Source organism: Rhodococcus pseudokoreensis (assembly GCF_017068395.1).
Lineage (GTDB): Bacteria > Actinomycetota > Actinomycetes > Mycobacteriales > Mycobacteriaceae > Rhodococcus_F > Rhodococcus_F pseudokoreensis.
In genome coordinates this window covers 1,027,268-1,257,953 of the sequence record NZ_CP070619.1, presented here as the reverse complement: position 1 = coordinate 1,257,953, position 230,686 = coordinate 1,027,268, and the positions used below count along the sequence as shown (strand labels likewise).

Sequence of the window (230,686 nt, the reverse complement as noted above, 5' to 3'; positions counted from 1 at the left end):
CGCCCGCTGCGGCCCGCTCAACGGGACCCGTGTGAGGAACAGTCGGCGGTGGTCCTTGATGACCAGGTCGCCGCGCTGCGCGATCCCGTCCGGGGAGATCTTCGTCTGAATCTCGGTGACGTAGGCGTCGATCGTGCTCCAGTGCATCGCGTACGCGATGGAGACGCGGTGGTGGCCGTCGCTGACGAAGTGCATCGACCCGATCCGGTACACCTGGATCGGTGGCACCGACTCGCCCCGGCGCTGCGCGGCCGCCAGCCGCTGCCAGCGCTCCCGCACCCGGGTGGACGTGGGCCGGAAGAACCGGTCGAAGTCGCGCGTGCGGTCGACGCTGCCGACAATGGAGTTGACGGGGATCACCTGCAGTCCGAGCGACCGTTCCCCGACCCGGCCGACGGCTGCGACCACCTCGTCGAACGGCAGGATCTCGTTGACGTCGTCCGGTTCGCGGCGCAGCCAGTTGACCAGGCGTGACAATTCGGCGCGACGACGCTGGCGGGTGAAGTCGTTCTCCGCGTCGGCGGCGGGGAATCCCGTGTCACGTGCCATGCCGGCGCCTGACGATGCTCGGTTCGGCGCCCGGCGACAAGTCCATCAGGGTGAATCCCACCGTGTTGATGACGGTCGTCGCGCCGAGCGTGCGGTCCTCGGCCGCCCGGCCGTACGGGTGCACGTGCCCGTGGATCATGACGCGGGCCTGCAGCCTGCCCGCCAGGTTCTCGAAGCATTCGAACCCCCGGTGCGGCGGATCCTCCTGGTCGCCGACTCCCCGCGGCGGGCTGTGCGTGAGCAGCACGTCGACGCCGGACACCCCGGAGCGGCGCGCGTGCCACGCGCTGGTCATCGCCAGGTTGCGCGCCCGCCGCCGCTGCTGCCGCTCCGTCCACTGATTGGGGCCGTCGTTGTAGCGGATGGATCCGCCGAGTCCTGCGATGCGCAGGCCCGCGATCCGCACGATCCGGCCGTCCGCATTGACCGCGCCGCACGGTCCCGGCCACGCCGAGGGCAGTCCCGCCCGCATCCACCCGACGCGTCCCGCGGAATAGCCGGACAGGTCGGCGTCGTGGTTGCCCGGCACGAAGACGCACGGCGCGTCGAGGGCGTCGATCAGGTATTCCAGATAGTCGAATGGGAGGTCGCCCGCACCGAGGATCAGGTCGACGTCCATGGCGCGCACCTGCGAACTCCACAGCGACTCGATCGTCTCGTCGGACACTGCGAGTACCGAGACCATGCTCCGACGCTACCGGCTCGCGAGGCCGGAGGCCGGGTGAGCGGGTTCGGTGGTTTGATGACGGGGTGACTGACAGCGTTGTGGCCTCCGTTCGCGCGCACCTGCTGGGGCAGATCGGGGGACCGGAGCCGACTGCGGCATCGGTGACGTTCCTGGGCGTCGAGCCGCTGGACGTGCTGCGATTCGACCCGGACGACGAGGATCTGGTCCGCTACGTGACCCTGGGATGCTCCCGGCACCCGATGAGCGACCCCGGCGAACTGGTGGCCGACGCCCTCCGCGGCCCCCGCGCCGAACTGATCCTCACCCTGCGCGGCGGCGCCGGGGTGGCGTCGGGAGTCGCGCGCACCCTGGCGGTGCTGGCGGCGGCGCCGTCGGTGGAAGGTGTCGTCCTCGTGGAGGACGCGCTGCTCGACCTGGGGGAGCCGCTGTGGAAGGACGCACCGTTCACCGCCGTGCTGCTCGGTGAGTCGACGATCCCCGACCTCCCGCTGCCCGAACCCGCGGAGGCCGTGCGGTTCCTCGCGGCCGTGCCGCTCACCGGCACCGAGGCGGCGTGGGTCCGGTTGCGCGGCGCCGGCGCCCTGCGTGAGGCGTGGGCGGAGGCGGGCATCGACGTCCGCGATCCGCTCCGCGGCGCCGCGTCGCTCTAGAGCCAGTTGTTCCGGCGGAACGTGACGAACAGGCCCACCGCCACCGACGCGATCACGAACACCACGCCGTGATAGCCGTACTGCCAGTGGAGTTCGGGCATGTTGTCGAAGTTCATGCCGTAGATGCCCGCGATCATCGTCGGCACAGCCGCGATGGCCACCCACGCCGAGATCTTGCGCATGTCGGTGTTCTGCTGCACGGCGACCTTCGCGAGCGCGGCATCGACGAGTGAGCTGAGCACCTCGTCGTATTCGGCGATCCGCTCGGCGACGGTGGTGTGGTGGTCGAGGACGTCGCGGAAGTAGCGGCGGATCTCCTTCGGCACCGGATTGCCCGGTGACCGCGTCAGCCGGAGCAACGGGTTGGACAGCGGGTTCACCGACTTGCGGAGTTCGACGATCTCCCGCTTGAGCAGGTAGATGTGTTCGACCGCGACGGTGCTGCGCGGACTGAACACCGCCTCTTCCATGCTGTCGACGTCCTCCTCGATGGCCTGGGTGACCTCGAGGTACGTGTCCACCACGTGGTCCGCGACCGCGTGCAGCACCGCGTACGGGCCGAGGGCGAGCCGCTCCCGGTTCGCCTCCAGCGCGTGCCGGACGTTCGACAGCGGGGAATGGTCACCGTGCCGCACGGTGATGACGAAGTTCACGCCCACGAAGACCATGATCTCGCCGGTCTCGACGATCTCGCTGGCAGTGGCCACCGACTCGTGCGGCACATAGTTGACCGTCCGCAGCACCAGGAACAGCACGTCGTCGTAGCGCTCGAGCTTCGGCCGCTGGTGGGCGTGGACGGCGTCCTCGACCATCAGTTCGTGCAGCCCGAACGTCTCGGCCACGCTCTCCATCTGCCCCTCGTCGGGGGCGAGCAGCCCGACCCACACGAACCCCTGACCCTGCTTGCGGACCTCGGCCATCGCCGCCTGGTGCGTGTACTTGCCGGGGAGCCTCGTGCCGTCGACGTACACCCCGCAGTCCACGATGGCCCGCGCGGTCGGGATGCGGATCCGGGAACCCGGGTCCTTGTCGCCGTTGCGCTGATCCTTGTCGCTGCCGCGCCGGGGGAGCGAGGGCACAGACGGCACGGGGCCCTCCTTCACCGTCGAGTCGGAAACGCTGCCGGTGAATCGTACGTCAGCACCGGGTTCGGGCCGGGCGGCGTCGCACGACACGCCAGGCTTCCGGGCCGCACGCTCGGACCCGGTGCGGCGACACCTGACAGACTGGTCTGGTGCTCATCGATCTCCACACCCATTCGACGGCCTCCGACGGAACCGACAGCCCGGCGGACCTGGTGCGCGCCGCGGGCGCGGCGGAACTCGACATCGTGGCGATCACCGATCACGACACGACCGCGGGGTGGGCCGAAGCGGTCGCGGCGCTGCCTCCGGGGCTCGCCCTGGTGCGGGGCATGGAGATGTCCTGCGAGGGTCGGGGCGAGGACGGACGCCCGGTCGCGGTGCACCTTCTCGCCTACCTGTTCGATCCCGCTCACGCGGCGTTCGCACGGGAACGGGAACGCTTGCGGAACGAGCGCATCGTCCGGATCCGCGCGATGGCCGAGTTGATGATGGAGGACGGCCTCCCCATCGACGCCGACGAGGTGCTCGCGGAAGCGGGACCGGCGGCCGGGCGCCCGCACCTGGCGAGGGCCCTCATGCGCGCAGGCGTGGTCGGCAGCATCGGTGAAGCGTTCGTGGACCTGCTGGCCCCGCGCGGCCGGTACTTCGTCGACAAATCGGACACTCCGCTCGACGAGGCCGTGCAACTGGTGGCGGAGGCCGGGGGAGTGAGCGTCCTCGCCCACGGCCGGGCCCGCACGAGGGGGCGGCTGCTGTCGCTCGATCACGTTCGCGACCTGGCGGGAGCCGGTCTCCACGGGCTCGAGGTTCATCACCCCGATCACTCGCCGGAAGATTCGCGGGTGCTGCAGGCCCTCGCCGACGAGCTCGGTCTGGTCGTCACCGGCTCCTCCGACTACCACGGAACGAACAAGGCCATCCGGCTCGGCGAGTTCACGACGGACGCCGACGAGTTCGACACCCTCGTGTCGAAAGCATCAGGGGTGCAGGTGGTCTCGGCATGAACACGCACGAGTCCGAGCGGTATGACCCGTACGGTCCCGCCGTCCCGAGGACGGTGGCGGCCACCGAACCACGGCGCAGTCCGCTCCCGGTCCGCGCGCTGCGCGCCTTCAGCGGGGCCGTCGCCGCCGGCGTGGTGATCCTCTGTCTCGTCGTGATCGGCTCCGCCTACGTCGGCGGCGGCCGGGGCTTCCCCGGGCCCGGGGCGATCTCGATCACCGCGCACGTGGTCGCGTCCGTGGTCGTGATCGTGGCGCAGCGAATTGCGGACCGCCGCGACGGACTCGCCGCCGTGGTCGCGTCCGTGGCCGTCCTCGCGGCGGCGGCGCTTCTGCTGGCCACCCAGTGGTGGGGATGAGCGACGCTCGGGCCGATACGTGGAACCGGCTCTCACAGTGACCCGCCGGTAACTTGTTCTCACAGGTAGAGGCCCGAAAACGTGAGACATCTGACTGTCGTGGCAATTTGATTGTGCATCGATATTCGTGCCAGACTTAGCACCACTCCGACGTCGGCGCCACCGCCCTTCGGCGGGGGTTTTATGGCAGCGTTGCCAGGGGCTCACCCGCCCAGTGCCATGACGCTTCGGACGTTCTGCGGCCATCGTGATCGCGCACCCCGGAAGCTTCACCCCAGTTGTCGTTCGTGGAGTAACTGTGAGGATCAGCGCCGATCCCTACGGTTACTTCTCAGTAACCCGGCCCCGAGTGAGCCTGGACTTATCAGGAGTGTCATCGTGTCCATCGTGTCCGAACCCACCACACCGCAGAAGGTCGAACTGACCGACGAGGAGATCTTCGCCGGCCACATCGGGGGAAAGCTCTCGGTAGAGACCACCGCTCCCCTCGATTCGCAGCGCGCCCTGTCCATCGCTTACACGCCCGGTGTCGCGCAGGTCTCCCGCGCCATCGCGGCCGACGAGACCCTCGCCGACCGCTACACCTGGACCAACCGCCTCGTGGTCGTCGTCTCCGACGGCTCCGCGGTGCTCGGCCTCGGTGACATCGGCCCCCGCGCCTCCCTCCCCGTGATGGAAGGCAAGTCGGCCCTGTTCAAGAACTTCGCCGGGTTGAACTCGATCCCGCTGGTCCTCGACACCAAGGACCCCGACGAGATCGTCGAAACCCTGATCCGGCTGCGCCCGAGCTTCGGCGCCGTCAACCTCGAAGACATCTCCGCACCCCGCTGCTTCGAGATCGAAAAGCGCGTCATCGAGGCCCTCGACTGCCCGGTCATGCACGACGACCAGCACGGCACCGCCATCGTCGTCCTCGCCGCCCTCAAGGGTGCGGTCAAGGTCCAGGACCGCGACCTCCACGACCTGCGGGTCGTCATCTCCGGTGCCGGCGCCGCCGGTGTCGCCTGCGCGAACATCCTGCTCGCCGCCGGTATCGCGGACGTAACGGTGCTGGACTCGAAGGGCATCGTCTCGGCCGACCGCACCGACCTCAACGAGATCAAGGTCGACCTGGCCGCGCGCACCAACCCGGCCGGTCGCCGCGGCGGTGTCGTCGAAGCACTCAACGGTGCAGATGTGTTCCTCGGCGTGTCCGCGGGCACCGTCCCGGAGGAGCTCATCGCGACCATGGCGGAGAACTCCATCGTGTTCGCACTGTCGAACCCGGACCCGGAGATCCACCCCGACGTCGCCCGCAAGCACGCGGCGATCGTCGCGACGGGGCGCTCGGACTTCCCGAACCAGATCAACAATGTGCTCGCCTTCCCCGGTGTGTTCAAGGGTGCGCTCGACGCCGGCGCCCGCCGCATCACCGAAGGCATGAAACTTGCCGCCGCCGAGGCAATCCTCTCGGTCGTCGGTGACGAGCTGGCTGTAGACAAGATCGTTCCCAGCCCGCTCGATCCTCGCGTCGCCCCCGCTGTCGCGGAGGCAGTCGCCGCCGCTGCTCGCGCAGAAGGCGTCACCGACTAGCGAGAATCCGTCGAACACCCCGATCCGGAACCCGCACCCACGGTTCCGGTGTCGGGGTGTTCGCCGTTGTGGGAGAACTCTTTACGACGCGCGCTCCACGATCTGCCCGGCGCTCGGGTTCCGCCGCAGGCGGCCGGTTCCCGGAACGGACGCCCACACCGCCAGCGCGAGCAAACCGTCCACGACGAGAGCCAGAATCGTCACCAGCAGGGCGCCGACGAGCACCCGGTCGTATTGACGCAGGGCCAGTCCGTCGAAGATGTACCGGCCCAGGCCACCGAGGTTGACGTACGCGGCCACCGTTGCGGTCGCGATGATCTGCAGCGTGGCGTTGCGCAGCCCGCCGAGCATGAGCGGCAGCGCATTCGGGGCCTCGACCCGCGTGAGGACCTGCCATTCGGTCATCCCCATCGCGCGGGCGGCGTCCACCACCGTCCGGTCGACGTTCGCGACACCCGCATACGTGCCCGCGAGGACCGGCGGGATCCCGAGGATCACCAGGGCCAGTATCGGCGGGATCAGACCCAGCCCGAGCAGGAGAACCAGGAACGTCAGCAGGCCCAGCGTCGGCAGCGACCGCAGCGCGTTGACGAGACCGACCACGACCACGTCACCCTTGCGCAGATGCCCGATGATCAGACCGATCGGCACCGCCACCACCGCGGACAGTGCGACCGCCAGAAAGCTGTACCAGAGGTGTTCGAGGATGCGGGTGCCGATTCCGGTGCTGCCCGACCAGTTGGCCGGGTCGACGATGTACTCCCAGGCGCCGCCGAAGATGTTCACGAAGCCTCCTCCGGCGCCGGGGCCGTCGATTGTCCCGCGACCAGCGGTGCGCGCCGCACCTTCTGCTGCCGGGTCCACGGTGTCAGTGCCCGGCCGACGAGGAACAGCAGCAGGTCGAACGCGAGGGCCAGCACGACGATCGAGATGATCCCCGCCAGGATCTGGTCGGGATAGTCCCGCTGGTAGCCCTGCGTGAACAGGGTGCCGAGGCCGCCGATCCCGATCAGCGAACCCACCGACACCAGCGAGATGTTGGTCACCGCCACCACCCGGACGTTCGCGATGAGAACGGGCAGTGCGAGCGGCAATTCGACCGTCAGCGCCCGGCGGAGGCGGGTGAAACCCATCGCGGTGGCGGAGTCGACGACGTCTGCGGGAACGGAGTCGAGCGCCTCCGGCACGGCGCGGATGAGCAGTGCGGTGGAGTAGATCGTCAGCGCGATCACCACATTGAGCGGGTCCAGGATCTGCAGTCCGAAGACGGAGGGGATCGTCACGAACAGCGCCAGCGACGGGATCGTGAACGCGATGCCCGCCACGATCAGCGTGATCTTCCGCAGCCACGAAGCACCCCGGATCGCCGTCCCCACCGGAACCGCGATGAGCAGCCCGATCAGCAGCGGAACCAGCGCGAGATACAGATGGGTCTTCGTCAGGTCGACGACGACCGAGAAGTTGTCGATGAGCCAGCGCATGCGATCACGGCCCGTCCGGGGTCGCCTGCTGGGCAGTGAAGTAGTGCTCACCCCGTGCGCGGTCCTCCGCCGCCCGTTGCTCGGCAAGCTTCGCGATCACCTCGGAGCCGAGGATGCCGCCCGACACCGCGCCGTCCGCGTCGACGGCCACCCCGATGCCCGATGGCGAGGAGATCGCCGCGTCCAGTGCCTGCCGCAGATCGGCGCCGGGAGTGAAGAGCGATCCGCCCGCCGCAGTGCATTCGGAGAGGGGCCGGCCGGCCCGCGCGCCCTCGACGCCGGTGACGTCGATCCACCCCCGCGGCACGCCCGCCTCGGTGACGACGAGGACCCATTCACCCTGTTCGAGCCGCAGCCCGGGCAATTCGTTCTCGGTCGCCGTCCGCAGGGTGTGCAGCGGAACCTGATCCGCCGTCCGGAACGACAGCCCGCGGTACCCGCGGTCGCGACCCACGAATGAGGCGACGAAATCGGTGGCCGGTGCGGACAGCACCGTGTCGGGTGCGTCGTACTGCTGCAACCGGCCGCCCGGCCCGAAGACCGCCACCCGGTCACCGAGTTTGACGGCCTCGTCGATGTCGTGGGTGACGAACACGATCGTCTTGCGCATTTCCGCCTGCAGTCGCTGCATCTCGGCCTGCAGATCTTCGCGGACAACGGGATCGACGGCGCTGAACGGTTCGTCCATCAGCAGGATCGGCGGATCGGCGGCCAGCGCCCGGGCGACCCCGACGCGTTGTTGCTGGCCGCCGGAGAGCTGACCGGGATAGCGGGACGCCAGCGCCGGGTCGAGTCCGACGCGTTCGAGAACCGCCAGCGCGGCCTTGCGGGCGTTGCGCCTCGAGTCGCCGCGCAGCACCGGGACGGTCGCGACGTTGTCGACCACCGTGCGGTGCGGCAACAGTCCCGCGCTCTGGATGACGTACCCGATGCCGAGGCGAAGCTTCACCGCGTCGGTCCGGGCTATGTCGCGGCCGTCGACGGTGATGGTGCCCGCGGTCGGGGTGATCATCCGGTTGATCATCCGCATCGACGTGGTCTTGCCGCAGCCGGACGGCCCCACGAAGACCGTGAACGATTCGGCCTCGATCTGCAGGTCGAGGCCGTCCACCGCCGTCGTGCCGTCCGGGTACTGCTTGGTGACTCCCGAGAACGTGATCACGGCAGGCTCCTCACGAGACCGGCTTGTCGAGCCCCTGGTCCGTCACCCACTGCTTCGCGGCCGCCGCCGGCTCGGTCTTCGCATCACCCGAGACGGAATTGTTGAGCGCGACAAGCTCTTCGGTGGTCAGCTTCGCGGACAGCGCGTCGAGGGCGCGGGTCAGCTTGTCGGAGGACTTGGTGGTGCGCAACACCGGGACGACGTTCTGGGCCGCGAAGTTGTTCAGCGGGTCCGCGAGCACCACGAAACCGTTCTGTGCGATCGCCGGGGACGTGGTGAAGATGTCGGCGGCCGTGATCTGTCCCGACGCGAGAGCGTCCACCGTGGCCGGACCGCCGCCGTCGGCGATCGGCACGAAGTTGTCGGGCGTGATGTCGAGGCCGTACTTGGCCTTCAGGCCGGGCAGGCCACCGGGACGTTCCTGGAATTCGGCCGGTGCGCCGAACTTCACCTCGTTCGAGTGCGCCGCCAGATCCGCGATGGAGGCGAGGTTCCAGCGCTCCGCCGTCTCCTTCGTGACGACGACGGCGTCCTTGTCCTCCGCGGGGGCCGGGGTGGTGATCGTCAGTTCCGAGCCCAGCGCGGCGGGCAGCGCCGCATCGACGTCGGCTGCGCTGGTGGCGGTGGCATCAGGGTCGAGATACTGCAGGAGGTTGCCCGTGTAATCGGGGATGACGTCGATCGACCCGTCCTTCAGCGCGGGAATGTAGGCCTCGCGAGAGCCGATGTTGAACTTCGTCGTCACGTCGAACCCGTTGGCGCGGAGCACCTCGGTGTAGATGTTCGCGACCGTCTCCGATTCGGGGAAGTTCGCCGATCCCACGATGATCGCGTTCGGGTCGTCGCCGGAGCCCTCGCCGCCGCCGGACAGGGGGTCGGATCCGCCGCCACCACACGCCGCGAGTGACACAACGGCGACCGTCGCGAGAGCGATACTGCCCACGGAGCGGCGGGTGAAGCCCGACAGAATTCGTGAGGTGCGCATGAGCGTCCTTCCCGTTGTCACCGGCGCCGGACCTGCCGACCGAAAGCCGGTGGACGCGTGTCCGCGCCATCGGTTGGCCAGTGTAACGATAGGGGCGGACAGAGCACGGTTTTCGGCCGGCTCGAGGTAAACGAAAGGCGCGACGTGGCACACACACGCACAGACCAATCGGCCCGCCGCAGGCACCGCCCGGCGGCGTGGTCCCGCGCACTGACCGCCGCGTCCGCGCTGCTTCTCGTCGCGGGGCTGGCGTCGGGATGCGCTCGTGGCGACAGAACCCTCGACGGTGCCGCAGGGCAGGGGCCGGGCGAGATCGTGGTGGGTGCGGGCGACGGTGCGGAGAGCCGCATCCTCGCCGAAATCTATGCGGGTGCCCTGCGTTCGACGGGCGTGCCGGTCACCACCGACGGCGGCCTCGGTGACCGGACCGCCTATCTCGGGCAACTCGATGCCGGCAGCGTCACGCTGGTGCCGGAGTTCACGGGCCGGTTGCTGCGCTATTACGACCCCGGCTCGACGGAAACCGAGCAGGACGATGTGTTCGAGGCGTTGAGCAAGGCTCTGCCACAGGGGCTTTCGATCTCCGACTTCGCCGCCGCCGAGGACAGGTCGGCGCTGGCGGTGACTCCGCAGGCATCCGAACAGCTCGGTCTCACCACCCTCGACGACCTTGTTCCCGCGTGCGGAACGAGCGCGGCCGTCCTCGCCCCGGCCTTCGAGGCCGGCGCTCTCGCCGGCCTCACCGGGTGCGCGTTCGCGCAGACGCGGAGGGTGGCCGACGACGCCGCCGCGGTCGGTGAACTCGCCGTCCCGCCGCCGGCGGGCGGAACGGTGGTGGCCGGGGTGACCACGGCGTCGCCCGACGTCGCGGACGCGGATCTGGTTCTGCTGTCGGACGACGAACACGTGTTCACCGCGCAGAACGTGGTGCCGCTGTTCCGGATCGGGACTCTGAGCGAAGCCCAGCTGAAGGCGTTGAACGTGGTGGCGGGTGAACTGACGACCGCGGACCTGGCCGACATGATCGGCCAGGTCCGCGGCGGCGCCGATTCAGCCGACGTGGGGCGGGTGTGGCTGGACGCTCATCTGTGAACCCAGGAACGCCCCGAGTTCCGCGACCGCGTCCGCGGCCTCGCGGACCAGGGACGCCTGTAGATGGGCGACGTGCCACAGCCGGGCGTACTCGGTGAGAGTGACGTCCACGTTCGACTCGTTCAGCTTGTCGACGAACTCCATGATCTGCGGGTAGAGCACCTCGTCCACCCCGACGTGGATCAACGTCGGCGGCAGTCCCGCCAGATTTCCCTGCAACGGTGCGTAACCCGGATCCCGCGCGTCGCCGTTGCCCAGGTACTTCTCGGCGGCGTCGAACGACCACGCCGTGTTGACGACGAGATCCCGGTCCCGGGACGTGTCGCGCCTGCCGGGATCGACCCACGGGGAGATCAGCGCCAATGCCGCAGGGGTCACGCCGTGCCGGTCGATCAGGCGGCGTGCAGCGGCGACGGTCAGGCCACCGCCCGCCGAATCGCCTGCGACGGCGAGTTGTTCTGTCTCGTAACCATGTTCGGTGTTCAGCTCCATGTACGCGGCGACCGCGTCCTCGAGCCCCGCCGGGAACGGATGTTCCGGAGCCAGCCGGTAGTCGAGGGTATACACGACGCTGCCCGATTCCCGGGCGATGTGAGCGGCCAGCGATCGGTGGGTGGCGAGCGAACCGATCGTGTACGCACCGCCGTGCAGGTAGAGGACGGCGGCCCGGCGTTCGGTGGCCCCCACCGTGATCCGCTCCGCGCGCCGCCCGGCCAGAACGGTCGGGCGCACGACCGCACCGGCGGGCACCTGCTGCAACGGAGCGCCCACGTCGAGAAGGGTCCGCTGCACCGAGTACGGAAGCCGCGCGTTGAGGCTGAGGCGGTAGAACGGCCGGAGGGCCGTCGCGACGACCGGCAGCGGGAGGTGGAAACTCATCGGTACCTCAGTTCGACTTGGGGAGGACGCGTCCGGCGACGAAGGCGACCACCCGCTGGTAGCTCGGCCCGACGAGCCGCACCCAGGCGTCGAGGAACTTGGCGTCGGCGCCGATCAGCACGCGCGCCTTCCCCTTGCGGACGCCGGTCAGGATGGTCTCGGCCGCCGCCTCCGGGGTGGTGCGTGCCAGCTTCTGGTCGAAGAACTTCGCGAACGTGTCGAGGTCCTCGCCCGGTCCCGCGGTGGCGTTGCGGGCGATGGCCGTCTTGATGCCGCCGGGATGCACGCACGTCACCTTCACGGGGTGCTTGGCGATCAGCATCTCCTGGCGCAGCGACTCGGTGAAACCGCGCACCGCGAACTTCGCCGAGTTGTACGCGCTCTGGCCGGGCATGGACAGCAGGCCGAACAGGCTCGAGACGTTCACGACGTGGCCGTCGCCCGACGCGATGAGATGCGGCAGGAACGCCTTGGTGCCGTTGACGACTCCCCAGAAGTCCACGTCCATGATCTTCTCGATGTCCTTGAACTCGGACTTCTCGAACTCACCGTGGTAGGCGATGCCGGCGTTGTTGTACACCTGGTTGATCTTGCCGAAGTGGGCCCGCACCTCGTCGGCGTACGCGAGCACCGCCTCGCGCTGGGTGACGTCCAGGTGATCGGACTTGACCTCGGCGCCCAGCGCCTCCGCCTGGCGTGCGGTCTCGGCGAGTCCGACGGTGTCCATGTCCGAGATCGCCAGCCGGGCACCGCGGCGCGCCAGATCGAGGGCGAGCGCCCTGCCGATGCCGGAGCCGGCTCCGGTGATCACGACTACCTTGCCTGCGAACTCGCTCACTGTGCTGTCACCTTGTCGTCGTCGAGGTCGATCTGCGCCGGGATGGCGGCGGATCCGGGGGTCTTGCCGTTCACGTGTACGGGCGCAGGCAGATCGGCGGTGGCCACGCTGTCGTACGCGGTGAGGTCGAAGCGCCTGGTCTCGTTCCGGAACTGGAACGTGAAGCCCGGCCACAGGGTGGTGTTGTTGCCGTGCTTGTCGAGGTACCAGCTCGCGCACCCGCCGTTGTTCCAGACGCTGTGCGACAGCTTCTCCTGGAGGTCGGCGTTGTACCGGTCCTGGGCGTCCTGACGGACCTCGATCTTGCCGATCCCGTACTTGTCGATCGTCTGCAGCGCGTCGACGAGGTAGTTGAGCTGCGACTCGATCATGAAGACCATCGAGGTGTGGCCCAGACCCGTGTTCGGGCCGACCAGGAAGAACATGTTGGGGAAGTTCGCGATGGCGGCGCCCTTGTAGCCCTGCTGTCCGCCCTCGTCGAAGACCGCGGCGAGCGAGCGGCCGTCCTTGCCGAAGATGCCCTCGAACGTGGGGGAGTCGGTGACGTGGAAACCGGTGGCGACGACGATGGCGTCGACCTCGCGGACGGTGCCGTCCTTCGAGACCACCGAGTTGGCCGTGACCTCGGCGATGCCGTCGGTCACCAGGTCGACGTTGTCCTGCGCGAGGGTGGGGTAGTAGTTGTTCGAGATGAGCATGCGCTTGCAGCCGATCTGGAAGTTCGGCGTCACCTTCTTGCGCAGATCCTTGTCCTTGATCTGACGGCGCAGGTGGCGCTCGGCCGCGAACTGCAGCGGCTTCATGAAGACGGGGGCCTTCGCGAGTCCGACGACCTGGCTCTCACGCATCCAGTAGATGCCGGTGCGGCACAGCTTCTGGAAACCGGGCAGGTATTTGAACGCGGTGTGCTCGAGCGTCGTGTACTCGCGGTCCGCCCGGGGCAGGATCCACGGCGCCGTGCGCTGGTACACGTCGAGGTGCGACACCTTCTTGCCGATGGCGGGCACGATCTGGATGGCCGAGGCGCCGGTGCCGATGACGGCGACGCGCTTACCGGTCAGGTCGGCGTCGTGGTTCCAGCGGGCGGAGTGGAAGATCTCGCCCTCGAAGCCTTCGATGCCCTTGATGTCGGGGAGCGACGGCTCGCACAGTGCGCCGACCGCGGAGACGACCACCCTCGCGACGAAATTCCCCTTGGTGGTGCTGACCTCCCAGCGGGTGGTCGACTCGTTCCAATGGGCGGACCGCACGTCACAGCCGAAGAGGTGCTTGTCGCGCACCTTGTACTTGTCCGCCACCGACTGGATGTACTTCTGGATCTCGGGCTGCGTCGAGAACGACCGGGTCCACTCCGGGTTCAGCGCGAACGAGTAGGAGTACAGGTGCGAGGGCACGTCGCACGCCGCACCGGGGTAGGTGTTGTCCCGCCAGGTACCACCGACCTCGTTGCCGCGTTCGAGGACGAGGAAGTCGGTCTTGCCTGCCTGGGTCAGCTTGATCGCCGCGCCGAGGCCGGCGAACCCGCTGCCGATGATCAGTGTGTCGACGTGGCGGACACCTGCGGTGGGGGCGTAAGTATCTGTGACGGGGAGACTCATGTAAGAAACCATAGGGCGCTATTGAGGGGTAGTCAATAGCCTATTGACCTTCATTCAGTAGTCTTGTCTCATGGACGTTGTGAAGCGGACCCGTCTCAGCCCCGAACAACGGCGCGCGCAACTGATCGACCTCGGCGCGAAGATGCTGGCGCAGCGCCCGCTCGAGCAGATCTCCGTCGAGGACATCGCAGATCAGGCCGGTGTCTCCCGCGGCCTGCTGTTCCACTACTTCGCGTCGAAGCACGACTTCCATCTCGAGATCGTCCGGCACACCAGCAGCGAGATGCTCGCCCGCACCGCCCCCGACCCGTACGTCGAGGAAGCACGCGATCCGATGCAGATCCTGCGTTCGGTGCTCGCGTCGTACGTCGACTACGTCACCGAGAACCGGGGCACATACGTCTCGCTCCTGCGGGGAACGGCGAGCGGGGACCCGGACATGCGGGCCGTCTTCGAGCAGACCCGCGCCGTGATGTCCGAACGGACCCTCGAACAACTGCCCGCGATCGGCATCGAGCCCACCCGCGCGGTCGACCTCGCCGTCCGGGGCTGGATCGCCTACGTCGAGGAAGTCACGATCACCTGGCTGCGCGACCCGCACCTGACCCGCGACGAACTGATCGAACTCAACGTCCAGGCCCTGCCCGCGCTGGCCATCGCCGCCGCACCCGAAATCGCCGCCGCACTCGTGTCGGCCACCACGACCTGACACCGTCAATACCCCGACGCCGAAGCGCACGCACTCCTTCTCGGTAGCCGCCCCCGTTTTCGGGCGCGAAAAGTCGAGCGTGTGCAGAGAAGGGGTGCGTCTGTCCGTGTAGTGGGCGGGACCGGGCTACGGGTCCAGATACCACAAAGCCGGGCCGAATCCACTCCGCGGAGTGAACTCGACCCGGCTCGATGGCAGATCAGTCAATCAGCTCTTCAGCCGAAGGCTTCAGCCGTTGCACGCTCTTCAGCCGAAGGCTTCATCGATGATCTCTTGCTGTTCCACAGCGTGCACCTTGCTCGAACCCGAGGACGGTGCCGACATCGAACGACGCGAGATGCGCTTGATTCCGGACAGCTTGTCGGGCAGCAACTCGGGCAGAGCGAGACCGAAGAACGGCCATGCACCCTGGTTCGCCGGCTCCTCCTGAACCCACCGGAACTCGGTGGCGTTCGGGTAGCGGTCCAGCGTCTCGCGGAGACGACGGCTCGGAACCGGGTACAGCTGCTCGATGCGGACGATCGCGATGTCCTCGCGGTTGTCCTTCTGCTTCTTCGCCAGGAGCTCCCAGTACAGCTTGCCGCTGACGAGGAGGACACGGCGAACCTTGTCGCGTTCGGCGTCGCCCGTCTCGTACGTCGGCTCCTCGAACACCGAGCGGAACTTGCCGGTGGTGAAGTCCTCGACGTCGGAGACCGCGGCCTTGTTGCGCAGCATCGACTTCGGTGTGAAGACGACCAGCGGGCGGCGGATTCCGTCGAGCGAGTGACGACGCAGCAGGTGGAAGTAGCTGGCCGGGGTGGACGGCACGGCCACGGTCATCGAACCCTCGGCGCACAACTGCAGGAAGCGCTCGATACGACCGGACGTGTGGTCGGGACCCTGACCCTCGTGGCCGTGCGGCAGCAGCAGCACGACGTCGGACAGCTGGCCCCACTTGGCCTCACCGGACGAGATGAACTCGTCGATGATCGACTGCGCACCGTTGACGAAGTCACCGAACTGCGCCTCCCACAGCACGAGCGCGTCCGGGTTGCCCACGGAGTAGCCGTACTCGAAGCCGACGGCGGCGAACTCGCTGAGCGCGGAGTCGTAGACCAGGAACTTGCCGGGGTTCTCGCTACCGAGGTTCTGCAGCGGGATGTACTCGGAGCCCGTCTTGCGGTCGATGAGGACCGAGTGACGCTGCGTGAACGTGCCGCGCTTCGAGTCCTGGCCGGACAGGCGAACCATCTTGCCCTGGTCGACCAGCGAACCGAACGCGAGCAGCTCGGCGAAGGCCCAGTCGATCTTGCCCTCGCGGGACATCTCGCGGCGCTTGTCGATGACCGGCTTGACGCGCGGGTGCACGGTGAAGCCCTCGGGAACGTTGACGAACGCGTCGCCGATCCGCTCGAGCACCGACTCGTCGACCGACGTCTTCAGCTTCGTGGGCAGCACCTGGTCGAGCTCGACCGACTCACTGGGCTCCGGCGTGTACTTCTCGAGTTCGCGAACCTCGTTGAACACCCGCTCCAGCTGGCCCTGGTAGTCGCGCAGGGCGTCTTCGGCTTCCTTCAGCGAGATGTCGCCGCGGCCGATCAGGGATTCGGTGTAGCTCTTGCGCACGCTGCGCTTGGTGTCGATCACGTCGTACATCGCCGGCTGCGTCATCGACGGGTCGTCGCCCTCGTTGTGACCGCGACGGCGGTAGCAGATCATGTCGATGACGACGTCCTTCTGGAACTTCTCCCGGAAGTCGACAGCGAGCTGGGCGACCCAGACACAGGCCTCGGGGTCGTCGCCGTTCACGTGGAAGATCGGCGCGCCGATCATCTTCGCGACGTCGGTGCAGTACTCCGACGAACGGGAGTGCTCCGGGGCGGTGGTGAAACCGACCTGGTTGTTGACCACGATGTGCACGGTGCCGCCGGTGCGGTATCCGCGCAGCAGCGCCAGGTTCAACGTCTCGGCCACGACACCCTGACCGGCGAACGCGGCGTCGCCGTGCAGCATCAGCGGCAGGACGGTGAAGCCGTCCTCACCCTTGTCGAGGATGTCCTGCTTCGCGCGGACCAGGCCCTCGAGGACCGGGTCGACAGCCTCGAGGTGCGACGGGTTGGCCGTCAGCGACACGGTGATGTCGTTGTCGCCGAACATCTGGATGTACGTGCCCTCGGCGCCGAGGTGGTACTTCACGTCGCCGGAGCCGTGAGCGGCCGCCGGGTTCATGTTGCCCTCGAACTCCGTGAAGATCTTCGAGTACGGCTTGCCGACGATGTTCGCGAGAACGTTGAGGCGACCGCGGTGCGGCATGCCGATGACGACCTCGTCGAGCTGGTGCTCGGCGGCCTGGTCGATGACGGCGTCCATCATCGGGATGACGGACTCGGCGCCCTCGAGCGAGAAGCGCTTCTGGCCGACGTACTTGGTCTGCAGGAACGTCTCGAACGCCTCGGCGGCGTTGAGCTTGCTCAGGATGTACTTCTGCTGAGCGACCGTGGGCTTGACGTGGTGCGCCTCGACCCGGTCCTGCAGCCACTGCTGCTGCTCCGGCTCCAGGATGTGCGTGTACTCGACACCGACGTGGCGGCAGTACGCGTCGCGCAGCACGCTGAGCACGTCGCGCAGCTTCATCTTCTCCTGGGCGTGGAATCCGCCGACCTTGAACTCGCGGTCGAGGTCCCACAGCGTCAGGTCGTGCGTCGTGACGTCCAGGTCGGGGTGGCTCTTGAACTTGTCCTTGACGAACTGCAACGGGTCCGTGTCGGCCATCAGGTGGCCGCGGTTGCGGTACGCCGCGATCAGTTCGAGGACGCGGGTGTTCTTGTCGACCGCGCCTTCGGAGACGTCCTGGCGCCAGCGGACCGGCTCGTACGGAATGTGCAGCGAGTGGAAGATCTCGTCGTAGAACTCGTCGCTGATCAGCAGCTTGTGGATGGTCCGAAGGAAGTCGCCGGACTCCGCGCCCTGGATGATGCGGTGGTCGTACGTCGAGGTCAGCGTCATGAGCTTGCCGACGCCCATCTCGGCGATCTTCTCGTCGCTCGAACCCTGGAACTCCGCCGGGTACTCCATGGCGCCGGCACCGATGATGGCGCCCTGGCCGTTCATCAGGCGCGGCACGGAGTGCACGGTGCCGATGCCGCCGGGGTTGGTGAGCGAGATCGTGACACCCGAGAAGTCCTCGGCGGTGAGCTTGCCGTCACGCGCGCGCCGGACGATGTCCTCGTAGGCGCTGTAGAACTGCGTGAAGTTGTGGGTGTCGGTGTTCTTGATCGCGGCGACGACGAGGGATCGGTTGCCGTCCTTGCCCGGCAGGTCGATGGCCAGGCCGAGGTTGGTGTGTGCGGGGGTGACCGCGTTGGGCTTGCCGTCGATCTCGGCGAAGTGCCGGTTCATGTTCGGGAACGCCTTGACCGCCTGCACGATCGCGTAACCCAGCAGGTGCGTGAACGAGATCTTGCCGCCGCGGGTACGGGCGAGGTGGTTGTTGATGACGATCCGGTTGTCGAACATCAGCTTCGCAGGGATGGCGCGAACACTGGTGGCGGTCGGAATGGCCAGCGAGGCCGACATGTTCTTCGCGACGGCAGCAGCTGCGCCGCGGAGAACCTTCGACTCGTCGGCGGCAGGCGCGGGGGCAGACGCCTTCGCGTCCTTCGCCGGGGCGTCCTTTGCGGGTGCGGCCTTCTTGGGGGCCTCGGTCTTCGGGGCGGCAGCCTTCGGAGCTGCACCGTTGGGTGCAGTCTTGGCTGCGGCACCGTTGGCCGGCTTGGTCTGAGGCTGGGGTGCGGTCGCGGACTCGGAAACAGGGGGAGTCGAAGCCTTGGCGGAGGGAGCGGCAGCAGGTGCGGCGGTGGTGGTGCCGTTCGTGCCGTGTCCGTTGGCTGCGCCTGCCTTGGCGGCGGCTGCGTCGGGAGAATAATCCGTCAGGAATTCGTGCCAACTCGCGTCCACGGACGACGGATCGTCCTGGAAGCGCTGGTACATTTCGTCAACCAGCCACTGGTTCTGTCCGAACTGGGATGTAGAGCTGCTGCTCACGGCAGGTGTTCGCCTCGTTTCTATTTCGGTACCCGATCAGAGCGCCTATATACATGAGACTAGCCCTCGCGTGTGACGTGTAGATCGCCAGGCCTGCACGTGTGAGCTGTCTCACGGCCAACCGATGGGGTCACCATCGATGACGGTTCTCGCCCCGCGATTATTCCCCGCCCCGGTCTCCGCCGCATCCCACAGTCCCGAATAGTGGCCACCGGCATAGCGGAGGGTGGCGTGCGATCCCGTCTCCACCACCCGCCCCTTGTCGATGACGAGGATCACATCTGCGCGGGCCGCGGTGGCAAGCCGGTGGGCCACCACCACCGACGTGCGGGTGCGTGTCACACGGCTGCTCGCCTCGAGAACTACCTGCTCGGTGGCCGGATCGAGCGTCGCGGTCGCTTCGTCGAGCAGCAGCAGATCGGGGTCGACCAGCTCGGCCCGGGCGAGCGCGATCAGCTGGCGCTGGCCCGCCGACAGGCCCTGCCCGCGCTCGCCGATGGGGTGATGCATCCCACCCCGCAGTTCGGCGATCGTGCCCAGTGCTCCGACCGCGCGGGCCGCGTCCTCGATCTCCGCGCGGCTCGCATCCGGGCGGCCGTACGCGATGTTGGTGGCGACGGTCCCGGTGAACAGGTGGGCTTCCTGGGGGACGACGCCGAGCCGTCCGCGGTACTCGCCGAGTGGGTACCGGCGGAGGTCCACATCGTCGACGAGCACCGCCCCCGACGTCGGGTCGTAGAAGCGGGCGAGCAGTTTCACGATGGTCGACTTGCCCGCACCGGTCCGGCCGACGAGAGCGACGGTGGTGCCTGCCGGGATGTGCAGGTCGATGTCGGTGAGGGCGTCGCTGTCCGCGCCCTGATAGCGGAACCCGACGTCACGCAGGCACAGCTCTCCGCGCAGATGACCGTCGATCGGCTGGAGATCGTCACGCGAGGTCGCGCGCTCGATGGAACTGGGTGTGCGGAGCAGGTCCCCGATCCGGAGCAGGCCCACACTGGCCTGCTGATACCCGTCGAACACCTGCGACAGCTGCTGGATGGGCCCGAACAGCAGCCCGAGGTACAGCACGAAGGCGACGAGCGTCCCGGTGGTCGTGTCGCCGCCCGCGACCTGGTGTGCACCGACGAACACCACGGCGGCCAGGGCGAGGTCCGAGAGGAACGCGATGAACGGGAAGTACAGCGAGATCGCCCGCTGAGACCGCATCCGGCTGCGCCGGTAGCTGTCGGCCCGCTCCGCGAACCGGCGGGCGGCGAACTCTTCGCGGCGGTAGGCCTGGGCGGCGCGGAGCCCGGCGACGTTCTCTTGGAAGTCGGCGTTGACGAGGGAGATCCGCTCCCGCGAGACCGTGTACGCCACCGAGGAGATCCGGCGGAAGATCAGCGTCGCGACGAGGAGCGGCGGGATGACGGCGAGCGCCACCAGGGCGAGCGTGACGTTGGTGACGGCGAGGGCGACGGAGATGCCGAGGACGGTCAGCACGCTCACCACGGCGGTGGACAACCCGGTCTGGATGAACGAGGACAACGCATCGACGTCGGTGGTCATCCGCGTCATGATGCGGCCGGACAGTTCGCGCTCGTAGTAGTCGAGCCCGAGCCGCTGCAGGTGGGCGTAGCTGCGCACCCGCAACCCGAACAGCACCCGTTCGCCCGCTCGCGCGGTGAGCACCGTCATCAGGGCGACGACGAGCCAGCCGGCGACGACGAGGGCGACACCCACCCCCGCGGCGGTCCAGAGCGTCGCGGCGTCCTGCGGGACGACACCGTGGTCGATCGCGAACCGGACGATGGACGGGAACGCGATCCCCGCCAGCGCGTCGAGCGCGAGGCAGACGACGACGGCCACGAGGAGACCGCGGACGGGCCGCAGGATCCGCGACAGCCGGAAGTCGGGTTCGGGGAGCCGCAGGTTCCGGGTCTCGATGCCCGGGCTCTCGACGGCCGGCGGCAGCGCATTGACGGCGTCCCGGAGTTCCGGGGTTGCGGCCACGCTGCCCAGCGCTCCCGCCATCGGTCCGCCGCCTGCCCGGCCGCCGGGTCCCGCGCCGGGGGCCGGGGTGCGGCCGGACGAGGCGGTGGCGACGGGTCCGTCCCATTCCTCGGCGTCCTCGGGCCACAACTCGGACTCGGACGGGATGCGCCGATACGGCATCGGGTCGCTCGGTGCGGGGACGCTGACGTCGATGGGGCCCGCGCTGTCGGGGGAGGTGAACAGCGCGCGGAACAGCGGACACCGTTCGTCGAGTTCGGAGACGGTGCCGGAATCGACGATCCGTCCGCCGTCGAGGACGGCGACGCGGTCCGCGAGCGACAGCGTCGAGCGGCGATGCGCCAGTATCAGCGCGGTCCGGCCGCGGTTGGCCCGCAGTGCCTCGAAGATCGACGCCTCGGTGGTGGCGTCGACGGCGGACGTGGCGTCGTCGAGGATCAGCACTCGCGGGTCGGTGAGGAGTGCGCGTGCCAGCGCGATCCGCTGTCGCTGTCCGCCCGACAGCGTGAGACCGCGTTCGCCGACCACGGTGTCGTAGCCCTCCGGCAACGCGGAGACGAACTCGTCGGCGGCGGCCATGGCGGCGGCGGCGCGGATCTCCTCGGCGCTGGCGTCCGGCCTGCCGAGTGCGATGTTGGCCGCGATGGTGTCGGAGAAGAGGAACGGTTCGTCGAACACGAGGCCGACCGCTTCACGCAACTGCTCGGCGCTCAGGGTGGACACGTCGAACGATTCGCCGCCGGACGTGAGGGACACCGAACCCGACGACGGCGCATAGAAGCGGGGGAGCAGCAGCGACAGCGCGGTCTTACCGGAGCCGGCCATGCCGACCACCGCGACCGTCTCGCCGGGTGCGATCCGCAGGTCGAGTCCGCGGTGGACGTGGCGCTCCGATTCGAACCCGAACGTCACCGAGCGCAGATCCACACCGAGCGGTCCGCCGGGCAGCGCGGTGGGGTGCGATGGGTCCGCGACCTCCGGTTCGGTGTCGATCACCTCGTACACGCGCTCGACGGCGGCCCTGGACAGCTGGGCCATGATCACCACCGACGACAGGGTGCGGGTGACGCCGGTCATCGTCGCGACGTACGTCGCGAAGGCGAGGAACGTGCCGATCGTGATGGTCCCGTGCAGGGCGAGGTAGCCGCCGATCGCGATGACGCCGACGAGGCCGAGTTGGGGCAGTGCCGCCATGGTCGGGGCGAAGCGCGCGTTGATCCGGGCGGCGCGCAGGCGTTCGGAGTACAGCGCCCGGCTGTGGTCCTCGAGTTGGTCGACGGCCCGGCGTTCCTGGCCGAAGCCCTTCACCACGCGGACACCGGTGACGGTCTCCTCGACGTGCTGCGCGAGGTCGGCCGCCCGCTGCTGCGCGGACCAGGTGGCGGCGAACAGCTTCGGCCGCATCGTGTAGACGACGAGGCAGACCGCGGGAACAATCACCAGCGCGACGACGGTCAGCAGCGGCGACAGCCACGCCATGATCGCGAGGGCGAGGACGAACTGGAGCAGCGCGCCCGCCGACAGCGGGACCATCGCGAGCAGTCCCTGCACCAACTGGAGGTCGGTGATGGACCGGGACACCACCTGGCCGGTGCGGATCTGATCCTGCCCCCGCCCGTCGAGCCGTTGCAGCGCGCCCAGCAGGCCCAGCCGCAGGTCGTGCTGGACGTCCAGGGACAACTTGCCCGCGAGCATCCGGCGGCCGAACTGGCAGCCGAACCGCACGCACGCGAGCAGTGCGATGAGCAGCGCCGCGGTGCCGATCACCTCGGTGGCGCGACCCGAGCCGGCGGCGTCGACCGCGTACTTGGTGAGGAGGGGGAACGAGATGTCGATGCCGGCGGCGATCACCGTCACGGTCAGCGCGCCGAGCGCGACGCGGCGGTGTGCCCAGCACTCACCGCTCAGCCGTCGAATCCAGCCCGGCCGTGTCTGATCCCGCTCCAGCGTCTGTTCTCGTTCGATCACCGAACCGGACGCACTCTCACTTACCACTGGGTCCACGTTAGCGCCGGGCACCGACAGGGCCGGTATCGGCGCGGCGTCAGGTGATGTCGCGCTGCCGGGTGAGCGCCCAGCCGCCCGCGACGACGACCGCGGTCCACACGAGCAGGGCGAGGGGCGCGGTAGGCCAGAGCGTCAGCCAGTCGATCTCGTTGCCTGCGGCCGCGTTGGCGACCGTCCCGAGCGTGGCGGACACGGGGAGGATGCTGCCGACGGAGCCGATGCCGATTCCGCTGAGGATCGAGCGGAGGATCATCTCGCCGAGGGTGTACCAGACGACGAGGGCGATGCAGCTTCCGACGGACGAGCCCGTCAGCATCGACACGCCGCCGCCGATGAGCGCCCACAGCGTCGCGCAGATCAGGGCGGCGCCGAGCATGGCGAACAGCGATCCGCGCAGTTCGAACGTGTCACCGCCGAACGTCAGCAGCAGGGCGACGCTGACCACCTCCACCACGAGGCAGTAGAAGAAGCCGAACGCCGCGGTGACGGCGAGCTTGGCACCGATCACCCCGTCCCGGCCGCGGGCGGTGAGGAACGTGGTGGTGAGCGTCTTGTACCGGAATTCCGTACCCACGTTGACCGCCCCGAAGAGCGCGGCGAACAGGACGACGAGGGCGACGGCGACGGCCAGCCCGAACAGGGTGGCGGCGAGGTTGGCCTCGTTCGGATCGGCCTCGAACGCGTCGGTGAACGCGCGCATCACCGGAAGCGTGATCGCGCTCGAGAACATCCCGACGATCAGCGGTGCCAGACCCAGCATCCACCAGAAACGCAGTGTGGTGACCTTGCGGAATTCCGCGGTGAGCAGCGTTGTCATCGCGGACCTCCGGACATCGGACCCTGCTGGGGGTGTGCGGGTGGTGGGCCGTAGCCCGGTTGCGAGGCATATCCCGGTTGCGGGGCGTAGCCGGGCGGCGGACCGTAGCCGGGTTGCGGGGCATATCCCGGTTGCGGGGCGTAGCCGGGCGGTGCGTACCCGGGCTGGGGAGCGTACGTCGGCGGCGGGCCGTACCCCGAGGGCGCGGCGGGGCTCGCCCCGGCCACGTACTGGCCGGCGGTCATCGACAGGAAGAGCTGCTCGAGGTCGATGTGATCGCCGACGGCCCCGAAGATCGTCACCCCGGCTCCCGCGGCGACGGACTCGACGAGTTCGAGGGACGCACCGACGACGGCGAGGCGCCCGTCGGCCAGCGAGCGGGCGTCGACGATGCCCTTCGCGGCCAGTGCGGTCGCCAGCGCGGCCGGGCTCGACGACGCGATCAGCAGCCGGCTCTGCTGCGACTTGCGCAACTCCTCCATGCGTCCCTGATAGACGAGGGAGCCGCGGCTGACGATCACCAGATTGTCGACGGTCTGCTCCACCTCGCGGAGGATGTGGCTCGAGATCAGCACGGTGCGACCGGATGCGGCGAAGCCCTTCAGGAACTCGCGCAGCCAGGCGATGCCCTCGGGGTCGAGTCCGTTGGCGGGTTCGTCGAGGATCAGGATCCGCGGATCACCGAGCAGCGCCGTCGCCAGCGACAGCCGCTGGCGCATGCCGAGGGAGAAACCCCCGGCCTTGCGCCCCGCGACGTCTTCGAGTCCGACGAGTGCGAGCACCTGGCGTGCGCGGGCGTCAGGGACGCGGATCGCGGACGCGTACACCTTCAGGTGGTCGAGTGCGGTCCGGTTGGGGTGCAGGCTCTGCGAGTCGAGGACGGCGCCGACCGTGCGCGCGGGGTCGACGAGCGATCGGATCGGGACCCCGGCGACCGTGGAGGTGCCGGACGTCGGCTTCACGAGACCGAGGATCATCCGCAGTGTCGTGGTCTTGCCCGAGCCGTTGGGCCCGAGGAATCCGGTGATCGATCCCTGCGGCACGGTGAAGGAGAGGTCCGTGACCGCGTCGACGTTCTTGAAGCGCTTCGACAGCCCCCGCACCTCGATGGGCGCCGCGAAACTTCCCGGGATTGCTGTGGTCAACCCGTCCTCCCCTGCCACAATCGAATGGAACTGTTTCGACCCTACTGGGCTGCCGTGCCGAGATTCACCAACTGACGTACAGGCGTCGCGACGGCGCTTGCTGAAACCAATCGATTGGGGACGCACATGAGCAAGCACCATCATCATCACCATCGCGACGTCATTTCTCCCGCGTACACCGGGCGCCTGTCGATCGACCCGTTTCCGGCGTTGCGGTTGCCGGACGACGAGACCGATCCCGAGGCCACGTACCGGTTCATCCACGACGAGTTGATGCTCGACGGCAGTTCCCGGTTGAACCTGGCCACGTTCGTCACCACGTGGATGGATCCCGAGGCCGACAAGTTGATGGCCGAGACGTTCGACAAGAACATGATCGACAAGGACGAGTACCCCGCGACGGCGGCGATCGAGTCCCGTTGCGTGTCGATGGTGGCCGATCTGTTCCATGCCCCCGACCTGTCGACCACCGACCCGGCCAGCGCCACCGGCGTCTCGACGATCGGTTCCAGTGAGGCGGTGATGCTCGGTGGTCTCGCGCTCAAGTGGCGGTGGCGGGCGAAGCAGGAGGCGGCCGGGAAGGACACGGCCCGGCCGAATCTGGTGCTCGGCAGCAACGTCCAGGTGGTGTGGGAGAAGTTCTGCCGGTACTTCGACGTCGAGCCCAAGTACCTGCCGATGGAGAAGGGCCGTTACGTCATCACGCCGGAGCAGGTGCGGGACGCGGTCGACGAGAACACCATCGGTGCGATCGTGATCGTGGGCACCACCTATACCGGGGAACTCGAGCCGGTGGCCGAGATCGCGGCAGCTCTCGACGCGCTCGCCGCGTCCGGCGGCCCGGACGTCCCGATCCACGTGGACGCGGCGAGCGGTGGCTTCGTCGTCCCCTTCCTGCAACCGGAGTTGTTGTGGGACTTCCGGGTTCCGCGCGTCGCGTCGATCAATGTGAGTGGTCACAAGTACGGGTTGACGTATCCGGGGATCGGGTTCGTGGTGTGGCGTGAGCGTGAGTACCTGCCCGAGGGGCTGGTGTTCCGGGTCAACTACCTGGGCGGCGACATGCCGACGTTCACCCTCAACTTCTCGCGGCCCGGCAATCAGGTGGTGGGCCAGTACTACAACTTCCTGCGGCTCGGCCGGGCCGGCTACCGGTCGATCATGGAGACGCTGCGCGACACCGCGGTCCGCGTCGGCAAACGCATCGCGGAGCTCGAATACTTCAGCCTGATCACGGATGGGACCGACATCCCGGTGCTGGCGTTCGAGTTGGTCGGCGATCCCGGGTTCACGGTCTTCGACGTGTCACACGAGATGCGGGCGCGGGGGTGGCAGGTCCCCGCGTACACGATGCCCGCCGACGCGGAGGACGTGGCGGTTCTGCGCATCGTCGTGCGCGAGGGCTTCAGCGCCGACTTGGGGACGCTCGTCGCCGAGGCGATCGAGGAAGTGTGCGCCGAACTCGCCGAGAAGGGCGGCGGGCATTCGACGGAACAGCACTTCGCCCACTAGGTCACGCTTCGATCGCGCGGAGTTCGTCCGGCCAGCGGGCCGGGGCGGGACCGAATGCCTCCCGCGAGTTCTTGACGACGCCCTTGCCGATGGCCCGGTTGCCGGCGCCGCCGATGGCGGCGCCGATGCCGGCGGGCACCAGTTTGCCGAGGATCAGCGCGCTGCGGCGGGCGGCGTACTTGGTGATGAACTTGCGCACCAGGGTGCTGTTCATGCCCTTCATCGTGGGTCCGGGGATGCGGCTGGTGATGGCGGTTGCCCAGTTCTTCGCCGTCACGCCCGTCGCCTTCTGGACGATTTCCATGCCCGATTCGCCGAGGGCCACCGAGAGGACCAGTGCGCGCCGCTGCTGGTGGTCGGCGGCGGAGATGCCGTGCACCGACGCGACGGCGAGCGTGAGCAGCGCCGCCGCTTCCAGGAAGAATGCCGATTCGGCGCCGACGGCCGCGATGGACGCGACGGTGCCGACGCCGGGAATGGCGGCGGTGGCGCCGACCGCGCTGCCGCTGCCCGTCACGGCGAGCAGGAACATCTTCTCCATGCGTTCGACGATCTGCGCGGGCGACTCACCGGGGTGCGAGCGCCGGACCCATTCGACGTACTTGGCCACCGCGGGCGCCTGGAGTCGGCTTCCGTTGTCGAGGACCGAGACCAGTACCTTCTCCACCGGTCCACCATTGCCAGCCATCGGGGCTCCCGTCTCGCCTAGTGCTTCGAGTGTGCTGGCACCGACTGTAGGTGAGCGAACACCGTGGCCGGTGTCGGCACCGTTGCCTAGGCTGGTGTCGTGAGCGTCGCCGACAGCGATACCGCGGTGTCGTCCGGGGCCTTCCGGCGCCCGGCGGCGTCGTTGCGTGCGCTGGTCTCGGGGTACGACGGCTACCGGCTGGCCGGGTTCGAGCCCGGCATCCACCTCGGTCTGCCCTCGCCCTGCCTGACGGTGATCGTGACGATCGACGAGCCCCTCGACATCGCCACCCAGGCAGCTCCCGGCCAGGCGCCCGGCCGGTACGACACTCTGGCCAGCGGCATCGCGACGGCACCGGTGACGATCCGGCACGACGGCAACCAGCACGGCGTCCAGCTGGCCCTCAGCCCGCTCGGCGCCCGGGCGCTGCTGGGGGTGCCCACCGCCGCCCTGGGCGCGTGGGTCGTCGGCCTCGAGGACCTGCTCGGTCCCGATGCGGGGGAGTTGACGGAACGGCTGTCCCTCGAACCCGGCTGGGACGGGCGGTTCGCGATCCTCGACGAGATCCTCACGCGCCGCGCCCAGCCGGCGGAGATCGACCCGCATCTCACCCGCGCCTGGCGCCTGCTCGTCGCCGGCGGCGGCGTCCGGGTCGCCGACGTCGCGCACGAGGTCGGCTGGAGCAGAAGGCATCTGGTGAACAGGTTCGTCGCGGAGTACGGCGTGACGCCCAAGGACGTGGTGCGGTTGTCCCGCTTCGATCGTTCGCACCGGATGCTCAAGGGCGCCGCCGGGGCGACCCTCGCCGACGTGTCCGCGGTGTGCGGGTACTACGACCAGGCCCACATGGCGCGGGACTGGCGCGACCTCGCGGGAGTCCCGCCGTCGCGGTGGCGGGAGATCGACCCCTTCTCATTCGTCCAAGACCCCGACCCCGACGACGGAGCACGGTGATCTCATGACTACTTCGACGCAAACCACCTGTGTGTGGCCCACGCTCGTCTACCGCGACGCGCGGGCCGCGATCCGTTTCCTCGTCGAGGCCTTCGGGTTCGACGAGAAGGCGGTGTACGGCGAGGGGGACCGGGTCGATCACGCCGAACTCGGCTGGCCGAAGGGCGGCGGCATCATGCTCGGCTCACCCCGCGAGGACTCGGTCATCAGCGACCTGCCGCCGGGGACGGGTTCGGTGTACCTCGTCGTCGACGACCCCGACGCACTCCATGAGCGCGCCGTGGCCGCCGGTGCCACGATCGTAGCCGGGCTGAAGGACGAGGACTACGGCTCGCGCGGATTCACCTGCCGCGACCCGGAGGGCGTGTTCTGGAGTTTCGGCACCTACGCCGGCGCCTAGAACCGCCCGATCACGCGCCGTGCCCGGCCGGGACCTCCTCGCCGGGCCTCGGCGGAGGCGGCGGCGTGCCGTCCCCGAACGGCCTGCCGCCCAGCCCTTCACGGCCGTGCGGCGTGAGCCAGCCGGACAGGTCGGGGCCCTTCGGCACGATCTGCGTGGGATTGATGTCGGTGTGCACGATGTAGTAGTGCTGCTTGATCTGAGTGAAGTCGATGGTGTCGCCGAACCCCGGCGTCTGGAAGAGGTCGCGCGCGTAGCTCCACAGGACGGGCATCTCGTCGAGTTTGTTCCGGTTGCACTTGAAGTGGCCGTGATAGACGGCGTCGAACCGTGCCAGGGTGGTGAACAGCCGCACGTCGGCCTCGGTAATGGTGTCCCCGACGAGGTATCGGCGGTCGGTCAGCCGCTCCTCGAGCCAGTCGAGACGGGCGAACAGACGGTCGTAGGCGGACTCGTACGCCTCCTGGGACCCGGCGAAACCGCACCGGTACACACCGTTGTTCACGTCGCGGAACACGAGATCGGCCACCTCGTCGATCTCGTCGCGCAGCGGTTCGGGATAGAGGTCGGGCGCGCCGTCGCGGTGGTACCGCGTCCATTCCGACGACAGGTCCAGGGTGATCCGGGGGTAGTCGTTGGTGACCACCTGCCCGGTGGGGACGTCGACGATCGCAGGCACGGTGATGCCCCGCGAGTAGTCGGGGAAGCGCGCGAAATACGCGTCCTGCAGGCGCGGGATCTTCAGCACCGGGTCGAGCCCGCGCGGGTCGAGATCGAAGGTCCAGCTGCGCTTGTCGTGGGTGGGACCGCACAGCCCCATCGACAACACGTCCTCGAGCCCGAGCAGTCGCCGGACGATGATCGCGCGGTTGGCCCACGGGCAGGCGCGGGCGGCCACCAGACGATAGCGGCCGGGTTCGACGGGATAGCCGTCGCGGCCGTCGGCCGTGATGCGGGTGGGGATGTAGTGGGTGTCGCGTGTGAACTCGGCGCCGGATTCGACGTAGGCGCCTTCCGTGCTCTGCGGTTCTGCCGTTCGGTCTGTCATGGTCGACTCGTTCCCCGTCTTTCGCTGTCGTCTCAGAGCGTACGTCGCGAGATCGTGACCTCGGCGTACGTTCCCAGTTCCCGGTACCCGGCGCGGGCGGCGAGCGCGCGCGAGGCCGGATTGTCGCGCGGCGAACGGCATTGGGCGATCAGGCCGGCGTCTAGTGCGTCGTCGGTGGCGATCCCGGCGACCGTCGCGCCCAGTCCCCGGCGCCGGAACTCCGGTGCCGTGAGCACCCCGACGTCGGCGAGGAATCCCTGGAACTCGGTGTAACCGGCGCACCCGACCGGTTGCTGCGCGTCGTCGAGAATCGTGAACCACTGTTCGCGCTCTGCCACCCGGGCCTCGGCGACGTCGTCCGGGGGACAGGCCGCCTCGACCTGCCGGACGTGGTCGCGTTCGTGCGAGACGAGGGGTGGCGGTCCGGTGACCGGATCCTGGTAGTCGGTGCCGTACGCGAGCACCACCGGGCCGGCGCACCGTCCGGACCGGTCCTGAGTGAGGGCGAGCAGCGTCGCGGATTCGGTCAGTTCCTCCGCGGTGTGCCCGTCGGCGCGTTCGATCGCCCATCGCGGGCCGACGAGCGCGGACGTCCCGCCGAGGCGCAGGAACCGGATCGTGTCGGTGTCGTCGTCCACCCGGACGGTGCGGTCGTCGGCGTCCGGGCGGGTGGCCAGGGCGTCGTCGGGCAATCCCAGTTCGCGTGACCAGGCGAGTCGAATGATGTCGAGGTGATGGGAGTCCACGAGGCCCACGGTAGCCGCTTGTTCTCGCCAACCCCGGGCGGTATATTCCACGTGGAGTATTCGACTTGGAATAGTGGAAAGGTGGTGACCGTGGCACTCACGCCGCTCGGCGTCACCATCCTCGGCCTGCTGTGTGAGCGCACGATGCACCCGTACGAGATGTACCAACTCGCCGCCGCCCGCCGTGGACGCGTGGTGAAGATCCGGCCGGGGTCGCTGTACCACACCGTGAGCAGGCTCGAAAGTGAAGGACTGGTGCGCACCACCGGCACCGACCGGGCCGGAAACCGGCCCGAACGCACCATGTACGAGGTCACCGACGCGGGCCGGGAAGCTCTCGTCCACCGGGTGAGCGACATGCTCGCCACCCCCGTGCCCGAGTACCCGCAGTTCCCGCTCGCACTGGCCGAGGCGCACAACGTCGACGCACCCACGGTGGTGGAACTGCTCCGGGAACGGCTCGATCACCTCACCCGCGAGATCGGCGAACTCGACACCGCCGGCGCGCTCGCCTGCTCCACCGAGATCCCCAGGATCTTCCTCCTCGGCAACGAATACCTCGTCACCGTCGCCCGCGCGGAGCACGAATGGCTCAGCGCCCTGGTGGCCGACATCGACTCCGGCGCCCTGCCGTGGCTCTCGCCGGAACTCGTCGAACGACTGACACACTCACGCCGGATCCCGTCCGGTTCAGCAAAGGATTGATGATGGACACCGAGCGCACCGCACCACCCGAGCACCGAAATCCCTGGCCCGCGTTGTGGGCCCTCGTCATCGGCTTCTTCATGATCCTCGTCGACAGCACCATCGTGGCGGTGGCCAACCCGGCGATCATGAACGACCTGCACACCGACATCAACAAGGTCGTCTGGGTCACCAGCGCCTACCTGCTCGCGTACGCGGTGCCGCTGCTGGTCACCGGCCGCCTCGGTGATCGCTTCGGCCCCAAGAACATCTACCTGATCGGGCTCGTCCTGTTCACCGGGGCGTCGCTGTGGTGCGGACTGTCCGGCACCATCACCATGCTCATCGTCGCGCGCGTGTTCCAGGGGCTCGGCGCCGCACTGATGACGCCGCAGACGATGGCCGTCATCACCCGGACGTTCCCGCCGGACCGCCGCGGCGCCGCGATGGGTCTGTGGGGCGCCGTCGCGGGTGTCGCCACCCTGGTGGGACCACTCGCCGGCGGTGTGCTCGTCGACAACCTCGGCTGGGAGTGGATCTTCATCGTCAACGTCCCCGTCGGCGTGATTGCGTTCGTGCTCGCCTGGCGGCTCGTCCCCGCGCTGGAGACCCACTCGCACAAGTTCGACATCCCCGGGGTCGTGCTCAGCGCGCTCGGCATGTTCTTCCTCGTGTTCGGAATCCAGGAGGGCAGTTCCTACGACTGGTCGGCGACGGTGCTCGCGTCGATCGCCGCCGGCCTCGTCCTGCTGGGCGTCTTCGTCTGGTACCAGTCCTGGAACAAGAACGAGCCGCTGCTGCCGCTGGGCCTGTTCACGGACCGCAATTTCTCGCTCGCCAACGTGGCGATCACGTCGATGGGATTCGCGATCACCGCGATGGTCCTGCCGCTGATGTTCTACACGCAAGCGGTGCGGGGGCTGTCGCCCACCCGGTCGGCTCTGCTGCTCGTGCCCATGGCCGTCCTGACCGGCGTGTTCGCCCCGTTCATCGGCAAACTCGTCGACCGCACCCACCCGCGGTACATCGCGGGCACCGGGTTCCTGCTGTTCTCGATCGCGCTCGGCTGGCTGTCCATGGTGATGTCGCCCGACGTGGCGATCTGGGAACTGCTGCTGCCGATCGGGCTGATCGGTCTCGCCAACGCGTGCATCTGGTCGCCGCTCGCGGCCACCGCCACCCACAACCTGCCGCCCCATCAGGCGGGCGCCGGGGCAGGCGTCTACAACACGACCCGTCAGGTCGGCGCCGTCCTCGGCAGCGCCGCGATCGGTGCGCTCATCACGGCCCGCCTGTCCGCGCAGGGGCTGAACGCCGACAGTCAGGAGGCAGGCGTCGGCGAGATGCCCGAGTTCGTGAAGGAACCGTTCGCCACGGCGATGTCGCAGTCGATCTGGCTGCCCGCCGCGATCCTGCTGATCGGTTTCGTCGCCTCCGTCTGCTTCGCGCGACCGTCGCGCGAGAAGCCCGGGGTCAGTGCGGACGACGCAACCAGTCGGGAAACATCACTGCGGGGTTGAGGTAGTCGTCGGGGTCGAACGCCCGCTTGATCGTCCACATCGCGGCGATGTCCGCGCGGCTGAGCGCGAGGTCCAGATAGTTGCGTTTGTGGGCGCCGACGCCGTGTTCGGAGGCGATGTTGCCGCCGTGGTCGCGGATCAGTTCCGTCACCGCCCGGTACAGCACGGACTCGTCGGGGCAGCGCAGCACGTTGAGGTGGACGTTGCCGTCGGCGACGTGCCCGAACAGTATCGGGACCGCGTCGGGCGCCCGGCTCGCCACCAGTGCGACGGCGTCGGCGACGAACGCGGCGAGCGCGTCCAGCGGGAGGGCGGCGTCGAATTTCAGCGGTGGGCCGAACAGTCCGACCACGTCCGCGAACGCGTCGCGCGCCGCCCACACCCGGGCGCGGCCCGCGGGATCGATCCCGACGGCGGGTTCGTCGTCGGGATCGCACCGCTCCAGCGCGTCGGCGAGTACGCCGGTGAGGTCGCGGTGGCCGGCCAGTTCCACCAGGAGATACCACGGCAGTCCCGTGGGAACCGCGAAACCCAGCCGCGACGAGGCCAAGTCGAGCCCGCGGCCGTCGAGCATCTCCACGGCGTCGACGCCCTCGAGCCGCCGGACGACGTGCGCCGCGTCGATCAGCCCGGACAGGTGCGCGAACCCGGCGAGGGCGGTCACACGGAACTGCGGCACCGGGTGAAGCGTCAGATCGACGGCCGTGACCACGCCGAGCGTGCCCTCGCTGCCCACCCACAGCGCGGGCAGGTCGTATCCGCAGTTCTCGGCGCCCACCCGCATGCTGCGCCGCACGATCGCCCCGTCGGGGAGCACCACTTCCAGGCCCAGCACCTGCGCGGACATGTGCCCGTACCGCACGGTGTGCAGCCCACCGGCGTTGGTCGACACCATGCCGCCGATCGTCGCGGAATCGCGGGACGCGAGGTCGATGCCGAACAGCAGTCCGGCGTCGGATGCGGCGCGGCGCACCGCGGCGAGGGTGACCCCGGCGCCGACGGTGACGCGCAGATTCTCGCGGTCGACGGCGCCGGCCGCGGTCAGCCGTTCCGTCGACAGCAGCACGTCGTCGTGCTCGGGAACCGTGCCCGCCTCGAGTCCGGTGCGGCCACCCTGCACCGTGACCTTCACCCCGGCGCCGCGGCAGATGCCCAGCACGGCCGAGACTTCCGCGGCGTCCGCGGGCCGGACCAGTGCGCTCGCCCGCCCGCGGTAGCGCCCCGTGTGGTCGGTCGCGCGGGCGGCGAGCACATCCGCGTCCACGGTCACGAACCGTTCCCCGACGACCTCGGCCAGCGCCGCACGCAGCGAGTCCACACCCCGATCGTAGGCGGAACCCGTGTGGCAGTCTGGCCGCATGACTGAGCCTGCCGCCGCGCATCCCACCCGACTCGAGCGTGTCCGCACCGACGCCGGCGCCGAGATCGCGATCCTGACGTTCGCCCACGGCCCACTGAACCTCTTCGATCAGGCGATGTTCGACGCCGTGCAGGCCGACGTCGCGGCGCTCGCCGAGGATCCGCCGCGGGCGGTGCTGCTGCGCGCCGAGGGCAAGGTGGTGTCGGCGGGGGTGGACGTCCATCTGTTCGACGGGCTCACCGCGGAGCAGGGCGCGGATCTGTGGCAGGAGTTGTTCGCCGAGATCTGCCATCCGCTGGAGGCGCTGCCGTGCCCCGTCGTGTACGCGGCGCACGGACTCACGTTGACCGCCGCCTTCGAGATCGCACTCGCCTGCGACATCATCCTCGCCGCGCGGAAGGCGAAGTTCGGACTGGTCGAGACGGTCGTGGGGCTGACCCCGTCGATGGGCGGTCCGCAGCGGCTGGCCGAGCGGGCGGGATCCGGCCGCGCCCGGGAACTGGTGATGACCGGCGATCTGTTCGACGCCGCGACGCTGCACGCCTGGGGTGTGGTCAACGCCGTCCACGAGGACGTCGACACCGAGGCCCGCGCGCTCACCGCACGCCTGGCGGACGGGCCGACGCGCGCACACGACGCCACGAAGCAGATCATCTCCGCGTGGCGGTCGGGTGGCGTCGCGCACGCCGACTCGATCACGCCCGACGTGTCGGGCGCGCTGTTCGAGACCGAGGACCTCCGGGGTGCGGTCCGCAGCTTCCTCGACGTGGGACCGGGCAAGGCGACGTACCGCGGGCGGTAGGCGTCGGCGATCCGCTCCCCGCTACTGTGACGGGCGTCATATAGTCGTGGCAAACGTCCCGGTCGCGCAGCAGTGTCGTCAGCGGAGGTGCAGATGTCGTCGTCCCTCGTCGAGTACCCGAGTAGTGGTCCGTTCTTCCACGACGATCGTGTGGTCCGCGGTCGTGACGGACTGCTCCGGTACGGCGGCCTCAACCCGTCGCTCACCGAACTGCTCGACATCTCCGTGCACCGCTACGCGGGCCGGATCGCCGTCGAGGAGGACGGCGGCCGGTCGCTCACGTTCTCGCAACTGTGGACGTCCGCGGCCCGGGTGGCGGGCGGGCTGAAGTCGAAGGGCGTCGAGATCGGCGACCGTGTCGCGGTCCGGCAGCCAGTGGGCGTCCGCTGGGTGGAGGCGTTCCTCGGGGTGCTGCTCGCCGGTGGCGTGCCGGTCGGGGTGAGCCCGGCGCTCGACGACGCGCGGACCGGTCAGGTGCTCGCCGACAGCCAGTCGGTGCTGACCCTCGACGGCGAACTGCCGGAAGGCATCTCGTTCATCGACGACGGCGCCAGCCCGGACGAGCTGGTGCTGCTGTCGTACACGCCGGGCCCGTCGGAGTCCCCGAAAGGTGTGGAGCTGAGCAACGAGAACGTCCTCTCGACCATCGAATCCGTGCTCCACGCGCGCGGGTTCAGCTCCGAGGGACTGCGGAATCTCCTCGTCGAACCCGAACTGCACACCGTCGGATCGCTCGTCGAACTGCTCTCGACGCTGGTGGTGGGCGGAACGGTCCTGCTGACGGGGAGCACCGACGCGGCGTCGTGGCGCGGCACCGGAGCCGACGTGCTCACCGCGGCCCCCGCCGTTCTCCTGCGCGCCGTGGAGAGTTCGCGGGTGACGAGTTTCGGCCGGCGCGCAGTGCGCTGGATCGACTACAGCGGCTCGGGTCTGTCCCTCGACCAGTCGCAACTCCTCCGGCAAACGTTCCCCGAGGCCCGGCACTTCCTCGGGTGGGGCATGACCGAGACGTGCGGTGCCGGGCTGGCGTTGCCCGACGAGTGCGCTCTGACACACGCCGGCAGTGTCGGTGTCGCGTTCGGCGGCATGGAGGTGGCGCTCCTCGGGCCCGACGCAGGCCGCGGTGTCGGCGAATTGCTCTGTCGCGGTCCGGGAGTCAGTCGCGGCTACTGGAACCGGCCCGAGGTCACCGCGAAGACGTTCACCGGTGGCTGGTTTCACACCGGCGACACCGCGAATATCGACGGCGACGGGTTCGTCCGTATCGTCGACCGCGACACCGCTGCCTAGGTGGTGCGAAAGGCAGGTATCCACCCGTGAGCTCTCCCGTCGCCGAGCTGCACATGCACATCGAGGGTTCCCTCGAACCCGAGCTGATCTTCGCGCTGGCCGAACGGAACTCCGTGCAGCTGCCGTACGCGGACCTCGACGATCTCCGCTCTCGGTACCAGTTCACCGATCTGCAGTCGTTCCTCGACCTGTACTTCGCCAACATGCAGGTGCTGCGCACGGCCCAGGACTTCGCGGACCTCACCCGCGCCTACTTCGCGCGGGCGTCCGCGGGCGGCGTCGCGCACGTGGAGTTCTTCTTCAACCCGCAGGCCCACGTCAATCGTGGTGTCCCGCTGCACGACGTGCTCGACGGGATCATGGACGCGGTGAGCACCAGCGAGCGGGAGTTCGGCCTCAGCAGTGCCGCCATCGCCGCGATCCTCCGCGACCGTCCCGTGCACGAGGCGGAGGAAGTGTTCTCCGAGATCATCCGGTTGCAGACGCCGATCGTCGGGCTCGGACTGGACTCCGCCGAGGTGGGAAACCCGCCGTCGCTGTTCGAGGACGTGTTCGCCCGCGCCCGGTCGGAAGGGCTGCACGTGGTCGCGCACGCGGGCGAAGAGGGACCGCCGGAGTACATCTGGCAGGCACTCGATCTCCTCGGCGCCGAGCGCATCGACCACGGGGTGCGAGCGCTCGAGGACCCGGCGCTCGTGGCGCGCCTGGTGGACGAGGAAGTGCCGCTGACCGTGTGCCCGCTGTCGAACGTGCGGCTGTGCGTCGTCGACTCGCTGTCCGAGCACCCACTGCGGACCATGCTCGAGGCCGGTCTGCTCGTCACCGTCAATTCCGACGACCCCGCCTACTTCGGCGGATACGTCGACGACAACTTCGCGCAACTGCGGGACCAGCTCGGCCTCACCGACGCCGAGCGGGACACTCTGGCCCGCAACTCGATCAAGGCGTCGTTCGCGAGCGACGCACGCAAGGCGCAACTGCTCCGCGGCTGATCACCCCGGTCGTCAGTCCGTCAGCCCCGTGTCGCCGAGACTCGCGACGACGGCCAGCACGTCGCGGTCGCGGCCGTACGGCCCGACCAGGCACAGGCCCACGGGAACCCCGTCGTCGGTGCGCAACGGCACGGTCGCGTTGGGCAGCCCCGAGATGCTCGCGAGGCACGTGAGCATCCCGGTGGCGCGCATCGTGTTCCGGAACGGTCCGCCGCTGGGGTCGCCCGTCCGCTCGGGGGCGACGGACGACGTCGCGGGCAGCAGGAGCAGGCGGTCACCCACATATGCGGTGATCGTCTGCGACGCCTCGGCGAGCATGGTCAGTTTCCGCCCGTACGTCGTCTCCCAGATGCGGCTGGCGTCGGCGAAATTGCGGCCGGGTTCGTCGCCGAGCGACGACATCGCCTGGCTCACCCACTCGCCGTGCAGCCGCCACGCCTCGTAGCCCTGCACGTCGACGACGGCGTCGTACCAGTCGGGCAGCCGGCCGATGTCCGTGTCGGTCCACGTCAGCCGCGGAAGGGAACTCTTCTCCCATTCGGTGAGGGCGCGCCGCACCGCGCCGAGCGCCCCGGCCTCGGCGACGGCGTTGATGCCGTCCGAGGTGAGGGCGCCGCGGAACGGGGTCTCCGCGGTGAGGGGGAGCAGGGCACCGGACACCGCGACGAGCGTGTCGACGTCACTGCACACCCACGCCGGGGTGTCGAACGTGGGGGACAGCGGGAACAGTCCGTCGGTGGAGACGGCGCCCCGGGACGGCGCGAAGCCGTACAGGCCCTGATACGACGCCGGGATGCGGACGGAACCGGTGGTGTCGACGCCCAGCCCGATGTCGGCGGCGCCCTGCGCGACCGCACTCGCGGCGCCGGACGTCGCACCGCCGGGCAGGCAGTCCTCGGCGCGGGGGTTGGGCGGCGTCCCGAACTGCTGGTTGACGCCGGAATGTCCGTAACCGAGGTCGTCGGTCTGCGCCAGGCCGACGACGCGGGCGCCCTGCCCGAGCAGGCGCGCCACCACCGCAGCGGTACCGGTTTCGGCGGGCGCCTCGGCGAGTCTTCGCCCGCTGCCCGCGCCGATCTGCTGTCCCGCAACGGCATACAGGTCGGTCACGGCCAGTCGCATGCCGGCGAGGGGACCGTCGCCGGTCGGCGCGACCAGCGGATCGCCCTGCACACGCCATGTCGCCTTGTCGACGGGTGCGAACTCGGACACCGCTCCGCCACTGGGGACGGACAGGCCGTCGGGCAGCGGCGGAACCTCCGGATCGTGCAGGCGTTCCCCGCACGCACCGAGCATCGCGGCACCGAACACCGCCGCCCCGGAGGCACCCGCGACGCGAAGGAAGTTGCGACGGTCGAAAGATCGACTGGGGGCCACCTGTCCCACGTTAGCGACCGAGGACCGTCCGGAGGTACGCGTTGCCGAACATTCGCTCGGGATCGTACTTGTCGCGCACGGCGAGGAACTCGTCGAAGTTCGGGTACGCAGGCCGCAGGTCCTCGGCGGTGCGGCCGTGCATCTTGCCCCAGTGCGGCCGCCCGTCCACCTCCCGGGCGATAGCCTCGACGGCGGCGAAATACGGTTCGTGATTGCGGCGGTGATACTGGTGCACCGCGATGTACGCCGTGTCCCGCCCGTTCGCCGTCGACAGCCACACGTCGTCGCCCGCGGCGAAGCGGACCTCCACGGGGAACGCGACCGTGAAATCGGACTTCTCCACCCACGAGTCGATCGCCGCGAGAGTGTCGGGAAGTGCCTCCGTGGGTACCGCGTACTCCATCTCGCGGAACTTGACCCGGCGCTCCGATGCGAAGACTCGGTAGCTGCGGTCCGTGAACTCGCGCGCGCTCAGCATGCGGGACGAGATCCGGTTGATCTTCGGGATCGTCGACGGCGCAAGGCCCGCCACCCTGTTGATGCCCTCGAACAGGATGTTGGAGAGCAGTTCGTCGTCGAGGTACGCGCGGACCGGGTGGAGGGGCGACGTCGGGGTGTCGCCGGGCAACCGGGTGTTGCGCTTCGTCAGGACGCGGCGGGTGTGCGGGAACCAGTAGAACTCGAAGTGGTCGACCGTGGCGCGGTCGTGGTCGAGACGGTCGAGGGTGGCATCGAGCGACTCCGGCTTCTCGACGGCGTGCATCACGTAGTTCGGTACGCACTGGATGGTGACCTTCGAGATGATGCCAACCGCGCCGAGGCCCAGGCGTGCCGCCTCGAACAGTCCGGGGTTCTCGGTGGGGGAGCAGTCGGCCACCGAGCCGTCCGCCAGCACCACCTGCAGGGCGCGGACCTGGGTGGCAAGACCTCCGAAACGCGCTCCGGTGCCGTGTGTTCCGGTGGACAGCGCACCCGCCACGGACTGCACGTCGATGTCGCCCAGGTTGATCATGGCCAGGCCGCGGTGCCAGAGTTGCTCGCTCAGATCACGTAGCCGCGTGCCGGCGAGGACGGTGACGAGGGCGCCCGCCGGTTCGTCGAGGGTGACGGATTCGATGCCGGTGAGGGCGTCGAGGCTGACGAGGATCCCGTCGGTGACGGCGACCCCGGTGAAGGAGTGGCCCGACCCCACGGCCTTGACCCGCTGTCCCTGCCGCGCGGCACCGACGACGAGCGCGCAGAGGTCCTCCACCGAGCGTGGGGTCGCGTAGCGCAGCGGGTTCGCCGTCTCGGTGCCCGCCCAGTTGCGCCATGTGTCCTGTGCCATTCGCCCATCATGAACCTGGACGCTCGTCCAGGCAAATGCCGGGTTGGTCGGGCGTCCGTGTTGGTCGCGGGGGAGGCTCTCTCAGGTTCTACGATCAGAGGATGCTGAACAGGCTTCCTGCGGACGAACGTCGTGCCCAACTCGTCGAGTCGGCGCTGGCCATCGCGGAGCAGCGCGGCGTCGCGTCGGTCACGGTGCGCGCCGTGGCGGAGGAGGCGGGTGTCTCGCTCGGTGTGGTGCACTACTGCTTCGAGAGCAAGGAGGAACTCCTCGCCGCGATGGGCGAGAGCCTGGTTCTGCAGCTCAGCGCATCGATGCGGCTGGCGTTCGGTCAGGTGCGGCACGCGCCGGACCTGCGCGGGATCGACGGTCTGCGCGAACTGCTCCACATCGGGATCAGCGGGATGTGGCCGATCATCGAGGCCACCCCCGACCGCCAGTTGCTCACGTACGAGATCACCGCGCAGGCGTTACGGCACCGGGCGTCCGGGAGCGAGCGCGCAGGCGACATCGCCGGTCAGCAGTACCGGACGATGGACGAGGAGGCGATCGAGTTCCTCGCCGAGTGCGCCCGGATCGCCGGCGTCGGCTGGGGAACTCCGGTCGAGGCGATCGCGCGGTTCGGGCTGGCCATGCTGGACGGGCTCGTGCTGCGGTGGCTCGTCGACCGGGACAGCGAGGCGATGATCGCGGCGCTGGACGAGATGGTGCAGGTGATCACGGCGAAGGCGGTCGAGCAGGCCTGATCGGACCCGATCGATCTGGACAATCGTCCAACTCGATGGTTGACTGGCGTCGCAGATCGCTGCACAACGATTGGACGAACTGTGACGCCCACGCTCGACCGTCTCATCGCCTCGACCACCGAGATCGACCCGCCGCTGGCCGCGCTCGACCTGCCCACGCTGCGCGCCAACGCCGCCGACCTGGTCCGGCGCGCCGGCGGCACCCCGGTCCGGGTCGCCAGCAAATCCGTCCGCTGCCGTGCGGTACTCCAGGTCGCGCTCGGTGAGAATCTCACCGCGGCCGGTGGCTTCCGCGGGATCATGGCGTACTCCCTCCGCGAGGCGATCTGGCTCGCCCGGCACGGCGCGCAGGACATCCTCATGGGCTACCCGACCGCCGACCGCGGGGCCCTCGCTGAACTGGCGGCCGAACCCGAACTGCTGAACCGGATCACGCTGATGGTCGACAGCGACGACCACCTCGACTTCGTGTCCGCCGCCGCCGGCACGACGTCCCTCCGGGCCCGGTTGTGCATCGACGTGGACGCGTCGCTGCGGCTCGGGCCCGTCCACATCGGGGTCCGCCGCTCCCCGCTCCGCGAACCGTCCGCCGTCGCCGCGTTCGCGAAACGTGCCGCCGCGCGGGGGTTCGCCGTCGTCGGAGTCATGTTCTACGAGGCGCAGATCGCGGGACTGCCCGACTCCAGTCCGCCGATCGGCTGGATGAAGCGGGCGTCCGCCAAGGAACTCGCGACCCGTCGTGGCGCGGTGGTGAATGCTGTGCAGTCGGAGGTCGGGGCGCTCGAGATCGTCAACAGCGGCGGCACCGGCTCGCTCGAGGTGAGCTCCGCCGACCCGGTCGTGACGGAGGTGACGGCCGGGTCCGGCCTGTACGTGCCCACACTCTTCGACCGGTACCGCTCGTTCCGCCCGCACCCGTCGCTGTACTTCGCCCTCTCGACGGTCCGGCGGCCGGCACCCGGAATCGCGACGCTGTTCGGCGGCGGCTACATCGCCTCCGGACCCGCCGGGCGCAGCCGCATGCCCGCACCGATGTGGCCGACGGGCCTGAAGCTACTGCGCAACGAGGGCGCAGGCGAGGTGCAGACCCCCGTGACCGGAAGGGCGGCAGCCGATCTCGGCATCGGCGACCGCGTGTGGTTCCGGCACGCGAAGGCCGGCGAACTGTGCGAGCGGTTCACCGAGGTGCACCTCGTCGAGTCGGACGGATCCCGCACCGCAGTGCCCACCTACCGCGGCGAAGGTCAGTGCTTCGGCTGACCGGTGAGCCGCATGAAGGCGCCCAGTTCCGTGAGTCCTTCCGGGGTGCTCGGCATGTACTGGGTCAGCGATTCCGACCGGACGATGATCGCCGCCCACTTGCCGCGGGAGACCGCCACGTTCATCCGGTTCCGTGACAGCAGGAACGACATACCGCGCGGCACGTCCTCGATCGCGGACGCGGTCATCGATACGATGGCGACGGCGGCCTCCCGCCCCTGGAACTTGTCGACCGTGCCCACCTCGACCTTGCCGAGGCCGACGGCGGCCAGATCGCGTTCGATCAACCCGACCTGCGCGTTGTACGGCGCCACCACCAGGATGTCGGACTCGTCGAGTGGGCGGGTGCCCTCGAATTCGCTGGGGTCGGTCCAGCCGGATCCGAGCAGCTTCGTGATCCGGTTGACCACTTCCCGCGATTCCTCGGGGGATTGGGTGGCATTGCCCTGGTGGTCGACGAAGACGGTGTGCACCCCGGGGGCCATGCCGTCGAGCCGCCGTGCGGCGCTGGCGGATTCCTGCGAACGCAGTTTGCCGTCGTACGACAGCGTCGAGACGGGAGCACACAGCTGGGGGTGCATCCGCCACGTGCGTTCGAGGAAGTAGCCCCGGCTCGCGGGCAACGCCCCGTGCCCCTCGGCGAGCCACCCGAGAGCCGACGCGTCCACCGGTTCCGGATGGGTACCCTGGCTGACCTGCGGGAGCTGCTGGGGATCGCCGAGCAGCAGGAGATTGCGGGCCGCACCGCCCACCGCGATCGTGTTGGCGAGAGCGAACTGCCCGGCCTCGTCGATGACCAGCAGGTCGAGGCTGCCGGGCGGAACGCGGTCGGTGTTGGCGAAGTCCCAGGCGGTCCCGCCGATCACGCAGCCCGTATCCTCCGCCTGGTCGATGAAGCCGGGGTAGTCGTTGGAACTGATGTCGGTCCACGTCGCGGCGCGATGCCGCCCGTCCTTCTTCGCGACGAGTTCGGCGGGGAGCCCGGCCTTCACGACGCCGCCGAGCATGTTCTCGATCACCGAATGCGACTGCGCGACCACGCCGATCCGCCAGTGGTGCTGTTCGACGAGTGTCTTGATCACCCGGGCCCCGGTGTACGTCTTGCCGGTGCCGGGCGGACCCTGCACCGCGACGTACGAGTCCTCGAGATCGAGCAGGGCCGCGGTGATCGCGCCCGCGTAGTCCGTGCCGTCGACGGGCGGAAGCGGATTCCCGCTCCGGGTGCGCGGATCGGACCGCCGCAGGATGTCCACGGACGCGCACAGCGGAAGCTCCGGCAGCGGTGAGCACATGCCGTCCGCGGCCACCGCGATCGCCGATTCGATGCGGTCGGTCGTGATCGGTGGCCCGGGGGTGATCGCCGTCGGAAGTTGCCCGTACTCCTCGCCGTTCAGGAGTTCTTCGACGATCACCACGTCGCGGCGGCGGCCGTCCTTCCCGACCTCGAGCACGTTGACGGTGCACGTTCCCCGCTGCTGCGGGTTGTCGCCGGCGACCGCCTCCGGCGCGGGAACGTCGTACAGCGCGTACATCGTGGTCTTGGGCCCCACCGTGCTCCCGGTCCCGAACCGGCCGGTGAGTTCGAGACGCCGGCGCAGCTTGCGCTGCCGGGGACTGCTCTTGTGCCAGCTCTCCTCGACGACCGCGGACGACACCACCAGCACGTCCCGGATGTCCGACAGTTCGTCGTGCGGCACGACCAGCCGATCGAAGTGAGCCCACCAGAACGGTTTCCGCTCGCGCCGGTGATAGCCGACCGCCGCCGCCATGAGTGCGGCGGCCTGCTGGTCGTGTTCCCGGTGCTCGCTCGGTCCGTGCCCGGCGAACTCGCGCAACGCCGCCTCCGCGGGCGTGCAGTCCTCGGTCACCGGGGTGGGCCCGTCGCCCGGCGGCCGGAGGGCCACGTCGTGCGTCCGCGCCTGCCCGATCAGCCAGTCGCGCAGCCGCAACGTGGAATCGCAGTCGTACTCGTTGTAGTCGGCGATGCCCTGCAGCAGCGCGCGGGCCTCCTCGTCGCGGCCGTTGTCGCGGTGATCGCAGTAGTCGGCGTACGCGACCACCGACGCGGCGGCGTTGGTGACGTCGCCGTCGCGCGGCTGCTCCGGCATGTACAGCGGTTCGAGTTTCTTGATGCTGTAGGACCGTTCACCGATCCGCAGGCAGCCGCGCACCACCGGGTACAGGTCGACGAGGACGTTGTCGCGCAGCAGGGTGTCGACGGTTTCCTCGCCGACGCCGTGCCGCCCCGCCAGCCGCAGCAGCGCCGACTTCTCGTACGCGGCGTAGTGGTAGATGTGCATGTTCGGGTACTGCTGACGTCGCGCCGTCACGTAGTCGAGGAAATCGACGAGCGCGTGCCGCTCCTCCACGCGGTCGTGTGCCCAGAACGGCCGGAACACGGCGGCGTCGGCGGGACCCTCGACCACGCCGAAGAGGTATTCGAGACCCCAGTCGGTGGAACCGTTCTCGGCCCACAGCGGGTCACCCTCGAAGTCGAAGAAGATGTCGCCGTCGTCCGGTTCCGGCAGCCCGCCCAGGGCCTGCGGGGCGTACAGCTGGAACTCGGGGGTGCCCGAGGACTCCTGCCGCAACTGCAGAGCGGCCTGCGCACGCAGCGATTCGAGGGTGCGCTCGGGCAGCCCCTCGACACTGCCGGCATGCGCGGCGAGGGCGTCGAGCGTGCCGATCCCGGCCGCGATCAGCCGGCTCCGCTGCGTCGAGCGCATTCCGGCGACCAGCAGCAGGTCGCGGTGCTGCTCGACCTCCGGGGTGCACGTGTCGCAGCGGCCGCACGCCGTGTACCGGGGGTCGCCCCACTCCGCGACCGACTTCTCGTCGCGGTGCTCGTCGAGGATCCGTTCGAGCGAGGCGCGTCGGGCGGAGTACACCGGGACGATGTCGCCGAGCGGGTGCGCCGAGTCGCTGTCGTCGCCGAGCAGCAGGTGGACGTCGGGAGACGTGGGAATTCCGTTGCCGGCGAGCGCTTCCGCGTAGGCGGCGAGCTGGAGGAGAGCCGACACCTTCGCGTGCCGGGACAGCTTGGTGTCGTAGACGGCGTACGTGTCGCCGTCGCGGACGAGGAAGTCGCAGAAGCCCAGGAAGCGGCCGTCGAAGAACGTGCCCTGGTACACGACGTCGGCGCCGCCGCGGATCGCCTCCACGGTGGCCAGGTTCGCGTCGAACAGACCCACGGTGGTGTACTCGGGCCGGTCCATCGTGACCACCCCGTCGCCGAACTCGCCGCGGAACTGCTCGAGCCGGCGATGCTCGTGCGCGTCGCCCAGGCTCGACGTCCGTCGCAGCATCGGATCGTCGTCGACGGATGTGGCGGCGGCGCCGCCGCCGAGCCCGAGCGTGGCATCCAACCGGCGCAGCAACGCGAACTCGCAGGTGGCGGCCGCGGAGAGGTCGCTGGCGCTGTAGACGATGGTGTCGTCGAGGAGGAACACAGCTACGTCCCCAGTTCTGCCGGTGAGTTCACCCGGCCGATTGTGCCATCGGGGGGCGACACGTCCAGAATGGCAGCCATGCCCTTCTTCGACGGCCACTCCGGACGAGTCCACTACCGGCACTGGAGCGCGGTGGGAGGACCCGCCGTCCAGCTGGTGTTTCTGCACGGGATGGGGCAGCACACGGGGCATTACCACCGGTTCGCGCGCGGGCTGACGCCGGCGGGAATCGGGGTGTGGGGAATCGACCAGGCGGGTCACGGCCTGTCCGAGGGTGACCATCCGGGGTCCGTCGCAGAACTGGCGGAGGACGCCGCGCTCCTCACCCGCCTCGCGGAGCAGCACGCACCGGACGTCCCGCGCGTGCTGATGGGGCATTCCCTCGGGGCTGCCGTCTCGATGGAACTCCTCATGCGCGGCGACTCCGGATTCCGGCGCGCGATTCTGTGCGGGACCCCGAAGACCGCCGCCGTGAAGCAGACGGCGGACGCGCTGGGTTCGCTGGAGATGCCGTTGCTCGCGGTCCACGGCGTGGACGACCGCATGGCACCGATCGATCCCGTCCGGGACTGGGCGGCGCGCATCGCGGGCCTCGAACTACGGGAGTTCGACGACGCCGGACACGACCTGCTGCACGAGAAGGTCCACGCCGCCGTCACGGCCGTGGTCCGCGATTTCGTGCTGGGCGCTGCGCGCCCGTGAGTGGTTGAGGAGTGCAGGGACTCCGTAGTCACTCACGGGCGGCGGAGCCGCTTACGCGTAGATGGCCTCGATGGCCGCGCCGTGCTCCTTGTGGATGACGTTGCGCTTGAGCTTCAGCGTGGGCGTGAGCTCACCGGTCTCCTGCGTGAAGTCGACCTCGAGGATGCGGTACTTCTTGATCCGCTCCGGGTTGGACACCTTCTTGTTGCCCTCGGCGACGGCCTCGTCGATCTCGGCGACCAGGTCGGGGTTCTTCACCAGTTCGGACACCGGGGTGTCGGCGGCCAGCCCGTGGCGTTCCTTCCAGCCGGGGAGGGTCTCGGAGTCGAGGGTGATGAGTGCGCCGATGAACGGCTTGCCGTCGCCGACCACGAGGCACTGGCTGATCAGCGGGTGCGCGCGGAGGGCGTCCTCGAGGACCGCGGGCGCGACGTTCTTGCCGCCCGCGGTGACGATGATTTCCTTCTTGCGGCCGGTGATCGAGATGTAGCCCTCTTCGTCGATCGAGCCGAGGTCGCCGGTGTGGAACCAGCCGTCCCGGATCGAATCCGCGGTGGCCTGATCGTTGTGCCAGTACCCGCCGAACACGACGGGACCCTTCAGCAGCAGTTCGCCGTCCTCGCCGATCTTCGCGGCGTGGCCGTCGATCGGCTTGCCGACGGTGCCGACCTTCTGCGCGCGGGTGGTGTTCACGGAGATGGCGGCGCTGGTCTCGGTGAGACCGTAGCCCTCGTACACCGGGACGCCGATGCCGCGGAAGAAGTGACCGAGGCGGGCGCCGAGCGCGGCGCCACCGGAGACGGCGCGGTCGCATTCGCCGCCGAGCGCGGTGCGCAGCTTCGAGTAGACGAGCTTGTCGAACAGGGCGTGCTTGAGTTTGAGGCCCAGCCCGGCGCCGCCGGTGTCCTGCGCCTCGCTGTACGCGATCGCCGTGGCGGACGCCTTCTCGAAGATGCTGCCCTTGCCGCCGTCGTACGCCTTCTGCTTGGCGGAGTTGTAGACCTTCTCGAACACGCGCGGCACCGACAGGATGAAGTGCGGCTTGAACGCGGCGAACTGGTCGAGCAGCGTGGTGAGGTCGGCGGTGTGCGCGACCGTGACCTTGGCGTCGAACGCCCCGAACGAGATGGCGCGGGCGAAGACGTGCGCGAGGGGCAGGAACATCAGGGTGCGCCTGCCCGCGTACATCGCGTCGCTGAGCGCCAACTTCACGGCGGCGGACTCCGCGTAGAAGTTGGAGTGCGTCAACTGCACGCCCTTGGGGCGGCCCGTGGTGCCCGACGTGTAGATGAGGGTTGCGGGGGACGACGCGCGCACCTGGTGGCGACGCTCGTGCAGCTGCTCGTCGGTGACGCTCTCGCCGCGCTTCGACAGTTCCTCGATCGCGCCCGCACCCTCGATCTGCAGGACCTCGCGCAGGTCCGGGGCGGCCTCGGTGACGACCTTCAGCGCGTCGGCCTGCTTCGCGTTCTCGACGACGAGCAGTGACGTGCCGGAGTCCTCGAGGATCCACTTGGCCTGATCTGGTGCGGACGTTTCGTAGATGGCGACGGTGCACCCGCCTGCCGTCCAGATTGCGTAGTCGATGACGACCCACTCGTACCGGGTGGCGGAGAGGATCGCGACGCGGTCACCGAGTTCGATGCCCGACGCGATGAGGCCCTTCGCGACGGCGGAGACCTGCTCCGCGAACTCGGCGGCGGTGACGTCTACCCAGCCACCGTTGCCCGGGCGCTTGAACGGAACGAACCTCGGGTCTTCCTCGGCATGACGGAAGACCGTGTCCGCCATGGAGGCGTCCTCCGGAATTGAGAACGACTGCGGTACCGAGAATTCACGCACTATGACCCCTCCACTGAAACGACATGACGGATGTGCATTCGATCACATTTGTCCTAGTTTCGCACCAGGGCTGATGTCCGTTATGTGTATTTCTGTTTTGACCAGCGGAGATTAGTGTAACTCGACGTAAACTGATAACTCAGGCGGCCTCTTCGAGACGGCGCGAGTTCGCGGACAGCCAGCGCCGGATCGCATAGTTCAACTGGTCGGGATCGACCCCGAGTTCCGTCGCGGTCGCCGCGAGAATCTCCTCGGCCAGGCCGTCGTCGGTGGCTTCCGAGATGCCGAGCGCGCCGCTGATGAAGACGTCCGCCACCCGATTCGGCCGCACGCCGGGGATGCCGGCGAGCATCAGGAAGTGCGCCCACGTGACGTCGCTGCTCTCCCCGCACACCTCGATCCACGCGTCGTGGATCTGCTCCAGGGCGGCTTCGTCCCTGGCGGCCTCGAGGAGGTCGTCGATGCTGTTGATGCGGAGCTGGTGTAGTCGCTCGGCCGCCAGCTGGATGTGACGCGCCTCGATCGGCACGCCGGTGGCGGTGTACCGCCGCTTGTACGAGCCGACCTTGCCCGCCCACTGGTCCGAGCTGCCCGCCTCCTCGAATGTGCGGAGGAGGTCGCGGGCGCCATCGGTGAGGGGCTGATCGGGGTGCGCCCGCCGATATGCCAGGTAGCGGTCGACGACGGCGACCTCGCTGTGCCCGGCACTCGACTGCACCGATTCGATGATGCAGAGCGCGAGGCTGTGCCGGTAGGCATCGGAGGTGACCCAGCCGGACGGGTCGCCCAATCGGTCGCGGCACGCGGTGACGACGGTTTCGACGGTATCGGCAGAGACGGTCACGAGATCCTCCAAAGGCAGTCTGTTCTGTGCTCTGTCCGGTGTATCGACAGGGCCTCCGGGAACGTTGCACTGGAGCTGAAGATTCCTCGAGAACGACCGTCAGCGGGGCGTCAGCAGGTCTGTGACCTCGCTGTCCGAGAGTTGATGAAAATCGGCGTACGCGTTGCCGACGCCGCCGAGATCGGCTGGGGTGTAGGGGCAGACCACCTCATCGGCGGTCACGCGCAGCCTGCCGACTGCCTCGGGCGCGGCCACCGGGACCGCGACGATCACCCGGGCCGCGCCCAGCTTCTTCACCGACTGGCAGGCCACCGCCGCGGTCGCGCCCGTGGCCATGCCGTCGTCGACGAGGACGGCGACGCGGCCCCTCAGCGACGCCCGCGGTTTGTTGCCACGCAGCACCCGTGCCCGCCGCTCGAGTTCGTGGCGCTCCTTCGCCTCCACCATGGCGAGCGAGACCTTGCTGACCCGGGCGATGCGGAGAACGTCGTCGTTGATCACCCGGGATTCGCCCTCGCCGATCGCGCCCATCGCGAGTTCCGGCTGCCACGGCACACCCAGTTTGCGGACGAGCACGACGTCGAGGGGTGCCGACAGGGCAGCTGCGATCTCGAATGCGACGGGGACGCCGCCGCGCGGCAGGCCGAGCACCACCAGGTCGGTTCCGCGCAGGTGGTCCAGCGCGGCGGCCAGTCGGCGACCGGCGTCGGCGCGACTGGTGTAGAACATCGAACGCTCCGTGATCGTGAAGAACGGTTCGTCTCCGACGCTACTCCCGATCGGGCCGCTCAGATCTCGCTGACGGTGAATCGGCGCAGGGCGAGGGCGGGGTTCTTCTCCCGCACCTCGGTGATCCGCTCCGCGTCGACCGTCGCGACCGCGGTGCCCACCCGCTCGCCGAGCGACACGAGCGTCACACCCATCGGGTCGACGATCATGCTGTTCCCGGCCCCGGTGCGCGCGCTCTGATCGGCGGCCGCCACGTACACGGTGTTCTCGATGGCGCGCGCCCGGATCAGGGTCGACCAGTGATCCTCCTTGAGCGGTCCGGGCACCCACTGCGCAGGCAGCAGCAGCACGTCGGCTCCCGCGTCGACGATCCGCCGGGTGACCTCGGGGAACCGGAGGTCGTAGCAGGTCTGCATGCCGAACGTGAGGCCGTCGACGGCGAAGGTCTCCGGGGCGCCGATCTCCCCGGCGCGGATGACGTCCGATTCCTTGTAGCCGAATGCGTCGTACAGGTGGAGTTTGCGGTACGTGGCGACGATGTCGCCGCCGGGTCCGAGCGCGACGAGGGTGTTGGAGATGCGATCGTCGCCGGGCAGCGACTCGTTGACGCCCGCAACCAGATGGACGTCGAGTTCCTTCGCGGTCGCGGCCAGTCCGCCGACGAACTCGCCGTCCAGGGCCTCGGCCGATTCGACGATCCGCTCGTCGGTTCGGGGCGCCGTGAACATCGCGTATTCCGGCGCCACCACCACCTTCGCGCCGCGGCCCGCGGCCTCGGCGGCGAGCGTGCGGACCGTGCGCAGGTTCTCCTGCTTGTCCTGACCGGGAGCGAACTGAATGACAGCGACATCGACCATGCCGTCCACGCTAGGCGACGACGCCGCGGCGGGTCTCTCCCGTCCCGGTCGCCGCGTATTTCCGCGGCGTGGCGTTGCAGTGTGGACTCGTGCACTAAACTGCTGGTCAATGAGTGATATCGAGCGTGACCCCGAACCCCCCACTTTTGCCGACCTCGACATCGACGATCGGGTCTTGAAGGCACTGTCCGATGTGGGCTACGAGTCGCCCTCGCCGATCCAGGCCGCCACCATTCCGCCGCTCCTTGCAGGCAACGACGTCGTCGGCCTCGCGCAGACCGGCACCGGCAAGACCGCTGCGTTCGCGGTACCGATCCTCTCGAAGATCGATCTGACGCAGAAGTCGCCGCAGGCGTTGGTCCTCGCGCCGACCCGCGAACTGGCCCTGCAGGTCGCGGAGGCGTTCGGCAAGTACTCCGCCCACATCCCGGGCCTGCACGTGCTGCCGATCTACGGCGGTCAGAGCTACGGCGTCCAGCTGTCGGGGCTGCGGCGCGGCGCGCACGTCGTCGTGGGCACGCCCGGCCGGGTGATCGACCACCTGGAGAAGGGCACCCTCGACCTGTCCAAGCTCTCCTACCTCGTCCTGGACGAGGCCGACGAGATGCTGAAGATGGGGTTCCAGGAGGATGTCGAGCGCATCCTCTCCGACACCCCCGAATACAAGCAGGTCGCGCTGTTCTCGGCCACCATGCCGGGCGCCATCCGCAAGATCTCGAAGCAGTACCTGCACGATCCGGTCGAGATCACGGTGAAGTCGAAGACGTCGACGGCATCCAACATCTCGCAGCGGTACGTCCAGGTGGCGCACCAGCGCAAACTCGACGCCCTCACACGTGTCCTCGAGGTCGAGGACTTCGAGGCCATGATCATCTTCGTGCGCACCAAGCAGGCCACCGAAGACCTCGCGGAACGGCTGCGCTCGCGCGGCTTCTCGGCTGCGGCCATCAACGGCGACATCGTGCAGGCCCAGCGTGAGCGGACCATCGGCCAGCTCAAGAGCGGTGCCCTCGACATCCTGGTGGCCACCGACGTGGCCGCGCGTGGCCTGGACGTCGAACGCATCTCCCACGTCGTCAACTACGACATCCCGCACGACACGGAGTCGTACGTCCACCGGATCGGCCGCACCGGTCGCGCCGGGCGCGCGGGCGAGGCGCTGCTGTTCGTGGCGCCGCGCGAACGGCACCTGCTCAAGGCCATCGAGAAGGCGACGCGTCAGCCGCTCGCCGAGATGCAGCTGCCCAGCGTCGACGACGTCAACGCGCAGCGGGTGTCCAAGTTCGGCGACTCGATCACCGAGAGCCTGACGTCCGACAACCTGGCGTTGTTCCGCAAGATGATCGAGGACTACGAGCAGGAGCACGACGTTCCGCTCGCCGACATCGCCGCCGCCCTCGCGGTGCAGTCGCGTGACGGGGAGGCGTTCCTCATGGCGCCCGAACCGCCGCCCGCGCCCCGCCGTGAACGTGAACCCCGTGAACCCCGCCCGCCGCGCCGTTTCGACGACGGCCCCCCGACCCGCTCGCGTGGGCCGGAAGGCCAGGAACTCGCGACGTACCGCATCGCGGTCGGCAAGCGGCACCGGGTGGTGCCGGGTGCGATCGTCGGTGCCATCGCGAACGAGGGCGGGCTGCGGCGCAGCGACTTCGGGCACATCAGCATCCGCCCGGACCACAGCCTGGTGGAATTGCCCGCCGACCTGTCCAGCGAAACCCTCGAGGCGCTGCGCCGTACCCGGATCTCCGGGGTGTTGATTCAGCTGCAGCCCGATTCGGGGCCGCCGTCGGGCCGTCCGGGCCGTGGGGGCCGCGACGACCGGGCCGGTGGAAAGTTCCAGCGCGACCGGGACAACAGGAAAAGGCCGCGCGAATAGCCCTCGCGCGGCCCTGACCGGGGTCTCGAGGCGGTTACGCCGGGGGAGCGGGAGCCGGGGCGGGCTGTGCCGCCTCGGCAGGCAGCGGGCCCTCCTCGGGAACGAAGAACGAACCGACGGTCGGTAGCACGTAGCACGTGGCGTTGGTGTAGCCGACGGTGCCGAAGATCGACGCCACGACGGTGCCCGCGCCCGTCGTCACGATCTTGTTCAGCGCGGGGTAGCCGCCTTCCGTGAGCCCGTCGAGGGGCAGGATTCCGCTGGCGCCGGTGCTGGTGTTGATCCACGCGACGTTCAGTCCCGACGACTTCACGACACCGGGGTAGGCGGAGAGCGCCTGGAAGCTGATCTCGTTCGCCTTCACGGCGGCGGTCGGCCCGGTGGTGCCCGACGCCAGCGTCAGCGTGACCGGTGCGACAGTGCCGCAGCCCACGGTCGGTGCGGTGTACAGGAACGGCGTGTACTCGCCCGCGACGTCACGCAGCACGGTCGACGTGGCCAGCGCCTCGACCGCGGCCTTCTCCTCGGGCCCCACGGCCTGGGTACGCAGTTCCGCGAGTCCGGGGACGTCGGGGGTGGCCGGGTCTGCCGCTGCCGTGCCCGCGAGGCCGAAAGCCGCGATACCGACCGTTGCCACCGCGATCGTGCGTCGCATCACGCTCATACCGTCCACCTGAACTCCTCGTTGTCTAGTCCGGGCCGCTCTGCAGCGCCGCCCGAGCGGAGAATTTACCCGAGAGCGGGGAATCAGTCAGGACCAGCTACCGCCGCCGGCCAGCGTATCGGCCCGCGCGCCGTCGAGGGACTGCCGGATCACGTCGGCGTGACCGGCGTGCCGGGCGAGTTCCTCGATCTGGTGGAGCAGCATGTAGCGGACCGTGAACACGACGCCCGACGCCATCCACTGCGCGACGTCGGCGGGCAGGTCGACGTCGCGGTCCAGGTCGGTTTCGGCGGCGACCGCGGCCTCGGTGGCGCGCTGGGCGGCGTCGAAGCGGGCGAGGAGGACGTCGATGGTCTCGTCCTCGGCGACGTTCCATGCCGCCATCCACGCGGCCACCGGATCGTCGCCGCCACCGCGCGGGGTCCCGGTGATGCGGGCGGTCATCGCCTCTTCGCCGTCGATCACGTGTTTGAGGACGGACGCCAGACTCATCTCGCTGGCGCTGGGCACGCTGCGGACCTGCTCCTCGGTCAGGCCGGACACCGCGTTGCGGAACGCGGTGCGCTGGTTGTCCAGCATGAGGAGCAGGAGTCCGCGCTCGTCGGAGATGGGGGCCGGGGTGCTGGGTGTCTCGTTCATGTATTCAGTGTTGCGCGGATAGCGGACACCTACTGTCCTCGATCGGGGAGTTGTCGAGATCTTCGGCGGGCGTCGCGTCCGGCCGGTCGCGTTCCCAGCGGCGCGGGCGGACCCGCCCTACGATCGGAACAAGTGTCCGGGGAACGTCCTTAGTTCCTGTGATCGAGTCGCAAACCGAGGTGCTTATGCCCCTGGAAGATTCGTCGTCCGCCCACGTCGACCCGTCCCGTGAAGGTGCCGTCCCGCCGGAGCACGACCTGGAAGGCCACATCATCGAGGCCCGGTCCGAGGACTTCTTCCACGCCCGAGAACTGCAGGTCGACAACGAGTGGTTCAAGACCGCGGTGTTCTACGAGGTGCTGGTCCGCGCGTTCTTCGACTCCTCGGGCGACGGAACAGGCGATCTCCGGGGGCTCACGTCGAAACTCGACTACCTCTCCTGGCTCGGCGTCGACTGCCTGTGGCTGCCGCCGTTCTACGACTCGCCGCTGCGCGACGGCGGCTACGACATCCGCGACTTCCGTGCCGTGCTGCCGGAGTTCGGGACGGTCGAGGACTTCGTCCAGCTCTTCGATCAGGCGCACCGCCGGGGGATCAGGGTCATCACCGACCTGGTCATGAACCACACGTCCGACACCCACGCCTGGTTCCAGGAGTCACGCAACGATCCCGACGGCCCGTACGGCGACTTCTACGTCTGGTCCGACCGCGACGAACGGTACCCGGACGCGCGGATCATCTTCGTCGACACGGAGACGTCCAACTGGACGTGGGATCCGGTGCGCAAGCAGTACTACTGGCACCGCTTCTTCTCCCATCAGCCGGACCTGAACTACGACAATCCCCGACGTCCAGGACGCGATGATCGACGTGCTGCGTTTCTGGCTGGACCTCGGAATCGACGGTTTCCGGCTGGACGCGGTGCCCTACCTGTTCGAGCGGGAGGGCACCAACTGCGAGAATCTGCCCGAGACCCACGCGTTCCTCAAGCGGTGCAGGGCAGTCATGGACGCCGAGTACCCGGGGCGGGCACTGCTCGCCGAAGCCAACCAGTGGCCGTCGGATGTGGTCGAGTACTTCGGGGAGCCGGACGTGGGGGACGAATGCCACATGGCGTTCCACTTCCCGCTGATGCCACGCATCTTCATGGCGGTGCGACGGCAGAACCGGTTTCCGATCTCCGAGATCCTCGCGCAGACCCCGCCGATTCCGAGTTCGTGCCAATGGGGAATCTTCCTCCGGAACCACGACGAGCTGACGCTCGAAATGGTGTCGGACGAGGAGCGCGACTACATGTATTCCGAATACGCGCAGGACCCGCGGATGAAGGCGAACATCGGCATCCGGCGGCGCCTCGCGCCGCTGCTCGAGAACGACCGCAACCAGCTCGAGCTGTTCACCGCACTGCTACTGAGCCTGCCCGGTTCGCCCGTCCTCTACTACGGTGACGAGATCGGCATGGGCGACAACATCTGGCTCGGCGACCGGGACTCGGTGCGGACGCCGATGCAGTGGACACCCGACCGCAACGCCGGATTCTCTCGCGCCGACCCGGCGCGAATGTATCTGCCGGTCATCATGGACCCCACGTACGGTTATCAGTCGGTGAACGTCGAGTCGCAGATGAATTCGACCAACTCGTTGTTGCACTGGACCCGCCGGCTGATCCAGGTCCGCAAACAGCACCCGGCGTTCGGGACGGCCTCGTTCACGGAACTCGGCAGTGCGAACCCGGCCGTCCTGTCGTATGTGCGGGAGACCCCGCCGAGCGAGGACCGCCCGTACAGCGACGTCATCCTGTGCGTCAACAATCTGTCCCGGTTCCCGCAGGCGGTGATCCTGGACCTCACGCAGTTCGCCGGCCGAATCCCCGTGGAGCTCACCGGCTCCGTTCCCTTTCCCACGATCGGGGACGACGGGTACATGATCACGCTCCCCGGTCACGGTTTCTTCTGGTTCGCGCTGCAACCGGATCCCAAATCCGACGGCGTAGTGAGCGGACACCCGGTCAGCAGTGAAGCGGAACAGGCGGTGCAGCAGTGAACGGACCCACCAGTGGACGCATTCCCGACGAGACCCTCGAGCGGCAACTCGTGCAGTGGTTGCCGGACCGGCGGTGGTTCGCCGGCAAGGGCAACACGATCGCGGCGGTGCGGATCCTGCTCCGCCACGAGTTGACGTCGGTCTTCGGGTTCTCCGCCGAGCACCTGCTGGTGTCGGTGGAATTCGAGGCGGGCCCGGCGCAGGTGTACCAGGTGCCGCTGGGGTTCCGCAGTCATCTGCCCGAGGATCTCGAACCGTGGGCGCTGCCGGCCGGCGACGGCAACGCCATGATCGCGTACGACGGACTGCACGACGCCGAGGTCATCACCCTGTACGCGGACCTGCTGGCCGAGGCGCAGGGTTCCGGGCCGGTTCGGTTGAAGACGGTGCCGGGCACGGTGATCGAACCGGGACTGCGTGGGCGGACGCTCGGCGCGGAGCAGTCGAACACATCGGTGGTGCTGGGGGAGAAGCTGCTGATGAAGATCTTCCGCCTGGTCACCCCCGGGGTGAATCCCGACGTGGAACTCCATCTGGCGCTCGCCGGCGCGGGCAGTGAATACGTGGCCACGCTGCGGGCGTGGATGGAGACCGATGTGTCCGGGATTCTCACCACGCTCGCGATGGTGCAGGACTTCGAGGCCAATTCGGCGGACGGGTGGAGCATGGCGCTCGGCAGCGTCCGCGACCTTCTGATGGAGGCGGATCTCCACGCCGCGGAGTTGGGGACGGACTTCGCCGGTGAGTCCCATCGGATGGGCGCCGCCGTCGCCGAGGTGCACTCGACGCTGGCGCGTGCGCTGGGTGCGGAGGAGCGGCAGGTGGCGTCGACGACGGTGGAGGCGATGACCCGCAGACTGGCCGCCGCCACCGCGATCGTCCCCGAACTGGGGGAGGTGGCCGCCGCGGTGCGGGACAAGTTCGCCGAGGCGGAAGCGCTGGGCGCCACCGCGGTCCAGCGGATTCACGGAGACCTGCACCTCGGTCAGGTGCTGCGGACTCCGGAGCGGTGGCTGCTCATCGACTTCGAGGGCGAGCCCGCCAAGACGCTCGACGAGCGCCGGGAACGGGACAGTCCGTTGCGGGACGTCGCGGGAATGCTGCGGTCCTTCGACTACGCCGCGCACCACCTGCTGGCCGATTCGGTGCCGATGGGGGCGATGGGAGCGGCGTCGCAACGGGACTTCCGGGCGAGGGAGTGGGCGCAGCGCAACGCCGACGCGTTCTGTGACGGCTATGCCTCGGTGTCGGGCACCGATCCACGAGAGGCGGCGGCGTTGCTCCGGGCCTACGAACTCGACAAGGCGGTGTACGAGACGGTGTACGAGGCGAGGAACCGTCCGAAGTGGATCGGCTTGCCCCTCTCCGCGATTCGCAGACTCACCGCAGCACCTCGGTGAGGGCCGGGGACGAGACGGTGCCCGTGTCGAACTGAGTCCGGTACAGCTCTTCGTACCGGCCCCCCGCGGCGAGCAGTTCGGAGTGGGTGCCGCGTTCGACGATGCGTCCGGCCTCGACGACGAGGATCAGATCAGCCGCGCGCACGGTCGACAACCGGTGCGCGATCACCACGGCGGTGCGGCCGGTGAGGGCCTCGCCCAGTGCCTCCTGCACGGCGGCCTCGGACGTGGAGTCGAGGTGCGCCGTCGCTTCGTCGAGGATGACCACCCGCGGATGCGCGAGCAGCAGGCGGGCGATGGTCAGCCGCTGGCGTTCGCCGCCGGACAGCCGGTAGCCGCGTTCGCCGACCACCGTGTCGAGGCCGTCGGGAAGGGCGGCGACGAGTTCGGTGAGTCGCGCCCGGTCCAGGACCTCCGCGAGTTCCGCCGGCGTGGCGCCGGGGCGGGCGAGCAGGAGATTCGCCCGCACGGTGTCGTGGAAGAGGTGCCCGTCCTGGGTCACCATTCCGACGGTGGCCCGCACGGAGTCGGCGGTCAGGTCCCGCACGTCGACCCCGCCGAGTTTCACCGAGCCCGCGTCCGCGTCGTAGAGCCGGGGAACCAGTTGGGCGATGGTGGACTTGCCGGCCCCGGACGATCCCACCAGGGCGATCATCTGCCCGGGTTCGGCGCGGAACGACAGTCGGTGCAGCACGTCGACGCCGCCGCGGGTGTCGAGGGTCGCGACCTCTTCGAGTGACGCCAGCGACACCTTGTCGGCCGAGGGATACGCGAACTCCACGCAGTCGAACTCCACCGACACCGGGCCGTCGGGCACCGCGACCGCGTCGGGCTTCTCCGCGATCAGGGGCTTCAGGTCGAGGACCTCGAAGACGCGCTCGAAGCTCACCAGCGCGCTCATCACGTCCATCCGTGCGCTGGCCAGTGCGGTGAGGGGCGAGTACAGGCGGGTCAGCAGCATCGCCATCGCGACGACCGCTCCCGCGTCGAGTTGTCCGCGCAGTGCGTAGAACCCGCCCAGTCCGTAGACGAGGGCCAGCGCGAGTGCCGAGACGAGGGTGAGCGCGGTGACGAACACCGACTGCAGCATGGCCGTGCGGACGCCGATGTTCCGCACTCGCCGCGCACGGACCGCGAATTCGGCGGACTCCTCGGAGGGACGGCCGAACAGTTTGACGAGGGTGGCGCCCGGCGCCGAGAACCGCTCCGTCATCTGCGTGCTCATCACCGAGTTGTGGTTGGCCGCCTCACGATTGAGTTGCGCGAGCCGCGCGCCCATCGTGCGGGCGGGCAGCACGAAGATCGGCAGCAACAACAGTGCGCACAGCGTGATCTGCCAGGAGATCCCGATCATCACGATCAGCGTGATGCCGAGCGTGACCAGGTTGGACACCACACCCGACAGGGTGTCGCTGAACGCGCGCTGCGCACCGATCACGTCGTTGTTGAGGCGGCTGACCAGCGCGCCGGTGCGGGTGCGGGTGAAGAAGGCGATCGGCATCCGCTGCACGTGGTCGAACACGGCGGTGCGCAGGTCGAGGATCAGGTCCTCGCCGATGCTCGCCGACAACCACCGCGTCCACAGCGCGAGTGCGGATTCGAGGACGGCGATGACCGCGATGAGCGCCGCGAGACGCACGATCACGGACAGCGCGTCGCCGCCGACGATGGCGTTCACGACGCGGCCCGCCAGCACCGGGGTGGCCACGGCCAGCGCGGCCGTGACGACGCTGAGCAGGAGGTACCACGCGAGGTTGCGGCGGTGCGGGCGGGCGAAACGGGCGATCCGCCGCAACGTCGTCCGGGAGAAGGGGCGTCGATCTTCCTGGGCGTGCATCGCGTTGTACATCGCGTTCCACGCCGTGACTTCCATGCTCATGCCGGCGGCCTCCTGTCGCTGTCCCCCCACGGTAGAGCCGGGGTATGACACGACCGTAAAACCTCAACTTTACTCGAGGTCAAGTCGCGGGCACGGGAAGCGTCACTTCGCGATGTCGACGACCACCCGCGTCGGATCGGACAGCGTGGACACCGTGAACGGACGGCCGGGCGCGGTCACGCCGATGAACGACTGCGTGACGCCCTCGAACACGAGCGCACCGTTGACCTCCGTCACCGTTCCGCCGGGAACACCGGGCACCGGATTGGGGCCCGCGTAGCCCTCCACGTCGCTGTCGAACGGGTACGCCGAGCCGTCGATCTGCACCTGCAGGATGCCGTTGCCCGACACCGGGATCGTCTTGCCGCTGCCGTCCTGCACGGCCTGGTCCACGTATTCGACCCGCCATCCCGGGGTGCCCTTGCCGCCGAGTTCGTACACCACGCGGTCGAATCCCTCGTGCCCGCCGACGCGGACGTCGGTGACGGTGAGTTTCGCGGACTCGGACGCCGCCGACGACTTCGGCGACGCGTCGGTCGGGATCGGTGCCGACTCGGATTCGAGTGCACTGCTGGTGGTGGCCGCGGCAGCAGGTGACGTGGCCGCCACGCTGCTGGCGGAGTTCGACTCCGAGCATCCGGTGAGCGTCAGGGCCAGCGCGCAGGCGGCGAACGCGGCGAAGGGACCGATCCGGTGGTTGATCATGATCCGATCGTAAGCCGGGGCCGATCAGAGTCGCGGGAGCCCCGGGCGTGGCGTCGCGATCGCGTCCAGGTACAGCCAGTTGCCGTCCTCGCGGACGAATCGGCTGTTCTCGTGCAGCGATTCGCGGTGTCCGTCCAGTACGTAGTGGGCACGGAACTCGACGGTGCCGGTGGTGTCGAGCAGACCGCCGCCGGTCGTGCCCAGGATGTCGAGACGGGTCCAGCGCTGCTCCGGGTCGAGGTCCAGATCCGCGGGCCGCGTGCTCGGATGCCACGTCGCGAGGAGGTAATCGGCGTCCAGCACGGCGAACGCGCTGAACCGGGATCGCATCAGGCGTTCGGCCGTGGGCGCCTTCGCCTCGCCGCGGTGATACCTCCCGCAGCACTCGTCGTACGGTTCACCGAGCAGGCAGGGGCATCGAACGGTCACGGTCCCAGTATGGACGGCGGTCACACCAGCTTGTGGGTGCGGTCCTTCCAGTACGGTGCGCGCAGTTCCCGCTTCAGGATCTTGCCGGTGGGGTTGCGCGGCAGCAGGTCGACGACGTCGACCGTCGTCGGGCACTTGAACTTCGCCAGGCGCTGACGGGTGTAGTGGATCAGTTCGTCCGGTTCGATGCTGATTCCGGTCACCGGCACCACGACGGCCTTGACCGTCTCACCCCAGTGGTCGTCGGGCACGCCGATCACCGCCACCTCCGCCACCGCCGGGTGTTCGACGAGGACCCGCTCGATCTCGGGGGAGTACACGTTCTCGCCGCCGGTGATGATCATGTCCTTCAGCCGGTCCTCGATGAACACGAAACCGTCGGCGTCCGCGCGGCCCATGTCGCCGCTGCGCAACCACCCGTCCGCGGTGATCGCCTCCGCCGTCGCCTCGGGCTTGCCGAGATAGCCGGGCGTGCGCTGGTCCGACCGCCACCACAACTCCCCGGTCTCACCGGTGGCGACGTCCTCGGCGGTGGCCGGGTCCACGATGCGCATCTCCACACCGGGAATGGGCCGTCCCGCCGACGCCATCCTCGCCTCCTGCGACTCGTCGCGATGCACGTCCGGCAGGAGTGCGGTGACCACACCCGCGCACTCGGTCATTCCGTACACCTGGACGAATTCCGCGTTCGGCCAGGCGGCGAGCGCGCTGCGCAGCAACGGCAGCGGCATCGGGGCCGCGCCGTACGTGATGCGGTGCAGCGCGCCGAACGCGGCCACGGCCTGCTCGCCCGCGGCGAGCACCCCGGCGATCACCGGCGGCACGAGGAACGCGATGTTCGCACCGGCCGCGAGCGCACCGAACAGCGACGGGGCGTCGGCCTCCCTCGTGAAATGGCAGCGGGCGCCGGCGTGCACACCCATGATCGCGTAGCAACTCCCGCCGACGTGGAACAGCGGCATGGCGACGAGCAGACAGTCGTCGTGCCGGGCGGGCAGGATGTCGAGCACCGCGACGCTGTGGGCGATCAGGTTGCGGTGCGTCAACTGAACGCCCTTGGGCCTGCCGGTGGTTCCCGAGCTGTACAGGATCAACGCGGTGGCATCCGCGGCCACCTCCGGCCTCGACGACAGGACGGACGCCTCGGCGAGCCACGGCTCGAACTCGTCGTGCTCTCCGCCGACGGTGATGATCTGCTCGATGCCGGTCAGCCGGTCCCGCAACGCCATGACCTGCTGGAGGAACTCGTTGCCCACGAACAGGATTCGAGCCTTGCAGTCGTTGATCACGTAGTCGAGTTCCTCGCAGGCCAGTCGCCAGTTCGGCACTGCGGCCGCCGCGCCGAGGAGGGAGGCGGCGTAGGTGACCTCGAGGCAGGACAGGTGATTCTTGTCGACGAACGCGACCGTGTCGCCCGCCCCGATTCCGCCCTCCGCCAAGGCCCCCGCGACGTGCAGGATCCGGTCGTGCCACCCGGACCACGTGTAGTCGGCGCCCTGGAACTGCACGGCGACGTCGTCCGGTCGAACCTGCGCCCAGTGCGCGAGTCGGTCGAAGATGATCTCGTTCTCGGCGTCCGACATGCGCCCACCTCTCGTCTGTGACGTCAGTCACATCAGGCTAGTAGCCGGTGCTCCGATCAGTGACGTTTTGCCTCATGCGGACGAACTGCTCCGGCTCTGCGTGCCCGCGCGCCGCAACGCCGCACTGCCGAGGGCGCCGACCACGATCAGCGTGATGCCCAGCCAGTCGGGATCGTTGTCGGTGACGAGCATCGCGATCCCCACGCCGATCACGTACGGCGGCAGGAAGTCGAACAGTTTGACGAGCGGCGGAGCCACCTCTTCCGGTTCCCCGGGTTCCCGTGGCGCCTGCGCGCTCGCCACGTCCGGGTACCACTCGGTGAACGACAGCGCGAACAGCAACGCCCCGATCGGAATGATCCAGCCCGTCCAGAAATTGTCCGGCTGATCGAGGACGAGGTCGCCGTACAGTCCGGATGCCGCCGACACCGTGAAGGACAGCGCCCACACCAGGGTGATGAGCTGGTTGACCTTCAGGAACAGTGGAGAGGTCCAATACTCCTCTGGGGTGGTCTCTTTCGCGTACGGCAGGGTGAACGGATTGCGCAGCAACAGCGAGCCGAACGCGAACGCGACGAGCGCCAGACTCGACATCTCGCCCGACCACTTCTCCAGCCAGGTGATCAGGCTGTCGGAGGCGAACAGACCGATCACGGCGAGGCAGCCGAAATAGACGATGTCGAACACTTCCATGGGTTTGAGGCTTCCGCCGCGGCGGTGGCTGAGGAACAGGAACAGGATCGACAACCCGAGAGCGGTGGCGACCGATTCCTCGAACCGTCCGGGGCCGGACAGCAGCGACATCACGATCCACGGCGCGAGGCCGGCGAACGGTGATTGGAGGAACGCGTCGACGAACCGCGATCCTGCCCGGGGTTTGGGGGGTTCGATGGCCATGAGGGCTCTCCTTCGCACCGGCGATACCGGAATTCTCCCAGTTCGGCACATCCGTCGTGGGCGTTTCCGGCCGGGTCGCCGTGTCCGGGATCACGTCCCCACTGACCCGAGATCAGGGTGGTCCCTGATGGCGGGCCGCCGCGGGTGTCGACAAGATGGAGGAGTGCGCCACGCGTGCACCGTCCCGGCCCGTCACCACGGGGCCGGACCGCTACAAGAGAATGACGAAAGGCGATCATGAGCACGCATGCCCCCGCTGTCGCTGCCCGTGCTGTCGAGCTGTCCAAGACGTACGGCACCGGCGACACCCAGGTCCACGCGCTCAGCGCGGTATCCGCGGAGTTCGCCCGTGGTGAGTTCACCGCGATCATGGGACCGTCCGGTTCCGGCAAGTCGACGCTGATGCACTGCCTGGCCGGGCTCGACGCGGCCAGTTCGGGTTCCGTCCTCATCGGCGACACCGAGTTGACGACGCTGACGGACAAGCAGATGACGCAGCTGCGACGCGACCGGATCGGCTTCGTGTTCCAGGCGTTCAACCTGGTTCCGACGCTGACGGCGCTGGAGAACATCACCCTTCCGCTGGACATCGCGGGCCGCAAGCCGGACGCCGCATGGCTGGAGAGCGTGCTGACCAAACTCGGCCTGAAAGACCGTCTCGAACACCGCCCCGGCGAGTTGTCCGGAGGTCAGCAGCAGCGCGTCGCGTGTGCCCGCGCACTCGCCGGGCAGCCGGAGATCATCTTCGGCGACGAGCCCACCGGCAACCTCGACTCGAAGTCCTCCGGCGAGGTGCTGTCGATCCTGCGCGCGGCGGTGGACGAATTCCACCAGACCGTCGTCATCGTCACCCACGACCCCCGCGCGGCCGCCTACGCCGACCGGGTGGTGTTCCTCGCCGACGGCAAGATCGTCGACGAACTGCGTGACCCGACGGCCGATTCGGTCCTCGACACGATGAAGCGACTCGACGAGCCCGCCCACGCCCTCACGTCCGACGCGGCGGTCTGACCGCATGGCGTCCACATCCGGTGCGCCGATGCGCAAGGTGTCGCTGCGCAACCTGGCGGCACACAAGGTCCGGCTGGCACTGACGGTGCTGTCCGTGGTGCTCGGCACCGCGTTCGTCGCCGGTTCCTTCGTTTTCACCGACACCCTCCAGAAGACGTTCGACTCGATCTTCGAGAACACCGCGCAGGGCGTCGACGTCCGGGTGTCGCCCGAGGAGCGCAACTCCAGCGGGGTGCCCCTCGCAGACCTCGACACCATCTCCGCTCTGGACGGGGTGCGCGCGGTGGCCCCGGCCGTCAGCGGGCAGATCGTCCTCATCGACTCCGACGGCGCCGCCGTCCAGACGGGCGGTGCGCCGAGCATCGGGGAGTCGTACCTGCCGCCGGGTCAGGCGCTCGGTGAACCCGACGAGTACGTGCAGGGAACCCCGCCCGCGCAGGCCGGCCAGATCGCAGTCAACGCCAGTGCCGCCGAACGCGCACAACTCGCGGTCGGCGACACCACCAAGGTCCTCGTGCCCGCCCGCGGCATGATCGACGTCACCGTGTCCGGCATCTACGACACCGGAAACGAGACCGGTGGCTTCATCGGCGCCACATTCGTCGACTCGCAGGCCCGGGAACTGTTCACCGACGGCAAGCACGTCGAGTACATCGACGTCGCCGGGACGGGTGAGTCGCAGGGTGACCTGCGCGACGAGATCGCCGCGGCGCTCCCCGACGCGAAGGTCCAGACCGGCGACGAGGTGCGCGAGGAGACCAAGGCACAGGTGACGGAGGCGCTGAGCTTCATCAACTACTTCCTGCTCGCGTTCGGGGCGATCGCGCTGCTCGTCGGCACGTTCATCATCTACAACACGTTCTCGATGATCGTCGCGCAGCGCCTGCGCGAACTCGCACTGCTCCGGGCGATCGGCGCGAGCCGCAAGCAGGTGGGGCGTTCCGTCGTCTTCGAGGCCCTCGTGGTCGGCGTCATCGGCAGCGCGATCGGGATCGCCGCCGGCGTCGGCCTGGCCTACGGACTGCGGGCCCTGCTGAACGCGTTCGACGTCGGACTGCCCGAGGGTCCCCTGCAGGTGGGTCCGCGCACGATCCTCATCGCCCTCGTGGTCGGCGTCCTCGTGACGACGGTCAGCGCGTACGCGCCCGCCCGGCGCGCCTCCAGGGTGCCGCCCGTCGCGGCGATGCGCGAGGAATTCGCGTCCACCGGCGATTCACTGCACGTGCGCACCATCGCCGGTGCGGTCCTCGGTGTCCTCGGAGTCGTGGGACTCGTGATCGGTTCGCGGGGAACGGGTGGCGGTGCGGCCGCCGTCGTCGGTGCCGGCGCGCTCGGTCTGATCCTGGCCGTGCTGTTCGCCGCCCCCGCGTTGTCCCGGCCGATCGTCGGGGCGCTCGGAGCGGTACTGGCCAAGCCGTTCGGCCCGGTCGGGCGCCTGGCCCGCACCAATGCCGTGCGCAACCCCCGCCGCACCGCCGCCACCGCGTTCGCGCTGACACTCGGACTGATGCTCGTGTCCGTGATCGGGGTGTTCGGCGCGTCCGCGAAGGCCAGCGTCAACCAGCTCGTCGACTCGGGGGTGTCCGCCGACTACGTGCTCACCGGCCCCAACCAGATCGGCGTGCCCAGCGGCGCGGCGAGAGCCGTGCGGAACCTCGACGACGTCCAGAGCGCGGCCGCCCTGCACCCGGTGTCCGTGACGGTCGACGACGAGCGGGAGCAGGGTGCGTCGCTGGACGGACCCCTCGACGGCGTCCTCGACTACAAGCTCGTCGAGGGCGGTGCCGACCTCACCGGCAACCACCTCGTCGTGTCCCAGACCACGGCCGCGCAGAAGGGCTGGACGCTGGGGACCACCGTCCCCATGACGAGCGCCGACGGAAAGGTCGTGGACGCCGAGGTCACCGGCGTCTTCGAAGACAACCAGCTGGTCGGCGACTGGCTCGTGTCGGACGAGGTGTACCGGCAGGTCATGCCCGCCGCGACCATCCCAGATCTGGCGGTGCTCATCGACGCGAAGCCGGGTGCGGACCTGACGCAGCTACGCGCCGACCTCGAATCCGCGACCAAACAGTTCGTCGTGGTGCAGGTGCAGGACCGCGAACAGTTCAAGGGAACGCAGGGCCAGCAGATCGATACGCTCCTCGCGATCCTCTACGGACTGCTCGCACTCGCCGTCGTGATCGCGATCCTCGGCATCATCAACACGCTCGCGCTGTCGGTGGTCGAGCGCAGGCGGGAGATCGGCATGCTCCGCGCGGTCGGAATGCAGAGGTCCCAGATGCGCCGCACGATCTACCTGGAGTCGATGCTCATCGCGGTGTTCGGTGCAGCGGTCGGCGTGCTGCTCGGCATCGCGTTCGGCTGGGGCTTCGTGAGCACCCTGAAGGACCAGGGGCTCGGCCAGGTGACGGTGCCGTGGGGGCAGGTCGTCGCGATGCTCCTCGGATCCGGTGTGGTCGGTGTGTTCGCGGCACTGTGGCCGGCGAGCCGCGCCGCCCGCACCCGCCCGCTGGAGGCCATCGCCGACCTCTGACCCGTGAGTACTTGTCAACCGCCCGCGGTTGACAAGTACTCACGGGGCGCGCAGCGCCTAATGTGTTGGCGTGCAGAAAATTGTGATCGTCGGGGCGGGCCTGTCGGGCCTGCGCACCGCGGAGGAACTCCGGCGTGCCGGATTCGAGGATGACCTGATTCTTCTGGGAGGTGAACCGCACCTTCCCTACGACCGCCCGCCGCTGTCGAAGGAAGTGATGCGCGGGGAGAAGAGCGACACCACGCTCAAGCCGCGCGAGTTCTTCGACGAGAAGGACATCGAACTGCGGCTGGGGGTCGAGGCCGCCTCGGTGGACACCGAATCCCGCATCCTGAGACTCGCCGACGGCAGCGAACTCGGCTACGACGAACTCGTCATCGCCACCGGTCTCGTGCCGCGGCGGATCCAGGGACTGCCGGACCTCGCGGGCGTCCACGTTCTCCGGTCCATCGACGAGAGCCTGGCGTTGCGCGCGGACCTCGCCGAGGGCAGGCGGGCGCTCATCGTCGGGGCCGGATTCATCGGCTGCGAGCTGGCGGCGAGCATGCGGGCAGGCGGGCTCGACGTGGTGCTGGTGGAGCCGCAGCCGACGCCGCTCGCGTCCGTGCTCGGCGAGAAGATCGGGGGGCTCGTCGCCCGGCTGCACACAAACGAGGGAGTCGACCTGCGCGCCGGTGTCGGGCTCACCTCACTGGTGGGCACCGACCGGGTCACCGGGGCCGTCCTCGGTGACGGAAGCGAGGTGGACGTCGACGTCGTGGCGATCGGGGTCGGCTCGGTCCCGGTCACCGCGTGGCTGGACGGCTCGGGCGTCGAACTGGACAACGGTGTGGTGTGCGACGGCGTCGGACGCACGGCGGTCCCGCACGTGTGGGCGGTCGGCGACGTGGCGGCGTGGCAGCTGCAGGTGGGCGGCCGCAAGCGCGTCGAGCACTGGAGCAACGCCGGGGAGCAGGCGAAGATCCTCGCCGGGGCGCTGACCGGCACCGGTGACGAGAACGCCGCAGCTCAGGTGCCCTATTTCTGGAGCGATCAGTACGACATCAAGATCCAGGCCCTGGGCACGGTGGCGGCCACCGACGAGGTGCACGTGATCAAGGACGACGGCCGCAAGTTCCTCGCCTACTACGAGCGGGACGGCATCCTGGCCGGTGTCGTCGGCGGCGGGATGGCGGGCGGTGTCATGAAGATGCGGGCCAAGATCGCGGCGGGAACTCCGATCGGCGAGGTCCTCGAGGCCGCGTCGGCGTAGGAGCCGGGCCGGGGGCGCGATAGATTCTCCGGGTGATTGTTGCGCTCATCGACTCGGGTCTCGGCATGCTGCCGACGGCGGCGTGGCTGCGCAAGTTGCGACCCGAACTGGATCTGATCCTCGCGCTGGATCCGGACGGGGCCCCGTGGGGTCCCAAGCCGGAGCAGTGGGTGATCGACCGCGTTCTCGCGACCGCGCAGCGCAGCGTCGACCGCGGCGCCGAGGTGATCGTGCTGCCGTGCAACACGGCGAGCGTCGCCGCGCTCGACCACGTCCGGGAGTTCGTCGGGCCGCAGGTTCCGGTCGTCGGGACGGTTCCGGCGATCAAGCCGGCCGCCGCCGCGTTCGAGTCGGTGGCCGTCTGGGCGACCGCGGCGACGACGGCGAGCCGGTATCAAGCCGATCTGATCGAGAAGTTCGGGAACGGCAGTTCGGTGGTGGGGGTCGCGTGCCACGGTCTCGCGGAGGCCATCGACCGGGGTGAGCGGGAGGCTGCGATCGCTGCCATCGCGTCCGCCGTGGAGCGGACGCCCGGCGACGTCGGCGGGGTGGTGCTGGGCTGCACCCACTATCCGTTGATGGCCGACGAGATCGCGGCGCAGCTGCCTGCCGGGGTGCGGTTGTTCGACAGCGCCGAGGCGGTGGCGGCGCAGACCCTGCGCCGCATCGACTCGCTGAACCGGCCGAGCACGGGGGAGGGCACCGTCGAGGTGTTCCTCAGCGGCAGGCCCGGACGGCTGCCCGCGAGCGCGGAGGCGTTCCCCGCCGGTCAGCTACTGGCCGCGGGAAGATCTCAGCCGAGCTGAACCATCCCGGCCGCCACCACCCGTGCGACGTTGCCGAGTTCCTCGCCGTGTTGTCGCGGCAGGTCGTCGAGGTCGTGCAGGCGGTCGTTGCCCGCGACGGAGAACATCGCGGCCACCCACGCCGTCGCGCACGCCCGGAGCGTCCCGGGTTGCACGGGGTACGGCGAACTGGCCTGCAGCAGTCGCTCGGTGATGTCGCTGAGGTAGTCGCGGAACCGTCTCAGGTGGGCGCGGACGTCCGGGTGGGTCTCGGCCTCGCGCCAGATGATCACCCGCATCACCGACGAGTGGTGATCGCGCAGATTCAGTGCGGCGTCGAGGTTGACGAGGCTGGCGGCGGGGTCGCCCGGAGTCACCAGGGGGCTCACATCGCCGAAGGGTTCGGTCGGCAGTCGCTCGGACAGCAGTGCCAGGAGGATGTCGGTCTTGGAGGGGAAGTAGTAGAACACCAGTCCTTTCGGGACGTGTGCGGCAGAGGCGATCGATGCGGTGGACGTGGCATCGAATCCGTGTACGGCGATGAGGGATTCGGCGGCGTCGAGAATCAACTCCCGGGCGTCGCCGTCGATCTTCGCGCTGCGCCGTCGCCTGCCTTTCCGCGGTTGGGGGCCACCGGGCTTTCCGAGATGGGGTACTGGCATGGGCCTTTCCCGACGTGAACGGCGGGGCGCAGGCCGTAAGCCTGCGCCCCGCCCGAATCGATGTTCTCGGTGCTGTGGTTCACAGATCAGTGATGTGTTGCCAGCCCTCCGTGTCCGTGCATCCGGGAACTCATCATCGGCAACCCCGTGACAGCCACGACGACTGCCAGGACACCGACGACCCATGCGGTCCACGACGCGCCCGTGAATGCGTCGAAGTTCATCACCCACGGGGCGATGAACAGCAGCACTCCGAAGACGGCCATCGCGTACTCGGCCGCAGTCATCTCCGGGCGGGCCATATGGACGAGACCGGAGAGGGCCACGAGTACACCGAGGACGATGAGTGACCACATCGCGGCGTTGTTGGTGTCGAGCCATAACGGCGAGAGTGCCGCGAAGACTCCGATCACGATCGCCACCACATCTTGCATACGACTCCACGATCTCATGTCCGGCCTCCTCGAAATGGATTGTGTCCACCTCGAGTACACGCCTGATTGACCGCCCGATCAATACTTCACCCGTTGCATTCGGATAACGCGAACCGCAGGTCGGAGCATGTTTCGTGATCTTCGCTCGCGCTGTCGGTGACGTGTGGGACAGTGCCTTCGTGACTTCCACCGCAGACGACGTGAAGCGCGCTCTCGACGAGGTGTCGGACGAGGCCGACGCCGTCGCTCTGGCACGGTTCTTCAAGACCGGACCGGGGGAGTACGGGGAGGGCGACGTCTTCATCGGCGTGCGGGTTCCCCGGACGCGCAGCGTGGTCCGGGCGCACGCCGATCTGGACCTGCCGGAGGTGGAGGTACTGCTCGACAGCCCGGTGCACGAGCACCGACTGGCGGGGCTGCTGGTGCTCGTCGCGCAGTTCGACAGGTCGGCGAAGTCGGGCGACGACGCCCTCGGCGAGAAGATCGCGTCGTTCTACCTCGACCTGGTGATGCGGGGCCGGGTCGACAACTGGGATCTGGTGGACGCGTCCGCCGAGCGGATCCTGGGCGGGTGGCTGTTCGACCGGCCGCGGGACCTGGTGTACGAGTTGGCCGCGGACGACGACCTCTGGCGGCGGCGCGTCGCGCTGCTCACCACGTTCGGCTTCATTCGCCGGGGTGACGCGTCCACGACGCTCGAGGTCGCGGAGTCCGTCCTCGGTGATCGCCGCGACCTCACCCAGAAGGCGACGGGTTGGATGCTGCGGGAGGTCGGCAAGCGGGTCGACCGCGCCCTGCTGACCGGTTTCCTCGACCGGAACGCCGCGGCGATGGGCCGCACGGCCCTGACGTACGCGTGCGAGCACCTCACCGCCGAGGAGCGTGCGGGCTACCGCGCGATGCGCTGACCGGATTCCCGCTACATTCGGTGGCATGACTGCTCCCGCGCCCACCCGCCGTCGCCGACGTGTGGGGCTGATCCTCGGCGCGGTGGTCGCGGTGATCGCCGTCGTGGCGGGCGGGGTGCTGTGGCTGGCTCCTGACCGCTACCTGCCGTGGGACACCGCCGAATTCCCGGCCGTCGACACGACCGCCCTGTCACCGCAGCAGGCGCGGATCGTCGGGCTGCTCGAGGCCGAACACGGCACGCAGCGACCGGGGACGTTCTACTCCGAAGGGGTCGAGGAGCCCTGGTGCGCGGACTTCGTCAGCTGGATCATGCGGGAAGCGGGCCTGCCGCTGTCGAATCCGAATTCCGGGCACTGGCGGATTCCGGGTGTCTACACGTTGCAGGAGTACTACGAGTCGCAGTCGCGGTTCCAGGAGGTCGGCGGCGGGTACCGCCCGGCCGTCGGGGACGTGGTGCTCTACGACAACAGCAGCTGGGTCGGCCAGCACACCAACATCGTCGTCGCCGTCGACGGCGACACCGCTACGACGGTCGGCGGCAACGAGTTCGGCCGGATCCGCGTGCACACGGTGGATTGGGCGAGCGACTCCGCCGTCGTCGGTTTCGGCCGGCTCGGGTGAGTGGCCCTCAGAATTCGATCTTGAGGTGGTCGGTGACCGGCCGGGCCTGGCAGCCCAGGATGTAGCCGCTCTCGATGTCCTCGGGGTCGAGGATTTCGCTGTTCTCCATCTCGACCTTGCCTTCGAGCACGGTGCACGCGCAGGACCCGCATTCGCCTTCCTGGCAGGAGTAGGGCACGTCGATTCCCTCGGCCAGCATGATGTCGACGAGGGTCTGCTTGCGGGGCCAGCTCAGGTTGTGGATCTCGCCGTCGAGTTCGACCTCCACGGTGGCGGCGTCGGCGGCCTCGTCCTCGGTGACCTCCACGACGTCGGCGTCCCGGAACGGGTCGCCGGCCAGCGAGTTGAACACCTCGGCGTGCACCTGCGTGCGCGGCATCCCGGCGTCGGCGAGAGCCTTGTGGATGGTGTCCATGAACGGCGCCGGCCCGCACATGAATGCCTCGTGCCCGAGGTAGGGGGCGACGGCGGAGGCGAGCTGGTCGACGCCGGGCAGTCCCTGGACCGTCTCGAGCCAGTGGATGGACACGAGCCGGGACGGGTACCGGCTCGCGAGTGTGCGCAGCTCCTCCGCGAAGATGACCGACTTCTCGTCGCGGTTGGCGTAGAAGAGGACGACCTTGCCGGACCCCTCGGTGAGGGCGGACTTGAGGATCGAGATCACCGGGGTGATGCCGCTGCCCGCCGCGAACAGCAGGAAGTCGTGGTCGAGCGACTTGGGGGTGAACACTCCGGACGGGGGGAGGACCTCGAGGGTGTCGCCGACGGCGACGTTGTCGCAGAGCCAGTTGGACCCGTACCCGTCGGCCGTCCGTTTGACGGTCACCTTGGGGGCGCCGTCGGTGAACGGCGAGCTGGCCAGCGAGTAGCAGCGGGCGACCGAGCCCGTGCGGTCGCTGGGGATGCGCAGGGTGAGGAACTGGCCCGGCTTGTAGGCGAACTTGCCTGCGAGGTCGGCCGGGACGTCGAAGACCAGTGACCGGGAATCGGGGGTTTCCTCGACCACGCCCGACACGGTGAGCACCACCGATCGTGAGCTGTGCGGCACCTCGACAGTCGTCATCGTGTGTGCAGTCCTTCCGTACTTCGCAGCGCCGGAACGCTCGCTTGCCTGTCCCAAGAATAGAACAGGTTCTAGTTTTTGCCTAGCTGTCCACTCCGTGCGGAGTGGACAGCCTACCGAGTGCCCACCTGTCCGGCTCGGCCCGGCCGCACCTGCCCGATCGGCCAGTTTGTCCGCCGCGGTCGGACGGTTCGGGCCCGCAGGTCTGTAACCGGGGCCCGAACTAGGTCACAGTGGTTTCCAGGTGAGACGCCGATCACATCACATTGCGTCCCCTTCCCCAACGCTTCAGATCCGACATCGACTAATCGAGGAGACGGCCATGGCCATCGAGCTCAACCAGATCTGGGACTTCCCCATCAAGGAATTCCACCCGTTCCCGCGGGCACTGATGGGAGTGGGCGCCCACGACATCATCGGCGTCGAGGCGAAGAACCTCGGATTCAAGAGGACCCTGCTCATGACCACCGGCCTGCGCGGCTCGGGCATCATCGAGGAGCTGGTCGGCAAGATCGAGTACCAGGGCGTCGAGGTCGTGCTCTACGACAAGGTCGAGTCCAACCCCAAGGACTACAACGTCATGGAGGCGGCGGCGCTCTACCAGAAGGAGAAGTGCGACTCGATCATCTCCGTCGGCGGCGGTTCGAGTCACGACGCCGCCAAGGGCGCCCGCGTCGTGGTCGCGCACGACGGCCGCAACATCAACGAGTTCGAGGGATTCGCGAAGTCCACCAACAAGGAGAACCCGCCCCACATCGCCGTATCCACCACGGCCGGTACGGGTTCGGAGACCTCGTGGGCGTACGTCATTACCGACACGTCGGACATGAACAACCCGCACAAGTGGGTGGGCTTCGACGAGGCGACCATCGTGACCCTCGCGATCGACGACCCGCTGCTCTACTACACCTGCCCCCAGCACTTCACCGCGTACTGCGGATTCGACGTCCTCGCGCACGGCAGTGAGCCGTACGTGTCGCGCCTCGACTTCGCGCCGTCGCTCGGGAACGCCCTGTACTCGGTGGAACTCGTCGCGAAGAACCTGCGGGAGGCCGTGTTCGAGCCGCGCAACCTCAAGGCCCGCGAGGGAATGATGAACGCGCAGTACATCGCCGGGCAGGCCTTCAACTCCGGCGGCCTCGGCATCGTGCACTCCATCTCGCACGCGGTCAGCGCGTTCTTCGACAGCCACCACGGGCTGAACAACGCGATCGCCCTGCCCCGCGTCTGGGAGTACAACCTGCCGTCGCGGTACGAGCGCTACGCCCAGCTGGCCGGCGCGCTCGGCGTCGACACCCGCAACCTCACGACGGTGCAGGCCGCGGACGCGGCGGTCGAGGCCGCCATCCGCCTGGCGAAGGACGTCGGCATTCCCGACAACTTCGGTCAGGTGCGCACCGACTCGTACGAGAAGAACCAGATGAACACGAAGAAGTACGAGGGTCGCGGCGACACCATCCGCGGTGACGAGAAGACCGTGCGTGCCATCTCCGAGCACATCCAGGGCGACTGGTGCACGCCGGGCAACCCGCGCGAGGTGACGGTCGAGTCGATGATCCCCGTGGTCGATCACGCGATCAACAGCGCGTACTGACCGATCCGATGACTCGCGTCCGGGGCGGGCGCCTCACCCCAGCCCGGCCCCGCCCCGGATGCGTTCCCACCACCCTGCTGACGAAGGACGGATGCCCCGATCATGACTGCACCGCACACAGCCCCGGAACCGGAGGACGTCCGCTTCGCCGACGGCGCGGAACTGAAGGAGGCGCTGCGCGAGGTCGACTACATCGCCGACGACGAGTTCGCGGTGGTCGTCCACCTGGCGACCGCGCTCGAACGCCCGCTGCTGCTGGAGGGGCCTGCCGGTGTCGGCAAGACGGAGCTGGCGAAGTCGCTGGCCGAGGCGTCGGGGCGCAAGCTCGTCCGGCTGCAGTGCTACGAAGGTCTCGACGACAACCGGGCGCTGTACGAGTGGGACTACGCGAAACAGCTTCTGCACGTGCAGATGCTGCGTGACCGCATCGGGGAGAAGCTGGCCGCGTTCGACGACATCGCCGACGCGTCGAAATTCCTGGCAGCCCAAGATTTCGGGCTGTACTCGGAGCACTTCCTGTCGGTGCGCCCCCTGCTCGAGGCGATCCTGTCGCCGGAACCGGTGGTGCTGCTCGTCGACGAGGTGGACCGCACCGAGGAGTCGATGGAGGCGTTGCTCCTCGAGGTTCTCGCCGAGGGGCAGATCACCATTCCCGAAGTGGGGACGTTCACCGCCCGTTCGGCGCCGTGGGTGATCCTGACGTCCAACGACACTCGCGAACTGTCGCCGGCACTCAAGCGTCGCTGCCTGCACTACCACCTCGGCTATCCGACGCCTCAGCGTGAGCGGGACATCGTGACGGCCAGGGCGCCCGAGGTCGAGGACGCCGTCGCGGCGGACGTGGTGGATCTGGCGCGCACACTGCGGGAGTTGCCGCTCCGCAAGAGTCCGTCCATCGCGGAAGTCATCGACGCGGCCCGTGCGGCGGTGGTCCTGAAGTCGACCGGGGTGGCCGTGAGCGCGCAGGCCGCGGTCCGGGACATCCTGCTCACCGCCCTGCTCAAGTACACCAGCGACGTCGAACTGGCCCGCACCCGGCTGTCCGGCGAACAGCCGCTGCCGTCGGACGACGCGGATACCGCTCCGGCGGGGCCCGCGGAGCGGGTGACGGTCGCATCGCGGCCGGCCAACACGACAACCGCCGTGTTCCGCGGACGCGGTGGTCGCGACCGCGGCGGCATCGGCGCGGGCCGCCAGGGCGGGCGCTGACGATGCTCCACCCGGCGCCCGATCCCTCCCCGTCCCTTCCCGCACAACTCCTCGACGTGCTCGCGGCGTCGTTCGGAAAGGTGTTGCGCCGCTACGGCGTCGCCGCGTCTCCCGCCGAGGTCATCGAGGTTCGCCGGGTCTTCGGGCTGGTCGGGGGCCGGGACCCCGCCACGCTGCGGGCGTCGCTGCGCGCGGTGTGCGCGAAGTACACGTACGAGCAGCAGGGTTTCGACCGCGCCTTCGACGTGTTCTTCGGGGCGGTCGCCGACGCTGCTCCCGGCGCGCGGCCGCCGTCCCGGGCCGAGTTCGCGGAGGGCCTGCCGTCCGCGCTGGAAGTGGCGGACAACGCGGAGACCGCACGGTACGCGGAGTACAACGAGCGCGCCGCCGAGGTCGGCGACCACTTCGACACCCCCGAGGCGGAGAAGGGGTTCAACCCCCACAAGGACGACGACGACGTCAGCATGACGTCGAGCGACGCAGACCTGTCCGTCGATTCGGAAGCCGAGTCCGGGCGACGCGGTGTCACGTACACCGTCGAGGTCGAGCGGGCGGCGAGCACCGCCGTCGGTGATCTGGCGTCGTCGACGAGCGGAGCCGTCGTCGGATCGCTGTCCTGGGACGATCCGGAGTCGATCCTCGCGTGGCTCGACGCCTACGACCCGAGCAAGGTCTACGCCGATTCCGGCGGGGCCGAGCCCCTCACTGCGGCCCAGCTGAACCGGCTCGCGGAGGCGGTGGAGGCATTCGTCGGCGCGCTGGCGGACGCCCGCGACCTCTCGTCGGGACCGGTGCCTGCAGCGGCCGGGACCGCGAGCGGTCCGGTGGCGGCCACGTCGCGCGCCGAGGTGAATCAGGCGTGCTACGAGGTGCTTCGGCGGATGCGCGGGCCGTCACGTCCCCGCCCGCGCGAACTGGCGCGGGGCCGCCTCGACATGCGCCGCACCGTGCGCGCCAGCCTGCGGACCGAGGGCGTCCCGTTCCACCTCATGGTGAAGGCGCCGCGCCCGGACCGCGTGCGGGTGCTGATTCTCGCGGACGTGTCGCTGTCGGTGCGCCCCGTCACCGCATTCACGCTCCGGCTGGCGCAGGCCATGCACCGCCGGGCGAGCCGCTGTCAGGTGCTGGCGTTCGTCGACCGGCCCGTCGACGTCACGGACACCCTCCTCGCCGGCACCGACGACGACGCGCTCGCCTCGGTGCTCGCCGACCCCCGCATCGATCTGGAGGCGAGCAGCGACTACGGCCGGGTGTTCACCGACGTGCTGACCGAGTTCGGCACCGACGTGAACACCCGCACGTCGGTGATCGTCGTCGGCGACGGGCGGTGCAACGGCCTCCCGCCGGGCGTCGACGAGTTCGCCGAACTGCGACGCAAGGTGCACCGGCTCGCGTGGATCACGCCGGAACCCGAGCGGTACTGGAACCAGGCGTCGTGCGCGATGCCGGAGTACGCGGAGATTTGCGACCGCGTCGTCGTCGCACGCGATCCCGCCCAGCTGATGTCCCGCGCTGCCGAGCTGGGGCACGCGCTGCGGTGAGTACCTACCCGATCGGGTAGGTACCGTGCCTGTCCTTCGGTGGGTGTGAAGCCCTCTCCCGGGCCGTAGGGTCGAGGCCAAGGTTCTGTAATCTGGATCACATGAGCGCAGGTGTCGGGAGGAGTGTCGACTTGTCCGTGTCCTATCCGTCCACCCGCACCACCGCCCCCGGCAGGCTGGTGAAGTTCCACGCACCCGAGATCGTGTTCGGTATCGGGTCGATGGTCGAGGCCGCGCACGCCGTACTCCGCCTCGGCGGGGCACGGCCGATGCTCGTCACCGATCCGGGTCTGATCGAAGCGGGCTGGGCGTCGGAACTCGAGGATCAGCTCCGCGAACAGGGCCTCACCCCCGTTGTATGGAGTGCGTTGACACCCAACCCCAAGGACCACGAGATCGCGGCCGGCCACGACGCGTACCGCGAGGGCGAATGCGACGTTCTCGTCGCGCTGGGCGGCGGCTCGGTCATCGACGCGACGAAGGGCGTCGCGGTGCTCGCCGCGAACGGGGGCAACATCCTCGACTACGAGGGCGTGGACCAGGCGACCAGTCCGATCCCGCCGCTGGTGATGGTGCCGTCGACGTCGGGCACCGGCGCCGACGTGTCGCAGTTCTGCATCGTCACCGACACGAGGCGGGGCACCAAGATCACGATCATCGGCCGCGCGCTCGTCCCGGACGTCACGGTGATCGACCCCCGGCTGCTCACCACGATGCCGGAATGGCTCAACGCCGCGACCGGACTCGACGCCCTCACCCACGGCATCGAGGCGTTCGTGTCGCTGGCCCACAACCCGCTCACCGACCACCACGCGCTCCGCGCGGTCGGGCTCGTCACCGATACCCTCGTCCGCACCATCGAGGAGCCGATGGAGATGGAGTCGCGGGCCGTCATGGCGCAGGCGAGCCTGGAAGCCGGCCTCGCGTTCACCAACGCCATCCTCGGTGCCGCGCACGCGATGAGCCATCAGGTCGGGGGACTGCTCGACCTGCCGCACGGAGTCATCAACGGCATCCTTCTCCCGCACGTGATCCGGTTCAACGCCACCGACGACGCCACACCGTTCGTCGCCATCGCCGCCGCCCTCGGTCTCGAGGAACGCCGCGGAACACCCGAGGAGGCCGCCCTGGCCGTTGCGGACCGGGTGGAACGTCTCGCCCGGGAGGTCGGGGTTCCGAAAGGTCTGGGACAGCTGGGGGTTCGCGAGACCGACCTGTCACGTCTGGCCGAGTTCGCGCTCCGCGACGCGTGCATGTCCACCAACCCGCGGACGGCGACGCAGGAACAGATGGTGGCACTGTTCCGGACGGCGCTGTGAGCAGATGAACGCCCCCGACCTGTCGACGCTCACCGGACTGCGGTCCGGCAAACCGACGTTCTACCCCCAGTACCGTGGCGCCGCGGAACGCCTCGAACGCGTCGTCCACGCACTCGAACTCATCTCACGGGCCCTCGTCCGCACCGTCGAAGGTCCCGAGACGCTCATCTGCGCCGTCGCCGAGGCGGCGCGGGCCCATCTGGACGCGCGGTGGATCGCGTTCGCCCTCGCCGACGGCATGCTGCCCGACGCGGGCCCGCGCCGGCTGGTGCTGGGGCCGGACGCGACGCCGTTCCTCGTCGACAACGTGGAGGGCCCACCGCTGCCGGACGAGGTGGTGACGTGCCTGGCCGACATCCGGTCCGCCCGCACCGGCGGCGCTCCCGTCATCGACGCGCACCACGCGTTCGTGCCGATCGTCCTCGAGGGCGGGGTCGTGGGTGCGTTCGCGGCCTGGACGGCCGAGCACCGCACCCTCGACACCACCGACGGCGCGGTCCTCAGCATCCTGGCGAGTCAGACCGCCGTGGCACTGCAGAATTCGGCGCTGTACCAGCGGGGCCAACTTCTGCTCGAACGGGCCGAGCACGCGTACTCGGAGGCCCGCCGAACCGCCTCCGACCTCGCGGTGCGCAATGCCGAACTCGAATCCACCCAGCGTCAACTCGGCGCGGCCCACCGGCACCAGGTGCTCGACGAGGAACGGCACCGGATCGCCCGCGAACTCCACGACAGCGTCACCCAGGCGGTGCTGTCGGCGGGCATGCAGATCGAGGTGTGCCGGAGCGGTGTTCCGGACGAGGAACGCAGCGAGAGGCTCGATCTCGCAAAGGAATTGACGCGTCGCGCGGTGGAGCAGTTGCGTTCGGCCATCTACGCGCTCAACCACTCCGGCGGTTCCGACCGGACGTCGCTGCCCGAGATGCTCGAACAACTCGGGGTGGTGCACATGCCCGACGAACTCGCCGTCACCGTCCGCGTCGGCGGCACCCCCGCCGAGCTGTCCAGCGAACGGGAGCACGCGCTGCTGAGGATCGCCGGCGAGGCACTGTTCAACGCGGCCGTCCACGCCAACGCGACCCGCGCCGTCCTGCGGCTCACGTACGCGGCGGATTCGGTGCTGCTCTCCGTGGCCGACGACGGCGACGGCGACCCCAAGCGGATGCGCCTGATGCTGCGGATGGCGGCGAACAACGACCTCGACGGGCACCACCGCGGGTTGGCGAACATGCAGGCCCGGGCAGTGGAGCTGGGCGGCACACTCGACGTGGCGCGGGCCAGGATCGGCGGAGTCCGGGTGGCCGCCCGCATTCCGTTACATTCCGACAGTGAGGTGGACCGATGACCCTACGAACCTCGGTGCGTGACCAGACCGGGTCCGCCCGCCCCACGTCGGTGGTGAAACTCGTGCTCGTCGACGACCACGCGATCCTCCGGCAGGGCCTGCGCTCCGTCCTCGAGCGGGAACCGGATCTCGAGGTGGTCGGCGAGGCCTCGTCCAGTCAGGAGGCGCTGGCCGTCGTCCGTGACGTCGCGCCCGACGTCGTGCTGATGGACCTGAAACTGTCGGCGGCCTCCGACTACGAGGGGCTGGCACTGTGCGCGCAGCTGTCCGCCGCGGACGGCAAGATGGGGTTGCTCGTGCTGACCACCTTCCTGGACGAGCAACTCGTCGTCCGCGCCATCCACGCCGGCGCCCGCGGATACGTGGTCAAGGACGTCGACACCACCGAACTGGTGCGCGCCATCCGCGCCGTGTCCCGCGGCGAGAGCGCCTTCGACTCCCGCAGCGCGTCCGCGGTGATCCGCTCGCTCAACGGTCAGACGACACCACGCGAAGGGCTCACCGAACGCGAACTCGAGGTCCTGCAACTCCTCGCCAAGGGGTTGTCGAACGCGAAAATAGGGGAGCGGCTGTTCATCTCCGCCACGACGGTGAAATTCCACGTCAGCAACATCATGCGCAAACTCGACGTCGGACGGCGCGCCGAGGCCGTCTACGAGGCGGGCAAGCTCGGCCTGATCTGATCCGGCCACGCCGCGGCCGCGACCGCAGAAACCCGTCGTGACCACCCGCGAACCGGCGTAGCGTCCCCATCATGGCTGCGATCTCGGTGGAGAATCTCGTCAAGACGTTCGGTCCGACCCGCGCACTCGACGGCCTCGACCTCGAGGTGGGGACGGGGGAGGTGCACGGATTCCTCGGACCCAACGGGTCCGGCAAGTCGACGACCATCCGGGTCCTGCTCGGCCTGCTGCGCGCCGATTCGGGCACTGCCACCCTCCTGGGCGGCGACCCGTGGCACGACTCGGTGTCGCTGCACCGTCGGCTCGCCTACGTACCCGGTGACGTGAACCTGTGGCCCAATCTCACCGGCGGTGAGGCGATCGACCTCCTCGCCGGGTTGCGTGGCGGACTGGACGAGCCCCGGCGCGCGGAACTGCTCGAACGGTTCGAACTCGATCCGACGAAGAAGGCGCGCACGTACTCGAAGGGCAACCGGCAGAAGGTCGCGCTGGTCGCCGCATTCGCCTCGGACGTCGAACTGTACGTGCTCGACGAACCCACGTCCGGGCTGGATCCGTTGATGGAGTCCGTGTTCCAGGACTGCGTCGAGGAGATGTCCGACGCGGGGAAGACGGTCCTGCTGTCGAGTCACATCCTCGCCGAGGTCGAGGCGCTGTGCGATCGGGTGAGCATCATCCGCGAGGGCCGCACGGTGGAGACCGGCACACTCGCGGAATTGCGGCACCTCACGCGCACGTCGATCACCGCCGAGACACAGCGGCCGGTGACCGGACTGGAGACCGTCGAGGGCGTGTACGACGTGCGGGTCGACGGCCTGCACACCCGATGCGAGGTGGACACCAGCACGATCGAGGGCGTGCTGCGCCACCTGCTGTCGTTCGGGATTGCGTCGCTCACGTCGACGCCCCCGACATTGGAAGAGCTGTTCCTGCGCCACTACGGCGACGAACTGGCCCGGGAGGGCGAGAACCACCGGCGGGCCGAGTCCGGGACGCAGGCACGATGAGCACGGTGACGGCGCCGGAGACCACCGGGCGCGGCCGCTACGCGGGCACCCCTCGGCTCGTGCGTCTGGCCCTGCGCCGCGACCGCATCCAGCTGCCGGTGTGGCTGCTCGCTCTCGCTGCGCTGCAGGCGTTCTCGGCGTCGAGTGTGCTCGGCCTGTATCCCACGGAGCCCGACCTACGCAGCTTCGCGATGGCCACTGCGGCGTCGCCGGTCGCGCTCGCCACGAACGGTCTCGTGTCGGGGTACAGCGCCGGTGCCGTGCTCGCCTGTCAGATCGTCATGCCGATGTCGCTGGCGGCGTGCCTGATGACCACCCTGCTGGTGGTGCGGCATACCCGTCAGAACGAGGAAACCGGCCGCGCCGAACTCGTCGAGGCCGCCGTGGTCGGCCGGAAGGCGCTGCTCACCGCCGCGCTGGTGGTCGCGGTCGGAGCCAACCTGGTCCTGGCGTTGCTCAACGTCGCCCTGCTGGTGGCAGCGGGTTTGCCACTCGACGGGTCGGTGGCGCTCGGTGCGGCGGTCGCGGGTGCCGGCATCGCGTTCGCCGCGATCGCCGCGGTGACCGCGCAGGTGACGGACAGCGCCCGCACCGCCAACGGACTCGCCGGGGCCGCACTGGGCGTCGCATTCCTGTTGCGCGCCGTCGGCGACATGACGGGGACGGTGACGGAAGGCGGCACCCGGGTCGTCAGTGGCTGGGCGACGTGGCTGTCGCCGATCGGCTGGGCCGAGCAGGTCCGCCCCTACGACGACAATGCCTGGTGGGTGCTGGCGCTGCCCATCGTGTTCGCACTCGCGGTCGGGTCCGTCGGATTCGCTCTCACGGAGCACCGGGACATCGGCTCGGGGCTCGTCCCGACCCGCCCGGGTCCCGCCCGCGCGTCCCGCTCACTGCCGACGGCGGTCGGATCGGCGTGGCGGATGCAACGGATGATCCTGTTCTGGTGGGCTTTCGGGATCGTCGTCCTCGCCCTGGTGTACGGCGCGATCGCAGACCAGATCGACGACTTCCTCGGCGAGGGCGAGCAGGTCGCCGACATGATGGAACAACTCGGCGGCGGCACGACCGACATGGTCGACGCCTACTTCGCCGCCATCTTCGGGATCATGGCGATCGCGGTGGCGGGCTACGCCGTGCAGGCGCTGCTCCGGATGCGCGGTGAGGAGGCGGCGGGGCGACTCGAACCCGTTCTGGCGACCGCGGTCTCGCGTCCTCGGTGGATGCTGGCGCACGTCGGCCTGGTCACGGTGGGCATCGTCGTCCTCCAGGCGCTGACCGGCGCGGCGACCGGCCTCGCGTACGGCCTCGTGTCCGGAGACGTGCCGGGAAAGGTCGTGAACCTCACGGGCGCCGCCCTCGTCTTCGTGCCGGCGATCGCGGTGGTCGCGGCGTTGGCGGTGCTGGCGTTCGGCGGCTTCCCGACCTGGTCGGCCGGACTGTCCTGGGGCGTGCTCGCGCTCTGCCTGATCTTCGGATTCCTCGGATCGCTGCTCGGGTTGCCGCAGACGGTCCGCGACCTGTCGCCGTTCACACACGTCCCCGCCCTTCCCGCCGCGGAAGTCACGGCCGCCCCGCTGATCTGGCTCGCGGCGATCGCCGTCGTCGCCGGTGCCGCCGGAGTGGCGCTGTTCCGGCGGCGGGATCTCACGAATTCCTAGCGACCGGGTGGTGGGATCTGCGATCCGGAGCCACGGCGCATCCCACTCGTCATCGGACTCGGGCACCGCTGACAGCACGGCGCCGACGCGCGCCTTTGCTCAGCGTGTGTCCGACTGCTAGAGTCGAACAAAGTTTCGAATAACCTCGGGGGAGGGCTGGTCGTGGGGGAAGTGGTGGCACCGGATCTGGAGGAGTTGCGGGCGTTCACGACGCGGTTGCGGTGTGTGGAGGCGTGTGGTGATGCCGGGTTGGGGATCGAGTGGCTCGACGCGGTGGAGTCGTTGAAGTCGGTGGGGTGTGCGGTGCAGGCGGTGGTCACGGATGATGTCGCCACCTGTATGCGGGAGGATCGGAAGGCCCGTGGGTTGCCTCGGGTGGAGTGGGACCGCGGTATCGCCTCGCAGATCGCGTTGGCGCGCAGGGAGTCCCCGAACCGTGGTGGCCGGCATCTGGGTTTCGCGCAGGCGGTGGTGCACGAGATGCCGCACACGTTGGCGTTGTTGCGGTCGGGTCGGTTGAACGAATGGCGCGCCACCCTGTTGGTGCGGGAGACGGCGTGTTTGTCGGCGGCGGATCGCGCGGTGGTGGATCGGCGGTTGTGTTCGGACCCGGACGTTCTCGACGGCGTCGGTGACCGCGGCCTGGTGGCGAAGGCGAAGGCCCTCGCGGTGGAACTCGACGCGGCCGCGGTGGTGGCCCGGTACCGCACGGCGGTGTCCGAGCGCCGGGTGACGACGCGGCCGGCGCCGGATTCGATGGCGTATCTGAGTGTGCTGCTGCCGATGGAGCAGGCAGTCTGCCTGCAGGCGACGTTGGGTCGTGATGCGGACAGTCTCATCGCGACCGGGGACAGTGGCGGCCGCACCCGGAATCAGCTGATGGCGGATTTGTTGTTCGACCGCGGCACCGGGGCCTCGGTCACCGATGGGGTGCCGGTGGCGGTGAATCTGGTGATCTCCGACGAGGCGTTGTTGGCGGGCGAGAACGAGGCCGCGGATGTGGCGGGGTTCGGTCCGGTGCCGGCGGGGATCGCCCGGCAACTGGTCGCGGCTGCCCTCGATGGTGATACCGCGGTGACCTTGCGAAACGTGTACTCGTGTCCGCTGTCGGGGGCGTTGACGGCGATGGAGTCGCAGGCGCGGATGTTCCCGAAAGGCTTGCGGAAGTTGATCGACCTGCGGGACCGCACGTGCCGCACCCCGTGGTGTGATGCGCCGATCCGCCATCACGACCACATCCTGTCCCGCCGCAACAAGGGTGCCACCACCGCACACAACGGGGCCGGTTTGTGCGCGGCCTGCAATTACGCGAAGGAAGGCGACGGCTGGACCGCCCGCCCCGTCAGGCGGCACGGCCGCACGCATCTCTTCGACCTCGGCACCCCGACCGGACATCACTACCGGTCCGCGGCCCCGCGGCTGCCGTCCGCGGCACGACGGTCGGAAATCGAAGCGATTCTGATCGCGCACCTCCGAGCGTCATGAGGAGGTCAGCAGTCGATGACGAGCCAGCCGCCGTGGTGCTCGAACACCTCGAACGGGCGTCCCGTCGATTCGCCGAGTTCGGTGAGCGACGGGGTGTCGAAGGTGCGGATGTGGCCGTGGCAGGCCGTTGCCTCGTTCTCGTAGGGGACGGCGACGACAACCCGTTCGCGCGCGACACGGAGGGCCTCGGATATCACTGCGGCGCCGATGTTTTCGTCGACGTGCTCGAGGAGGTGGATGGCGGTGACGGTGTCTGCGCTGTCGTCGGGGACCGGCACATGCGCGGCGTCGCACACGACGGTGCGCAGATCGAGTCCGAGTTCCGGTGCCACGGCATCGAGGAGGGTCATGGTGCCGGGGAGGATGTCGGTTGCCGTGACGGACCGCCCGGCGCGGGCGAGTCGCAACGGGAGGAAGCCGAAGCACGACCCGAGATCGAGGACGGAGCCGCGGACCAGTTGTTCCGCCTTCTCGTGGATCGGTGCGAAGTCGGCGGTGCCGTCGAGCAGTTCGCCGAGGGAGTTGCGGTAGTAGACGGTCCACGCCTCGAGCGCACCGTCGACGGTGGAGCGCACCAGTCCGACCATGGTCGATTCGAATTCACCCTGACCGAAGTCGGCGTCCTCGATGGACGCGGTGACCGAGGCGACGAGTCTCTCGCTCAGATCCTCGGGTGTCAGGGCATGTGTGACCCGTAACAGGTCGCCGTTGCGGGTGAGGGTGAGCGGCCCGTCCGCGACCCGCTCGACCGTGACGTGGCCGTGTGACCACAGCCCGGGTTCGCACGGGGCGAGAGAGTCGAACGCGGGCGTGTCGAGAGTGGAAGTCATTCGAAGCAACCTTGCCGAGAGGTGATGGCGGGAGTGGGTCAGGTTCGGGTGTGGGGCTCGCCGAGGGAACTCAGCCCATCGTAGAGCGATTGCATGCCGCTGGCGAGTAGTTCGTTCAGTTCGAGCGAATCGTCGTCGAGCCACTGCTCGTACGCCGACATGGCAACGCCGAGTAGGAGATAGCCGACGGTCCGCGGAACGTGGTCGGTCGGTGAGGTTCCGAGCCGGCTCGCGACGTACTCGGCGATGACGTTGCGCCACCCTTCGTACATCACCACCGAATACGCCTGCAGGGCGGGCACTCGCAGGATCAGCCCCATGCGTTTGCGGTGGTTGACTTCCTCGCTCTCGGGAAAAGCGTTGAACTCCAAGAGTGCTGCGGTGAGCCCGTCGACGATCGGGATGTCGCCGGGTTGCGCGGCGAGTTGAGCGCGCATTTCGGCGAGGTGGGCGTCGAAGTCGCCCCACGGGATCGCGTTCTTGGACGGGAAGTAGCGGAACAGGGTGCGGCGGGCGATGCCGGACGCCTCGGCGACTTCGTCGACGCTGGTGGCGTCGAACCCCTGTTCCGTGAACAACTCGATCCCGACGGTGCTGATCCGATCCTGCGTCGTGGACGGGCGTCGCCCTATCCGACTGGATGGTTTTCGCCGACTTCTCAACTTTCGTACCCTCCCGAGCTGTCATTCTGCACTCGATGCCATTACAGTGGTGAGGCGAGTCACAGGAATGGTCACCTATGACGGGGAACATCCCTCCGGCTCGCGCCGTATCACCGAACAGTAGGAGGAAATCATGTCGGATCGCGACAACAACGTGCTGGAAAACGACTTGGTCGAGGAATCCCTGGTGGAAGAGGTCTCGATCGACGGCATGTGCGGCGTGTACTGATCATGTCCGCTCCAGCATCTGCTTCAGTGACCGGCAACGCCGGTATCGATCTCGATGTGGGCTGGAAGCTTCATCCGCAGGTGGCGCTGCGTCCCGAACCTTTCGGGGCGCTGCTCTACCACTTCGGGACGCGCAAACTGTCGTTCCTGAAGAACCGCACGATCGTCGCGGTGGTCGAATCGCTTCCCTCACACGCCGACGCCCGGTCCGCACTGCGGGCGCAGGGTATCGGGGACGACGCGGCCGCGCAGTACGCGCGAGCGCTCGGCACGTTGGCCGAGTCGCACATGATCGTCCCCGCCTGACCAGCTCTCTTCACCCCGTACCAGAGGACACAGCCCATGACCTCCATGCTCGAAAGGCCTTCCGCGGTGACAACCCCCGTCGCTTCGCTCGCCCCGGTCGGCCGCCTCGTCGACCAGTTCGAACTCGGTCTCGACGCCCCGATCTGCCTGACCTGGGAGTTGACCTACGCGTGCAACCTGTCGTGTGTGCACTGTCTGTCCTCTTCGGGCCGGCGTGACCCGCGGGAGTTGAGCACCGAGCAGTGCAAGTCGATCATCGACGAACTGCAGCGTATGCAGGTGTTCTACGTGAACATCGGTGGCGGCGAGCCGACGGTCCGCTCGGACTTCTGGGAGCTGGTCGACTACGCGACCGCTCACCAGGTCGGGGTGAAGTTCTCCACGAACGGGGTGAAGATCGACAAGAAGGTCGCCGCCCGGCTCGCGGCCAGCGACTACGTCGATGTGCAGATCTCCCTCGACGGTGCGACGGCCGAGGTCAACGACGCCGTCCGTGGTCCGGGTTCGTTCGCGATGGCGGTGCGGGCACTCGAGAATCTGTCCGAGGCCGGTTTCAAGGACGCCAAGATCTCCGTGGTGGTCACCCGGCACAACGTGTCCCAGCTCGACGACTTCAAGGCGCTGGCCGACAAGTACGGCGCCACCCTGCGCATCACCCGGCTGCGACCGTCGGGGCGCGGCGCGGACGTGTGGGACGAACTGCATCCGACGCAGGCGCAGCAGCGCGAGCTGTACAACTGGCTGGTGGCCAACGGCGAGGGTGTGCTCACCGGCGACTCCTTCTTCCACCTGTCCGCCTACGGCGACGCGTTGCCCGGCCTGAACCTGTGCGGCGCCGGCCGGGTGGTGTGCCTGATCGACCCGATCGGCGACGTCTACGCTTGCCCGTTCGCGATCCACGACCAGTTCCTCGCCGGAAACATCGTCGCGGACGGCGGTTTCCAGCAGGTATGGCAGACGTCGGAGCTCTTCCAGGAGCTGCGGTCCCCGCAGACCGGCGGTGCGTGCAGCAAGTGCAACCATTACGACTCCTGCCGCGGCGGGTGCATGGCCGCGAAGTTCTTCACCGGCCTGCCGATGGACGGCCCGGACCCCGAATGTGTGATCGGCAACGGCGAACTGGCGTTGGCTGCTGCGGGGGAGATCCCGAAATCCAGTGTCGACCACTCCCGCACCGGCCAGCGCCGGACTCCGCGGGCGCCGGTTCCGTTGACGCTGATGGTGCGTCCGCCGGCAAAGATTTGTGACGAGAACCCGCTTGCGGGCATGGACCAGACGTAACGACGTCTGCCGGGTACGAGAGGTATTTCCATGGGTAAGAATCCGTTCTTCGAGACGGTGGCCGAGGCTCAGCGACGCGCGAAGAAGCGTCTGCCGAAGTCGGTGTACGCGGCGCTGATCGCCGGTTCCGAGCGGGGCGTGACGGTCGACGACAACATCGCGGCGTTCGGCGAACTGGGGTTCGCCCCGCACGTGGTGGGGTTGTCCGACAAGCGTGAGCTGTCCACGACCGTGATGGGACAGTCGATTTCGCTGCCCGTCATCATCTCCCCGACTGGTGTGCAGGCGGTGCATCCCGACGGCGAGGTCGCTGTCGCGCGTGCGGCGGCGGCACGGGGCACGGCGATCGGCCTGAGCTCGTTCGCGAGCAAATCGGTCGAGGAGGTCACGGCGGCCAATCCTCAGACGTTCTTCCAGATGTACTGGGTCGGCAGCCGGGAGGTGCTGATCCAGCGGATGGAACGCGCCCGCGCCGCGGGGGCGACCGGACTGATCATCACTACCGACTGGTCGTTCTCGTACGGGCGTGACTGGGGTAGCCCGGCCATCCCCGAGAAGATGGACCTGAAGGCGATGCTGCAGTTCGCGCCGGAGGGAATCACCCGGCCGAAGTGGTTGTACGAGTTCGCGAAGACCCGCAAGATCCCGGATCTGACCACCCCGAACCTGGCGCAGCCCGGTCAGGAACCGCCGACGTTCTTCGGCGCCTACGGCGAGTGGATGCAGACGCCGCTGCCGACGTGGGACGACATCGCGTGGCTGCGTGAGCAGTGGGGCGGGCCGTTCATGCTCAAGGGTGTCATGCGGGTCGACGACGCCAAGCGGGCCGTCGACGCCGGCGTCACCGCGATCTCCGTGTCGAATCACGGTGGCAACAACCTCGACGGCACCCCGGCGCCGATCCGCGCGCTGCCCGCCATCGCGGAGGCCGTGGGCGATCAGGTCGAGGTGCTCCTCGACGGCGGCATCCGCCGCGGCAGTGACGTCGTGAAGGCCGTCGCGCTCGGTGCGCGTGCGGTGATGATCGGCCGCGCGTACCTGTGGGGTCTCTCGGCGAACGGTCAGGCCGGCGTCGAGAACGTCCTCGACGTCCTGCGCGGCGGTATCGATTCGGCACTGCTCGGGTTGGGCCACTCGAACATCCACGACCTCACCCCGTCCGACGTCGTGATGCCGCCCGGATTCGCCCGCGTACTCGGCGCCGAATCCTGAACCACGAACGGCGTAGATGTCTGCGCAACTGACAGACCCGATCACCCTGGCCGGACGCCACGCTCCGTCCAGGGTGCTTCTGGGTCCGCACCCCACCAATCTCGGTGCGGGTAGAGCACTGTCACCGCGTCACGTCGCGTACTACGAGCGCCGGGCGCGGGGCGGTGCGGGGATCGTCGTCACCGAGGTGGCGTCGGTCCATGCCTCCGACTGGCCGTACGAGCGGGCTCCGCTGGCGTCCGACTGCGTCGCCGGCTGGCGGGACGTGGTCGATGCCTGCCGCCCGCACGGCACATTGGTGCTGGCCGGGCTGGGACACACCGGACTGCAGGGGTCGAGCGCGTACTCACAGGCGGTGCTGTGGGGACCGTCGGGGATCGCCGACGTGATCTCCCGTGAGATGCCGATGCAGATGGAGCATGCGGAGATCGACAGCCTCGTCGACGGCTTCCGGGCCGGGGCCGCTGCGGCCGTCGCGGCGGACGTGGACGGTGTCGAAATCGACGCCGGACCGAGAGCGCTGCTGCGACAGTTCCTTTCGAACCTCACCAATGTGCGCGAAGACGAGTACGGTGCCGACCCGCTCCGGCCCATCCGCGAGGTCCTCGCCGCCGTCCGCGAAGAGCTGGGCCCCGGCCGGATATTGTCCCTGCGCCTGAGCTGCGACGAGGAGACGTCCTGGGCGGGGATCACGCCGTCGATCGCCGCCGGTCACGCACGGGATGTGGCCGACGCACTCGATCTGCTCGTGGTGGTCCGGGGCGGGCCGCTGTCGCCGAACGCGTACCGCCCCGACTTCCACCGGCCGCCGGCGTTCGGCACCGAACTCTGCCGCGGCATCCGCACGGCCGTCGCCGGCGCGGTCCCGGTCGTTCTGCAGGGCAGCGTCGTCGATCCGGCCGATGCCCGGCGGGCGCTGGACGACGGTGTCGCCGACGTCGTCGAGATGACGCGTGCCCAGATCGCCGATCCCGATCTCGTCGTCAAGATCCGCCGCGGTGCGGTGCCGCGGCCGTGCGTCCTGTGCAACCAGACGTGCCAGGTGCTCGATCCCCGCAACCCGGTCGTCACGTGCGTCGGCAATCCGACGGCCGGGCACGAGACCGTCGATCCCGAAGAGACGCTCGACCCCACCGAGGACGCCGCCGTGGTCGCCGGCACGGCACTGGTGGTCGGTGGTGGTCCGGCCGGTCTCGAGGCGGCGCGAGTGCTTGCGCTGCGAGGTCACCGGGTCACCGTGGCGGAGGCTTCGACACGGCTCGGCGGGATGGTGCGGGCCGCGGTCGGGGCGCCGCACCTCAGGGCGCTGACCGACTGGCTGGCGAACGAATGCCGCGGCCTCGGAGTCGAATTCCGTCTCGGCACCACGGTCTCCGAAGCCGAACTCGACGCCGCGGAACGAGACGGCGTGACGATGATCCTCGCGACCGGCAGCACGCCCAGGCCGCTGCCGTTCCCCGTCGAGGGAAGTGTCCGGTGTTTCGGCGCCGCGGATCTGCGGGTCGGTGACGAACCGGTCGAAGGACCTCACGTCGTCTTCGACCCGGTCGGCGGACCCGTCGGCGTGGCGGTCGCCGAATGGCTCGCGGCGCGGGGACGCGACGTGAGCATCGTGACCCAGGATTCCGTGGCCGGCTCACGACTCGGCCTGACCGGCGACCTCGCCGACGCCAACACCCGCCTGCAACGGGCCGGGGTGACGCGTCACCTCGACAGCCGCATCGTGTCGATCGACGGCGACGGAATGCGGTTACGCAACCGGTACACCGCCGAAGAGTCGGTGGTGCCGTGCGCCGTGCTGATCGACTGTTCGCATCGTCTCCCCGAGGACACGCTCGGCGCGACCCGCCCGGACGCGGTGCGGGCCGGCGACTGCGTGGCCCCCCGCACACTGCTCGAGGCGGTCCGGGAGGGCCGCACCGAGGCGCTGGCCGCGACCGCCCATCGGCGGTCCGAGTTCGATCACCATCCGTTCACCCTCGTCACCGAGAGATAGGACATTTCATGGGACAGTTCGACGACAAGGTCGCGTTCATCACCGGGGCTGCCCGTGGGCAGGGGCGGACGCACGCGGTGCGGTTGGCGCGCGAAGGTGCGGCGATCATCGCCGTCGACATCTGCGGACCGGTGTCGGAGTACAACACCTATGAGCCGGCGACGGCGGACGACCTCGCCGAGACGGTGCGACTCGTCGAATCCGAGGGCGGCAAGATCCTCGCCGAGCAGGCGGACGTGCGGGACAGCGCGCAACTGAAGGCTGTCGTCGACAGGGGAGTCGAACAGTTCGGCCGCCTCGACATCGTGATCGCGAACGCCGGGATCTGCAATTGGAACCGCTTCTGGGAGATGCCCGACGAGCAGTGGGAGACGCTGATCGACGTGAACCTCACCGGCGCGTGGAAGACGCTGAAGGCTGCGGTCCCGGCGCTGATCGAGGGTGGGCGCGGGGGGTCGATCATCGTGATCAGTTCCGTCGCCGGGATCAAACCGCTCCCGGGGCAGGCCAATTACGCCGCCTCCAAGTTCGGGCTCGTGGGACTCACCCAGACCGCGGCCAAGGAATTGGGCGAGTACGACATCCGCGTCAACTCCATTCACCCGTATGGGGTGAAGACCCCGATGGGCACCGATCCGGGCAGCCTGGTGATTCTCGAGAAGCACCCGCACTACCTGTCGAGCTTCGGCACCATCCTCACCGAACACCCGCTCGCCGACACCGACGACATCACCGACGCGGTGGTGTGGCTGGCCGGTGACGGTTCGCGGCGGGTCACGGGCAGCCAGGTCGCCGTCGACATGGGCAACACCAAGGTGTGAGCACCTCCGCGTACCGCCACCTGTTCACCCGATTGCGCCTGGGACCGCTGACCCTGCGCAATCGGGTGGTCTTCTCGGCGCACCTCACGGGGTACGCCGTCGACGGTCTCCCCACCGCCCAGCACGCCGCCTACTACGCGGCGCGCGCGAAGGGCGGTGCGGGCCTGATCATCTCCGAAGAGCACGCCACCCACCCGGGTGACTGGCCGTACGAGAAGGTGATCGCCGGTTACCGGCCGGAGGTGGTCCCGGGATACCGGCGGATCACCGACGCGGTCCACGCACACGGAGTCCCGATCCTCGCCCAGGTCAACCACAACGGCGGCCAGGGGTCGAGCATGTATTCGCGGCGACCGCTGTGGGCGCCGAGCGCCGTCGCCGACCCACTGTTCCGCGAAGTCCCCAAGGCGGTCGATCAGCGGGAGATCCGGGCCCTCGTCGACGGGTACGCGCGCGTCGCCGAGCACTGTGTCCGAGGCGGATTCGACGGCATCGAACTCCAGTGCTCGCACTCGTCGCTGGTGCGCAGTTTCCTCGCCCCCGCCACGAATCGGCGCACGGACCGCTACGGCGGGTCGCTGGCCAACCGGGCCCGGTTCCTCCTCGAGGTCGTCGAGGTCGTACGCGCGGCGATCGGCCCGGACCGCGCACTCGGGGTGAGGCTCGCGGGGGAGGACCTGTTCGACGGCGGGGTACACCTCGACGAGGCGGTGGAGGTGGCCGCCCTGCTGGAGGCGGACGGTCGGGTCGACTACCTCAACACGTCCATCGGCATGGCCACCGAGACGCTGCACATGATCGAGGCGTCGATGGCCGTCCCTCGCGGGTATGCGCTGTTCGTCCCCAATGCGATCCGGCAGCGGGTCGGACTTCCGGTGGTCGGTGTCGGACGGTTCTCGGATCCGCATCAGGCCGACCGGGCTCTCGACGAGGGGCACTGCGACCTGATCGGGGTGGTGCGCGGCCAGATCGCGGACCCGGACTTCGCGGCGAAGGCGCTGGCCGGCGAAGAGGACACCATCCGATCGTGCCTGGCGTGCAATCAGGAATGCATCGGACGCATGGGTCTCGGCCGGTGGCTCGGCTGCGTCGTCAACCCGCGTGCGGGCAGGGAATCGGTCCTGCTGCCCGAACCTGCCGTCCGCGGCAGGCGGGTCGTGGTGGTCGGCGGCGGACCTGCCGGGCTGAAGGCCGCCGCGACCGCCGCGCAGCGGGGGCACCAGGTGACGCTGTTCGAACGCGCCGCCGTCCTCGGTGGTCAGGTCCGGACGGCCGCCGTCGTCCCTGGGCGCCGCGAGTTCCTCGACCTCGTTCTCGACCTGGAAGCGGAATGCGTTCGGCGCGGTGTGGACGTGCGGACCGGCACCGACGCGACCGCCGAGGCGCTCGCGCAGGGACGACCCGACGTGGTGGTGCTCGCCACCGGGGCGCGTCCGCGCCGTCCGCGCTGGGCGGGTGCGTCGGGCCGGGTGGTGGATGTGCGGGACGTGCTGGAGGGTCGCGCGCATCCGTCCGGGTCGGTGCTGGTGGTCGACGAACTGGGATTCCATCAGGGCACGTCCGTCGCGGAGTTCGTTGCCGACGCCGGGTGTGCCGTCACGATCTGCACGCCGGGGATGATCGTCGGCCAGGATCTCGGGATCACGCTGGACGTCGAGGGATGGAACCGGCGGGCGCACGGCAAGGGCATCACCCAGGTGACGGACGTGGTGCCGACCGGGTGCGACGACGACGGTGGAGGCCGGATCGCGGTCACGCTGCTGCACCACCCGACCGGTGCGTCCCGTCGGCTCACCGTCGACTGGGTGGTGTCGTCCGCGCATCAGCAACCGGAGGACGGGCTCTGGAAACATCTGGCCGACAGCGGAATCGAGGTGCATCGCGTCGGCGACGCCCTGGCTCCGCGCCGCGCGCACTCCGCCGTCATCGAGGGGGAGCGGGTCGCGCTCGCGCTCTGACGCAGGCGGTCACGGCCCGGGTCGAATCCGCGGTCGCCTAGCATCGGGGGATGCCCCATTCCGGACACCTCGACGACGCGGTGTGGCCCGACCTCGTGTCCCACGTGTCGACGGTCGTGGTCCCGGTCGGCTCCCTCGAGCAGCACGGACCGCATCTGCCGCTCGACACCGACACCACCATCGCCGACGCCGTGTCCCGCGCGCTGCCGCACGTGCTCGTCGCACCCCCGATCGCGTACGGCGCCAGCGGCGAGCACGAGGGGTTTCCCGGGACCGTCTCGCTGGGGTCGGAGGCGCTCGAGACGGTTTTGGTGGAGTACGGCAGGTCCGCGTGCCGGTGGGCGGACCGCGTGCTGTTCGTCAACGGGCACGGCGGAAACGGGCCCGCATTGGTCAAGGCTGTCGCCTTGCTTCGTTACGAGGCCCGCGACGTGGCCTGGGTGCCGTGCGCGGTTCCCGGCGCCGACGCCCATGCCGGACGTACGGAAACGTCCTTGTTGCTACACCTTTCACCTGGTCGGGTGCGGTTGTCCAGGGCCGAGCCCGGTAATACGGAACCTGTCGCGAGGTTGATGCCAAGACTGCGCGAAGGCGGTATGGTCGCCGTGTCGGCCAATGGGGTGCTCGGTGACCCGACGGGCGCAACGGCCGCGGAGGGGGCGCAGATCTTCGGCGTGCTCGTCCACACAGTCACCAAGGCACTGGCCCGGTGGGAACCGGGCCCCGATGGACGGCTCCGGTGCGAACCGGGCGCCGATGGGAGGCTCCAATGACCCGCACGGGCGCCCTCGAGTTGCCGAGGGCGGATTTTCGGCACATCCTTGCGGCTGATTTCCGGCATGCCCTGCCGGCGCTGTCCGATCCGCATACGATCGACTGATGCGCCAAGCTCGACTTCCCGACGGATTCGGGATCCGAATCGACCCCAAGGTACGCGCATATTCCGGAGGTCGAGTGCTCATCGGCGGTTCGCCGACCCGGATGCTGAAGCTGGCGCCCACCGCGGCGGCCATGATCGGGGACGGCTACCTCGAGGTCGTCGATCCGCAGTCCGCCGTCGTCGCACGCCGCCTCCTCGACTCGGGGGTCGCCAACCCGCGCCCCATGAGCACTCCGTCCCCGCAGGACGTCACCGTCGTCATTCCGGTGAAGAACAACGCGTCCGGGCTACACCGGGTGCTGGCCGCACTCCGCGGACTCGAGGTGGTCGTCGTCGACGACGGCTCCGACGTCCCGATCGTCGCCCCCGCGCTGCAGAACGGGTGCGGTGGCAACGTCACCGTGCTGCGTCACGAGACGGCCAAGGGGCCTGCTGCGGCCCGCAACACCGGCCTGCGTTACGCCGCAACTCCGTTCGTGGCGTTCCTCGACTCCGACGTCCTGCCGCGCACCGGGTGGATCGAGGTCATGCTCGGCCACTTCAGCGACCCCGCGGTCGCGCTGGTCGCCCCGCGGATCGTGGCGCTCGAACCCGAGGCGAGCACGCTCGCGCGGTACGAGCACGCTCGCTCCTCCCTCGACCTCGGACGGAAGGAGTCCGCCGTCCAGTCCGGCGGCCCGGTGTCGTACGTCCCGAGCGCCGCGATGATCGCCCGGCGTGAGGTGCTCGACGAGTTCGGCGGTTTCGACGAGTCCATGCACGTGGCGGAGGACGTCGACCTGTGCTGGCGACTGCAGGAGTCCGGCTGGCGCCTGCGGTACGAGCCCGTGGCCCACGTCGCGCACGATCATCGCGTGACGTTCGGAAAGTGGTTCGGCCGCAAGCTGTTCTACGGCACCGGTGCGGCGCCGCTGGCGGCGAGGCATTCGGGCATGGTTCCGCCGCTGTCGATGTCGCCGTGGACGTTCTTCGCGTGCATCGCCGCGGCCACCTGCACCCGGCTGGGTCTGCTCGGTGCGGTCGCCACGCTCGCGATGATGCTGGTGCGCCTGCGCCGCATGTTCACGGGACTCGACCAGCCGACCCGCATCGCCGCCATCCTCGCCGCCCAGGGCTTCGCCGGTGGCGCCTGGCAGCTGGCGTCCGCGATGTGCCGACATTACTGGCCCGTCACGCTGCTGGCGGTGCTGCTGTCGAAACGGATTCGCCGGATCGCGCTCGCGATCGCCGTCGCCGAGGGGGTCGCCGACTGGGTCACCCACCGGGAGCCCGGCGGGCTGGGACCCGTGCGGCACACGGTGTTCAAGCGGATCGACGACGTCGCGTACGGCGCCGGGCTCTGGAAGGGCGCCGTCGCCGCCCGCGAATTCGACGCATTGAAGCCCCGGTTGAAGTCGTAGTGGCCGATCCGATTCGCGCCGCCGACGTCGTGGTCGTCGGCGGCGGTTCGAGTGGATGCGTGGTGGCCGCGCGGCTCAGCGAGGATCCCGGACGATCGGTTCTCCTCCTCGAGTCCGGGCCCGGTTACCGGTCGGCCCTCGACTGTCCCGTCCTCGACTACCGGACGCTGCCCGTCGGTCCGGGCAGCGCATTCGCGCAGACGTACGGCGTGGAGTTGGCGCCGAGCGTGCCCTCGGCCATGGTGCGCGGCCACGTCCTCGGCGGGTCGGGCGCCGTCAACGGCGCCTACTTCGTCCGCGGGACGGAAGCGGACTTCCGGCACTGGCCCGCGTCGTGGTCGTACGGGAACGTGCTGCCCACGTTCCGGGCACTCGAGCGTGACGCCGACTTCGACGACCCCCGGCACGGCACCACCGGCCCGATGCCCGTGCGTAGGCAGCCCGCGGAGCAGCTGAGCGAGATCAGCGCGGCGTTCCGCGCCGCGGCGCTCGGCGCGGGACATCCCGAGGAACCCGACAAGAACGGAGCCGGCACCGGCGGGATCGGCCCGGTGCCGCTCAACGTCGACGGCGGCCGGCGGGTCAGCACCGCTCTCGCGTATCTGCTGCCGGCGTCGGAGCGGCCCAACCTGACGATCGAGGCGAACTCCGACGTCGTGCGAATTCTGTTCTCCGGTCACGAGACGGTGGGGGTCGAGGTCGAGTCGGGCGGCACCCGTCGCACGGTCCGCGCCGGCCGGGTCGTACTGGCGGCTGGACCCGTCGAAACCCCGGTACTGCTGATGCTTTCGGGAATCGGTCCGGCAGAACATCTGAGGGACAACGACATCGACGTCGTCCTCGACGTGCCCGGTGTCGGCACCGGTTTCAGCGATCACCCCGAAGTCGCTCTGCCGTACCGTGTCCGGGACACGCTCCGTCGCAGTGACACGAGTCCGGTCGTCGAAACGGTGCTGAACGTCGACGACCTCGAGATCCGTCCGTACACGGCGCCGTTCGACTTGCTCGTCCCCGGATCCGGGCAACCCGACCCGGTCCTCGGGATCGGACTCATGGTGACGGAGAGCCGGGGCGACATCCGGCTCACGTCGGGACACCGCCGGGACCGTCCCCGGATCGAGTACCGGTACGCGCAATCGGCCGCCGACCGCCGGGCGCTGCGCGAGGGGCAGGCCATCGCACTGGACCTGCTGCGCTCGCGGGAACTCGGCCCGCTGGTCCGGCCGCTGTCCGTGGAGGTGTCCGATCGCTCGGTGCTCGCGCACCTGGGGACGTCGCTGCACCTGTGCGGCAGTTGCCGGATGGGCGGCCGCGCAGACGCGGGCGCGGTGGTGGACGAGCGGTGCAACGTCCGCGGCATGGAAGGTCTGACCATCGCGGACACCTCGGTGTTCCCGGTGGTCCCGAGCCGGGGGCCGCACGCCACCGCGGTCATGGTCGCCGAGCGGGTCAGTACCTTCCTCGGGGAGTGACGGAGGGCGGAACCCGGCGCCGTGTGACCCGGGTTACAGTAGGCAGAGACGCCGTGGAGGAGTTCGATGCAAAGTCAACCGCCCACAGGGGGCAATCCGTGGGTCGCCGTGCGCCCGGGAGACGACGTCGCAATGCTGGCGCGCAGGGTGTCGTCGGCGCATCAGTTGTTCGTCGATCGTCGCGCCCCCGCAGGCCGGGACCAGGCTGGTGACGGAAATTCGGTGCGTTCGGTCATCCTCGATTCGTGGATGCGCAGTACGAGCAAGGGCGTGAGCCCGGACGGGTCCGCCCGCGCGGTCGATCTGGCGGCCGCGGATCTCGCCGCGTACCGGGCGTCGCACCCGATGTCGATCATCCGGCCGGTGGTCCGCAAACTCCTCGTCGAGGACGCCGCCGACACCGGACTGCTCGTCGCCATCACGGACGAGAAGGGCCAGTTGCTGTGGGTCGAGGGTGATTCGTCCGCCAAGGATCGCGCGCTGGAGATGAACTTCGTCGAGGGCGCCGACTGGAGTGAGGACACCGTCGGCACCAACGCCCCGGGCACCGCGCTGGCGCTCGACCACTGCGTGCAGATCTTCGGCGCCGAGCACTTCAGCCGGTCGGTGCACGACTGGAGTTGTTCGGCGGCGCCCGTCCACGACCCGGCGACGGGGCTGATCGTCGGCGCCATCGACATCACCGGCGGCCCGCGGGTGGCGGTGCCCGAGGTGCTGTCGCTGATCCGGGCCACCGTCGCGGCCGCCGAGGCGGAACTGCGCCTGCACCTGCTGCGTTCACCGCAGCCGCTGGTCGAGACGGTGCTGCGGCTGGAGGTGCTGGGTTCGGGACGACCGACTCTGGTGCGCGGCGCCGAACGCATCCCGCTCTCGCAGCGGCACGCGGAAATCCTGCTCCTCCTGGCGGAACACCCCGAGGGCCTGAGTTCCGACCGGCTCGCGGTGCTGCTCGACGAGAACGAACTCGACGCCGTCACCATTCGTGCCGAGATGTCCCGCCTGCGCAAGGTTTTCGGTCCGGCGAACCTCGGTTCGCGGCCGTACCGGCTGCTCACCGAATTGACGTCCGACGTCCGGCAGGTGCGCGGAGCCCTGGACCGCGGTGAGCTGGCCGCCGCCCTCGATGTCTACTCGGGTCCGGTCCTGCCCGGTTCGGAGGCGCCCGGGGTCGAGGACCTGCGCGGCGAACTGCGGGCCCGCGTCCAGGCGGCGCTGCTGCGGGAGGGCGATCAGCGGTTGCTCGCGAAGTGGACCACGTCCGTCCACGGCCGTGAGGACGTCGCCGCGTGGGAGGCGTACCTCGCGGGCCTCGATCCGCGTTCCCCGTTGTATTCCCAGGTCAAGTCGAGGATCGATCTGTTCGATCAGCAGTACGCAACGTAGTTGCAACGGTACGGTCCCTAGTGTTGTGAGTCACACCGAGAAAGTTCCACCGAGTTTCACGACACCAGGGAGTTATCGATGACCGTGTATGCCCGCCCGGGTTCGCCCGACGCCGTCATGTCCTTCCAATCGCGTTACGACAACTGGATCGGCGGCCAGTGGGTTGCGCCCGTCAAGGGCCAGTACTTCGAGAATCCGACCCCCGTCACGGGGCAGCCGTTCTGTGAGGTCGCGCGGTCGACGTCCGAGGACATCGAACTCGCCCTCGACGCCGCACACGCCGCGGCTCCGGCCTGGGGCAAGACGTCGGTTGCCGAGCGCGCCATCATTCTGAACAAGATCGCGGACCGCATCGAGGAGAACCTCGAGTCCATCGCCCTCGCCGAGTCCTGGGACAACGGCAAGCCGATCCGCGAGACCCTGAACGCCGACATTCCGTTGGCCATCGACCACTTCCGCTACTTCGCCGGCGCGATCCGCGCGCAGGAAGGCGCTCTGTCGGAGATCGACTCCGACACCGTCGCCTACCACTTCCACGAGCCGCTCGGCGTCGTCGGCCAGATCATCCCCTGGAACTTCCCGATCCTGATGGCCGTGTGGAAGCTCGCTCCCGCACTCGCCGCAGGCAACGCGGTCGTTCTCAAGCCCGCCGAGCAGACCCCGGCGTCGATCCTGCACCTGATCTCCGTCATCGGCGACCTGCTGCCCGCCGGTGTGGTGAACATCGTCAACGGTTTCGGTGTCGAGGCGGGCAAGCCGCTGGCCTCGAGCCCGCGGATCCGGAAGATCGCGTTCACCGGTGAGACCACCACGGGCCGGCTCATCATGCAGTACGCGTCGCAGAACCTGATCCCCGTCACCCTCGAACTCGGTGGCAAGAGCCCCAACATCTTCTTCTCCGACGTCCTGTCGTCCAACGACGACTACCAGGACAAGGCGCTCGAGGGCTTCACGATGTTCGCCCTCAACCAGGGTGAGGTGTGCACCTGCCCGTCGCGTTCGCTGATCCAGGAGGACATCTTCGACGAGTTCCTCGCGATGGCGGCCATCCGCACCAAGGCCGTCCGCCAGGGCGACCCGCTCGACACCGACACGATGATCGGCGCGCAGGCGTCCAACGATCAGCTCGAGAAGATCCTGTCGTACATCGAGATCGGCAAGGGCGAGGGCGCCAAGGTGATCACCGGTGGTGAGCGCGCCGAACTCGGCGGCGACCTGTCCGGCGGCTACTACGTGCAGCCGACCATCTTCACCGGTCAGAACAAGATGCGGATCTTCCAGGAGGAGATCTTCGGTCCCGTCGTGTCCGTCACGTCGTTCAAGGACTACGACCAGGCCATCGAGATCGCCAACGACACGCTGTACGGCCTCGGCGCCGGCGTGTGGTCCCGTGACGGTGGCGTCGCCTACCGGGCGGGCCGCGACATCCAGGCCGGCCGTGTGTGGACCAACACGTACCACCAGTACCCCGCGCACGCCGCGTTCGGTGGTTACAAGCAGTCCGGTATCGGCCGCGAGAACCACCTGATGATGCTCGAGCACTACCAGCAGACGAAGAACCTGCTGGTCAGCTACGCCCAGAAGGCTCAGGGCTTCTTCTGATGGACGCAGCCCGGGCGCCTCAGCGCCTGAAGGCAACCGCCGGGGCGGTGGAGCTTCTCCGCCGCCTCGGCGGTACCCACGGGGCGCTGATGATGCATCAATCCGGCGGATGCTGCGACGGGTCCGCGCCCATGTGTTACCCCGACGACGAATTCATCGTCGGCGACCGCGACGTGCTGCTCGGTGTCCTCGACCTGCGTCTCGGGGTCGGGGAGACCCCGTCCACCCGGCCCGAGGGCGCCGACGCCGTGCCCGTGTGGATCTCCGGTTCGCAGTTCGAGGCGTGGAAGCACACCCAGCTGGTGCTCGACGTGGTCCCCGGTCGAGGATCGGGCTTCAGCCTCGAAAGCCCGGAAGGCATGCGCTTCCTCAGCCGTGCGCGTGCCTTCACCCCGGAGGAGAACTCCAGCCTCGCCGCCGAGGACGTCATCGTGGGCGAGCGGTGGGAGCAGGGCTGGAGGCCCGCACCGTCACCCGAACCGCAAGTGGTCGCCGAAGCCGTCGATGCATGTCCCGTGCCCGCTCGCCGCCCGGGCCCCTAGCGCCCGAAGTTCACTGCGACCGCGGTTTTTACGTCGTGGTCACGTTCCGCTGACACGACGTGTACACAGCTCATTCACCATTGGCCTCGGCCGTTCGGCACCGCTCTCGTGCGGCGCCGGCGAGGCAACATTCGGATCGACGTAGGGGACGGAATGTCACTCGTAGAACCATCCAAGAATTCCGGAACCGGTAAACACCACGATGCTGCCGACTTCCACTCCGAAGACAACAGCTATCTGGAAAAACGCACGCTCCGAAAGGGTTCGGCGGGCTGGGTGCTGCTCGCAGGCCTCGGCGTCAGCTACGTGATCTCCGGCGACTACGCCGGATGGAACAACGGGCTGGCCGAGGGCGGATTCGGCGGACTGCTGATCGCCGGTGTCGTCATCGCGGGCATGTACCTGGCCATGGTGCTGGGGATGGCCGAGATGTCCTCCGCCCTGCCCGCCGCGGGCGGCGGTTACACGTTCGCCCGGCGGGCACTCGGGCCGTGGGGCGGATTCGCCACCGGCACCGCCATTCTCATCGAGTACGCGATCGCGCCCGCCGCCATCGCGACGTTCATCGGCAGCTACGTCGAATCGCTGAACCTGTTCGGCATCACCGACGGGTGGTGGGTGTACCTGGCGGTCTACGCGATCTTCATCGGAATCCACCTGACCGGCGCCGGCGAGGCGCTCAAGGCCATGTTCGTCATCACGGCGATCGCACTCGTCGGGCTCGTGATCTTCGCGGTCTCCGCGATCGGGCTGTTCGACGCGGGCAATCTCACCGACATCGCCGCGACCGATGCGGCGGGGGCGTCGAGTTTCCTGCCGTTCGGCGCGTTCGGCATCTGGGCTGCCGTCCCGTTCGCCATCTGGTTCTTCCTCGCCGTCGAAGGCGTGCCGCTGGCCGCCGAAGAGGCACGCGAGCCGGAGAAGAACGTGCCCCGCGGAATCATCATCAGCATGCTCATCCTCATCGTTACGGGGGCCACGGTCCTGTTCCTCGCCACGGGAGCGCTGGGTGCCGAGAGCCTGTCGACGTCCGGCAACCCGCTGGTCGAGGCGCTCGGTGACGGAACCGCGGCGAAGGTCGTCAACTACATCGGCCTGGCCGGGCTCGTCGCCAGCTTCTTCTCGATCATGTACGCCTACTCGCGGCAGACGTTCGCGCTGTCCCGCGCCGGTTACCTGCCGACGAACCTGTCGGTCACCAACTCGCGGAAGGCGCCCACGCTCGCACTCATCGTGCCGGGTGTCATCGGGTTCATCCTCTCGCTCACCGGTGAAGGCGCGATGCTGCTGAACATGGCCGTGCTCGGCGCGGCCGTCAGCTATGTGCTGATGATGGTCAGCCACATCGTCCTCCGCAGGCGCGAGCCGGAGATGAAGCGGCCGTACCGCACACCCGGCGGCATCGTCACCACGTCGTTCGCACTGGTCATCGCGGCCGCCGCGGTGATCGCCACGTTCCTCGTCGATCCGGTCGCCGCACTCTGGACGCTGATCGCATTCGCGGCCTTCATGGCGTACTTCGGCCTGTACAGCCGCCATCACCTCGTTGCCAATTCGCCCGACGAGGAGTTTGCTGTTCTTGCAAAGGCGGAGGAAGATCTCGAATGACCACCTACAGTCACGGAGTCGCAGGAACCGGGTACACGTTCGACGGTCTCGTCGACCTGATGGCGAAGGCGACGCCGCTGCGCAGCGGGGACGAACTCGCCGGGTGTGCGGCGTCGTCCGATGCCGAACGCGCCGCCGCGCAGTGGGCGCTGGCCGATGTCCCGCTCGGCACGTTCCTGAACGAACTCGTCGTGCCGTACGAGGACGACGAGGTCACGAGGCTGATCATCGACTCGCACGACCGGGTCGCGTTCGGCGAGATCTCCCACCTCACCGTCGGCGGCCTGCGGGACTGGTTGCTGGACGTCGCCGCGCGGGACGGCGCGGCCGAGACGTTCCGCCGCGTCGCCCCGGGGCTCACCCCGGAGATGGTCGCGGGGGTCAGCAAGATCATGCGCAACCAGGACCTCATCGCGGTCGCGCGGGCGGTCACCGTCACCGCGGGGTTCCGCACGACGCTCGGCGTGCCCGGCCATCTGGGAACCCGGTTGCAGCCCAACCATCCCACCGACGACCCGCGCGGGATCGCGGCGGCGACCCTCGACGGACTGCTGCTCGGGTGCGGTGACGCCGTCATCGGTATCAACCCGGCCACCGATTCGCCGCACGCCACCGCGGAACTGCTGCACCTGCTCGACGACATCCGTCAGCGTTTCGACATTCCAGCGCAGTCGTGCGTGCTGTCGCACGTGACCACCACGATGGGCCTGATCGAGGAAGGCGTTCCCGTCGATCTGGTGTTCCAGTCGATCGCCGGGACGCAGGGCGCCAATTCCAGTTTCGGCGTCGACATCTCGCTGCTGCGGGAGGCGAACGCGGCCGGCCGGTCGCTGAAACGAGGCACCGTCGGCGACAACGTCATGTACCTCGAGACGGGGCAGGGGTCGGCCCTGAGTGCCGGGGCGCACCTCGGCACCGGTGGCAGGCCCGTCGACCAGCAGACACTGGAGACCAGGGCGTATGCGGTGGCCCGCGACCTCGAACCGCTGCTGATCAACACGGTGGTCGGTTTCATCGGGCCGGAGTACCTGTACGACGGCAAACAGATCATCAGGGCCGGGCTCGAGGACCACTTCTGCGGGAAACTGCTGGGCCTGCCGATGGGCGTCGACGTCTGCTACACCAATCATGCCGAGGCCGACCAGGACGACATGGACACGCTGCTCACCCTGCTCGGGGTGGCGGGCGCGGCCTTCGTGATCGCGGTGCCCGGCGCCGACGACGTCATGCTCGGTTATCAGAGTCTGTCGTTCCACGACGCGCTGTACGCGCGCCAGGTGCTCGGCCTGCGGCCTGCGCCCGAATTCGAGGACTGGATGCGCCGCCTCGGCATGGTCGACGACGCGGGCCGGGTGCTGCCGGTCGACGCCGCCGCGTCGCCTCTTCGAGCGCTGACGGGGGCATGATGACCGATCCTGTCGCACAAGACTTCTGGGCGGAACTGCGGGCCACGACGCAGGCGCGTATCGGGCTCGGCCGTACCGGGGACGCGCTGCCCACGCAGCGTGTCCTCGAGTTCCGGTCGGCGCACGCCGCGGCACGCGACGCCGTCCACCAACCGCTCGACGCGCAGGCGCTGGCCGAGCAGGTCGAGGAGGTGGGCCTGGGCAGGCCGGTGGTCGTCACGAGCCAGGCGTCGGACCGGAGCGAGTACCTGCGCAGGCCCGACCTGGGGCGTACACCGGCAGATCTGTCCGGTGTCCCCGCGGGGAACGCGGAGGTGGGGTTCGTCCTCGCCGACGGGTTGTCGCCCCGCGCGCTCACCGATCACGGGGTGTCCCTGCTGTCGGCGCTGGTCGACGAATTCGGGGGTACGTACTCGCTGGCGCCGCCGGTGATCGCGACGCAGGCCCGGGTGGCGCTCGGTGACCACATCGCGCAGGCGCTGGGTGTGCAGACGCTCGTCCTGCTGATCGGGGAGCGGCCGGGACTGTCGGTGGCCGACAGCGTCGGCGTCTACCTCACGCACCTGCCGCGCCCCGGACGCACCGACGCCGACCGGAACTGCGTGTCCAACATCCACCCACCCGAGGGGCTCGGCTACGAACTCGCCGCCCGCGTCGTGGCGGGCCTCGTGTCCGGCGCCCGGAAACTGGGCCGGTCCGGAGTGGAGCTGAAGGACACTTCCCGCGCGGATGCGCTGGCAGCCCCCTCGGAGATCCTCGAACTGTAGTCGTGTTATCTAAAGGGCGGCAGGTCCGACCGGGCCTGCGGAGAACCGCCCTGGACGGGGTGTGACGAGGAGAGATCTATGGCCTTCGCTGGCAATGTGGACGAGTTGGCCCTGCTGCAGGCGGTCCGGTTGAAAGAGCAGGTCAGCGCGGCGGTACTCGCCGAACACCTCGGTGTGAGCGCCGCGTCCGCGCAGGCCGCGTACGACGCGCTGCTCACCCAGGGCAAGGCGCAGGAAGCCTCGGACGGCCGGATCGCGCTCACCGACGCCGGGCTGTCGGAACTCGAGGACCAACTCGATGCCGAGCGCGTGTCCATCGACGAGGACTCGATCGCCGAGGTGTACGAGAGCTTCGTGCCGTTCCACGAGGAGTTCGTCGGATTGATCGACACCGCCGACGCCGATCAGCTGGCCGATCTGGACCGCCGCGCGTCGGTCGTGTTCGACGACCTGTCGGCGTTCGTGCCCCGGTTGTCCCGCTACCAGGACCTGTTCGCGGACGCTCTCGCGAAAGTCGCTGCGGGGGAGTCGAAGTGGATCTCGGAACCGGTGATCGACTCGTACGCCACCGTGTGGACCGAGCTGCGCAGGGAGCTGATCGGCGCGTCCGGCGCCACCGAGTGACGTGAGCCGCGTCACCACCCCCCCATTCGGGGGTGGTGACGCAGTGAGCCGGATCACTACTTTTCCTCTCATCCGGGATACGCCCACCAGGGCGTTGCCCACGGACCACGGAGGAATCGAGTGACCACAGTCTCCAACTCGGGTGCGGGCGCCCCCCACGCCCCGACACCGGTGCGACAGGGCGGTACCAGCGTCCGCAAGGTGGCCATTGCCAGTGGCATCGGCACGACCATCGAGTTCTACGACTTCTTCATCTACGGCACCGCCGCAGCCCTGGTGTTCCCCACGGTGTTCTTTCCCGCCCTCGGCTCCACCGCGGGCACCGTCGCCTCCTTCGCGACATTCGCCGTGGCCTTCGTCGCCAGGCCGGTGGGCGCGATGCTGTTCGGTCACTACGGCGACCGGATCGGGCGGAAGAAGACCCTCATCTCCACGCTCATCCTGATGGGTGTCTCGACCTTCCTCATCGGCCTGCTGCCAGGCGCCGCGACCATCGGCGTCGCGGCCCCGATCCTGTTGGTGCTGCTGCGTTTCGGGCAGGGGTTCGCGGTCGGCGGCGAGTGGGCGGGCGCCACACTGCTGACGGCGGAGTACGCACCGCCGGGCAAGCGCGGCCTGTACGCGATGTTCCCGCAACTCGGGCCGGCGGTCGCGTTCATCCTGTCCAGCACCACGTTCCTCGTCACCGGCAGCCTGCTCGGCGACACCAACGAGGTGTTCCTCGACTACGGGTGGCGGATTCCGTTCCTGTTCAGTGCCGTCCTCGTCGGGATCGGTCTCTACATGCGCCTGGCGATCGAGGAGACGCCGGTGTTCCGCGCCGCTCAGCAGGCGGACCGCGCCGATGCGGCCCCGCGCACCCTCCCGCTGATGGACGCCTGGCGGTTCCAGACCAAGGAGATCCTCCTCTCGGCCGGCGCACTGGCCACCCTGTTCGCGTTCTTCTACATGGGCACGGCGTTTCTCACCAGCTACGGCACCAAGACCCTCGGGTTCAGCCGCCCGTTCGTGCTGACGGTCGGGATCGCGTCGGCGGTGGTCTTCGGGTTCACCATCGTCGTCTCCGCGCTGTATTCGGACCGGATCGGACGTCGCCGGGTCATCATGATCTCCTGCGGGCTGGCCGTCGTGTGGGCGCTCGCGCTGTTCCCGCTGCTCGACACCGGTTCGCCCGTTGCGTTCACGGTCGGTGTGATGGTCACGCTCGCCATCTTCGGAATCGCCTACGGTCCCTGCGGCGCCCTGCTTCCGGAGATGTTCCAGACGCGGTACCGCTACACCGGCGCGGGCCTCGGCTACAACCTCGCCGGCGTGCTCGGCGGCGCGGTGCCGCCGCTGATCGCCGCGCCCCTGGCGTCCGCGTATGGCAGCGCCGCGATCGGCGTGCTGCTCGCCGTCCTCGGCGTGGTGAGCCTGCTGTGCACGAAGGCCCTGGTGGAAACGAAAGACGACGCGCTCTGACGTCGCAGGCGAGGGGTGTCCGGACTTCGCACAGTTACCGGCACCCCTCGCCGTGCAGTATGCCCTGGATCACAACAACCAAGAGTAAGTTCGACCGCGGAAGGGCCTTCCGGTCTGCCCGTCCCGTAGGCGCCCGAACGGGCTCCTGGAGAGGAAGAGTGATGACAACCCCGCTTCCCAGCTACACCCACGGCGTGTGGGACGCCCCGATGCTCGGCGACACCATCGGAGACAACTTCGACCGGACCGTGGCGGCCCACGCCGATCGTGACGCCCTCGTCGACCGGCCGTCGGGGCGGCGGTGGACGTACGCCGAACTGAAGCGGGACGTCGACGCCGTGGCGGCAGGGTTGTTGAAGCGGGGCATCGTGAAGGGCGACCGGGTCGGGATCTGGGCGCCGAACTGCCCGGAATGGACGCTGATCCAGTACGCGACCGCGAAGATCGGCGCGATCCTCGTCAACATCAACCCCGCCTACCGGGCGCACGAATTGAAGTACGTGCTCGACCAGGCCGGTATCCGGCTGCTGGTGTCGGCCCCGCAGTTCAAGACCTCGGACTACGCGGCGATGATCGAGGAGGTCCGGCCCGAATGCGGCGACCTCGAGATGGTCGTGCTGCTCGGGAGCGCCGAGTGGAGCAGGCTGGCGTCGGACGGCATGGCCGCGCACGCCGCGGACCCGGCCCGGCTGCCCGCGGCGCAGGCCGCGCTGTCGCCCGACGACCCGATCAACATCCAATACACCTCGGGGACAACCGGGTTCCCGAAGGGCGCGACGCTCAGCCACCACAACATCCTCAACAACGGGTACTTCGTCGGCGAGTTGTGCCACTACACCGAGAACGACCGCGTCTGCATCCCGGTGCCGTTCTACCACTGCTTCGGCATGGTCATGGGCAACCTCGCATGCACGAGTCACGGTGCCACCATGGTGATTCCGGGACCGTCGTTCGACCCGAGGGCGACGCTGCAGGCCGTCGAGGCGGAGAAGTGCACGTCGCTGTACGGGGTGCCGACGATGTTCATCGCCGAACTCGCCGACCACGACTTCGAGTCCTTCGACCTGTCCAGTCTGCGGACCGGGATCATGGCCGGATCGCCCTGCCCGGTGGAGGTGATGAAGCACGTCATCGAACTGATGGGGATGGCCGAGGTCGCCATCTGCTACGGCATGACCGAGACGTCGCCGGTGTCGCTGCAGACACGCTCGGACGACACCATCGACCAGAAGGTCTCCACCGTCGGCCGGGTCGGCCCGCATCTGGAGGTCAAGATCGTCGATCCGGCAACAGGATTGACCGTTCCGCGGGGCGTGCCGGGGGAGCTGTGCACCCGTGGGTACTCGGTGATGCTCGGGTACTGGAACAACCCGGAGAAGACCGCGGAGGCGATCGACGCCGGACGGTGGATGCACACCGGCGACATCGGTGTGATGGATTCCGACGGGTACGTCGCGATCACCGGGCGGATCAAGGACATGGTGATCCGCGGCGGCGAGAACGTCTACCCCCGGGAGATCGAGGAGTTCCTGTACACCCATCCCGACATCCTCGACGCCCAGGTGATCGGGGTGCCGGACGCGAAGTACGGCGAGGAACTGATGGTGTGGGTGCGGATGAAGGAAGACACCGAACCCTTGGACGCGGCGAAGGTGCGCGACTTCTGCACCGGCAAGCTAGCCCACTACAAGATCCCGAGGTACGTGCACGTCGTCGACGAGTTCCCGATGACCGTGACGGGTAAGGTGCGCAAGGTCGAGATGCGTGAGCAGTCCCTCGACCTCATCGGGCGCACCTGACCCGCCCCTGTCACCCGGTCCGCAGCAGCGGGTCTTCAGCCGAGGGCGCCGGCGATCGCGTCGAGACCGGCGGCCGCGCAGGACTGATCCCGCATTCCGTCGGGGGCGCCGCCGACGCCGATACCGGCGATCGACCCGCTCGCCGATTTCACACTGACGCCGCCCGCCAGGAACAACGTGCCGGGAAGGTCGGCGACCGTCGCGCCGTCACCCTTGGCGCGGTCACTCAGGTCGCTTGTGTTCGCACCGAACGCGGCGGCTGTGTACGCCTTCTGCCGGGCCGCCTCCACGGTGTGCTGCGCGGCATTGTCCCCCCGCAGCATGGCCTGCACGTTGCCGTTGCGGTCGACCACCGACACGGTCACGAAGCCGAGTCCGTCGGCCTGGCACTTCGCGAGCGCCGCCTGCGCGGCGGTCTGCGCGGCCCCGACGCCGAGACGGTTCTGGCTCACCAGGCCGTCCGCGCCGTCCACCGGGGCGGCTGCGGCGGCCGTCGCGACCGGCGTGGTCGCCGCCGTCGCCTCGTCCGTCGCGGACGATCCGCACGCGGCGGTCGCGACGATCGCGGCCAGCGGGACGGTGATCGCCAGCATGCGGGGCAGGCGGTGGAAGGTGCGCATCGGAGGGCCTTTCGGGAAGTGACGAGCTGACATGACCAGCCTGGTCCGCAGGCACCGGTCACCGCATCGGGCCGACGGCGCTCCCGGACTCATCCGTCCGGCCCCGGCAGATCATCCGAACGGTGGATCCGCGACCTGCGCCGCGTCCGTAGGATCCACAGACGTGACTGGACCCGTGGGCGGAGTGGACAGGTCGGCCGGCGAGAGTCTGCGCGGCCCGCTCGGCACTGCCATCCACGTCTCCTTCTACGTTCTCCTCGCGACGTCGACGGCGCGGTACCTCACGTACCACGGCGTCAGCGGGCGGTTCGTCGTCGTAGTCGCGTTGATCGCGGCGCTCGCCGCGCTGTACACGTCGACCGTGGTGGTGGCGCGGCGGGACGGTGCGTGGGAACCGTGGGTGTGGCCGGTCCTGACGACGTGGGCGGTACTCGTCTGGCTCGCGCCGAGTTTCGCCTGGTGCGCGTTTCCGATGTTCTTCCTCTGCACGAGGGCCTACCCGAGCCGTATCGCGTATCCCGTCGTCGGTGTTCTCGCGGTGCTCACGTCGCTGGCGTTCTTCACGTTCTCCGGGCGCACCGAGTGGGCGGTGCTGGTGGGACCGCTGTGCACCGGGGCGCTGATCGTCATGGCGTACAGCCAGATCGAGCGGGACGGCCGGGAGCGGGTGCGGCTGCTCCGTCAGGTGGCGGAGACGCGGTCGCGGCTCGCGGAGACCGAGCGGGAGGCGGGGGTCCTCGCCGAACGCGAACGACTGGCCCGCGAGATCCACGACACCGTGACGCAGGGACTGACGAGCAGCCTCCTCCGGCTCGAGGCCGCCGAGCAGATCTGGGCGCAGGAAGATCCGCGGGCGGAGGCACGGGCCCGCGAGGACGTCCGCGTGGCGACCGGAACGCTGCGCGAGAACCTGGCGGAAACCCGCAGTCTCGTGCACCATCTCGCGGCGCCCAACCTGGAATCGCAGCCGATCGACGCGGCACTGCTCGCCGCCGCCCGTTCCCATCACCCGCGGGCGGAACTCCGGATCGTGGGCACTCCGATCGCGCTACCGGCGGAGGTGGCGCACGCGCTGCTGCGGATCACCCAGAGCGCGGTGTCCAACATCACGAGGCACGCACGGGCCGACACCGTGGGTGTCACCCTGACGTACCTTCCGGACGCCGTAGCACTCGACATCTACGACGACGGCGCCGGTTTCGACCCCGCACCTGCCGGACCTCCCTCGGACCGCGGCGGATACGGCCTGCGTGCGATGCGCAGCCGCGTCGAGCAACTGGGCGGCACGTTCACCGTCGAGAGCGCACCGGGCGAGGGCACCGTGGTGGCCGCGCAGATACCGTGCGCGAAAGGAACCTCGGCATGAAAACCGTGACCGTGCTGCTGGTCGACGATCACGCGGTCGTGCGCGCGGGACTGCGGGCGCTGCTCGACTCCCAGCCGGACATCGAGGTGATCGCCGAGGCGGGCACGGGGGAGGAGGCGGTCGACGCCGTGACCACCGTCCGGCCGCGGCTCGTGACGATGGATCTCGCCCTCGGGTCCGGCATCGACGGGGTGGAGGCCATCCGCCGGATCCGTCAGGTCGACCGGGACCTGCCGGTGCTGGTGTTCACAACGTACGACACGGACGCCGACGTCGTCCGCGCCATCGACGCCGGCGCCATCGGGTACCTCCTGAAGGATTCGACGCCTCAGGAGATCTTCGCTGCCGTCCGCGGCGCGGCGGCCGGCCAGAGTGTGCTGTCGCCGCCCGTCGCGTCGCGACTGCTGCAGCAGATGCAGCGCCCGGAGGAGGCTCTCACGCCGCGGGAGGCCGAATTGCTGACCCTGCTGGCCAAGGGGATGACCAACAAGGAACTCGGCAAGGCCCTGTTCATCAGCGAGGCGACGGTCAAGACTCACCTCGCCCACATCTACTCGAAGCTCGGCGTCGACACCCGGGCCGCAGCCGTGTCCGTCGCGCTGCGGCGGCAGGGCATCCGCTGAACCGGGGGATCCGCGGTGGTCCACCGCGTGAACCTTTTGGCAACGATTTGCCGAAGCCCTGTCGAACAGCTGTCCAGGTGGTTATGTTCGAAATGAGCGGTGACCTTCCGCTCGCACCATGAATTGCGTGTTGAGAGGACAAGGGCCATGGTCGGCAACATCATCGGCACCATCATCTTCGGTGCGGTCATCGGCGTTCTGGCGCGTCTCGTGATTCCGGGAAAGCAGGCGATGGGGTGGGTCATCACCGTCGTCCTCGGCATCATCGGCGCGCTGATCGGGTACTGGGTGTGGGAGGGGCTCCTCGGCAAGGGAAACACCGGAGGGATCGACTGGATCCGGTGGATCATCAGCATCGCCGCTGCGGCCGTGCTGTCGCTGGGGTACACCGCGATGACGAGTAAGAACAGGGTGTAACCACCCGACAGTGCCTTGCGGCCCGTGAGTACTTGTCAACCGCCCGCGGTTAACAAGTACTCACGGGCCGCAGGCATGAGAAGGTCATGTCGCGCAGCACTTTCCGGGTGCGCGACGGGGTAGCGGGGTCGGCGCTGTGCGGGGTCGAGTTGATGAGCCCGAACGTGGCGTGCGCCTTGGTGCGGGCATCCGTCTCGTCCAGCGACGGATCCACCTGCAGAAGCACCTTCACCCAGATCTCCACGTAACGCCGCTGCTTCTGCCGGACCTCCCGGCGCGCGTCGGTGGGCAGGCTCTCCAGGTCTCGGTCCTGGATCCGAATGAGGTCGGGTTCCCCGAGCGCGAAGTCGAGATGGAAATCGATCAGACCTTCCAGTGCCGCGTCCGGGGACGTTGCCTCCGCCGCGACGAGAGACCCGCCTTCGAACAGTCGCGTACTGATCCCGACGAGCAGTTCGACGAGGACGGCGTCCTTGTTGGGGAAGTGCCGGTACACGGCGGGACCGCTGATTCCCGCCGCGGAGCCGAGGTCCTCGAGGCGGACTCCGAGGAAGCCCCGCTCGGCGATGAGGCGGGCGGCGGCGTCGAGCAGCTGGCGGCGGCGGTCCGCCTTCATCTGCTCGCGGCGCGTGATCGGGGCCCCTGTGCTGTCGATGGTCGGGGTCGTCGCTTCGGTGCCGTCGACGTCTGCAGTCATCGCCTTGCTCTTTTCCGCGGTGTGGTCTGGACAACTCAGTTAATCACAGTTATCTTAGTTTCAGTTATCGAGTATTAACTCACTCGGCACGGGCGTCAAGAAAAGAAGGCGGCAGGATGGCACTGGGCGGAACCACTGCACGGGAGGGCTACCGGGCAGAGCACACGAAATTGGTCGACGAGCTGAAGTCGCGGCTGGCCGTGGCCGCACTCGGCGGCAGCGAGAAGTCACGCGAGCGGCACGTGAGCCGAGGTAAGCTGCTGCCCCGCGATCGGGTGGACACACTGCTCGATCCCGGCAGCCCGTTCCTCGAGATCTCGCCGCTCGCGGCGAACGGACTGTACGACGACGAGAGCCCCGGAGCGGGCGTCATCGCCGGCATCGGCCGGGTGTCCGGTCGCGAATGCGTGATCGTCGCCAACGACGCGACCGTCAAGGGCGGTACCTACTACCCGATGACGGTGAAGAAGCACCTGCGGGCGCAGGAGATCGCGCTGCAGAATCAGCTTCCCTGCATCTACCTCGTCGACTCCGGCGGAGCATTCCTCCCCAGGCAGGACGAGGTGTTCCCCGACCGCGAGCACTTCGGGCGCATCTTCTACAACCAGGCGACGATGAGCGCGCAGGGCATCCCGCAGATCGCGGCGGTCCTCGGCTCCTGCACCGCGGGCGGCGCCTACGTGCCCGCCATGAGCGACGAGGCGGTCATCGTCCGCAACCAGGGCACCATCTTCCTGGGCGGCCCGCCGCTCGTGAAGGCGGCCACCGGTGAGGTCGTGACCGCCGAGGAACTCGGCGGCGGCGACCTGCACTCCAAGGTCTCGGGGGTCACCGACCACCTCGCGGAAGACGACCAGGACGCGCTGCGGATCGTGCGGAACATCGTCGCGACCCTCGGCCCGCGCGCCGAACGTCCGTGGGACGTGATCAGCGCCGTCCCCGCGACGGCGCAGCAGACCGACCTCTACGACGTGGTCCCCACCGACCCGCGTACCCCCTACGACGTCCACGAGGTCATCGACCGCATCGTCGATGGTGGTGAATTCCAGGAGTTCAAGGCCGAGTACGGCAAGACCCTGGTCACCGGTTTCGCGCACATCGAGGGCCACCCGGTCGGCATCGTCGCCAACAACGGTGTGCTGTTCGCCGAGTCCGCGATGAAGGGCGCGCATTTCATCGAACTGTGCGACAAGCGCAAGATTCCGCTGCTGTTCCTGCAGAACATCGCCGGCTTCATGGTCGGCCGCGACTACGAGGCGGGCGGCATCGCCAAGCACGGCGCGAAGATGGTGACCGCGGTGGCGTGTGCGCGGGTTCCGAAGCTGACCGTCGTGATCGGCGGCTCCTACGGGGCGGGCAACTACTCGATGTGCGGGCGGGCGTACTCGCCGCGGTTCCTGTGGATGTGGCCGAACGCCCGGATCTCCGTGATGGGCGGGGAGCAGGCGGCGTCAGTGCTGTCGACGGTGCGCAGCGAGCAACTGGACAGCGCGGGCAACCCGTGGTCGGCCGACGACGAGGAGGCGTTCAAGGCGCCGATCCGTGAGCAGTACGAGGCGCAGGGCAACCCGTACTACTCGACCGCCAGGCTGTGGGACGACGGCATCATCGACCCCGCCGATACCAGAACTGTTCTCGGACTGGCGCTCTCGGTGTGTGCGAACGCACCGGTCGAGCCGGTCTCCTACGGCGTTTTCCGGATGTGAGTGGAATGACTGAAATGACTCGGATAGATACCGTCCTGGTGGCCAACCGCGGCGAGATCGCGGTGCGCGTGATCCGCACGCTGCGGGCCATGGGAATCCGCTCCGTCGCCGTCTTCAGCGAGGCGGATCGGGACGCGCGGCACGTCCGCGAGGCCGACACCGCGGTCCTGCTCGGCCCGGCCGCGGCCCGGGAGAGTTACCTCGTCATCGAGAAGGTGATCGCGGCGGCGCAGGCGACCGGTGCGCAGGGGATCCATCCCGGTTACGGGTTCCTGTCGGAGAACTCCAAGTTCGCGGGCGCGTGCGCCGATGCGGGGATCGCGTTTCTCGGCCCGTCCGCGCACGCCATCGAGGTGATGGGCGACAAGATCACCGCCAAGAACGCGGTGGCGAAGTTCGACGTTCCGGTCGTCCCCGGCATCGCCCGGCCCGGCCTGTCCGACGACGAACTGATCGCGGCCGCAGGCGACATCGGATACCCGGTGCTCGTCAAGCCGTCGGCAGGCGGCGGCGGCAAGGGCATGCGCCTGGTGGAGGAGCCGGGCGCGCTGGCCGACGCGCTGCGCAGCGCGCGGCGTGAAGCGGCGTCGGCGTTCGGCGACGACACACTCTTCCTCGAGCGATTCGTGCTGCGCCCCCGGCACATCGAGGTGCAGATCCTCGCGGACGGACACGGCAACGTCGTTCATCTCGGTGAGCGCGAATGCAGTCTGCAGCGCCGCCACCAGAAGGTCATCGAGGAGGCGCCGTCGCCGCTGCTGGACGAGGCGACGCGCGCCCGGATCGGCGAGGCCGCCTGCAACACCGCGCGCAGCGTCGACTACTCCGGTGCGGGAACCGTCGAGTTCATCGTCTCCGCCGACAAGCCCGACGAGTTCTTCTTCATGGAGATGAACACCCGGCTGCAGGTCGAGCACCCGGTCACCGAACTCGTGACGGGCCTCGACCTCGTCGAGTGGCAGGTACGAGTGGCCGCCGGTGAGCCGCTCGGCTTCACCCAGGACGACATCACCCTCACCGGGCACGCCATCGAAGCCCGCGTCTACGCCGAGGACCCCAGTCGCGGGTTCCTCCCCACCGGCGGACTCGTGGCCGACGTCGTCGAACCCGCAGGCCCTGGTGTCCGCGTCGATTCCGGGTTGCAGCCCGGCACGGTGGTGGGCAGCGATTACGACCCGATGCTGGCGAAGGTCATCGCCCACGCCGGCGACCGCGCCGGCGCGCTGCGGAAACTGGATCGCGCCCTCGCCGGGACCGGTGTGCTGGGAGTGGTCACCAACATCGAGTTCGCGCGCTTCCTGCTCGCCGACCCGGACGTGGTGGCGGGCGCCCTCGACACCGGACTGCTCGACCGGCGGCTCGAGGACTTCGTCGCCGCGGAGGCCACCGATGCCGCCCTGATCGCCGCGGCGGCGTTCCGGTGGTTGCAGCGCTGGCCCGAGCGTGCGCAGGCCGACCCGTGGGACGTTCCGAGCGGCTGGCGGGTCGGGACGCCGGCACCCACCAGCATCCGGTTGTCCTCGCCCACCCGCACCGACCACGTGCGGATCACGGGCAGTCCGTCCGAGGCCACCGCACAGGTCGAGGACGGCGACACCCTGTCGCTGACCGCGACGCTCGACGGGTCCACGCTGTCGGTGGTGATCGACGGCAGGCGCGAGACCTACCGCGTCGCCCAGACCGACGGGCACATCTGGCTCGCGGGGTCCGACGGCACGACGATGCTGCGTGAGGTCCGCGAACTCAGTGTCCGCACCGGCGACGTCCACGCAGGCGAGGCGGAGATCACCAGTCCCATGCCCGGATCCGTCATCGCGGTCGGCGCCGAGGCGGGCGCCCACGTCACCGCCGGCCAGACACTCGTCGTGGTCGAGGCGATGAAGATGGAGCATTCGCTCACCGCGCCCGTCGACGGCGTCGTCGACGTCCTCGTCGCGCCGGGTGACCAGGTGATGGTCGACCAACTGCTCGCACGAGTCACCCCGCACACCGACACCACCGACACGAAAGAAGACGCGTCATGACTGAATTCCTTGCCACCGGCCAGCTTCCGGACGAGTACCAGCAGTTGGCGAAGACCGTCGCAGACTTCGCCAAGAACGTGGTGGCACCGGTCGCGGCGGAACACGACGCCAACCACACGTTCCCGTACGAGGTGGTGTCGGGGATGGCCGACATGGGCCTGTTCGGCCTGCCGTTCCCCGAGGAGTACGGCGGAATGGGCGGCGACTACTTCGCCCTCTGCCTGGCACTCGAAGAACTCGGCAAGGTCGACCAGAGCGTCGCGATCACCCTGGAAGCCGGCGTGTCGCTGGGTGCGATGCCGATCTACCGGTTCGGCAACGAGGAGCAGAAGCAGGAGTGGCTGCCGCAGTTGACGAGCGGCAAGAGCCTGGCCGCGTTCGGGCTCACCGAGCCGGGTGCCGGAAGCGACGCCGGCGGCACGAAGACCACCGCGAAGTTCGACAGCGGTGAATGGATCATCAACGGCAACAAGCAGTTCATCACCAACTCCGGAACGGACATCACCAAGCTCGTCACCGTCACCGCGGTGACCGGGACGAAGGACGGCAAGAAGGAGATCTCCACCATCCTCGTGCCCACGTCGACCCCCGGCTTCACCGCCGAACCGGCGTACAACAAGGTCGGCTGGAACGCCTCCGACACCCATCCGCTCACGTTCGCGGACGTGCGCGTCCCGGAGGAGAACCTGCTCGGCGAGCGCGGTCGCGGGTACGCGAACTTCCTGCGGATCCTCGACGAGGGGCGCATCGCCATCGCCGCGCTCAGCGTCGGCGCCGCCCAGGGATGCGTCGACGAGTCGGTCAAGTACGCCAAGGAACGTGAGGCGTTCGGGCGGCCGATCGGGCACAACCAGGCGATCGCCTTCAAGATCGCCCGCATGGAGGCGCGCGCCCACACCGCGCGCACGGCGTACTACGACGCCGCCGCCCGGATGCTGTCCGGCAAGCCGTTCAAGAAGCAGGCCGCCATCGCCAAGCTGGTCGCCTCCGAGGCCGCGATGGACAACGCCAGGGACGCCACTCAGATCCACGGCGGCTACGGATTCATGAACGAGTACACCGTGGCGCGGCACTACCGCGACAGCAAGATCCTGGAGATCGGCGAGGGCACCACCGAGGTGCAGTTGATGCTGATCGCGCGGGAGGCGGGACTGTGACCTCCGCGGAGAGCACCACCGACACCGAATCTGCGACCACGGAGCCCAGGCGAATCGTCCAGCGTGGCCTGTGGTTCGAGGAGTTCGAGCTGGGCGCGGTGTATGAGCACCGTCCCGGCCGGACCGTCACCGAGGCCGACAACGTCCTCTTCACGACGCAGACGATGAACACCCAGGCCCTGCACCTGGACGCGGCATACAGCGAGGGCACCCAGTTCGGCGTGCGACTCGTCAACTCGATGTTCACCCTCTCGACGCTGGTCGGACTGTCGGTGGCGCAGCTGACACAGGGGACCATCGTCGCGAACCTGGGGTTCTCGGAGATCAGTTTCCCGAAGCCGATGTTCCACGGGGACACGCTGTACGCGGAGACGAAGATCGCGGACAAGCGCGAATCGAAGAGCCGTCCCGGAGAGGGAATCGTCACGCTCGAGCACACCGGCCGCAACCAGAACGGCGACGTGGTGGCGATCGCGGTCCGCAAGACCCTCGTCCAGAAGAAGCCGTCGTGAGCTGGGAACTGCCCGGTCCCGCCTGGTTGTTCTGCCCGGCGGACCGGCCCGAACGGTATGCGAAGGCGGCCGCGGCCGCCGACGTCGTGATCCTCGACCTCGAGGACGGGGTGGCGCCCGGCGACAAGGAGGCGGCCCGGGTCGCCCTCATCGACACCCCGCTGGATCCCGATCGGACCGTCGTGCGGGTCAACCCGGTCGGCACCGAAGACCACGAACGCGACCTGCTGGCGCTCGACGGCACCCGCTACACCCGGCTCATGCTGGCCAAGTGCGAGTCGGCCGACCAGGTGCTGTCGCTGGCTCCGCGCGAGGTGATCGCCCTGGTCGAGTCGCCGCTCGGCGCGCTCGCAGTCACCGAGATCGCGTTGGCGGCCAGCACCATCGGCGTGATGTGGGGGGCCGAGGACCTCGTCGCCGCGATGGGCGGCAACTCCAGCCGCCGCGACGACGGCAGCTACCGCGACGTCGCCACCCAGGTGCGGTCGTCGACGCTGCTGGCGGCCAAGGGTTATCACCGGCTCGCGCTGGACTCCGTCTACCTCGACATCAAGGACCTGGACGGGTTGCGCGCCGAGGCCCTCGACGCCGTCGCTGTCGGATTCGATGTCAAGGTCGCCATCCACCCGGGTCAGGTCGCGGTGATCCGTGAGGCGTACGCACCGTCCGACGAGGACGTCGACTGGGCGACGCGGGTTCTCGCCGCCGTCGCCGACCAGCGCGGGGTGTTCGCGTTCGAGGGAAAGATGGTGGACGCGCCGGTCCTGCGTCACGCCGAGGCGATCCTGCGCCGCTCACAGGTCGATTCGGCGGGGGACAAGCCGGCCTGAGGCCGGCGGTAGGCGGCGAAAGAGCGCGGACCGGCCTTGCTCTCGGGGAAGATGGTCCCATGGCTGCCGATCCGCAATGGGTTCCCACCGAAGCCGACGTGCGCGACGCGGTGATCACCGATTTCGCCGCGTTCGTCGGACGGCGTCACAGTGTCACGGTCGACGACTACCGGTCGCTGTGGCGCTGGTCGGTGGCGGCGCCGGGGGAGTTCTGGCAGGACGTGTGGGACTACTTCGAGTTCCGGTCCGCCACCGATCCGGGGCCCGCCCTCGCCGACGCCGCGATGCCGGGCGCCGTCTGGTTTCCGGGTGCGACGCTCAACTACGTCGACCACGTCTTCCGGAACGCCCGGCCCGGCACCCCGGCGATCCTGTACGCGGGTGAGGGGTTTCCCGACGTCTCCGTCGGGTGGGACGAGTTGCGTTCTGCGGTGGCGGGTCTCGCGGCGACGCTCCGCGAGCACGGGGTCGGGGTCGGTGATCGCGTGGTCGGCTACCTTCCGAACATCCCCGAGGCGGTCGTCGCGTTTCTCGCCACGGCGTCGCTCGGCGCCGTGTGGGCCGCGTGCGGGCAGGACTATTCCGCGCCGGCCGCGCTCGATCGGCTGGGTCAACTGGAACCGGTGGCGCTGATCACCGCGGACGGGTACCGGTTCGCGGGCAAGGAACACGACCGGCTGGGGGCAGTGGCCGAGTTGCGGGCCGGATTGTCGCCGGCCCTCACGGTGGTGGTGCCCCACCTCGATGCGGGCGCCGCCGTCGACGGTGCCCTCACCTGGATGGAGGCGACCGCCGGGGGCGGCGCACTCGAGCCCGTTCCCGTCCCGTTCGACCACCCGTTGTGGGTGGTGTTCTCCTCGGGGACCACGGGCCTCCCGAAGGGCATCGTGCACGGTCACGGCGGTGTACTGCTCGAGCACGTGAAGTCGCTGGCGCTCCACCTCGACCTCGGCCGCGAAGACATACTTTTCTGGTACACCAGCCCCAGTTGGATGATGTGGAACTTCCAGACGGCGGGTCTGCTGGTGGGAGCCACGATCGTCTGCTACGACGGAAGTCCTTCCCATCCGGCTCCGGATGCGTTGTGGGCCTTGGCGTCACGACTGGGTGTCACGGTGCTCGGCACCAGTCCCGGCTACGTTCTCGCGTGCGACAAGGCGGGGGTGATCCCCGTCCGCGAGCACGATTTGAGCGCGCTCCGCGCGGTGGGAGTCACGGGATCGACTCTGCCGGCGTCGTCGTCGTTGTGGCTGTCGGAGAACGTCGGTCGCCGCGTACCCGTCGTGTCGATCACCGGTGGGACCGATGTGGTGTCGGCGTTCATCGGGGGAGCGCGCACCGTCCCCGTCTGGCCAGGGGAGCTGTCCGCCCCCTGTCTCGGGGTTGCCGTCGAGGCGTTCGACGAATCGGGGCGGCCGGTGCGAGACGCGGTGGGTGAACTCGTCGTCACCGCGCCGATGCCGTCCATGCCGGTGTCGTTCTGGAACGATCCGGACGGAAAGCGTTACCACGAAGCCTATTTCGAGGTTTTTCCCGGTGTGTGGCGACACGGTGACTGGATCACGATCACCGATCGCGGGACCGTCCTCATGCACGGAAGGTCCGATTCCACGTTGAACCGCAATGGAATCCGGATGGGCAGCGCCGACATCTACCAGGTGGTGGAGAAGCTCCCGGAGGTCGCCGAGGCGCTCGTCGTCGGGGTCGACCTGGCGGACGGCGGGTACTGGATGCCGCTGTTCGTGGTCCTCTCGGAGGGTGCGGTACTCGACGACGCGCTGAAGCAGCGGATCCGCGGAGCGATCCGGGAGCAGGCCTCTCCGCGGCACGTGCCCGACGACATCATCGAGGCGCCGGGCATCCCGCACACCCGTACCGGCAAGAAACTCGAGGTGCCGCTCAAGCGAATCTTCCAGGGCGCGGACGCGGGGCGGACGGTGGACCGCAGCGCCGTCGACGACCCCGGTCTGCTCGACTGGTTCGCGCGGCACGGACGCTGAGCAGCGACTCCGCCGATCTCGGTGCCGTTGGACGCCAACAATTAGGTTAGCCTTACTTTCATTGCGCGCGTTGGGGTGTGAGATATGTCCCGTCGCCCTCCGATCGGTCGCGCTGCGGCAAATGCGACCAATCGGACACTGGAAGCGTCGCGTTTCGGGAGGGTGTTCCAGATGCTGGGACGCGGCCGCGATGTCGTCGGCTCACGCCCCCTTGGCGTGGCCGCGCCGCCGCCTCTTCGTGGCAGGTCAGCGGGCGATCTGCCACGACCCGGAGGCTCGCCCGGCGATGGTCGGGCGTCCAGTATTCCGCTCGATGCGGGTGGGTAACGGACCTGGTCGGTTATTCCCTGCGCGCAACCTCGGGTGTTCGTCGTTTTGAGACCTGCGCGGGGCTTTGGTAGACACGGTGGTTGGCAAAAACTGCGGTCACGGGGGGGCAGTGGGTGTTCAACGCCGCGGTCGATCACCGGATCGGCCGCACCGTGCACGGAGGACAGTCGGGAGGCGGAACATGAAACTGGATACGACAGTTGTACACCTAGCGAAATTCCGACTCTCGGTACGGTATCCGTGTTCGGGTTGGACGCGACGCCCGGAATGTGGTTCTGCCTGTTGAATATGAGCGCGTCGAAGATCGAATTCAGGCCTGGTTCTGGAAGTATCGAGGGTTGGGTACGTCACAGCAGCGCCGGTAACGGTACTGGATCTGACACCGATGTAGTTCCCGGCGTTACCGCGGGACCGTACGAACCGAAAATGTCACCACCGATCGAGAGGAGGCCGAGGCAGTGAACGCGACAATGTTTCGTTCCCTCACCAGCGCCGTAGACTCGGCTCTCGACTCGGAGGATGACGAGCACCGATTGGGTGGCCGCTTGTTGGATCGATGAGAGAACGGAGCCACGTATGAACCCGCTCACCGCGAGTAGTTCGGGATGTAAGGGCCTTGGAGTGTTCAGCGTCGCAGGCAATCGGGTTTCGGACGATCGTCTGACATCGACTCCGAGTGTGGTGGAACTCTTCGATCAGCGCAGGTCGTCCCGCGCTCGGCACGTCCCTGTTCCGCGAGAAGCTTCGAACCGGCAGGGCCTGTTCATGTGATGGCGTTCATCGGAAGACCGGCCCGCGGCGCAGTCCGTGGGACCGAGAGCTACGAATCACCAAAGACACAGGCGGCAGTCGCCACGCGTTCGAGAACGGAGTAACCCTTGGGGTCGGGACATGCAGCGGGTAGTAGCGGTGCTCCGGAAGGAGCGTTTCCGCTGTCGGCTGCGCAGCGTGGCATCTGGTTCGCGCAACACGCGATGGGCGACGTTCCCCTCACTATCGCCCAGTACATCGAGCTTCGCGGCGACATCGACCTCGACCTCCTGACCGAGGCCACCGTCCGCACCGGCCGGGAGTTCGGCTCCGGCTTCCTCCGTCTCGTCGAGATCGAGGGGATGCCCCACCAGTACGTCGACAAGTCCCTCGACGACGCCATCACCTACGTCGACCTGCGGGGCGAGGACGATTCCGTCGACGCCGCCGAGAAGTGGATGCGGGCCAACTACAGCGCCCCCGTCGACCTGCTCGAGGACCGCCTCGTCGTGGTCTACCTGCTCCACGTCGGAGAGAACCACTACTTCTGGTTCTGCCGAATCCACCACATCGCGCTCGACGGCTTCGGCGCGATGGCGCTGATCGCGCGCATCGCCGAGATCTACACGGCGCTGGTCGAGGGCGCCGAGCCGCCGGCCTGCCGCGCCGAGGACCTGGTCCGGATCGTCGAGGACGAGCAGCGGTACCGCAATTCCGACCGGTTCGCGAAGGACCGCGAATACTGGGCCGAACGCACCGCGCACCTGCCCGAGGCCCCGAGCCTGGCCGGTCGTGCGGCGATGGTCGGCAAGTTCGCGCGGCTCTCCTCCGAAGCACTGCCCGAGTCCACCGCCACCCTTCTCGACGAGGCGCTGGGCGGCAGCAACGCCAGCTCCGCGCCCATCGTGGTGGCCGCGTTCGCCGCGTACCTGGCCCACATGACCGACCGGACGGACGTCGTCCTCAGCCTCCCGGTGTCGGCCCGCACCACCGCCACGTTGCGCCGCTCCGGCGGAATGGTGTCGAACATCGTTCCTCTCCGACTCCAGATCACCCCGGAGATGACCGTCCCCGAGCTGGTCAAGAGCGTGCAGATCGAACTCACCGGCGCTCTGCGCCGCCAGCGCTACCGGCACGAGGACATCCGCCGCGACGCCGGCGCGCCCCAGGGACAGCGCGGCTTCTTCGGTCCCTCGATCAACATCATGATGTTCCACAGCGAGATCAAGCTGGGAACGGTCACCGGACACCAGAACGTCCTCACCACCGGACCGGTCGAGGACCTCTCGCTGAACATCTACCAGGGTGTGGCCGGCAGCAAGATCCACATCGACTTCGAGGCCAACCCCAACCTGTACTCGGCGGACGAGCTGGACCGTCACCACAGCCGCTTCTTCGACTTCTTCGAGCGCTTCCTCGGCGCCGGCGACGACGCCTCGGTGTCGGACCTGGCGACGATGAGCGGTGAGGAATACGAGCAGGTCGTGACGAGGTGGAACGGCGACGCCGTGGCCCCGCCCGCCGGCACCGTCGTCGACCTGTTCGACGCCCAGGTCGCGCGCACGCCCGACGCGACGGCACTCGTCTTCGAGGGCGAGGAACTGACCTACGCCGAGTTCGACACGCGGGTGAACCGTCTCGCCCGGACGCTGATCGGCCGGGGCGTGGGTCCGGAGACCAAGGTCGCCCTCGCGATCCGCCGCTCACTCGACTCGATGGTCGCGATGTACGCCGTCGTCAAGGCCGGCTCCGCATACGTGCCCCTCGACCCCGACCACCCCGCCGAGCGCACCGCGTACGTGCTGGAGAGCGCCCGCCCGCTGTGCATCCTCACGGTCGCGCGGGACGGTCTCGTCTTCCCCGCCGACCACGACGTCGTGGAGATCGACGCCGTGGATTCGAGCGGCGTCCCGGCGGGCGCGATCCGCGACGAGGAACGGACTGCCGGCCTCCGGGCCGCCAACCCGGCGTACGTCATCTACACGTCCGGGTCCACCGGACGTCCGAAGGGCGTGGCGGTGAGCCACGCCGCGGTCCTGAACCAGGTCACGTGGATCGCGTCGCGCTACGGGCTCGATGCGAACGACGTCGTGCTGCAGAAGACCCCGACGACATTCGACGTGTCGGTGTGGGAACTGTTCTCCGCGCTCGCCTCCGGGTCGCGCGTGGTGATCGCCGCACCCGAGGGGCATCGCGACCCCGCCTACCTCGCCGATGTGATCGCGCGCGAGAACGTCACCGCGACGTCGTTCGTCCCGTCGATGCTGTCGGTGTTCGTCTCCGAGGCCGACCGTGAACAACTCGCCAGCCTGCGCGTCGTTCTCGTTGCGGGAGAGGCGTTTCCGCCTGCCGTCGCAGCAGCGTTCCGGGCGAAGTCCGACGCCGAGTTGCACAACCTGTACGGCCCCACCGAGTTCACCGTGCACGCCACCGCGGGCGAGGTGGATCGGGAGTCCGTCCACACGATCCCCATCGGCACCCCGGTGTGGAACACCGAGGCGTACGTGCTCGACGGCCACCTCCGGCCCGCACCCATCGGATCTGCGGGAGAGCTCTATCTCGCGGGCGCCCAGGTGGCCCGCGGCTACGAGGGCAGACCGGAACTGACGGCGGAACGCTTCGTGGCCAATCCTTTCGGCGCCGCGGGTACCCGCCTGTACCGCACCGGCGACCTCGTCAAGTGGCGCGTCGACGGAAGCATCGAGTACCTCGGCCGCACCGACTTCCAGGTGAAGGTGCGCGGCCTGCGGATCGAGCTCGGCGAGATCGAGTCCGCGATGTCGTCGTATCCTCATGTGGCGCAGTCGGTCGTGGTCGTGCACGACAGTTCCCTCGGGCAGCGGCTCGTCGGTTACGTCGTTCCCGAGCCGGGTTCGGCGCTGGACGTCGACGATCTGACGGTCCACGTCGGCCGCGCGGTGCCCTCGTACATGGTTCCCGACGCCGTCATGGTGCTCGCCGAGATGCCGGTCGGCGCGAGCGGCAAGCTCGACCGGAAGGCGCTGCCCGAACCCACGTTCGCGGCGGAATCCAGTGAGTACGTGGCTCCCCGCAGCACCATGGAGGAGTCGATCGCCGGGCTGTTCGCCGAGGTCCTCGGTCTGCCGCGCGTCAGCGTCGGCGACTCGTTCTTCGCGCTCGGCGGCGACAGCATCGTCTCGATCCAGCTGGTGTCCCGCGCGAAGGAAGCCGGCGTCCTGTTCACGGCCCGGGACGTGTTCGAGCGCAAGACCGTTGCCTCGCTCGCCGAGGTCGCGAAGTCCGCATCCGAATCGGCGACGATGCACGTCCTCGAGGAACTGCCGGGCGCCGGCATCGGCACGATGCCGCTCACACCGGTCGTGCACTGGATGACCGAGCTGGGCGGCGACTTCCACCGGTTCTCCCAGTCCATTCTCCTCGCGCTGCCGCCGAAGGTGGAGCGTGAGCGCCTGGTGCGCACGCTGGCGGCCGTCGTCGATCGCCACGACGCCCTGCGTTCGTCATTGCGGCGCAACGACTCTCCGGCCGGGTGGTCGCTGGAGGTCGCTCCGATCGGCTCGGTCGACGTCGACCGCCTCGTCGATCGCGTCGAGTTCACCGACGGTCCCGGCACCGGCACGTTCGAGGCGCTGGCAGCGCACGCGCTCGAGCGCACGGTGGACAGGCTGGACCCGGCCACCGGCAGCGTGGTGCGTTTCGTCTGGTTCGCGCCCGCCGAGGACTCCGCCGAATCCGCAGTGCAGGACGGCGCGGACGGCGATACTGCGGACGCCGAGAGTGCCCCGCGGACGGGACGCCTGCTCGTCGTGATCCACCACCTCGCGGTGGACGGTGTGTCCTGGCGAGTGCTGGTGCCCGACTTCGCGTCGGCCTGGGGGCAGATCGCCGCCGGGGCCGACCCACTGCTCCCGGCAGTCGGGACCTCGGTCCGTCGCTGGGCGCACGGCCTCGCGGACAACGCGCGCAGCGCCCGGCGTGTGAGCGAACTCGACTACTGGCGCACCACGCTGGACGGTGCGGACCCGCTGATCGGTTCGCGGGCCCTCGACGGCCGCGACACTGTCTCGACCACCGGCCGGGTCCGCCTGGAGGTTTCGGCGGACGTCACCGACGGTCTGCTGACCGACGTGCCGCGTGCCTTCCACGGTGGTGTGAACGACGGTCTTCTCACCGCCCTCGCGCTCGCCGTCGCGGCGTGGCGCGCGGAACGCGGCATCACCGAGTCCTCGACGCTCGTGCACCTCGAGGGCCACGGCCGCGAGGAGACGGTGCTGCCCGGCGCCGACCTGTCCCGCACGGTGGGCTGGTTCACCAGCATGTACCCGGTCCGGTTGTCGGCGCCCGGCGTCGACGTCCGCGACGCACTCGCCGGCGGTGCGGCCGCGGGTCAGGCCGTCAAGTCGGTGAAGGAACAACTCGCACGCGTACCCGAGCACGGCATCGGCTACGGAATGCTGCGGTTCCTCAACGCCGAAACCCGCGCGGTCCTCGCAGCGCTGCCGAGCCCCCAGATCAGCTTCAACTATCTGGGCCGCGTGTCGGTCGGCGAGATTCCCGCCGCGTTCCGGGCGGCGGGCTGGGTCCCCGACACAGACACGATGGAACTGACCGGCACCCGCAACAGTGAGATGCCGGTGCACTTCGCCCTCGACATCAACGCGATGATCGTGGACATCGAAGGCGAACAACGGCTTTCGGCCACCGTCGACTTCCCGCAGGGCGTCCTCACGGACGCCGAGGTGGGTGAGCTCACCGGCCTGTGGACGCGCGCGCTCGAAGGGCTCGTCGCGCACACGCAGCGGCCGGGAGCCGGCGGCCGGACGCCGTCGGACCTCGACCTCGTTCCGCTGAGCCAGAGCCGGATCGACACCCTCGAGAGCGACTACCCCGCGCTCGCCGACGTCTGGTCCCTGGCCCCGCTGCAGGTGGGCCTGCTGTTCCACGCGTCGCTGGCCGGTGCCACCACCGACGTGTACACCACCCAGCTCGTCATGGACCTGGGCGGATCCGTCGACACCGACCGACTCCGCCGCGCCGCGGAATCGCTGGTCGCCCGGCACCCCAACCTGCGCACCGCCTTCGTCGCGGGCGACGACGGCACCGGCATGCAGGTGGTCGTCGACCGGGTGGACGTGCCGTGGACGCACGTCGACCTCTCGGCGCGGTCCGAGCACGACCGGGACGCCGAACTCGACGCACTGATGCTCGCGAACCGGACAGACCGGTTCGACATGACGGCCCCGCCGCTGGTGCGATTCCTGCTGGTCGAAACGGGTGCGGACCGTTACCGGTTCGCCGTCACCAACCACCACATCCTGCTGGACGGCTGGTCGCTGCCGATCCTCATCCAGGATCTGCTGACCCTCTACGCGGTGGACGGCGACGCCCTGGCGCTGCCGCAGCCGCGTCCGTACCGCAGCTACCTCGAGTGGCTGTCGGCGCAGGATCCGCAGGTGTCGGTGGACGCGTGGGCGAAGGCCCTCGACGGTGTCGAGGAGCCCACCCTCCTCGCGCCGGCGCACACGGAGACGGCCCCGGCGCTCACCCCCGGTGAGCTCGTGATCGATCTGCCGGACGACCTGCTCGCCGACATGACCGCGCGCTCGCGCGAACTCGGCGTCACCATGAACACGCTCGTCCAGGCCGCGTGGGGAATCGTGCTGGGCAGGCTGACCGGACGGGACGACGTGGTGTTCGGCACCACCGTCTCGGGCCGTCCGCCGCAGGTGCCCGGCATCGAGTCGATGCTCGGGCTCTTCATCAACACCCTGCCGGTGCGGGTCCGCGTGCAGGCAGGCGACGCCGTCCGCACCCTGCTCGACCGCATCCAGCACGAGCAGACCGAGTTGCTCGACCACCATCACGTCGGGCTCACCGACATCCAGCAGGGGCTCGGCCTCGGAGCGCTGTTCGACACCCTGATGGTCTACGAGTCCTACCCGCTCGACCGTGACGCGCTGACGAAGAACAGCGACATCGCGGGTCTCCGCGTTCTCGACGTGACGTCGAACGACGCCACGCACTACCCACTGGCGATCGTCGCGATGACCGACCCGCGGCTGCACCTGACCGCCAAGTTCCTTCCCGAGCTGTTCGAGGCCGCCGAGGTCGAGGAGATCATGGCGCGCGTCGTCCGCGTGCTCGGGGCGTTGTCCGGGGACGTCGACACGCGCGTCGCGGACATCGACATCCTCGCGCCCGATGAACGTGCGTCGCTGCTGGCGGCGTACGGCACCGAGCCCGCCGCGCCGCTGTCGCTGCCGGAGATCCTCGCCGCGACCGCCGCGGAGAACGGCGAGCACATCGCGCTCGTCGCGGACGGCGAATCGATGACCTATGCGGAACTGGACGCCCGCTCGAGCCGGCTCGCGCGCGTGCTCATCGATCGCGGAGTCGGACCGGAAACGTCTGTGGCGCTGGGGATGACGCGCTCGCAGCACTCGGTGATCGGAACGTGGGCCGTGGCCAAGGCCGGCGGCACGTTCGTGCCCGTCGACCCCCGCTACCCGTCCGAGCGCATCGCGCACATGGTCGCCGATTCCGGCGCCGTCCTCGGCCTGACCGTGTCCGCTCAGCGGGACGACCTTCCGTCCGGTGTCGACTGGCTCGCGCTGGACTCGTCCGAGTGCGAGTCGCTGTGCGCTTCGCAGTCGGCGGAGCCGGTGACGGATTCGGAGCGGACCACGTCGGTGCAGCTCGAGCACGCGGCGTACATGATCTACACGTCCGGCACCACAGGTCTGCCCAAGGGCGTCGTCGTCACCCACACGGGTCTGGCCAACTTCTCCGCCGAACAGCGCACCCACTACGGGGTGAGCCCGAAGGCGCGGACCCTGCACTTCGCGTCCCCGAGTTTCGACGCGTCCGTCCTCGAACTGCTGCTCGCGTTCGGTTGCGGCGCGACGATGGTCGTCGCCCCTGCCGACCTGTACGGCGGCGAGGAACTGCGGAACTTCCTCGCGGACAACGAGGTCACCCACGCCTTCGTCACGCCTGCCGCGCTCGCGTCGGTGGAGCCCGCCGGGCTCGACCGGCTCGAGGTCGTCGTCGTCGGCGGCGAGGCGTGCCCGCCGGAACTGGTGGAACGCTGGGCGCCGGGGCGCCGGATGTACAACGGCTACGGTCCCACCGAGGCCACCGTCATGAGCAACGTCAGCAACATGCTGGTGCCCGGGAACCGGATCGAGATCGGTGGTCCCGTCTGCGCCGTCACCGTCTACGTTCTCGACGCACTGCTGCGCCCGGTACCCGTCGGCGTGGCAGGGGAGTTGTACATCGCGGGCCCCGGTCTCGCCCGCGGCTACCACGACCGTCTCGGCCTCACCTCCGAACGCTTCGTCGCGAACCCGTTCGGCGAGAACGGCAGCCGGATGTACCGCACGGGCGACATCGTCCGGTTCGTCGTCGATCCCGGGCACCGCGCCGGTTACGGCGTGGAGTACGTGGGCCGCAGCGACTTCCAGGTGAAGGTCCGCGGCTTCCGCATCGAACTCGGCGAGATCGACGCGGCGCTGGTGGCGCACCCGAATCTCGAGTTCGCGGTCACCGTCGGCACGTCGCTGCCGTCGGGATCGACCGCCCTCGTCTCGTACGTGCTGCCGACCGCGGGCGCCACGGTCGACGTCGCCGAGGTGACGCACTTCGTCGGCGACACGCTGCCGGCGCACATGGTGCCGAGCGCGATCGTCGTCCTCGACGAGATCCCGCTCACCACCGCAGGCAAACTCGATCGGAAGGCCCTGCCCGAGCCCGATTTCGACGCCCTCCAGGGCGAGATGGTCGAGCCGCGCACGCCGACCGAGGAACTGGTCGCCGGTGTCCTCGCGGACGTGCTCGGGCTCGCGAAGATCAGCGTCGCCGACTCGTTCTTCGACCTCGGCGGCAACTCGCTCGTCGCGACGAAGGCGGTCGCGCGGCTCAACGCCGCCGCAGGCACCCGTCTGGGTGTGCGCGAGTTGTTCGAGGCGCCGACCGTGGAACGGCTCGCCGTCAAGGTCGCCGAGCAGGCAGGCACCGGCTCGGACCGCCCCGCGCTCGTCGCGCGGCCGCGCCCCGAGCGGGTTCCGCTGTCGATGGCGCAGCAGAGCATGTGGCTGATGAACCGGTTCGACACGGCGTCCTCGGCGTACAACATCCCGCTCGCCGTACGGCTGTCCGGTGCACTCGACATCGACGCGATGTCGTCGGCCGTCTCCGACGTGCTCGCGCGGCACGAGTCGCTGCGGACGGTGTTCCCGGACTCCGCCGACGGGCCGTATCAGCAGGTCGTCGACGTCGCCCAGGTTCCGTTCGACCTCACGCCCGTGCGGGTGCCCGAGGCCGAACTTTCCACGGCCCTCACCGAATTCGCCACCGAGGGGTTCGACGTCACGGTCGCGCCCCCGCTGCGGATCCGGCTGTTCGCCACGAGCGACAGCGAATTCCTGCTCGTCCTCGTGGTGCACCACATCTGCGCCGACGGCGCGTCGATGGCGCCGCTCGCACGGGACGTCATGGTCGCCTACAGCGCGCGCACCGCGGGCGCCGCCCCGTTGTGGCAGCCGCTGCCGGTGCAGTACCCCGACTTCGCGCTCTGGCAGCGTGAGGTCCTCGGTGACCCTGCCGACACGCGGTCGCTCGCGGGCAAGCAGATCGCGCACTGGGCGGACACCCTCGCCGGGGCGCCCGAGCTGATCGACCTGCCGCTGGACCACGTACGCCCGGCCAGGCAGTCGATGCGGGGCGACTCGATCGACTTCGCGATCAGCCCGGAGTTGCGGCGCGGCCTCGAAGCGGTCGGCAAGGACCGTGGAGCGTCCCTCTTCATGGTGACGCACGCGGCGCTGACGACGCTGCTGTCGCGGCTGAGCAACAGCGACGACATCACCGTCGGCACCCCGCTCGCCGCACGTGGTGACCAGGCGCTCGACGACCTGGTCGGCATGTTCGTCAATACCCTGGTCCTGCGCACCCACGTCCGCCCCGGAGATTCGTTCTCCGGTCTCGTCGACCGGGTCCGCGAAGGTGACCTGGCGGCATTCGGCAATTCCGACGTGCCGTTCGAGAAGATCGTGGAGGCGCTGCGGATCCGGCGCTCGGCGGCCTACTCGCCGCTGTTCCAGGTGATGCTGTCGTTCCAGAACAATCGGATGGACGCGCTCGAACTGCCCGGGCTGACCGTGCGCGTGATCGACGACATGGCGCAGGGCGCCAAATACGACCTCACGCTGACGATCACCGAGAAGGCCGACGAGTCGGGCCGGCCTGCGGGTCTGGGCGGACGATTCACGTTCGCCACCGACCTGTTCGAGCGCGGCACCGCCGAACGTATCGCGGAACGGTTCGTCAGGATCCTCGAGGCCGTCGTCACCGATCCCGGTGTCGCTGTAGGCGACATCGACATTCTCACCGAATACGAGAGAGCAAAGTTGAGCCAAGCGCGACCTGCCCGCACGATGACAGTTCGCGAGCTGCCGCAGCTTCTGGCCGCTGCGGTCGACGTCGCCCCCGACGCCGTGGCCGTCGCCCACGACGGCATGCAGGTGACGTACCGCGAGTTCGACGAGCGCCTGCGCCTGATGTCGGCTCCGCTGTCCGAGCGGGGCATGGGCCCCGACGCGATCGTGTCCGTCGTGCTGTCCGGTCTAGTTCCCACCATCATGATGGCTCCGCCGTCGGAGGACGGGAAGGACGGCTTCGGCACGATCCTCGACCAGGTCATCGCGGACGCGCACGCCCTGGTCGGTGACATCGAGATCGTGGCACCCGCACCGGAGATCGTCGCCGCACCCGAGGCGGAGACGGCGGAGACGGAGGGCTGGCCGCTCGAACTCTTCGTCACCCGCTGGCAGGAGTGGGTCGAACGCGACCCGCAGGCTCCCGCCGTCGTCGCCGGGGGTGTCTCGACCACCCGCGGTGACGTGAACCGTCGCGCCAACCAGCTCGCCCGCGAACTGGTCTCGCGAGGGGTTCGCCCCGACGACGTCGTCGCGCTGATCGTCCCGCGCTCGCTCGAATGGGTGATCGGGATGATCGCCGCATGGAAGGTCGGCGCGGCGTACTCGCCGTTCGACCAGAAGTGGGGGATCGACCGGATCACGGGACTCGTCGAAGACAGCGGAACGCGGGCCGTGGTGGCCACCCGGTCCTGGAGCGGGCTCACCGGCGCACCCACCGGAAACGCGGCGCTCGACCATCCGATCGTGCTCGACGATCCCGAGACGGTGCGTCACCTCGCCTCACTCGACGACACCGATTTCCCGCACGACCCGTGGTCCGACGAGCACGCGGGCAAGCGCCTGGGGCACGTCATCTCGACGTCCGGCTCGACCGGACGGCCCAAGCCGACGATGGTCCCGATGCTGGGTCTGTCCAACAACTATCAGTCGTACCAGGGCGACCTCCGGGTGAAGGACGGCACCGGTCTGCTGATCGCGAACTCACCGCTGTTCGACCAGACGCAGAAGAACATCTGGGTGGGGCTCGCGTACGGCGGTGTGCTCCACCTCGCCGACGACGGCTTCGATCCGGGACCGATTCTCCGCATGATCGGCACCGGCGACGTCCAGATCACCAACCTGGCGCCGAGTGCGTTCGAGGTCCTCACCGAACTGGACACCGAGGGTGTCCTGCCCAACCTGAAGGTGATTCTCCTCGGCGGTGAGATGCTGCGGCCGGCGGCGTGCACGGCGCTGATCGGCACGGACTCGCGCCTGCTCAACAATTACGGTCCGACCGAGGCCTCGGTCACGTGTTCGTCGTACGAACTGGACCTCTCCACCGCGGACGCCGAGAAGTGGCCGGTCCCGTTCGGCACCGCGTTCCGCGGTGTCCGGTACCACGTGCTCGACGGCCGGATGCGTCCCGTGCCGCCGGGAGTGACCGGTGACCTGTACATCGGCGGCCAGGTCCTGGCCCGCGGTTACGGCAACATGTTCGGCACCACCGCGTCGCGTTTCGTGGCGAACCCGTTCGAGGGTCCCGGCGCCCGCATGTACCGGACCGGCGACCGCGTCCGCGAACTCGACCACGGTGGGCTCGTGTTCGTGGGCCGCAGCGACTTCCAGGTCAAGATCCGCGGTCTCCGGATCGAACTCGGCGAGATCGAGGCCGCCCTCACCGCGAACAGCGCGGTGCAGAAGTCGGTCGTCGTCGTGCACGACAGCGAGCAGGGTCCCCGGCTCGTCGCGTACGTCACCGCGACCGCGGGCACCGAACTCGACGTCGACGCGACCGTGGACGCGCTGCGTGACGCGCTGCCCTCGCACATGATCCCGGACACGGTGATGGTCCTCGACGAGATGCCGCTCAACGCGAATCTCAAGGTCGACCGCAAGGCCCTTCCGGAGCCGGTCTTCACCACCGGCACCGCCGAATTCGTCGCACCACGCACGGCGCTCGAGGAGGTCGTCGCCGGCATCTTCGGCGACGTGATCTCCGCGCCGCGGGTCAGCGTCGACGAGTCGTTCTTCGACCTCGGCGGCAACTCGCTCAGCGCCACCCGGGTGGCTGCCCGCGTCACGTCCGCGACCGGCACCGAGGTCGGCATCCGTGACCTGTTCGAGGCGCCCACCGTCGCGACCCTCGCGAAGCTCGTCGAGGACCGGGCCCATACCGGCTCCCGCCGCCCCGCGCTCGTCGCCGGCCCGCGCCCCGAGTCGCTGCCGCTGTCGCTCGCGCAGCAGCGGATGTGGTTCCTCAACCGTTTCGATCCGTCCTCACCCGCGTACAACGTTCCGCTCACCGTGCGACTGCGCGGCGAACTGGACGTCGACGCCCTGGCCGCGGCCCTGTCCGACGTCGTCGCGCGGCACGAGGTTCTCCGGACCGTGTTCCCGGACTCCGATTCCGGTGCGCACCAGGTGATCCTGCCCGCCGCCGACATCGACCTCGCTCTCGAACCGGTCGACGTCCGCGAGGAGGACCTGCGGGACCGGATGTTCGAGTTCGGGTCCACCGGCTTCGACGTCACCGACACGATCCCGGTCCGGACCCGCCTGTTCCGGCTCGGCGCGACCGACCACGTCCTCGTGCTCGTCATGCACCACATCGCGTCCGACGGCGCCTCCACGCTGCCGCTGGCCCGCGACGTCATGACGGCGTACGCGGCCCACCGGGAGGGCACGGAGCCCGCCTGGCCGGTTCTGCCCGTCCAGTACGCCGACTACGCGCTGTGGCAGCGGGACGTGCTCGGTTCCGAGGACGACCCCGATTCCCTGGCCGCCGCGCAGATCGACTTCTGGTCGAAGACCCTCGCGGGTGTGCCCGACGTCCTGGCTCTGCCCACCGACCGCCCCCGCCCGACGGTGCGGTCGATGGCAGGCGCCTCCGTCGGCTTCTCCGTCGACGAGGACGTGCACCGTCGTCTCGGCGAGGTCGCGCGGGCGCACAACGTGTCACTGTTCATGGTGCTGCACGCCTCGCTGTCCGTGCTGCTGGCGCGGCTCAGTTCGAGCACCGACATCGCGATCGGCGCCGCGGTGGCCGGTCGCGGCGACGAGGCGATCGAGAACCTCGTCGGCATGTTCGTCAACACGCTGGTGCTCCGGACCGAGGTCGAGCCCGGAACCTCCTTCGCCGAACTGCTCGAGCAGGTCCGCACCCAGGACCTCGCCGCGTTCAGCAACCAGGACGTTCCGTTCGAGCAGTTGGTGGACGCCCTGAACCCGACCCGGTCCACGGCGTACTCGCCGCTGTTCCAGGTCGTGCTGACCCATCAGGTCAACGGCATCCCGTCGCTCGAGTTCGCCGGACTCGAGGCGACACCCGGTGCCGTGGACGTCGAGTTCAGCAAGTTCGACCTCACCGTCGACCTGCGCGAACTGTGGTCCGACGAGGGTGCGCCCACCGGGATCACCGGTGTTCTCGGGTACGCAACCGAGATCTTCGACGCCGAGACCGTGCAGGGCTTCGCGGACCGCTTCGTGCGGATCCTCACGGCCGTCGCGGGCGGCGGAACCGACGTCGCGGTGGGGGACATCCCCATCCTCGACGCCGCGGAGACCGAGGAACTGACACCGGTCCGCGGTCTCGAGGGCGTCGCGCCCACCACGCTCGTCGAACTGCTCGAGGCCGCGGTCGCCGCGAACCCGGACGGGGACGCGATCGTCTCGGGCGGCGACAGCATCACCTACCGCGAACTGGACGAGCGCTCGAACCGGGTGGCGCGCATCCTGATCGATCGCGGGGTCGGCGCGGAGACGTTCGTCGGTCTCGGCATCACCCGCTCGATCCCGTCCATCGTCGGCATCTGGGCCGTCGCCAAGAGCGGCGGCGCGTACGTGCCGATCGACCCCGGGTACCCGGACGAGCGCATCGCCCACATGGTCACCGATTCCGGTGTGACGCTGGGCTTTTCCGTGAGCTCCGAGGTCGGCCGGCTTCCTCGGGACGTCGACTGGCTGGTCCTCGACAGCGACGAGTTCGTGGACGCCTCGGCGCGCTACTCCACGGCTCCCGTCGCGGAGGCGGAGCGCCGCACGGCGGTCACCCCGGCCAACAGCGCCTACGTGATCTACACGTCCGGCACCACCGGGCAGCCCAAGGGCGTCGTCGTCACGCACCGGGGTCTCGCCAACTTCGCCGCCGAACAGCGCGAGCGCTACTCGGTGACGACCGACTCGCGGACACTGCACTTCGCGTCGCCGAGCTTCGACGCGTCCGTTCTCGAACTGCTGCTCGCGGTCGGCGCCGGCGCCACCATGGTGATCGCTCCGACCGATGTGTACGGCGGACCCGAGTTCGCGAAATTCCTGCGCGAGCACCGCGTCACGCACGGCTTCGTCACGCCGTCGGCGCTGGCCTCCGTCGACCCGTCCGGGCTGGACGACTTCCAGTTCGTCGTCGCCGGCGGCGAGGCCGTCCCGGCGGAACTCGCGGCCCGCTGGGCGCCCGGACGCTCGCTGTTCAACGGCTACGGTCCCACCGAGACCACGATCATGACCAACATCAGCGACCCGATGGCCGCCGACGGCCCGGTCACGATCGGTGGCCCGATCCGCGGCACCAGCGCGCTGGTCCTCGACGACCGGCTCCGGCCCGTCCCGGTCGGTATCGCAGGTGACCTCTATCTGTCGGGCCTCGGACTGGCCCGCGGCTACCACCGGCGCACGCCGCTGACCGCGGGACGCTTCGTCGCGAACCCCTACGGTGAGCCGGGCGACCGGATGTACCGCACCGGCGACGTCGTGCGCTGGAAGAAGGACGCGGACGGCGCGCTGACCGTCGACTACGTCGGCCGTTCGGACCAGCAGGTGAAGGTCCGCGGATTCCGCATCGAACTCGGCGAGATCGACGCGGTGCTGGCCAAGCATCCCGCCGTCGACTTCGCGACGACGTCGGTGCTGCCCGGGCCGTCCGGGGATTCGGTCCTCGTGTCGTACGTCCTCCCGGCGCCGGGCGCCGAGGTGGACGTGACCGCGGTGCTGGACTTCGTGGGCGAGTTCGTTCCCACGTACATGGTGCCGTCGACGGTCGTGACACTCGACGCGATCCCGCTCACCCCGGTGGGCAAACTCGACCGCCGGGCACTGCCCGAGCCCGAGTTCCTGGCGGAGGATCGCGAGTTCCGTGCCGCGGGAACCGCTCTCGAACAGCGGGTCGCCGCGGTGTTCGCGGAGGTGCTCGGTGTCGACCAGGTCGGCGCCGACGACTCCTTCTTCACGCTCGGCGGAAACTCGCTCGCCGCCACCCGCGTGATGGCGCGGATCAACGAGGCCGTCGGAATCGACGCGCCGGTCCGCGAGATCTTCGAGGCCCCCACGGTGGAGCAGCTGGCCCGCAGGCTGGAAGCGCTCGGCGTGGACGGCGGCGCCCGCCCGCCCGTCACCGCCGGACCGCGCCCGGACCGCCTGCCGCTGTCGCTGGCGCAGCAGCGGATGTGGTATGCCAACCGATTCGACCCCGAATCGGCCGAGTACAACATCCCGTTGGCGCTCCGGCTCACCGGCGCACTGGACGTCGACGCATTGCGGTCGGCGATCGCCGACGTCGTGGCCCGCCACGAATCGCTGCGCACGGTGTACCCGGATTCCGTCGACGGCCCCTACCAGGTCGTCCTGTCCGCGTCCGACACGCAGTCCGAACTCGACGTGGTCCGCGTGGCCGGCGAGCAGGAACTGCGGGAGCGGGTCGTCAGGCTGGCGTCGGCAGGCTTCGACGTCACCGCGGACGTCCCGGTGCGCGCCGCCCTGTTCGAACTCGGGGAACGCGACCACGTCCTCCTCGTCGTCGTCCACCACATCTCGGCCGACGGTTCGTCGATGGCCCCGCTCGCGCGGGACCTGTTCGGCGCGTATGGCGCACGCGTGCAGGGGGAGGAGCCCGGCTTCTCGCCGCTGCCCGTGCAGTACCCCGACTTCGCGCTGTGGCAGCGCACTCTCCTCGGCTCCGAGGACGACCCGGAGTCGCTCGCGGGCAAGCAGATCGCGTACTGGACGCACGCCCTCGGCGATGCGCCGGAGGTCCTCGACCTCCCGGCCGACCGGCCGCGCCCGGCGGTCCGGAACCCGCAGGGCGGGCTGATCGAGTTCGAGATCGGGCACGACGTGCACCGGTCCCTGAACGAACTCGCGCAGACCCACCAGGCGTCGCTGTTCATGGTGGTGCACACCGCGCTCGCCGTGCTGCTGGGACGCCTGAGCAGCACCAGCGACATCTCCGTCAGCACCCCGGTCGCCGGCCGCGGTGACCGCGCCCTCGACGACCTCGTCGGGATGTTCGTCAACACTCTGGTGCTGCGCACCGAGGTCGACCAGAACGCCCGCTTCAGCACGCTGCTCACGCAGGCCCGGGAGGTCGATCTCAACGCATTCGGCAACGCCGATGTGCCGTTCGAGCAGATCGTCGAGGTGCTCCGGCCGTCGCGCAGCGCCGCGTACGCGCCGCTCGCGCAGGTGATGCTGAGCTTCCAGAACCTCGAAAGGCCGAAGCTCGAACTCGCCGGGCTGACCGTCGAGATCCTCGAGAGCGGACTCACCACGAGCAAGACCGACCTCGGTGTCGCCGTCGAGGAACGGTTCGACGACGATTCCGTCGCGAACGGCATGCGGGGCTGGTTCTCCTACGCCACCGATCTCTTCGACGAGGCGACGGTCCGCGGTTTCGCCGACCGTTTCGTCCGTGTGCTGGAGGCCGTCACGGCCGACGCGGACGCCGTCGTCGGCGACATCGACATCCTGACCGAGGACGAGAAGGCCGGGCTCGCCGTACCGGACGAGGGCGGACAGTCCCTGCTGTCGCACTCGATCTCACAGGAGCTGGCGGCCACCAAGTCGCTGCCCGAACTCCTCGACGGCGCCGCGTCGATCAACCCGGACGGAATCGCGCTGTCGCACAACGGCACCGATGTCACGTACGTGCAGTTGCGGGACAAGTCCGCGGAACTCGCGCGCACGCTCGCCGGTGTGGGCGTGGGCCCGGAGGCGGCGGTCACGGTGGCCCTGTCCACCCTGCTGCCCGGGCTGCTCGACGGATCGTCGGGCGAAGGCTTCGCCGACACGTTCGCCGGTGTCCTGGCCGGCGTGATCGCCGACGCGACGTCGGCGACCGCCGCGACCGAAGCGGACGACCGGACCGTCGTCGACCTGTTCGACGAGCAGGTGGCGCGGACACCGGACGCCGTGGCCCTGGTGTCCGGCGACGAATCGCTGACCTACGCCGAGTTCGACGAGCGTGTCAACACACTCGCGCGCACCCTGATCGAGATGGGTGTCGGGCCGGAGGTCCGGGTCGCACTCGCAATTCGGCGGTCGATCGACTCGATGGTTGCGATGTACGCGATCGTGAAGGCGGGTGGGGCGTACGTTCCACTCGACCCCGACCATCCGGCCGAGCGCACGGCCTACGTCCTCGACAGCGCTTCGCCGCTCTGCATCCTGACGGTCGCGCGAGATGCTCTCGACCTTCCCACCGGACACACCGTGGTGGAGATCGACCGGCTGTCCGTCGACATGCAGGCCGCGTCGGTGCGCGACGAGGAGCGCCGGGGAACCCTCCGGCCGTCGAACCCCGCCTACGTCATCTACACGTCCGGTTCGACGGGACGGCCGAAGGGCGTCGCGGTGAGCCACGCGGCGGTCCTGAACCAGATCTCGTGGATCGTCGACCAGTACGGCCTCGGCACACACGATGTCGTGCTGCAGAAGACCCCGGCGACGTTCGACGTGTCGGTCTGGGAACTGTTCGGCACGCTCGTCGCGGGTGGCCGCCTGGTGATCGCGACACCCGACGGTCACGGTGACCCCGAGTATCTCGCGGCGTTGATCGCGCGCGAGGGCGTCACGGCGACGTCGTTCGTGCCGTCGATGCTGTCGGTGTTCGTCGGCGAGGCCGAACGACACGACCTGCTCAGCCTTCGACTGGTGCTCGTCGCGGGCGAGGCGTTCCCGCCCGCGACCGCCGAGGCGTTCCGCGCACTGTCGGACGCCGAATTGCACAACCTGTACGGTCCGACGGAATTCACTGTGCACGCGACCGCCGGTCAGGTCGACCAGGACGTCCGCGGTACCGTGCCCATCGGCGGTGCGGTGCGGAACACCGATCTCCACGTCCTGGACTCGCGCCTCCGCCCGGTGCCGGCCGGGGTTCCCGGCGAGCTGTACCTCGCGGGAACGCAGTTGGCCCGCGGATACGTCGGACGCAGCGATCTGACCTCCGATCGGTTCGTCGCCAACCCGTTCGGCGGGTCCGGGCAGCGGATGTACCGCACGGGCGACGTCGTTCGCCGGCGCGCCGACGGGAACCTCGAATACATCGGACGCAGCGACTTCCAGGTCAAGCTGCGTGGATTGCGGATCGAACTCGGCGAGGTCGAGGCCGCGCTGCTGACGCACGAAACCTTGGCGCAGGCAGCGGTGACGATCCACCGAAGCGAGTCGACCGGCGAGAATCTCGTGGCCTACGTGGTGCCGCGGTCCGGTGCGCGGGTCGACACGAAGTCGGTGCAGGACGCGGCGGCGCAGATCCTGCCCGCGTACATGGTGCCCGCACGCGTCGTCGTCCTGGACAGTTTCCCACTCGGTGCCAGCGGGAAGCTGGACCGGAAGGCGTTGCCGGAGCCCGAGTTCACCACCGTCGCGGTGGAGTACGTGGCGCCGCGCACGCCGATGGAGACCGTCGTGGCGGGCGTGTTCGCCGACGTTCTCGGTGCCGAACGTGTCGGGTCCGCCGACTCGTTCTTCGACCTCGGTGGAAACTCCATCAGCGCGACGAGGCTCACCGCCCGCCTGAGGGCGTCAGTCGGCGCACACCTGTCGGTGCGGGAGTGCTTCGAGAATCCGACCGTCGCGGAACTCGCGGCACTGCTCGAGGCGACGTCGGGGACCGCCGAACAGCGTCCCGCGCTCGTCGCCCGCCCGCGGCCCGACCGCATCCCGCTGTCGCTGGCCCAGCAGCGGATGTGGTTCGTCAACCAGTTCGATCCGACCTCCCCGGCGTACAACCTGCCGCTGGCGGTGCGGTTGACCGGCTCGATCGACGCGGCGGCGCTGAATGCGGCGTGGGCGGACGTCGTGGAGCGGCACGAGTCGCTGCGCACCGTCTTCCCGGTCGGCGACGACGACGCGCATCAGGTCGTGCTGCCCGCAGCGGACGTGGTGTCCGACCTGACCCCGACCCCGGTCGCGGACGAGCAGGACCTGTTCGCGCGCCTGCGTGAACTCGGTGCCACCGGATTCGACGTCACCGAGACGGTCCCGGTGCGGGTCGCCTGCTTCGAGGTGAACCCCACCGACCACATCCTGATGATGGTCGTGCATCACATCTCGGCCGACGGAGCGTCGCTGGCGCCGCTGTTCACGGACGTCATGACCGCTTACGCGGCGCGTACCGCCGGCAGCGCGCCAGGCTGGGAACCGCTGCCCGTCCAGTACGCCGATTACGCGCTGTGGCAGCGTGAGTCGCTCGGTGACGAGTCCGACCCAGAATCGCTGGTCGCCCGCCAGCTCGGCTACTGGCAGCAGGCGCTCGGCGGGCTCCCCGAGGTACTCGAACTGCCGACCGACCGGCCCCGGCCGCCCGTGCAGTCGCTGCGCGGCGCGTCGGCGCGGTTCACGATCGACGCGCAGACGCACCGCGGGCTGCTCGCGATCGCCCAGGAAACGAACTCGACCCTCTTCATGGTCGTGCACGCCGCGCTCGCGGTCCTACTCGAGCGGCTGTCCTCGCAGACGGACGTCGCGATCGGCACGCCGGTCGCCGGCCGCGGCGAGCAGGAACTCGACAGACTCGTCGGCATGTTCGTCAACACCCTCGTGCTCCGCGCGTCGGTGCGTCCCGACGACACCTTCGCCGACCTGCTCGCACAGGTGCGCGCCACCGATCTGAATGCGTTCAGCCACAGCGATGTTCCGTTCGAACGCCTCGTCGAGGTCCTCGACGTCCCGCGGTCGACGGCGCACCAGCCGCTGTTCCAGGTGGCGCTGTCGTTCGACAACAACGAGTCGGTCCGGATGGAGTTCCCGGGCCTCGAGATCTCCGCGCTCGACGCCCCGCTCGAGGTCGCCAAGTTCGACCTCCAGCTCAGTGTCGGTGAGCGCTACGCAGACGGGGCTGCGGCGGGGATCGCCGCGACGTTCAACTACTCGACCGACATCTTCGACGAGCAGACCGTCCTGAGCTTCGCGGACCGGTTCGTCCGGATCCTCGGTGCCGTGTCGTCCGACCGCGACGTGGTCCTCGGCGACATCGAGATCCTCGACGCCGCGGAGAAGGCCGCGATCGCCCCGGTCCGCGGGCCGAAGTCGGTCGAGCCGAGCACGCTGCCGGAACTTCTGCGTTCGGGCGTCGAGATCTCGCCGGAGTCGGTCGCGGTGTCCTTCGAGGGCCGTCAGCTCACGTACCGCGAACTCGACGAGCAGTCGAACCGGCTGGCGCGCGTCCTGATCGATCGAGGTGTCGGGCCGGAGAACTATGTCGCGCTGGCGATCACGCGCTCCGTCGAATCCATCCTCGCGATCTGGTCGATCGCCAAGGCCGGCGGCGCCTACCTGCCCGTCGATCCGAAGCTTCCGTTCGAGCGGATCGGCGAGATGCTGTCCGATTCGGGAGCGGTCCTCGGACTGACGGTCGCCCGCCACCACACCGACCTGCCCGACACGGTGCCGTGGATCGTCCTCGACGAGACGGAAGCCACCGAGGAGATCGCTGCCCGCAGTGCGGTCGCGGTGGAGGACGCCGATCTGCGCCGCGCGCTGACGGTCGATCACCCCGCGTACCTCATCTACACGTCGGGTTCGACAGGCAAGCCGAAGGGCGTGGTGGTCACCCACCGCGGTCTGGCCAACCTCACCCGCGAGGTGCGCGAGCACTACGTCGTGTCACCGGATTCCCGGTTCCTGCACGTGGCGTCGCCGAGCTTCGACACGTCGGTCGGGGAGATGCTCGCCGCGTTCAGCGCGGGCGCCACCCTGGTGATCTCGCCCGCGGACGTCTACGGCGGCGACGAACTCGCCGACCTGATCCGCCGCGAACAGGTCAACAACGTCGTCATGACGCCGACCGCGCTGATGACGGTCGACCCCGACGGCCTCGACTCCGTCACGTCCGTCGTGGTCGGCGGCGACACCTGCACGCCGGAACTCGTGGCGCGGTGGGCTCCCGGCCGCGAGATGCGCAACGCGTACGGTCCCACCGAGACCACGGTCATCGTCACCATCACCGAACCGATGGTGGCCGGTGAACGCGTCACGATCGGCTCGCCGCTGCGTGGCGTCGAATCGCTCATACTCGATTCGCGGTTGCGTCCGGTGCCGGAGGGCGTGCCCGGGGAGCTGTACATCTGTGGTCCGTCGGTGACCCGCGGCTACCACAACCGTCCGTCCGTCACGGCGGAACGGTTCGTGGCCAACCCGTTCGGCGAGCCCGGCGCCCGCATGTACCGCACCGGCGACGTCGTGCGCTGGGCGGACGGACATCGGGTGGAGTACGTCGGCCGGTCCGACTTCCAGGTCAAGGTCCGCGGGTTCCGCGTCGAACTCGGCGAGATCGACGCCGCCCTGACCGCCCAGCCGGACATCGAGTTCGCGGTGACCGTGGGTCGCGAGAACCCCGCCGGACTGACGACCCTCGTGTCGTACGTCCTGCCCGCCGACGGCGCGGCGATCGATCCGGAATCGCTGAAGTCGGTTGTCGGCGAAACGCTTCCGCCGTACATGGTGCCGTCCGTCGTGATCGTTCTCGACGAGATCCCGCTGACCGGCATCGGCAAGCTGGACCGGGCGCGCCTGCCCGAGCCCGAGTTCGTGTCCGCGGGTGCGGAGTTCCGTGCCCCGACGACACCCGCCGAAGAGACGATCGCAGGCATCTTCGCCGACGTGCTCGGACTCGAGCAGGTCAGCGTCGACGACAGCTTCTTCGACCTCGGCGGAAACTCGCTGAGCGCCACTCGGGTCGTGTCGCGGGCCGGACAGGTCTTCGGCCTCCGCATCGGCGTGCGGCAACTGTTCGAGGCTCCGACGGTCGCGGGCCTGGCCGCCCGCATCGCCACCCCGGACGAGAACGTCCGGCCACGGCCCGTCCTCGCACCACGGGAGAGGTCTGCCTTCGTCCCGCTGTCGCTGGCGCAGTCCCGGATGTGGTTCATCAACCGCTTCGACCCGGACTCGCCCGCCTACAACATCCCGCTCGCGGTCCGGTTGACCGGCGCGCTGGACGTCGACGCACTGCAGTCCGCGGTGTTCGACGTGCTGGAGCGGCACGAGTCGCTCCGCACGATCTACCCGGATTCGGCCGACGGCCCGCACCAGGTGATCCTCCCGGCCGCGCAGGCGCCGATCGATGTCGCACCCGTTCCGGTCACCGAGACCGAACTGCGCGAGCAGTTGACGGCGATGGTGTCCACCGGATTCGACGTCACCGCCGATGTGCCGCCGATCCGGGTGCGACTGTTCGAGGTCGGCCCGAAGGACTACGTGCTGGCACTCGTCGTGCACCACGTGTCGACCGACGGCGAATCCACCGCCCCGTTCGTGCGTGACGTCATGGTGGCGTACGCATCCCGGGCGGCAGGCCGGGAACCCGGCTTCGCGCCGCTTCCGGTGCAGTACGCGGACTACGCGATCTGGCAGCGGGAACTCCTCGGCAGCGAGGACGACCCGGACAGCCTGATCGCCGCCCAGCTGGGCTTCTGGACGAAGACCCTCGCGGGCGTGCCCGACCTCCTCGAACTGCCGGTGGACCGGCCGCGCCCGCCCGTGCAGTCGCTGCGCGGGTCGCGGATCGATTTCACCGTCGACGCCGAGGTGCACCGCGGGCTGGCCGCACTGGCCCGCAGGCACAACGCCAGCGTGTTCATGGCCGTGCACGCCGCGTTCGCGGTGCTGCTCAGCCGACTGTCCGGCACCGAGGACATCGCGGTGGGCACCCCGATCGCCGGCCGCGGCGAGCGCGAACTCGACGACGTCGTCGGCATGTTCGTCAACACCCTCGCACTGCGGGTGCAGGTCGACGGACGGCAGACATTCGACGAGATCCTCGATCGTGCCCGCGAGGCCGACCTCGAGGCGTTCTCGCACGCCGACGTCCCGTTCGAGCGCCTCGTCGAGGTCCTGAACCCGGCACGCTCGATGGCGCACCACCCGATCTTCCAGGTGGGCTACTCGTTCCAGAACACGACGAAGGCCGAGCTGGAACTGCCCGACCTCACCGTCGCGCCGCTCGACGTCGAGGGCGACACCGCGCAGTTCGATCTGCATCTGATCCTGGGGGACAGCCCCGAGGGTGAGCAGATGTCGGGTGTGTTCACGTTCGCCACCGACCTGTTCGACGCCGCCACCGTCCAGCGCTTCGCGGACATGTTCCGCCGCGTTCTGGTCGCCGCGGTGGATTCGCCGCGGACCGCGGTCGGCGACCTGCCGCTCGCAGGCAGCGACGAGCGCGCACTCGTGGTGTCCGGATGGAACGACACCGCGCAGGCCCTGCCGGCGACGACGCTGGCGGACATGTTCGCGGCCGCCGTCGCGGAGAACCCGGACGTCACCGCTCTCGTGTTCGACGGCGAATCGCTCACGTACGCCGAGTTCTCGGCGCGGGTGAACCGCTTGGCCCGGCATCTCGCGGGCCGCGGTGTCGGCCCGGAAACCGTGGTGGGCCTGGCCATTCCGCGTTCGGTGGACCTGCTGGTCGGCATGTACGCGATCGCCGCGGCGGGCGGCGCATACCTGCCGATCGACCCGGACCATCCGGCCGAGCGCACCGCGTACGTGCTGGAGAGCGCGCAACCCGTCTGTGTCCTGGCGACCCGCGACGTCGTCGGGGGACTGCCCGGCAATGTCGACTACCTCCTGCTCGACGAACTGGACCTCGGCGATGTCGACCCGGCTCCGCTGACCGACGCGGAGCGGACCGCACCGCTGCGGCCGGAGAACGCCGCGTACGTGATCTACACGTCCGGATCCACCGGCCGGCCGAAGGGCGTCGCGATCGCGCACGCTGCGATCGCGAACCAGTTGCGGTGGAAGCAGTCGGAATACCCGCTCACCGCCGAGGACTCGGTGCTGCTCAAGACGGCGGCCACGTTCGACCTGTCAGTGTGGGAGTTCTGGTGGGCGCTGACCGCCGGCGCACGGCTCGTCGTCGCCGCGCCGGACGGTCACCGCGACCCGTCGTACCTGGCCGCACTCGTCGCCGAGCAGCAGGTGTCGACGGTGCACTTCGTGCCCTCGCTGCTGTCGGCGTTCGTCGCGGTGGCAGAACCGGCGCAGCTGGCGTCGTTGCAGCGTGTGCTGTGCATCGGTGAGGCCCTGCCCGCCGACACGGTGCTCCGGTTCCGGGACGTCAGCGACGCGGACATCTTCAACCTGTACGGCCCCACCGAGGCCGCCGTCAGCGTCACCCACTACCGGTGCGGCGACGAGCGCGACGGCTCGGTCCCGATCGGCAGGCCCGAATGGAACACGCAGACCTACGTTCTCGATTCGCGTCTGCACCCCGTTCCCGCCGGCGTCACAGGTGAGCTCTATCTCGCGGGCGAGCAGTTGGCGCGCGGGTACTTCGGCCGCCACGACCTCACCGCGGAACGATTCGTCGCCAGCCCGTTCGGCGAGGCCGGAGCGCGGATGTACCGCACCGGCGACCTCGTCCGGTGGAACCGCGACGGCAACCTCGACTACGTCGGCCGCAGCGACTTCCAGGTGAAGGTCCGCGGTTTCCGCATCGAACTCGGCGAGATCGAGCGTGCCCTCGTCGCGCACCCGGCGGTCGCGCAGGCCGTCGTGGTGGTGCACAGCGACCGGCACACCGGCGACCGCCTCGTCGGTTACGTCGTGCCGGAGGCGCGCGGTGACTCCGTGCCGGAGGCACGCGATTACTCCGTGCCGGAGCGGGGCGGTTTCGTCGACGACGCCGACGTCCTCGCGTTCGCGGGTAGGTCGGTACCCGGGTACATGGTGCCGTCCGCGCTCATCGCGCTCGACGAGCTGCCGCTGAACATCAACGGCAAGCTCGACCGCAAGGCCCTTCCCGAGCCCGAGTTCGGCGGCGCCGCGGACCATTACCGGGCTCCGCGCACCCCGGTCGAGGAAATCGTGGCGGGAGTCTTCGCGGACGTCCTCGGTCACGAGCGGGTCAGCGCCGACACGAGCTTCTTCGACCTCGGTGGCAACTCGCTGGTCGCGACCCGCGTGGTCGCCCGGCTCAACGCAGCCCTCGACACGTCGATCGGTGTGCGGGAGCTGTTCGAGGCGCCGACCGTGATCGCGCTGGCGGCTCGCGCCGAGCAGTCCGATTCGGCGGGTGCGAACCGGCCGGCGCTGGTGCCGCAGCCGCGTCCCACCCGGATTCCGCTGTCCCCGGCGCAGTCCCGCATGTGGTTCATCAACCAGTTCGACACCGCGTCGGCGGCGTACAACATTCCGCTGGCGATCAGGCTGACCGGCCACCTCGACGTCGCCGCGCTCGAGCAGGCACTCGGCGACGTCGTCGAGCGGCACGAGACGCTGCGCACCACCTACCCCGACACCGGTGACGGACCGGGCCAGGTCGTGCTGTCGCGGGCCCGGAGTTTCACGGCCCTCGACGTCGAGGACGTCGCCGACGAGACCGTGCTGCGCGAACGCGTGATCTCCCTCGTCACCGCCGGATTCGACGTCGCGACGGCGGTCCCGGTCCGGGCCCGCCTCCTGCGGATCGACGCCGAACAGCACGTGCTGGTCATCGTCGTCCACCACATCTCGTCCGACGGCGCCTCGACGGCACCGCTGGCACGCGACGTGGTGATCGCCTACAGCGCCCGCGCCGCCGGCTCGGAACCCGCCTGGGCGCCGCTCGACGTCCAGTACGCGGACTTCTCGCTCTGGCAGCACGAGTTGCTCGGTGACGAGAACGCCCCGGATTCGCTGGCCACCCAGCAGATCGACTACTGGCGGACCACGCTGAGCGGTCTGCCGGACGTGCTGCCGTTGCCGACGGACCGGCCGCGGCCGCCCGCACAGTCGATGCGCGGCGCCAACTTCGATTTCGAGATCGACGCGGAACTGCGCGACCGGCTGGGGGCGCTGGCCCGCGAGCACAACGCGTCGCTGTTCATGGTCGCGCACGCGGCGCTGTCGGTGCTGCTCGCGCGGCTGAGCGCCACGGACGACATCGCGGTGGGCACCGCGATCGAGGGCCGCGGCGAGGCCGCACTCGACGACCTGGTCGGCATGTTCGTCAACACGTTGGTGCTGCGCGCGCAGGTCGACGTCGACGCGACGTTCGCCGACCTCCTCGCACAGGTGCGTCAGCACGACCTCGGTGCGTTCACGCATACCGACGTGCCGTTCGAGCGGCTCGTCGAGATCCTGCAGCCGGAACGCTCGACCGCGTTCTCGCCGCTGTTCCAGGTGGCTCTCGCGTTCCAGAACATCGAGCAGGCGCACCTCGAACTGCCCGGGCTGACGGTCGAGGGACTCGACGGTGGGATCAGCGCCGCGAAGTTCGATCTGCAGCTCACGCTCGCCGACGCGGCAGGCGCGGACGGTGACGGGCCGATGCGCGGCGTGTTCACCTACGCGACGGATCTGTTCGACGAGCGCACCATCGCGTCGTTCGCGTTCCGTTTCCAGCGCATCCTCGAGGCGATCACCGCCGACGCGTCCGTGCTGATCGGCGACATCGACGTCCTCAGCGAGAACGAGCACGCCGTGCTCGCCCCGGTGCGGGGCGCGGACACCGCCGCACCCGAGCTGCTGTCGGGCATCCTCGGCGCCGCCGCGGCAGTGAACCCCGACGCCGTCGCCGTCGTGTGCGGCGACGAACAGGTCACCTACCGCGAACTCGACGAGCGCTCGAACCGTCTCGCCCGCGTTCTCATCGGCAGGGGCATCGGGGCCGACGACTTCGTGGCACTCGCGCTGACACGCTCCGTCGAATCGATCCTCTCCATCTGGGCGGTCGCGAAGACCGGGGCGGCGTTCGTCCCGGTCGACCCGAGCTACCCGTTCGACCGGATCATGCACATGGTCACGGACTCTCGCGTGGAGATCGGTCTCACCACCGGCGCCCACGTCGCAGAGCTCCCGGACACCGTGCGCTGGCTGGTGCTCGGTGCGGACGAGATGGACGACGCGTGCGCGTCCGTGTCGAACGAGGCCGTCACCGACGAGGACCGCATCCGGCCGACCCGGGTCGACGACGCCGCGTACGTGATCTACACGTCGGGATCGACGGGCCTGCCCAAGGGCGTCGTCGTCACCCACACGGGCCTGGCGAACGTCACGACCGAGCAGGTCGAGCGGCTCCGGGTCACCCCGCAGTCGCGGGTGCTGCACTTCGCCTCGCCCAGTTTCGACGCATCGGTCTTCGAGTTGCTGCACGCAGTGGCCGCCGCGTCGACGATGGTCATCGCGTCCGGCGTCGTGTACGGCGGAGACGAACTCGCGCGGTTGCTGAAGAAGCAGAAGGTCACGCACGCCTTCATCACACCCGCCGCGCTCACGACGGTGGACCCGGCCGGGTTGGAAGGCATCGAGGTGCTGTCGGTGGCCGGCGAGGCGTGCCCGCCGGAGCTCATGCAGAAGTGGGCACCGGGCAGGCGCATGTTCAACCTGTACGGCCCGTCCGAGGCGACGATCTGGAGTACGTCGAGCAACCCGATGAACGCGGATCGGCCCGTCACCATCGGCGGTCCCACCCGGGGCGTCGACGTGGTCGTTCTCGATTCCCGTCTCACGCCGGTCCCGGTGGGTGTCGCGGGTGAGCTGTACGTCGCGGGTCCGAGTGTGGCCCGCGGCTACCACAACCGGTTCGCCCTGACGGCGGAGCGATTCGTCGCCAACCCGTTCGGCGGTCCCGGTGAGCGGCTCTACCGCACCGGCGACGTCGTCCGCTGGGTGCACGACGACGAGACGGGCGACCTCGTCCTCGACTACGTCGGCCGTTCCGACTTCCAGGTGAAGGTCCGCGGATTCCGCATCGAACTCGGCGAGATCGACGCCGAACTCGGCAGGCACCCGAGTGTCGACTTCGCGGTCACGCTCGGCCACCACCGCGAGCACACCGGGCAGACCGTGCTGGTGTCGTACGTCATGCCCGCAGCGGGTGCGTCGATCGACGTCGCCGAACTGTCGGCGTTCGTCTCCGAGACCCTGCCCGGGTACATGGTTCCGTCGTCGATCATGGCCATCGACTCGGTTCCGCTGACACCCGCGGGCAAGCTCGACCGCAAGGCACTTCCCGAGCCGCAGTTCGTGTCGGTCGCCAGTGATTACACCGCGCCGTCCACGCCGATGGAGAAGGCCATCGCCGACGTCTTCGCGCAGGTTCTCGGCGTCGACCGGGTCAGCGTCGACGACTCGTTCTTCGCGCTCGGCGGCGACAGCATCGTGTCCATCCAGCTGACGACCCGGGCGAAGAACGCCGGGGTGCTGTTCACCGCGCGAGACGTCTTCGAACGCAAGACCGTGGCGGCGCTGGCCGAGGTGGCCGCCTGGGCCACCGAGGTCGACTCGGTGAAGCTCGAGGAGTTGCCGGGCGGCGGCGTCGGAACGATGCCGCTCACCCCGATCGCGCACTGGCTGGTGGAGACGGCAGGAACGTTCGAGAAGTTCTCGCAGGCCGTCCTGCTGACCACCCCGCCCGCCGTCACACGAGATCAGCTGGCGGACACGGTGGACGCGATCCTGGCGCGCCACGACATCCTCCGCTCCCGGCTCACGCGGGCCGGGGACGACTGGTCGTTCGAGGCGCTCTCCGTTCGACGGGCGTTCGACGCGGACGACCTGATCGAGCAGATCGAGTTCACCGACAAGCCGGGCACCGACGAGTTCGAGCGGCTGGCCCGCGCGGCTCTCAGTCGTGCCGCGGACCGCCTCGATCCGGCGTCGGGCCGGATGACGCAGTTCGTGTGGTTCGCGCCCGCGGAGTCGTTGCCGGGTCAGAGCGGACGCCTGCTGGTGCTTGCGCACCACCTCGTCGTCGACGGGGTGTCGTGGCGAGTGCTGTTGCCGGACTTCGCGACCGCAGGTTCGCAGATCATGGCGGGAGCGCCCGCGCAGCTCGAACCGGTCGGATCCTCCGTCCGGGCGTGGGCGCACGGACTCGCGGAGGAGGCGAAGTCTCCGCACCGCGTGGCCGAACTCGACTTCTGGCGCGGCATGCTCGCGGGAACCGATCCGCTGATCGGGCGGCGCGCGTTCGATCCGGAACGCGACGTGATCGCCCGGACCGACCGCCTGAGCATGACGTTCTCGACGCAGGTGACGCAGGCGCTGCTGACCACGATTCCGCAGTCCGTGAACGGTGGCGTCAACGACGGCCTGCTCGCGGCGCTCGCCCTCGCGGTATCGCGCTGGCGTGAACTCCGCGGCGGCACCACGGATCGGTCGGTGCTGATCAACCTGGAGGGACACGGCCGCGAAGAGTCGACCGTTCCCGGTGCCGACCTCGCGCGCACGGTGGGCTGGTTCACCAGCCTGTACCCGGTGCGGCTGGACGTCTCGCGGGCCGATCTCGCCGACGCGTTCGACGGCGGCACCTCGGCGGGGTCTGCGTTGAAGGCAGTCAAGGAACAGTTGCTGGCCGTGCCCGACAAGGGCATCGGCTACGGCCTGCTGCGCTACCTCAACGACGAGACGGCTCCGGCTCTGGCGTCGCTGCCGACGCCGCAGATCGGGTTCAACTACCTCGGCCGGGCGGGTTCGGTGGATCTGCCCGCCGAGATCCGGGATCTCGGCTGGATTCCCGACAGCGACTCCGGTGAGTTCGGCGGCGCCATGGACGACGAGATGGTGGCGCCTGCGGTGCTCAGCATCAACGCGGTGACGTCGGAGACGGCGTCCGGCCCCCAGATCGAGGCCAAGATCGCCTTCGCCACCGAGATTCTCGACGAGGCGGACGTGTGGGAGTTCGCGGAGCTGTGGCACGCCGCGGCGACCGCGCTCGCCGAGCATGCGTCCGGGCCGAAGAGCGGCGGTCTCACGCCGTCCGACGTCCCGCTCGTGACCGTGACGCAGGACGACCTCGAGGCGCTCGAACGGCGCTACCCCGCCGCGACCGACGTGTGGCCGCTGGCTCCGCTGCAGTCCGGAATGTTCTTCCATTCCGTTCTCGCCGAGGACGCGGTGGACGTCTACACCGCTCAGGTGGTGCTCGACTTCCGGGGCGTCGTCGACACCGGCCGCCTCCGCGGCGCGGCGGAAGCGTTGATCGCGCGGCACGCGAACCTGCGCACCGCGTTCGTCCCCGACGATTCGGGGACCGCGGTCCAGGTGGTCGTCGACCACGTCGCACTGCCGTGGGAAGAGCTCGACCTGTCGGCGCTGTCCGAGGCCGACCGTGAGGAGCGGATCGGTTCGGTTCTGAGCGAACACCGTTCGGCGCGGTTCGACATGGGCCGTCCGCCTCTCATGCGGTTCCTGCTGATCCGCACGGGGGAGAGCAGCTACCGGTTCTCCATCAGCAACCACCACATCCTGCTCGACGGATGGTCGATGCCGTTGCTGATGAAGGATCTGCTGGTGCTGTACGCGACCCGCGGAGACGGCTCGGTGCTGCCGCGGGTCCGCGGCTACCGTGACTTCCTCAGCTGGCTGTCCGAACGCGACGCCAACGCCTCGCGCAGCGCCTGGGCGCACGCACTGGCCGGGCTGGACGGGCCGACCGTCCTCGCCCCGGCGCCGCCCGGTGAGGACCGTCCCGAGCCCGCCGAGATCGCGCTGCATCTCGGCGAGGTGGTGAGCGAGAACCTGGCGCGCATCGCGCGGGATCGCGGCCTGACGATGAACACGATCGTCCAGGCGGCGTGGGGTCTGCTGCTGGCCCGGATGACCGCGTCCGACGACGTCGTCTTCGGCGCCACCGTGTCGGGTCGCCCACCGGAGGTCGCGGGCATCGAGTCGATGGTGGGTCTGTTCATCAACACCATCCCGATCCGGGTGCGGGTCGATCCCCGCGAGTCGATCCTCGGGTTGCTCGAACGGTTGCAGGCGGAACAGTCCGCTCTGTTCGACCACCACCACATCGGTCTCCCCGAGATCCAGCAGATCGCCGGTATCGGCGGGCTGTTCGACACGTTGACGGTGTTCGAGTCGTACCCCGTCGACCGGGCGGGACTCACCGAGGACAGCGACATCGACGGCCTCCGGGTCGCCGGGGTGCAGATCAGCGACGCCTCGCACTACCCGCTGAGCCTGCTGGCGCAGTCGGACAGCGAACTGCAACTCGTCCTGAAGTACCTTCCGGACGTGTTCGGCGCCGACACCGTCGGACGTCTCGGTTCCCGGCTGAACCGGATCCTGCAGACCATCGCGGCCGGAAGTTCTACTCTGGTAGGCGATCTGGACCTGCTCACGCAGGACGAGCGCGACCTCGTCCTGTCCGGATGGAACGATTCCCGCCGCGACGTCGCGGAAGAATCCGTGGTGTCGATGTTCGGTGCCCAGGTTGCGCGCACACCCGATCGGACCGCCGTGGTGGCCGACCACGTGCGGCTCACCTACGCCGAGTTCGACGCGCGGGTCAACCGCCTGGCGCGGCACCTGATGACGATGGGCGTGGGACCGGACACCGTGGTGGGCATCGCGATGCGGCGCTCGCTCGACATGCTGACCAGCCTCTACGCCGTCCACGCGGCGGGCGGCGCGTACGTGCCGATCGACCCCGAGCATCCGGCCGACCGGACGTCGTACGTGGTGGACAGCGCCACGCCGGCCTGCGTGCTGAGTTCGGCCGACGACATCGCGAACCTCGATGTGGAGGTCCCGGTGTACCTGGTCGAGGACTTCGACCTGTCCGGGTACGGCGACGGTCCGATCGAGGACACCGAACGGCTCGGCGACCTGCGCCCGGACAACCTGGCGTACGCGCTGTACACGTCGGGTTCGACGGGACGGCCGAAGGGTGTGGCGATTCCGCACTCGGCGCTGGCCAACCAGCTGGCGTGGATGGGCGACGTCTACGGCATCGACGCGCAGGACGTGGTGCTGCAGAAGACGCCGTTCACGTTCGACGCGTCCGTGTGGGAGCTGTTCCTGCCGTTGGTGGTCGGCGGAACCCTCGTGATGGCGTCGCCGGACGGTCATCGCGATCCCGAGTACATGGCCGCGACGGTCGACACCGAGTCGGTGACGGTGATCCAGTTCGTCCCGTCCGTGCTCACCATGTTCCTCGACGCCGCGACCGCCGACGGGTGCGGTTCGCTGCGTCTCGTGTTCGCGGGCGGTGAGCCGCTGCCGCAGTCGGCGGCCGAGCGGGTCGCGGGACTCGGCTCCGCGGAGCTGGTGAACCTGTACGGCCCCACCGAGGTGACCATCAACTCGACGGCCCACGTGGTGGAGCGGTCGGGGACGGCGACGATCGCGCCGATCGGTTCGCCCGCCTGGAACACCCGGGCCTACGTGCTCGACGCCCACCTGAACCCGGCGCCGGTCGGTGTGCCCGGCGAGCTGTACCTCGACGGCGCGCAACTCGCGCGAGGCTACGTCAACAGCGCCGCGCTGAGTGCGGAACGGTTCGTCGCGAATCCGTTCGGCGATCCGGGTGTGCGGATGTATCGCACCGGTGACCTCGTCCGGTGGAACGAGAGCGGTGTCCTCGAGTTCGTGGGCCGCACCGACTTCCAGGTGAAGGTGCGCGGCCTGCGCATCGAGCTCGGCGAGGTCGAGGAGGCGTTCGCTCGGCACGCCGACGTGGCGCAGGCAGCGGTGATCGTGCACAACAGTGAGGTGGGCGCGCGGCTCGTCGCCTACGTCGTGCCGAGGCCCGACGCGGCCATCGACCAGGCGGCGCTGAATGCGTTCGTCGCGGAATCGTTGCCCGAGTACATGATCCCGGATTCCGTGATGGTTCTCGCGGAGCTTCCGCTGGGCACCAGCGGCAAGCTCGACCGGCGCGCGCTGCCGGTGCCGGACTTCGCGTCGGCGGCGGAGTTCCGCGCGCCGCGCACCGACACCGAACGGGCCCTCGCGACCGTGTTCGGGGAGCTGCTCGGCCGGGAGAGTGTCGGCATCGACGACTCGTTCTTCGAACTCGGCGGCGACAGCATCGTGTCCATCCAGCTGGTGGCGCGGGCCCGTTCGGCCGGTATCCACTTCACCGCGCGGGATGTGTTCGAGCGGCGCACCGTTGCCGAACTGGCAGCAGTGGCCGATTCGGGTGAGTCCGCGGCGGCGGTACTGGCGGAGTACGAGGGGGGCGGCGTCGGAACGGTGCCGCTCACCCCGGTCGCCCGCAAGATGGTCGAGCGCGGCGGTGACTTCGACCGATTCGTCATGCCGTTGTTGCTGACACTCCCGGCCGGGATCGAACGCGAGCAGGTCGTCGCGACGATCACCGCTGTGGTCGACCAGCACGACGTGCTGCGGTCGACACTGGTCACGGGCGGTGCCGGGGACGCGCTCGAGATCGCGCCCACGGGCAGCGTCGACATCGACGCCACCCTGCAGCGGGTGGAGATCGAGGCAGGCGCCGAGCCCGGTTCGCCGGAGTTCGACGCGGTGGCGGGTGCGGCATTCGACACGGCGCTGGATCGTCTCGATCCGCGCACCGGGTCGATGCTCCAGTTCGTCTGGTTCGACCCCACCGAGTCGGATCGGCGCGGACGGCTCCTCGTCGTGCCGCACCACCTCGTCATCGACTCCGTGTCGTGGCGGATCCTGGTGCCGGACTTCGCGACCGCAGGCGCCCAGATCGCCGCAGGCACGACGCCGTCGCTCGAGCCGGTCGGAACGTCGCTGCGGCGGTGGACCGACGGTCTGCTCGAGGCGGCGGCGACACCGGAGCGGGTGGCCGAACTCGCGGTGTGGGAACGGATGCTGACCGGTCCGGATCCGCTGCTGGGGTCGCGTGAGCTGGACCTGCGCACCGATGTGGTCGGCACGCTGGAACGGACCCGGGTGGACGTGCCGGCACCGGTCACCGAGGCGTTGCTGGGCGGAACGCCCGGTGCGCTCGACGGTGAGATCGGCGACGTCCTCGCGGCAGCCCTCGCGTTGGCGGTGGCCGCATGGCGGCGCGACCGCGGAGTCGAGGCCTCGTCGACGGTGGTCACACTCGAGGGTCACGGACGTGAAGAGTCCGCGGTGCCGGGTGCGGATCTGTCGCGGACGGTCGGCTGGTTCACCACGATGTACCCGGCACGGCTCGATCTCGCCGGGGTCGACATCGCCGACGCTCTGCGGGGCGGGGCGGGTGCCGCGGACGCCGTGCGCGCGGTGCGGGATCAGCTGAGTGCAATCCCGGACCGGGGAATCGGATACGGACTGCTGCGGTACCTCAACCCCGACACGTCGTCGGTGATGAGGAAGTGGCCGGAACCGCAGATCGTGTTCAACTACATCGGACGCGTCAGCGCCGCCGAGGTTCCCGAGGCGGTCCGCGGACTCGACTGGCTGCCCGACTTCGAATCGCCCGTCACGGGTGGATTCGAGAAGAGTGCGATGCCTGCCCAGGCCGTTCTCGACATCCAGTCGGTGATCTCGGAAACTGCTGAGGGCCTGCAGTTGTCGGCGTTCATGTCGTTCCCTCCCGGCATCCTCTCGGCACCGGAAGTGGACCGGTTCGGGCAGTTCTGGGTGGAGGCGCTCACCGCGCTCGTGGCTCAGGCCGAGGAGCGGTCCGGGCACTGATTTCCGAGCGCCCGTGGTGGGAAGGCTCCGCGCCTTCCCGCCGCGGGCATCGTCGGTTCAGGGGGTCCGCCTCAGCGGCTCACCGCGGTTTCCTGCTCGACCCGCGACAGCTTCTCGGGGTTGCGCACGATGTAGAGCCCGGTGATCAGGCCGTCGTCCATCCGCACGGCCACGACGTCGTCGATCTCCCCGTCGAGCCGGACGATCAGTGCGGGGGAGCCGTTCATCTGCACGGGTTCGACCGACACCTCGCCGCCGATCCGGGGCAGGCCGGCCGCCAGCAGGCGGCCCACCTTGTCGGCCCCGACGATGGGTCGCAGCACGGCCTGCTTGACTCCGCCGCCGTCACCGAGGAGGACGACGTCCGGTGCCAGCTGGTCGAGCAGGCTCTGCAGGTCGCCCGTCTCGAGCGCCCGTTTGAACGCGTCGAGAGCATCCCGGGACTCGGCCGGCGTGACGACGCCCCGCGGCCGGCGCGCCGCGACGTGGGTCCGCGCCCGGTGCGCGATCTGACGGACGGCGTCCGTGCTCTTGTCGACGGCGGCCGCGATCTCCCCGTACTCCAGATCGAATACCTCACGCAGCACGAACACGGCCCGCTCGGTGGGTGCGAGCGTCTCCAGCACCAGCATCATCGCCATCGAGACGCTGTCGGCCAACTCGACGTCCTCCGCCACGTCGGGCGCGGTCAGCAACGGCTCCGGTAGCCAGGGGCCGACGTAGGACTCCCTGCGCCTGCCGAGTGTGCGCAGCCGGACCAGCGCCTGGCGGGTGGTGATTCGCACCAGATATGCCCGCTGATTCCGCACCGTGCCCAGATCGACGCCCGCCCACCGCAGCCAGGTCTCCTGCAGGATGTCCTCCGCGTCGGCGGCCGAGCCGAGCATCTCGTAGGCGACGGTGAACAGCAGGTTGCGGTGGGTGACGAACGCCTCGGTGGCGGGATCCGAACGAGCATCCCTGCTCCCGCCCAGATCGTCGGGTGTGGTCTGCGACGTGCCGGCCATGGGTGGCTCCTCTTCGTTCTCGACGGTGTCACACACCAGACACCGGAACCCGCCGTTCTGTGACAACCGGACGGGAGCGGTTGTCACGGAAATCGGGCGGCCGGCATCTCATGTTCGTTCAGTGCAGCACACGACACCACGAGTGAGGACGAAGTCATGGACGCTCGATTCAATCTGTTCGCCAACGAGATCGCCCTGAAGTTCGGCAAGCGGTTCGCGGGCGCCGCCCTGGCGATCGACCAGTCACCGCTGCCGAAGGCCACCCGGACGCTGGTCGAGATCCGGGCCAGCCAGATCAACGGCTGCGGCTTCTGCACCGACATGCACACGAAGGATGCCGCGGTCGCCGGCGAAACCCCGGTTCGGCTCAACCTGGTCGCCGCGTGGCGCGAGGCCACCGTATTCACCGAGGCGGAGCGTGCCGCGCTCGCGCTCGCGGAGGAGGGAACCCGGCTCGCCGACGCTCACCACGGCGTATCCGACGACACCTGGGACCAGGTGCGCAAGCACTACGACGACGACCAGATCGCGGCCCTGGTCTGCCTGGTCGCCCTGATCAACGCCGCCAATCGGATCAACGTGATCGTGCGCAACCCGGCAGGTACCTACGAGCCAGGGATGTTCGCCAGCATGACGAGCTGATCGGCAGGGGTCGGCGCGGGCGAACCCTGCGAGAGTCAGCCTCCTCGCGGAGTCAGGCCCACTCGTAGGACATCTCGCCCGCGACCCCGAGGTGCTTGCACAGTTTGTGGATGCCACCGAAATCCTGGACGAGCGCGGATCGGCGGGTGTCGTGTTCGGCGTCGTCGATCATCGCCTGACCGCCGTCGAGGTCCAGGATGTCGACGATGGTGTGCCACGTCGAGTAGTCGTTGCTGCTGAAGGCGGTCATCGCGTCGACGAGCCCGTCGAGGAACAGCCGCCGGTCGCCGGGGTTCAGGGTGTCGTAGACGACAGCCGCGATGTCGTCGGCGATGGAGGCGTGACAGTACTCGTCGCGATTGTGCAGCCGGACCGTCGCCCGGTTGACCGGCTGGATGACGTCGTTCTCGGAGATCAGGTCGAGGTAGGAGCTGATCGAGATCTCCGCCACCGTCATGAAGGCGAACGTCGTGATCGCCCGCTGTCTCGGGTCGGCGGCCTCGGCCGTCGCCGCGCGCTGGCGGCGCAACGTCAGGACGTCGGGCAGGGCATTGTTCGGCATCGCCCAACCGCGTTGCCGACGGGTGACCGCGCTCGCGTTCAGGTGCATGAGGGTGTGGTACTGCTCGTCCACCATCGCCTGGTGGACGGCCACGGCGAACGTGTCACCGAGACCGGTGTCCAGGGCGTCGTGCGCGACGAGGTCGAACCCGGGATTGACCACGTACTGCTCGATGTCCATGACGTTCTTGTTGAACGCGATCCACGCCCACGCCCGCAGCTGGTTCCGTTGCTCCTTACCCATCCGGAGGAACCGGTCGTGATCGGCGAACGGCAGCAACTCGTCCGGGTAGTCCTGCTTGCCGAGGTCGAACAGCGCGTCGAGGTCCGGTTCCGGCTTCTTCACGGTCGCTCGCTGCCCCCAGTTGCGCGCGAGCCGCGTCACGACGGCACTCTCCACAGGATCGGACGGGTCGTACTCCGGGAGCGAGGGAATGTTCTGGGTCGTCATGACGTATCTCCGTTCCGCGGCCGTCGGTGAACGAGATCGGTGAAGAGGTCGGCGCACAGCCGGGCGAGGGGTTCGATCCGGTCGCCGAGCGGGGACGTCGCGCGGGACATGAGCGCGGCGAAATCGTCGTCTGAGCCCTGCTCGACGGTGTCGGTGAGGGTGGTGAGCGCGGCGGCGAGCGCGCGCCGGGCGTCGCCGGCGAAGGGATTGCCGGCCTGGATGTCCCGGTAGACCTCGGGGACGCCGCTGCCGACCCGTGCGAGAAGCGCGAGTGAGACGAGATGCGGTGGGGTGGCCACCGCGGTGAGTTCGCCGCCGTCGACACCGAGGTCCGCGAGAGCGAGGCCGAAGGCGAGGACGCCGGCGTGCGTCAGTGCCTGGGTCGCTGCCGTGAGCCGGTCGTGGTGTTCGGCGTCCAGACGGACCACCGAAGATCCCCAGCCGGACAGGGCCGACAGGAACCACTCGACCCCGGGGCCGTCCCGGTAGGTCACGGCCGCGACAGGGCGGCCCTCCGGTCCGAGGGACGGGGCGAACATCGGGTTGATGCCCACCGCGCCGCCCCGCAGTGCGCTCTCCCGCAGGGCCGCATCGAATCGCGATTTCACGGACAGCGTGTCGACCAGCAGCGCGTGCTCGGGCAACTCCGCGACGAGGAACGGAATCGACTCCAGCGCCACGCTTTCGGGTATCGCAAGGATCACCGCATCGGCGGCCTGCACCACCGCCCGCAGTTCCGGCGACGGGTCGGTGACGTCGCCCTTGACCTGATCCGCGTCGGACCGGTCGGTGAACCGGATGTCGACGGTGCGCACGGTGTTTCCGGCGGCGCGGAGCCGATCGGCGAGCATCCGGCCGACATCGCCCGAACCGCCGATCAACGCGACGGTCCTGGCGGATGCGGCCGGAACGTTCACTGCCCGATCTCGTTCGGCCGGTCTGCTGTCACGGACAGCGCCCGCAACATGGTGGCGGCCTTGACCATTGCCTCGTCGAACTCCTCCTCCGGGTCCGACAGCGCCGTGATCGCACCGCCGATGCCGAATGTCACCTCGGTGTCGGTGGCGACGATCGTGCGGATGACGATGGACAGGTCGGCCGTCCCCGTCAGGGAGAAGTAGCCGATCGAACCGGAATACACACCGCGCGGCCCGGACTCGAGCCGGTCGATGATCTCCATGGTCCGGATCTTCGGGGCGCCCGTCATCGATCCGCCGGGGAAGGCGGCACGGACACACTCGACGACGGAGGCGTCGGCGCTGAGGGTTCCGCGCACGGTCGAGACGAGTTGATGCACGGCCGCGTACGTTTCGACGTCGAACAGCTTCGGAACGTGCACCGAGCCGGGAACGCACACCCGGGCCAGGTCGTTGCGCGTCAGATCGACGATCATCAGGTTCTCGGCGCGATCCTTCTCGCTGTCGAGCAGGTCCTGCCGCAGCGCCGCATCCTTGGCGGGGGTGGCGCCGCGCGGACGCGTCCCCTTGATCGGTTTGGACTCGACCACCCGGTCCGCGCCGATCCTCAGGAACCGCTCGGGGGAGGCACTGAGAACGGACAGCCCGGCGAACTGAAGGTAGGCGCTGTACGGCGTGGGACTGATGGAGCGGAGCAGTTCGAACGTGTGCAGCGGATTGATCGACTGGTCCACCGTCGCCATGTTGGTCAGACAGACCTCGTAGGATTCGCCGGTCCGGATCTCACCGAGCGACGTCGCGATGTGGTCGAGGTACTTGTCGTGGTCGTGACGCAGGGCGAGTTCGGCGGCCTCCGGTTTCCGGATCGGCGGCACCGCGGTCGTCGGGTGGTCCGGCTCGGCCAGCCGGTGCAGCGCCGCTTCCATCTCGTCGAGCCAGCGGCGCAACTCCGGATCGTCCTGGTGATCGCTCAGGCACAGCGCGTACGTGCGCTCGTTCGAATGATCGATGACCACGGCGCGGTCCGCGAACACCAGTGCGGCATCCGGGGTGGGGGACTTGTGCGCCGCGGTGCCACCGGTCTCGGCCTTCAGTTCGTAGCCGAGGTACCCCACGTAGCCGAGGCCGAACGGCACACCCGGGAGACCCGGCACCGACCGTGCCTGCAGTTGCCGTTCGAGGTAGTCGAAGAACGGTGCGTGCACCTGTTCGACCGGCAACCCCTCCCGCGTGATCCGGACGATCGCCTCGCTGACGTCGTACGTGATGTATTCGGCGCGCGGGCCGGAACAGTTGCCCATGATCGTGAATCGCGAAGTCGGTTCCGACGCCGACGTCCCGTCGAGCCAGAACGCGTTGGGTCCGGACGCGAACAGATCCTCGAACGTGGTGCGGGGGTCGACTTCGTGGTCGACGCGCACCTGCTGGACCACGTACGGCGCGTGGGGGATCGGGATTCTGAGCAGGGATCCGTGCGTGGGTGTCCCGGAATGCGTCTGCGTGAGGTCGCGGAAGTTCGCGAGCAGTTCGTGGCCGAACGCGGTGCTGATCGATTCGGGGTGGAACTGGACGCCCCACAGCGGACGCGTGCGGTGCCGGACGCCCATCAGGAGACCGTCGGCCGTCCAGGCGGTGGCCTCGAGATCGCCGGGGAGATCCTCGACGATCAGCGAGTGGTAGCGGACCGTGGGGAACGGTGACGGAATGCCCGCGAAGAGTTCGGAACCGTCGTGGTCGACGAGCGACACGCGGCCGTGCATCGGTTCGGGCGCGAGTACCACGTTGCCGCCGAACAGCTGGCACAGTCCCTGGTGACCGAGACAGACGCCGAGCACCGGGAGTTCGGTCTCCCTGATGATGCGGGCGCTGATCCCGAAGTCGCGTTTGCGGTCCGGCCGGCCGGGCCCGGGGGAGATGACGATGTTGTCGAAGTCGGACCAGGGGATCGAACTCCACTCCACGTCGTTGTGCACGACGGTGGGCGGTTCGCCGTTCACCTCGGCCAGCAGGGTGAACAGGTTGTAGGTGAAGGAGTCGTAATTGTCGACCAGCAGCGTCCGGGTACTCATCACGACTCGACATTCGCAGACGGCACGGAACTGTGGCGAACCTGGTGGTTGCCGGCGTGGTTGTGGCTGCCGTTGTGGCTGCCGCCCCGGCGGGGGGCCTCGTCGACGGACTCCGCATTGATCACGAGGTCCTCGAGCCGGCACGTCTCGGCGATGAGGAGGTCGTAGAGCGAGTCGAAGAACTCCGGGGACAGGGAATGGCTGTCGGCGTACTGACGCGCCCGTTCGTGGACGATGTGGATCCGTCCGGGCTGCATCATGGCGATGTGCTCGCGGCGCTTCAGTTCGCCGATCCGCAGGCACACTTCCAAACGCTGCCGGACCGTCTCGAGCAGGGTCGCGTCGACGGCGTCGAGTTCCACGCGCAGACTCTCGAGTGCGTGCTGCGCCGAGGCGTCAGAATGCTCTCCGGAATCGTCGCCGTTCCGCTGTTCTACGGAGAAGTACATAATCGCCCCACTCACTCGATCGGCAGTAGCTTTCTCATCCCGACTATCGTGTGTCGTTGGTGGTTCGTTTCCATGAGCCTTCCGGATGGCCGGGAGGGCCGTGGTCGATCGGCCGAAAACGAACCTGGTGGGCTATCACCCCCGGGAGTCTCGATCTCAGGTTGAGACTTTGATGGACGGTTGGCTAACGTAACCTGAAGTCTATTTCCGCACACTCAGGATACGAGGAATATGCGTATATCGTCGGCCACTAGGGCTTTGTTGTTCGTGCTGGCAGGCATCGTGATGCTGTGCAGTGCGGCACCGGCGGCAGCGGATCCCGTGGAAGCGGAACCCGCGCCCGTGGTCGATCCGTCCGTGCTTCCCGGGGCCAACGACTGGAACTGTAAGCCGTCCGCGGCGCATCCCCGTCCCGTCGTGCTGGTGCACGGCACCTGGACCGGCATGGTGGGGACGTGGAAGGACCTGGCTCCGGCGCTCAGTGCGGACGGCTACTGCGTGTTCGCCCTCAACTACGGACAGGCCGCCGGTTTGACCAAGGGCAACATGATGCGCATGTTCGGCGGCGCCGACATCGAGGAGTCCGCCCGGCAGCTCGCCGGGTTCGTCGAGCTGGTCCGCACGGCCACCGGCGCTCCGCAGGTCGACATGATCGGGCATTCGCTCGGCGGCACGGTGTCCCGCCAGTACCTGAGATTCGAAGGCGGCGCGGACCGGGCGAACCCCGCGCTGAACAAGGTGCACTCGCTCGTCACGCTCGGCGCCACCAACCACGGCACCAGCTTCGGGGACGTCCAGTCGCTCGGTGCGATCGCGCAGGCACTGGGTGTGCCGGTCACGACGCTCGCCGGTGTCGCGGTCGGGCCGTCCTACATCCAGCAGATGGTGGGCTCGCCCTTCCTGCAGCTCCTCAACGCGGCCGGCGACACCGACCCGGGTATCGACTACACCGTGGTCGCCAGTCGCAGCGACACCGTGTCGACCCCTCCGGAGAACACGTTCCTGACGGCAGGCCCGTGGGCCACCGTGCACAACATCTGGCTTCAGGACGGCTGCGAGACGAACACCGCAGACCACGGCCAGCTGACCACTGATGCGCGGGCCGTGTACATCATCCAGCGGGCGCTGGACCCCGCCTACGGAGACCGCAACCCCGCACCGTGCTGACCCGGCGCGGGTGCTCGGCGGTGCCGGTCAGTCCCAGATGCCGACCTCGTCGAGATGTGCGACCAGTCGCTGGGCGCCGTCGATGAAGTGGGCCTTGTTCTCGGCGCCGACCACGTCGGCCTTCCCGTCGGCGAGCGCGGCGATGAGGCGCCGGTGGCTTGCGACCGCCGACTCGCCCCAGGCCGGATCGGACGAATAGAACTGCACCGGCGTGTACCGGGTGGCGCTGAGCAGGAACCACGACAGCTTGCTCGCGTCGGCGAGGTGGTTGATGACCCGGTGGAACGAGAACTCGAGATCCTCGATGCGGTCGCCCTCGCCGTCCTCGACGGCCCGCCGCAGCTTCTCGTTGATCGCGGTCAGCTCCTCGACGACCTCCGGGGTGACGGACCGCGTCGCGCGGACCGCGAGTTCCTCGGCGATCTGGCCCTGTAGCCAGAAGAGGTCGTGGATGTCGTCCCGGCTGAGCGGGGCGACCACGTAGCCGCGGTGGGGAACCAGTTCGACGAGCCCCTCGCCGCGCAGGGTCAGCAGCGCCTCGCGGACGGGTGTGACGCTGACCCCGAGGTCCGCCGCGGTCTCGTCGAGGCGGATGAAGTCACCCGGGCGAACGCCCCCGGACATGATCAGGTTGCGGACGTGCACGGCGACGTCGTCCGACAACTGGGGTCGGCGGCGCAGGGTGCGGCCCGCTGGGGATCGTGACACGGAGGGCGATGCCATGGAGAACTCCTTCGATGCGGCAAACCAGCATAAACCGCAGTGGATGTTTACAAACCGTAGGTCTTGCCGATGATGTCGCGCTGAATCTCGTTGGTACCGCCGTAGATGCTCGAGACGATGGTGGAGCGGACGTGCTTCTCCATGTCGAACTCGGTGGCGTAGCCGTATCCGCCCATCATCTGCATGCCCTCGAGCGCGACCTTCTTCGCCGTCTCGGTGACCTTCAGCTTGGCCATCGACGCTTCGCGGGCCAGCATCTTGCCGGGGTTCGCGTCGACGTCCTTGGCGACGCTGTACACGAGCAGTTTGCAGCACTCGATCTCCATCGCCAGATCGGCGATGCGGTGGCGTAGCGCCTGGAACGATCCGACGGGACGCCCGAACTGCTTGCGCTGGGTGACGAAATCGAGGGTGTCGGCGAACGCGCGCTGCGCGGTGCCGAGCATCATGGCGGCGAGGATGAGGCGTTCGAAGTTCAGTCCGGTCATCAGCTGGCGCCAGCCGTTGCCGACGTCGCCGACCACCGCGTCCTCGGGGAGGACGCAGTCGGTGAAGTAGAGGTCGTTGACCTCCTTGCCGCCCATCGTGTCGATGCCGCTGATCTTCAGTCCGGCGGTATCCGCGGGGACGTGGAACATCGTGAGGCCTTCGTGTTTGCCGTCGCCGCGCCCGGTGCGGGCCACGAGCAGGATGTTGTCGGCGAAGTGCGCGTTGGAGCACCATGTCTTCTGGCCGTTGATCACCCAGCCGTCGGCGGTCTTCTCCGCGCGGGTGCTGAGGTTGCCGACGTCGGAACCGGCCTCCGGCTCGGACATCGAGATGGACTGCGACCGGCCGGCCACGATGCCGCGCAGCACGACGTCCTTCTGTGCGTCGGTGCCGAACTTCGCGTACGCGCCGCCCGTGATCAAGGTGGGCCCGATTCCGCCGATGGGCGCCATGCCCTTGGCGGCTTCCTCGAGCAGGATGCACATGTCGACGTGGCTCGCGGCCGAGCCGTCGTACTCCTCGGGGATGGTGATGCCCAGCCAGCCCAGCTTCGCCATCTTCTCGTAGAGGTCCTGATTGTGGTTGTGCTCGCCGTGATTCGTCAGCCTGTCGCGCTGCTCGCGGGTGCCGCTCTCGCGCTTGCAGAAATCGGCGATCGCCGCCGCGAAGTCCTTCTGTTCACTGGTGAATTCGACGCTCATGTCCGGGGAACTCCTCGTGGGTGATGGGGCCGGCGAACAGGCCGGCCGGGGTGACTGTGTGGGGCTTGCCGCGATGGGGTCAGCCGCATACTGTGATGTCCACTACATTACATCACATCACATATATTTGATGTGATCTCAAGGGAGGATATCGACCATGCCACAGCAGGCGGAGACGACCGAGACGAGTGCCGGCACGCAGCCCACGGCCCCGACAGGGCCGGCGGATCCGGCGCCGAGGACTTTCGCGTCCCTGGACCCGCGCGACGGCACCGTCCTCGCCGAGTACCCGATCCAGGGGGAGAGGGAGGTGCGCGCCGCCGTCGACGCGGCCCGGTCCGCCGCGCAGTGGTGGAACGCCCTCGGCTTCGACGGCCGCAAGCAGTGGCTCCTGGACTGGAAGAAGTCGATGGCACGGGACGGTGAGCAACTCGCCGCGCTCGTTGCGGCCGAGACCGGCAAGCCCTACGACGACGCGCTCCTGGAGGTGATGCTCGCCATCGAGCACCTCGACTGGGCCGCGAAGAACGCGGGCAAGGTCCTGAAGCGGCGCAAGGTGCCGTCCGGTCTGGTCAGCGCGAACCAGGCCAGCAGCGTCGGGTACGAGCCGATGGGTGTGGTCGGTGTGATCGGGCCGTGGAACTACCCCGTCTACACGCCGATGGGCTCCATCTCCTACGCGCTCGCAGCGGGCAACACCGTCGTCTTCAAGCCCAGTGAGCTGACCCCCGGGGTCGCGGTGTGGCTCGCCGACAAGTGGAAGGCGCTCATCCCCAATCAGCCTGTCCTGCAGGTGGTCACCGGCGACGGGTCGACCGGTTCCGCCCTCGTCTCAGCCGGCGTCGACAAGGTCGCCTTCACCGGGTCCGCCGCCACCGGCAAGCGGGTCATGGCCGCCTGCGCCGAAACGCTCACCCCGCTGGTCGTCGAGGCGGGAGGTAAGGACGCCATGCTCGTCGACGCCGACGCGAACCTGGACGAGGCGGCCGGTTTCGCCGTGTTCGGGGCGATGGGCAACGCCGGACAGACGTGCGCGGGCGTCGAGCGCATCTACGTCGTCGACTCCGTCTACGACGAATTCGTCCGGCTGATCGCCGAGAAGTCGACGGTTCTACGTCCGGGACCGCGGGATGCGGCGTACGGACCCATGACGATGACCAGCCAGTCCGACGTGGTCCGCAGCCACGTCCAGGACGCACTCGACAAGGGCGGATCCGCCGTGGTCGGCGGACTCGACTCCATCGCGGACGGGTATGTCGGGCCCATCGTGCTGACCGGCGTTCCCGAGGACAGCACCGCGATCCGCGAGGAGACGTTCGGCCCCACGGTCGTCGTCAACAAGGTCGCGAGTCTCGACGAGGCGGTCGCGAAGGCCAACGGCACCACGTTCGGTCTCGGCGCGTCCATCTTCACCAAGGACGCGACCAAGGCGATGCAGGCCGCCGAGAAGCTCAGGGCAGGCGTCGTGACGATCGGGTCGGTGCTCGGATTCGCCGGTGTCGCGGCGTTGCCGTTCGGCGGTGTCGGAGACTCGGGCTTCGGTCGCATTCACGGGGCGGACGGGCTGCGGGAATTCAGCCGGGTCAAGTCCATCGCCCGGCAGAAGTTCGCGGCGCCGCTGAATCTGCTGACCATGCAGCGCAAGTCGCGGGACATGAAGATTTCCGCATGGATGTTGAAGAACCGGCACGGACGCTGATTGCGGGAGGGTATTCACATGCTGACGAAGACCACGCCGGGCGGGGTTCCGCGGGGCAGACACGGCTGGCAGCGCCGGATCGAGGAACTCGACCCGGTCCGGGACCACCAGGAGATCCACCGCATCACGGCCGGCTTCGAGTTTCCGTGGGACTACCAGCGGTCCCTCGAGTTCGCGTTGTTCCGAACGTATTGCGTCCCCACGATTTCGGAACTGCTGCAGCGCACCGGTGAGTTCGAGAAGCGACCGCAGAAGCGGTACGACGACACCGCGTTGCTGATGGCCGAACTCGTCGAGCACGGCTACGACTCCGAACGCGGCATCGAGTCGCTGCGCGTCGTGAACCGCATGCACGGTAAGTACGACATCGACAACGACGACATGCTGTACGTGCTGACCACGTTCATCTACGAGCCGATCGACTGGATCGACCGCTTCGGGTGGCGGCGGCTCACCCCGAACGAGCGTCTCGCGTGCTTCCACTTCTACCGTCAGGTGGGGGTTCGCATGGGGATCAGGAACATACCCGAGACCTTCGAGGACTTCTACCGGTTCAAGGCCGAGTACGAGCGGACACACTTCCGGTACACCGACGACAACCATCGGGTCGGCACCTACACGCTGAATCTGTTCTGCTCCTGGTTTCCGGCGCCGCTACGCCCGCTCGTCGCGCAGGGGGTCTACGCCCTCCTCGACCCGATGATGCTGGCGGCGTTCGGATTTCCCGCAGCGCCGCACTGGTTGCAGGGCGCGTCCCGACGTGCGCTGCGGATCCGGGCCCGGTTCGTGCGCCTCCTGCCGCCACGCCGCGAATCCAAGGCCGCCCGCGATCCGCGCAACCGGACCTACCCCGGATACCCGGTGGGCTACAGCCCGCGCGACCTCGGCGCGGACAACGACAAGCAAAAGGGATATCGCCGACGGGCCGCATGAGAACTGGTCCCTGGGCGATTCGCCCAGGGACGCGGGCTCAGTGTCACCGCCCGGGCCGGGCTCAGTGTCACCGCCCGGGCCGGGCTCAGTGACCCAGCAGAACGGCCGTCATCAGGGTGTGGAGACGGGCACGCGACTCCTCGCGGGTGTCGAAATGGACCAGTCGGCCGATGTCGAGCACCAGTCCGAGCGCCGCGTGCACGAGGAACCGTGCCTCGGGCGCCGAGAGTTCGGACCGCACGGCGGTCACCAGGTGGACCCATTCCTCGACGTGGAGGCGCTGCACGTTACGGAGGTTGGTCCGCTCGTTCTTCGGGAGGTTCCCGATCTCCGCGAAGTAGACCGACAGCACTTCCGGGTTCCCGAACGACAGTTCCAGGTACGATTCGGCGAGCTTGCGGAGGGCGTCCTCGGGGTCGGTGGCGGTGGACAGAGCCGCCGACGTGGCCACGGCCAGCCGGTCGGACGCGCGGTAGAACACCGCCGCCAGAAGGTCTGCCTTGCTGGGGAAGTGGCGGTACACGCTCGACGCGTTGATGCCCGCGGCGGCGCCGATCTCCTCGATGCTCGAGTCGTGGTAGCCGTGCCGGTCGAAGATCTTGACGGCCTCGTTGATCAGCAATTCGCGCTTGGACGTCACGGCCAGTCCTCGCACCGTGCCGGCGGCGGCCCTGCCCGCGTTCGGGACGGCGGGCGGGAGCGTCGCGTTCAGGATCGACCCGCATGCCGACTTCAGGAGCGTGTCGAGTCGGCGGGTGGCGAGGGTGGTCCGGTGTGCGCTGATGCTGCCGATCACGCTCAGCGTCGACGCCCCCAGCGTCGTCGCGTCGACGGCCGTGAGTTCGGGGCGGATCTCGCGCAGCGGCGCGGCCACGCACTGCGTGACGTGCACGAAGACGGCGCGAATCCGCTTACGGTCCTCGGCCTCGAGGTACCGGCCCTCCCAGCGGTAGAGTCCGGCGATCTTACGGTTCTCGATGCTGTTGGCGACGAGGGCGGCGATCAGGTGTTCGAGGCGGTCGCCGGGTTCGCGTTCGGCGACGCCGTCGAGTGCGCCGTCCGCGGTGGCCTGGAGCGCGTCGGCCGTCGTCGTCGCGGCGTGGACGAACAGGGCGTACTTGTTGGGATAGTGCCGGTACAGGGCGGGACCGGAAATGCCGATGGTGGCGGCGATCTCGTCGACACCGACCGCATGGTAGCCGCGCTCGCTGAAGGCTTCGGCTGCGACGTTCGCGATCTGGGCCTTGCGATTCTTGGGGCGGCGGCGGATCGGCCGGTCGGTGGCGGCACCGGCCGCCGTGCTGGTCCGGGCCACGGTCACCTCCAGTAGTGGGCAGTCGTCTGCCAGTTCCTCTGCCGGTCATCTTAACCGAGACTCCCGCGCCGATGAGCCTCGGATGGTCCCCGCGCACCGGGGTGTTCGCCCGGCGTCTCGATGAATCACCAGCAAGACAGTGCGAAATGTGTTCCGAGAGGTATTGACACGCACCGAACGACACCAATAAGTTAACAGCAATTCGCGTGCGGCGATGGCTTCTTCCACCGCCCCGCCTTTCCCGGCCTCGCAGGTCGATTCCCTCGGAGGTAACTGGCTTCATGAGTGCACCACGGCAACTGTCGACCATCCCCGCCGTCGCAGCCGGCGGTCTCCGGGTGGTCGTGGACGGCGGGATCCTCCGGATCACGATCGATCGGCCCGGCCGGATGAATGCGCTCGATCTGGCTCACATGACCGCACTCGGCGACGTGCTCGAAGGCGCGGCGGCGGATCCCGCCGTCCGCGTCGTCGTCCTCTCGGGTGCGGGCGCGGCATTCTGCACCGGCGCGGATCTCGCGGCGGCGGCCACCGCGGGCGGCCGGGCGGCGTCGCCGGAGGTGGTGATGGATTCCGCCAATCGCGTGATCCGCGCGATCGTCGACCTCCCGATCCCGGTGATCGCCCAGGTGGGTGGCGCGGCTGTCGGGGTCGGGGCGTCCATCGCCCTGGCGGCGGACCTGACGTACGCCGCCGAGGACGCGTACCTGCTCCTCGCGTTCGTCAACGTCGGGCTCATGCCCGACGGCGGATCCAGTGCGTTGATCGCCGCCTCGATCGGCAGGGCCAGGGCCACCCGGATGGCGCTGCTCGGCGAACGGCTGCCCGCCGATCGGGCGGCGGACGAGGGCCTGATCGCCGGTGTGCTCGCGGCCGACGACCTCGCGGCCCACGTCGACGCCGTCGCGGCGAGGCTGGCACGTGGTCCGAGGCGGGCTCTCGCGCTGACCAAGCAGGCTCTCACCGCGACCACGCTGGCGGAACTGGACCCGGCGCTGGGCCGCGAGAAGGCCGGCCAGACCGAATTGCTCCAGTCGCCGGACTTCGCCGAAGGGGTCGCGGCGATGCTCACGAAACGTGCTCCGAACTTTCGAAGCTGATGCGAATTGCGGTTAACAAGACTGTTCCGATCGACGTCGACATCTGTAATACTCGTCACAGCCTCCGTGTGGGGCCCGAGGGGCGAACTCGAGTACAGCGAAGGGACCACCACCACATGTCATCACGTAGCGAGCCGCTCACGCAGCCACTGCAATCCCGCCGCAACCACTGGAACAACTGGGTTGCCACCCACGCGCAGACGAAGCCCGACCATCCCGCGTTCCGCCATCTCGGGCAGAGCACGTCGTGGCGCGAACTGCACGAGCGCTCGCAAGCCCTTGCGGGCGCGCTCTCCCGGCGCGGGGTGAACTTCGGCGACCGCGTCCTGCTGCTCACGCTCAACCGCACCGAATTCTTCGAGGCGGTGCTCGCGATCAACGCGCTCGGCGCGATCGCGGTCCCGGTCAACTTCCGCCTGACACCGCCCGAGGTGGCCTTCATCGCCCGGGATTCGGGTGCCCGAGCCGTCTTCACCGAGCCCGCGCTGGCACCCCTCGTTTCCGCTGTGCGGCAGGATGTTCCCGATCTCGGCCTCGCGATCGTGATGGGCGCGGACACCGAGGGCGACGCTCTCGGTTACGAGGACCTCGTCGCGGAAGGCGGTCCGGCCTTCGCCCCCGTCGACCTGCCGGAGGGCACCCCGTCGCTCATCCTCTACACCTCCGGCACCACCGGAACGCCCAAGGGTGCGGTGCTGTCGCACTCGAACATGGTCGGGCAGTCCATCACCTGCATCCGGGCGATGCGCTACGACAGGGGCGACGACGTCGGGTTCCTCGCGTCCCCGGTGTTCCACGTCGCCGCTCTCGGTTCGGTGGCCCCGATGCTGATGCTCGGCGCCACCACCGTGATCCACCCCCTCAAGGCGTTCGACCCCACCGAGATGCTCGACGTGTGGGAGCGCGAGCGCATCACCACGGTGTTCCTCGTTCCGGTGCAGTGGCAGGCAGTCTGCGCCGATCCCACCGCCGCGGGCCGTAACCTCGCGCTCCGCGTCATCAGCTGGGGCGCCGCACCCGCATCGGACACCGTGCTGCGCGCCATGGCGGAGACGTTCCCGAAGGCTCTCGTCGTGGCGGTGTTCGGGCAGACCGAGATGTCCCCGATCACGTGCGTGCTCGACGGCGACGACGCGATCCGCAAGCTGGGCTCGGTGGGCAAGCCGGTCCCGACCATCCAGACGCGGATCGTCGACGACGAGATGAACGACGTCGCCCCCGGCACCGTCGGCGAGATCGTGTACCGCGGCCCGACCATGATGCAGGGTTACTGGCAGAACCCGGCCGCGACGGCGGACGCGTTCGCCGGCGGGTGGTTCCACTCGGGCGACCTGGTGCGGCAGGACGAGGAAGGCTTCGTCTACGTGGTGGATCGCAAGAAGGACATGATCATCTCCGGCGGCGAGAACATCTATTGCGCCGAGGTGGAGAACGTCCTGTTCGGGCATCCGAGGATCCGCGAGGCCGCCGTGGTCGGCAGGCCCCACCCCAAGTGGACCGAGGTGCCCGTCGCGATCGTGGCGCTCGACGACGACGGAGACGATCTGACGGTCGACGAACTCGCCGCGTGGCTCGAAGACAAGCTGGCCCGGTACAAGCATCCGAAGGACGTCGTCGTCGTCGACGCCCTCCCGCGGAACGCCAGCGGGAAGGTCGTCAAGGGTGAGCTTCGAAAAGCCCACGGCGCGAACGACGTCGCGGTCGTCTGACCCCGATTCCCATACTGCTCGACGCCGGTCACCGATCGTGGGTGACCGGCACCGGGGGAGGACCGCGTGACATTCCAGCTGCCACCCGCAAAAGGGCCCGTCAGCCATTTCGCCAACGAAGTCGGTGCGCTCATCGGGTTCTCGATCGCGACCACGGTGGCCGCCGTACGAGTTCTGGTGCGGCGCAAACTGGCCTGGCGGGAACTGCTGGACCAGGCGTGGCGGATCGCCTCGGTCACGTCGGCGCCTGCCCTGCTGCTGATGATCCCCATCGGAGTCCTCATCGCCGTCACGATCGGCAGCCTCGCCGGTCAGCTCGGCGCCGAGGGGTACACGGGGGCGGTCGTCGGGTTCGTGATCGTCGGGCAGGCGTCCGCGCTGGTCTGTGCGCTGATGCTGGCCGGGGTCGGCGGATCCGCGATCTGCGCGGACCTCGGCTCCCGCACGATCCGCGAAGAGGTCGAGGCCATGGAGGTCCTCGGACTCGATGTGATCGAACGGCTCGTGGTTCCGCGGGTGCTCGCGGCGGTGCTCGTCGGCGTCGCACTCTGCGCCATGGTCACCGCCGTCGGAGTATCGGCGTGCTTCCTGTTCCAGGTGGTCGTCCAGAACAGTTCGGCGGGAAGCTTTCTCGCGGCACTGTCCCAGTACACGCGGCTGTCGGACTTCGTGGTCGCCCTCGTCAAGTCGATGGCGTTCGCGGTGACGTCGGCGCTCGTCGCCAGTTTCAAGGGCCTGCACGCGAAGGGCGGACCCAGCGGTGTCGCCGACGCCGTCAACGAGGCCGTGGTGCTGGCCTTCATCCTCGTGTTCATCGTCAATACCGTGCTCAGTCAGCTCTATTCCGTTCTCGTCGTCCCCGTAGGTGGTTACTGATGGTCGTGAGTACCCGATGGCCCGCAGCGCACTGGGTGCGGGCCAGGGTCCGTCAGCCCCTCGGGCTGATGACGGGACTGGGCCGGGAATTCACGTTCTACGGCAGCGTGATCGCCGGAGTTCCCCTCGCGGTCGTGAAGTACTGGCGGCACGTCATGCGGCAGATCGGCGACATCAGTTTCGGTGGTGCGACCCTGCTCGCCGGCGGGGGAGCGATCGGCGTCGTCTTCGCGATGTCCGCGGTCGCGGCGACGCAGGTGGGCATCGAGGGGTTGCGCGGACTGGACCTGCTCGGCATGGGTTCGCTGTCCGGGCTCTTGTCCGCGATCCTCAACACCCGTGAACTCGCGCCCGTGATCGCCAGCATCGCGCTCGCCGCGAAGGTCGGCACGGGGTTCACCGCACAGCTCGGCGCCATGCGCATCTCGGAGGAGATCAGCGCGCTGGACGCGATGGCGATCCCGTCGCTGCCGTTCCTCGCGAGCACCAGGCTGGTCTCGTGCCTGATCTGTGTGGTGCCGCTGTACGTCGTGGGGCTGCTGTCGTCCTACCTGGCTTCGCGGCTGGTGATCGTCACGTTCAGCGGGCAGTCGGCCGGAACCTACGACTATTACTTCCATCTCATGCTCACCCCCACCGACGTCGCGTACTCGTTCGTGAAGGCGATCGTGTTCGCGACGATCATCGCGCTCGTGCACTGCTCGTACGGGTACCACGCGTACGGCGGGCCCGAGGGCGTCGGCCGGGCGGCCGGGCGTGCGTTGCGCACCAGCATCCTCGCCATCGGCATCGTCGATCTGCTGCTGACCCTCACGCTGTGGGGCCTCGTCCCGTCCGCCCCGGCCCTGGGGTTGCCGTGATGCGCGGTCGCCCGGGAGGTCCGGGCAACGGCGCCCTCGCGGTGCGGGGCGTGATCGGAGTGGCGGTCCTGGTGCTCGGATCGGCGCTGCTGGTCGGTTTCGGCACCGGGGCGATCGTCACCGACCCCGTGGTGACGGCGACGCTTCCGGCGGACGCCGGTGCGGTGAAGGCGCACACCACGGTGTCGTACAAGGGCGCGACGGTCGGCACCGTGTCGAGCGTCGACCCCGGACAGGACGAGACGGGCATGGACATCAGTCTCCGTCCCGAACAGATGCAGCACATCCCGGCGTCCGTCCAGGTGCGGGTGGTGCCCCGCACGTTGTTCGGCGACCAGACCGTCGAGCTGGTGTCCACCGCGGGAACCGGCGGAGCGCGGCTCGAGGCCGGTGCCCGGCTGCAACCCGACACGTCGGCCGAGACCGTCCAGATGTACGACCTGTATTCGAAGGTCTACGACCTGGTGTCCCGGGTGAAGCCCGAGCAGATGCAGGCCGCGCTGAGCGCGGTCGCCGACGCGTTGCGCGGGCGCGGTGAACAATTGGGGCAGACCATCGACAGCCTCCACACGGTGGCGCAGTCGACCGCGCCTCTCGTCGACTCCGTCGCGGAGCGCGCGCCGCAGATCGCACGGATCAGCGAACAGCTGGCGACGGCTGCACCCGACGTCCTCGCGACCATGGACGCGGCGGTGTCACTGTCCAACACTCTCGTCGAGAACACCGACAGCTTCACGGGTTTCCTCGCCGCCTCCCTCGTCGTGTCGAGGAATACCGGCGACGTCCTGGAGCAGAACGCGGACGACATGATCGCGGTGGCACTGAACGTCTCACCGACCCTGGGCACCATGGCCAGCAAGTCCGACCTGCTGCGGGCGACCCTGGACGAGGCGGGTCCGTTCGGTGAGGCCGGCGCCGCGGTCTTCTCCACCGGCAAGTTCGCGGTGCGGGTCGCCGCCGACCTGTCCAACCCGCGGCCCTACACCTCGTCCGACTGCCCGCGGTACCCCGGCCTGAACGGACCGAACTGCGGGGACGGTGGCGGAGGATGAGCGTCCGGAACTCGGCAATCAAACTGGCGGTCTTCGCCGTCTTCGGCATTCTCTCCGCGGTGCTCGTGGTGAACACACTGCGGGTGCCGGTGGAGGGACCGACCGTCGCCTACAAGGCGTTGTTCACCGACGCCCAGGGGGTGACTCCCGGCAGCGACGTCACCATCGCCGGTGTGCGGGTGGGACGGGTGGCTTCGGTCGACATCGTCGACGGTGATGCCGGAAGCGCAACCGCCCTGGTGAATTTCGAGGTACAGCGCGATCAGACTCTGCCCGCCGACACGACCGTCGCGATCCGGTACGGCGACCTGCTCGGGATCCGGTATCTCGATCTCGCGGCCGGGTCGCCGGGCGACGAGGGCACCCTCGCGGAGGGCGACACGATTCCGCTCGACCGGACGTCGCCCGCACTCGATCTCACCAGTCTCTTCAACGGATTCAAGCCACTGTTCGACGCGATCGACCCGAAGCAGGTCAACGAACTCGCCACCGAGGTCGTCGCCGTGTTCGACGGCCGGAAGACGAGCATGGAAACGCTGCTGCGCAGGGTCGCGGACGTCACCGGCAACCTCGCGAATCACGATCAGCTGATCGGTGATCTCATCGCGAACCTCGAGGTGGTGGTGGGAACGGCGGCGGCCCGCGGCCCGGAACTGTCGCACCTCGTCGACAGCCTCACCCAGTTCACCGGGATGCTCGCCGAGAACAACGAGGTTCTCATGGACACTCTCGATCAGAGTGCGGCGGTGAGCCGCTCGGCGCTGCAGATCGTGGACGGGCGGGTTCCGGAACTCGGACGCACGGTGAACCGACTCGAATCTCTGACGGGGGCGATGGTCGGTGCCGACCCGGAATTCGATCACCTGATGGTGGCCATGCCGCAGTTCTTCTCGTCCGTCGACCGCTCGGGCTCCTACGGTTCCTGGCTCAACATCTACCTGTGCACCTTCATCGTCAACGTCGACGGCCGCGAAGGTGCCCTCGGTCCCGACCTGCATTCGAGGTACTGCCAATGAGTGTCACCGCGAAGGCGCGCGACGTCTGGGACGCGCTGGCCGGCAACCAGCGGGTGCGGCCCGTCAACCCGTTGATCGTCGGCATCGTGGGAATCCTGGCCGCGACGCTGGCGCTGGCTCTGGTTCTCGTGATCCCGCGCATGAGTTTCAGTGTGCGAACCGACGGCTACACCGCCGAACTCGCGAACGCCGCGGGCCTGACCGATTCCGACTACGTGTACGTCGCCGGGGTGCCCGCAGGCCGGGTGACCGCGGTGGACCTGGCAGGCGATCACGTGGTCGTGCACTTCCGGCTCGACGGCGCGCGTCACCTCGGGTCGACGACGTCCGCAGGCGTCAAGCTGTCGACCATCCTCGGCAAGCGGTACCTGGACGTGTCACCGTCGGGGCCCGGCGACCTGGGCGACGACGGGGTGATTCCCCTGAGCCGCACCAGCGTTCCGTACTCGCTCGACGACATCGGCTCGTCCGCGATCGAGGCGGCGGACGACCTCGACCTCGGCGGACTGCAGAAGATGCTCACCGTGGTGACGGACACGGTGCCACAGGACGCGACACTCAACCGGGAGGCGCTGTCGGGGGTGAGTGCGGCGTCCGCGATCCTGGCGAAGAACGCGGATCAGGTCACGCAACTGCTCGACAGCTCACGAACCCTCACCGACGTGCTGGTCGGTCAGCAGGATCAGCTCACCACCCTGCTCGGCAACGCCGACGTCGTGATGACCACACTCGCCACCCGGCGCGAAGCCATCCACCGGATGGTCGACGATCTCCGGGCTCTCATCGCGCAGGCGTCCCAGTTCCTGGGGGAGAACACCGCCGAACTCGACGCACTGCTCGCGAACGCGCGGCAGGTGACGGAACGACTCGACGCGAACCTCACCAACCTCGACGCACTGCTCACCACGGGTGCGCCGGCCGCGAGGGCGCTCGTCAACGCGACCGGCAACGGCGACTGGGCCGACGTGTCGGCGCCGTCGGCTGTGATCGCCGACAACCTGCTCTGCGTCGTCGGACTGATCACGGGGTGCTCGTGAACGCGGGCACCGCACGCCGGATCGCCGGGATCGGCGGCGTACTCGCCCTCGTGACGGCGATCGTCGTGGCCGGGTGGCTGCTCATCTTCCGCACCTCTTCCACCGTGGTCCATTCCGAGTTCGCCTACGTCAACGGCGTGTTCCCCGGCACCGAGGTGACTGTGCTCGGCGTGCCCGTCGGCACCGTCGAGTCCGTCGAACCGCGAGGTGCGACGGTGATGGTCACGATGTCGATCGCGTCCGACGTCGTGGTGCCCGCCGACGCGAACGCGTACGTGCTGGTGTCCTCCGCGATCGGGGAGCGCTTCGTCGAACTCGGTCCCGCGTACACCGGCGGTCCGGTGCTGGAGAGCGGGCAGACCATTCCTCCCGAACGCAGTCATTCGCCCATCACCTGGGACCAGCTGATGGACAGCGTCGACACCGTGGTCAAGACACTCGGCCCCGACGGCGGCGACGCCGGCGCCGCGATCTCGGCAGCCGCTGCGTCCACGGACGGGCTCGGTCCCGCGATGAACGACGCCATCCGCACACTGTCGCAGGCGAGTTCTGTGATCGCGGGTAACAGCGCGGACGTCGGTGCGCTCGTCGACAACCTCGAGATACTCGTCAACGCGATCTCGGCACGTCAGGCGCAGGTCGACTCCCTCGCGGGTTCACTCACCGCCATCGGAGACGAATTCGCCGGGCAGCAGTTCGCGATCGGCGACACGGTGAACCAGCTGTCCGCGTTGCTGAATCAGATCGACCAACTCGTGTCCGCCCGGGGCGGCGACATCGCCGCCGGCATCGACGATCTGGCGGGGGTGAGCGAAGTGCTGCAGAAACACGACACCGACCTCGCCGAGATCATGGACCTGGTGCCGTTGCTGATCGACAACATCCAGCGCGCGGTCACGCCCGACCAGCGTGCCCGCATCCGGTTGAACATCTCCACCAACCTGGCGCAGGCCGAGCCGACGTCCCCGCTCTGCGCGGTGGTGGATCCGATCCTCTGCCGCGGAGCGGGAATCACCAACCCGATTCAGTTTCCGCCCAGCATGTCCGACCCGTTCGGGCTGCGCGAACTCATGGTCGGAGGACGATGACGATCCGCACGAGAACGACCTCCCTGACGGCGGCGCTGATCGTCGGCGCGACGCTGCCGGCCGCCGGTTGTTCGCTGAGCCTGCAAGAACTGTCGGTGGGCCGCTCACCGGACGGTCCGTCCTACGAGATCACCGCGCAGTTCGACGGCGTCGACCGCGTCGTGCCCGGCGCCGAGGTCCGGGTGGGACAGGAGGTGGTGGGCCGTGTCTCGGACGTGTCGACCCGGGATTTCACCGCAAACGTCGAGATGCGGATCCGCGACGACGTCCCGATTCCGCGGGACGCGACGGCACGCATCGAATTGCCCACGGCCCTCGGCAATCCCTTCATCCGACTCGACGTCGCCGACGCGGCGGGCGGACCGATGAGCGAGGGCGACGTGCTCCCGCTGTCGCAGACGTCGCGCGGCCCCGACATCGAGAGCGGACTGGCTGCGCTGGCCACGGTGCTCAACGGCAGCGGCATCGATCAAATACACGCCATCATGAACGAATTGACCGTCGCCTTCACCGGACGCTCCGACAAGATCCGGGAACTGGTGGACATGCTGAACGACACGCTGGGCGTCGTCGACGACCACCGGGACGAACTCGACCGGGCGATGGTGGCGTCCAACGCGTTCGCGGCGGAACTCGCCGCGGGCCAACCGGTCCTCGACCGGGCGATGACCGACCTGGCGCCGGTGGTGGATCTCCTGGTGTCGCAACGAGATCAGATCACCGCACTGATGGGGGAGGCGTCCCGGCTCAGCCGCGAGGCGGAACGCGTCCTCGGCAGTGCCGGATCCGCACTGTCGACCGAGATCGGCGACGCCGGGACCGTGCTCGCCGCTCTCGACGGCTTCGAGTCGGAACTCGCCCCCACCCTGAACTCGGTGGCGACGTTCCTCGGCGGATTCGCCGCGGCCACACCCGGTGACTACACGACCTTCGACGGCACGTTCGACGTCACCGCCGTCATCGCGAAACTGCTCACCGGCTCGGCCCCGCTCTCGGTGCCGGAAGCCCGCACGCTGCCCGAGGTACTCGGCGGAGGCGTCCGATGATGACACGCCACGTCGTGGCGCAGCTGGTGCTGTTCCTCGTCATCTCGGTCGCCGCGATCCTGTTCGGGCTGCGGTACGTCACCGGCCCGGACACGTTCGGAGACCCCATTCACCTGACCGCCCGCCTCGACCACGCCGCCGGTCTCGCACAGGGCGCATCCGTCAACTACCGGGGAGTCGGGGTGGGAAGGATCAGCTCCGTCGACGTGAACGAGGAGGGGACGGGCATCGTCCTCGGCATCGAACTGCATCCCGGCACGCAGGTGTCCGCCGGGTCGACCGCGAAGATCACCACCGAGAACGCGATCGGAATCCAGGCGCTCGACATCATGCCCGACAGCGCGGACCCGCCGTACCTCGCCGACGGGGACCTCATCGACGTCCCGCAGGAGGGGATTCCGCGATCGCTCGACGCGACGCTCGTCCAGACCACGGACCTCGTGAACTCGATGGACGTCACCGCCCTGTCCTCGCTCGCGGACACGTTCGGCACCGCCTTCGGCGGCGCGGGACCCGACCTGCAGAACATGCTCGACGGTTCCGCCGAGATCGCCCGGACCCTCGAAACCCGCACCGACGCACTGTCGACCATCGTGAACAAGGGCTTGCCGCTCCTGGACACGGTGGACGGCCTCACCGCGGCCCTCCCCGAATCGGCGAGCACTGCCCGCAGCGTGCTCGAACAGTTGCGCGCCCACGACTCCGCGCTCGTGGACCTGCTCGGACGGTCGCCGCAGACGATGGCGAGCCTCGACGCACTGCTGTCCGGTAATCGTGACTCCCTGGGCGCCCTGATGGCGAATCTGGTTCTCCCCACCGAGATCGTCGGCGACCGGACGTCCTCCCTCGAGTACGGCCTGACCATCATGCCCGGCGCTCTACCGAAGATCGCGTCGATCGAGAAGGGTGGGCTCGCCGACCTGCTCCTCGTCGGAACGCAAGGGCCGATGTGCGTGTACGACGCACCCCGCCGTCTGGTGACCGACGCGGAACCGACTCAGCCTGCCCTGGACTGGACCTGCCAGTCGCAGCAGTACCTCGAGCAGCGCGGCGCCGTGAACGTCCCACGGCCCGACGACCTCGGGCAGGAGAACGCGACCAGGAACGGCGGTGTCTACGGACCACCCGCAGCGGACGATCCGCTGGTCATCGAACCCCCGCTGACGGGGCACACCCCACGCTAGATCCGTGCACGAGCCGAGGAGAGTCTTCTGAACCCGCACGATGCGAGGGCGGGTGCTACGCCGGGGTGCCCGCGGCCCGGCGGTAGCCGCGCACGGCGGGGTAGGTGAAGATCAGCAACCCGGCCACCGACCACGCGATCGTCTTCAGCAGAGGTTCCGCGACGGGACCGCCCATCGACAGTCCCTTCATCGCGTCGATCGCGCAGGACATCGGCTGATTCTCCACGAACGGCTGGAGCCATGTGGGGTAGGCGCCGGTGGGCACGAATCCGGAGTTGAAGAACAGCAGCAGAGTGCACAGCAGCGACAGGATTTCGACGAGCGGCGCCTTCGCCGCGTTGACGGCAAGGGCCGTCACCATCGTCGCGAAACTCACCCCGAACAGCAGCGGGAGCAGCATCAGCGCGATGCCGGCGAGAATGCCCTGGTTGAAACGGAATCCGATGGCGAAGCCGACCGCGATGATCAGCACGGTGGTGAGCACGATCCGCACGGACTCGGCCATGAGACGGCTGAGCAGGCCCGACGCGCGGTGCACGGGCAGCACCCAGAACCGGCTCAGGAGCCCGTCCGCCCATTCCTTCTTCAACGACAGGCCGCCCGCGATGGAACCGAACATCGCGCCGACGAGCGTGATCATCGGAACGGTCCCGAAAACGCTGTTGACGCCGGTGGCCTTGGTGATCGAGATTCCGAGCACCGCCCAGAACATCAGCAGCATCAGCGACGGGTACACGATCGCCTGCAGCATCGTGTACGGGTCTCGGGCCCAGCGAAGCAGAAGGCGCTTGGTCTGCAGCAGGCTGTGCGAGAACAGCGCGGCGAGGGAGTTCTCCGCGTGGGGTTCGATCACCTCGGGAAACGTCACCGTCGCCGGCGTGTCGGATCGGTACTCGGTGGTCATCCGCGCCTCACATTCGACCAGATCGACAACGGAATGAAGACCAGCGCCAGCCCGCCGCACCACAGCAGAGTGGGTGTCAGTTGGTGGAACGTGATCGTGCCGTCCGTCATGGCACGCATGGACGTGGAGAACTGCGAGATGGGCTGATTGCGCACGAAGCCCTGCGCCCACTCGGGGAACTGTGTCACCGGAACGAAACCGGAGGAGAACATGCCGAGAATCAGCTGGGGGAGCGTGAGCGCCTGACTGGTGACCTCGGGGCTGCGGGTGAGAGTGCCGAGGGCGTCGGCGCCCGTCGTGAGCGTGAACCCGATCAGCATCGCCAGCCCGCAGAACGCCGCGGTCAGCCCGAGTCCGCCGGAGAACCGGAAGCCGATCGCGTATCCGTAGCCGATCGCGGCGACGAGTGAGATCGTCGAGTGCACGAGGCACGCGGTCATGCGCGCCGTCAGCGGGACCGCCGCCTTGACCGGCATCGTCTGGAACCGGGAATTCATGCCGTTCGACGCCTCGGTGGCCGCGCGGTGTGCCGCCGAGATCGCGGTGAACGCCATGGCCTGCAGGACGATGATCGGCATGACGAACTGCGCGTAATCGATGCCCTGGAACTTCATCACCAGACGCAGCGGCAGATAGAACCCGATGGTGAAGATCAACGGCGCCAGCACTGCGATGAAGAACTGACCGAACACCCACATCGTGTGCAGATTCCGCTGGGACAGCGCAATCCACTGCTGGACGCTCGACGGATGCGGCCGCCGGTGCTTGCCTTCGAGGGTGCGCTCGAATCCGAGCTGGGCGGGCGCCGTCACGACGGCAGGCTCTCGTCGACGCGGACGTGGCCGGTGAGTGAGAGAAACACGTCGTCGAGGGACGGGCGCCGCAGGGCGATGTCGGCGAGCGTGACGCCGGCGAGGTCGAGTCGGCGCAGAACCTCGGCGAGGGTCTGGGCGCCGTGCTCGGCGGGAATCGACAGCCGGTCGGTGCCTTCCTCGATGACCCGGCCGGGTGGGCACAGGCTCGTGAGGATCTCCCGGACGCGTGGCAGGTCGTCGAGGCTGACCGGGACGACCTCGCAGTAGCTTCCGCCGGTCCGGGCCTTCAACTCGTCTGCCGTGCCCTCGGCGATCACGGTGCCCTTGTCGATCACGACGATGTTGTCACTGAGGAGGTCGGCCTCCTCGAGGTACTGCGTCGTCAGCAGGATCGTGATGCCCTGTTCCTTGAGCGCGGACACGAGGGACCACACGCCCTGGCGGCTGCGGGGGTCGAGGCCGGTCGTCGGCTCGTCGAGGAACACGACCTCGGGACGGATCACGAGGCCACAGGCGATGTCGACGCGCCGGCGCATACCGCCCGAATACCCGGACACCTTCCGGTCACCCGCGTCGAGCAGATCGAACTGCGTCAGCAGATCCTCGGCGCGCGATTTCGCGGACGCCTTGGGCAGGCCCATGAGCCGGCCGAACAGCACGAGATTCTCGCGCCCGGTCAGCGACTCGTCCAGCGCGGCGTACTGACCCGTCATCATGATGCTGCGACGGACGTCGGCAGCCTCCTCGACCACGTCGTGTCCGGCGACGAATGCGCGGCCCGCATCGGGGCGCAGCAGGGTCGACAGCACGTTGACGGTGGTGGTCTTCCCTGCGCCGTTGGGGCCCAGGATGCCCAGCACCGTGCCGCGGGGCACCTCGAAGCTCACACCCCGCAACGCTGCTACGTCACCGAAGGATTTCTCGATTCCCTCGACAAGAACGGCGGTGTCAGGTGCTGGCATGTCCTCGAGTATGTCACGCGAAGAGGGCGATCAGAGCAGACCGGCGAAGACCTCCCCGCCCTCGGAACACGGACGGAAATCTTGTGTAACGGGTAGAGACACGCTCGCGATAAATGCCGGACGTCTGTACCACTTCGACCCCGGCGACCACGGTGCAACCGATCCCGCCCCGCCCGAAGCTCCTGCTGCGCCGCGACGTTCCGGCTCCGGGGAAGTGCCACAGGGCAATTCGAGTCGCCGCCGCGGCCGCCGGACCGAATGTGAGCTTCGACATGCGCCTTTCGCGTCCCCGCGGCGTCGCGCCCGACGCGGTCGGCGGCCGTCCCAGCTGCTTCTTCTGTCCGTACTACTTGGGGGTGACCCACGTCGTGATGTCGGCGTGGACCACCTCGGCCCCACGGCGGTCGAAGATGCGCACCGGCACGACCACGTCGGTGCCCGCAGCCATCGCGCCGAAGTCCGGCAGTTCCGTCAGTTCCGCGACGGCACGCAGCGGACCGTTCGCCTTGGCGAGGTAGTCGACGGTCATCGACTTCGGGATCCACCGGTGCGTCGGCGGCACGGTCGCCTCGGACAGCATGCCCATGGCGGCCTCGGCGAGGTTGCACGCGGCGATCGCATGGAACGTGCCGAGGTGATTGCGGACGCCCCACCACTTCGGCGCCCGCACCTCGCAGCGGCCCGGCCGCATCTCGACGACGCGGGGGAGCACCGAGCCGAAGTAGGGGACGCGGATGCACACGCCGACGGAGAACAACGCGTGTCCGAGCGCGTTGTCGGGGAGCTTCTGCCAGGCGGCGTAAGTGGGGCTCGAGGGTGTCATGCTCCGATATTACTTGAAAGTAAGTTCGGGGACCGGCGAGAGTGATCGAGCCCGGTTTGATCTCTCCTGCCCGGTACGGCATACTGGTCGGGTTGCCTTGTCTGGGACGCGATCGTTTGCGGCCCGAAACAGGTGGGGTGAAACGTCGCGGTGTAGATCGAATGACCTGCTCGCGGCCACATGCAAGACGGAAGCAGTACCTACTGGCACTCGCATTGAGTGCATCCGGTACGCGTTCCCGGCCCGAAGAGCTGAAAAGTTGCGGGTCGGAGAATGAGTGGGAGGGCGACACGCCCGACCGCGTGTACCGGAGAACCATGACAGATGAACAGCGGCAGCGGATCGGGTGTGTCCCGGTCGCCTAGCGTTCGGACAGTTGCGGCCCAGGTAAGGGACTGTGCAGACGAGGTAGTTCGGCCCGACTCGGGTGGGACTACGAAACGCGGCAAGAAAAGGACACTAAGCGTGGCGGGACAGAAGATCCGCATCAGGCTCAAGGCCTACGACCATGAGGCGATCGACGCGTCAGCGCGCAAGATCGTCGAGACGGTGACCCGTACCGGGGCCCGCGTCGTTGGACCCGTGCCGTTGCCGACCGAAAAGAACGTGTACTGCGTCATCCGCTCGCCGCACAAGTACAAGGACTCGCGCGAGCACTTCGAGATGCGTACTCACAAGCGGCTTATCGACATCCTCGACCCGACGCCCAAGACGGTTGACGCGCTCATGCGCATCGACCTTCCGGCCAGCGTCGACGTCAACATTCAGTGAGCGCGGCGGAGACAAAAACAATGACTGATACCAAGATCAAGGGAATCCTGGGCACCAAGCTCGGCATGACCCAGGTCTTCGACGAGAACAACCGGGTCGTTCCGGTCACCGTCGTGAAGGCCGGACCGAACGTCGTGACCCAGATTCGTACCGAAGAGCGTGACGGCTACAGCGCCGTGCAGCTCGCGTTCGGCGCCATCGACCCGCGCAAGGTGAACAAGCCGACTTCCGGCCAGTTCGCCAAGGCCGGCGTCACCCCGCGCCGCCACGTTGTGGAGCTCCGCGTTGCCGACACCTCGGAGTACGAGGTCGGCCAGGAACTTACCGCCGAGGTCTTCGAGGACGGCGCTTACGTCGACGTCACCGGAACCAGCAAGGGTAAGGGCTTCGCCGGAACCATGAAGCGCCACGGCTTCTCCGGTCAGGGTGCATCGCACGGTGCGCAGGCCGTTCACCGTCGCCCCGGTTCCATCGGTGGTTGCGCCACTCCGGGCCGCGTGTTCAAGGGCATGCGCATGTCCGGCCGCATGGGTAGCGACCGCATCACGACGCAGAACCTCTCCGTTCACAAGGTGGACGCCGAGAACGGCCTGCTGCTGATCAAGGGTGCGATCCCCGGCCGCAAGGGTGGCCTCGTGATCGTCAAGAGTGCAGTGAAGGGTGGTGCACGAGCATGACCAGCACCGAGACATCGACGACCAAGCTGACGCTGGACGTCAAGGTCGCCGGCGGCAAGACCAACGGCACCGTCGATCTCCCCGCGGAGATCTTCGACGCGCCTGCCAACATCGCGCTTCTCCACCAGGTTGTCGTCGCGCAGCTCGCCGCTGCACGTCAGGGCACCCACTCCACCAAGACCCGCGGCGAGGTTCGCGGCGGTGGCAAGAAGCCGTACCGCCAGAAGGGCACCGGCCGCGCCCGTCAGGGCTCGACCCGTGCACCGCAGTTCGCCGGTGGTGGCACCGTCCACGGCCCGCAGCCGCGCGACTACAGCCAGCGGACCCCCAAGAAGATGAAGGCCGCCGCACTGCGCGGAGCCCTCTCCGACCGGGCCCGCAACGAGCGCATCCACGTGATCACCGAACTGGTCGCCGGTCAGACTCCGTCCACGAAGTCCGCCCGCACCTTCCTCGGCGAGATCTCGGATCGCAAGAAGGTCCTGCTCGTCGTCGGGCGCGCGGACATCGCGGCCTGGAAGAGCGTGCAGAACCTGGACGGCGTGCACCCCATTGCACCCGACCAGCTCAACACCTACGACGTGCTCAACAGCGATGACGTCGTGTTCAGCGTCGAGGCGCTCAACGCGTTCATCCACGGGCCCGCCGAGACCGCCCAGGAAGAGAACAAGGAGGAGGGCAAGTGAGCACCATCGCCGATCCCCGCGACATCCTGCTCGCCCCGGTCATCTCCGAGAAGTCCTACGGACTGATCGAGGAAGGCACCTACACCTTCCTGGTGCACCCGGACTCGAACAAGACGCAGATCAAGATTGCCGTCGAGAAGATCTTCGGCGTCACCGTGACCAGCGTCAACACCGCCAACCGTCAGGGCAAGCGCAAGCGGACCCGGTTCGGTTACGGCAAGCGCAAGGACACCAAGCGCGCGCTCGTGACCCTCTCGGCCGACAGCAAGCCCATCGAGATCTTCGGAGGACCGGTCGCGTAAGCGCCGGGACTTGACGAGACATAGAGGACGAGAAGACTCATGGCAATCCGTAAGTACAAGCCGACTACCCCGGGCCGTCGTGGCTCGAGCGTCTCGGACTTCGCCGAGATCACTCGGTCGACCCCCGAGAAGTCGCTGGTTCGCCCGCTCCACGGACGCGGTGGACGTAACGCACACGGTCGTATCACCACCCGTCACAAGGGTGGCGGACACAAGCGCGCCTACCGGCTGATCGATTTCCGTCGCAACGACAAGGACGGCGTGCCGGCCAAGGTCGCTCACATCGAGTACGACCCCAACCGCACCGCGCGTATCGCCCTGCTGCACTACGCGGACGGCGAGAAGCGCTACATCATCGCCCCCAAGGGCCTGTTCCAGGGTGCACCGGTCGAGTCCGGTGCAGGCGCCGACATCAAGCCCGGCAACAACCTGCCCCTGCGCAACATCCCGACGGGTACCACCATCCATGCGGTGGAACTCCGCCCGGGTGGCGGCGCGAAGATGGCCCGCTCGGCCGGATCCAGCATCCAGCTGCTCGGTAAGGAAGGCACCTACGCCACGCTGCGTATGCCGTCCGGCGAAATCCGTCGCGTCGACGTTCGCTGCCGCGCCTCGATCGGTGAGGTCGGCAACGCCGAACAGTCGAACATCAACTGGGGCAAGGCCGGCCGTATGCGCTGGAAGGGCAAGCGCCCGACCGTCCGTGGTGTCGTGATGAACCCGGTCGACCACCCGCACGGTGGTGGTGAGGGTAAGACCTCCGGTGGTCGCCACCCGGTCAGCCCGTGGGGCAAGCCCGAGGGCCGCACCCGCAAGAACAAGGCGAGCGACAAGCTCATTGTCCGTCGTCGCCGTACCGGCAAGAACAAGCGCTAGGAGGGAGTGAAGGATGCCACGCAGCCTCAAGAAGGGCCCGTTCGTCGATGACCACCTCCTCGCGAAGGTGGACGTGCAGAACGAAAAGGGAACCAAGCAGGTCATCAAGACCTGGTCCCGTCGTTCCACGATCATCCCGGACTTCATCGGCCACACGTTTGCGGTTCACGACGGCCGCAAGCACGTCCCCGTGTTCGTTTCCGACTCGATGGTCGGACACAAGCTCGGAGAGTTTGCACCGACCCGCACGTTCAAGGGTCACATCAAGGATGATCGGAAGGCGAAGAGGCGATGAGCAACACCGAAACCGCCAACCCGACCGCCAAGGCAGTAGCGCGCCACGTGCGCGTCACGCCGATGAAGGCGCGTCGCGTTGTGGACCTGGTCCGCGGGCGTTCGGTTGAAGACGCCCTGAACATCCTGAAGTTCGCGCCGCAGGCAGCGAGCGAGCCGGTCGCCAAGGTGATCGCCTCCGCAGCAGCCAACGCCGAGAACAACCTCGACCTCGACCCGAGCACGCTTGTCGTCGCCACGGCGTTCGTGGACGAGGGCGCGACCCTCAAGCGGTTCCAGCCGCGTGCACAGGGACGTGCGTTCCGTATCCGCAAGCGCACCAGTCACATCACCGTGATCGTGGAGAGCCTGCCGAAGACCGGAACATCGACCCGTAATCGCCGGAAGGGAAGTGCTCAGTAGTGGGCCAGAAAATCAACCCGCACGGCTTCCGCCTCGGCATCACCACCGACTGGAAGTCTCGCTGGTACGCAGACAAGCAGTACGCGGAGTACGTCAAGGAAGACGTCGCCATCCGTAAGCTCCTCGCCACCGGCATGGAGCGCGCGGGCATCGCGAAGGTCGAGATCGAGCGCACGCGTGACCGTGTTCGTGTCGACATCCACACCGCCCGCCCGGGCATCGTCATCGGCCGCCGCGGCGCCGAAGCCGATCGCATCCGTTCCGAGCTCGAGAAGCTGACCGGCAAGCAGGTTCAGCTGAACATCCTCGAGGTCAAGAACGCCGAGGCCGAGGCTCAGCTCGTCGCACAGGGTGTGGCCGAGCAGCTCTCGAACCGTGTCGCCTTCCGTCGCGCCATGCGCAAGGCCATCCAGTCGGCCATGCGTCAGCCCAACGTCAAGGGAATCCGCGTTCAGTGCTCCGGTCGTCTCGGCGGCGCCGAGATGTCCCGGTCGGAGTTCTACCGCGAAGGCCGTGTGCCGCTGCACACGCTTCGCGCGGACATCGACTACGGCCTCTACGAGGCCAAGACCACCTTCGGCCGCATCGGCGTGAAGGTCTGGATCTACAAGGGCGACATCGTCGGTGGCAAGCGTGAGCTCGCCGCCAACGTGGCTGCTCCCGCAGGCGACCGCCCGCGGCGTGAGCGTCCGAGCCGTCCCCGTCGCTCCGGTGCCACCGGCACCACCGCGACCAGCACCGAGGCCGGCCGCGCAGCGACCGCCACCGCCGATGCACCCGCTACGACTGAACAGAAGGAGGGCTGACGCATGTTGATCCCACGGCGGGTCAAGCACCGCAAGCAGCACCATCCGAGCCGTTCGGGTGCCGCCAAGGGTGGAACCCAGGTGACCTTCGGTGACTACGGCATCCAGGCTCTCGAGCCCGCCTACATCACCAACCGGCAGATCGAGTCCGCTCGTATCGCCATGACCCGGCACATCAAGCGTGGCGGCAAGATCTGGATCAACATCTTCCCGGATCGCCCCCTCACCAAGAAGCCGGCCGAAACCCGCATGGGTTCCGGTAAGGGTTCGCCCGAGTGGTGGATCGCGAACGTCAAGCCCGGTCGCGTGATGTTCGAAATGAGCTACCCCAATGAGGAGATCGCTCGTGAGGCCCTGCGTCGCGCGATGCACAAGCTCCCGTGCAAGTGCCGGATCGTGACAAGGGAGGAGCAGTTCTGATGGCTACTGGAACCCCAGCCGCAGAGCTCCGCGAGCTCACCGAAGAAGAGCTGGTCACCCGGCTTCGTGAGTCGAAGGAAGAGCTGTTCAACCTTCGTTTCCAGATGGCCACGGGTCAGATGGACAACAACCGTCGACTGCGTACCGTTCGTCACGAGATCGCGCGCATCTACACCGTTCTGCGTGAGCGTGAGCTCGGGCTGGCCGTCGGTCCGGACGCAGGTGACGCGGCATGAGTGAGGAAAAAGCAGTGAGCACTGAAGAGCGCGGCAGCCGTAAGGTCCGCACCGGATACGTCGTCTCCGACAAGATGGAGAAGACGATCGTGGTCGAGCTCGAGGACCGGGTCAAGCACCCGCTCTACGGCAAGATCATCCGGCGCACCAGCAAGGTGAAGGCGCACGACGAGAACGGCGTCGCAGGCATCGGTGACCGCGTGCAGCTGATGGAGACCCGTCCGCTGTCCGCGACCAAGCACTGGCGTCTCGTCGAGGTCCTCGAGAAGGCCAAGTAAGAAACCGAATAATGCATCCAGTACGATGGTGGGGTTGCCTTGCGGCAGACGCACGGCAACCCCACCGTTGTGCCGCCCACCCGGGCGGCCCCTCTCGCAGGGCACGGGTGCAGACCGCGCACGTCGGGTCGGAAATCTGCCGTGCAACAGTCCAGGTCAAGGAGAAGTAAGTGATTCAGCAGGAGTCGCGGCTGCGCGTCGCCGACAACACGGGTGCCAAGGAGATTCTCTGCATCCGCGTTCTCGGTGGTTCGTCTCGCCGCTACGCCGGGATCGGTGACATCATCGTCGCCACCGTCAAGGACGCCATCCCGGGTGGAAACATCAAGAAGGGCGAGGTCGTCAAGGCCGTCATCGTCCGCACCACCAAGGAACGCCGCCGTCCGGACGGGTCGTACATCAAGTTCGACGAGAACGCCGCCGTCCTCATCAAGCCGGACAACGATCCCCGTGGCACCCGCATCTTCGGCCCCGTCGGCCGCGAGCTGCGTGAGAAGAAGTTCATGAAGATCGTCTCGCTCGCCCCGGAGGTGCTGTGATGAAGGTGCACAAGGGTGACACCGTGCTGGTCATCGCCGGCAAGGACAAGGGCGCGAAGGGCAAGGTCATCCAGGCCTACCCCGCGACCAACAAGGTCCTCGTCGAAGGCGTGAACCGCATCAAGAAGCACACCGCGGTTTCCGCGAACGAGCGCGGAGCTTCCTCCGGCGGCATCGTCACGCAGGAAGCCCCGATCCACGTTTCCAACGTCGCGGTCGTCGACTCGGACGGCAACCCCACTCGCGTGGGCTACCGGACCGACGAAGAGTCCGGCAAGCGCGTTCGGATTTCCCGGAAGAACGGGAAGGACATCTGACATGACCTCCACTGAGAACAAGATCCAGCCGCGCCTGAAGACTCGCTACCGCGAGGAGATCAAGGCTGCGCTGAACACCGAGTTCGACTACGCCAACGTGATGCAGATCCCCGGCGTCGTCAAGGTCGTCGTCAACATGGGTGTCGGTGACGCCGCGCGCGACGCCAAGCTGATCAACGGTGCCGTCAACGATCTCGCTCTGATCACCGGTCAGAAGCCCGAGATCCGCAAGGCACGCAAGTCCATCGCGCAGTTCAAGCTCCGCGAGGGAATGCCGATCGGTGCCCGCGTCACGCTGCGTGGCGACCGCATGTGGGAGTTCCTGGACCGTCTCGTGTCCGTCGCGCTTCCCCGCATCAGGGACTTCCGCGGCCTGTCGGGCAACCAGTTCGACGGCAACGGCAACTACACGTTCGGCCTGAACGAGCAGTCGATGTTCCACGAGATCGACGTGGACAAGATCGACCGCCCGCGCGGCATGGACATCACCGTGGTGACCACCGCGACCAACAACGAAGAAGGCCGTGCCCTGCTGAAGCACCTCGGCTTCCCGTTCAAGGAGAACTGAGCTAATGGCTAAGAAGGCATTGGTCAACAAGGCCAACAAGAAGCCCAAGTTCGCGGTGCGCGCCTACACCCGCTGCCAGCGCTGCGGCCGTCCGCACTCGGTGTTCCGCAAGTTCGGCCTGTGCCGAATCTGCGTCCGTGAGATGGCGCACGCCGGCGAGCTGCCCGGCGTTCACAAGAGCTCCTGGTGAGCCGGTGACGCCGTCGCCGCAACGGCGACGGCGTCACCCCCACAGACTTCCGGTTCGTAACCTCGGACCGGGAAACGTAAGACCTACTTCGCGATAGGCCTGCGCCGGAAACGGCAGAGGGAACCGTTGTGAGAAAGGTAGAGGTCAACCTCATGACCATGACCGACCCCATCGCAGACTTCTTGACGCGTCTGCGCAACGCCAACACGGCGTACCACGATGAGGTGAAGTTGCCCCACTCGAAGATCAAGGCGAACATCGCCGAGATCCTCAAGCGCGAGGGTTACATCGCCGACTACCGCACCGAAGACGCCGAGGTCGGCAAGACCCTCATCGTCGACCTGAAGTACGGCCCGAGCCGTGAGCGCAGCCTCGCCGGCGTGCGCCGCGTCTCCAAGCCGGGTCTGCGTGTGTACGCGAAGTCCACCAACCTGCCCAAGGTTCTGGGCGGCCTCGGCGTGGCGATCATTTCCACGTCCACCGGCCTGCTCACCGATCGCCAGGCGGCCAATCAAGGAGTGGGCGGGGAAGTCCTCGCCTACGTCTGGTAAGGGAGGCCACCACAATGTCGCGTATTGGAAAGATTCCCGTCACCGTCCCCGGCGGCGTCGACGTCTCGATCGACGGCCAGGACGTCACGGTCAAGGGACCCAAGGGCTCGCTGGCCCTGACGATCTCCGAGCCGATTGCCATTGCGAAGAACGACGACGGCACGCTCAGCGTGACCCGTCCGGACGACGAGCGTCGCAGCCGCGCGCTGCACGGTCTGTCTCGCACCCTGGTTCAGAACCTCATCACCGGTGTCACCGACGGTTACACCACCAAGATGGAGATTCACGGCGTCGGTTACCGCGTCGCGCTCAAGGGCAAGGACCTCGAGTTCGCACTCGGCTACAGCCACCCGGTCCCGATCGAGGCTCCGGAAGGCATCACCTTCGCGGTCGAGTCGCCCACCAGGTTCTCGGTGTCGGGCATCGACAAGCAGAAGGTCGGGCAGATCTCGGCCAACATCCGTCGTCTCCGTCGTCCGGACCCGTACAAGGGCAAGGGCGTGCGTTACGAGGGTGAGCAGATCCGCCGCAAGGTCGGAAAGACGGGTAAGTGATATGAGCCAGACTGCAAACCAGAAAGCCAAGCGGATTCCGCTCGGCAAGGATGCGTCCACGAAGCGTCGCCTGTCGAAGGTGCGTCGTCACTTCCGTCTCCGCAAGAAGGTCTCCGGCACGCCCGAGCGTCCCCGCCTGGTCGTCAACCGGTCCTCGCGCCACATCCACGTCCAGCTCGTGGACGACCTCGCAGGCCACACCCTGGCTGCGGCGTCGACCACCGAGGCCGACGTGCGTGCAGCGGACGGCGACAAGAAGGCCCTCAGTGCGAAGGTCGGTCAGCTGATCGCCGAGCGCGCGAAGGCAGCCGGTGTCGAGACCGTCGTGTTCGACCACGGCGGACACGGCTACCACGGTCGCATCGCGGCCCTTGCGGACGCAGCTCGCGAAGGCGGGTTGAAGTTCTGATGACCAAGACCGAGTACATGAACGGAAGGACAGCCTGATGCCGGGACGTCAGAGGCGTGACGGCGGAAGCGGACCCGCCGGACAGAATGGCCCCAACACCGGGGACAACCGCGGCGGCGGCGACCGTCGTGGTGGCGGTCGCGACGATCGTCGCGGCGGACAGTCGGCCGAGAAGTCGAACCACATCGAGCGCGTCGTCACGATCAACCGCGTGTCGAAGGTGGTCAAGGGTGGTCGTCGCTTCAGCTTCACCGCTCTGGTGATCGTGGGCGACGGCAACGGACTGGTCGGCGTCGGCTACGGCAAGGCCAAGGAAGTTCCTGCGGCCATCCAGAAGGGCGTCGAGGAGGCTCGCAAGAGCTTCTTCCGCGTTCCGATGATCGGCAGCACCATCACGCACCCGATTCAGGGTGAGGCCGCAGCGGGCGTCGTCATGCTGCGTCCGGCAAGCCCCGGTACCGGTGTCATCGCCGGTGGCGCGGTGCGTGCCGTGCTGGAATGCGCCGGCATCCACGACATTCTGTCGAAGTCGCTCGGTAGCGACAACGCCATCAATGTTGTGCATGCGACCGTCGCTGCGCTCAAGGGCCTGCAGCGCCCCGAGGAAGTTGCCGCTCGCCGCGGTCTCGCCCTCGAGGACGTTGCCCCCGCCGGCATGCTGCGTGCGCGCGCACAGGCTGGGAGCGTGAAGTAATGGCCGAACTCAAGGTCACTCAGATCAAGAGCACCATCGGTACCAAGCAGAACCAGCGGAACTCGCTGCGCACCCTCGGCTTGAAGGGCATCCGTCAGACGGTTGTCCGCGAGGACAATGCGCAGAACCGCGGTCTGATCAACGTGGTGCGCCACCTCGTCACAGTTGAGGAGGTCTAACCATGACCATCAAACTGCATCACCTGCGCCCCGCGCCGGGAGCCAAGTCCGACAAGATCCGCGTCGGTCGTGGTGAGGGCGGCAAGCGCGGCAAGACCGCAGGCCGCGGCACGAAGGGCACCAAGGCCCGCAAGAATGTGCCCGCCGCCTTCGAGGGTGGACAGATGCCGCTGCACATGCGTCTGCCCAAGCTCAAGGGCTTCACCAACCCGTTCCGCACCGAGTACCAGGTCGTCAACGTCGGCGACATCGCCCGTCTGTTCCCCGAGGGTGGACAGGTCACGGTCGAGGACCTCGTTGCCAAGGGTGCCGTTCGCAAGAACCAGCTCGTCAAGGTTCTCGGCGACGGCGACCTGACTGTCGCCGTCCAGGTGACGGTCGACAAGTTCACCGGCTCCGCCAAGGAGAAGATCGCTGCTGCCGGTGGTACCGCCACCGAGCTGTGAGCTATCACCGCTAGCCAGTAGATGGCCGCAGTACAGCCCCGCGCTGTACTGCGGCCATTTGCGGCTGTACGGGCAGCACTGCCGCAGGTCGCCCAACTGTGCGTTCAGTTGCCACTGTTAGAGTTCTAGAGTTCATTCACGGACAAGTCTGCTTACGACTTCGTCTCCCCACCGTCGTGCCAGGAGGATCTTTGCTTTCCGCCTTCGTCTCGGCCCTCAGGACCCCGGACCTGAGGCGGAAGATCCTCATCGCGCTCGGTCTCGTTGCGCTGTATCGCATCGGTGCCGTGATCCCGTCGCCGGGCGTGGACTACGCCAACGTCCGATCGTGTGTCGATCAGCTGTCGGGCGGCGATACCGCGGGCATCTACTCGCTGATCAACCTGTTTTCCGGCGGTGCACTGCTGCAGCTGTCGATCTTCGCGATCGGCATCATGCCGTACATCACGGCCAGCATCATCGTCCAGCTGTTGACGGTCGTCATTCCGAAGTTCGAGGAACTCCGGAAGGAAGGCCAGTCCGGCCAGGCGAAGATGACGCAGTACACGCGCTATCTGTCGATCGCCCTGGCGATCCTGCAGGCCACCGGCATCGTGGCGCTCGCGTCCCGCGGCCAGCTGCTGCAGGGATGTCAGGAAGAGATCATCGCCGACAAGAGCATCTTCGGTCTCGTGATCATCGTGCTGGTCATGACCGCGGGTGCTGCACTCGTCATGTGGTTCGGCGAGGTCATCACCGAGCGCGGTGTCGGCAACGGCATGTCGCTGCTGATCTTCTCGGGTATCGCGTCCCGCCTGCCGTCCGAGGGCAAGGCCATCCTGGACAGCCGCGGTGGACTGATCTTCGCGATCATCTGCGTCGCGGCGCTCGCCATCATCGCCGGCGTGGTCTTCGTCGAGCAGGGCCAGCGGCGCATCCCGGTGCAGTACGCCAAGCGCATGGTCGGCCGCAAGATGTACGGCGGTTCGTCGACGTACCTGCCGCTCAAGGTCAACCAGGCCGGCATCATCCCGGTCATCTTCGCGTCGTCGCTGCTGTACCTGCCGAACCTCATCGCGCAGCTCACCGGCGCCACGTCGGCCGCCGACCCCAGCTGGTGGCAGCGGATCATCAACGAATACCTGGTGAATCCGAACAACCCGGTGTACATCGTCATCTACTTCGCGCTGATCGTGTTCTTCGTGTTCTTCTACGTCGCGATCACGTTCAATCCGGAAGAGCGCGCGGACGAGATGAAGAAGTTCGGCGGCTTCATCCCCGGTATCCGCCCGGGTCGCCCCACCGCGGACTACCTGAATTACGTGCTCAACCGCATCACCGTTCCCGGCTCGATCTACCTCGGCCTGATCGCGGTGCTGCCCCACTTCTTCCTGTCCGGAAGCCAGACCTCCAGCAGCATCTTCGGTGGTGCGGCCGTGCTGATTCTCGTCAGCGTCGCCCTGGACACGGTCAAGCAGATCGAAAGTCAATTGATGCAACGTAACTACGAAGGGTTCCTCAAGTGAGACTTGTCCTCCTTGGTCCTCCCGGTGCAGGCAAGGGCACCCAGGCCGCGATCCTGTCCGAGAAGCTCGGCGTCCCGCACATCTCCACGGGCGACCTGTTCCGCGCGAACATCGGCCAGGCCACCCCTCTCGGCCTCGAGGCGAAGAAGTACCTGGACGCCGGGGACCTGGTTCCCAGCGAGATCACCAACAACATGGTGAAGGCCCGCGTCGGCGAGCCGGATGCCGCCAACGGGTTCCTCCTCGACGGTTTCCCCCGGACCGTCGACCAGGCTCAGGCGCTCGAGGCGATCCTGGCCGAGCTGAACACCAAGCTCGACGCCGTGCTGTCGTTCATCGTCGACGAGGACGTCGTGGTCGAGCGGATGCTGGCCCGTGGCCGCGCCGACGACAAGGAAGACGTCATCCGCAACCGGCTCCGGGTGTACCGCGAGGAGACCGCGCCGCTGCTCGATCACTACAAGGAGCAGCTGGTGACCGTCGACGCCCTCGGTGAGGTCGACGAGGTCAACGCTCGCGCACTGGCAGCGCTGGGTAAGTAATGGGCTTCGGGCGTAAGCGCAAGGTCGTTCCGTTCCGGACCGCGGGCGAGCTGGACGCGATGGCGGCCGCCGGTGCCATCGTCGGTGCGGCTCTCGTCGCGGTCCGCGAAGCGGCGAAGCCGGGTGTGAGCACGCTCGAACTCGACGAGGTGGCCGAGTCGGTCATCCGTGGCGCCGGCGCCGTGCCGTCGTTCAAGGGCTACCACGGGTTCAGCGGGTCGATCTGTTCGTCAGTGAACGATCGCGTGGTGCACGGGATTCCCTCGGCAGAAGACATTCTCGCCGAGGGAGACCTCGTCTCCATCGACTGCGGCGCCATTCTCGACGGCTGGCACGGCGACTCCGCGTGGACGTTCGGTGTCGGCGACATCATCGAAGCGGACCAGCAGCTCAGCGAGGCCACCCGGCTGTCGATGGAGGCGGGGATCGCGGCCATGCTGCCCGGCAACCGGCTCACCGACATCTCGCACGCCATCGAACTCGGCACCCGCGCCGCCGAGGTCGCGCACGACCGCAAGTACGGCATCGTCGACGGCTACGGCGGTCACGGCATCGGCCGGGAAATGCACATGGAGCCGTTCCTCGCCAACGAGGGAGCCCCCGGCAAGGGGCCTCAACTGGTGGTCGGTTCCGTTCTGGCGATCGAGCCGATGCTGACCCTCGGTACCACGGATACGGTTGTCCTCGAGGATGATTGGACCGTCGTCACCACGGACGGCACCCGTGCGGCGCATTGGGAGCACACGGTCGCCGTCACCGAGGACGGACCGCGCATCCTGACCCTGCGTCCGGAGTAGCGGCCGCCCGCGGGTGCGGGCTACACGTCGATCAGCAGCGTCACCGGGCCGTCGTTGACGAGGCTGATCTCCATGTGTTCGCCGAACACGCCCGTCTCGACGGTTGCGCCCAGCTCGCGGAGGGCGCCGGTGAACTCGTCCACCAGTGGTTCCGCCACGGGCCTCGGCGCCGCGGCGGACCAGGACGGGCGCCTGCCCCGCCGGGTGTCCGCCATCAGCGTGAACTGACTGGCGACGAGCACCGGGGCGTCGAGGTCGGCAGCGGACTGCTCGTTCTCCAGGATGCGCATGGTCCACACCTTCTTAGCGAGCAGCGCCGCCTTCGCCGAGTCGTCCGTATGGGTGACGCCGACCAGGACGAGCAGCCCGTGGCCGCCGGCCGGGGGAGTGATCCGTCCCACCTCGTCGCCGTCCACTCGGACCGACGCGGACGTCACTCGCTGTACCAGGGCGCGCACGCACACCATCCTTCGAGAGTCGTGACCGGTGGGGTTCGGAAGCGGAATTCTCGCCGGGCGGGCGGGTCCTCCGGGGACCGCATTTGGCCTGGTGAGCAATTTCCCGTAACATGGATCAACGGTGCGCTATGCGTGCCGGTTGTCTGCGTGCCCAGTGCCGGATTCGATCCGGATTGTTCATGTTTCGGCCGGTGAAGATCCCATTGGGCGCCACGGTAACGGAAACAGATGCAATAAGCACGCCAAACCACATGGATCGCGGAGGATATGGCTAAGAAAGACGGGGCCATCGAGGTCGAGGGACGAGTAGTCGAGCCGCTGCCCAATGCGATGTTCCGCATTGAGCTCGAGAACGGCCACAAGGTTCTCGCCCACATCAGCGGAAAGATGCGTCAGCACTACATTCGCATCCTCCCGGAAGATCGCGTTGTCGTGGAGCTGTCGCCCTACGACTTGTCGCGCGGACGCATCGTTTACCGGTACAAGTAAAAGCTTCCCCGCCCGACCAGGTCGGGGAGAAGTACGTCCGCTGCGGATCTGCGTAGTGGGCTGCCACAAAACAGGAGATCAGAAGACGTGAAGGTTCAGCCGAGCGTCAAGAAGATCTGCGAAAAGTGCAAGGTGATCCGTCGTAACGGCCGGGTCATGGTGATCTGCGAGAACCTGCGCCACAAGCAGCGTCAGGGCTAGATCTCCGCTTTTCGAGGATCTGCTTGGCAACAAGCAAAGATGACCTCCCAGCACCAGCCAGTACTCACGGCTCTCGAGCAGGTACTGGTTCACCCCCGGCACGGAGGCCGGGGCCCCACTGAGTTAGTTGAAGCATTGTCGGTCGCGAGACCGCCGACGTTTGAAGAGGCACAGGGGATGGACTGGGAGCAGACCTCCGCACACCGATAGGAAATGCCGACATGGCACGTCTCGCAGGTGTCGATCTTCCCCGTGAAAAGCGGATGGAGATCGCACTTACTTACATCTACGGCATCGGCCGTACCCGCTCCAAGGAGATCCTGGACGCCACCGGCGTCAGCCCGGATCTGCGGAGCAAGGATCTCTCGGACGAGGATCTGGCCAAGCTCCGCGAGTACATCGAGGAGTCGCTGAAGGTCGAGGGTGACCTTCGCCGCGAGGTCCAGGCCGACATCCGACGCAAGATCGAGATCGGCTGCTACCAGGGCCTGCGCCACCGTCGTGGTCTGCCCGTGCGTGGTCAGCGCACCAAGACCAACGCCCGTACCCGTAAGGGTCCGAAGCGCACCATTGCAGGCAAGAAGAAGGCGAAGTAATGCCCCCCAAGTCACGTAGCACCGGTCCGAAGAAGACCCAGAAGGCGCGTCGCAGGGACAAGAAGAACGTCCCGCACGGCGCCGCTCACATCAAGAGCACGTTCAACAACACCATCGTGTCCATCACGGACCCCGCCGGAAACGTGATTTCCTGGGCGTCCTCGGGACACGTCGGCTTCAAGGGTTCGCGTAAGTCGACCCCGTTCGCCGCCCAGCTGGCCGCAGAGAATGCAGCCCGCAAGGCGCAGGAGCACGGTGTCAAGAAGGTCGACGTCTTCGTCAAGGGCCCCGGCTCCGGCCGTGAGACCGCGATCCGCTCGCTTCAGGCTGCAGGCCTCGAGGTCGGCACCATTTCCGATGTCACCCCCCAGCCGCACAACGGCTGCCGTCCGCCCAAGCGGCGTCGGGTCTAGCGGGAAGGATAGGTAGAAAAAAATGGCACGTTATACCGGACCCATCACCCGCAAGTCGCGTCGTCTGCGCGTCGACCTCGTTGGAGGCGACCAGGCGTTCGAGCGTCGTCCCTACCCGCCGGGCCAGCACGGCCGCGCGCGGATCAAGGAGAGCGAGTACCTGCTCCAGCTGCAGGAGAAGCAGAAGGCTCGCTTCACCTACGGCGTCATGGAGAAGCAGTTCCGCCTGTACTACAAGGAGGCGAACAACCGCCCCGGTAAGACCGGTGAGAACCTGCTCCGCATCCTGGAGTCGCGTCTCGACAACGTCGTGTACCGCGCCGGACTGGCACGCACCCGCCGCCAGGCCCGTCAGCTGGTCACGCACGGTCACCTTCTCGTGAACAACAAGAAGGTCGACATCCCCAGCTACCGCGTCTCCCAGTACGACATCATCGATGTCAAGGACAAGTCGCTGTCCACGCTTCCCTTCCAGGTTGCGCGCGAGACCCAGGGCGATCGCCCGATCCCGGGTTGGCTGCAGGTTGTCGGTGGACGTCTCCGGGTTCTGGTTCACCAGCTTCCCGAGCGTGCGCAGATCGACGTTCCTCTGCAGGAACAGCTCATCGTCGAGTACTACTCGAAGTAGGCCTGACGGCTCGTGCGCCTTTCCGGTAGTTCCGACTACCGGAAAGGCGCACGGGCACGAAGTGCCTTTCCCATCGTGGGCGTCAAATAGCGGACGCCCGTACAGGAGGAAATCCAATGCTCATTTCTCAGCGACCCACGCTGACCGAAGAGGTCATCGCTGACAACCGCTCGAAGTTCGTCATCGAGCCCCTCGAGCCAGGCTTCGGGTACACCCTCGGCAATTCGCTCCGCCGCACGCTGCTCTCGTCGATTCCCGGCGCTGCTGTCACCAGCATCCGCATCGACGGCGTTCTGCACGAGTTCACCACAGTTCCCGGTGTGAAGGAAGACGTCACCGACGTCATCCTGAACCTCAAGGGCCTCGTCGTGAGCTCCGAAGAGGACGAGCCGGTCACCATGTACGTCCGCAAGCAGGGCCCCGGCGCTGTGACCGCAGGCGACATCGTGCCCCCGGCCGGCGTCACCGTGAACAACCCGGATCTGCACATCGCCACCCTGAACGACAAGGGAAAGCTGGAGATCGAGCTCGTCGTCGAGCGCGGTCGCGGCTACGTCCCCGCCGTCCAGAACAAGGCGTCCGGCGCCGAGATCGGCCGTATCCCGGTCGACTCGATCTACTCGCCGGTGCTCAAGGTCACCTACAAGGTGGAGGCCACCCGCGTCGAGCAGCGCACCGACTTCGATCGGCTCGTGCTCGATGTGGAAACCAAGAACTCCATCACCGCTCGGGACGCGCTCGCTTCTGCGGGCAAGACCCTGGTTGAGCTCTTCGGCCTGGCCCGTGAGCTGAACGTCGAAGCAGAAGGCATCGAGATCGGACCCTCGCCCGCCGAGGCCGATCACATTGCTTCGTTCGGACTGCCCATCGAGGACCTGGACCTGACGGTCCGTTCCTACAACTGCCTCAAGCGCGAGGGTGTTCACACCGTCGGTGAGCTTGTCGGCCGTACCGAGTCCGATCTGCTCGACATCCGCAACTTCGGACAGAAGTCCATCGACGAGGTGAAGGTCAAGCTGCATTCGCTCGGCCTGGCCCTCAAGGACAGCCCCGCGTCCTTCGATCCCACCACCGTTGCCGGCTACGACGCCGCCACCGGAACGTGGAGCGACACGGACGCCGGTTCCTTCGGTGATGCCGAGGGCACCGAGGACTACGCCGAGACCGAACAGCTGTAGCTCACGGTCCTTTACTAGGAGATCATCATGCCCAAGCCCAAGAAGGGTGCCCGCTTCGGCGGGTCGGCTTCGCACCAGAAGGCGATCTTCGCCAATCTGGCTACCGCGCTCTTCGAGCACGGCCGCATCACCACCACGGAGTCCAAGGCCAAGGCCCTGCGCCCGTACGCCGAGAAGCTCGTCACGCACGCCAAGGCCGGGACCCTGGCTCACCGTCGCGAGGTTCTGAAGGTCATCCGCAACAAGGATGTCGTGCACACCCTGTTCGCGGAGATCGGCCCGTTCTACGCCGATCGTGACGGCGGCTACACCCGCATCATCAAGACGGTCCCCCGTAAGGGCGACAACGCGCCGATGGCGATCATCGAGCTCGTCAAGGAGAAGACCGTCACCTCCGAGGCCGACCGCGCTCGTCGCGTGAAGGCGTCGAAGGATGCGCCGGCTGCTGCTCCCGCCGAGGAGAACGTCGTCGAGGCCGTCGAGGCCGAGGCAACGGACGCCGAGGTCGAGAACGCTGACGCCGTCGTCGAGGCCATCGAGGACGAGTCCGCCACCGCGGCCGACGCTCCCGAGGCCGAAGAGGCCAAGAAGGACTAGTCCACTTGGTTTCGGCACACGCTGAATCGAACGAGCCCGTCGTCCCCCCGAGGGACGGCGGGCCCGTTTCGTATGAGACCCGCCGCTTGCGCCTGGATATCGCATACGACGGAACGGACTTCTCCGGGTGGGCCCGCCAGAACGGCCTGCGCACCGTGTGCGGGGAGATCGAGGAGAAGCTCGGCGCCGTCCTGCGCACGCCGTTGCAGCTCACCGTGGCGGGGCGGACCGACGCCGGCGTCCACGCCAACGGTCAGGTCGCGCACGTCGACGTTCCGGTCGACGCCCTGCCGGAAGACCCGTCCCGGCTGGTCCGCAGGCTCGCGCGGTTTCTGCCGAAAGATGTGCGGATCAAGCACATCTCCTTCGCGCCCGAACACTTCGATGCACGGTTTTCCGCGATGCGGAGGCACTACGAGTACCGCCTGACATCGGCGGTCTACGGTGCCGACCCGCTCCGAGCCCGGGACACCGTGTCGTATCCGAAGGTCCTCGACCTCGAACTCATGCGCTCGGCGTCCGCGACGCTGCTGGGGTTGCACGACTTCGCGGCGTTCTGCAAACGCCGGGAAGGCGCCACCACGGTCCGCGATCTGCAGCGTTTCGATTGGGAACGCGACGGCGACGTGTTCACCGCCTTCGTCAGCGCCGACGCGTTCTGCTGGTCGATGGTGCGCAGTCTCGTCGGTGCGGTTCTCGCCGTGGGGGAGGGCAGGCGCGATCTGGGCTGGATCGAGGGTCTCCTCCGCGAGAAGTCGCGGTCGAGTTCGATTCTGGTGGCCCCCGCGCACGGACTGTCCCTGGTGCGGGTCGACTACCCCGAAGACGCGGATCTGGCGGCACGCAACCAGATCACCCGGGACGTTCGGACCGTGCCCGGCGGCTGCTGCGGCGACTGAAGCCCGATCATCGACCTCCAGGATTGCCCCGGAAAGAAGGAGCGTGTTCATGACCGCAGTCGCGCCAGTCCGGATCGAGATCATCATCGGGTCCGTCAGGGTCGGCCGGATCGCTCCCGTCGTCGCCGGCTGGTTCGCCGAACGTGCGCGCGCCTACCCGGGACTGGACGTGGGGGTCATCGACCTCGCCGACACGCCGTTGCCGCAGGATTTCGACGAATCCACGGTGACCGACGAATTCCGTGAGCGGGTGGGCCGAGCCGACGGATTCGTGGCCGTCACCTCCGAGTACAACCACGGCTACCCTGCGGCACTGAAGACCGCGTTCGACAGTCTCAAACACGAATGGCGCTCGAAGCCCATCGGTTTCGTGTCGTACGGCGGACTGGCAGGCGGGCTCCGGGCAACCGAGCAGCTACGTCAGGTTGTAGCGGAACTCCACATGGTGTCGGTCCGGCAGAGCGTGAGCTTCCACCGGGTGCGCAAGAGATTCGACGACCAGGGGCAGACCACCGACGGCGCCGCCATCGACTCGGCGGACCGCATGCTGGCACAACTGGTGTGGTGGGCCGACGCGGTCCGGGTTCAGCGCGAGACCACGCCGTACCCCGGCTAGTACTGGTAGGCGGGCGAGTACTCCTCCACCGCGCGCGGGCGGCCGATGAACGCCGTCTCGGACGAGATCGTCACCAGCATCAGTTCGATGCTCGTCCCTCCCGTCGACAGAAGAATCCGGTCGCCCAGCGCATTCGGCTGGACGATCGACAGGTCCGGTTCGGCGCCGGGCCACTGACTCGGCTCCCCGTACAGGTAGATCGCCGTGACGCCGGCGCGGGGCGGCAGCGCGTTGACGCCGTCGAACACCACCGTGTTGAACCTGTTGTCGGACTGCGGGTTGTGACCTGCGATGCGCAACCGGTCAGGTGTGGCGATGGAGTCGATCAACGACGACCACGCGTCGGGCCGATCGGTGTGGATGAGCACCCGGGCACCTGTCGCGACGGCACGGAACACGAGCTGCTGGGCGAGGTACAGTTCGCCCGCCACGTAGACCATGCCGACGCCGGGACCTGCGATGCGGGCGGTGATTCCGTGGCCGTAGTCGTCGGAGCCGATGAGCTGGCCGCATCCCGCCGGGGGCAACTGCAGGCCGCGCAGATCCTCGACGGACATGTCGGTCAAGGGCATCACGTCGTCGAGGTCCGGCATAGCGACGGGGAGATTGGACAGCAGCCCGTCCTTGTGCCTGCCCTGCATCGAGACGAGCCCGGGAATTGCGAGCGGCTCGGGCATCGTCCGCGTGGTCACCCGGCAGGCGGCACCCACCTTCACCTGGCCGTCGTGCCCGCTGGGACGGAGCCGGATCGTCACGGTGGTACCGAGGCTCGACGGGACCCACAGCTTCGCGAGCAGATCTCGCGTCAGGTACCGCGGGTCGACGCCGTAGCCGGTGTTGCACACTCCGGGCAGCGGTGCCTGCTTCCACGTCTGTGTGAAGGTCTTCGGGTCGACGCCGCGGCTGATCTGCAGCGCGGCGGAGTCGATCTCCGGGGCGGTGAGAATCCGCGCGCGGCAGCCGGAATCGGCGAGTGCGCGCACGACCCGGCCGGCCGCGATCGTGATCGCGCGGGAAGCGCCTTCCTCACCGCCGCCTCGCCGCGCCACGGCCGCGACGCTCTCGGTGGCGTCGAATCGCAGGGCGAGCCACACCATCCGGGTCGCCGTCGCCGGGAGCGGGCCGACCAGCCTGTCGTACACATCGGTTGCCGGCGTGCCCGCCGCGGCGCGATAACCGTGGCTGACGATGTCGATACCGGTCAGCGAAATGTCGTGCTGCACGAGGCACGCGGCGAGCGCGTCGGTGGGGAGTTCGTGCGTCGTCTGGAAGCCGTCTCGGGTGATCTGGGTGAGACTGCCCGCGGGAGGCAGGACCTCGACGACGGCGACCACGTTCCCCCCGTCCCAGCGGAGCCCGACGGACTGACCGGTCGGCGCCTGGAAGTCGACGGTGCGGGACTCCGCCCGGCCGGGTTCGGTGCAGTACCGCCAATACGTCCGCGCCCAGTCCAGGCTCGACCAGCCGCCCACCCGGACGAGCGCGGCGACGACGAGGACGACGGCAAGTGCGACGGCGCCCCACCAGACCAGCCCGCACAGCGAGGCCACGACCCCGCCGGTCACCCCCAGAAGTTGCGCGATGATCACCTCGGCCGCCGAAAACCGAAGAGGCGACGGCCGACGTGTGACACGTGAACGGTCCATGGTTCCTCCCCCGAATACCTGAACCCAGCAGACCCGTACCCGTCCGCCGTGAAGATTGTCGATGGAACTGTACTGTGTCACCCCGAGCGCTGTGCAGCACGGGGGAGGAACAATGGCTGTAACACCCACTACCCGGTGGCAGGTCAACGGGTATCGCTTTCTGGTCAGAAGGATGGAGCACGCCCTGGTGCGCCGCGACGTCCGAATGTTGCACGACCCCATGCGGTCGCAGTCGCGCGCACTCGCGGTGGGGGTCGTGATCGCGTCGCTCGGCCTCGCCGGGTGCGCCGCGCTGGCGCTGTTCCGTCCGCAGGACAAGATCGGTGACGCGTCGATCGTCGTCGGCAAGGATTCGGGCGCCATGTTCGTCGTCATGGGCGACACACTCCGTCCCGTCCTGAATCTCGCGTCCGCACGGCTCATCGTCGGAAAGTCCGAGAATCCGGTGATCGTCAAGGAATCCGAACTCGACACCCGCCCGCGCGGTGCCCTCGTCGGGATTCCCGGCGCGCCGTCGGCACTGCCGGCCGGAGATCCCGCGGCGAAGACACCGTGGACCGTGTGCGATTCGATCGCAGCCGACGGAAGTCATTCCGTCACAACATCGGTCATCGTCGGCCAGCCGGAGGCCTCCAACGGTGGCGGGACCCTCACGGGAGATCAGGGACTGCTCGCGTCGACTTCCGACGCGGCGTACCTGATATACGGCGGCAAGCGGGCTCGGGTCGACCTGGACGACCCCGCTGTCACCCGTGCGCTGGGCCTCGAAGGCGCCCGGCCGCGCCCGGTGAGCAAGGGTCTCATCAACGCCATCCCCGAAGTGCCGCCACTCACGGCACCCGTCATTCCGGGGGCCGGGAGCAGCCCCCGGTATCCGTTGCAGGACAAGGTCGTGGGATCGGTGTTCACGGCGCTCATCGGCTCCGAGACCGCCCACTACGTGGTCCTTAGCGACGGCATCCAGAAGATCAGCTCGGCCGTCGCGAACCTGATCTTCCTGTCGGACTCGCACGGCGAGACCGAGATGTCGAGCGTCCCGCCGGACGCCACCAAGCGAATCCCCTCCGTGGAACAGCTTGCGGTGGACAGTTTCCCCGAGTCGGCACCCACGATCGTCGATGCCTCCGACAGTCCCGTGAGCTGCCTGACCTGGAAGCCTCTCCGTGCGCCGGACGAGACCGGCTCGAGCGGTCCGGCGGCCGAACTGTCGCTGGTCGCGGGCCGGACCCTTCCGATCCCCGGCGACGCCCGCGCGGTCGAACTGGCCCAGGCGGACGACGCGGGCGACAACGCCGACACGGTCTACGTACAACCGGGGACCAGCGGTTTCGTGCAGTCCACCGGCATCGAGCCCACGAGCACACGACGCGACAGCTGGTTCTTCGTCGCGGACACGGGAGTTCGGTTCGGCATCCCGGACAAGGACGCGGACAAGGACTCCGCCAAGGCGTTGGGGCTCGACGGCGCCCAGCCTCTCGCGCCCTGGCAGATACTGGGCCTCCTGGCGCAGGGCCCCTCGCTCGGAAAGTCGTCGGCGCTCGTCGCACACGACGGTGTCGCGCCGGATCTCGACCCTGCCGCTGTCGCGTCAGGATCCAAGTAGGAGTTCGCGGGGAGGATGCCGGCGCGCGCAAGCGGCCGGCATCCTCCCCGCGAAGCGGATCGGGTCAGTGCCGGTCGGTCGCCGAGCGGAACCGGCGGCGGAGCGGAAACGACGCCAGGACGCCGAGCACGAGCAGTGCACCCAGTGTTCCGGTGGCCGCCACAGCGACGTTGCGCGGCCGATGATCCGGGGGAGCAGCGGCCGGAAGCGCGTCGATCGCGACGGAATTCGACTGATCGACGGTGACATCGTCGAGGGGAACGTCGGCGGTGACTGCCGCCAGCGGATCGATGATGCCGTGTCCTACCGACGGATTCCACCCCTCTGCCGGGGCATGCGCCGTGGCCTCGATACGAGCCATGACCTGTTGTGCGGAGAGTTGCGGGAACCGCGAACGGACCAGGGCGACGGTCGCCGAGACGAACGGGGCGGCGAAACTGGTTCCCTGCACCGGCTCGGCGTTGCCCTCCGGGCCGTAGGTCGTGTTCGTCAGGTCGCCGGTGGTCGGGTGCAGCGACGTCAGACCGGTTCCCGGAGCAGCGACGTCGACCCATGGACCGGCCAGGCTGAAGTCGCTCGCCGACCCGTTCGCGTCGACGGAGCCGACGGTGAGCACGTAGTCGTCGTACCACGCGGGACTGGCAATCGTGCCCACGGAGTCCGACAGATCGGCGCCGGGCCGGAGGGGGTCGACCGGTGGATTCTGAATCTTGCAGTCTCCGGAACCGAAGTTGCCTGCCGCCGCGACCACCACGGCGTTGTGCACCGTGACGGCGTATTTCACGGCGGCCCCGACGTACCGGTCGCCGCTGCCGATCCCCTCCGCAGCGGTCTTGCACGCGACCTCGGAGATATTGATGACGGTCGCACCCTGGTCGGCCGCACGCCGGATCGCCGTCGCCATCGTCACGACATTTCCGTATCCGCCGACCGCGTTGCCCGCGTTGTCGACCTCGTCGGCCTGGCCGGCGGTGTTGTACGCTTTGCTCGACTGCCGGATCGACAGGATCCGCGAATCCGGTGCGCCGCCGGAGAAACCGGAGCCGGGCACCTGCGAGGCACCGATCAACCCGGCGACGAGCGTGCCGTGCGCGTCGCAGTCGACCGTCCCGGTCTGCGTCCCCACGAGGTCGCCGCCATCCATGAGTCCGGGGAGTCGGGGGTGCGGCGAGACGCCGGTGTCGATCACCGCGACGAGCTGACCGGCACCCCTGGTGATCGGCCAGACCGATTGGAAGTCGAGATCGCGCTGGGCCGCCGGAACGTCGGGGCCGTCCGGTACGCGCACGGCATCTTTGCAATTGCGGCGTAGCTCGGCCTTCTGGCGGTCCGCCGGTGGAACGAGTCCGACGTCCACGGGAGCGGGCACCACGGCCGAGGCGCCGCCCTGACCCACGGCGGCGGTGACCGCCACGATCGCGGTGGCCAGGACGACGCGGGTGAGCCGGCGCCTCACAGTCCACGCATCAGCGAGTAGAGACCGGTCACCCAGCACACCAGCGGGACGATCGACGCGATCACCGCCAGATCGATGAGCTCGGCCACCCGCCGCATCACGGGCGAGAACGTCTGGCGGGGGGCGAGGATTCCCAGCACCAGCCCACCGACGGCGAACAGGATCGCGACGGCGAACGATGCGATCGCGAAGTCGGGTACGGCGACAGCCGCGGCGGTGAGCAGCAGAACCAGAATCGTCACGCCGCCCGCGATCAGCGGAACGGCCTGCTCGGCGCTGCTGTACGTGCGTCCCCGGAACATCAAAACGGTCGCGGTGGCGACTGCGAGAGAGAGCCCGGGCCAGAAGATTCCGTCGTGCACGCCGGGATACGCCGCGACGAGGGCGCCGATCACGGCGAGTGCCGTCATCGCTCCCACTAGGCCCGTGAGGTACTTGCGGGCACGTGCCGCACGCTGCGCGAGGGAGTCGAACGAGGGCATCGTGACCTCGTCGTCCGGGTCGTCCTCGGACGGATCGACCGACGTGCCCGGCGCCGGGACGGGAGGCAGCGGAAGCTTCGCCAGCAGTATCGACACCCGGGCCGAGAAGGCGAGTCCGATCAGCGCCGCCGCCACGACGCCCGCGCCGACCGCGGCGATCGGGTTGCCGAACAGCGTGGCGACGAGCGCGGCGATCGATCCGAACAGCGACGTCACCGACAGTGCCGTGAACAATCGCAGTCCGACACCGCCCAGCCGCAACGCCAGAACGGCGGTGGTGCCGGCCAGTGCGAGCCCGAGGAGCACGTGCGCAGCGCCGAGATCGCCGGGCACGAACAGAATTCCCGCAGCGAACGAGAGGGGAACGGCGCACCCGCTGAGGACCACTGAACTGGGCGCGTCGCCGTAGACGCGGCCGGTGACCGCTCCCGCGATCAGGAACAGCAGGGCCGTCGCGAGGGCACAACCCGCCCCCAGAAATCCTTCCGTCCCCGCCCCGGACCACAACAGCGCGAACGAACCGACGACGGTGCCGAGCACGGCGGCGACGGAGCCCACGACCCGCGCGGAACCCCGGGTCCACTCGCGGTCGCCCTCGGCGTCCGCGATCGCGACGTTGTACATGATGTCGTCGAAGAGCGGCGGCGGTGCGCTGGCGTGCACGCTCTGGAGCACGAGGAGATCGCCGTCGCGGATTCCGTGCTCGTGCAACGTCAACGTGGTCGAGAGCGGCGAGTGCCCGATCTTCGCGAGAACCCACTCGCTCGGTTCGTACTGTTCGAGGGAGTCGTCGAAATCGTTGGTACTGCGATGGGTGCGGATGGTGTCGACGATCCCCGGGACGAGGATGGCGAGCGGCACACCGAACGGTACGGCCATGTCGACCTGCGAATGCGTCGACAGGACGGTGATGCGGCACAGATCGGCCGCGGCACCGGGACGGGTGGACGAGGCGGATCCCCGCGATTCGTCATGGGTGATGGACACTGCGAATTCCCCCAACTCTTCCGACGCACAACCCCATCTGCGCCGTTACGACACCGATCGACGACCGGTCACGGATCGTCGTCCGATTTGATCACCGTGACCTTACGACACAGCAGGCGGCGCCTCCAGTGTCCACCAGGGCCCGGACCTCCTATATGCCCGATCGCCCTCCATGGGTTAGTGTCTGACTTCGCGGATCGAGCCCAGGGGGGCGGACCCGGAGTTTCGGGATCGGATCGGCTGCACGGTTTTTTCGGGGCGGTTGTAGTCATGGGGGGCGAGTAGTGAGCACTATTCGGTTCGTGCGCAAAGCGCGACGGGAAGTACCACGCATTCCGGGCGGCGAAGTGAGCCTGCAGGCTCCGCCCGAGATTCCACGTCTGGTTCCCGGAAACCTTCTGACCAAGCTCCTTCCCGTGGTCATGGTCGTCGCCATGGTCGGGATGATGGCCCTGATGTTCTCGTCGGGCATGGCCCGCAATCCGATGTCGATGCTCTTTCCCGTCATGATGATGGTGTCGATGCTCGGCATGCTGGCCGGCGGTGGCCGTGGCGGTCCGAAAGCGGCGGAGGCCAACGAAGACCGCAAGGACTACCTGCGCTACCTCGATCAGCTGCGGCGCGACGTCAACGAGACCGGCGAGCAGCAGCGAAAAGCGCTCGACTGGAGCCACCCCGAACCCGGCCTGCTCTGGACCCTCGCAGGCACGGCGCGCATGTGGGAACGCCGCATCACCGACCCCGACTACTGCCACGTGCGCGTCGGCCGGGGAAGCCAGCGCCTCGCGACCCGCCTGATCGCGCCGGAGACCGGACCGGTGGAGGACCTGGAACCGGTTGCAGCGGTGTCGCTTCGTCGCTTCGTCCGCGCGCACTCCGTCGTTCAGGATCTGCCCACCGCGGTGTCGCTGCGCGGCTTCGCGGCCATCTCCGTGGAAGGGGACCGGGGTACCGCACGGTCCCTGGTGCGGTCGATGCTCATGCAATTGTGCGCATTCCACGGCCCGGACAATCTCCTCGTTGCCGTCGTGTGCGGCCCGGACACGGAGCACGAGTGGGACTGGGCGAAGTGGTTGCCGCACGCGCAGCATCCGGACTCGTCCGACGGTGTCGGTTCGTCCCGCATGATCTACGGCTCGATCCTCGAACTCGAATCCGCGCTCGGCCCGCAGCTGTCGATGCGAAACCGGTTCTCGCGCAACGCGCCCGCCGCGCCCGGTGTTCCGCAGTTCGTCATCGTCGTCGACGGCGGGATCCTCGAGGGCGAATCGGGAATGATCACCGACGGCGGCGTCGACGCGGTCTCCGTTGTCGACATCAGCGGCTTCTGCCCGCGACTGACGGCCACACGTGGCCTCCAACTCGTCGCGCAGGACGGATCCCTCGGCGCCCGCAGCGGAGCCGGAGTGGAGATGTTCGCGACAGCGGACCTCGTCAGCGCTCACCAGGCGGAAACACTGGCCCGGCGGCTCGCGCCGTACCGGACGGCGTCGCAGACGGCGGTGGACGCCGGCGACGACGACCAGCCGGTACAGACGTGGAGCCAGATGCTGGGGATCGGCGACGTCGGCCGTCTCAACCCGGATCACGCGTGGCTGCCCCGCCAGGGCCGCGACCGGCTGCGGGTCCCGATCGGTGTGGGAGTCGACGGTCACCCGGTCGAGATCGACCTCAAGGAGTCGGCCGAGAACGGAATGGGGCCCCACGGCCTGTGCATCGGTGCCACCGGTTCCGGTAAGTCGGAGTTCCTGCGGACGTTGGTGCTCGGGCTGATCTCGACGCATTCGCCCGACGCGCTCAACCTCGTCCTCGTCGACTTCAAGGGCGGCGCCACGTTCCTCGGTCTCGAGGACGCGCCGCACGTCGCCGCGGTGATCACCAACCTCGCCGAGGAACTCGCGATGGTCGACCGGATGCGGGACGCCCTCGCCGGTGAGATGAACCGACGCCAGGAACTCCTGCGCTCCTCCGGGAACTTCGCGAACGTCACCGAATACGAGAAGGCCCGCCAGGCCGGCGCCGACCTCGACCCGCTGCCCGCACTGTTCATCGTCGTCGACGAATTCTCCGAACTGCTCAGTCAGCAGCCCGAGTTCGCGGACCTCTTCGTCGCCATCGGCAGGCTCGGCCGCTCGCTGCACATTCACCTGCTCCTGGCGAGTCAGCGGCTCGAAGAAGGCAAACTGCGAGGCCTCGACAGCCACCTGTCGTACCGGATCGGCCTCAAGACGTTCTCGGCCAACGAATCGCGCACCGTGCTCGGCGTGCCGGACGCCTACCACCTGCCCGCGACTCCGGGCGCCGGATACCTCAAATGCGATTCCGCGGAGATCGTCCGTTTCCAGGCCTCGTACGTGTCCGGCACCTACGAGGGCAGTCGGGTCGACACCGTGCGGCGGCCGGGTGAGGCGGCGGTCGAACTGCGGCCGAAGATCTTCACGGCCGCGCCCGTCGCCGTCGACGTCGTCGAGATCCTCGACGAACCACAGTCGCTCCACCTGACCGAGGAGGCTGCGGAAACCCGCACCACCATCGACGTCGTGGTCGAGCGGATCAAGGACCGCGGACCGCGCGCCCACGAGGTGTGGCTGCGGCCCCTCGACGCCGCGCCGACCCTCGACCAGATGCTGCCGAGGTCCGTTCTCACCGAACCGGTTCCCGCGCTGAGCTCGCTGCGTGCACCGATCGGGATCATCGACAGGCCCTACGACCAGCGGCGCGACCCGCTCGTCGTGGATCTGTCCGGCTCCACCGGCAACATGGCGGTGGTGGGTGGACCGCAATCGGGCAAGTCCACTGCGATCCGCACGCTCATCACGTCGTTGGCCGCCACCCATTCCGCGGAGCAGGTGCAGTTCTACTGCCTCGACTTCGGTGGCGGCACGCTCGCCGGACTGTCGGGACTTCCGCACGTCGGCTCGGTCGCCAACCGCCTCGACGTGGACCGGGTGCGGCGCACCATCGCCGAGATGAACACCATCGTGCGTCAACGCGAGGAGCGTTTCCGCGAACTCGGTGTCGAGTCGATGGCGGAGTTCCGCCGTCTGCGCGCGTCCGACCCCGCTAGTGGCGGCCCGGCTGCGGGGGTCGCGCAGGACCCGTTCGGCGATGTGTTCCTGGTGATCGACGGGTTCGGCAGCATCCGTCAGGATTTCGAGGCTCTCGAACAGCAGATCACCAACCTTGCGTCGCAGGGGTTGTCGTACGGCGTGCACGTCGTCCTCACCGCGTCACGGTGGGGCGAGGTCCGGCCCGCGCTCAAGGATCAGCTCGGCACGCGCATCGAGTTGCGGCTCGGTGATCCCTCGGATTCCGACCTCGGTCGCAAGACCGCGGCGCTCGTTCCCGAAGGCAGGCCCGGACGCGGCATGACCCGCGACAGCCTGCATCTGCTGGTCGGGTTGCCGAGATTCGACGGAAGTTCGGATCCGACCGACCTGGCAACCGGGGTGGCGCACGCGGTGTCGGCCGTCGTCGCCGCGACCCACGGCCGGCCCGCTCCGGCAGTGCGAATGCTGCCCGCACAGATCGCGCGCGAAGATCTGCTCCACGCTGCTGGGGGGTGGCCGTCCTACCTCGACCCTGCGCAGGCATGTCTGCAGATTCCGATCGGCCTCGACGAGGCCGAGTTGGCCCCGACATTCCTCAACTTTGCCGAACAGCCCCACTTCCTGGTGTTCGGCGACACCGAATGCGGCAAGACGACGCTCCTGCGGAACATCTGCGAGGGCATCATGGCGTCGAACACGAGCAAACAGGCGAAGATCATTCTCGGCGACTACCGGCGCACGATGCTCGGTGTCGTCGAAACGGAGCACCTCGCCTCGTACGCACCGTCCGAGGACGTGCTGGGGACGAACATGAGGGATCTCGCGTTCCTGCTGAAGGAGCGCATGCCCGGTCCCGGTTTCAGCCGCCAGCAGCAGCGCGACCGGTCCTGGTGGTCGGGCCCCGAAATCTTCGTCGTCATCGACGACTACGACCTCGTCGTGACTTCGAGCGGCAACCCCGTCTCCGCAATCGTCGAATTCCTGCCGCACGCCCGTGACATCGGATTCCACCTGATCATCGCGCGACGCTCCGGCGGTGCCGCACGAGCAATGTACGAACCGGTCATCGCACGCCTGCGCGATCTGCAATCCACGGGCCTCGTGATGAGCGGCAACCGGGAGGAAGGCAACCTCATCGGCACCGTTCGTCCGAGCGCGATGCCTCCCGGACGCGGAACGCTGGTCAACCGCGCGGGTACCGGCCTGATCCAGCTCGCGTGGATGCCCCCGCTGTGATGTCGTCGGTCGCGATTCACCTCACTGAATCCGGCATGTGGTCCTGCGTGCAGGGCGCGACGAGGGCGGTACACGAGACGACACCGCTCTGCTTCGTCGACGACGAATACGTCGACGTCGACGGTGGTGTTCTCGCGGTGTCCGACGCACTGACCGCGGTGTTCCGGTCTGTGATCGGCCATGCGGGGGAGGCGCCGCCGGTCGCGACGGCGGTCCTGTCGCACCCGACGGAGTGGGGTTCCGCCCGTCGGGACGTGCTCGCCGCCGCGGGTTCACGAATCGCCGCCGACACCGTGCTGGTTCCGGTCGCCGTGGCGGCGGCCGAGAGTGCTGCTTCGTCCGGTGGCCGATGGCTGGTGCTCGAAAGCCGGACGATGGGAGCCACGGCCAGTTACGTGGTCGGCGAGGTCGGCGGATACCGGGTCGTCGCATGCGAGCACGACTCGTCGCTCTGCGCCGACGAGGGGATCGACGAGTGGGCTGCGGCGATCGTGGAACTCGGCGCACGGGCCCGCGGCGATCGCCCTGTCGACGGACTGCTCCTGACAGGAGTCGGAGATTCGCAGGAGCGCGCATCGATGCGGGACGCCGTGATCGCGGTCGCGTCCCCGAACACCGATGTCCGGATCGTCACCGGTGAAGAGATTGCGCGGGCACTCGCCGCCGGCGTGGTCGACGTCGATGAAGCGCCGCCGACGATGGCTGTACCGCAGGCGAACTGGCTCGAACCGGCACTACAGGGATCGGATCGCGGCTATCGGCGGAACGTGCGGCCCACGTTCCTCGCAGTGGCTGCGGTGCTGGCAGTGGTCGTCGGAGCCGTCCTCGTCTTCACACTTCGGGAGCCCGATGCCGGCACCGAAAAGGTCCGCGCACTCGACGCGAGCGCTGCCCCGGCGGCCCCGACCCCGACGCTCACCCGGTCCGCGGTGCCGACCACCACCACGACCGACGCTGTCCTCGAGATGGGCGGCATTCGCGTGACGCTGCCGAGCGGATGGAAGGAGCGGGCGCCCACCGCGTCGACCTCCTCCGTGCCACGGCTGGAGTTGGTGCCCGCGGGTGGAGCGGACAGGCGAATCATCATCACGCAGACCGCGGTTCGAGAAGGTTCCGGATACGACGAGGTGGCGGCGACGCTCGCGTCGAAGATTGCGCAGCGCGGCCGGCCCGAACTGTTCGGCGAACTCGAGCGCGACGTCGTGTTCGGAGGTCGACCCGGCATCGCGTACAGCGAGTTCCCCGACGAAAGCTCCGCCGTGCGATGGCACGTACTCGTCGAACGCGATCTTCAGGTGAGCGTCGGCTGCCAGTTCCTGGCCGAGGAATGGGAATCGATCGAGAGCGTGTGCGAAGACGTCGTGCGGTCACTGGTGATCGTCCAGTGACCCAGTTCTCTTCGCCGGAAAATCTTCCACAGAGGTGGAACCGATTGGGCGGATGGCGCGTCCAATCTTGTGTAGGGGTGAATTCGGGCAGTCCAGTGGGGGCCGCCGCACCGAGAGCAGAAGGAGTCACACATGGCGGGTGTTATTACCGATGTCGGCCAGATGGAGGTCGCGGCCAATCACGTGCAGACGGTGAACAGCCAGCTGCAGGGCACGATCAACAGCCTCAAGGGCCGTTGCGAGGAGTCGTCGTCGGCTTGGCAGGGTGGAGCCCAGACGGCGTTCATGAACCTGATGGCACGGTACGGAGATGCTTCGCGCCGTATGCAGGAGTCGCTGGACGAGATTGCGGTGAAGATCCGCGAGAACGGCAAGGGCTACGACGCCGCCGAGCAGGCCAACCAGGACGCGATCCATTCGGCCGGAGCCTCGGGATCGCTCGACATCTAGCGCCGGCACCGAGAACAGTTACGAAGCTCGAGGGGAGCACCGAATGTTGAAGTACGGATTTGCCGAGTTGCAGGCGCTGGCGGCCGACATCAAGTCGAACGAAGCGAAGCTGCGGGAGACGCACGACGAGCTCAAGGGCTACGTGAACGGCCTCGTGGCGCAGTGGGAGAGCGGCGCGCGGGACAACTACCAGGCTGTGCAGGCCAAGTGGGACTCCTCTCACGAGGATCTGCTCCAGGTCCTGCAGACGATCTCGAAGGTCGTCCAGGACGGCGCCATCGACATGCAGACCGCGGAAGACCGGAACGCCACGGCGTGGCTCTGATCTTCGCGTGACACACCCGAGTGCCCCAGCAATCCACGGTTGCTGGGGCACTGTCGTCTCGGTGGTTGGTGACGGGGGATCAGTCGGCGGGCGGAATCAGGCGGCTGAGGACGACACTGCTCTTGGTCTGGAGTACGGCTGGCTCCGACCGCAGGTTCTCCAGCGTTCGTTCGAGGTGCGCGGTGTCGGTGGTCCGGACGCGGAGCAGGGCGTTGGCGTCGCCGGTGACGGTGTACGCCTCCTGAACCTCGGTGTGGCGGGACACGATCCGCGCGATCTCGACGGCCGACGTGCGACCGCTGCAGTACAACTCGACGAACACCTCGACGCCGGGGCCGAGGGCGCGGGGATCGAGCACTGCATGGAATCCGGTGATCACTCCTGACTCGACCAGTCGATCGACCCGGCGCTTCACTGCGGGTGCGGACAGCCCGACCTCGGCGCCGATCGTGGCGAAGCTGGACCGTGCGTTGCGCTCCAGCCGCGCAACGATCCGCCGATCGAGCCCGTCCAGACGCAACGAATCATCCATGTGATGGAACGCTAGCGCATTGATCAGGCCTTTTGGTGGGTGGATACTGATGTCACCGACACCGATCGAGGGGGAGTGGAGATGGCGCCCACTGCTGGTATCGAGTCCGAGAACCCGTACGAGGATCCGGCGGTAGCGCCGGGCGGCGCCATCCGCGCCGTCCGCCAGGCGCACCCGCGGACATACCTGATGTGCCCGCCCACATATTTCGACGTCGTCTACGCCATCAACGACTGGATGCGCCCCGGCGAACCCGTGGACCGGGACCGTGCGATGTCGCAGTGGTGTGCACTCGCGGACACCTACCGGCGGCTCGGCCACGAGGTGCTGACCATCGACCCCGTCCAGGGTCTCCCGGACATGGTGTTCGTCACCGACAGCGGACTCGTCGTCGACGGCGTCGCCCTCGGCGCCCGGTACCGGACCGCCGAGCGTCGCGCCGAGGCCGAACACGTGTTCCGGTGGTTTCGGGACAACGGGCTGATCAGGCCCACCCTGCCGCGGTACGTCAACGAGGGGGAGGGCGACTTCCTCGTCGTCGGCGACGTGATCCTCGCCGGAACGGGGTTCCGGTCCGACCCACGGTCGCACGCCGAGGCGTCGGCGCACCTCGGTCGTCCGGTGATCACTCTGAACCTGGTGAATCCCCGCTACTACCACCTCAACACGGCGCTGGGCGTGCTCGACGACAGCACCATCGCGTACCTGCCCGCCGCGTTCCCGCCCGACAGTCGCGCAGTTCTCGAGCGGATGTTCCCCGATGCGGTGATCGCGGCGGAGACGGACACCGACTGGCTCGGCCTCAACCTGGTCAGCGACGGCGCCAATGTGGTGTTGCCCGTGCAGGCTTCACACCTCGCCGAACAGTTGTCGGACCGCGGGTACGAGCCCGTTCCGGTCGACTATTCGGAATTCCTCAAATCGGGTGGCGGAATCAAGTGCAGCACTTTGGAGCTCCGCGGGTTCCGCGGGATCCGGGACGAAAGTCAGGGGTGACCAGCAATGTCGGACGGTGCCGTTTCCGTGTCGGATGCCACGCGTGAGCAGCTGAGCAGGGCCGAGGAGCACAGCGCCCACAACTACTCGCCGCTTCCTGTGGTGATCGAATCGGGTGCAGGCGCGTGGGTGAAGGGAATCGACGGCGTCGACTACCTGGACGTTCTCGCCGGATACTCGGCGCTCAACTTCGGCCATGCACACCCCGCGCTCGTGCGGGTGGCGCGCGAACAACTCGGCCGGCTCACCCTGACCAGCCGTGCCTTCCAGCACGACCGTTTCGCGTCCTTCTGCGAGGACCTGAGCCGGCTGTGCCGCAAGGAAGCGGTGCTGCCCATGAACACGGGCGCCGAGGCCGTCGAGACCGCGCTGAAACTGGCCCGCAAGTGGGGGTACGACGTCAAGGGTGTGCCGCCGGGGCGCGCCGAGGTGATCACGTGCGCCGGGAACTTCCACGGCCGCACCATCGCGATCGTCGGGTTCTCGTCCGATCCGGACGCGTACACGGGATTCGGCCCGTACCCGGCAGGATTCGCGTCCGTCGAATACGGGAACGCGGACGCGCTCGAGGCCGCGATCACCGAGAACACGGTGGCCGTGCTCCTCGAGCCGATCCAGGGCGAGGCCGGAGTCCTGGTGCCGCCCGCGGGCTACCTCGCAGCGGTCCGGGACATCTGCACCCGGCGCGGAATCCTGATGATCGCCGACGAGATCCAGAGCGGGCTCGGGCGGACCGGCGAGACGTTCGCGTGCGACCACGAGAACGTGACCCCCGACGTGTACGTGCTGGGCAAGGCGCTCGGCGGCGGTTTAATGCCGGTGTCCGCCGTCGTCGCCGACTGGCCGGTGATGGCGGTGATCGGCCCCGGGCAGCACGGCAGCACGTTCGGGGGCAACCCGCTCGCCTGCGCGGTGGGCAGTGCGGTGGTGGACCTGCTCGAGACGGGCGAATATCAGCAGCGGAGCCGTGAGCTGGGCGCCTACCTGCACGAGATGCTGTCGCAGTTGCCGCCCGAGCACGTGTCGGAGGTGCGGGGGCGCGGACTGTGGGCCGGCGTCCAGCTGGCCGACGGTATGCCGGCCGCCCGGACGATCTGTGAAAGACTCCTGGCGCGCCGGGTCCTCGCGAAGGACGCGCACGAGGGCACGATCCGCATCGCCCCGCCGCTGGTGATCGAACGGGACGAGCTGACATGGGCGGTCGAACAGCTCGCCGATGCGCTCGCCGAGTGAGTTTTGACCCTGGGGCGCCCTGACCGGTATTGTTCTCCGTTGGCGTGCCGTGCGCCGCTGCGTCTCCGTGTCGCAGTGGCTGGCGGTTCTCGGGTCTCAACTGGCCGCCGGGAATCGCTCGACGATACGCAATGGCCAGCAGCGGATTGAACAAGACGAGGAAGTTCTGTGTCTACGTACACCCCGAAGGCCGGAGATGTGACCCGCACGTGGCACGTCATCGACGCCACTGACGTGGTGCTCGGCCGCCTTGCCGTCCAGGCAGCCAACTTGCTGCGCGGCAAGCACAAGCCCACCTTTGCACCGCACGTTGACGGCGGCGACTTCGTCGTCATCATCAACGCCGAGAAGGTCGCGATCAGCGGCAACAAGCGCGAGGGCAAGTTCCTCTACCACCACTCCGGACACCCCGGTGGTCTGAAGTCCCGCTCCGTCGGTGAGGTTCTCGACAAGAACCCCGACCGCCTCGTGGAGAAGGCCATCGTCGGCATGCTCCCCAAGAACAAGCTGGGTCGCGCCATCAGCAGCAAGCTGAAGGTCTACGCGGGCCCGAACCACCCCCACGCCGCGCAGCAGCCGGTGCCATTCGAGATCAAGCAGGTGGCCCAGTGACGGCGCCGGAGGAGCAGAACGTGTCCAACCCCGAAGAGATCACCGAGGTTGTCGAGGTCGCGGCGGACGAGTACGTGTCCGTCGAGGAGCCCGAGGTCGCCGAGGACATCGAGGCCGCTGCTGCGCCGCAGGCCCCGATCGTGATCGATCGCCCCATCCAGACCGTCGGTCGTCGTAAGGAAGCGGTTGTCCGCGTCCGTCTGACCCCCGGTTCGGGCGACTTCAAGCTCAACGGCCGCACCATCGAGGACTACTTCCCGAACAAGGTGCACCAGCAGCTGATCAAGGCTCCGCTGGTCACGGTCGAGCGTGCCGAGTCCTTCGACATCGTGGCGCTGCTGCACGGTGGCGGACCGTCCGGACAGGCCGGCGCACTGCGTCTCGCCATCGCCCGTGCGCTCATCGAGGTCACCCCCGAGGACCGTCCGGCTCTGAAGAGCGCCGGCTTCCTCACGCGTGACGCCCGCGCCGTCGAGCGCAAGAAGTACGGCCTGAAGAAGGCCCGCAAGGCATCTCAGTACTCGAAGCGCTGATGTGTCGCCGAAGCCGCCCTCCGGGGTCGGCTTCGGCACTGTTCTTCCCGAGAGCAGGCGTCCATCGTTACCGGACGCCTGCTCTCGTGCTTTATCCGAGATGTAATGGGTTTTCTAGGTGCGAGGGGTCTGGTCTATGGGTCGATTGTTCGGGACGGATGGGGTTCGTGGTCTCGCGAATACCGAGCTGACCGCCGAGTTGGCGTTGCAGGTGGCCTCCGCCGCCGCGACGGTGCTGGCGTCGCCGGGTTCGGGCGGACGCAAGACGGCCGTGGTCGGCCGTGACCCGAGAGCCAGCGGCGAAATGCTCGAGGCGGCGGTCGTCGCGGGCCTGACGTCTGCCGGCGTCGACGTCCTGAACGTCGGGGTGCTGCCGACACCCGCGGTGGCGTTCCTGACCGCGGAACTGGACGCGGCTCTCGGTGTCATGATCTCCGCCTCGCACAATCCGATGCCCGACAACGGCATCAAGATCTTCGCGGCAGGCGGACACAAACTCGACGACGAGGTGGAAGACCGGATCGAATCCGTCGCCACCGGCACCGCGACCCGGCGGGCGCCCACCGGGGCCGGGATCGGACGTGTCCGCACGGTGCCGGACGCCGCGGACCGGTACCTGCAGCACCTGACGACCGCGCTCCCGAACAGCCTCGACGGACTGACCGTGGTCGTGGACTGTGCGCACGGCGCGGCCTCGGACGTCGCACCCGCCGCCTACCGGGCCGCCGGCGCCACCGTCGTCGCGATCAACGCGGAACCCGACGGGCTCAACATCAACGAGAACTGCGGATCGACGCACCTCGAGGGCCTGCAGAAGGCCGTCGTCCAGCACGGCGCCGACCTGGGGCTCGCACACGACGGGGACGCTGATCGATGCCTCGCCGTCGACGCAGGCGGTTCCCTCATCGACGGCGACGCCATCATGACCGTGCTCGCCCTCGGCATGCGCGATGCGGGCGAACTGGCCGACGACACCCTCGTCGCGACCGTCATGAGCAATCTCGGCCTGCACATCGCCATGCGCGAGGCCGGAATCTCGCTGGTCACAACGGCTGTCGGTGATCGCTACGTCCTCGAGGGACTCCGATCCGGCGGCTTCAGCCTGGGCGGCGAACAGTCCGGGCACGTCGTGTTCCCCGCCTTCGGCACCACCGGCGACGGAGTGCTGACGGGGCTGCGGCTGATGGGCCGGATGGCGGAAACCGGGCAGCCGATCGCGGAACTGGCGTCGGCGATGACGACGCTCCCGCAGGTGCTGATCAACGTCAAGGTCGCCGACAAACGTGCCGTCGCCGCCTCACCGGTGGTGCTCGACGCGGTACTGGCCGCGGAGCGCAGCCTCGGCGAGAACGGCCGGGTGCTCCTGCGGCCGTCCGGCACCGAGCAACTCGTGCGGGTGATGGTCGAGGCTTCCGACCTCGAAGTGGCTCGTAAACTCGCCGACGAACTGGCGGGCACCGTCGCCTCCGTGTGAACGGACACAGCGCACCGATCGGCCGGGGGAACCGATCGGTGCGCTGTCGCGTCTAATGCAGTAGGTCGCGAAGAGAGGGTGGGGCAATGGGCGAGGGACTCGAGGTGGACGTCGCGGTGGTGACGGACGCGGGCACCAGGCTGCTGCGGTCGGCGGAGGTCCTGAGACAGCAGGCCGTCGAGACCGGCCGGCTGGAATTTGCCGGGGCGCAGGCGGGCCGCGACTACACCGCGAAAGGTGACGCGGTGCGGGACGCCCTCGGTGTCGTCGGGGTCGCGCTCGAGCAGTGGGCCGCAGACGCGGAATCGTTCGGTCACGCGTTCCGGGCCGCCGCGGCGCGCTACTCCGGAACGGACGCCGACATGGTCGCCGACGTGAACGGGGTGCAGTGGTGACCACCGATCCCAGAACGCTGATCGAAGACCCGAACCTGAGCCGCGAATTCAAGGAGCAACTCCTCCAGGCGTGGGCCGCCTCCCGGGAGGAAGACAAGTCGTCGTGGCAGCCGTACTTCGACGAGTACGAACTCGGCACACGCGACCGGACGCCGTCCGCCGACCAGCGGTACGCGGCACTGCTCGAGGACGGCAGCGACGCCCAGGCCGCCAACGCATCCCGGCTCGCGCTGGGCGAGCACCTGCGCCCCGATTCGCTCAACGATCCCGAGGACATGCTCGATCTCGGCGCTCGCGGGCTCGAATTCTTCGAGTTGTTCCTGCCCGCCGCGAGAAGACTGGGATACGAATCCCTCGAACTCACCGACTACTACGCGCGGTTCGACGCCGAGCGGGGGATGCGCCTGCATGCGCTCGCCCGCGACGTCGACACCCTCGGACGCAGCGTCGAGGCGGCCCGCACGGAACTCGACGACAACGAGAAATGTGTCACCGCGGTGCGAACCGGGTGGAGCGGAATCGCCGCCGCCGCAGCAATCGACGCCGCTGATCGCCGGAACGTCGAGTCCGCCGCCACCGTCGATCGGCTCCGAGACCTCGCCGAGGTGCTGTTCGAAGCGAACCTCACCCTGAGCGCCGCCGTGACGAACAAGGCGTACAAGGTGGTGTCGCTGCACCAGCCGACGGTCGGGGGGTACAGCGCCGCGCAGATCGACGTCCTCGCGCAGATCTACGCCGAGGGTAAGGACGGCGACAATTCCGTCGCGAAGGACTGCATGGAAGACGCGTCCTACTGGTTCCCCGAACTCGCCGACGACGACTACCGGCACGTGAACGGCCTGTACAAGGACGGGGGCGCCGGTGCCCTGCGTCGCCTCGACCGCGACGACGTGGTGCGGCGGGCCGCTGGAATCACCAAGGACTGGCTCGACGCGAACTTCCGGCGCGTGTACGAGGAGAAGCAACAGGAGTTCACCGCTGCCTGCGCGGACTGCGCCGAAGCGGTGCACGCCGCCTACGACGCCGTCGTCGCGGAGGCGCGGTCGATCGAGGTGCAGCCCGGGTTCCGGCCCGAGGACACACCCGAACCGGCGCCCGCACCGAGTGCACCCGAGGCGCAGAACGCCGGCACCGTCCCGGCCGCCGCACCCGGACCGGGTCCCGCACCTGCTGCCCCGACCGGACCCGCCGCGGCACCCGCGAACGACGGCCCCGCCTACCTCCCGCCACGATCCGGTAGCGGCGATGCGACCACCGGTCCGGCGGCCGCCGCCCCTCCGATCGCCGCACCTCCGATCGCCGCGGCTTCTCCGACCGGGGCCGCACCGCCGGCGTCCGCGGCACCTATGACGACCGCTCCGGTCGTGCCCGCGATGCCCGGGATTCCTGGTATTCCCGGGTCGCTCGTGCCGGCGCCGGGCGCAGTCCCGGGCGCGGGAAACGTTCCCGGCCTGGGCGATATGGTGCGGCAGGGACTGGCGGGAGGGCTGGCGGATCTCGGGTCGATCCTGCGCCCGTTGATCGAGGACACCCTCTCGGGCCTCAGCGACAGGGCCGACGAGGACGGCAACCCCGACGACCTCCGCGACGAACTCGACGATCCGCCTGCGGACGGAGGCGAGCCGGCTCACGGCAAGAGTCTCGAACTGGACCTCGACGGGAAATCGTGGACGCTGGCCGTCGATGCGGACGGTCAGGGGATTCATCTCGAGATGAGCGACGGACACGGCGGGACGGCCAGGTTCGGGGTCGAGATCGGCCCGGACGGCCTGCCGCAGATTCTCGCCGAAAACGCTGCGGCCGATGGAGACCCCGGCGGTGCCGACTGCGCGCCCGCCGAGCCGGACCCGGAATCGCACGTCGACGCTGGATTAGAGGGCGCATCGGCAACGACCACCGAAGACGGGCCGCCTGTCGGGGACGCCGTGCCGGACCACGAGGACGCACCGGCCCCTGCACCCGCCGGGGACGCCGCGACCGTCCCGCCGCCGCAGGTGGTGACGATGCAGCCGGAGCCGGTCCCCGCGGCGCCTGCCGAACCGGCCCCGCCGCAGGAACCGCGGTCTGCACCCGAACTCGCGACCGGACCGGTCGCCGGACTCGACAGCGGCGCCGAGCTGGCCGAGGCCGGTCCGCTGTGAGCCACCGCGCCGCCCAGCTGCGGGCACAACGGGCACAGATGCGCGCCGACCTGGAAATGTTCCGGGAGCGGATCGACGAACGCAGAGCGAGAGACGAGGCAGCCGCAGCGAGCCGCAGCGAGCCCGCGGCTGCGGTGTCGCCGGTGTTGCCGCCGCGACCGCGAACCCTCGACGATGACGACGAGTACTACCGTCCCCGCAGCTGGCTGGTGTGACCGAGTAGCTCAGATGTGCGGGAGCACGCCCTGGAACCCGGCTTTGGTGTGCTCCTCGTGCGGATCGACGAGGGTGGTGTGGGGAAGTTCGGCGTCCGCCTCCGCGAACACGTCGTACTTCTTGTCCTCGGTGAGGTGGTAGAGCAGGAAGCCGGTCAGCAGTGCGCGGGTGATCTGCTGCGTCTTGCGTTCCGAACCGCCGATGCCGAGTGCGCCCAGCAGGCGGCGACCTTCGGTGAGCCCGGACTCCGAGGCGCCGTTGACGGCGCGCAGGACGTGCTCGCCGCCCCACGCCTCGGCCAGCGCCTTGGCGTTGCTGTTCATGGTGTCGATGTCGGCACCGGCCACGACGAGCCCCGGCGCTGTGATCTTGGACGCATACCTCTCGGCCTTCGGCGCTGTCGGCGCCGGGAACAGGGCGGCGACCGCAGCCACGTCCTGCTGGGCGGCGGCGAGCACTGCCGCACCCGCACCCATGCCGTGGCCTGCGAAAGCGACGCGGTCGGGCCGCACGCTGATCTGTCCCGGACCGAGACGCACACCGACACAGATGTCGAGGGTGGCCCGCAGGTCGGTGGCGAGGCCCAGGTGAGAGGGCACGGGACCGCGTTCGCTGTTGGGGGCGGCCACGACGATTCCCCACGACGCCAGATGTTCGAGCGTCTTCCGGTAGTGGTCGGCACCTGCCATCCAGCTGTGCGCGAACGCGACGGCGGGCAGGTTGAAGCCTGATTCGGGCGTGTATACGACGCCCGGCTGTCCGGCGAGGGCGAGGTCACCGCGCAGCACGCGGTGCGGTCCCCGCTTGGACAGTTCACGGGCCAGGGTCTTCGGTTTCGGCGCCACGGGGAGAACGTTATCCGATTCGCGGCCCGGCGAGAGAGCCGATGCGGCCCACACTCCGACTTCGCGGCGTCGGCCGGTCCAAGTACCCTGATGAACCATGTGCGGAATCGTGGGATACGTCGGCCACCGGCAGGCTCTGACTGTTGTCGTGGAGGCTTTGCGGCGAATGGAATACCGCGGATACGACTCTGCCGGCATCGCCGTGCTCGACGGGCAGGGCGGAATGGCGGTCGAGCGGAAGGCGGGGCGTCTCGCGAATCTGGAGGCCGAACTCGACGAGGTCGGGGCCGAGCACTTCACCGGGAGCACAGGGATCGGGCACACCCGGTGGGCCACGCACGGCCGGCCCACCGACCGCAACGCGCACCCGCACCGTGATGCGGGGAACACGGTCGCCGTCGTCCACAACGGCATCATCGAGAACTTCGCCCCGCTGCGGGCCGAACTCGAGCACGACGGAATCGACTTCACCAGCGACACCGACACCGAGGTCGCGGTGCACCTCGTCGCGCGGGCCTACGCGTCGGGCGAGACGGCAGGCGACTTCGTCGCGAGCGCGCTGAGCGTGCTGCGCCGGCTGGAGGGTGCGTTCACGCTCGTCTTCACGCACTCCGATCACCCGGACACCATCGTCGCGGCGCGTCGCTCGACGCCGCTGGTCATCGGTGTCGGCGAGGGTGAGACGTTCGTCGGGTCCGATGTCGCGGCGTTCATCGAGCACACCCGCGACGCGGTCGAGCTGGGACAGGACCAGGTCGTGGTGATCACCGCGGACGGGTACTCGATTCTGAACTTCGACGGATCCGAGGCGCAGGGCCGCCCGTTCCGCATCGACTGGGACCTTGCCGCCGCCGAGAAGGGCGGCCACGACTACTTCATGCTCAAGGAGATCGAGGAGCAGCCGGGCGCGGTCGCGGACACCCTGCTCGGTCACTTCGCGGACGGGAAGATCGTTCTCGACGAGCAGCGACTGTCTGATCAGGAGCTGCGCGACGTCGACAAGGTCTTCGTCGTCGCCTGCGGCAGTGCCTACCACTCGGGGCTGCTCGCGAAGTACGCCATCGAGCACTGGACCCGGTTGCCTGTCGAGGTCGAGCTCGCCAGCGAATTCCGCTACCGCGACCCGGTCCTGGACCGGTCGACGCTGGTCGTCGCCATTTCGCAGTCCGGTGAGACGGCCGACACCCTTGAGGCGGTGCGCCACGCGAAGGATCAGAAGGCGCGGGTGCTGGCGGTCTGCAACACGAACGGTGCGCAGATTCCCCGCGAGGCCGACGCCGTCCTCTACACCCGGGCCGGTCCGGAGATCGGTGTCGCGTCGACCAAGGCGTTCCTCGCGCAGGTCACGGCGAACTACTTGGTCGGTCTGGCTCTCGCACAGGCCCGTGGCACCAAGTATCCGGACGAGGTGGCACGCGAGTACGCCGATCTCGAGGCGATGCCCGCTCTGGTGAGCCGGGTACTCGAGACGGTGGAACCGGTGCGGGCGCTGGCGCGGGAGCTGGCGTCGTCGTCGACGGTCCTGTTCCTGGGCCGCCACGTGGGCTACCCGGTTGCGCTCGAGGGTGCGCTCAAGCTCAAGGAGCTGGCGTACATGCACGCCGAGGGCTTCGCGGCCGGCGAACTCAAGCACGGGCCGATCGCGCTGATCGAGGACGGGTTGCCGGTGATCGTGGTGATGCCGTCGCCCAAGGGGCGCGCGGTGCTGCACTCGAAGTTGCTCAGCAACATCCGGGAGATCCAGGCCCGCGGTGCGCGGACCGTGGTGATCGCGGAGGAAGGCGACGAGGCCGTGCGGCCGTTCGCCGACCACCTCATCGAGATCCCGGCGGCGCCGACGCTGCTGCAGCCGCTGCTGTCGACGGTGCCGTTGCAGGTCTTCGCGGCGGAGGTCGCGCAGACACGGGGCTACGACGTCGACAAGCCGCGTAACCTCGCCAAGTCCGTCACCGTCGAATAACGCGCCGTAGGGGCGCGGCCCGGCCGCGCCCCTACGGAGTGACGACGACGGTGCCCGTCATGTCCGGGTGCAGCGAACAGGTGTACTCGTAGGTGCCCGGTTCGGTGAACGTGTACGTGAACGTGCCGGTCTGCATCAGCCGGCTCCGCAGCACGCTCTTCGCGGCCCCGACACCCACCACGTCGTGGGTGACGCCCCGGTCGTCGAAATTCCAGGTGACGGTGTCGCCGGCCCGGACGGTGATCGTCGACGGCGCATAGGCCATGTTCGCGACCTGCACGACGGGTCCGGTCGGTGCCTCGGGTGCCTCGTCGGCGGGCGAACTGCACCCGGATACGACGGCCGTCATCGAAATGCTCGCGGCGAGAGCCACTCCGGCGATCCACGACGTTCCACGTACACGCATGACGTCGAGCGTAGTCTGGCCCGGTACCGACCCTTCAACGCACAGCGGCCGGCCGTGGCGCCGGCTCGACGAGGAGTTCCCATGCGGGGCTACTACACCGCTGACGAGGTTCGAGCCGCGGAGGCGCCGTTGCTGGCATCGCTTCCCGACGGCGCACTGATGCGACGCGCAGCGCACGGGCTCGCCACGGTGGTGGCGGCGGAACTGCGGGCGCGGACCGGGGGTGTCGCCGGTCGCACCATCACTGTTCTGGTGGGGTCCGGTGACAACGGCGGGGACGCGTTGTGGGCGGGGGCGATGTTGCGGAAGCGCGGTGTCGCCGCCACCGCGGTCCTGCTGAAACCGGAGAAGACGCACGCGGCGGGCCTGGCGGCGTTCACCGCGGCCGGCGGACGGGTGGCCGCCCCGTCCGACGACCTCGGTCTGCCCGATCTGGTGATCGACGGGATCGTCGGAATCTCCGGCCGGGGACCGCTGCGGCCCGATGCCGCTGCGCTGGTCGACCGGATCGAGGCGCCGATCGTGTCGGCGGACCTGCCGAGTGGTGTGGATCCGGACACGGGCGCTGTCGACGGGCCCGCCGTGCGCGCCGCCGTCACCGTGGCGTTCGGCGCCCTCAAACCGGTTCACGCGCTCGGCGCGGCGCACTGTGGCCGGGTCGAGTTGGTGCGCATCGGACTGTCGCTCGGCGACGTCGGGATCACCGCGCTCGACGCCGCCGACGTGGGCGCGGCGTGGCCGGTGCCGGGAGCCGAGGACGACAAGTACTCGCAGGGAGTGGTGGGGGTGGTCGCGGGCAGCGACGGCTACCCCGGAGCCGGGGTCCTGTGCACGGGAGCGGCGGTCACCGCCACGTCGGGGCTCGTCCGCTACGCCGGGCCGTGCACGGGCGAGGTGCTCGCGCATGCGCCGGAGGTGATCGCGACCGCCGAACTCGCGAAGGCCGGACGCGTCCAGTCGTGGGTGGTCGGGCCGGGCATGGGCACCGACGACGCCGCCCGCCGGACGCTGCGGACGGTACTCGACGCCGACGTGCCGGCACTGGTCGACGCGGACGGACTGACCCTGCTCGCCGAGGACCCCGACCTGGTGCGCTCGCGGACGGCAGCGACGCTGCTGACACCGCACGCCGGGGAGTTCGCCCGCTTGACGGGGAAGGATCCGGGTCCGGACCGGGTGGCGTCGGTGCGCGCGCTCGCCGCCGACTGGAACGCGCACGTGCTGCTCAAGGGACGGGCCACGGTGATCGCCGAACCCGGCGGCCGGGTCTTCGTCAACGAGGCGGGCGGTTCGTGGTCCGCCACGGCGGGGGCGGGGGACGTGCTCGCCGGGATCATCGGCGCACTCATGGCCGCGGGCCTCACCCCGGACCGGGCCGCCGCGGTGGGTGCGCGCGCACACTCCCTGGCCGCGAATCTGGCGGCGCGAGGCGGCGGCGCCGACCTCTCCGCGGGGCGCGGAACTGCACCGATCTCCGCCGGGACGCTGCTCGCGCACCTCAGGGAGTCGATCAGGGTTCTCCGTGCGGGGGTGTCACCCGAGGAAATGCCGGCCACCTCGTGAATGGCAGGATCGAACATATGACGCTTGCTGAAGCAGTACCGGCCGACGATCACGGACACAGCGAACCCGTAGCGCCCGCGCAGGCGGCGCCGGCACCGCAGGCCGAGGCAGTGGTGGATCTGGACGCGATTGCGCACAACGTCGGGATCCTGCGCGACAGCGCTCGGGGCGCGGCGATGATGGCCGTCGTGAAGGCGGACGGCTACAACCACGGTGCGGTAGCCGTGGCCCGCGCGGCGCTGGCCGCGGGAGCGTCGGAACTGGGTGTGACAACGGTGTCGGAGGCGCTGACGCTGCGCCGTGCCGGGATCGACGCGCCCGTCCTCGCGTGGCTGCACACCGTCGACGCCGATTTCGCCCCCGCGATCGCGGACGGCGTCGAACTCGGCGTCTCCTCGCCGCGCCACCTCGCCGCGGTGGTGGCTGCGGCGCGGACCGTCGGCACCACGGCGATCGTCACGATGAAGGTCGACACCGGCCTGAACCGCAACGGGGTGGCGCCCGACGAACTGGAGCAGGTCCTCGTCGACCTGGCGCGCGCCCAGGCCGAGGGGTCGGTGCGGCTGCGCGGCATCTTCTCGCATCTGGCCCACGCCGACGAGCCGCACCACGCCTGGATCGATTCCCAGCGCGATCGACTGGTCGACGCGATCGCGGACGCCAAGCGTCGCGGACTGGTCCCCGAAGTGGTGCACCTGTCCAATTCCGCGGCCACCCTGACCCGCCCCGACCTGCGTTTTGACATGGTTCGCCCGGGAATCGCGATATATGGGCTGTCGCCCGTTCCCGAACTCGGTCAGTTCGGGTTGCGACCGGCGATGACACTGCGATCGAGGGTGGCTCTGGTGAAGAAGGTGGCGGCAGGTGAAGGCGTGTCCTACGGGCACCAATGGGTGGCACCCCGGGACACGACGGTGGCGTTGCTGCCGTTCGGGTACGCGGACGGGCTCCCGCGGTCGCTGAGCGGCCGATTCGAGGTCCAGTTGGGTGCGGAGCGACGTCCGGGGATCGGACGTGTCTGCATGGACCAGGTGGTCGTCGATCTCGGCCCGGACGGTGGGGGAGTCCGGGAGGGGGACACCGCGGTGTTCTTCGGCAACGGGGACCTCGGCGAGCCGATCGCACAGGAGTGGGCCGACAAGCTCGACACCATCCATTACGAGGTGGTGACGGGGGTGCGCGGACGCACGGTGCGCAGCTACGTCGGTGGGACGGGCACGTAGGCATGGGTGTGTCGAAGCGGCTGGGACTCGTCGGCGGTGTTCTGAGCGCGCTGGCGCTCGGCTCGGTGGCGGGAGTCAACGCGGTGCGCAGTGCGACCCGGCCGGGGCGTGAGATCTACGGCGACGAGGACTTCACCCTGATGTCGCGGGACCGGCGCAGCGTGGTGGTCGCTGAGGACGGCGTCGCGCTCGCCGTCCGCGAGGTGGGCCCGGAGAACGCCCCGGTGACGGCGGTGTTCGTGCACGGGTACTGCCTGGACATGACGTCGTGGCACTTCCAGCGCCGTCAGCTCGCCGAGCGGTGGGGCGACGACGTGCGGATGGTGTTCTACGACCAACGCGGGCACGGCGATTCGGGTGTGCCGTCCGCGGCGAGCTGCACCATCGCTCAGCTGGGCGCCGATCTCGCGACCGTCGTCGAGGCGAAGGCGCCCACCGGACCGATTGTGCTGGTGGGGCATTCGATGGGTGGGATGACGGTGCTCGCCTTCGCCGGGCAGCGGCCCGAGCTGGTGGCGGAGCGGGTGATCGGTGCCGGTCTGGTGGCCACGGCCGCGGCCGGGCTCAGCGAGACCGGACTGACGCGGAACCTGCAGAACCCGGTCATCGACGGCTTCCGGCTCGCTGTCCGGACCTCGCCCGAACTCGTCCAGCACGCGCGCGGCGCGGCCCGCGTCCTGATCACCCCTATCCTGCGGGCGGCGTCGTACGGCACGGACGTGAGTCCGCGGCTGCACAAGTTCTCCGACTCCATGCTGGACCGGACGTCGGTGGTCACCATCGTGAACTTCCTGCGCACGCTCGAACTGCACGACGAGTCCGCGTCACTCGAGGCGCTCGAGCACACCCCGTCCGTCGTGGTGTGCGGCGACAGCGACATGACGATCCCGTTCGGCAGTTCCCGGAAACTGGCGGCGGACCTGCCGGAGTCCGAACTGGTGCGGGTGCGCGGCGCCGGCCACCTGGTGCAGCTCGAGTTCCCGTCCGTGGTGTCGGACGCGGTCGACCGGTTGTTGCATCGCGGCCTGGCCACATTCGAATCGCGTGAGCAGTCCGATGTCGGCTGAGGAAGGAGTACTGCCCGTGAGCGGGACCGTGGTGCTGGCGACGGCGGAGGACACCGAGGAGTTCGGGCGGAACCTGGCCCGGGGACTCGTCGCCGGTGATCTCGTGGTGCTCGACGGACCTCTCGGTGCGGGGAAGACCGCACTGACGAAGGGAATCGGTGCCGGCCTCGGCGTGCAGGGGAGAGTGACTTCGCCCACATTCGTCATCGCGCGGGAGCACCGGGCGGGCACCCGTCCGGGTGGGGGTGCCCCGGTCGGGATGGTGCACGTGGACGCGTACCGACTGGGCGGAAGCGGCCCGCACGCGCTGGACGAACTCGACGCACTCGACCTCGACACCGACCTGGCCGCAGCCGTTGTCGTCGTCGAATGGGGTGAGGGCATCGTCGAGCAGCTGGTCGATCGTCATCTCCGGGTACGCCTGCGCCGCGAACCGGAGTCGGATGTCCGCACGGCCCACTGGGAGTGGATTTCCTGACGGGTCGGGTGTCGGGAGCGGTTCTGACGTGCGAGTACCCTCAGTTACCGTGCTTGTTCTCGCCATCGACACGTCCACGCCTGCCGTGACCGCCGGAGTCGTCCGGGTTTCGGCCGGCTCCGCATCGGTGGAGTCGGTCCACACGCTCGCGGTGCGGGTGACGGTCAACCCGCGCGCACACGCGGAAGTGCTCACCCCGCACATCCTGGAGTGCCTCGCCGAGGCGCGGCACGTCCCCGCGGACCTCGACGCGGTGGTCGTCGGGGCCGGGCCGGGTCCGTTCACGGGACTGCGCGTGGGGATGGCCACCGCCGCCGCGTTCGCCGACGCCCTCGGCATTCCGGTGCACGGGGTGTGCAGCCTCGACGCCATCGCGGCGCAGGTGGACGGTGACCGGGATCTGCTCGTCGTCACGGACGCCCGCCGGCGCGAGGTGTACTGGGCGCGTTATTCGGCGGGCGTCCGGGTGGAGGGTCCCGCGGTGGTGAAGCCGCGCGAGCTCGAGCCGATGCCGTCCGAGGTGGTGGCGGGATCGCCGTCACACGTCGACTTCTTCGATCTGCCGGTCGAACCGGTGGAAACCCCCTCGCCCGCAGGGCTGGTCGCGGTGGCCGCGGATGCGCTGTTCGGCAGTGCGGCCCCGGCGGCGCTCGTCCCGCTCTATCTGCGACGCCCGGACGCGGTGGAACTGGCGGACCGGAAGAAATGACGTTCCGCATCGAACCGATGGCGGCCGCCGACGCCGAACGGTGCGCGGAGCTCGAGACTCTCCTCTTCGCCGGCGACGGCCCTTGGAGCGCGCAGGCGTTCAGGGCGGAACTCGCCGCCCCGCACGTGCACTACGCCGTGGCGCGCGACGACACCGGCCACGTCGTCGGATACGCCGGAATCGCGCTGCTGGGCAACGGTTCGCACCCCGAATCCGAGATCCACACGATCGGAACCGACCCGGCGTGCCAGCGGCGGGGGATCGGCGGGGCCCTCCTCGACGAACTGCTGCGGGTGGCCGACACCAGGGGCGGCCCCGTGTTTCTCGAGGTGCGCACCGACAACGACGCGGCGATCGCCCTGTACCGACGTGAAGGATTCGAGATCGTGGGAACCCGTAAGAAGTACTACCAACCGAGCGGTGCGGACGCCTTCACGATGCGTCGCCCCGGAACGGGTGAGGAGCCGCTGCAATGATCGTCATGGGGATCGAAAGCTCTTGTGACGAGACCGGAGTCGGCATCGTCCGGTGGAACGGCGACGGAACCTGCGAGCTCCTCGCGGACGAGGTCGCATCCAGCGTCGACCAGCACGCACGCTACGGCGGCGTGGTGCCGGAGGTCGCGTCCCGCGCGCATCTCGAGGCGATCGTCCCGACGATGCGGCGGGCGCTCGCCGTCGCCGGGATCGTCAAGCCGGACGCAC

Annotated in this window: 188 protein-coding genes and 2 pseudogenes (2 of these 190 cut by a window edge); 132 read left to right on the top strand and 58 right to left on the bottom strand. The window is 68.6% G+C overall.

The features are described from left to right. Together JWS13_RS11210 and JWS13_RS11205 are read right to left on the bottom strand one after the other, a co-directional pair. A protein-coding gene (locus JWS13_RS11210) for a chromosome partitioning protein ParB (RefSeq protein ID WP_206005609.1) crosses the window boundary here: on the bottom strand, window positions 1-549 show its 5' portion. Its footprint begins 318 nt before the window's first position; the window shows 549 of its 867 coding nt (coding positions 1-549); its start codon is at window positions 547-549; its stop codon lies beyond the left edge, outside the window. Continuing rightward, the gene (locus tag JWS13_RS11205; protein ID WP_206005608.1) at window positions 539-1,234 is read right to left on the bottom strand and encodes a metallophosphoesterase family protein; all 696 of its coding nucleotides are present in this window, start codon (window positions 1,232-1,234) and stop codon (window positions 539-541) included. The genes JWS13_RS11210 and JWS13_RS11205 overlap by 11 nt, the downstream gene beginning before the upstream one ends. Window positions 1,235-1,299: 65 nt before the next feature. Here JWS13_RS11205 and JWS13_RS11200 point away from each other — a divergent pair, with 65 nt between their 5' ends. Continuing rightward, window positions 1,300-1,887 carry a suppressor of fused domain protein gene (locus JWS13_RS11200; protein ID WP_206005607.1) on the top strand — a complete coding sequence of 196 codons (588 nt, stop codon included), beginning with the start codon at window positions 1,300-1,302 and terminating at the stop codon, window positions 1,885-1,887. On the opposite strand, the gene corA is transcribed toward JWS13_RS11200, so the two are convergent. Then, window positions 1,884-2,975: a magnesium/cobalt transporter CorA gene (corA, locus tag JWS13_RS11195; RefSeq protein ID WP_206005606.1), complete on the bottom strand. Its 1,092-nt coding sequence runs from the start codon at window positions 2,973-2,975 to the stop codon at window positions 1,884-1,886. The genes JWS13_RS11200 and corA overlap by 4 nt on opposite strands. 146 nt (window positions 2,976-3,121) lie before the next feature. Between corA and JWS13_RS11190 the strand changes: the two genes are divergently transcribed. The 3 genes from JWS13_RS11190 to JWS13_RS11180 all read left to right on the top strand — a co-directional run bounded on the left by JWS13_RS11190 (window position 3,122) and on the right by JWS13_RS11180 (window position 5,904). Beyond that, on the top strand, window positions 3,122-3,976 hold the full coding sequence (locus JWS13_RS11190; RefSeq protein ID WP_206005605.1) for a PHP domain-containing protein: 855 nt from the start codon (window positions 3,122-3,124) through the stop codon (window positions 3,974-3,976). Further along, on the top strand, window positions 3,973-4,332 hold the full coding sequence (locus tag JWS13_RS11185) for a hypothetical protein (RefSeq protein ID WP_206005604.1): 360 nt from the start codon (window positions 3,973-3,975) through the stop codon (window positions 4,330-4,332). Before JWS13_RS11190 ends, JWS13_RS11185 begins: the two co-directional genes overlap by 4 nt. A gap of 378 nt (window positions 4,333-4,710) precedes the next feature. Next, on the top strand, window positions 4,711-5,904 hold the full coding sequence (locus JWS13_RS11180; protein ID WP_206005603.1) for an NAD(P)-dependent malic enzyme: 1,194 nt from the start codon (window positions 4,711-4,713) through the stop codon (window positions 5,902-5,904). Between the two features lie 81 nt (window positions 5,905-5,985). On the opposite strand, the gene JWS13_RS11175 is transcribed toward JWS13_RS11180, so the two are convergent. From JWS13_RS11175 to JWS13_RS11160, 4 genes are read right to left on the bottom strand one after another with little or no spacing between them, the layout of a single operon-like run. Next, a complete protein-coding gene (locus JWS13_RS11175) occupies window positions 5,986-6,690 on the bottom strand; it encodes an ABC transporter permease (protein ID WP_206005602.1) in 705 nt (234 codons plus the stop codon). Continuing rightward, complete coding sequence (locus JWS13_RS11170) at window positions 6,687-7,385, bottom strand: ABC transporter permease (RefSeq protein WP_160098340.1); 699 nt, start codon at window positions 7,383-7,385, stop codon at window positions 6,687-6,689. Before JWS13_RS11170 ends, JWS13_RS11175 begins: the two co-directional genes overlap by 4 nt. A 4-nt stretch (window positions 7,386-7,389) precedes the next feature. Beyond that, window positions 7,390-8,547, bottom strand: coding sequence for an ABC transporter ATP-binding protein (locus JWS13_RS11165; protein WP_206005601.1), 1,158 nt, complete (start codon window positions 8,545-8,547; stop codon window positions 7,390-7,392). 10 nt (window positions 8,548-8,557) lie between these two features. Continuing rightward, window positions 8,558-9,532: an ABC transporter substrate-binding protein gene (locus tag JWS13_RS11160; protein WP_206005600.1), complete on the bottom strand. Its 975-nt coding sequence runs from the start codon at window positions 9,530-9,532 to the stop codon at window positions 8,558-8,560. A 144-nt stretch (window positions 9,533-9,676) separates the two neighbouring features. On the opposite strand from JWS13_RS11160, the gene JWS13_RS11155 reads away from it, so the two are divergent. Then, on the top strand, window positions 9,677-10,624 hold the full coding sequence (locus JWS13_RS11155) for an ABC transporter substrate-binding protein (RefSeq protein WP_206005599.1): 948 nt from the start codon (window positions 9,677-9,679) through the stop codon (window positions 10,622-10,624). Here the strand turns inward: JWS13_RS11155 and JWS13_RS11150 are convergent. From JWS13_RS11150 to JWS13_RS11140, 3 genes are read right to left on the bottom strand one after another with little or no spacing between them, the layout of a single operon-like run. Further along, the gene (locus JWS13_RS11150; protein WP_206005598.1) at window positions 10,583-11,503 is read right to left on the bottom strand and encodes an alpha/beta hydrolase; all 921 of its coding nucleotides are present in this window, start codon (window positions 11,501-11,503) and stop codon (window positions 10,583-10,585) included. The two genes, JWS13_RS11155 and JWS13_RS11150, sit on opposite strands and share 42 nt — an antisense overlap. A gap of 7 nt (window positions 11,504-11,510) precedes the next feature. Further along, entirely contained in the window at window positions 11,511-12,341 is an 831-nt protein-coding gene (locus tag JWS13_RS11145; protein WP_206005597.1) for an SDR family NAD(P)-dependent oxidoreductase, read from the bottom strand. Then, a complete protein-coding gene (locus JWS13_RS11140) occupies window positions 12,338-13,939 on the bottom strand; it encodes a flavin-containing monooxygenase (RefSeq protein ID WP_206005596.1) in 1,602 nt (533 codons plus the stop codon). Before JWS13_RS11140 ends, JWS13_RS11145 begins: the two co-directional genes overlap by 4 nt. A 70-nt stretch (window positions 13,940-14,009) precedes the next feature. Here JWS13_RS11140 and JWS13_RS11135 point away from each other — a divergent pair, with 70 nt between their 5' ends. Beyond that, complete coding sequence (locus JWS13_RS11135; protein ID WP_206005595.1) at window positions 14,010-14,648, top strand: TetR/AcrR family transcriptional regulator; 639 nt, start codon at window positions 14,010-14,012, stop codon at window positions 14,646-14,648. A gap of 246 nt (window positions 14,649-14,894) precedes the next feature. On the opposite strand, the gene JWS13_RS11130 is transcribed toward JWS13_RS11135, so the two are convergent. The 4 genes from JWS13_RS11130 to JWS13_RS11115 all read right to left on the bottom strand — a co-directional run bounded on the left by JWS13_RS11130 (window position 14,895) and on the right by JWS13_RS11115 (window position 24,638). Further along, window positions 14,895-18,674, bottom strand: coding sequence for a multifunctional oxoglutarate decarboxylase/oxoglutarate dehydrogenase thiamine pyrophosphate-binding subunit/dihydrolipoyllysine-residue succinyltransferase subunit (locus tag JWS13_RS11130; RefSeq protein ID WP_206005594.1), 3,780 nt, complete (start codon window positions 18,672-18,674; stop codon window positions 14,895-14,897). 111 nt (window positions 18,675-18,785) lie between these two features. After that, window positions 18,786-22,637 carry an ABC transporter ATP-binding protein gene (locus JWS13_RS11125; RefSeq protein ID WP_420855046.1) on the bottom strand — a complete coding sequence of 1,284 codons (3,852 nt, stop codon included), beginning with the start codon at window positions 22,635-22,637 and terminating at the stop codon, window positions 18,786-18,788. A gap of 76 nt (window positions 22,638-22,713) precedes the next feature. Continuing rightward, window positions 22,714-23,493 (bottom strand): ABC transporter permease, encoded by a 780-nt coding sequence (locus tag JWS13_RS11120; RefSeq protein WP_206005592.1) that lies wholly within the window; start codon window positions 23,491-23,493, stop codon window positions 22,714-22,716. Further along, window positions 23,490-24,638: an ABC transporter ATP-binding protein gene (locus tag JWS13_RS11115; protein WP_206005591.1), complete on the bottom strand. Its 1,149-nt coding sequence runs from the start codon at window positions 24,636-24,638 to the stop codon at window positions 23,490-23,492. The genes JWS13_RS11120 and JWS13_RS11115 overlap by 4 nt, the downstream gene beginning before the upstream one ends. Window positions 24,639-24,764: 126 nt before the next feature. Between JWS13_RS11115 and gad the strand changes: the two genes are divergently transcribed. Then, entirely contained in the window at window positions 24,765-26,150 is a 1,386-nt protein-coding gene (gad, locus tag JWS13_RS11110; protein ID WP_206005590.1) for a glutamate decarboxylase, read from the top strand. 1 nt (window position 26,151) lies between these two features. Here gad and JWS13_RS11105 read toward each other — a convergent pair whose 3' ends face one another. Continuing rightward, entirely contained in the window at window positions 26,152-26,838 is a 687-nt protein-coding gene (locus tag JWS13_RS11105; RefSeq protein ID WP_206005589.1) for a hypothetical protein, read from the bottom strand. 99 nt (window positions 26,839-26,937) lie between these two features. Here JWS13_RS11105 and JWS13_RS11100 point away from each other — a divergent pair, with 99 nt between their 5' ends. Together JWS13_RS11100 and JWS13_RS11095 are read left to right on the top strand one after the other, a co-directional pair. Next, complete coding sequence (locus JWS13_RS11100) at window positions 26,938-27,792, top strand: helix-turn-helix domain-containing protein (RefSeq protein WP_206005588.1); 855 nt, start codon at window positions 26,938-26,940, stop codon at window positions 27,790-27,792. Between the two features lie 4 nt (window positions 27,793-27,796). Next, on the top strand, window positions 27,797-28,192 hold the full coding sequence (locus JWS13_RS11095; protein ID WP_206005587.1) for a VOC family protein: 396 nt from the start codon (window positions 27,797-27,799) through the stop codon (window positions 28,190-28,192). Between the two features lie 10 nt (window positions 28,193-28,202). Here the strand turns inward: JWS13_RS11095 and JWS13_RS11090 are convergent, their stop codons facing one another. Together JWS13_RS11090 and JWS13_RS11085 are read right to left on the bottom strand one after the other, a co-directional pair. Continuing rightward, window positions 28,203-29,240, bottom strand: coding sequence for a glutathione S-transferase family protein (locus JWS13_RS11090; RefSeq protein WP_206005586.1), 1,038 nt, complete (start codon window positions 29,238-29,240; stop codon window positions 28,203-28,205). A 32-nt stretch (window positions 29,241-29,272) separates the two neighbouring features. After that, entirely contained in the window at window positions 29,273-29,995 is a 723-nt protein-coding gene (locus JWS13_RS11085; protein ID WP_206005585.1) for a GNAT family N-acetyltransferase, read from the bottom strand. A 72-nt stretch (window positions 29,996-30,067) separates the two neighbouring features. On the opposite strand from JWS13_RS11085, the gene JWS13_RS11080 reads away from it, so the two are divergent. Continuing rightward, on the top strand, window positions 30,068-30,691 hold the full coding sequence (locus JWS13_RS11080) for a PadR family transcriptional regulator (protein WP_241032153.1): 624 nt from the start codon (window positions 30,068-30,070) through the stop codon (window positions 30,689-30,691). 2 nt (window positions 30,692-30,693) lie between these two features. Next, window positions 30,694-32,190: an MFS transporter gene (locus tag JWS13_RS11075; RefSeq protein WP_206011567.1), complete on the top strand. Its 1,497-nt coding sequence runs from the start codon at window positions 30,694-30,696 to the stop codon at window positions 32,188-32,190. On the opposite strand, the gene JWS13_RS11070 is transcribed toward JWS13_RS11075, so the two are convergent. Beyond that, window positions 32,144-33,508, bottom strand: coding sequence for an FAD-binding oxidoreductase (locus JWS13_RS11070; protein WP_206005583.1), 1,365 nt, complete (start codon window positions 33,506-33,508; stop codon window positions 32,144-32,146). The genes JWS13_RS11075 and JWS13_RS11070 overlap by 47 nt on opposite strands. A 40-nt stretch (window positions 33,509-33,548) precedes the next feature. On the opposite strand from JWS13_RS11070, the gene JWS13_RS11065 reads away from it, so the two are divergent. The 3 genes from JWS13_RS11065 (at window position 33,549) to JWS13_RS11055 (ending at window position 36,634) form a co-directional block, all read left to right on the top strand. After that, the gene (locus JWS13_RS11065) at window positions 33,549-34,352 is read left to right on the top strand and encodes an enoyl-CoA hydratase/isomerase family protein (protein WP_206005582.1); all 804 of its coding nucleotides are present in this window, start codon (window positions 33,549-33,551) and stop codon (window positions 34,350-34,352) included. Between the two features lie 93 nt (window positions 34,353-34,445). Then, on the top strand, window positions 34,446-35,642 hold the full coding sequence (locus tag JWS13_RS11060) for a class I adenylate-forming enzyme family protein (protein WP_206005581.1): 1,197 nt from the start codon (window positions 34,446-34,448) through the stop codon (window positions 35,640-35,642). Window positions 35,643-35,668: 26 nt separating this feature from the next. Further along, entirely contained in the window at window positions 35,669-36,634 is a 966-nt protein-coding gene (locus JWS13_RS11055; protein ID WP_072948338.1) for an adenosine deaminase, read from the top strand. A gap of 12 nt (window positions 36,635-36,646) precedes the next feature. On the opposite strand, the gene JWS13_RS11050 is transcribed toward JWS13_RS11055, so the two are convergent. Both JWS13_RS11050 and JWS13_RS11045 read right to left on the bottom strand, forming a co-directional pair. Beyond that, a complete protein-coding gene (locus JWS13_RS11050) occupies window positions 36,647-38,011 on the bottom strand; it encodes an amidase family protein (protein WP_206005580.1) in 1,365 nt (454 codons plus the stop codon). 10 nt (window positions 38,012-38,021) lie between these two features. Beyond that, on the bottom strand, window positions 38,022-39,338 hold the full coding sequence (locus tag JWS13_RS11045) for a D-arabinono-1,4-lactone oxidase (protein WP_206005579.1): 1,317 nt from the start codon (window positions 39,336-39,338) through the stop codon (window positions 38,022-38,024). Between the two features lie 101 nt (window positions 39,339-39,439). Here JWS13_RS11045 and JWS13_RS11040 point away from each other — a divergent pair, with 101 nt between their 5' ends. Beyond that, complete coding sequence (locus JWS13_RS11040; protein ID WP_087558952.1) at window positions 39,440-40,084, top strand: TetR/AcrR family transcriptional regulator; 645 nt, start codon at window positions 39,440-39,442, stop codon at window positions 40,082-40,084. A gap of 81 nt (window positions 40,085-40,165) precedes the next feature. Further along, window positions 40,166-41,344: an amino acid deaminase/aldolase gene (locus JWS13_RS11035; protein WP_206005578.1), complete on the top strand. Its 1,179-nt coding sequence runs from the start codon at window positions 40,166-40,168 to the stop codon at window positions 41,342-41,344. Here JWS13_RS11035 and JWS13_RS11030 read toward each other — a convergent pair. Beyond that, a complete protein-coding gene (locus JWS13_RS11030; protein WP_206005577.1) occupies window positions 41,329-44,793 on the bottom strand; it encodes a TM0106 family RecB-like putative nuclease in 3,465 nt (1,154 codons plus the stop codon). The two genes, JWS13_RS11035 and JWS13_RS11030, sit on opposite strands and share 16 nt — an antisense overlap. A 78-nt stretch (window positions 44,794-44,871) precedes the next feature. On the opposite strand from JWS13_RS11030, the gene JWS13_RS11025 reads away from it, so the two are divergent. Further along, window positions 44,872-45,495: an alpha/beta hydrolase gene (locus JWS13_RS11025; protein WP_206005576.1), complete on the top strand. Its 624-nt coding sequence runs from the start codon at window positions 44,872-44,874 to the stop codon at window positions 45,493-45,495. 51 nt (window positions 45,496-45,546) lie between these two features. Here the strand turns inward: JWS13_RS11025 and JWS13_RS11020 are convergent, their stop codons facing one another. The 4 genes from JWS13_RS11020 to JWS13_RS11005 all read right to left on the bottom strand — a co-directional run bounded on the left by JWS13_RS11020 (window position 45,547) and on the right by JWS13_RS11005 (window position 49,767). After that, window positions 45,547-47,337: an AMP-dependent synthetase/ligase gene (locus JWS13_RS11020; RefSeq protein ID WP_206005575.1), complete on the bottom strand. Its 1,791-nt coding sequence runs from the start codon at window positions 47,335-47,337 to the stop codon at window positions 45,547-45,549. A gap of 139 nt (window positions 47,338-47,476) precedes the next feature. Beyond that, window positions 47,477-48,181: a heme peroxidase gene (locus tag JWS13_RS11015; protein WP_087558999.1), complete on the bottom strand. Its 705-nt coding sequence runs from the start codon at window positions 48,179-48,181 to the stop codon at window positions 47,477-47,479. Between the two features lie 99 nt (window positions 48,182-48,280). Beyond that, complete coding sequence (locus JWS13_RS11010; RefSeq protein ID WP_206005574.1) at window positions 48,281-48,910, bottom strand: phosphoribosyltransferase; 630 nt, start codon at window positions 48,908-48,910, stop codon at window positions 48,281-48,283. 59 nt (window positions 48,911-48,969) lie between these two features. After that, complete coding sequence (locus JWS13_RS11005) at window positions 48,970-49,767, bottom strand: carbon-nitrogen hydrolase family protein (RefSeq protein WP_206005573.1); 798 nt, start codon at window positions 49,765-49,767, stop codon at window positions 48,970-48,972. A gap of 109 nt (window positions 49,768-49,876) precedes the next feature. Here JWS13_RS11005 and JWS13_RS11000 point away from each other — a divergent pair, with 109 nt between their 5' ends. Then, a complete protein-coding gene (locus JWS13_RS11000; protein WP_124392264.1) occupies window positions 49,877-51,643 on the top strand; it encodes a DEAD/DEAH box helicase in 1,767 nt (588 codons plus the stop codon). 34 nt (window positions 51,644-51,677) lie between these two features. Here the strand turns inward: JWS13_RS11000 and JWS13_RS10995 are convergent, their stop codons facing one another. Next, the gene (locus JWS13_RS10995; protein ID WP_124392265.1) at window positions 51,678-52,307 is read right to left on the bottom strand and encodes a hypothetical protein; all 630 of its coding nucleotides are present in this window, start codon (window positions 52,305-52,307) and stop codon (window positions 51,678-51,680) included. Window positions 52,308-52,394: 87 nt separating this feature from the next. After that, the gene (locus JWS13_RS10990) at window positions 52,395-52,946 is read right to left on the bottom strand and encodes a DinB family protein (RefSeq protein ID WP_206005572.1); all 552 of its coding nucleotides are present in this window, start codon (window positions 52,944-52,946) and stop codon (window positions 52,395-52,397) included. 185 nt (window positions 52,947-53,131) lie between these two features. Between JWS13_RS10990 and treS the strand changes: the two are divergent. Both treS and JWS13_RS10980 read left to right on the top strand, forming a co-directional pair. Next, window positions 53,132-54,989, top strand: a pseudogene (treS, locus tag JWS13_RS10985) (maltose alpha-D-glucosyltransferase). Beyond that, on the top strand, window positions 54,986-56,389 hold the full coding sequence (locus tag JWS13_RS10980) for a maltokinase N-terminal cap-like domain-containing protein (protein WP_206005571.1): 1,404 nt from the start codon (window positions 54,986-54,988) through the stop codon (window positions 56,387-56,389). The pseudogene treS and the gene JWS13_RS10980 overlap by 4 nt, the downstream one beginning before the upstream one ends. On the opposite strand, the gene JWS13_RS10975 is transcribed toward JWS13_RS10980, so the two are convergent. From JWS13_RS10975 to JWS13_RS10955, 5 genes and pseudogenes are all read right to left on the bottom strand, one after another. Beyond that, on the bottom strand, window positions 56,370-58,268 hold the full coding sequence (locus JWS13_RS10975; protein WP_206005570.1) for an ABC transporter ATP-binding protein: 1,899 nt from the start codon (window positions 58,266-58,268) through the stop codon (window positions 56,370-56,372). The genes JWS13_RS10980 and JWS13_RS10975 overlap by 20 nt on opposite strands. Before the next feature lie 102 nt (window positions 58,269-58,370). Further along, window positions 58,371-58,973 (bottom strand): AMIN-like domain-containing (lipo)protein, encoded by a 603-nt coding sequence (locus JWS13_RS10970; RefSeq protein WP_206005569.1) that lies wholly within the window; start codon window positions 58,971-58,973, stop codon window positions 58,371-58,373. Window positions 58,974-58,997: 24 nt separating this feature from the next. Next, window positions 58,998-59,426, bottom strand: a complete 429-nt coding sequence (locus JWS13_RS10965) for a YchJ family protein (protein ID WP_206005568.1) — start codon at window positions 59,424-59,426, stop codon at window positions 58,998-59,000. Further along, window positions 59,423-60,985 carry a long-chain-fatty-acid--CoA ligase gene (locus JWS13_RS10960; protein ID WP_206005567.1) on the bottom strand — a complete coding sequence of 521 codons (1,563 nt, stop codon included), beginning with the start codon at window positions 60,983-60,985 and terminating at the stop codon, window positions 59,423-59,425. Before JWS13_RS10960 ends, JWS13_RS10965 begins: the two co-directional genes overlap by 4 nt. 72 nt (window positions 60,986-61,057) lie before the next feature. After that, window positions 61,058-61,976: pseudogene (locus JWS13_RS10955) on the bottom strand (DUF3159 domain-containing protein). Window positions 61,977-62,119: 143 nt separating this feature from the next. On the opposite strand from JWS13_RS10955, the gene JWS13_RS10950 reads away from it, so the two are divergent. From JWS13_RS10950 to JWS13_RS10935, 4 genes are all read left to right on the top strand, one after another. Then, window positions 62,120-62,893, top strand: coding sequence for an ABC transporter ATP-binding protein (locus JWS13_RS10950; protein WP_206005566.1), 774 nt, complete (start codon window positions 62,120-62,122; stop codon window positions 62,891-62,893). A 4-nt stretch (window positions 62,894-62,897) separates the two neighbouring features. Further along, entirely contained in the window at window positions 62,898-65,429 is a 2,532-nt protein-coding gene (locus JWS13_RS10945) for an ABC transporter permease (protein ID WP_206005565.1), read from the top strand. A 70-nt stretch (window positions 65,430-65,499) separates the two neighbouring features. After that, a complete protein-coding gene (locus tag JWS13_RS10940; RefSeq protein ID WP_241032152.1) occupies window positions 65,500-66,681 on the top strand; it encodes an NAD(P)/FAD-dependent oxidoreductase in 1,182 nt (393 codons plus the stop codon). A gap of 32 nt (window positions 66,682-66,713) precedes the next feature. Then, entirely contained in the window at window positions 66,714-67,487 is a 774-nt protein-coding gene (locus tag JWS13_RS10935) for a glutamate racemase (RefSeq protein ID WP_206005564.1), read from the top strand. Here JWS13_RS10935 and JWS13_RS10930 read toward each other — a convergent pair. Together JWS13_RS10930 and JWS13_RS10925 are read right to left on the bottom strand one after the other, a co-directional pair. Then, window positions 67,475-68,128 carry a TetR/AcrR family transcriptional regulator gene (locus JWS13_RS10930; RefSeq protein ID WP_206005563.1) on the bottom strand — a complete coding sequence of 218 codons (654 nt, stop codon included), beginning with the start codon at window positions 68,126-68,128 and terminating at the stop codon, window positions 67,475-67,477. The two genes, JWS13_RS10935 and JWS13_RS10930, sit on opposite strands and share 13 nt — an antisense overlap. An 86-nt stretch (window positions 68,129-68,214) precedes the next feature. Next, entirely contained in the window at window positions 68,215-68,580 is a 366-nt protein-coding gene (locus tag JWS13_RS10925; RefSeq protein WP_201453167.1) for an SPW repeat domain-containing protein, read from the bottom strand. A 116-nt stretch (window positions 68,581-68,696) separates the two neighbouring features. Between JWS13_RS10925 and JWS13_RS10920 the strand changes: the two genes are divergently transcribed. Both JWS13_RS10920 and JWS13_RS10915 read left to right on the top strand, forming a co-directional pair. Beyond that, on the top strand, window positions 68,697-69,470 hold the full coding sequence (locus JWS13_RS10920; protein ID WP_206005562.1) for a DNA alkylation repair protein: 774 nt from the start codon (window positions 68,697-68,699) through the stop codon (window positions 69,468-69,470). 25 nt (window positions 69,471-69,495) lie between these two features. Next, a complete protein-coding gene (locus JWS13_RS10915) occupies window positions 69,496-70,092 on the top strand; it encodes a CHAP domain-containing protein (RefSeq protein ID WP_206005561.1) in 597 nt (198 codons plus the stop codon). Window positions 70,093-70,099: 7 nt separating this feature from the next. Here JWS13_RS10915 and JWS13_RS10910 read toward each other — a convergent pair whose 3' ends face one another. After that, window positions 70,100-71,155, bottom strand: a complete 1,056-nt coding sequence (locus JWS13_RS10910; RefSeq protein ID WP_124392278.1) for a ferredoxin--NADP reductase — start codon at window positions 71,153-71,155, stop codon at window positions 70,100-70,102. 322 nt (window positions 71,156-71,477) lie between these two features. Between JWS13_RS10910 and mdo the strand changes: the two genes are divergently transcribed. The 9 genes from mdo to JWS13_RS10865 all read left to right on the top strand — a co-directional run bounded on the left by mdo (window position 71,478) and on the right by JWS13_RS10865 (window position 82,999). Next, window positions 71,478-72,749, top strand: a complete 1,272-nt coding sequence (mdo, locus tag JWS13_RS10905; RefSeq protein WP_072948386.1) for an NDMA-dependent methanol dehydrogenase — start codon at window positions 71,478-71,480, stop codon at window positions 72,747-72,749. A gap of 102 nt (window positions 72,750-72,851) precedes the next feature. Then, window positions 72,852-73,958: a MadB family AAA-type ATPase gene (locus JWS13_RS10900; protein ID WP_160098326.1), complete on the top strand. Its 1,107-nt coding sequence runs from the start codon at window positions 72,852-72,854 to the stop codon at window positions 73,956-73,958. Between the two features lie 2 nt (window positions 73,959-73,960). Further along, a complete protein-coding gene (madC, locus tag JWS13_RS10895; protein ID WP_206005560.1) occupies window positions 73,961-75,499 on the top strand; it encodes a MadC family VWA domain-containing protein in 1,539 nt (512 codons plus the stop codon). A 131-nt stretch (window positions 75,500-75,630) separates the two neighbouring features. Beyond that, window positions 75,631-76,818, top strand: a complete 1,188-nt coding sequence (locus tag JWS13_RS10890; protein ID WP_338050750.1) for an iron-containing alcohol dehydrogenase — start codon at window positions 75,631-75,633, stop codon at window positions 76,816-76,818. A gap of 4 nt (window positions 76,819-76,822) precedes the next feature. Next, entirely contained in the window at window positions 76,823-78,163 is a 1,341-nt protein-coding gene (locus JWS13_RS10885) for a MadS family sensor histidine kinase (protein WP_206005558.1), read from the top strand. Next, complete coding sequence (locus tag JWS13_RS10880; protein WP_206005557.1) at window positions 78,160-78,846, top strand: MadR family response regulator transcription factor; 687 nt, start codon at window positions 78,160-78,162, stop codon at window positions 78,844-78,846. The genes JWS13_RS10885 and JWS13_RS10880 overlap by 4 nt, the downstream gene beginning before the upstream one ends. 71 nt (window positions 78,847-78,917) lie before the next feature. Further along, on the top strand, window positions 78,918-79,853 hold the full coding sequence (locus JWS13_RS10875; RefSeq protein WP_206005556.1) for an ABC transporter ATP-binding protein: 936 nt from the start codon (window positions 78,918-78,920) through the stop codon (window positions 79,851-79,853). Beyond that, window positions 79,850-81,514, top strand: coding sequence for an ABC transporter permease (locus JWS13_RS10870; protein ID WP_206005555.1), 1,665 nt, complete (start codon window positions 79,850-79,852; stop codon window positions 81,512-81,514). Before JWS13_RS10875 ends, JWS13_RS10870 begins: the two co-directional genes overlap by 4 nt. A 162-nt stretch (window positions 81,515-81,676) precedes the next feature. Then, window positions 81,677-82,999: an HNH endonuclease signature motif containing protein gene (locus JWS13_RS10865; protein WP_206005554.1), complete on the top strand. Its 1,323-nt coding sequence runs from the start codon at window positions 81,677-81,679 to the stop codon at window positions 82,997-82,999. A 5-nt stretch (window positions 83,000-83,004) separates the two neighbouring features. On the opposite strand, the gene mftM is transcribed toward JWS13_RS10865, so the two are convergent. Both mftM and mftR read right to left on the bottom strand, forming a co-directional pair. Further along, a complete protein-coding gene (gene mftM / locus JWS13_RS10860) occupies window positions 83,005-83,829 on the bottom strand; it encodes a mycofactocin oligosaccharide methyltransferase MftM (RefSeq protein WP_206005553.1) in 825 nt (274 codons plus the stop codon). Window positions 83,830-83,867: 38 nt separating this feature from the next. Then, window positions 83,868-84,491, bottom strand: coding sequence for a mycofactocin system transcriptional regulator (mftR, locus tag JWS13_RS10855; protein WP_206005552.1), 624 nt, complete (start codon window positions 84,489-84,491; stop codon window positions 83,868-83,870). A gap of 133 nt (window positions 84,492-84,624) precedes the next feature. Here mftR and mftA point away from each other — a divergent pair, with 133 nt between their 5' ends. The 19 genes from mftA to JWS13_RS10760 all read left to right on the top strand — a co-directional run bounded on the left by mftA (window position 84,625) and on the right by JWS13_RS10760 (window position 107,237). After that, complete coding sequence (gene mftA / locus JWS13_RS10850; protein WP_005573048.1) at window positions 84,625-84,720, top strand: mycofactocin precursor MftA; 96 nt, start codon at window positions 84,625-84,627, stop codon at window positions 84,718-84,720. Between the two features lie 2 nt (window positions 84,721-84,722). Beyond that, window positions 84,723-85,025, top strand: a complete 303-nt coding sequence (gene mftB / locus JWS13_RS10845) for a mycofactocin biosynthesis chaperone MftB (RefSeq protein WP_167372162.1) — start codon at window positions 84,723-84,725, stop codon at window positions 85,023-85,025. A gap of 36 nt (window positions 85,026-85,061) precedes the next feature. Next, entirely contained in the window at window positions 85,062-86,306 is a 1,245-nt protein-coding gene (gene mftC / locus JWS13_RS10840) for a mycofactocin radical SAM maturase (RefSeq protein WP_206005551.1), read from the top strand. A 30-nt stretch (window positions 86,307-86,336) separates the two neighbouring features. Further along, window positions 86,337-87,518 carry a pre-mycofactocin synthase MftD gene (gene mftD / locus JWS13_RS10835; RefSeq protein WP_206005550.1) on the top strand — a complete coding sequence of 394 codons (1,182 nt, stop codon included), beginning with the start codon at window positions 86,337-86,339 and terminating at the stop codon, window positions 87,516-87,518. Between the two features lie 16 nt (window positions 87,519-87,534). Further along, the gene (locus JWS13_RS10830) at window positions 87,535-89,514 is read left to right on the top strand and encodes a mycofactocin system FadH/OYE family oxidoreductase 1 (RefSeq protein WP_206005549.1); all 1,980 of its coding nucleotides are present in this window, start codon (window positions 87,535-87,537) and stop codon (window positions 89,512-89,514) included. Window positions 89,515-89,522: 8 nt separating this feature from the next. Continuing rightward, complete coding sequence (locus tag JWS13_RS10825; RefSeq protein WP_206005548.1) at window positions 89,523-90,335, top strand: mycofactocin-coupled SDR family oxidoreductase; 813 nt, start codon at window positions 89,523-89,525, stop codon at window positions 90,333-90,335. Next, window positions 90,332-92,293 carry a mycofactocin system FadH/OYE family oxidoreductase 2 gene (locus tag JWS13_RS10820; protein ID WP_206005547.1) on the top strand — a complete coding sequence of 654 codons (1,962 nt, stop codon included), beginning with the start codon at window positions 90,332-90,334 and terminating at the stop codon, window positions 92,291-92,293. The genes JWS13_RS10825 and JWS13_RS10820 overlap by 4 nt, the downstream gene beginning before the upstream one ends. A 50-nt stretch (window positions 92,294-92,343) precedes the next feature. Beyond that, the gene (gene mftE / locus JWS13_RS10815; RefSeq protein WP_124395511.1) at window positions 92,344-93,066 is read left to right on the top strand and encodes a mycofactocin biosynthesis peptidyl-dipeptidase MftE; all 723 of its coding nucleotides are present in this window, start codon (window positions 92,344-92,346) and stop codon (window positions 93,064-93,066) included. Window positions 93,067-93,172: 106 nt separating this feature from the next. After that, window positions 93,173-94,573 carry a mycofactocin biosynthesis glycosyltransferase MftF gene (mftF, locus tag JWS13_RS10810; RefSeq protein ID WP_206005546.1) on the top strand — a complete coding sequence of 467 codons (1,401 nt, stop codon included), beginning with the start codon at window positions 93,173-93,175 and terminating at the stop codon, window positions 94,571-94,573. Beyond that, window positions 94,573-96,045, top strand: a complete 1,473-nt coding sequence (gene mftG, locus JWS13_RS10805) for a mycofactocin dehydrogenase MftG (RefSeq protein WP_206005545.1) — start codon at window positions 94,573-94,575, stop codon at window positions 96,043-96,045. Before mftF ends, mftG begins: the two co-directional genes overlap by 1 nt. Before the next feature lie 66 nt (window positions 96,046-96,111). After that, the gene (locus JWS13_RS10800) at window positions 96,112-97,428 is read left to right on the top strand and encodes a sigma-54-dependent transcriptional regulator family protein (protein ID WP_206005544.1); all 1,317 of its coding nucleotides are present in this window, start codon (window positions 96,112-96,114) and stop codon (window positions 97,426-97,428) included. A 78-nt stretch (window positions 97,429-97,506) separates the two neighbouring features. Beyond that, window positions 97,507-99,030 carry an aldehyde dehydrogenase gene (gene adh / locus JWS13_RS10795; RefSeq protein ID WP_015889872.1) on the top strand — a complete coding sequence of 508 codons (1,524 nt, stop codon included), beginning with the start codon at window positions 97,507-97,509 and terminating at the stop codon, window positions 99,028-99,030. Then, window positions 99,030-99,572 carry a DUF779 domain-containing protein gene (locus JWS13_RS10790; RefSeq protein WP_206005543.1) on the top strand — a complete coding sequence of 181 codons (543 nt, stop codon included), beginning with the start codon at window positions 99,030-99,032 and terminating at the stop codon, window positions 99,570-99,572. The genes adh and JWS13_RS10790 overlap by 1 nt, the downstream gene beginning before the upstream one ends. Before the next feature lie 153 nt (window positions 99,573-99,725). After that, on the top strand, window positions 99,726-101,180 hold the full coding sequence (gene eat / locus JWS13_RS10785) for an ethanolamine permease (protein WP_206005542.1): 1,455 nt from the start codon (window positions 99,726-99,728) through the stop codon (window positions 101,178-101,180). Continuing rightward, window positions 101,177-102,586 carry an ethanolamine ammonia-lyase subunit EutB gene (locus JWS13_RS10780; RefSeq protein ID WP_206005541.1) on the top strand — a complete coding sequence of 470 codons (1,410 nt, stop codon included), beginning with the start codon at window positions 101,177-101,179 and terminating at the stop codon, window positions 102,584-102,586. The genes eat and JWS13_RS10780 overlap by 4 nt, the downstream gene beginning before the upstream one ends. Further along, window positions 102,586-103,353: an ethanolamine ammonia-lyase subunit EutC gene (gene eutC, locus JWS13_RS10775; protein ID WP_206005540.1), complete on the top strand. Its 768-nt coding sequence runs from the start codon at window positions 102,586-102,588 to the stop codon at window positions 103,351-103,353. Before JWS13_RS10780 ends, eutC begins: the two co-directional genes overlap by 1 nt. Before the next feature lie 78 nt (window positions 103,354-103,431). Further along, entirely contained in the window at window positions 103,432-103,977 is a 546-nt protein-coding gene (locus JWS13_RS10770) for a hypothetical protein (protein WP_124395519.1), read from the top strand. Between the two features lie 120 nt (window positions 103,978-104,097). Next, window positions 104,098-105,438 carry an MFS transporter gene (locus JWS13_RS10765; protein WP_420855002.1) on the top strand — a complete coding sequence of 447 codons (1,341 nt, stop codon included), beginning with the start codon at window positions 104,098-104,100 and terminating at the stop codon, window positions 105,436-105,438. Between the two features lie 161 nt (window positions 105,439-105,599). After that, a complete protein-coding gene (locus JWS13_RS10760; RefSeq protein ID WP_206005539.1) occupies window positions 105,600-107,237 on the top strand; it encodes an AMP-binding protein in 1,638 nt (545 codons plus the stop codon). Window positions 107,238-107,272: 35 nt separating this feature from the next. Here the strand turns inward: JWS13_RS10760 and JWS13_RS10755 are convergent, their stop codons facing one another. Further along, complete coding sequence (locus JWS13_RS10755) at window positions 107,273-107,857, bottom strand: GlcG/HbpS family heme-binding protein (protein ID WP_206005538.1); 585 nt, start codon at window positions 107,855-107,857, stop codon at window positions 107,273-107,275. Between the two features lie 163 nt (window positions 107,858-108,020). Between JWS13_RS10755 and JWS13_RS10750 the strand changes: the two genes are divergently transcribed. From JWS13_RS10750 to JWS13_RS10740, 3 genes are all read left to right on the top strand, one after another. Further along, on the top strand, window positions 108,021-109,223 hold the full coding sequence (locus JWS13_RS10750; RefSeq protein WP_206005537.1) for a sensor histidine kinase: 1,203 nt from the start codon (window positions 108,021-108,023) through the stop codon (window positions 109,221-109,223). Continuing rightward, entirely contained in the window at window positions 109,220-109,846 is a 627-nt protein-coding gene (locus tag JWS13_RS10745; RefSeq protein WP_206005536.1) for a response regulator, read from the top strand. The genes JWS13_RS10750 and JWS13_RS10745 overlap by 4 nt, the downstream gene beginning before the upstream one ends. A gap of 147 nt (window positions 109,847-109,993) precedes the next feature. Further along, window positions 109,994-110,263, top strand: a complete 270-nt coding sequence (locus JWS13_RS10740) for a GlsB/YeaQ/YmgE family stress response membrane protein (RefSeq protein ID WP_072945630.1) — start codon at window positions 109,994-109,996, stop codon at window positions 110,261-110,263. A gap of 49 nt (window positions 110,264-110,312) precedes the next feature. On the opposite strand, the gene JWS13_RS10735 is transcribed toward JWS13_RS10740, so the two are convergent. After that, a complete protein-coding gene (locus tag JWS13_RS10735) occupies window positions 110,313-110,960 on the bottom strand; it encodes an SACE_7040 family transcriptional regulator (RefSeq protein WP_206005535.1) in 648 nt (215 codons plus the stop codon). A 116-nt stretch (window positions 110,961-111,076) separates the two neighbouring features. On the opposite strand from JWS13_RS10735, the gene JWS13_RS10730 reads away from it, so the two are divergent. The 7 genes from JWS13_RS10730 (at window position 111,077) to JWS13_RS10700 (ending at window position 154,267) form a co-directional block, all read left to right on the top strand. After that, window positions 111,077-112,666, top strand: a complete 1,590-nt coding sequence (locus JWS13_RS10730) for a carboxyl transferase domain-containing protein (protein ID WP_206005534.1) — start codon at window positions 111,077-111,079, stop codon at window positions 112,664-112,666. Between the two features lie 14 nt (window positions 112,667-112,680). Further along, window positions 112,681-114,690, top strand: a complete 2,010-nt coding sequence (locus JWS13_RS10725; protein WP_206005533.1) for an acetyl/propionyl/methylcrotonyl-CoA carboxylase subunit alpha — start codon at window positions 112,681-112,683, stop codon at window positions 114,688-114,690. Then, window positions 114,687-115,847, top strand: a complete 1,161-nt coding sequence (locus JWS13_RS10720; RefSeq protein WP_072945639.1) for an acyl-CoA dehydrogenase family protein — start codon at window positions 114,687-114,689, stop codon at window positions 115,845-115,847. The genes JWS13_RS10725 and JWS13_RS10720 overlap by 4 nt, the downstream gene beginning before the upstream one ends. Next, window positions 115,844-116,359, top strand: coding sequence for a MaoC family dehydratase (locus tag JWS13_RS10715; protein ID WP_160099799.1), 516 nt, complete (start codon window positions 115,844-115,846; stop codon window positions 116,357-116,359). The genes JWS13_RS10720 and JWS13_RS10715 overlap by 4 nt, the downstream gene beginning before the upstream one ends. Further along, on the top strand, window positions 116,356-117,189 hold the full coding sequence (locus JWS13_RS10710; RefSeq protein ID WP_206005532.1) for an HpcH/HpaI aldolase/citrate lyase family protein: 834 nt from the start codon (window positions 116,356-116,358) through the stop codon (window positions 117,187-117,189). The genes JWS13_RS10715 and JWS13_RS10710 overlap by 4 nt, the downstream gene beginning before the upstream one ends. Window positions 117,190-117,248: 59 nt before the next feature. Then, the gene (locus JWS13_RS10705; RefSeq protein ID WP_206005531.1) at window positions 117,249-119,189 is read left to right on the top strand and encodes an acetoacetate--CoA ligase; all 1,941 of its coding nucleotides are present in this window, start codon (window positions 117,249-117,251) and stop codon (window positions 119,187-119,189) included. Window positions 119,190-120,493: 1,304 nt separating this feature from the next. Then, window positions 120,494-154,267, top strand: coding sequence for a non-ribosomal peptide synthase/polyketide synthase (locus JWS13_RS10700; RefSeq protein WP_241032151.1), 33,774 nt, complete (start codon window positions 120,494-120,496; stop codon window positions 154,265-154,267). A gap of 71 nt (window positions 154,268-154,338) precedes the next feature. On the opposite strand, the gene JWS13_RS10695 is transcribed toward JWS13_RS10700, so the two are convergent. Next, window positions 154,339-155,274 (bottom strand): RNA polymerase sigma-70 factor, encoded by a 936-nt coding sequence (locus JWS13_RS10695; protein ID WP_206005530.1) that lies wholly within the window; start codon window positions 155,272-155,274, stop codon window positions 154,339-154,341. A gap of 156 nt (window positions 155,275-155,430) precedes the next feature. Here JWS13_RS10695 and JWS13_RS10690 point away from each other — a divergent pair, with 156 nt between their 5' ends. Beyond that, complete coding sequence (locus tag JWS13_RS10690) at window positions 155,431-155,916, top strand: carboxymuconolactone decarboxylase family protein (RefSeq protein ID WP_206005529.1); 486 nt, start codon at window positions 155,431-155,433, stop codon at window positions 155,914-155,916. Window positions 155,917-155,968: 52 nt separating this feature from the next. Here JWS13_RS10690 and JWS13_RS10685 read toward each other — a convergent pair whose 3' ends face one another. The 4 genes from JWS13_RS10685 to JWS13_RS10670 are packed head-to-tail and all read right to left on the bottom strand — an operon-like array spanning window position 155,969 to window position 160,363. Beyond that, window positions 155,969-156,928 carry an AurF N-oxygenase family protein gene (locus JWS13_RS10685; RefSeq protein ID WP_206005528.1) on the bottom strand — a complete coding sequence of 320 codons (960 nt, stop codon included), beginning with the start codon at window positions 156,926-156,928 and terminating at the stop codon, window positions 155,969-155,971. Further along, window positions 156,925-157,845 carry a prephenate dehydrogenase gene (locus tag JWS13_RS10680; RefSeq protein ID WP_206005527.1) on the bottom strand — a complete coding sequence of 307 codons (921 nt, stop codon included), beginning with the start codon at window positions 157,843-157,845 and terminating at the stop codon, window positions 156,925-156,927. Before JWS13_RS10680 ends, JWS13_RS10685 begins: the two co-directional genes overlap by 4 nt. After that, window positions 157,842-159,914, bottom strand: coding sequence for an aminodeoxychorismate synthase component I (pabB, locus tag JWS13_RS10675; RefSeq protein WP_206005526.1), 2,073 nt, complete (start codon window positions 159,912-159,914; stop codon window positions 157,842-157,844). The genes JWS13_RS10680 and pabB overlap by 4 nt, the downstream gene beginning before the upstream one ends. Beyond that, window positions 159,914-160,363 carry a chorismate mutase family protein gene (locus JWS13_RS10670; protein WP_206011563.1) on the bottom strand — a complete coding sequence of 150 codons (450 nt, stop codon included), beginning with the start codon at window positions 160,361-160,363 and terminating at the stop codon, window positions 159,914-159,916. The genes pabB and JWS13_RS10670 overlap by 1 nt, the downstream gene beginning before the upstream one ends. 231 nt (window positions 160,364-160,594) lie before the next feature. Here JWS13_RS10670 and JWS13_RS10665 point away from each other — a divergent pair, with 231 nt between their 5' ends. Further along, window positions 160,595-161,530 carry an esterase/lipase family protein gene (locus tag JWS13_RS10665; RefSeq protein WP_206005525.1) on the top strand — a complete coding sequence of 312 codons (936 nt, stop codon included), beginning with the start codon at window positions 160,595-160,597 and terminating at the stop codon, window positions 161,528-161,530. A 27-nt stretch (window positions 161,531-161,557) separates the two neighbouring features. Here the strand turns inward: JWS13_RS10665 and JWS13_RS10660 are convergent, their stop codons facing one another. Both JWS13_RS10660 and JWS13_RS10655 read right to left on the bottom strand, forming a co-directional pair. Continuing rightward, window positions 161,558-162,253 carry a GntR family transcriptional regulator gene (locus JWS13_RS10660; RefSeq protein WP_206005524.1) on the bottom strand — a complete coding sequence of 232 codons (696 nt, stop codon included), beginning with the start codon at window positions 162,251-162,253 and terminating at the stop codon, window positions 161,558-161,560. A gap of 47 nt (window positions 162,254-162,300) precedes the next feature. Continuing rightward, window positions 162,301-163,443 carry an acyl-CoA dehydrogenase family protein gene (locus JWS13_RS10655; protein WP_206005523.1) on the bottom strand — a complete coding sequence of 381 codons (1,143 nt, stop codon included), beginning with the start codon at window positions 163,441-163,443 and terminating at the stop codon, window positions 162,301-162,303. A gap of 157 nt (window positions 163,444-163,600) precedes the next feature. Here JWS13_RS10655 and JWS13_RS10650 point away from each other — a divergent pair, with 157 nt between their 5' ends. Together JWS13_RS10650 and JWS13_RS10645 are read left to right on the top strand one after the other, a co-directional pair. Then, window positions 163,601-165,142 carry an aldehyde dehydrogenase family protein gene (locus JWS13_RS10650; RefSeq protein WP_206005522.1) on the top strand — a complete coding sequence of 514 codons (1,542 nt, stop codon included), beginning with the start codon at window positions 163,601-163,603 and terminating at the stop codon, window positions 165,140-165,142. An 18-nt stretch (window positions 165,143-165,160) separates the two neighbouring features. Further along, on the top strand, window positions 165,161-166,075 hold the full coding sequence (locus JWS13_RS10645) for an oxygenase MpaB family protein (protein ID WP_206005521.1): 915 nt from the start codon (window positions 165,161-165,163) through the stop codon (window positions 166,073-166,075). 85 nt (window positions 166,076-166,160) lie between these two features. On the opposite strand, the gene JWS13_RS10640 is transcribed toward JWS13_RS10645, so the two are convergent. Further along, the gene (locus JWS13_RS10640) at window positions 166,161-167,396 is read right to left on the bottom strand and encodes a TetR/AcrR family transcriptional regulator (protein ID WP_206005520.1); all 1,236 of its coding nucleotides are present in this window, start codon (window positions 167,394-167,396) and stop codon (window positions 166,161-166,163) included. 275 nt (window positions 167,397-167,671) lie between these two features. Between JWS13_RS10640 and JWS13_RS10635 the strand changes: the two genes are divergently transcribed. From JWS13_RS10635 to JWS13_RS10590, 10 genes are all read left to right on the top strand, one after another. Beyond that, a complete protein-coding gene (locus JWS13_RS10635) occupies window positions 167,672-168,490 on the top strand; it encodes an enoyl-CoA hydratase (RefSeq protein WP_206005519.1) in 819 nt (272 codons plus the stop codon). Window positions 168,491-168,606: 116 nt separating this feature from the next. Further along, window positions 168,607-170,199: a fatty-acid--CoA ligase FadD5 gene (fadD5, locus tag JWS13_RS10630; RefSeq protein ID WP_206005518.1), complete on the top strand. Its 1,593-nt coding sequence runs from the start codon at window positions 168,607-168,609 to the stop codon at window positions 170,197-170,199. A gap of 66 nt (window positions 170,200-170,265) precedes the next feature. Continuing rightward, complete coding sequence (locus JWS13_RS10625; RefSeq protein WP_072945674.1) at window positions 170,266-171,075, top strand: MlaE family ABC transporter permease; 810 nt, start codon at window positions 170,266-170,268, stop codon at window positions 171,073-171,075. Next, window positions 171,075-171,935 (top strand): MlaE family ABC transporter permease, encoded by an 861-nt coding sequence (locus JWS13_RS10620; RefSeq protein ID WP_206005517.1) that lies wholly within the window; start codon window positions 171,075-171,077, stop codon window positions 171,933-171,935. Before JWS13_RS10625 ends, JWS13_RS10620 begins: the two co-directional genes overlap by 1 nt. Continuing rightward, a complete protein-coding gene (locus JWS13_RS10615) occupies window positions 171,935-172,987 on the top strand; it encodes an MCE family protein (RefSeq protein WP_206005516.1) in 1,053 nt (350 codons plus the stop codon). Before JWS13_RS10620 ends, JWS13_RS10615 begins: the two co-directional genes overlap by 1 nt. Then, entirely contained in the window at window positions 172,984-174,003 is a 1,020-nt protein-coding gene (locus tag JWS13_RS10610; protein ID WP_206005515.1) for an MCE family protein, read from the top strand. The genes JWS13_RS10615 and JWS13_RS10610 overlap by 4 nt, the downstream gene beginning before the upstream one ends. Further along, window positions 174,000-175,040: an MCE family protein gene (locus JWS13_RS10605; RefSeq protein WP_206005514.1), complete on the top strand. Its 1,041-nt coding sequence runs from the start codon at window positions 174,000-174,002 to the stop codon at window positions 175,038-175,040. The genes JWS13_RS10610 and JWS13_RS10605 overlap by 4 nt, the downstream gene beginning before the upstream one ends. Further along, entirely contained in the window at window positions 175,037-176,128 is a 1,092-nt protein-coding gene (locus JWS13_RS10600; RefSeq protein WP_241032148.1) for an MCE family protein, read from the top strand. The genes JWS13_RS10605 and JWS13_RS10600 overlap by 4 nt, the downstream gene beginning before the upstream one ends. Then, the gene (locus tag JWS13_RS10595) at window positions 176,125-177,174 is read left to right on the top strand and encodes an MCE family protein (protein ID WP_206005512.1); all 1,050 of its coding nucleotides are present in this window, start codon (window positions 176,125-176,127) and stop codon (window positions 177,172-177,174) included. Before JWS13_RS10600 ends, JWS13_RS10595 begins: the two co-directional genes overlap by 4 nt. Then, window positions 177,171-178,358 carry an MlaD family protein gene (locus JWS13_RS10590; RefSeq protein ID WP_206005511.1) on the top strand — a complete coding sequence of 396 codons (1,188 nt, stop codon included), beginning with the start codon at window positions 177,171-177,173 and terminating at the stop codon, window positions 178,356-178,358. Before JWS13_RS10595 ends, JWS13_RS10590 begins: the two co-directional genes overlap by 4 nt. 55 nt (window positions 178,359-178,413) lie before the next feature. On the opposite strand, the gene JWS13_RS10585 is transcribed toward JWS13_RS10590, so the two are convergent. The 4 genes from JWS13_RS10585 to JWS13_RS10570 all read right to left on the bottom strand — a co-directional run bounded on the left by JWS13_RS10585 (window position 178,414) and on the right by JWS13_RS10570 (window position 181,862). Next, window positions 178,414-179,262: an ABC transporter permease gene (locus JWS13_RS10585; protein WP_206005510.1), complete on the bottom strand. Its 849-nt coding sequence runs from the start codon at window positions 179,260-179,262 to the stop codon at window positions 178,414-178,416. Further along, a complete protein-coding gene (locus JWS13_RS10580; protein WP_087558466.1) occupies window positions 179,259-180,074 on the bottom strand; it encodes an ABC transporter permease in 816 nt (271 codons plus the stop codon). Before JWS13_RS10580 ends, JWS13_RS10585 begins: the two co-directional genes overlap by 4 nt. After that, the gene (locus tag JWS13_RS10575) at window positions 180,071-181,039 is read right to left on the bottom strand and encodes an ATP-binding cassette domain-containing protein (protein WP_087558465.1); all 969 of its coding nucleotides are present in this window, start codon (window positions 181,037-181,039) and stop codon (window positions 180,071-180,073) included. The genes JWS13_RS10580 and JWS13_RS10575 overlap by 4 nt, the downstream gene beginning before the upstream one ends. Window positions 181,040-181,385: 346 nt before the next feature. Beyond that, entirely contained in the window at window positions 181,386-181,862 is a 477-nt protein-coding gene (locus tag JWS13_RS10570; protein ID WP_206005509.1) for a hotdog fold domain-containing protein, read from the bottom strand. A 465-nt stretch (window positions 181,863-182,327) separates the two neighbouring features. On the opposite strand from JWS13_RS10570, the gene rpsJ reads away from it, so the two are divergent. The 24 genes from rpsJ (at window position 182,328) to map (ending at window position 194,901) form a co-directional block, all read left to right on the top strand. Beyond that, a complete protein-coding gene (gene rpsJ / locus JWS13_RS10565; protein ID WP_003938093.1) occupies window positions 182,328-182,633 on the top strand; it encodes a 30S ribosomal protein S10 in 306 nt (101 codons plus the stop codon). A 20-nt stretch (window positions 182,634-182,653) separates the two neighbouring features. Beyond that, on the top strand, window positions 182,654-183,310 hold the full coding sequence (gene rplC, locus JWS13_RS10560; protein WP_087558463.1) for a 50S ribosomal protein L3: 657 nt from the start codon (window positions 182,654-182,656) through the stop codon (window positions 183,308-183,310). Continuing rightward, complete coding sequence (rplD, locus tag JWS13_RS10555) at window positions 183,307-183,996, top strand: 50S ribosomal protein L4 (protein WP_072945699.1); 690 nt, start codon at window positions 183,307-183,309, stop codon at window positions 183,994-183,996. Before rplC ends, rplD begins: the two co-directional genes overlap by 4 nt. Next, window positions 183,993-184,298: a 50S ribosomal protein L23 gene (gene rplW, locus JWS13_RS10550; RefSeq protein WP_005239632.1), complete on the top strand. Its 306-nt coding sequence runs from the start codon at window positions 183,993-183,995 to the stop codon at window positions 184,296-184,298. The genes rplD and rplW overlap by 4 nt, the downstream gene beginning before the upstream one ends. Before the next feature lie 39 nt (window positions 184,299-184,337). Beyond that, a complete protein-coding gene (rplB, locus tag JWS13_RS10545) occupies window positions 184,338-185,174 on the top strand; it encodes a 50S ribosomal protein L2 (RefSeq protein ID WP_015889918.1) in 837 nt (278 codons plus the stop codon). Window positions 185,175-185,187: 13 nt separating this feature from the next. Beyond that, entirely contained in the window at window positions 185,188-185,469 is a 282-nt protein-coding gene (gene rpsS, locus JWS13_RS10540) for a 30S ribosomal protein S19 (RefSeq protein ID WP_003940820.1), read from the top strand. Next, entirely contained in the window at window positions 185,466-185,870 is a 405-nt protein-coding gene (gene rplV, locus JWS13_RS10535) for a 50S ribosomal protein L22 (RefSeq protein ID WP_005239634.1), read from the top strand. The genes rpsS and rplV overlap by 4 nt, the downstream gene beginning before the upstream one ends. After that, entirely contained in the window at window positions 185,870-186,676 is an 807-nt protein-coding gene (rpsC, locus tag JWS13_RS10530) for a 30S ribosomal protein S3 (protein WP_005239635.1), read from the top strand. The genes rplV and rpsC overlap by 1 nt, the downstream gene beginning before the upstream one ends. A 3-nt stretch (window positions 186,677-186,679) precedes the next feature. Continuing rightward, window positions 186,680-187,096 (top strand): 50S ribosomal protein L16, encoded by a 417-nt coding sequence (gene rplP, locus JWS13_RS10525; protein WP_005239636.1) that lies wholly within the window; start codon window positions 186,680-186,682, stop codon window positions 187,094-187,096. After that, window positions 187,096-187,332 carry a 50S ribosomal protein L29 gene (gene rpmC, locus JWS13_RS10520; RefSeq protein ID WP_005239637.1) on the top strand — a complete coding sequence of 79 codons (237 nt, stop codon included), beginning with the start codon at window positions 187,096-187,098 and terminating at the stop codon, window positions 187,330-187,332. The genes rplP and rpmC overlap by 1 nt, the downstream gene beginning before the upstream one ends. Next, window positions 187,329-187,610 carry a 30S ribosomal protein S17 gene (gene rpsQ, locus JWS13_RS10515; RefSeq protein WP_005239638.1) on the top strand — a complete coding sequence of 94 codons (282 nt, stop codon included), beginning with the start codon at window positions 187,329-187,331 and terminating at the stop codon, window positions 187,608-187,610. The genes rpmC and rpsQ overlap by 4 nt, the downstream gene beginning before the upstream one ends. Before the next feature lie 170 nt (window positions 187,611-187,780). Beyond that, window positions 187,781-188,149: a 50S ribosomal protein L14 gene (gene rplN / locus JWS13_RS10510; RefSeq protein WP_005239639.1), complete on the top strand. Its 369-nt coding sequence runs from the start codon at window positions 187,781-187,783 to the stop codon at window positions 188,147-188,149. Then, entirely contained in the window at window positions 188,149-188,466 is a 318-nt protein-coding gene (gene rplX / locus JWS13_RS10505; RefSeq protein ID WP_005239640.1) for a 50S ribosomal protein L24, read from the top strand. Before rplN ends, rplX begins: the two co-directional genes overlap by 1 nt. Window position 188,467: 1 nt before the next feature. Beyond that, window positions 188,468-189,034: a 50S ribosomal protein L5 gene (gene rplE / locus JWS13_RS10500; RefSeq protein ID WP_005239642.1), complete on the top strand. Its 567-nt coding sequence runs from the start codon at window positions 188,468-188,470 to the stop codon at window positions 189,032-189,034. A gap of 4 nt (window positions 189,035-189,038) precedes the next feature. Next, the gene (locus JWS13_RS10495) at window positions 189,039-189,224 is read left to right on the top strand and encodes a type Z 30S ribosomal protein S14 (RefSeq protein ID WP_005239644.1); all 186 of its coding nucleotides are present in this window, start codon (window positions 189,039-189,041) and stop codon (window positions 189,222-189,224) included. 152 nt (window positions 189,225-189,376) lie between these two features. After that, window positions 189,377-189,775 (top strand): 30S ribosomal protein S8, encoded by a 399-nt coding sequence (rpsH, locus tag JWS13_RS10490; protein WP_005239657.1) that lies wholly within the window; start codon window positions 189,377-189,379, stop codon window positions 189,773-189,775. Between the two features lie 14 nt (window positions 189,776-189,789). Then, on the top strand, window positions 189,790-190,329 hold the full coding sequence (gene rplF / locus JWS13_RS10485) for a 50S ribosomal protein L6 (RefSeq protein WP_087558461.1): 540 nt from the start codon (window positions 189,790-189,792) through the stop codon (window positions 190,327-190,329). 1 nt (window position 190,330) lies between these two features. Then, entirely contained in the window at window positions 190,331-190,738 is a 408-nt protein-coding gene (gene rplR, locus JWS13_RS10480) for a 50S ribosomal protein L18 (RefSeq protein ID WP_015889921.1), read from the top strand. Window positions 190,739-190,775: 37 nt separating this feature from the next. Continuing rightward, window positions 190,776-191,432 carry a 30S ribosomal protein S5 gene (rpsE, locus tag JWS13_RS10475; RefSeq protein ID WP_072945703.1) on the top strand — a complete coding sequence of 219 codons (657 nt, stop codon included), beginning with the start codon at window positions 190,776-190,778 and terminating at the stop codon, window positions 191,430-191,432. After that, a complete protein-coding gene (gene rpmD / locus JWS13_RS10470; protein ID WP_005253859.1) occupies window positions 191,432-191,611 on the top strand; it encodes a 50S ribosomal protein L30 in 180 nt (59 codons plus the stop codon). Before rpsE ends, rpmD begins: the two co-directional genes overlap by 1 nt. A 2-nt stretch (window positions 191,612-191,613) precedes the next feature. Further along, window positions 191,614-192,057 (top strand): 50S ribosomal protein L15, encoded by a 444-nt coding sequence (gene rplO / locus JWS13_RS10465; protein ID WP_005239667.1) that lies wholly within the window; start codon window positions 191,614-191,616, stop codon window positions 192,055-192,057. A 191-nt stretch (window positions 192,058-192,248) separates the two neighbouring features. After that, window positions 192,249-193,562 (top strand): preprotein translocase subunit SecY, encoded by a 1,314-nt coding sequence (gene secY, locus JWS13_RS10460; protein WP_087558460.1) that lies wholly within the window; start codon window positions 192,249-192,251, stop codon window positions 193,560-193,562. Then, window positions 193,559-194,104 (top strand): adenylate kinase, encoded by a 546-nt coding sequence (locus tag JWS13_RS10455; RefSeq protein WP_015889923.1) that lies wholly within the window; start codon window positions 193,559-193,561, stop codon window positions 194,102-194,104. Before secY ends, JWS13_RS10455 begins: the two co-directional genes overlap by 4 nt. Beyond that, on the top strand, window positions 194,104-194,901 hold the full coding sequence (map, locus tag JWS13_RS10450) for a type I methionyl aminopeptidase (RefSeq protein WP_160103638.1): 798 nt from the start codon (window positions 194,104-194,106) through the stop codon (window positions 194,899-194,901). The genes JWS13_RS10455 and map overlap by 1 nt, the downstream gene beginning before the upstream one ends. Before the next feature lie 20 nt (window positions 194,902-194,921). On the opposite strand, the gene dtd is transcribed toward map, so the two are convergent. Next, the gene (gene dtd, locus JWS13_RS10445; RefSeq protein ID WP_206005508.1) at window positions 194,922-195,359 is read right to left on the bottom strand and encodes a D-aminoacyl-tRNA deacylase; all 438 of its coding nucleotides are present in this window, start codon (window positions 195,357-195,359) and stop codon (window positions 194,922-194,924) included. 267 nt (window positions 195,360-195,626) lie between these two features. On the opposite strand from dtd, the gene infA reads away from it, so the two are divergent. The 9 genes from infA to JWS13_RS10400 all read left to right on the top strand — a co-directional run bounded on the left by infA (window position 195,627) and on the right by JWS13_RS10400 (window position 200,976). Continuing rightward, window positions 195,627-195,848, top strand: coding sequence for a translation initiation factor IF-1 (gene infA, locus JWS13_RS10440; RefSeq protein ID WP_003418601.1), 222 nt, complete (start codon window positions 195,627-195,629; stop codon window positions 195,846-195,848). Window positions 195,849-195,935: 87 nt separating this feature from the next. Continuing rightward, window positions 195,936-196,049 (top strand): 50S ribosomal protein L36, encoded by a 114-nt coding sequence (gene rpmJ, locus JWS13_RS10435; RefSeq protein WP_003938068.1) that lies wholly within the window; start codon window positions 195,936-195,938, stop codon window positions 196,047-196,049. Window positions 196,050-196,270: 221 nt separating this feature from the next. Then, window positions 196,271-196,645: a 30S ribosomal protein S13 gene (rpsM, locus tag JWS13_RS10430; protein WP_005239677.1), complete on the top strand. Its 375-nt coding sequence runs from the start codon at window positions 196,271-196,273 to the stop codon at window positions 196,643-196,645. Continuing rightward, window positions 196,645-197,058, top strand: coding sequence for a 30S ribosomal protein S11 (gene rpsK / locus JWS13_RS10425; RefSeq protein WP_005239680.1), 414 nt, complete (start codon window positions 196,645-196,647; stop codon window positions 197,056-197,058). The genes rpsM and rpsK overlap by 1 nt, the downstream gene beginning before the upstream one ends. A 22-nt stretch (window positions 197,059-197,080) precedes the next feature. After that, window positions 197,081-197,686: a 30S ribosomal protein S4 gene (gene rpsD / locus JWS13_RS10420; protein WP_005239683.1), complete on the top strand. Its 606-nt coding sequence runs from the start codon at window positions 197,081-197,083 to the stop codon at window positions 197,684-197,686. A 116-nt stretch (window positions 197,687-197,802) separates the two neighbouring features. Further along, on the top strand, window positions 197,803-198,864 hold the full coding sequence (locus JWS13_RS10415) for a DNA-directed RNA polymerase subunit alpha (RefSeq protein WP_037244707.1): 1,062 nt from the start codon (window positions 197,803-197,805) through the stop codon (window positions 198,862-198,864). Between the two features lie 27 nt (window positions 198,865-198,891). Beyond that, complete coding sequence (gene rplQ / locus JWS13_RS10410) at window positions 198,892-199,461, top strand: 50S ribosomal protein L17 (RefSeq protein ID WP_087558459.1); 570 nt, start codon at window positions 198,892-198,894, stop codon at window positions 199,459-199,461. 5 nt (window positions 199,462-199,466) lie between these two features. Continuing rightward, window positions 199,467-200,360 (top strand): tRNA pseudouridine(38-40) synthase TruA, encoded by an 894-nt coding sequence (gene truA, locus JWS13_RS10405; protein WP_206005507.1) that lies wholly within the window; start codon window positions 199,467-199,469, stop codon window positions 200,358-200,360. A 49-nt stretch (window positions 200,361-200,409) separates the two neighbouring features. Further along, window positions 200,410-200,976: an NADPH-dependent FMN reductase gene (locus JWS13_RS10400; protein WP_206005506.1), complete on the top strand. Its 567-nt coding sequence runs from the start codon at window positions 200,410-200,412 to the stop codon at window positions 200,974-200,976. Here JWS13_RS10400 and eccE read toward each other — a convergent pair. Beyond that, complete coding sequence (gene eccE / locus JWS13_RS10395; protein ID WP_206005505.1) at window positions 200,973-202,622, bottom strand: type VII secretion protein EccE; 1,650 nt, start codon at window positions 202,620-202,622, stop codon at window positions 200,973-200,975. The two genes, JWS13_RS10400 and eccE, sit on opposite strands and share 4 nt — an antisense overlap. Window positions 202,623-202,734: 112 nt before the next feature. On the opposite strand from eccE, the gene eccB reads away from it, so the two are divergent. Then, window positions 202,735-204,225: a type VII secretion protein EccB gene (gene eccB, locus JWS13_RS10390; protein ID WP_206005504.1), complete on the top strand. Its 1,491-nt coding sequence runs from the start codon at window positions 202,735-202,737 to the stop codon at window positions 204,223-204,225. A 64-nt stretch (window positions 204,226-204,289) separates the two neighbouring features. Here eccB and mycP read toward each other — a convergent pair whose 3' ends face one another. Beyond that, complete coding sequence (mycP, locus tag JWS13_RS10385; RefSeq protein ID WP_206005503.1) at window positions 204,290-205,681, bottom strand: type VII secretion-associated serine protease mycosin; 1,392 nt, start codon at window positions 205,679-205,681, stop codon at window positions 204,290-204,292. After that, on the bottom strand, window positions 205,678-207,150 hold the full coding sequence (gene eccD / locus JWS13_RS10380) for a type VII secretion integral membrane protein EccD (RefSeq protein WP_206005502.1): 1,473 nt from the start codon (window positions 207,148-207,150) through the stop codon (window positions 205,678-205,680). The genes mycP and eccD overlap by 4 nt, the downstream gene beginning before the upstream one ends. A 284-nt stretch (window positions 207,151-207,434) precedes the next feature. Between eccD and eccCa the strand changes: the two genes are divergently transcribed. The 4 genes from eccCa to JWS13_RS10360 all read left to right on the top strand — a co-directional run bounded on the left by eccCa (window position 207,435) and on the right by JWS13_RS10360 (window position 213,599). Next, window positions 207,435-211,436, top strand: coding sequence for a type VII secretion protein EccCa (gene eccCa, locus JWS13_RS10375; RefSeq protein ID WP_206005501.1), 4,002 nt, complete (start codon window positions 207,435-207,437; stop codon window positions 211,434-211,436). After that, window positions 211,418-212,824, top strand: a complete 1,407-nt coding sequence (locus JWS13_RS10370; RefSeq protein ID WP_241032147.1) for a type VII secretion-associated protein — start codon at window positions 211,418-211,420, stop codon at window positions 212,822-212,824. Before eccCa ends, JWS13_RS10370 begins: the two co-directional genes overlap by 19 nt. 132 nt (window positions 212,825-212,956) lie before the next feature. Beyond that, on the top strand, window positions 212,957-213,274 hold the full coding sequence (locus JWS13_RS10365) for a WXG100 family type VII secretion target (protein ID WP_124394580.1): 318 nt from the start codon (window positions 212,957-212,959) through the stop codon (window positions 213,272-213,274). Between the two features lie 43 nt (window positions 213,275-213,317). Next, window positions 213,318-213,599: a WXG100 family type VII secretion target gene (locus tag JWS13_RS10360; RefSeq protein WP_124394581.1), complete on the top strand. Its 282-nt coding sequence runs from the start codon at window positions 213,318-213,320 to the stop codon at window positions 213,597-213,599. A gap of 79 nt (window positions 213,600-213,678) precedes the next feature. On the opposite strand, the gene JWS13_RS10355 is transcribed toward JWS13_RS10360, so the two are convergent. Next, the gene (locus tag JWS13_RS10355; RefSeq protein ID WP_124394582.1) at window positions 213,679-214,131 is read right to left on the bottom strand and encodes an Lrp/AsnC family transcriptional regulator; all 453 of its coding nucleotides are present in this window, start codon (window positions 214,129-214,131) and stop codon (window positions 213,679-213,681) included. A gap of 81 nt (window positions 214,132-214,212) precedes the next feature. Between JWS13_RS10355 and ddaH the strand changes: the two genes are divergently transcribed. The 8 genes from ddaH (at window position 214,213) to JWS13_RS10320 (ending at window position 221,730) form a co-directional block, all read left to right on the top strand. Further along, complete coding sequence (gene ddaH / locus JWS13_RS45490; RefSeq protein WP_241032146.1) at window positions 214,213-215,127, top strand: dimethylargininase; 915 nt, start codon at window positions 214,213-214,215, stop codon at window positions 215,125-215,127. 6 nt (window positions 215,128-215,133) lie between these two features. Further along, window positions 215,134-216,360 (top strand): ornithine--oxo-acid transaminase, encoded by a 1,227-nt coding sequence (gene rocD, locus JWS13_RS45485; RefSeq protein ID WP_241032145.1) that lies wholly within the window; start codon window positions 215,134-215,136, stop codon window positions 216,358-216,360. 168 nt (window positions 216,361-216,528) lie between these two features. Beyond that, a complete protein-coding gene (rplM, locus tag JWS13_RS10345; protein ID WP_005239728.1) occupies window positions 216,529-216,972 on the top strand; it encodes a 50S ribosomal protein L13 in 444 nt (147 codons plus the stop codon). After that, window positions 216,969-217,505, top strand: a complete 537-nt coding sequence (rpsI, locus tag JWS13_RS10340; RefSeq protein WP_043825651.1) for a 30S ribosomal protein S9 — start codon at window positions 216,969-216,971, stop codon at window positions 217,503-217,505. The genes rplM and rpsI overlap by 4 nt, the downstream gene beginning before the upstream one ends. 136 nt (window positions 217,506-217,641) lie before the next feature. Continuing rightward, complete coding sequence (glmM, locus tag JWS13_RS10335) at window positions 217,642-218,979, top strand: phosphoglucosamine mutase (protein WP_206005500.1); 1,338 nt, start codon at window positions 217,642-217,644, stop codon at window positions 218,977-218,979. A gap of 86 nt (window positions 218,980-219,065) precedes the next feature. Next, the gene (locus JWS13_RS10330) at window positions 219,066-219,374 is read left to right on the top strand and encodes a type VII secretion target (RefSeq protein WP_206005499.1); all 309 of its coding nucleotides are present in this window, start codon (window positions 219,066-219,068) and stop codon (window positions 219,372-219,374) included. Next, complete coding sequence (locus JWS13_RS10325; RefSeq protein ID WP_241032630.1) at window positions 219,371-221,515, top strand: hypothetical protein; 2,145 nt, start codon at window positions 219,371-219,373, stop codon at window positions 221,513-221,515. Before JWS13_RS10330 ends, JWS13_RS10325 begins: the two co-directional genes overlap by 4 nt. Continuing rightward, complete coding sequence (locus JWS13_RS10320; RefSeq protein WP_206011963.1) at window positions 221,512-221,730, top strand: hypothetical protein; 219 nt, start codon at window positions 221,512-221,514, stop codon at window positions 221,728-221,730. The genes JWS13_RS10325 and JWS13_RS10320 overlap by 4 nt, the downstream gene beginning before the upstream one ends. A gap of 9 nt (window positions 221,731-221,739) precedes the next feature. Here the strand turns inward: JWS13_RS10320 and JWS13_RS10315 are convergent, their stop codons facing one another. Further along, window positions 221,740-222,576, bottom strand: coding sequence for a dienelactone hydrolase family protein (locus tag JWS13_RS10315; RefSeq protein ID WP_206005497.1), 837 nt, complete (start codon window positions 222,574-222,576; stop codon window positions 221,740-221,742). Between the two features lie 97 nt (window positions 222,577-222,673). On the opposite strand from JWS13_RS10315, the gene glmS reads away from it, so the two are divergent. After that, window positions 222,674-224,536, top strand: coding sequence for a glutamine--fructose-6-phosphate transaminase (isomerizing) (gene glmS / locus JWS13_RS10310; protein WP_206005496.1), 1,863 nt, complete (start codon window positions 222,674-222,676; stop codon window positions 224,534-224,536). A 31-nt stretch (window positions 224,537-224,567) separates the two neighbouring features. On the opposite strand, the gene JWS13_RS10305 is transcribed toward glmS, so the two are convergent. Beyond that, on the bottom strand, window positions 224,568-224,942 hold the full coding sequence (locus JWS13_RS10305) for a cupredoxin domain-containing protein (RefSeq protein ID WP_206005495.1): 375 nt from the start codon (window positions 224,940-224,942) through the stop codon (window positions 224,568-224,570). Window positions 224,943-225,023: 81 nt separating this feature from the next. Here JWS13_RS10305 and JWS13_RS10300 point away from each other — a divergent pair, with 81 nt between their 5' ends. The 7 genes in view from JWS13_RS10300 to tsaD are tightly spaced (at most 49 nt apart) and all read left to right on the top strand, a layout consistent with a single transcriptional unit that may run on beyond the window. Continuing rightward, on the top strand, window positions 225,024-226,505 hold the full coding sequence (locus tag JWS13_RS10300; RefSeq protein ID WP_206005494.1) for an NAD(P)H-hydrate dehydratase: 1,482 nt from the start codon (window positions 225,024-225,026) through the stop codon (window positions 226,503-226,505). A gap of 17 nt (window positions 226,506-226,522) precedes the next feature. Beyond that, window positions 226,523-227,728, top strand: a complete 1,206-nt coding sequence (alr, locus tag JWS13_RS10295; RefSeq protein WP_206005493.1) for an alanine racemase — start codon at window positions 226,523-226,525, stop codon at window positions 227,726-227,728. A gap of 2 nt (window positions 227,729-227,730) precedes the next feature. Then, on the top strand, window positions 227,731-228,795 hold the full coding sequence (locus JWS13_RS10290) for an alpha/beta fold hydrolase (protein WP_124394594.1): 1,065 nt from the start codon (window positions 227,731-227,733) through the stop codon (window positions 228,793-228,795). Next, window positions 228,785-229,273, top strand: a complete 489-nt coding sequence (tsaE, locus tag JWS13_RS10285; RefSeq protein ID WP_087558438.1) for a tRNA (adenosine(37)-N6)-threonylcarbamoyltransferase complex ATPase subunit type 1 TsaE — start codon at window positions 228,785-228,787, stop codon at window positions 229,271-229,273. The genes JWS13_RS10290 and tsaE overlap by 11 nt, the downstream gene beginning before the upstream one ends. A gap of 49 nt (window positions 229,274-229,322) precedes the next feature. Next, a complete protein-coding gene (gene tsaB / locus JWS13_RS10280) occupies window positions 229,323-229,982 on the top strand; it encodes a tRNA (adenosine(37)-N6)-threonylcarbamoyltransferase complex dimerization subunit type 1 TsaB (RefSeq protein ID WP_206005492.1) in 660 nt (219 codons plus the stop codon). Further along, window positions 229,979-230,458 carry a ribosomal protein S18-alanine N-acetyltransferase gene (gene rimI / locus JWS13_RS10275; RefSeq protein WP_124394596.1) on the top strand — a complete coding sequence of 160 codons (480 nt, stop codon included), beginning with the start codon at window positions 229,979-229,981 and terminating at the stop codon, window positions 230,456-230,458. The genes tsaB and rimI overlap by 4 nt, the downstream gene beginning before the upstream one ends. Beyond that, window positions 230,455-230,686, top strand: partial view of a tRNA (adenosine(37)-N6)-threonylcarbamoyltransferase complex transferase subunit TsaD gene (tsaD, locus tag JWS13_RS10270; RefSeq protein WP_206005491.1) — the 5' end (the start) only. The gene runs 806 nt beyond the window's last position; the window shows 232 of its 1,038 coding nt (coding positions 1-232); it begins with the start codon at window positions 230,455-230,457; its stop codon lies beyond the right edge, outside the window. Before rimI ends, tsaD begins: the two co-directional genes overlap by 4 nt.

Coding starts and splice junctions, on each gene's coding strand:
- JWS13_RS11205 (WP_206005608.1), bottom strand. CDS start 1,234: ATGGTCTCGGTACTCGCAGTGTCCGACGAGACGATCGAGTCGCTGTGG.
- JWS13_RS11185 (WP_206005604.1), top strand. CDS start 3,973: ATGAACACGCACGAGTCCGAGCGGTATGACCCGTACGGTCCCGCCGTC.
- JWS13_RS11170 (WP_160098340.1), bottom strand. CDS start 7,385: ATGCGCTGGCTCATCGACAACTTCTCGGTCGTCGTCGACCTGACGAAG.
- JWS13_RS11160 (WP_206005600.1), bottom strand. CDS start 9,532: ATGCGCACCTCACGAATTCTGTCGGGCTTCACCCGCCGCTCCGTGGGC.
- JWS13_RS11150 (WP_206005598.1), bottom strand. CDS start 11,503: ATGAGTTTCCACCTCCCGCTGCCGGTCGTCGCGACGGCCCTCCGGCCG.
- JWS13_RS11140 (WP_206005596.1), bottom strand. CDS start 13,939: ATGAGTCTCCCCGTCACAGATACTTACGCCCCCACCGCAGGTGTCCGC.
- JWS13_RS11135 (WP_206005595.1), top strand. CDS start 14,010: ATGGACGTTGTGAAGCGGACCCGTCTCAGCCCCGAACAACGGCGCGCG.
- JWS13_RS11120 (WP_206005592.1), bottom strand. CDS start 23,493: ATGACAACGCTGCTCACCGCGGAATTCCGCAAGGTCACCACACTGCGT.
- gad (WP_206005590.1), top strand. CDS start 24,765: ATGAGCAAGCACCATCATCATCACCATCGCGACGTCATTTCTCCCGCG.
- JWS13_RS11105 (WP_206005589.1), bottom strand. CDS start 26,838: ATGGCTGGCAATGGTGGACCGGTGGAGAAGGTACTGGTCTCGGTCCTC.
- JWS13_RS11095 (WP_206005587.1), top strand. CDS start 27,797: ATGACTACTTCGACGCAAACCACCTGTGTGTGGCCCACGCTCGTCTAC.
- JWS13_RS11090 (WP_206005586.1), bottom strand. CDS start 29,240: ATGACAGACCGAACGGCAGAACCGCAGAGCACGGAAGGCGCCTACGTC.
- JWS13_RS11075 (WP_206011567.1), top strand. CDS start 30,694: ATGGACACCGAGCGCACCGCACCACCCGAGCACCGAAATCCCTGGCCC.
- JWS13_RS11065 (WP_206005582.1), top strand. CDS start 33,549: ATGACTGAGCCTGCCGCCGCGCATCCCACCCGACTCGAGCGTGTCCGC.
- JWS13_RS11060 (WP_206005581.1), top strand. CDS start 34,446: ATGTCGTCGTCCCTCGTCGAGTACCCGAGTAGTGGTCCGTTCTTCCAC.
- JWS13_RS11045 (WP_206005579.1), bottom strand. CDS start 39,338: ATGGCACAGGACACATGGCGCAACTGGGCGGGCACCGAGACGGCGAAC.
- JWS13_RS11040 (WP_087558952.1), top strand. CDS start 39,440: ATGCTGAACAGGCTTCCTGCGGACGAACGTCGTGCCCAACTCGTCGAG.
- JWS13_RS11025 (WP_206005576.1), top strand. CDS start 44,872: ATGCCCTTCTTCGACGGCCACTCCGGACGAGTCCACTACCGGCACTGG.
- JWS13_RS11010 (WP_206005574.1), bottom strand. CDS start 48,910: ATGTTCTACACCAGTCGCGCCGACGCCGGTCGCCGACTGGCCGCCGCG.
- JWS13_RS11005 (WP_206005573.1), bottom strand. CDS start 49,767: ATGGTCGATGTCGCTGTCATTCAGTTCGCTCCCGGTCAGGACAAGCAG.
- JWS13_RS11000 (WP_124392264.1), top strand. CDS start 49,877: ATGAGTGATATCGAGCGTGACCCCGAACCCCCCACTTTTGCCGACCTC.
- JWS13_RS10995 (WP_124392265.1), bottom strand. CDS start 52,307: ATGAGCGTGATGCGACGCACGATCGCGGTGGCAACGGTCGGTATCGCG.
- JWS13_RS10990 (WP_206005572.1), bottom strand. CDS start 52,946: ATGAACGAGACACCCAGCACCCCGGCCCCCATCTCCGACGAGCGCGGA.
- JWS13_RS10975 (WP_206005570.1), bottom strand. CDS start 58,268: ATGAGCATGGAAGTCACGGCGTGGAACGCGATGTACAACGCGATGCAC.
- JWS13_RS10970 (WP_206005569.1), bottom strand. CDS start 58,973: ATGATCAACCACCGGATCGGTCCCTTCGCCGCGTTCGCCGCCTGCGCG.
- JWS13_RS10960 (WP_206005567.1), bottom strand. CDS start 60,985: ATGTCGGACGCCGAGAACGAGATCATCTTCGACCGACTCGCGCACTGG.
- JWS13_RS10950 (WP_206005566.1), top strand. CDS start 62,120: ATGAGCACGCATGCCCCCGCTGTCGCTGCCCGTGCTGTCGAGCTGTCC.
- JWS13_RS10945 (WP_206005565.1), top strand. CDS start 62,898: ATGGCGTCCACATCCGGTGCGCCGATGCGCAAGGTGTCGCTGCGCAAC.
- JWS13_RS10930 (WP_206005563.1), bottom strand. CDS start 68,128: ATGCCAGTACCCCATCTCGGAAAGCCCGGTGGCCCCCAACCGCGGAAA.
- JWS13_RS10925 (WP_201453167.1), bottom strand. CDS start 68,580: ATGAGATCGTGGAGTCGTATGCAAGATGTGGTGGCGATCGTGATCGGA.
- JWS13_RS10915 (WP_206005561.1), top strand. CDS start 69,496: ATGACTGCTCCCGCGCCCACCCGCCGTCGCCGACGTGTGGGGCTGATC.
- JWS13_RS10910 (WP_124392278.1), bottom strand. CDS start 71,155: ATGACGACTGTCGAGGTGCCGCACAGCTCACGATCGGTGGTGCTCACC.
- mdo (WP_072948386.1), top strand. CDS start 71,478: ATGGCCATCGAGCTCAACCAGATCTGGGACTTCCCCATCAAGGAATTC.
- JWS13_RS10900 (WP_160098326.1), top strand. CDS start 72,852: ATGACTGCACCGCACACAGCCCCGGAACCGGAGGACGTCCGCTTCGCC.
- madC (WP_206005560.1), top strand. CDS start 73,961: ATGCTCCACCCGGCGCCCGATCCCTCCCCGTCCCTTCCCGCACAACTC.
- JWS13_RS10885 (WP_206005558.1), top strand. CDS start 76,823: ATGAACGCCCCCGACCTGTCGACGCTCACCGGACTGCGGTCCGGCAAA.
- JWS13_RS10880 (WP_206005557.1), top strand. CDS start 78,160: ATGACCCTACGAACCTCGGTGCGTGACCAGACCGGGTCCGCCCGCCCC.
- JWS13_RS10875 (WP_206005556.1), top strand. CDS start 78,918: ATGGCTGCGATCTCGGTGGAGAATCTCGTCAAGACGTTCGGTCCGACC.
- JWS13_RS10870 (WP_206005555.1), top strand. CDS start 79,850: ATGAGCACGGTGACGGCGCCGGAGACCACCGGGCGCGGCCGCTACGCG.
- mftM (WP_206005553.1), bottom strand. CDS start 83,829: ATGACTTCCACTCTCGACACGCCCGCGTTCGACTCTCTCGCCCCGTGC.
- mftA (WP_005573048.1), top strand. CDS start 84,625: ATGTCGGATCGCGACAACAACGTGCTGGAAAACGACTTGGTCGAGGAA.
- mftB (WP_167372162.1), top strand. CDS start 84,723: ATGTCCGCTCCAGCATCTGCTTCAGTGACCGGCAACGCCGGTATCGAT.
- mftC (WP_206005551.1), top strand. CDS start 85,062: ATGACCTCCATGCTCGAAAGGCCTTCCGCGGTGACAACCCCCGTCGCT.
- mftD (WP_206005550.1), top strand. CDS start 86,337: ATGGGTAAGAATCCGTTCTTCGAGACGGTGGCCGAGGCTCAGCGACGC.
- JWS13_RS10830 (WP_206005549.1), top strand. CDS start 87,535: ATGTCTGCGCAACTGACAGACCCGATCACCCTGGCCGGACGCCACGCT.
- JWS13_RS10825 (WP_206005548.1), top strand. CDS start 89,523: ATGGGACAGTTCGACGACAAGGTCGCGTTCATCACCGGGGCTGCCCGT.
- mftE (WP_124395511.1), top strand. CDS start 92,344: ATGCCCCATTCCGGACACCTCGACGACGCGGTGTGGCCCGACCTCGTG.
- mftF (WP_206005546.1), top strand. CDS start 93,173: ATGCGCCAAGCTCGACTTCCCGACGGATTCGGGATCCGAATCGACCCC.
- JWS13_RS10800 (WP_206005544.1), top strand. CDS start 96,112: ATGCAAAGTCAACCGCCCACAGGGGGCAATCCGTGGGTCGCCGTGCGC.
- adh (WP_015889872.1), top strand. CDS start 97,507: ATGACCGTGTATGCCCGCCCGGGTTCGCCCGACGCCGTCATGTCCTTC.
- JWS13_RS10790 (WP_206005543.1), top strand. CDS start 99,030: ATGGACGCAGCCCGGGCGCCTCAGCGCCTGAAGGCAACCGCCGGGGCG.
- eat (WP_206005542.1), top strand. CDS start 99,726: ATGTCACTCGTAGAACCATCCAAGAATTCCGGAACCGGTAAACACCAC.
- JWS13_RS10780 (WP_206005541.1), top strand. CDS start 101,177: ATGACCACCTACAGTCACGGAGTCGCAGGAACCGGGTACACGTTCGAC.
- eutC (WP_206005540.1), top strand. CDS start 102,586: ATGACCGATCCTGTCGCACAAGACTTCTGGGCGGAACTGCGGGCCACG.
- JWS13_RS10770 (WP_124395519.1), top strand. CDS start 103,432: ATGGCCTTCGCTGGCAATGTGGACGAGTTGGCCCTGCTGCAGGCGGTC.
- JWS13_RS10760 (WP_206005539.1), top strand. CDS start 105,600: ATGACAACCCCGCTTCCCAGCTACACCCACGGCGTGTGGGACGCCCCG.
- JWS13_RS10755 (WP_206005538.1), bottom strand. CDS start 107,857: ATGCGCACCTTCCACCGCCTGCCCCGCATGCTGGCGATCACCGTCCCG.
- JWS13_RS10745 (WP_206005536.1), top strand. CDS start 109,220: ATGAAAACCGTGACCGTGCTGCTGGTCGACGATCACGCGGTCGTGCGC.
- JWS13_RS10740 (WP_072945630.1), top strand. CDS start 109,994: ATGGTCGGCAACATCATCGGCACCATCATCTTCGGTGCGGTCATCGGC.
- JWS13_RS10735 (WP_206005535.1), bottom strand. CDS start 110,960: ATGACTGCAGACGTCGACGGCACCGAAGCGACGACCCCGACCATCGAC.
- JWS13_RS10730 (WP_206005534.1), top strand. CDS start 111,077: ATGGCACTGGGCGGAACCACTGCACGGGAGGGCTACCGGGCAGAGCAC.
- JWS13_RS10725 (WP_206005533.1), top strand. CDS start 112,681: ATGACTCGGATAGATACCGTCCTGGTGGCCAACCGCGGCGAGATCGCG.
- JWS13_RS10720 (WP_072945639.1), top strand. CDS start 114,687: ATGACTGAATTCCTTGCCACCGGCCAGCTTCCGGACGAGTACCAGCAG.
- JWS13_RS10705 (WP_206005531.1), top strand. CDS start 117,249: ATGGCTGCCGATCCGCAATGGGTTCCCACCGAAGCCGACGTGCGCGAC.
- JWS13_RS10700 (WP_241032151.1), top strand. CDS start 120,494: ATGGGCGACGTTCCCCTCACTATCGCCCAGTACATCGAGCTTCGCGGC.
- JWS13_RS10695 (WP_206005530.1), bottom strand. CDS start 155,274: ATGGCCGGCACGTCGCAGACCACACCCGACGATCTGGGCGGGAGCAGG.
- JWS13_RS10690 (WP_206005529.1), top strand. CDS start 155,431: ATGGACGCTCGATTCAATCTGTTCGCCAACGAGATCGCCCTGAAGTTC.
- JWS13_RS10685 (WP_206005528.1), bottom strand. CDS start 156,928: ATGACGACCCAGAACATTCCCTCGCTCCCGGAGTACGACCCGTCCGAT.
- pabB (WP_206005526.1), bottom strand. CDS start 159,914: ATGAGTACCCGGACGCTGCTGGTCGACAATTACGACTCCTTCACCTAC.
- JWS13_RS10670 (WP_206011563.1), bottom strand. CDS start 160,363: ATGTACTTCTCCGTAGAACAGCGGAACGGCGACGATTCCGGAGAGCAT.
- JWS13_RS10665 (WP_206005525.1), top strand. CDS start 160,595: ATGCGTATATCGTCGGCCACTAGGGCTTTGTTGTTCGTGCTGGCAGGC.
- JWS13_RS10660 (WP_206005524.1), bottom strand. CDS start 162,253: ATGGCATCGCCCTCCGTGTCACGATCCCCAGCGGGCCGCACCCTGCGC.
- JWS13_RS10655 (WP_206005523.1), bottom strand. CDS start 163,443: ATGAGCGTCGAATTCACCAGTGAACAGAAGGACTTCGCGGCGGCGATC.
- JWS13_RS10650 (WP_206005522.1), top strand. CDS start 163,601: ATGCCACAGCAGGCGGAGACGACCGAGACGAGTGCCGGCACGCAGCCC.
- JWS13_RS10645 (WP_206005521.1), top strand. CDS start 165,161: ATGCTGACGAAGACCACGCCGGGCGGGGTTCCGCGGGGCAGACACGGC.
- JWS13_RS10635 (WP_206005519.1), top strand. CDS start 167,672: ATGAGTGCACCACGGCAACTGTCGACCATCCCCGCCGTCGCAGCCGGC.
- fadD5 (WP_206005518.1), top strand. CDS start 168,607: ATGTCATCACGTAGCGAGCCGCTCACGCAGCCACTGCAATCCCGCCGC.
- JWS13_RS10620 (WP_206005517.1), top strand. CDS start 171,075: ATGGTCGTGAGTACCCGATGGCCCGCAGCGCACTGGGTGCGGGCCAGG.
- JWS13_RS10615 (WP_206005516.1), top strand. CDS start 171,935: ATGCGCGGTCGCCCGGGAGGTCCGGGCAACGGCGCCCTCGCGGTGCGG.
- JWS13_RS10610 (WP_206005515.1), top strand. CDS start 172,984: ATGAGCGTCCGGAACTCGGCAATCAAACTGGCGGTCTTCGCCGTCTTC.
- JWS13_RS10605 (WP_206005514.1), top strand. CDS start 174,000: ATGAGTGTCACCGCGAAGGCGCGCGACGTCTGGGACGCGCTGGCCGGC.
- JWS13_RS10595 (WP_206005512.1), top strand. CDS start 176,125: ATGACGATCCGCACGAGAACGACCTCCCTGACGGCGGCGCTGATCGTC.
- JWS13_RS10590 (WP_206005511.1), top strand. CDS start 177,171: ATGATGACACGCCACGTCGTGGCGCAGCTGGTGCTGTTCCTCGTCATC.
- JWS13_RS10585 (WP_206005510.1), bottom strand. CDS start 179,262: ATGACCACCGAGTACCGATCCGACACGCCGGCGACGGTGACGTTTCCC.
- JWS13_RS10575 (WP_087558465.1), bottom strand. CDS start 181,039: ATGCCAGCACCTGACACCGCCGTTCTTGTCGAGGGAATCGAGAAATCC.
- JWS13_RS10570 (WP_206005509.1), bottom strand. CDS start 181,862: ATGACACCCTCGAGCCCCACTTACGCCGCCTGGCAGAAGCTCCCCGAC.
- rplC (WP_087558463.1), top strand. CDS start 182,654: ATGACTGATACCAAGATCAAGGGAATCCTGGGCACCAAGCTCGGCATG.
- rplD (WP_072945699.1), top strand. CDS start 183,307: ATGACCAGCACCGAGACATCGACGACCAAGCTGACGCTGGACGTCAAG.
- rplB (WP_015889918.1), top strand. CDS start 184,338: ATGGCAATCCGTAAGTACAAGCCGACTACCCCGGGCCGTCGTGGCTCG.
- rpsS (WP_003940820.1), top strand. CDS start 185,188: ATGCCACGCAGCCTCAAGAAGGGCCCGTTCGTCGATGACCACCTCCTC.
- rplV (WP_005239634.1), top strand. CDS start 185,466: ATGAGCAACACCGAAACCGCCAACCCGACCGCCAAGGCAGTAGCGCGC.
- rplP (WP_005239636.1), top strand. CDS start 186,680: ATGTTGATCCCACGGCGGGTCAAGCACCGCAAGCAGCACCATCCGAGC.
- rpmC (WP_005239637.1), top strand. CDS start 187,096: ATGGCTACTGGAACCCCAGCCGCAGAGCTCCGCGAGCTCACCGAAGAA.
- rpsQ (WP_005239638.1), top strand. CDS start 187,329: ATGAGTGAGGAAAAAGCAGTGAGCACTGAAGAGCGCGGCAGCCGTAAG.
- rplX (WP_005239640.1), top strand. CDS start 188,149: ATGAAGGTGCACAAGGGTGACACCGTGCTGGTCATCGCCGGCAAGGAC.
- rplE (WP_005239642.1), top strand. CDS start 188,468: ATGACCTCCACTGAGAACAAGATCCAGCCGCGCCTGAAGACTCGCTAC.
- JWS13_RS10495 (WP_005239644.1), top strand. CDS start 189,039: ATGGCTAAGAAGGCATTGGTCAACAAGGCCAACAAGAAGCCCAAGTTC.
- rpsH (WP_005239657.1), top strand. CDS start 189,377: ATGACCATGACCGACCCCATCGCAGACTTCTTGACGCGTCTGCGCAAC.
- rplF (WP_087558461.1), top strand. CDS start 189,790: ATGTCGCGTATTGGAAAGATTCCCGTCACCGTCCCCGGCGGCGTCGAC.
- rplR (WP_015889921.1), top strand. CDS start 190,331: ATGAGCCAGACTGCAAACCAGAAAGCCAAGCGGATTCCGCTCGGCAAG.
- rpsE (WP_072945703.1), top strand. CDS start 190,776: ATGCCGGGACGTCAGAGGCGTGACGGCGGAAGCGGACCCGCCGGACAG.
- rpmD (WP_005253859.1), top strand. CDS start 191,432: ATGGCCGAACTCAAGGTCACTCAGATCAAGAGCACCATCGGTACCAAG.
- rplO (WP_005239667.1), top strand. CDS start 191,614: ATGACCATCAAACTGCATCACCTGCGCCCCGCGCCGGGAGCCAAGTCC.
- map (WP_160103638.1), top strand. CDS start 194,104: ATGGGCTTCGGGCGTAAGCGCAAGGTCGTTCCGTTCCGGACCGCGGGC.
- infA (WP_003418601.1), top strand. CDS start 195,627: ATGGCTAAGAAAGACGGGGCCATCGAGGTCGAGGGACGAGTAGTCGAG.
- rpsM (WP_005239677.1), top strand. CDS start 196,271: ATGGCACGTCTCGCAGGTGTCGATCTTCCCCGTGAAAAGCGGATGGAG.
- rpsK (WP_005239680.1), top strand. CDS start 196,645: ATGCCCCCCAAGTCACGTAGCACCGGTCCGAAGAAGACCCAGAAGGCG.
- rpsD (WP_005239683.1), top strand. CDS start 197,081: ATGGCACGTTATACCGGACCCATCACCCGCAAGTCGCGTCGTCTGCGC.
- JWS13_RS10415 (WP_037244707.1), top strand. CDS start 197,803: ATGCTCATTTCTCAGCGACCCACGCTGACCGAAGAGGTCATCGCTGAC.
- rplQ (WP_087558459.1), top strand. CDS start 198,892: ATGCCCAAGCCCAAGAAGGGTGCCCGCTTCGGCGGGTCGGCTTCGCAC.
- JWS13_RS10400 (WP_206005506.1), top strand. CDS start 200,410: ATGACCGCAGTCGCGCCAGTCCGGATCGAGATCATCATCGGGTCCGTC.
- eccE (WP_206005505.1), bottom strand. CDS start 202,622: ATGGACCGTTCACGTGTCACACGTCGGCCGTCGCCTCTTCGGTTTTCG.
- eccB (WP_206005504.1), top strand. CDS start 202,735: ATGGCTGTAACACCCACTACCCGGTGGCAGGTCAACGGGTATCGCTTT.
- JWS13_RS10365 (WP_124394580.1), top strand. CDS start 212,957: ATGGCGGGTGTTATTACCGATGTCGGCCAGATGGAGGTCGCGGCCAAT.
- JWS13_RS10360 (WP_124394581.1), top strand. CDS start 213,318: ATGTTGAAGTACGGATTTGCCGAGTTGCAGGCGCTGGCGGCCGACATC.
- JWS13_RS10355 (WP_124394582.1), bottom strand. CDS start 214,131: ATGGATGATTCGTTGCGTCTGGACGGGCTCGATCGGCGGATCGTTGCG.
- ddaH (WP_241032146.1), top strand. CDS start 214,213: ATGGCGCCCACTGCTGGTATCGAGTCCGAGAACCCGTACGAGGATCCG.
- rocD (WP_241032145.1), top strand. CDS start 215,134: ATGTCGGACGGTGCCGTTTCCGTGTCGGATGCCACGCGTGAGCAGCTG.
- glmM (WP_206005500.1), top strand. CDS start 217,642: ATGGGTCGATTGTTCGGGACGGATGGGGTTCGTGGTCTCGCGAATACC.
- JWS13_RS10330 (WP_206005499.1), top strand. CDS start 219,066: ATGGGCGAGGGACTCGAGGTGGACGTCGCGGTGGTGACGGACGCGGGC.
- glmS (WP_206005496.1), top strand. CDS start 222,674: ATGTGCGGAATCGTGGGATACGTCGGCCACCGGCAGGCTCTGACTGTT.
- JWS13_RS10305 (WP_206005495.1), bottom strand. CDS start 224,942: ATGCGTGTACGTGGAACGTCGTGGATCGCCGGAGTGGCTCTCGCCGCG.
- JWS13_RS10300 (WP_206005494.1), top strand. CDS start 225,024: ATGCGGGGCTACTACACCGCTGACGAGGTTCGAGCCGCGGAGGCGCCG.
- alr (WP_206005493.1), top strand. CDS start 226,523: ATGACGCTTGCTGAAGCAGTACCGGCCGACGATCACGGACACAGCGAA.
- JWS13_RS10290 (WP_124394594.1), top strand. CDS start 227,731: ATGGGTGTGTCGAAGCGGCTGGGACTCGTCGGCGGTGTTCTGAGCGCG.
- tsaE (WP_087558438.1), top strand. CDS start 228,785: ATGTCGGCTGAGGAAGGAGTACTGCCCGTGAGCGGGACCGTGGTGCTG.
- rimI (WP_124394596.1), top strand. CDS start 229,979: ATGACGTTCCGCATCGAACCGATGGCGGCCGCCGACGCCGAACGGTGC.